The organism is Bacillus sp. FSL K6-6038 (assembly GCF_038050455.1).
Classification (GTDB): domain Bacteria; phylum Bacillota; class Bacilli; order Bacillales; family Bacillaceae_G; genus Bacillus_A; species Bacillus_A pseudomycoides.
In genome coordinates, this window is record NZ_JBBOUH010000001.1 from 3,518,916 (window position 1) to 3,749,601 (window position 230,686).

Annotated in this window: 217 protein-coding genes, 15 pseudogenes and 1 riboswitch (2 of these 233 only partly in view); of the genes and pseudogenes, 36 read left to right on the top strand and 196 right to left on the bottom strand. The window is 35.3% G+C overall.

All coding sequences use genetic code 11. The features are described from left to right. The 3 genes in view from NSQ40_RS18500 to NSQ40_RS18510 are tightly spaced (at most 55 nt apart) and all read left to right on the top strand, a layout consistent with a single transcriptional unit that may run on beyond the window. On the top strand, positions 1–143 hold the 3' end of the coding sequence (locus NSQ40_RS18500; protein ID WP_018782224.1) for an HsmA family protein. 232 nt of this gene lie to the left of the window's left edge; 143 of the gene's 375 nt are visible here — the last part of the coding sequence; the start codon falls outside the window, past its left edge; it ends in the stop codon at positions 141–143. Positions 144–198: 55 nt separating this feature from the next. Next, positions 199–597, top strand: a complete 399-nt coding sequence (locus NSQ40_RS18505) for a DUF2871 domain-containing protein (RefSeq protein ID WP_033796343.1) — start codon at positions 199–201, stop codon at positions 595–597. A 13-nt stretch (positions 598–610) separates the two neighbouring features. Then, positions 611–1,093 carry a CcdC family protein gene (locus NSQ40_RS18510; protein WP_003199351.1) on the top strand — a complete coding sequence of 161 codons (483 nt, stop codon included), beginning with the start codon at positions 611–613 and terminating at the stop codon, positions 1,091–1,093. A 194-nt stretch (positions 1,094–1,287) separates the two neighbouring features. Here NSQ40_RS18510 and NSQ40_RS18515 read toward each other — a convergent pair. The 12 genes and pseudogenes from NSQ40_RS18515 to NSQ40_RS18570 all read right to left on the bottom strand — a co-directional run bounded on the left by NSQ40_RS18515 (position 1,288) and on the right by NSQ40_RS18570 (position 12,102). Further along, positions 1,288–1,914, bottom strand: a pseudogene (locus NSQ40_RS18515) (FMN-dependent NADH-azoreductase). A gap of 67 nt (positions 1,915–1,981) precedes the next feature. After that, a complete protein-coding gene (locus tag NSQ40_RS18520; RefSeq protein ID WP_003199348.1) occupies positions 1,982–2,566 on the bottom strand; it encodes a DUF3238 domain-containing protein in 585 nt (194 codons plus the stop codon). A gap of 154 nt (positions 2,567–2,720) precedes the next feature. Further along, positions 2,721–2,918, bottom strand: a pseudogene (locus tag NSQ40_RS18525) (DUF3238 domain-containing protein); the annotation flags it as partial. Between the two features lie 605 nt (positions 2,919–3,523). Continuing rightward, a complete protein-coding gene (locus NSQ40_RS18530) occupies positions 3,524–4,348 on the bottom strand; it encodes a VanW family protein (protein ID WP_033796342.1) in 825 nt (274 codons plus the stop codon). Between the two features lie 281 nt (positions 4,349–4,629). Then, positions 4,630–5,049, bottom strand: coding sequence for a VOC family protein (locus tag NSQ40_RS18535; RefSeq protein WP_033796341.1), 420 nt, complete (start codon positions 5,047–5,049; stop codon positions 4,630–4,632). Positions 5,050–5,245: 196 nt separating this feature from the next. After that, on the bottom strand, positions 5,246–6,532 hold the full coding sequence (locus NSQ40_RS18540) for an MFS transporter (RefSeq protein ID WP_097787332.1): 1,287 nt from the start codon (positions 6,530–6,532) through the stop codon (positions 5,246–5,248). Positions 6,533–6,544: 12 nt separating this feature from the next. Then, positions 6,545–7,153, bottom strand: coding sequence for a TetR/AcrR family transcriptional regulator (locus NSQ40_RS18545; protein WP_003199336.1), 609 nt, complete (start codon positions 7,151–7,153; stop codon positions 6,545–6,547). Positions 7,154–7,488: 335 nt separating this feature from the next. Further along, on the bottom strand, positions 7,489–8,235 hold the full coding sequence (locus NSQ40_RS18550) for an ABC transporter permease (RefSeq protein WP_003199334.1): 747 nt from the start codon (positions 8,233–8,235) through the stop codon (positions 7,489–7,491). Positions 8,236–8,247: 12 nt separating this feature from the next. Then, positions 8,248–8,988 carry an ABC transporter permease gene (locus tag NSQ40_RS18555; protein ID WP_341286139.1) on the bottom strand — a complete coding sequence of 247 codons (741 nt, stop codon included), beginning with the start codon at positions 8,986–8,988 and terminating at the stop codon, positions 8,248–8,250. Then, entirely contained in the window at positions 8,988–9,902 is a 915-nt protein-coding gene (locus tag NSQ40_RS18560) for an ABC transporter ATP-binding protein (RefSeq protein ID WP_003199331.1), read from the bottom strand. Before NSQ40_RS18560 ends, NSQ40_RS18555 begins: the two co-directional genes overlap by 1 nt. An 86-nt stretch (positions 9,903–9,988) precedes the next feature. Beyond that, positions 9,989–11,383, bottom strand: coding sequence for a sensor histidine kinase (locus tag NSQ40_RS18565; RefSeq protein ID WP_097787333.1), 1,395 nt, complete (start codon positions 11,381–11,383; stop codon positions 9,989–9,991). Further along, complete coding sequence (locus tag NSQ40_RS18570; protein WP_258248253.1) at positions 11,380–12,102, bottom strand: response regulator transcription factor; 723 nt, start codon at positions 12,100–12,102, stop codon at positions 11,380–11,382. The genes NSQ40_RS18565 and NSQ40_RS18570 overlap by 4 nt, the downstream gene beginning before the upstream one ends. Positions 12,103–12,381: 279 nt before the next feature. Between NSQ40_RS18570 and NSQ40_RS18575 the strand changes: the two genes are divergently transcribed. After that, on the top strand, positions 12,382–12,558 hold the full coding sequence (locus NSQ40_RS18575) for a hypothetical protein (protein WP_258248252.1): 177 nt from the start codon (positions 12,382–12,384) through the stop codon (positions 12,556–12,558). Here the strand turns inward: NSQ40_RS18575 and NSQ40_RS18580 are convergent. Both NSQ40_RS18580 and NSQ40_RS18585 read right to left on the bottom strand, forming a co-directional pair. Then, a pseudogene (locus tag NSQ40_RS18580) lies at positions 12,498–12,782 on the bottom strand (DDE-type integrase/transposase/recombinase); the annotation flags it as partial. The gene NSQ40_RS18575 and the pseudogene NSQ40_RS18580 overlap by 61 nt on opposite strands. A 53-nt stretch (positions 12,783–12,835) precedes the next feature. Beyond that, positions 12,836–13,030: a hypothetical protein gene (locus NSQ40_RS18585; protein ID WP_003199325.1), complete on the bottom strand. Its 195-nt coding sequence runs from the start codon at positions 13,028–13,030 to the stop codon at positions 12,836–12,838. A gap of 682 nt (positions 13,031–13,712) precedes the next feature. Between NSQ40_RS18585 and NSQ40_RS18590 the strand changes: the two genes are divergently transcribed. The 6 genes from NSQ40_RS18590 (at position 13,713) to NSQ40_RS18615 (ending at position 21,250) form a co-directional block, all read left to right on the top strand. Then, positions 13,713–14,273, top strand: a complete 561-nt coding sequence (locus NSQ40_RS18590; RefSeq protein ID WP_341286140.1) for a GNAT family N-acetyltransferase — start codon at positions 13,713–13,715, stop codon at positions 14,271–14,273. Between the two features lie 455 nt (positions 14,274–14,728). Then, positions 14,729–15,322 (top strand): ArsR/SmtB family transcription factor, encoded by a 594-nt coding sequence (locus NSQ40_RS18595; RefSeq protein WP_002203041.1) that lies wholly within the window; start codon positions 14,729–14,731, stop codon positions 15,320–15,322. Between the two features lie 27 nt (positions 15,323–15,349). After that, on the top strand, positions 15,350–16,600 hold the full coding sequence (locus NSQ40_RS18600; protein ID WP_258248250.1) for an MFS transporter: 1,251 nt from the start codon (positions 15,350–15,352) through the stop codon (positions 16,598–16,600). Positions 16,601–16,876: 276 nt separating this feature from the next. After that, positions 16,877–18,307, top strand: a complete 1,431-nt coding sequence (locus NSQ40_RS18605; RefSeq protein ID WP_258248249.1) for an IS4 family transposase — start codon at positions 16,877–16,879, stop codon at positions 18,305–18,307. A 344-nt stretch (positions 18,308–18,651) separates the two neighbouring features. Then, entirely contained in the window at positions 18,652–19,566 is a 915-nt protein-coding gene (locus NSQ40_RS18610; RefSeq protein WP_003209902.1) for an alpha/beta hydrolase, read from the top strand. A gap of 253 nt (positions 19,567–19,819) precedes the next feature. Continuing rightward, the gene (locus NSQ40_RS18615; protein WP_258248248.1) at positions 19,820–21,250 is read left to right on the top strand and encodes an IS4 family transposase; all 1,431 of its coding nucleotides are present in this window, start codon (positions 19,820–19,822) and stop codon (positions 21,248–21,250) included. Between the two features lie 274 nt (positions 21,251–21,524). Here NSQ40_RS18615 and NSQ40_RS18620 read toward each other — a convergent pair whose 3' ends face one another. Further along, positions 21,525–22,763, bottom strand: a complete 1,239-nt coding sequence (locus NSQ40_RS18620; protein ID WP_239500226.1) for a helix-turn-helix domain-containing protein — start codon at positions 22,761–22,763, stop codon at positions 21,525–21,527. A gap of 151 nt (positions 22,764–22,914) precedes the next feature. Here NSQ40_RS18620 and NSQ40_RS18625 point away from each other — a divergent pair, with 151 nt between their 5' ends. Then, positions 22,915–23,685 (top strand): alpha/beta fold hydrolase, encoded by a 771-nt coding sequence (locus NSQ40_RS18625; protein WP_033796653.1) that lies wholly within the window; start codon positions 22,915–22,917, stop codon positions 23,683–23,685. A gap of 600 nt (positions 23,686–24,285) precedes the next feature. On the opposite strand, the gene NSQ40_RS18630 is transcribed toward NSQ40_RS18625, so the two are convergent. The 3 genes from NSQ40_RS18630 to NSQ40_RS18640 form a co-directional block, all read right to left on the bottom strand. Further along, positions 24,286–25,203, bottom strand: coding sequence for a carbohydrate binding domain-containing protein (locus NSQ40_RS18630; RefSeq protein ID WP_033796654.1), 918 nt, complete (start codon positions 25,201–25,203; stop codon positions 24,286–24,288). Between the two features lie 752 nt (positions 25,204–25,955). After that, positions 25,956–27,170, bottom strand: a complete 1,215-nt coding sequence (locus NSQ40_RS18635; RefSeq protein ID WP_033798195.1) for a macrolide family glycosyltransferase — start codon at positions 27,168–27,170, stop codon at positions 25,956–25,958. Positions 27,171–27,250: 80 nt separating this feature from the next. After that, a complete protein-coding gene (locus NSQ40_RS18640; protein ID WP_033796656.1) occupies positions 27,251–28,447 on the bottom strand; it encodes a macrolide family glycosyltransferase in 1,197 nt (398 codons plus the stop codon). A gap of 1,448 nt (positions 28,448–29,895) precedes the next feature. Between NSQ40_RS18640 and NSQ40_RS18645 the strand changes: the two genes are divergently transcribed. The 3 genes and pseudogenes from NSQ40_RS18645 to NSQ40_RS18655 form a co-directional block, all read left to right on the top strand. Further along, positions 29,896–31,548 (top strand): pyridoxal phosphate-dependent decarboxylase family protein, encoded by a 1,653-nt coding sequence (locus NSQ40_RS18645; RefSeq protein ID WP_098159365.1) that lies wholly within the window; start codon positions 29,896–29,898, stop codon positions 31,546–31,548. 123 nt (positions 31,549–31,671) lie between these two features. Beyond that, positions 31,672–32,316: a hypothetical protein gene (locus tag NSQ40_RS18650; protein WP_003204295.1), complete on the top strand. Its 645-nt coding sequence runs from the start codon at positions 31,672–31,674 to the stop codon at positions 32,314–32,316. 233 nt (positions 32,317–32,549) lie between these two features. Continuing rightward, a pseudogene (locus NSQ40_RS18655) lies at positions 32,550–32,741 on the top strand (IS6 family transposase); the annotation flags it as partial. A 58-nt stretch (positions 32,742–32,799) separates the two neighbouring features. Here NSQ40_RS18655 and NSQ40_RS18660 read toward each other — a convergent pair. After that, a pseudogene (locus tag NSQ40_RS18660) lies at positions 32,800–33,417 on the bottom strand (IS6 family transposase). Between the two features lie 166 nt (positions 33,418–33,583). On the opposite strand from NSQ40_RS18660, the gene NSQ40_RS18665 reads away from it, so the two are divergent. Next, positions 33,584–34,642 carry an endonuclease/exonuclease/phosphatase family protein gene (locus tag NSQ40_RS18665; protein WP_080547318.1) on the top strand — a complete coding sequence of 353 codons (1,059 nt, stop codon included), beginning with the start codon at positions 33,584–33,586 and terminating at the stop codon, positions 34,640–34,642. Positions 34,643–35,167: 525 nt separating this feature from the next. On the opposite strand, the pseudogene NSQ40_RS18670 reads toward NSQ40_RS18665, so the two are convergent. Beyond that, positions 35,168–35,621 (bottom strand): annotated as a pseudogene (locus tag NSQ40_RS18670) (IS6 family transposase); the annotation flags it as partial. Positions 35,622–35,797: 176 nt separating this feature from the next. Between NSQ40_RS18670 and NSQ40_RS18675 the strand changes: the two are divergent. Further along, positions 35,798–37,750 carry a bifunctional metallophosphatase/5'-nucleotidase gene (locus tag NSQ40_RS18675; protein ID WP_003210542.1) on the top strand — a complete coding sequence of 651 codons (1,953 nt, stop codon included), beginning with the start codon at positions 35,798–35,800 and terminating at the stop codon, positions 37,748–37,750. A 258-nt stretch (positions 37,751–38,008) separates the two neighbouring features. Here NSQ40_RS18675 and NSQ40_RS18680 read toward each other — a convergent pair. The 3 genes and pseudogenes from NSQ40_RS18680 to NSQ40_RS18690 all read right to left on the bottom strand — a co-directional run. After that, positions 38,009–38,170 (bottom strand): annotated as a pseudogene (locus NSQ40_RS18680) (IS6 family transposase); the annotation flags it as partial. A gap of 30 nt (positions 38,171–38,200) precedes the next feature. After that, positions 38,201–38,581 (bottom strand): BA_1872 family lipoprotein, encoded by a 381-nt coding sequence (locus NSQ40_RS18685; protein ID WP_033796864.1) that lies wholly within the window; start codon positions 38,579–38,581, stop codon positions 38,201–38,203. Positions 38,582–38,746: 165 nt separating this feature from the next. Next, positions 38,747–38,986 (bottom strand): hypothetical protein, encoded by a 240-nt coding sequence (locus NSQ40_RS18690; RefSeq protein ID WP_241776707.1) that lies wholly within the window; start codon positions 38,984–38,986, stop codon positions 38,747–38,749. Between the two features lie 1,181 nt (positions 38,987–40,167). Here NSQ40_RS18690 and NSQ40_RS18695 point away from each other — a divergent pair. Together NSQ40_RS18695 and NSQ40_RS18700 are read left to right on the top strand one after the other, a co-directional pair. Then, positions 40,168–40,260: pseudogene (locus tag NSQ40_RS18695) on the top strand (IS6 family transposase); the annotation flags it as partial. Between the two features lie 179 nt (positions 40,261–40,439). Next, positions 40,440–40,600, top strand: a pseudogene (locus NSQ40_RS18700) (IS6 family transposase); the annotation flags it as partial. A gap of 160 nt (positions 40,601–40,760) precedes the next feature. Here NSQ40_RS18700 and folE read toward each other — a convergent pair. The 21 genes and pseudogenes from folE to NSQ40_RS18805 form a co-directional block, all read right to left on the bottom strand. Continuing rightward, a complete protein-coding gene (gene folE / locus NSQ40_RS18705; protein WP_003203751.1) occupies positions 40,761–41,348 on the bottom strand; it encodes a GTP cyclohydrolase I FolE in 588 nt (195 codons plus the stop codon). 43 nt (positions 41,349–41,391) lie between these two features. Further along, positions 41,392–42,108 (bottom strand): 7-carboxy-7-deazaguanine synthase QueE, encoded by a 717-nt coding sequence (gene queE / locus NSQ40_RS18710; RefSeq protein WP_033796907.1) that lies wholly within the window; start codon positions 42,106–42,108, stop codon positions 41,392–41,394. Next, the gene (gene queD, locus NSQ40_RS18715) at positions 42,101–42,592 is read right to left on the bottom strand and encodes a 6-carboxytetrahydropterin synthase QueD (protein WP_000426941.1); all 492 of its coding nucleotides are present in this window, start codon (positions 42,590–42,592) and stop codon (positions 42,101–42,103) included. The genes queE and queD overlap by 8 nt, the downstream gene beginning before the upstream one ends. Next, positions 42,592–43,257 (bottom strand): 7-cyano-7-deazaguanine synthase QueC, encoded by a 666-nt coding sequence (gene queC / locus NSQ40_RS18720; protein ID WP_003203747.1) that lies wholly within the window; start codon positions 43,255–43,257, stop codon positions 42,592–42,594. The genes queD and queC overlap by 1 nt, the downstream gene beginning before the upstream one ends. Positions 43,258–43,269: 12 nt before the next feature. Next, complete coding sequence (locus NSQ40_RS18725; RefSeq protein ID WP_003203745.1) at positions 43,270–44,058, bottom strand: ABC transporter permease; 789 nt, start codon at positions 44,056–44,058, stop codon at positions 43,270–43,272. 2 nt (positions 44,059–44,060) lie between these two features. Further along, a complete protein-coding gene (locus NSQ40_RS18730; protein ID WP_033796906.1) occupies positions 44,061–44,852 on the bottom strand; it encodes an ABC transporter permease in 792 nt (263 codons plus the stop codon). After that, complete coding sequence (locus NSQ40_RS18735; RefSeq protein WP_003203740.1) at positions 44,849–45,847, bottom strand: ABC transporter ATP-binding protein; 999 nt, start codon at positions 45,845–45,847, stop codon at positions 44,849–44,851. Before NSQ40_RS18735 ends, NSQ40_RS18730 begins: the two co-directional genes overlap by 4 nt. A 17-nt stretch (positions 45,848–45,864) precedes the next feature. Then, positions 45,865–46,530 carry a PIG-L deacetylase family protein gene (locus tag NSQ40_RS18740; RefSeq protein ID WP_003203739.1) on the bottom strand — a complete coding sequence of 222 codons (666 nt, stop codon included), beginning with the start codon at positions 46,528–46,530 and terminating at the stop codon, positions 45,865–45,867. Positions 46,531–46,687: 157 nt separating this feature from the next. Then, positions 46,688–47,461: a class I SAM-dependent methyltransferase gene (locus NSQ40_RS18745; protein ID WP_003203737.1), complete on the bottom strand. Its 774-nt coding sequence runs from the start codon at positions 47,459–47,461 to the stop codon at positions 46,688–46,690. 11 nt (positions 47,462–47,472) lie between these two features. Beyond that, entirely contained in the window at positions 47,473–48,252 is a 780-nt protein-coding gene (locus NSQ40_RS18750; protein ID WP_033796905.1) for a glycosyltransferase family 2 protein, read from the bottom strand. Continuing rightward, positions 48,218–48,976, bottom strand: coding sequence for a DUF5591 domain-containing protein (locus tag NSQ40_RS18755; protein WP_033796904.1), 759 nt, complete (start codon positions 48,974–48,976; stop codon positions 48,218–48,220). Before NSQ40_RS18755 ends, NSQ40_RS18750 begins: the two co-directional genes overlap by 35 nt. Before the next feature lie 13 nt (positions 48,977–48,989). Continuing rightward, positions 48,990–50,657: a carbamoyltransferase family protein gene (locus NSQ40_RS18760; RefSeq protein WP_003203730.1), complete on the bottom strand. Its 1,668-nt coding sequence runs from the start codon at positions 50,655–50,657 to the stop codon at positions 48,990–48,992. Positions 50,658–50,677: 20 nt separating this feature from the next. Then, positions 50,678–51,712 (bottom strand): bis-aminopropyl spermidine synthase family protein, encoded by a 1,035-nt coding sequence (locus NSQ40_RS18765; protein ID WP_003203729.1) that lies wholly within the window; start codon positions 51,710–51,712, stop codon positions 50,678–50,680. Between the two features lie 613 nt (positions 51,713–52,325). Next, positions 52,326–53,033 carry an IS6 family transposase gene (locus NSQ40_RS18770; protein ID WP_191664200.1) on the bottom strand — a complete coding sequence of 236 codons (708 nt, stop codon included), beginning with the start codon at positions 53,031–53,033 and terminating at the stop codon, positions 52,326–52,328. 592 nt (positions 53,034–53,625) lie between these two features. After that, a pseudogene (locus NSQ40_RS18775) lies at positions 53,626–55,866 on the bottom strand (N-acetylmuramoyl-L-alanine amidase family protein). An 852-nt stretch (positions 55,867–56,718) separates the two neighbouring features. Further along, positions 56,719–57,252 (bottom strand): annotated as a pseudogene (locus tag NSQ40_RS18780) (sensor histidine kinase); the annotation flags it as partial. A gap of 496 nt (positions 57,253–57,748) precedes the next feature. After that, complete coding sequence (locus tag NSQ40_RS18785) at positions 57,749–59,029, bottom strand: L-cysteine desulfidase family protein (RefSeq protein WP_033797115.1); 1,281 nt, start codon at positions 59,027–59,029, stop codon at positions 57,749–57,751. Between the two features lie 61 nt (positions 59,030–59,090). Beyond that, positions 59,091–59,771, bottom strand: a complete 681-nt coding sequence (locus tag NSQ40_RS18790; protein ID WP_003202684.1) for a helix-turn-helix transcriptional regulator — start codon at positions 59,769–59,771, stop codon at positions 59,091–59,093. Between the two features lie 464 nt (positions 59,772–60,235). Next, a complete protein-coding gene (locus NSQ40_RS18795; protein WP_098101411.1) occupies positions 60,236–61,228 on the bottom strand; it encodes a glucan-binding protein in 993 nt (330 codons plus the stop codon). Between the two features lie 313 nt (positions 61,229–61,541). Continuing rightward, entirely contained in the window at positions 61,542–62,144 is a 603-nt protein-coding gene (locus NSQ40_RS18800; protein ID WP_003203117.1) for a DUF2812 domain-containing protein, read from the bottom strand. A 4-nt stretch (positions 62,145–62,148) separates the two neighbouring features. Next, entirely contained in the window at positions 62,149–62,451 is a 303-nt protein-coding gene (locus tag NSQ40_RS18805) for a PadR family transcriptional regulator (protein ID WP_018782267.1), read from the bottom strand. A 295-nt stretch (positions 62,452–62,746) separates the two neighbouring features. Between NSQ40_RS18805 and NSQ40_RS18810 the strand changes: the two genes are divergently transcribed. Next, complete coding sequence (locus NSQ40_RS18810; protein ID WP_003210015.1) at positions 62,747–63,166, top strand: GNAT family N-acetyltransferase; 420 nt, start codon at positions 62,747–62,749, stop codon at positions 63,164–63,166. 447 nt (positions 63,167–63,613) lie between these two features. After that, entirely contained in the window at positions 63,614–64,543 is a 930-nt protein-coding gene (locus NSQ40_RS18820; protein ID WP_003210013.1) for a GNAT family N-acetyltransferase, read from the top strand. A 162-nt stretch (positions 64,544–64,705) separates the two neighbouring features. On the opposite strand, the gene NSQ40_RS18825 is transcribed toward NSQ40_RS18820, so the two are convergent. The 4 genes and pseudogenes from NSQ40_RS18825 to NSQ40_RS18840 form a co-directional block, all read right to left on the bottom strand. Further along, complete coding sequence (locus tag NSQ40_RS18825; protein ID WP_080548478.1) at positions 64,706–64,909, bottom strand: IS3 family transposase; 204 nt, start codon at positions 64,907–64,909, stop codon at positions 64,706–64,708. After that, positions 64,875–65,393: a GNAT family N-acetyltransferase gene (locus tag NSQ40_RS18830; protein WP_371388596.1), complete on the bottom strand. Its 519-nt coding sequence runs from the start codon at positions 65,391–65,393 to the stop codon at positions 64,875–64,877. The genes NSQ40_RS18825 and NSQ40_RS18830 overlap by 35 nt, the downstream gene beginning before the upstream one ends. A 1,207-nt stretch (positions 65,394–66,600) precedes the next feature. Continuing rightward, positions 66,601–67,326 (bottom strand): metallophosphoesterase family protein, encoded by a 726-nt coding sequence (locus NSQ40_RS18835; RefSeq protein ID WP_033796694.1) that lies wholly within the window; start codon positions 67,324–67,326, stop codon positions 66,601–66,603. A gap of 265 nt (positions 67,327–67,591) precedes the next feature. Further along, positions 67,592–67,957, bottom strand: a pseudogene (locus NSQ40_RS18840) (erythromycin esterase family protein); the annotation flags it as partial. A gap of 391 nt (positions 67,958–68,348) precedes the next feature. Between NSQ40_RS18840 and NSQ40_RS18845 the strand changes: the two are divergent. From NSQ40_RS18845 to NSQ40_RS18855, 3 genes are all read left to right on the top strand, one after another. Further along, positions 68,349–68,897, top strand: a complete 549-nt coding sequence (locus NSQ40_RS18845) for a DUF4352 domain-containing protein (protein WP_003209650.1) — start codon at positions 68,349–68,351, stop codon at positions 68,895–68,897. Between the two features lie 284 nt (positions 68,898–69,181). Further along, positions 69,182–69,283: a YjcZ family sporulation protein gene (locus tag NSQ40_RS18850; protein ID WP_018764670.1), complete on the top strand. Its 102-nt coding sequence runs from the start codon at positions 69,182–69,184 to the stop codon at positions 69,281–69,283. A gap of 47 nt (positions 69,284–69,330) precedes the next feature. Next, the gene (locus NSQ40_RS18855; RefSeq protein ID WP_003203102.1) at positions 69,331–69,483 is read left to right on the top strand and encodes a hypothetical protein; all 153 of its coding nucleotides are present in this window, start codon (positions 69,331–69,333) and stop codon (positions 69,481–69,483) included. 106 nt (positions 69,484–69,589) lie between these two features. On the opposite strand, the gene pdxR is transcribed toward NSQ40_RS18855, so the two are convergent. Next, positions 69,590–70,981 (bottom strand): MocR-like pyridoxine biosynthesis transcription factor PdxR, encoded by a 1,392-nt coding sequence (pdxR, locus tag NSQ40_RS18860; protein WP_033797119.1) that lies wholly within the window; start codon positions 70,979–70,981, stop codon positions 69,590–69,592. 110 nt (positions 70,982–71,091) lie between these two features. On the opposite strand from pdxR, the gene NSQ40_RS18865 reads away from it, so the two are divergent. Next, a complete protein-coding gene (locus NSQ40_RS18865) occupies positions 71,092–71,997 on the top strand; it encodes a DMT family transporter (protein ID WP_003203099.1) in 906 nt (301 codons plus the stop codon). A gap of 208 nt (positions 71,998–72,205) precedes the next feature. Further along, positions 72,206–72,763: pseudogene (locus tag NSQ40_RS18870) on the top strand (transposase); the annotation flags it as partial. 174 nt (positions 72,764–72,937) lie between these two features. Here NSQ40_RS18870 and NSQ40_RS18875 read toward each other — a convergent pair. Then, positions 72,938–73,567 carry a hypothetical protein gene (locus NSQ40_RS18875; protein ID WP_003203095.1) on the bottom strand — a complete coding sequence of 210 codons (630 nt, stop codon included), beginning with the start codon at positions 73,565–73,567 and terminating at the stop codon, positions 72,938–72,940. A gap of 256 nt (positions 73,568–73,823) precedes the next feature. After that, a protein-coding gene (locus tag NSQ40_RS18880; RefSeq protein ID WP_224796043.1) for an IS6 family transposase occupies positions 73,824–74,485 on the bottom strand; the annotation gives its coding sequence in 2 pieces (ribosomal slippage) (positions 73,824–74,170 and positions 74,170–74,485; 663 coding nt in all). Positions 74,486–74,784: 299 nt separating this feature from the next. Between NSQ40_RS18880 and NSQ40_RS18885 the strand changes: the two genes are divergently transcribed. After that, complete coding sequence (locus tag NSQ40_RS18885) at positions 74,785–74,976, top strand: aspartyl-phosphate phosphatase Spo0E family protein (protein WP_239500230.1); 192 nt, start codon at positions 74,785–74,787, stop codon at positions 74,974–74,976. A 261-nt stretch (positions 74,977–75,237) separates the two neighbouring features. On the opposite strand, the gene NSQ40_RS18890 is transcribed toward NSQ40_RS18885, so the two are convergent. The 36 genes and pseudogenes from NSQ40_RS18890 to spoVFB form a co-directional block, all read right to left on the bottom strand. Beyond that, on the bottom strand, positions 75,238–75,489 hold the full coding sequence (locus tag NSQ40_RS18890; RefSeq protein ID WP_003203088.1) for a SunI/YnzG family protein: 252 nt from the start codon (positions 75,487–75,489) through the stop codon (positions 75,238–75,240). Positions 75,490–75,880: 391 nt separating this feature from the next. Next, positions 75,881–76,117: a DUF5105 domain-containing protein gene (locus NSQ40_RS18895; RefSeq protein ID WP_018764675.1), complete on the bottom strand. Its 237-nt coding sequence runs from the start codon at positions 76,115–76,117 to the stop codon at positions 75,881–75,883. 600 nt (positions 76,118–76,717) lie between these two features. Beyond that, positions 76,718–79,333: a phosphoenolpyruvate synthase gene (ppsA, locus tag NSQ40_RS18900; RefSeq protein WP_258248246.1), complete on the bottom strand. Its 2,616-nt coding sequence runs from the start codon at positions 79,331–79,333 to the stop codon at positions 76,718–76,720. A gap of 784 nt (positions 79,334–80,117) precedes the next feature. Next, complete coding sequence (gene mutL / locus NSQ40_RS18905) at positions 80,118–82,049, bottom strand: DNA mismatch repair endonuclease MutL (protein ID WP_003199434.1); 1,932 nt, start codon at positions 82,047–82,049, stop codon at positions 80,118–80,120. Between the two features lie 8 nt (positions 82,050–82,057). Then, positions 82,058–84,730: a DNA mismatch repair protein MutS gene (mutS, locus tag NSQ40_RS18910; RefSeq protein WP_033796697.1), complete on the bottom strand. Its 2,673-nt coding sequence runs from the start codon at positions 84,728–84,730 to the stop codon at positions 82,058–82,060. Between the two features lie 178 nt (positions 84,731–84,908). Continuing rightward, on the bottom strand, positions 84,909–85,451 hold the full coding sequence (cotE, locus tag NSQ40_RS18915; RefSeq protein ID WP_003199431.1) for an outer spore coat protein CotE: 543 nt from the start codon (positions 85,449–85,451) through the stop codon (positions 84,909–84,911). A 130-nt stretch (positions 85,452–85,581) separates the two neighbouring features. Beyond that, positions 85,582–86,013 (bottom strand): RicAFT regulatory complex protein RicA family protein, encoded by a 432-nt coding sequence (locus tag NSQ40_RS18920; RefSeq protein ID WP_003199429.1) that lies wholly within the window; start codon positions 86,011–86,013, stop codon positions 85,582–85,584. Between the two features lie 3 nt (positions 86,014–86,016). Continuing rightward, positions 86,017–87,546: a tRNA (N6-isopentenyl adenosine(37)-C2)-methylthiotransferase MiaB gene (miaB, locus tag NSQ40_RS18925; RefSeq protein WP_003199427.1), complete on the bottom strand. Its 1,530-nt coding sequence runs from the start codon at positions 87,544–87,546 to the stop codon at positions 86,017–86,019. Positions 87,547–87,995: 449 nt separating this feature from the next. Next, complete coding sequence (locus NSQ40_RS18930) at positions 87,996–88,862, bottom strand: 2-oxoacid:ferredoxin oxidoreductase subunit beta (RefSeq protein ID WP_018764680.1); 867 nt, start codon at positions 88,860–88,862, stop codon at positions 87,996–87,998. Further along, positions 88,849–90,606: a 2-oxoacid:acceptor oxidoreductase subunit alpha gene (locus tag NSQ40_RS18935; protein ID WP_003199424.1), complete on the bottom strand. Its 1,758-nt coding sequence runs from the start codon at positions 90,604–90,606 to the stop codon at positions 88,849–88,851. Before NSQ40_RS18935 ends, NSQ40_RS18930 begins: the two co-directional genes overlap by 14 nt. A 258-nt stretch (positions 90,607–90,864) precedes the next feature. Next, positions 90,865–91,827: a dipeptidase gene (locus NSQ40_RS18940; RefSeq protein WP_003199421.1), complete on the bottom strand. Its 963-nt coding sequence runs from the start codon at positions 91,825–91,827 to the stop codon at positions 90,865–90,867. 23 nt (positions 91,828–91,850) lie between these two features. Continuing rightward, on the bottom strand, positions 91,851–92,111 hold the full coding sequence (gene spoVS, locus NSQ40_RS18945) for a stage V sporulation protein SpoVS (protein ID WP_000404341.1): 261 nt from the start codon (positions 92,109–92,111) through the stop codon (positions 91,851–91,853). 149 nt (positions 92,112–92,260) lie between these two features. After that, the gene (locus tag NSQ40_RS18950; protein ID WP_003199419.1) at positions 92,261–93,055 is read right to left on the bottom strand and encodes a TIGR00282 family metallophosphoesterase; all 795 of its coding nucleotides are present in this window, start codon (positions 93,053–93,055) and stop codon (positions 92,261–92,263) included. A 182-nt stretch (positions 93,056–93,237) separates the two neighbouring features. Then, positions 93,238–94,806, bottom strand: a complete 1,569-nt coding sequence (gene rny / locus NSQ40_RS18955; protein ID WP_016115916.1) for a ribonuclease Y — start codon at positions 94,804–94,806, stop codon at positions 93,238–93,240. Between the two features lie 431 nt (positions 94,807–95,237). Further along, positions 95,238–96,263 carry a recombinase RecA gene (recA, locus tag NSQ40_RS18960; RefSeq protein WP_003199415.1) on the bottom strand — a complete coding sequence of 342 codons (1,026 nt, stop codon included), beginning with the start codon at positions 96,261–96,263 and terminating at the stop codon, positions 95,238–95,240. Between the two features lie 142 nt (positions 96,264–96,405). Further along, positions 96,406–97,644, bottom strand: coding sequence for a competence/damage-inducible protein A (locus NSQ40_RS18965; RefSeq protein WP_003199413.1), 1,239 nt, complete (start codon positions 97,642–97,644; stop codon positions 96,406–96,408). Positions 97,645–97,664: 20 nt separating this feature from the next. After that, a complete protein-coding gene (pgsA, locus tag NSQ40_RS18970) occupies positions 97,665–98,243 on the bottom strand; it encodes a CDP-diacylglycerol--glycerol-3-phosphate 3-phosphatidyltransferase (protein ID WP_018764686.1) in 579 nt (192 codons plus the stop codon). A 64-nt stretch (positions 98,244–98,307) separates the two neighbouring features. Continuing rightward, positions 98,308–99,234, bottom strand: coding sequence for a helix-turn-helix domain-containing protein (locus tag NSQ40_RS18975; protein WP_003199408.1), 927 nt, complete (start codon positions 99,232–99,234; stop codon positions 98,308–98,310). Positions 99,235–99,246: 12 nt separating this feature from the next. Beyond that, a complete protein-coding gene (locus tag NSQ40_RS18980; RefSeq protein WP_016115921.1) occupies positions 99,247–100,032 on the bottom strand; it encodes a DUF3388 domain-containing protein in 786 nt (261 codons plus the stop codon). 136 nt (positions 100,033–100,168) lie between these two features. Then, positions 100,169–100,417, bottom strand: a complete 249-nt coding sequence (locus tag NSQ40_RS18985; protein WP_003199403.1) for a DUF3243 domain-containing protein — start codon at positions 100,415–100,417, stop codon at positions 100,169–100,171. A gap of 79 nt (positions 100,418–100,496) precedes the next feature. After that, entirely contained in the window at positions 100,497–101,210 is a 714-nt protein-coding gene (ymfI, locus tag NSQ40_RS18990; protein ID WP_003209668.1) for an elongation factor P 5-aminopentanone reductase, read from the bottom strand. A 184-nt stretch (positions 101,211–101,394) separates the two neighbouring features. Continuing rightward, on the bottom strand, positions 101,395–102,681 hold the full coding sequence (gene yfmH, locus NSQ40_RS18995) for an EF-P 5-aminopentanol modification-associated protein YfmH (protein ID WP_003209671.1): 1,287 nt from the start codon (positions 102,679–102,681) through the stop codon (positions 101,395–101,397). After that, the gene (yfmF, locus tag NSQ40_RS19000) at positions 102,682–103,956 is read right to left on the bottom strand and encodes an EF-P 5-aminopentanol modification-associated protein YfmF (RefSeq protein WP_003199395.1); all 1,275 of its coding nucleotides are present in this window, start codon (positions 103,954–103,956) and stop codon (positions 102,682–102,684) included. 202 nt (positions 103,957–104,158) lie between these two features. Next, complete coding sequence (locus NSQ40_RS19005) at positions 104,159–105,118, bottom strand: ABC transporter permease (protein ID WP_003199393.1); 960 nt, start codon at positions 105,116–105,118, stop codon at positions 104,159–104,161. Further along, positions 105,119–106,177: an ABC transporter permease gene (locus NSQ40_RS19010; protein ID WP_018764690.1), complete on the bottom strand. Its 1,059-nt coding sequence runs from the start codon at positions 106,175–106,177 to the stop codon at positions 105,119–105,121. It abuts the gene before it with no gap. After that, positions 106,170–107,702 (bottom strand): ABC transporter ATP-binding protein, encoded by a 1,533-nt coding sequence (locus tag NSQ40_RS19015; RefSeq protein ID WP_003199388.1) that lies wholly within the window; start codon positions 107,700–107,702, stop codon positions 106,170–106,172. The genes NSQ40_RS19010 and NSQ40_RS19015 overlap by 8 nt, the downstream gene beginning before the upstream one ends. A gap of 105 nt (positions 107,703–107,807) precedes the next feature. Next, positions 107,808–108,884 (bottom strand): BMP family lipoprotein, encoded by a 1,077-nt coding sequence (locus NSQ40_RS19020; protein ID WP_003199386.1) that lies wholly within the window; start codon positions 108,882–108,884, stop codon positions 107,808–107,810. Positions 108,885–108,972: 88 nt separating this feature from the next. Further along, positions 108,973–109,698, bottom strand: a complete 726-nt coding sequence (locus NSQ40_RS19025) for a GntR family transcriptional regulator (RefSeq protein WP_000114183.1) — start codon at positions 109,696–109,698, stop codon at positions 108,973–108,975. A 232-nt stretch (positions 109,699–109,930) separates the two neighbouring features. After that, positions 109,931–110,032: riboswitch (purine riboswitch) on the bottom strand. 204 nt (positions 110,033–110,236) lie between these two features. Continuing rightward, positions 110,237–112,636: a DNA translocase FtsK gene (locus NSQ40_RS19030; protein ID WP_033798472.1), complete on the bottom strand. Its 2,400-nt coding sequence runs from the start codon at positions 112,634–112,636 to the stop codon at positions 110,237–110,239. Positions 112,637–112,849: 213 nt separating this feature from the next. After that, positions 112,850–113,053, bottom strand: a complete 204-nt coding sequence (locus tag NSQ40_RS19035; RefSeq protein WP_033796883.1) for a YlzJ-like family protein — start codon at positions 113,051–113,053, stop codon at positions 112,850–112,852. Continuing rightward, positions 113,050–113,799 carry a ClpP family protease gene (locus NSQ40_RS19040; protein ID WP_003203721.1) on the bottom strand — a complete coding sequence of 250 codons (750 nt, stop codon included), beginning with the start codon at positions 113,797–113,799 and terminating at the stop codon, positions 113,050–113,052. Before NSQ40_RS19040 ends, NSQ40_RS19035 begins: the two co-directional genes overlap by 4 nt. A 102-nt stretch (positions 113,800–113,901) precedes the next feature. Continuing rightward, positions 113,902–115,572, bottom strand: coding sequence for a ribonuclease J (locus NSQ40_RS19045; RefSeq protein ID WP_003203719.1), 1,671 nt, complete (start codon positions 115,570–115,572; stop codon positions 113,902–113,904). Positions 115,573–116,015: 443 nt separating this feature from the next. Next, complete coding sequence (gene dapA, locus NSQ40_RS19050) at positions 116,016–116,894, bottom strand: 4-hydroxy-tetrahydrodipicolinate synthase (RefSeq protein ID WP_003203717.1); 879 nt, start codon at positions 116,892–116,894, stop codon at positions 116,016–116,018. Positions 116,895–116,905: 11 nt separating this feature from the next. Beyond that, positions 116,906–118,138, bottom strand: coding sequence for an aspartate kinase (gene dapG / locus NSQ40_RS19055; protein WP_018782290.1), 1,233 nt, complete (start codon positions 118,136–118,138; stop codon positions 116,906–116,908). Between the two features lie 23 nt (positions 118,139–118,161). Next, the gene (gene asd, locus NSQ40_RS19060; protein WP_003203711.1) at positions 118,162–119,208 is read right to left on the bottom strand and encodes an aspartate-semialdehyde dehydrogenase; all 1,047 of its coding nucleotides are present in this window, start codon (positions 119,206–119,208) and stop codon (positions 118,162–118,164) included. Positions 119,209–119,357: 149 nt separating this feature from the next. After that, positions 119,358–119,546: pseudogene (gene spoVFB, locus NSQ40_RS19065) on the bottom strand (dipicolinate synthase subunit B); the annotation flags it as partial. Positions 119,547–119,784: 238 nt separating this feature from the next. On the opposite strand from spoVFB, the gene NSQ40_RS19070 reads away from it, so the two are divergent. Together NSQ40_RS19070 and NSQ40_RS19075 are read left to right on the top strand one after the other, a co-directional pair. Next, positions 119,785–120,069, top strand: a complete 285-nt coding sequence (locus NSQ40_RS19070; protein ID WP_098114674.1) for a hypothetical protein — start codon at positions 119,785–119,787, stop codon at positions 120,067–120,069. A gap of 42 nt (positions 120,070–120,111) precedes the next feature. Further along, positions 120,112–120,393: a hypothetical protein gene (locus tag NSQ40_RS19075; protein WP_257131943.1), complete on the top strand. Its 282-nt coding sequence runs from the start codon at positions 120,112–120,114 to the stop codon at positions 120,391–120,393. Between the two features lie 223 nt (positions 120,394–120,616). On the opposite strand, the gene NSQ40_RS19080 is transcribed toward NSQ40_RS19075, so the two are convergent. The 24 genes from NSQ40_RS19080 to NSQ40_RS19195 all read right to left on the bottom strand — a co-directional run bounded on the left by NSQ40_RS19080 (position 120,617) and on the right by NSQ40_RS19195 (position 141,911). Then, positions 120,617–121,654 carry a GH25 family lysozyme gene (locus NSQ40_RS19080; protein ID WP_098114678.1) on the bottom strand — a complete coding sequence of 346 codons (1,038 nt, stop codon included), beginning with the start codon at positions 121,652–121,654 and terminating at the stop codon, positions 120,617–120,619. Then, on the bottom strand, positions 121,654–121,860 hold the full coding sequence (locus tag NSQ40_RS19085; RefSeq protein WP_097847864.1) for a hypothetical protein: 207 nt from the start codon (positions 121,858–121,860) through the stop codon (positions 121,654–121,656). The genes NSQ40_RS19080 and NSQ40_RS19085 overlap by 1 nt, the downstream gene beginning before the upstream one ends. A gap of 9 nt (positions 121,861–121,869) precedes the next feature. Continuing rightward, a complete protein-coding gene (locus NSQ40_RS19090) occupies positions 121,870–122,121 on the bottom strand; it encodes a hemolysin XhlA family protein (protein ID WP_098114680.1) in 252 nt (83 codons plus the stop codon). 18 nt (positions 122,122–122,139) lie between these two features. After that, positions 122,140–122,646: a hypothetical protein gene (locus tag NSQ40_RS19095; RefSeq protein ID WP_098158921.1), complete on the bottom strand. Its 507-nt coding sequence runs from the start codon at positions 122,644–122,646 to the stop codon at positions 122,140–122,142. Positions 122,647–122,799: 153 nt separating this feature from the next. After that, positions 122,800–123,024, bottom strand: a complete 225-nt coding sequence (locus NSQ40_RS19100; protein ID WP_141521854.1) for a hemolysin XhlA family protein — start codon at positions 123,022–123,024, stop codon at positions 122,800–122,802. A gap of 145 nt (positions 123,025–123,169) precedes the next feature. Continuing rightward, positions 123,170–124,567 carry a BppU family phage baseplate upper protein gene (locus tag NSQ40_RS19105; RefSeq protein ID WP_098114337.1) on the bottom strand — a complete coding sequence of 466 codons (1,398 nt, stop codon included), beginning with the start codon at positions 124,565–124,567 and terminating at the stop codon, positions 123,170–123,172. Next, complete coding sequence (locus NSQ40_RS19110; RefSeq protein ID WP_098114338.1) at positions 124,564–127,014, bottom strand: phage tail spike protein; 2,451 nt, start codon at positions 127,012–127,014, stop codon at positions 124,564–124,566. The genes NSQ40_RS19105 and NSQ40_RS19110 overlap by 4 nt, the downstream gene beginning before the upstream one ends. Further along, positions 127,011–127,688: a phage tail domain-containing protein gene (locus NSQ40_RS19115; protein ID WP_098114339.1), complete on the bottom strand. Its 678-nt coding sequence runs from the start codon at positions 127,686–127,688 to the stop codon at positions 127,011–127,013. Before NSQ40_RS19115 ends, NSQ40_RS19110 begins: the two co-directional genes overlap by 4 nt. A 1-nt stretch (position 127,689) precedes the next feature. Beyond that, entirely contained in the window at positions 127,690–131,205 is a 3,516-nt protein-coding gene (locus NSQ40_RS19120) for a phage tail tape measure protein (protein WP_258248242.1), read from the bottom strand. 182 nt (positions 131,206–131,387) lie between these two features. Beyond that, on the bottom strand, positions 131,388–131,849 hold the full coding sequence (locus tag NSQ40_RS19125) for a hypothetical protein (protein WP_003199608.1): 462 nt from the start codon (positions 131,847–131,849) through the stop codon (positions 131,388–131,390). Between the two features lie 18 nt (positions 131,850–131,867). Next, positions 131,868–132,464: a phage tail protein gene (locus NSQ40_RS19130; RefSeq protein WP_098114341.1), complete on the bottom strand. Its 597-nt coding sequence runs from the start codon at positions 132,462–132,464 to the stop codon at positions 131,868–131,870. A gap of 1 nt (position 132,465) precedes the next feature. Continuing rightward, on the bottom strand, positions 132,466–132,891 hold the full coding sequence (locus tag NSQ40_RS19135) for a hypothetical protein (RefSeq protein ID WP_097786551.1): 426 nt from the start codon (positions 132,889–132,891) through the stop codon (positions 132,466–132,468). Next, a complete protein-coding gene (locus NSQ40_RS19140) occupies positions 132,881–133,267 on the bottom strand; it encodes a hypothetical protein (RefSeq protein ID WP_098114342.1) in 387 nt (128 codons plus the stop codon). Before NSQ40_RS19140 ends, NSQ40_RS19135 begins: the two co-directional genes overlap by 11 nt. Then, positions 133,221–133,601, bottom strand: coding sequence for a head-tail adaptor protein (locus NSQ40_RS19145; RefSeq protein WP_098114343.1), 381 nt, complete (start codon positions 133,599–133,601; stop codon positions 133,221–133,223). Before NSQ40_RS19145 ends, NSQ40_RS19140 begins: the two co-directional genes overlap by 47 nt. Then, the gene (locus NSQ40_RS19150) at positions 133,588–133,890 is read right to left on the bottom strand and encodes a head-tail connector protein (protein ID WP_026008416.1); all 303 of its coding nucleotides are present in this window, start codon (positions 133,888–133,890) and stop codon (positions 133,588–133,590) included. Before NSQ40_RS19150 ends, NSQ40_RS19145 begins: the two co-directional genes overlap by 14 nt. Before the next feature lie 161 nt (positions 133,891–134,051). Continuing rightward, positions 134,052–135,194: a phage major capsid protein gene (locus tag NSQ40_RS19155; RefSeq protein WP_098114344.1), complete on the bottom strand. Its 1,143-nt coding sequence runs from the start codon at positions 135,192–135,194 to the stop codon at positions 134,052–134,054. Positions 135,195–135,231: 37 nt separating this feature from the next. Then, positions 135,232–135,978 (bottom strand): head maturation protease, ClpP-related, encoded by a 747-nt coding sequence (locus NSQ40_RS19160; RefSeq protein WP_341286141.1) that lies wholly within the window; start codon positions 135,976–135,978, stop codon positions 135,232–135,234. After that, the gene (locus tag NSQ40_RS19165) at positions 135,938–137,137 is read right to left on the bottom strand and encodes a phage portal protein (protein WP_098114346.1); all 1,200 of its coding nucleotides are present in this window, start codon (positions 137,135–137,137) and stop codon (positions 135,938–135,940) included. The genes NSQ40_RS19160 and NSQ40_RS19165 overlap by 41 nt, the downstream gene beginning before the upstream one ends. Positions 137,138–137,153: 16 nt before the next feature. After that, positions 137,154–138,806 (bottom strand): terminase TerL endonuclease subunit, encoded by a 1,653-nt coding sequence (locus tag NSQ40_RS19170; RefSeq protein ID WP_098114347.1) that lies wholly within the window; start codon positions 138,804–138,806, stop codon positions 137,154–137,156. Beyond that, positions 138,790–139,311 (bottom strand): P27 family phage terminase small subunit, encoded by a 522-nt coding sequence (locus tag NSQ40_RS19175; protein WP_097794284.1) that lies wholly within the window; start codon positions 139,309–139,311, stop codon positions 138,790–138,792. Before NSQ40_RS19175 ends, NSQ40_RS19170 begins: the two co-directional genes overlap by 17 nt. Before the next feature lie 187 nt (positions 139,312–139,498). Beyond that, positions 139,499–139,813, bottom strand: coding sequence for a hypothetical protein (locus tag NSQ40_RS19180; RefSeq protein ID WP_097794285.1), 315 nt, complete (start codon positions 139,811–139,813; stop codon positions 139,499–139,501). Positions 139,814–139,815: 2 nt separating this feature from the next. Continuing rightward, complete coding sequence (locus NSQ40_RS19185) at positions 139,816–140,085, bottom strand: HNH endonuclease (RefSeq protein WP_180229605.1); 270 nt, start codon at positions 140,083–140,085, stop codon at positions 139,816–139,818. A gap of 480 nt (positions 140,086–140,565) precedes the next feature. After that, a complete protein-coding gene (locus tag NSQ40_RS19190; RefSeq protein ID WP_231398641.1) occupies positions 140,566–140,754 on the bottom strand; it encodes a hypothetical protein in 189 nt (62 codons plus the stop codon). A gap of 641 nt (positions 140,755–141,395) precedes the next feature. Beyond that, entirely contained in the window at positions 141,396–141,911 is a 516-nt protein-coding gene (locus NSQ40_RS19195; RefSeq protein ID WP_003199577.1) for a DUF3231 family protein, read from the bottom strand. Positions 141,912–142,256: 345 nt separating this feature from the next. On the opposite strand from NSQ40_RS19195, the gene NSQ40_RS19200 reads away from it, so the two are divergent. Next, a complete protein-coding gene (locus NSQ40_RS19200) occupies positions 142,257–142,610 on the top strand; it encodes a WGxxGxxG family protein (protein WP_098114349.1) in 354 nt (117 codons plus the stop codon). Between the two features lie 371 nt (positions 142,611–142,981). Here NSQ40_RS19200 and NSQ40_RS19205 read toward each other — a convergent pair whose 3' ends face one another. From NSQ40_RS19205 to NSQ40_RS19215, 3 genes are all read right to left on the bottom strand, one after another. Then, positions 142,982–143,524 (bottom strand): site-specific integrase, encoded by a 543-nt coding sequence (locus NSQ40_RS19205; protein ID WP_098114350.1) that lies wholly within the window; start codon positions 143,522–143,524, stop codon positions 142,982–142,984. Further along, positions 143,521–143,991: an ArpU family phage packaging/lysis transcriptional regulator gene (locus NSQ40_RS19210; protein WP_098114351.1), complete on the bottom strand. Its 471-nt coding sequence runs from the start codon at positions 143,989–143,991 to the stop codon at positions 143,521–143,523. Before NSQ40_RS19210 ends, NSQ40_RS19205 begins: the two co-directional genes overlap by 4 nt. Positions 143,992–144,129: 138 nt before the next feature. Beyond that, positions 144,130–145,176 (bottom strand): hypothetical protein, encoded by a 1,047-nt coding sequence (locus NSQ40_RS19215; protein ID WP_098114352.1) that lies wholly within the window; start codon positions 145,174–145,176, stop codon positions 144,130–144,132. A gap of 320 nt (positions 145,177–145,496) precedes the next feature. Between NSQ40_RS19215 and NSQ40_RS19220 the strand changes: the two genes are divergently transcribed. Continuing rightward, positions 145,497–146,681, top strand: coding sequence for a protein kinase domain-containing protein (locus NSQ40_RS19220; RefSeq protein ID WP_098114353.1), 1,185 nt, complete (start codon positions 145,497–145,499; stop codon positions 146,679–146,681). Between the two features lie 768 nt (positions 146,682–147,449). Here the strand turns inward: NSQ40_RS19220 and NSQ40_RS19225 are convergent. The 13 genes from NSQ40_RS19225 to NSQ40_RS19285 form a co-directional block, all read right to left on the bottom strand. Continuing rightward, entirely contained in the window at positions 147,450–147,635 is a 186-nt protein-coding gene (locus NSQ40_RS19225) for a hypothetical protein (RefSeq protein WP_341286142.1), read from the bottom strand. A gap of 68 nt (positions 147,636–147,703) precedes the next feature. Next, complete coding sequence (locus tag NSQ40_RS19230; protein WP_098114354.1) at positions 147,704–147,895, bottom strand: DUF3954 domain-containing protein; 192 nt, start codon at positions 147,893–147,895, stop codon at positions 147,704–147,706. Between the two features lie 74 nt (positions 147,896–147,969). Continuing rightward, positions 147,970–148,332, bottom strand: a complete 363-nt coding sequence (locus NSQ40_RS19235) for a cell division protein SepF (RefSeq protein ID WP_098114355.1) — start codon at positions 148,330–148,332, stop codon at positions 147,970–147,972. Beyond that, positions 148,307–148,594 (bottom strand): hypothetical protein, encoded by a 288-nt coding sequence (locus NSQ40_RS19240; RefSeq protein WP_098114356.1) that lies wholly within the window; start codon positions 148,592–148,594, stop codon positions 148,307–148,309. Before NSQ40_RS19240 ends, NSQ40_RS19235 begins: the two co-directional genes overlap by 26 nt. Then, positions 148,569–148,757 carry a hypothetical protein gene (locus NSQ40_RS19245; protein ID WP_098114357.1) on the bottom strand — a complete coding sequence of 63 codons (189 nt, stop codon included), beginning with the start codon at positions 148,755–148,757 and terminating at the stop codon, positions 148,569–148,571. The genes NSQ40_RS19240 and NSQ40_RS19245 overlap by 26 nt, the downstream gene beginning before the upstream one ends. Then, on the bottom strand, positions 148,757–150,082 hold the full coding sequence (gene dnaB / locus NSQ40_RS19250) for a replicative DNA helicase (RefSeq protein ID WP_098114358.1): 1,326 nt from the start codon (positions 150,080–150,082) through the stop codon (positions 148,757–148,759). Before dnaB ends, NSQ40_RS19245 begins: the two co-directional genes overlap by 1 nt. Continuing rightward, positions 150,079–151,023 (bottom strand): DnaD domain-containing protein, encoded by a 945-nt coding sequence (locus tag NSQ40_RS19255; protein ID WP_098158923.1) that lies wholly within the window; start codon positions 151,021–151,023, stop codon positions 150,079–150,081. The genes dnaB and NSQ40_RS19255 overlap by 4 nt, the downstream gene beginning before the upstream one ends. A gap of 1 nt (position 151,024) precedes the next feature. Next, positions 151,025–151,201 carry a hypothetical protein gene (locus NSQ40_RS19260; protein WP_170957065.1) on the bottom strand — a complete coding sequence of 59 codons (177 nt, stop codon included), beginning with the start codon at positions 151,199–151,201 and terminating at the stop codon, positions 151,025–151,027. A 102-nt stretch (positions 151,202–151,303) separates the two neighbouring features. Next, entirely contained in the window at positions 151,304–151,588 is a 285-nt protein-coding gene (locus NSQ40_RS19265; protein WP_098114360.1) for a hypothetical protein, read from the bottom strand. Between the two features lie 181 nt (positions 151,589–151,769). Continuing rightward, positions 151,770–151,991 carry a hypothetical protein gene (locus tag NSQ40_RS19270; protein ID WP_018780945.1) on the bottom strand — a complete coding sequence of 74 codons (222 nt, stop codon included), beginning with the start codon at positions 151,989–151,991 and terminating at the stop codon, positions 151,770–151,772. Between the two features lie 14 nt (positions 151,992–152,005). Further along, positions 152,006–152,593: a helix-turn-helix domain-containing protein gene (locus tag NSQ40_RS19275; RefSeq protein WP_098114361.1), complete on the bottom strand. Its 588-nt coding sequence runs from the start codon at positions 152,591–152,593 to the stop codon at positions 152,006–152,008. A gap of 91 nt (positions 152,594–152,684) precedes the next feature. Further along, a complete protein-coding gene (locus NSQ40_RS19280; RefSeq protein WP_098114362.1) occupies positions 152,685–152,933 on the bottom strand; it encodes a hypothetical protein in 249 nt (82 codons plus the stop codon). 34 nt (positions 152,934–152,967) lie between these two features. Continuing rightward, positions 152,968–153,159: a helix-turn-helix transcriptional regulator gene (locus NSQ40_RS19285; RefSeq protein WP_098114363.1), complete on the bottom strand. Its 192-nt coding sequence runs from the start codon at positions 153,157–153,159 to the stop codon at positions 152,968–152,970. Positions 153,160–153,330: 171 nt separating this feature from the next. Between NSQ40_RS19285 and NSQ40_RS19290 the strand changes: the two genes are divergently transcribed. Both NSQ40_RS19290 and NSQ40_RS19295 read left to right on the top strand, forming a co-directional pair. Then, positions 153,331–153,768, top strand: a complete 438-nt coding sequence (locus tag NSQ40_RS19290; RefSeq protein ID WP_098114364.1) for a helix-turn-helix domain-containing protein — start codon at positions 153,331–153,333, stop codon at positions 153,766–153,768. 15 nt (positions 153,769–153,783) lie between these two features. After that, on the top strand, positions 153,784–154,212 hold the full coding sequence (locus NSQ40_RS19295) for an ImmA/IrrE family metallo-endopeptidase (protein WP_098114365.1): 429 nt from the start codon (positions 153,784–153,786) through the stop codon (positions 154,210–154,212). Between the two features lie 7 nt (positions 154,213–154,219). Here the strand turns inward: NSQ40_RS19295 and NSQ40_RS19300 are convergent, their stop codons facing one another. Continuing rightward, on the bottom strand, positions 154,220–154,411 hold the full coding sequence (locus NSQ40_RS19300; RefSeq protein ID WP_240522728.1) for a hypothetical protein: 192 nt from the start codon (positions 154,409–154,411) through the stop codon (positions 154,220–154,222). 4 nt (positions 154,412–154,415) lie between these two features. On the opposite strand from NSQ40_RS19300, the gene NSQ40_RS19305 reads away from it, so the two are divergent. The 3 genes from NSQ40_RS19305 (at position 154,416) to NSQ40_RS19315 (ending at position 157,727) form a co-directional block, all read left to right on the top strand. Then, positions 154,416–155,183 carry a hypothetical protein gene (locus NSQ40_RS19305; RefSeq protein ID WP_240522729.1) on the top strand — a complete coding sequence of 256 codons (768 nt, stop codon included), beginning with the start codon at positions 154,416–154,418 and terminating at the stop codon, positions 155,181–155,183. Between the two features lie 63 nt (positions 155,184–155,246). Next, positions 155,247–156,071: a hypothetical protein gene (locus NSQ40_RS19310; RefSeq protein ID WP_218937245.1), complete on the top strand. Its 825-nt coding sequence runs from the start codon at positions 155,247–155,249 to the stop codon at positions 156,069–156,071. Between the two features lie 108 nt (positions 156,072–156,179). After that, positions 156,180–157,727 carry a recombinase family protein gene (locus NSQ40_RS19315; RefSeq protein ID WP_098114368.1) on the top strand — a complete coding sequence of 516 codons (1,548 nt, stop codon included), beginning with the start codon at positions 156,180–156,182 and terminating at the stop codon, positions 157,725–157,727. A gap of 32 nt (positions 157,728–157,759) precedes the next feature. Here the strand turns inward: NSQ40_RS19315 and dpaB are convergent. From dpaB to NSQ40_RS19595, 56 genes and pseudogenes are all read right to left on the bottom strand, one after another. Beyond that, a pseudogene (gene dpaB / locus NSQ40_RS19320) lies at positions 157,760–158,185 on the bottom strand (dipicolinate synthase subunit B); the annotation flags it as partial. Beyond that, positions 158,182–159,084 (bottom strand): dipicolinic acid synthetase subunit A, encoded by a 903-nt coding sequence (gene dpaA / locus NSQ40_RS19325; protein ID WP_018764697.1) that lies wholly within the window; start codon positions 159,082–159,084, stop codon positions 158,182–158,184. The pseudogene dpaB and the gene dpaA, both read right to left, overlap by 4 nt. A gap of 410 nt (positions 159,085–159,494) precedes the next feature. Continuing rightward, entirely contained in the window at positions 159,495–159,746 is a 252-nt protein-coding gene (locus NSQ40_RS19330) for a YlmC/YmxH family sporulation protein (RefSeq protein ID WP_029426914.1), read from the bottom strand. Positions 159,747–159,943: 197 nt separating this feature from the next. Then, on the bottom strand, positions 159,944–161,182 hold the full coding sequence (locus NSQ40_RS19335) for a M16 family metallopeptidase (RefSeq protein ID WP_018764699.1): 1,239 nt from the start codon (positions 161,180–161,182) through the stop codon (positions 159,944–159,946). Between the two features lie 86 nt (positions 161,183–161,268). Next, a complete protein-coding gene (locus NSQ40_RS19340; RefSeq protein ID WP_033798464.1) occupies positions 161,269–162,168 on the bottom strand; it encodes a polysaccharide deacetylase family protein in 900 nt (299 codons plus the stop codon). Positions 162,169–162,330: 162 nt separating this feature from the next. Further along, positions 162,331–164,484, bottom strand: coding sequence for a polyribonucleotide nucleotidyltransferase (gene pnp / locus NSQ40_RS19345; protein WP_003199530.1), 2,154 nt, complete (start codon positions 164,482–164,484; stop codon positions 162,331–162,333). Positions 164,485–164,644: 160 nt separating this feature from the next. Further along, the gene (gene rpsO, locus NSQ40_RS19350) at positions 164,645–164,914 is read right to left on the bottom strand and encodes a 30S ribosomal protein S15 (RefSeq protein WP_001229392.1); all 270 of its coding nucleotides are present in this window, start codon (positions 164,912–164,914) and stop codon (positions 164,645–164,647) included. 100 nt (positions 164,915–165,014) lie between these two features. Then, complete coding sequence (gene ribF, locus NSQ40_RS19355; RefSeq protein ID WP_033798463.1) at positions 165,015–165,986, bottom strand: bifunctional riboflavin kinase/FAD synthetase; 972 nt, start codon at positions 165,984–165,986, stop codon at positions 165,015–165,017. A gap of 43 nt (positions 165,987–166,029) precedes the next feature. After that, a complete protein-coding gene (gene truB, locus NSQ40_RS19360) occupies positions 166,030–166,953 on the bottom strand; it encodes a tRNA pseudouridine(55) synthase TruB (RefSeq protein ID WP_097786570.1) in 924 nt (307 codons plus the stop codon). 217 nt (positions 166,954–167,170) lie between these two features. Next, on the bottom strand, positions 167,171–167,527 hold the full coding sequence (rbfA, locus tag NSQ40_RS19365; RefSeq protein ID WP_018764703.1) for a 30S ribosome-binding factor RbfA: 357 nt from the start codon (positions 167,525–167,527) through the stop codon (positions 167,171–167,173). Between the two features lie 15 nt (positions 167,528–167,542). Then, positions 167,543–167,824 carry a DUF503 domain-containing protein gene (locus tag NSQ40_RS19370; protein ID WP_018764704.1) on the bottom strand — a complete coding sequence of 94 codons (282 nt, stop codon included), beginning with the start codon at positions 167,822–167,824 and terminating at the stop codon, positions 167,543–167,545. Beyond that, a complete protein-coding gene (infB, locus tag NSQ40_RS19375) occupies positions 167,821–169,887 on the bottom strand; it encodes a translation initiation factor IF-2 (RefSeq protein WP_003199518.1) in 2,067 nt (688 codons plus the stop codon). The genes NSQ40_RS19370 and infB overlap by 4 nt, the downstream gene beginning before the upstream one ends. A gap of 4 nt (positions 169,888–169,891) precedes the next feature. Next, positions 169,892–170,203, bottom strand: a complete 312-nt coding sequence (locus NSQ40_RS19380; protein WP_003199515.1) for a YlxQ family RNA-binding protein — start codon at positions 170,201–170,203, stop codon at positions 169,892–169,894. After that, positions 170,204–170,476, bottom strand: a complete 273-nt coding sequence (gene rnpM / locus NSQ40_RS19385) for an RNase P modulator RnpM (RefSeq protein ID WP_033796365.1) — start codon at positions 170,474–170,476, stop codon at positions 170,204–170,206. 11 nt (positions 170,477–170,487) lie between these two features. After that, a complete protein-coding gene (gene nusA, locus NSQ40_RS19390) occupies positions 170,488–171,588 on the bottom strand; it encodes a transcription termination factor NusA (RefSeq protein ID WP_003199512.1) in 1,101 nt (366 codons plus the stop codon). 17 nt (positions 171,589–171,605) lie between these two features. Then, a complete protein-coding gene (gene rimP / locus NSQ40_RS19395; RefSeq protein WP_018764706.1) occupies positions 171,606–172,076 on the bottom strand; it encodes a ribosome maturation factor RimP in 471 nt (156 codons plus the stop codon). A gap of 334 nt (positions 172,077–172,410) precedes the next feature. Further along, a complete protein-coding gene (locus NSQ40_RS19400) occupies positions 172,411–176,712 on the bottom strand; it encodes a PolC-type DNA polymerase III (protein ID WP_098158926.1) in 4,302 nt (1,433 codons plus the stop codon). Between the two features lie 125 nt (positions 176,713–176,837). Further along, complete coding sequence (locus NSQ40_RS19405; RefSeq protein ID WP_003199505.1) at positions 176,838–178,538, bottom strand: proline--tRNA ligase; 1,701 nt, start codon at positions 178,536–178,538, stop codon at positions 176,838–176,840. A 152-nt stretch (positions 178,539–178,690) separates the two neighbouring features. Continuing rightward, positions 178,691–179,947, bottom strand: a complete 1,257-nt coding sequence (rseP, locus tag NSQ40_RS19410) for an RIP metalloprotease RseP (RefSeq protein WP_033796366.1) — start codon at positions 179,945–179,947, stop codon at positions 178,691–178,693. 17 nt (positions 179,948–179,964) lie between these two features. Beyond that, complete coding sequence (dxr, locus tag NSQ40_RS19415; protein WP_003199500.1) at positions 179,965–181,107, bottom strand: 1-deoxy-D-xylulose-5-phosphate reductoisomerase; 1,143 nt, start codon at positions 181,105–181,107, stop codon at positions 179,965–179,967. A 20-nt stretch (positions 181,108–181,127) separates the two neighbouring features. Continuing rightward, on the bottom strand, positions 181,128–181,919 hold the full coding sequence (locus tag NSQ40_RS19420; RefSeq protein WP_018764710.1) for a phosphatidate cytidylyltransferase: 792 nt from the start codon (positions 181,917–181,919) through the stop codon (positions 181,128–181,130). Positions 181,920–181,936: 17 nt separating this feature from the next. Beyond that, positions 181,937–182,713 (bottom strand): isoprenyl transferase, encoded by a 777-nt coding sequence (uppS, locus tag NSQ40_RS19425; protein WP_006095735.1) that lies wholly within the window; start codon positions 182,711–182,713, stop codon positions 181,937–181,939. Between the two features lie 85 nt (positions 182,714–182,798). After that, on the bottom strand, positions 182,799–183,356 hold the full coding sequence (gene frr / locus NSQ40_RS19430; protein WP_003199493.1) for a ribosome recycling factor: 558 nt from the start codon (positions 183,354–183,356) through the stop codon (positions 182,799–182,801). Positions 183,357–183,358: 2 nt separating this feature from the next. After that, positions 183,359–184,081, bottom strand: a complete 723-nt coding sequence (gene pyrH, locus NSQ40_RS19435) for a UMP kinase (protein WP_003199491.1) — start codon at positions 184,079–184,081, stop codon at positions 183,359–183,361. 66 nt (positions 184,082–184,147) lie between these two features. Beyond that, positions 184,148–185,035: a translation elongation factor Ts gene (gene tsf, locus NSQ40_RS19440; protein WP_033796367.1), complete on the bottom strand. Its 888-nt coding sequence runs from the start codon at positions 185,033–185,035 to the stop codon at positions 184,148–184,150. Positions 185,036–185,137: 102 nt separating this feature from the next. Beyond that, positions 185,138–185,839 (bottom strand): 30S ribosomal protein S2, encoded by a 702-nt coding sequence (rpsB, locus tag NSQ40_RS19445; protein WP_018764712.1) that lies wholly within the window; start codon positions 185,837–185,839, stop codon positions 185,138–185,140. 361 nt (positions 185,840–186,200) lie between these two features. Next, the gene (gene codY / locus NSQ40_RS19450) at positions 186,201–186,980 is read right to left on the bottom strand and encodes a GTP-sensing pleiotropic transcriptional regulator CodY (RefSeq protein ID WP_000421292.1); all 780 of its coding nucleotides are present in this window, start codon (positions 186,978–186,980) and stop codon (positions 186,201–186,203) included. A gap of 77 nt (positions 186,981–187,057) precedes the next feature. Continuing rightward, positions 187,058–188,449 carry an ATP-dependent protease ATPase subunit HslU gene (gene hslU, locus NSQ40_RS19455; RefSeq protein WP_003199484.1) on the bottom strand — a complete coding sequence of 464 codons (1,392 nt, stop codon included), beginning with the start codon at positions 188,447–188,449 and terminating at the stop codon, positions 187,058–187,060. Positions 188,450–188,471: 22 nt separating this feature from the next. After that, positions 188,472–189,014, bottom strand: coding sequence for an ATP-dependent protease proteolytic subunit HslV (hslV, locus tag NSQ40_RS19460; protein WP_003199482.1), 543 nt, complete (start codon positions 189,012–189,014; stop codon positions 188,472–188,474). 42 nt (positions 189,015–189,056) lie between these two features. Next, positions 189,057–189,956, bottom strand: coding sequence for a tyrosine recombinase XerC (xerC, locus tag NSQ40_RS19465; protein WP_033796368.1), 900 nt, complete (start codon positions 189,954–189,956; stop codon positions 189,057–189,059). Between the two features lie 65 nt (positions 189,957–190,021). Continuing rightward, positions 190,022–191,326: an FADH(2)-oxidizing methylenetetrahydrofolate--tRNA-(uracil(54)-C(5))-methyltransferase TrmFO gene (gene trmFO, locus NSQ40_RS19470; RefSeq protein WP_098100893.1), complete on the bottom strand. Its 1,305-nt coding sequence runs from the start codon at positions 191,324–191,326 to the stop codon at positions 190,022–190,024. Positions 191,327–191,377: 51 nt separating this feature from the next. Beyond that, positions 191,378–193,456, bottom strand: a complete 2,079-nt coding sequence (topA, locus tag NSQ40_RS19475) for a type I DNA topoisomerase (protein WP_016115962.1) — start codon at positions 193,454–193,456, stop codon at positions 191,378–191,380. 144 nt (positions 193,457–193,600) lie between these two features. Next, positions 193,601–194,470, bottom strand: a complete 870-nt coding sequence (gene dprA / locus NSQ40_RS19480; protein ID WP_018780928.1) for a DNA-processing protein DprA — start codon at positions 194,468–194,470, stop codon at positions 193,601–193,603. An 89-nt stretch (positions 194,471–194,559) separates the two neighbouring features. Further along, positions 194,560–195,462: a succinate--CoA ligase subunit alpha gene (sucD, locus tag NSQ40_RS19485; RefSeq protein WP_003199472.1), complete on the bottom strand. Its 903-nt coding sequence runs from the start codon at positions 195,460–195,462 to the stop codon at positions 194,560–194,562. Between the two features lie 19 nt (positions 195,463–195,481). Further along, positions 195,482–196,642 carry an ADP-forming succinate--CoA ligase subunit beta gene (gene sucC / locus NSQ40_RS19490; protein WP_003199470.1) on the bottom strand — a complete coding sequence of 387 codons (1,161 nt, stop codon included), beginning with the start codon at positions 196,640–196,642 and terminating at the stop codon, positions 195,482–195,484. 193 nt (positions 196,643–196,835) lie between these two features. Next, complete coding sequence (locus tag NSQ40_RS19495; RefSeq protein ID WP_003199469.1) at positions 196,836–197,609, bottom strand: ribonuclease HII; 774 nt, start codon at positions 197,607–197,609, stop codon at positions 196,836–196,838. Positions 197,610–197,665: 56 nt separating this feature from the next. After that, on the bottom strand, positions 197,666–198,538 hold the full coding sequence (gene ylqF / locus NSQ40_RS19500; protein ID WP_003199468.1) for a ribosome biogenesis GTPase YlqF: 873 nt from the start codon (positions 198,536–198,538) through the stop codon (positions 197,666–197,668). A 21-nt stretch (positions 198,539–198,559) separates the two neighbouring features. Further along, positions 198,560–199,111, bottom strand: a complete 552-nt coding sequence (lepB, locus tag NSQ40_RS19505; RefSeq protein ID WP_016115968.1) for a signal peptidase I — start codon at positions 199,109–199,111, stop codon at positions 198,560–198,562. A 101-nt stretch (positions 199,112–199,212) separates the two neighbouring features. Next, positions 199,213–199,557: a 50S ribosomal protein L19 gene (gene rplS / locus NSQ40_RS19510; protein ID WP_001186516.1), complete on the bottom strand. Its 345-nt coding sequence runs from the start codon at positions 199,555–199,557 to the stop codon at positions 199,213–199,215. A 146-nt stretch (positions 199,558–199,703) separates the two neighbouring features. Beyond that, a complete protein-coding gene (gene trmD, locus NSQ40_RS19515) occupies positions 199,704–200,438 on the bottom strand; it encodes a tRNA (guanosine(37)-N1)-methyltransferase TrmD (protein ID WP_003199465.1) in 735 nt (244 codons plus the stop codon). Continuing rightward, on the bottom strand, positions 200,438–200,953 hold the full coding sequence (gene rimM / locus NSQ40_RS19520) for a ribosome maturation factor RimM (protein ID WP_003199463.1): 516 nt from the start codon (positions 200,951–200,953) through the stop codon (positions 200,438–200,440). Before rimM ends, trmD begins: the two co-directional genes overlap by 1 nt. Positions 200,954–201,072: 119 nt before the next feature. Continuing rightward, positions 201,073–201,300 carry a KH domain-containing protein gene (locus NSQ40_RS19525; protein ID WP_018764718.1) on the bottom strand — a complete coding sequence of 76 codons (228 nt, stop codon included), beginning with the start codon at positions 201,298–201,300 and terminating at the stop codon, positions 201,073–201,075. Positions 201,301–201,314: 14 nt separating this feature from the next. Beyond that, positions 201,315–201,587 (bottom strand): 30S ribosomal protein S16, encoded by a 273-nt coding sequence (rpsP, locus tag NSQ40_RS19530; RefSeq protein WP_000268750.1) that lies wholly within the window; start codon positions 201,585–201,587, stop codon positions 201,315–201,317. A 101-nt stretch (positions 201,588–201,688) separates the two neighbouring features. Continuing rightward, the gene (gene ffh, locus NSQ40_RS19535) at positions 201,689–203,038 is read right to left on the bottom strand and encodes a signal recognition particle protein (protein WP_003199457.1); all 1,350 of its coding nucleotides are present in this window, start codon (positions 203,036–203,038) and stop codon (positions 201,689–201,691) included. A 12-nt stretch (positions 203,039–203,050) separates the two neighbouring features. Continuing rightward, the gene (locus tag NSQ40_RS19540) at positions 203,051–203,383 is read right to left on the bottom strand and encodes a putative DNA-binding protein (RefSeq protein ID WP_000891062.1); all 333 of its coding nucleotides are present in this window, start codon (positions 203,381–203,383) and stop codon (positions 203,051–203,053) included. A gap of 280 nt (positions 203,384–203,663) precedes the next feature. Continuing rightward, positions 203,664–204,653, bottom strand: a complete 990-nt coding sequence (ftsY, locus tag NSQ40_RS19545; RefSeq protein WP_033796370.1) for a signal recognition particle-docking protein FtsY — start codon at positions 204,651–204,653, stop codon at positions 203,664–203,666. Between the two features lie 14 nt (positions 204,654–204,667). Next, positions 204,668–208,237, bottom strand: coding sequence for a chromosome segregation protein SMC (gene smc / locus NSQ40_RS19550; protein WP_341286143.1), 3,570 nt, complete (start codon positions 208,235–208,237; stop codon positions 204,668–204,670). Between the two features lie 148 nt (positions 208,238–208,385). Next, a complete protein-coding gene (rncS, locus tag NSQ40_RS19555; protein WP_003199450.1) occupies positions 208,386–209,123 on the bottom strand; it encodes a ribonuclease III in 738 nt (245 codons plus the stop codon). 59 nt (positions 209,124–209,182) lie between these two features. Then, the gene (gene acpP, locus NSQ40_RS19560) at positions 209,183–209,416 is read right to left on the bottom strand and encodes an acyl carrier protein (RefSeq protein WP_000786062.1); all 234 of its coding nucleotides are present in this window, start codon (positions 209,414–209,416) and stop codon (positions 209,183–209,185) included. Positions 209,417–209,487: 71 nt separating this feature from the next. Continuing rightward, positions 209,488–210,228 carry a 3-oxoacyl-[acyl-carrier-protein] reductase gene (fabG, locus tag NSQ40_RS19565; protein WP_016115974.1) on the bottom strand — a complete coding sequence of 247 codons (741 nt, stop codon included), beginning with the start codon at positions 210,226–210,228 and terminating at the stop codon, positions 209,488–209,490. Then, positions 210,222–211,172: an ACP S-malonyltransferase gene (fabD, locus tag NSQ40_RS19570; RefSeq protein WP_003208176.1), complete on the bottom strand. Its 951-nt coding sequence runs from the start codon at positions 211,170–211,172 to the stop codon at positions 210,222–210,224. Before fabD ends, fabG begins: the two co-directional genes overlap by 7 nt. A 14-nt stretch (positions 211,173–211,186) precedes the next feature. Then, the gene (gene plsX / locus NSQ40_RS19575; RefSeq protein WP_018780923.1) at positions 211,187–212,179 is read right to left on the bottom strand and encodes a phosphate acyltransferase PlsX; all 993 of its coding nucleotides are present in this window, start codon (positions 212,177–212,179) and stop codon (positions 211,187–211,189) included. After that, the gene (fapR, locus tag NSQ40_RS19580; RefSeq protein WP_003199443.1) at positions 212,176–212,769 is read right to left on the bottom strand and encodes a transcription factor FapR; all 594 of its coding nucleotides are present in this window, start codon (positions 212,767–212,769) and stop codon (positions 212,176–212,178) included. Before fapR ends, plsX begins: the two co-directional genes overlap by 4 nt. Before the next feature lie 90 nt (positions 212,770–212,859). Next, on the bottom strand, positions 212,860–214,908 hold the full coding sequence (gene recG, locus NSQ40_RS19585; RefSeq protein ID WP_003208181.1) for an ATP-dependent DNA helicase RecG: 2,049 nt from the start codon (positions 214,906–214,908) through the stop codon (positions 212,860–212,862). Between the two features lie 430 nt (positions 214,909–215,338). After that, entirely contained in the window at positions 215,339–217,015 is a 1,677-nt protein-coding gene (locus NSQ40_RS19590) for a DAK2 domain-containing protein (protein WP_003208184.1), read from the bottom strand. A gap of 22 nt (positions 217,016–217,037) precedes the next feature. Further along, the gene (locus NSQ40_RS19595) at positions 217,038–217,400 is read right to left on the bottom strand and encodes an Asp23/Gls24 family envelope stress response protein (protein ID WP_000021111.1); all 363 of its coding nucleotides are present in this window, start codon (positions 217,398–217,400) and stop codon (positions 217,038–217,040) included. 378 nt (positions 217,401–217,778) lie between these two features. On the opposite strand from NSQ40_RS19595, the gene rpmB reads away from it, so the two are divergent. Beyond that, the gene (gene rpmB, locus NSQ40_RS19600) at positions 217,779–217,967 is read left to right on the top strand and encodes a 50S ribosomal protein L28 (RefSeq protein WP_000124776.1); all 189 of its coding nucleotides are present in this window, start codon (positions 217,779–217,781) and stop codon (positions 217,965–217,967) included. 71 nt (positions 217,968–218,038) lie between these two features. Here rpmB and spoVM read toward each other — a convergent pair whose 3' ends face one another. From spoVM to coaBC, 12 genes are all read right to left on the bottom strand, one after another. Then, positions 218,039–218,119 carry a stage V sporulation protein SpoVM gene (spoVM, locus tag NSQ40_RS19605; RefSeq protein WP_001213600.1) on the bottom strand — a complete coding sequence of 27 codons (81 nt, stop codon included), beginning with the start codon at positions 218,117–218,119 and terminating at the stop codon, positions 218,039–218,041. A gap of 66 nt (positions 218,120–218,185) precedes the next feature. After that, complete coding sequence (locus NSQ40_RS19610) at positions 218,186–218,827, bottom strand: thiamine diphosphokinase (RefSeq protein WP_033798454.1); 642 nt, start codon at positions 218,825–218,827, stop codon at positions 218,186–218,188. Positions 218,828–218,932: 105 nt separating this feature from the next. Continuing rightward, positions 218,933–219,577, bottom strand: a complete 645-nt coding sequence (rpe, locus tag NSQ40_RS19615; RefSeq protein WP_003199671.1) for a ribulose-phosphate 3-epimerase — start codon at positions 219,575–219,577, stop codon at positions 218,933–218,935. A 2-nt stretch (positions 219,578–219,579) separates the two neighbouring features. Continuing rightward, the gene (gene rsgA / locus NSQ40_RS19620) at positions 219,580–220,461 is read right to left on the bottom strand and encodes a ribosome small subunit-dependent GTPase A (RefSeq protein WP_003199670.1); all 882 of its coding nucleotides are present in this window, start codon (positions 220,459–220,461) and stop codon (positions 219,580–219,582) included. 284 nt (positions 220,462–220,745) lie between these two features. Next, on the bottom strand, positions 220,746–222,716 hold the full coding sequence (gene pknB, locus NSQ40_RS19625; RefSeq protein ID WP_098100891.1) for a Stk1 family PASTA domain-containing Ser/Thr kinase: 1,971 nt from the start codon (positions 222,714–222,716) through the stop codon (positions 220,746–220,748). An 8-nt stretch (positions 222,717–222,724) separates the two neighbouring features. After that, positions 222,725–223,477, bottom strand: a complete 753-nt coding sequence (locus tag NSQ40_RS19630; protein WP_003199663.1) for a Stp1/IreP family PP2C-type Ser/Thr phosphatase — start codon at positions 223,475–223,477, stop codon at positions 222,725–222,727. 4 nt (positions 223,478–223,481) lie between these two features. Then, positions 223,482–224,570, bottom strand: a complete 1,089-nt coding sequence (gene rlmN, locus NSQ40_RS19635; RefSeq protein ID WP_003199662.1) for a 23S rRNA (adenine(2503)-C(2))-methyltransferase RlmN — start codon at positions 224,568–224,570, stop codon at positions 223,482–223,484. A 4-nt stretch (positions 224,571–224,574) separates the two neighbouring features. Beyond that, a complete protein-coding gene (gene rsmB, locus NSQ40_RS19640; RefSeq protein WP_041488517.1) occupies positions 224,575–225,909 on the bottom strand; it encodes a 16S rRNA (cytosine(967)-C(5))-methyltransferase RsmB in 1,335 nt (444 codons plus the stop codon). Beyond that, the gene (gene fmt, locus NSQ40_RS19645; RefSeq protein WP_003199658.1) at positions 225,906–226,850 is read right to left on the bottom strand and encodes a methionyl-tRNA formyltransferase; all 945 of its coding nucleotides are present in this window, start codon (positions 226,848–226,850) and stop codon (positions 225,906–225,908) included. Before fmt ends, rsmB begins: the two co-directional genes overlap by 4 nt. A 16-nt stretch (positions 226,851–226,866) precedes the next feature. Then, positions 226,867–227,343 (bottom strand): peptide deformylase, encoded by a 477-nt coding sequence (gene def, locus NSQ40_RS19650; RefSeq protein WP_003199655.1) that lies wholly within the window; start codon positions 227,341–227,343, stop codon positions 226,867–226,869. An 11-nt stretch (positions 227,344–227,354) separates the two neighbouring features. After that, on the bottom strand, positions 227,355–229,760 hold the full coding sequence (gene priA / locus NSQ40_RS19655) for a primosomal protein N' (RefSeq protein ID WP_098100890.1): 2,406 nt from the start codon (positions 229,758–229,760) through the stop codon (positions 227,355–227,357). Continuing rightward, positions 229,757–230,686: the 3' portion of a bifunctional phosphopantothenoylcysteine decarboxylase/phosphopantothenate--cysteine ligase CoaBC gene (coaBC, locus tag NSQ40_RS19660; RefSeq protein ID WP_003199652.1), read on the bottom strand. 276 nt of this gene lie beyond the right edge of the window; only the last 930 of its 1,206 coding nucleotides appear in the window; its start codon lies beyond the right edge, outside the window — the gene reads right to left on this strand; its stop codon occupies positions 229,757–229,759. Before coaBC ends, priA begins: the two co-directional genes overlap by 4 nt.

The window sequence follows — 230,686 nt, forward strand, 5'->3', positions numbered from 1 at the left end:
ATGCTGTTTGGGCAACAATTGTGTTAATAAAAAAAGATACAAAAATGATGACAACATTCCACACACTAAGCGTTATCGTATGGTTCATTTGGCTAATTCCATATATTTCTGGACTTATATACGGAATGACAAATAGCTTTTAAATAAAGTTTCATTACCAAAAATCAACATTGCTAAAACTACCTTAGGAGGTATATGATGAAAAAGTTATATAATGCAGCATTCACTTATTTAATTATCGGTTTATTATCAGGTATATTCGCGAGAGAATATGCAAAAGTGCAAGGAATTCAAGGTACTACTCTACTGAACCTGTTGCACACACATGTGTTAGTTCTTGGATTTTTATTCTTCTTAATTGCCTTAGCCCTATCAAAATCATTTGCATTCCATGAAGCAAAAAGTTTTAACATGTGGTTCATCGTCTATAATATAGGATTGGTTTTAACAGTTGCTTCAATGGCGGCCCGTGGACTTCTTCAAATAAATGGAACCGATTTTAATGGATTAAGTCATATGGCAGGAATGTCTCATTCTATCATCGGTGTCGGTCTTGTTTGGTTTATGATTCTATTAAAAAAATCATACAAAGGATAAAAGGAGGTAAAACATGAACTTAGCTGTTCTATCAAGTATTATTGCTCTTTGTATGGCTGTTGGAATGATGTTTCTTCGCTTAAAATCAGCAAAAAAACCTATAACACTTAAAAAAATTATACTCCCGCCAATTTTTATGAGTACGGGAGCATCCATGTACTTCTTACCAGAATTTCGATTAACAACAACAGAAATTCTAGAAGCAGTTATCGTTGGTTTATTTTTCTCTATTTTTCTTATTAAAACGTCAAAATTTGAAATACGTGGAAAAGACATCTATTTAATACCTTCTAAAGCATTTATATTTATTTTAGTCGGTTTACTTGTTGTCCGTATTGCTTTCAAATCATATTTAAGTCAATCAATTGATTTAGGACAATTAAGCGGCATGTTCTTCTTACTCGCTTTTGCGATGATCGTCTCTTGGAGAATTGGGATGTACCGTTCGTTTATGAAATTGCAGCGGGAAATGCAGTTTGTAGGCAAAAGTCTTTAATCGAAAAAGCACATTTCTAATGTTGGATGCTGTTTCTGAGCTCTTACAAAATGATTCATTATAGCTTCTTGTTCAATTTTTTAGTTTTGTATGGATAAAATGTAAAAAAGTAGCGAGATAAGCGACTAAAAAAGCAGTACCACCGCTATAAAAATGTTGGTACTGCTATAATAGAGTGACAAATGTTATATTAATTAGAACGTACTTGCTACTTTAACAGCCTTTTCAAGCCCTGCAGCAATAATTTCTTCTGCTTTATCAGGGAACTAATTGTGACCTTCAATCACTACTTTCTCCATATCTTTTACACCAAAGAAGCTCATCATACTTGCTACATATTTAACAGCCATTTCCATTTGGGCTTTTGGTCCTTCAGAATATACACCACCACTTGCGTTTAACAATGCAATTTTCTTATTTCCAATAAGACCTACTGGACCTTCTGGCGTATATTTAAATGTTTTGCCCGCACGATTTAAGTAATCAATATATGTGTGTAGTATAGCTGGGATTGTCAAATTCCATAACGGGAAACCAAATACAACTTTATCAGCTGCAAGGAATTGCTCTAAATATTTATCAGCAACAGCTACAACCTTTGCTTCTTCTGTTGTTAAATCAAGTCCTCTACTAGCCTTAAATGTACCATTAATCATATCTACTCCTACATATGGCAATTCTTCCTTGTATAAATCAAGCTCTACTACTGTATCATTTGGATGTGATTCTTTGTAGCTCGCTAAAAAAGCCTCGTATAATTTTACACTAACTGATTGGTTTGCCGGGCGATTGTTTGCTTTTACAAATAAAACTGTTGTCATTCTCTGTTTCTCCTGTTACTTACTCTTACGTTGTTATATATTCACTAAAAACCGCGTTATATTGCCTTTACAATATCTTTTTAAAACTATACTCCATTTCTCCACCTAGCGCTTCAGCTGTATCACCAGTTTCTCTGAAATCATGTGTATGAATTTCTTCAAACGGCTCAAAATTTACTTGTTTATAAAATTCATAACAAGGGAATCCATCATGTGCACCTTCAATATGGACAGTGCCATCTTTTTTGACCTGTACGGTTAATAGGTAGTCAACGGGAGGTGCATATACATTTAATGGATTGCTAGCACTCGCACTCATTTGAAATTTGACGTCATCAGAATTCCATACAATATCAATGCACAAAATATTTTCTGTACTAGCTTTTCCTGTTCTTTTATTAACGGAACCATCTGAAGTTGTAACCCTTTCTGTGGTTATACCTGTATTTCCATATGTGAAAATTTCTTTTTTGTAAAAATCTACAACTACTTCTTGTTCAATTCTGGAACGCATAGCGTTTACAGCATAAGGTGTAAATTCACGTGAGTCACCTTCAAATTGGATCACATTGCCCGTTTGAATGTCCTTCTTAGGTTCAGTCCAAGACATTGGAATAAATACGCTTGCTCTAATTTTAACGATACTAGTCATGAGACACACCTCTGTAATTCTAATTTTTTTTGGGTAATACAGAAAAACCTTGAGCAAAACAAATCACAATTTCTTTCGCATATTCAATTGTTTTTTCTTTAATATTTTCTGCTTTTGATTTAAATAGTGACATTCTTCTGATTCATATTTATATCTAGATTATTATTTTAAAACTGTATTCCATTTCTCCAGCTAGTGCTGCTGGAGTGTCACCAGTTTTTCTGAAATCATGTGTATATATTAACTCAACTGGACCAAAATCTGTTTGCTTATAAAATTCATAGCAAGGGAACCCATCATGGGAACCTTCAATATGCGCAACACCACTTTTATTAACACGTATTGTTAATATTACATAGTATTTCAAAATGGACTCTTTTTATCTATCGTGGAATACGGGTTAACACGATATTTTTAATCAAACTTTATTTTAAATCCACAAATATAATAATGCTTCTCAATTATTCTTAAGGTTAAACTTTTCCTAATAGTAGAATTAACAAACTTATAAAAAAAGCAATTCGTGTTGCTTTGAAATAAAATTTGTTCAAAAACATCTTACAAAACTGTCACCTTTATGTAAGGTTATTAGATAGTTTAACTATTATTTCAATGTAATAATAAAAGTATAAGAAATGCATACATAAAAAAATATATTATACAGAGGTAACCATACGATGATTTTAAAACTAGCGTTTATACTTTTTGGAGTAATCTTAGTATTATGGGGTATATATAGTACGAAAAAATATGAATCATTTTTAGACAAACTCACTGGAATAGGACAGTTTTTAGGCGGAATTACATGCATAATTGCTGGGATTTTATCCTTTATAATGAAATAATTTATACATAAAAGGAGACCGAACTAGAAAACAATCTAGTTGAATCTTCTTTTTATTTTAAAATTATCTACACAGTTTTTTCAAATATCTTTAGATAAGTGAAAATCCTTGTCTATAAAGAAACCACAATTTTCTCATCTTCTACTTCATATTTTACTAAGCAATCATTTTCCATGACTAGTTCTTTGTCAACTAAGTTACCTGTGACACGATCAACTATTTTTTTATAAACTTTATTTTGTCTGTATACTTGGCCATCTACTTTTTTTGCAAAACGATGATCTTCTTCAATGATAGAATACTTATATGGAGGATACTGGGATGCCCTAATTTCTCCATAGATGTATTCTTCGTCAAGATGTAGATTGACTTGATAGGAAATATTTGAATTGTTTCTCAATTTGAGATCAATAATACCATTCATCAAAGTGGCGCCTGTTCCAAATGGAATCACACGTCCATAGTCAGGGAATGGATCGAAACTATGACGATATCTTTCCACTGTTTCCAACTCTGAATGAAGAAACATCCAGTAAAGAAGATTCCCTAACTGACAGAGACCACCGCCTATTCCCTTTATCGCTTCGCCATTCATTAGAATAATTCCTTCTTTATATCCAGCCTTTTCACTGGAATTACCAACAAGATGCCAAAATGAAAATGTTTCTCCCGGTTTAATTACAACCTGGTTTATTTTGCAGATGGCTAGCTTTAAATTGGTGATTTTGTTATACTGCAGCTGTATATCCGTATCACCTAACTTTCTAATAAGCAAAGATTTATGTTTATAAATCCTGTAAGGTAATGGATTTTGCTCAAATGTTTTTGAAAACTTATGACCTTCAAGACGGTCTCTTATTTTTTTAAACATCCTACGTTGTCTGATTCTAATAGGAATTAAAAGAGGAAACCTTTGTGTTAATAATTTTCTTGCCATTGAGAGTTGAGCTCCTTTATATATTATTCATCTATATATTGTATTCAAATTTACACCTTATTCATCATCACTAAGCAAATTGATATGTATTTCTTACTGTATTACCTTATAGTACATATAAAGGTTCTGGTGCAAAGATAAACTAAAAGAGAATATAGCGCATATATTTCTAGCGAGATCGTATTTTATGCTATAAGTCCACACACTTGGTGGATGAACTCTTTTTGATTTTGGACAGACTGATTCTGTAAATCTACTGTTTATTGAATAATTAAAATCTCTTATTGCGATATTAGGTATTTTTCTCTGAAGATGGAACTTAATTCACTCCAAACATCAAATTTATTACCATCTAAATCATAAAAAACAAAATTCTTTCCAGTGTGTCCTCTGTTTTCAATCTCTCCAACTTTTATTTCTTTTTTAATAAAATCACTATGGATTGATTCAAGTGCATTTAAACCATTAACTTCAAATGTTAAAGAGAAGCGCTCTTCACCGCAAAAACCGTGAAAATTTAAGCTTTGATTTTCTTGGGATTTAACCAGGAAAAAACTTTGGTTTGCAAAGTTAAGAATAGCCTTGTCTTCGTCTTTATAGCTTAACTCTGCACCTAGTTTGTTTACATACCATTTTGAAGAAAGTTCTACATTGGTAACAGTAATATAAATAGTTCCAACCCTCAATAATTTATCTTTCATTCTATTTTCTCCTTTCAGTAACTTAAATAACATTAATAAATATGTTCTCTTTTTATGTACCTATTGCCTTTGTAAATTCCATAATTTTCTTTATGATGTTTCGTTAGTTCAACAAACATGCTCCATTAAATGCTCCGATTGCGGAAGATTGTTTTCCAGTTAGTTTCTTTTCATGCATTAGTGGGAAAACAACCCTTTAATAAGAAACAGGTACTTTTCTTTCATTTTTTTCACTAACTTTAGAGTCTAGCGTTTTTGTTATTATGTAGTACAAAAATGTACCAGTTAATCCTAGAATAAGAAGCAATCCCCCCATATATATGGGACGAATCCACTCTCCAACGATGATCAACAACGAAGATACAATCATTGCTCCGTAGAAAGTCAAGCCATTAAAAGCCATATAGGTGCTACGAGCGTTAGGTGGTGCAAGTTCCCCTATCATCGCCTGTTTAATAGGAACATACATCAGTTCACCAATTGTTCCAATAAACATGGCAATAAAAAGAAACAACACGCTATTTGTAAAGGCAAAAATACTAAAGCATATAGAAAAGATCATCATTCCTGTAACTAGAGTCCAGCGATCACTCCACTTTTTAAATAAGAATAATACAACACTTGATAGGAGAACTACAAGAATTGTATTCTCCGTTCGGAGAAAACCCAGCATCTTTGTGCCATCAAGCATGAAATCTATTCCAAACAATGAAGCTGAATGATGGGGTATATCTTTTTCAAGACGAATCCCAATATAGTTTGTTAAAGACTGTTCCAAGGAAAAGATCAAGATCGCTCCGAAAATATAAAACATAAACAGCTTATCTTTTAAAACGTTTGAATAGGTTTGAAACATCTCTATTGATGAAAATTTTTTCTTATAATTAGAAGACGTAGATGAAGGTTCCGGTGTATAGGTTTCTGTGATGAAGAATATAGTTATGAATACAGATAACAAAGAGATGAGTGAAATCCCAATAAATAACTCAAACAAGTGGTTTTTAAAAAGAAATGCTCCAATGATTCCTCCAATAGCAGTTGATAAATTCCCCAGCCAGTAGCTAATTGTAAATACGAGCTTTCTCGATTCGGAATTAGTAACATCAATGATCATAGCTTGTGCTGCTGGCTGAAACATTCCTCCACAAAACATATTGATAATAAAGAATGCTACGGAAATATAAGGAAGGTTAAACCAAGGGGAATTACAAAGTGCTATAAACAGATACGAAAGCAATATACCAAGTTCAGAATAAATCATTATTTTTCTCCGACCTATTTTGTCTGAAACATGCCCCCCGATAAAACCTCCAATGACCCCACTAATCACAATTATTATAAGAATAATACCTGTTTCAGTAGCTCCAATTTTCTGAGCAAAATATATTGCCAGAAAAGGTATAACAGCCATGGAAATAAGGCTGCCTAGAAATTGCATAGCCAGGCGAAGTTTGATGTTGGGATGTATATCTCTCAATTTCATATAAATCACTCCTTATTTATTAGAGATAGGTCCAAATAATCTCAGGGCTTGTATCGTTATATCCTTCCACATCAAGTTTGTATATTCATCAATAAACGTTAAACGCATTCCGTTTAAGATGGATAAGTACGACTCGGCAACTAATGAAGGTGATTCTTCATAAAAGTAACCCAGCCTTTGCCCTGCTTCAATAACCGGATGAATACAGTCTATAAATACATTTACAAAATCGTTTAGTTCTTTAAAAAGCTTTGGAAATCGATCAGGTCTCGCAAGAACCTGCTGAATTAGACGTAGGTATTCACTTTTCATTGAAAAGAGTTGTACATGGCAATCTATCATTTCCTTCACAACTTCAAGAGGCTCACCTTTAAAGTGTTCTTCTATCTCAATAAAATATGGTTTGATTTCCTCCAATGGCTCCAAAATCGCTGATTCATAAAGTGCTTCTTTTGAATCAAAATACGTAAATACAGTACCAAAGCTAACTCCTGCTTCTTTTGCTATTTCGGCAACTTTTGTCTCTGCAAAACCATTCTCACTATATAATTTAATTGCGGCGTTTAGGATAGTAGATCTTTTTCTTTTCTTTTTTTCATCATTAGTAAGTCTAGGTTCCATTTAGATGCTCCTTTCATAATAAATGATTGATTAATCAATCGAATTTTATTGTAATTTGTTTCCATTGTCAATATGATGAAGGAATTTATTTTCATATTTTTACATTTAGTTATATTCGAACTTCGCAAACGAATAAATTTAGCTCAAAAGTCGTTATTCTATTAAATGGCCCTTTAACAGAACAACTCTATGTCACTCAATAATTCCTTAATCCACCTTTTATTCAGATGTTCTTTTTCTTTTAGTCATAAAAACACCCCTTTAGATAAAAATATCCAAAAGGGTAAAGCTTCGCATCTTTTTTATAAACATCGCGACTTTATTTCAAATCAACATCATATAATATCTTTCATTGTAAATCTTTGAACTCCTACAAAAGTAAATATAATAACAAATAAGCAACTTAACACATAAAAGCTACTAAATTGAAAGAAAGTCTGCAAGCCTTCTAGATGAATAGGGTCCATTGCTAATCCTGGTTGCGAAAATGGCCATATATACCCGATATTTAAGTAATGAAATATCATTCCTATACATGTAAAACCAAAACTCATTCCAACTGGAACAGCAAAACTTTTTATAGAAGATGAGAGAAATAATTGTACTGCAGCAATTGAAAATGTACCAATCCATCCATTGAATGACCAATTTAATAATGAAATCCAAGGAATAGGACTTGTAATACCTAGTAGCTTACCAATTACAATATAAGCAATTAAAAAAAATACTTGTGTCAATAAAGTTAACATAAAGATTACTAATAACTTTGCCATGTACACATATCGAAATGGAATTGGTAAAGAGATGATTTTTTTCCAATTTCCCTCGCTATGTTCAAAGCGGCATACAAATGCACAATAAATACTTACTACGACAGGAAATAAAAATAATCCATAAATTAATCCAACTTGTGTCCAAGCTTTCTCCCACTCATTTGTTGAGACTTTCATTAAGACATCATAGTTTACTTGAAAATTTATGAGTCCAAGCGCAATACAAATAAGCGGAATGAATGTCATTACAATCCATATTTTTGAACGTTTTAATTTTAATAATTCGCATCGAAATGAGCTTAATAACATATCTTCATCCTCCTAATGAATATCTTTGTGCGCAAAATGAACAGTGCTAAGAACGATAAATAATAAACTAACTCCTAAACTTAACAAAAGATTCATCATGACTCCTTCATTTGGGAAATACACTATTTTCCCATTGGAAAAAGCCCAAGAAATTGGATTTGTCAGAGATGAATATGTCCAAATTATCCATGTTTTCCAAGGAAACATCTGCCCGCAATACCCAAGAAATGAGCCGATTACACCTGCCGTTAAAGAAAATACTTGATTTTTCACTACCAAAGATATCCAGAGTTGCAAAATAACCATAGGAATACATCCTATAATGGTAAAACAACCATATTTCAGTAATAATATCACCGGAATTCCACCATCAAAATTAAAGATTTTTCCCATTAATATAATTACAGAAATAGAAATTACACCTGCGTATACAAGAAAAAAGAGGCTAAAGATAATTTTGGTTATATATACTAGCTTCCTAGATGTGGGAATTGCACACAATGGCTTCCAGGTGTTCCCCTTATTTTCAAAATCAATTATTCGAGATGTAATTGTCGCAATCATTATAGGTAAAAATAATGCATTTATCATACTTACTCTTGAAAGAAGCGACTCCCAATTTAGAAATTCCTTTTTGTCTTGTGACACAATAGCAAATAACCAAAGTAATGCTAAAGACTGTATCAAAAATACTACTAAAAATAATTTCTTTCTTTTTAATTTCAATAATTCACTTCTTAAGGCAGCAATCATTATAAAACACCACCTTTTTCTGTTAGGCTTAGAAATATTTCTTCCAACGTATGCTTCTCTTCTTCAATTCGATACACTGATAAATTCTGCTGTACTAATAAATGATTTATGTGAGAAATAAGATGATCTTCCTGTTGATGCGTAACTAGACAATTACCTTCAATTCTAAGATGAATTTGATGCTGTTCTAAAATTTGATGAGCCTTTACTACATCATTTACGCGTATTTTCATTGATGCCTGACTTTTTTTGCGTAACACTTCAATTTTATCTTGAAAAATAAGCTGTCCACTATTAATAATGCCCACTTGCGTTGCAATTTGATCCATCTCATTTAACAAATGACTAGAAATAACAACTGTCATATCATATTGCTTTGGCAGTTGTTTGATGAGTTCACGAATTTCTTGAATCCCGGCAGGGTCTAATCCGTTTGTGGGTTCATCTAAAATTAACAATTTTGGATTTCCAAGTAGCGCCATTGCTATGCCAAGGCGTTGCTTCATTCCAAGTGAGTATTGTTTAACTAGTTTATCTTTTTGTTTCTCTAATCGAACGATACGCAATACCTCATCAATATTCTTTTTTGGTACTTGTAACATTTGCCGAATTACTTCTAGGTTTTCATGACCTGTTAAATGTCCATAATAAGATGGCGATTCAACAAGAGAGCCAACCTCTCTTAAAATATCTATTCGATTTGTTTTTAAATCTCGATTGAATACTTTAATATTACCTGTAGTCGGTTTTATTAATCCCAGTAGCATTCTAATTGTCGTTGTTTTCCCAGCCCCATTTGGGCCTAGAAATCCATAAATTTCACCTTTACCGACTTTCATTTGTAATTGACTCACACTATTTACAGCTCCATATGCCTTTGTCAAATCTTCTGTCTCAACGATATATATTCCCATTATTGGCACCTCTTTTTCTTGATTAAGCTATCATTTATTATGAAAGTTCTTGCTTAATCTTGAATTGAGCTGACCTTAAGTTTAGCTTAATTTTCTAACGGAAGCTGAAATGTAATTTTTGTACCGTTTCCTTTGCTGCTTTCAACTACAATTTCTCCACCGTGAGCTACGATGATTTCTTTTACAATCGCCATTCCTAAACCTGAACCACTTTTTGGATCTGTATTTGTACCACGGAAATATCGATCAAAAATGTGTGGTAAATCATTTTTATGTATTCCGTCACCATTGTCTTCAATCGTAAATACGGTATATCTAGATGTTTGTTTTATGCGAACTTGTATTAATGTTTCAACATCAGTATGAATGAGCGCATTATTCAATAAATTTACTATCACACGTTGAATTAATCCCTGATCTGCTTTTATAATTAGTTCCTTCTTAAGACATTCAAACTCAATTAATCGATTCTCATAATGAGGCATATTCATAAATTCAATAATCGTTTCTCGGGTGAGATTCACAATATCTACTGTATTTTTATGGATAGGTAACAACGCATTCTTCAATTGATATGTAAGTTTTAAATCATTAATCAATTTTTCAATATAAATTGATTTATTTTGAATGACTTCTGCATATTGGTACATTTCTTGCATATTGATTTTATACTCGCGATTCCCTATAATTTCACTATAACCTTTAATAGAAGAAAGTGGTGTCTTTAAATCATGAGAGATGTTTATAATCCATTCTGCTCGCATCGTATCTAGCCTTTTTCTTTGGAGATTAATATCCTTTAGTTGATGCGATAACTGATTCAAAGTTATATATACCTCTGCATATATTCCTTTTTCTTCCGGTACTTGTTCATATTGTCCTTGTTTTAAATTATTAATATGTTCAATTATCGTGACAACAGGTTTTGACATATACCTTGCCACAATGTAAGCAAATAATAAAATACAAACTACTGTTACTCCTATTAACATTAAAATCCCATATGGATAGAAGCTAGATAAATTATTGAAGTTCAAATAGACAAACTTTCGCAATGCTTGGTTTGATGGAAAAGCGACAATATAACTTTCTACTTGTGTACTTTTATCTAACTTACCCACAAACGTTGTATCCCCCCCAATATCGTACTTATAGCGTAAAATCAAATCACTAGGGGTATAATGAGTTGGTGTATTTTTAGGCTTATACATTTGAAATACTTCATCACTATTACGATTTAATACTTGTAACCATGCTCCATGTTCTTGCAAAAAATTTTTTCCTTTATTTGTTATAGAAATACTTCCATTTTCTACTGTGATTTCTTTTTGAAAAGCTAATACTGAGCCCTCTGGATCGTCCATTCCCTCACGGTTATAAGTAAATACTAAATAACTAAAAGCAAAAAATTGAACGATTAGGATAAACATAATTAATCCTATTAATGAGGTAATATATAGTCTCGTGACCTTCCACTTCATCTTGCATCACCTTTTGTATTAAGTTTATATCCGAGTCCCCTTACTGTTACAAGGTAATGAGGGTTGGAAGGATTATCCTCTATTTTTTCTCTTAAATGTCTCATATGTACCATCATAATATTGTCATTACCCAGATATGTTTCTCCCCAGACAGCTTCATATAAGCGGGCCTTACTAAAAATTTGATTTGGGTTTTTTATTAAAAATAGTAATATATTAAATTCTTTTGCTGTTAAAGATAGTAATGTATCACCCTTTAACACTGTTCCTTGTGCCTCATCTATCCTAATGTCTCCAAACTGATACATAATCCGAGCCTTTTCTTGATATTGATTGCGTCGAAAAAATGCTTTCATCTTATATGCTACTTCTTTCGGACTAAAAGGCTTTGTAATGTAATCATCGCCACCTATACTTAATCCAAGTATTTTATCTAAATCTTCATTTTTCGCCGATAAGAAAAATATTGGAACGAATGTAAACTGTCGAATTTGCTGACAAACACTATATCCATCTAAATCTGGAAGCATAATATCTAATATGATAAGATCTGGCTGTACTCGCTTACACATGCGTATTCCTTCTTCTCCTGTTGTATAAGTATAAATATGTTGAAACCCCTCTTTCTTTAAAACTGTTTCTAACAAATTTAAAATCTCTTTTTCATCATCTACTATAAGGATTTTTTTTGTATAAACATCTGGAATATTATGTATCATCTATTGCACCTCAATATCTTTCTATATAGTTTAAAATTAAATAGTGAACAGTATTACCTTAATTATTAATGTATCATTTCCATTCTACAGTAAAATAGTAATTTAAAAGTTTTCTTACTGATTTTAGAGGAAGATTATCATTTTTTCGATATGATTGCTTTTATTTTTTAATTTTATTATGAAAATTTTAAGTTAAACACGGGTCACCTAATACAACACAATTTATAAGAAGTGATCATTTGTTTATGCAACATAATTTACATGAGAGGAGGCAAATACATGGATGTGGCAAAACAGTTTTCTTCCTGTCTAAAACAGGAGAAAAAAAGTGAGCACACGGTTGTGTTGCAAAGTTACCCAAAACATAGAGAATCTAGAGTTGCATCGTTAAATGGTTATGCAACCATTAATAATTCCTGTAATTCGTTATACACCGAAAAGGCGGAGCCTATTTGAAGACTTCGCCTTTGTTTGTATAGGGCATGAATGGTTTCAATTCCTTTTATTGTAAGAGAAGCATGCCGGAGAGTTTGAAATCCCGATCACCTAGCAAAACGACGTTTCACATGTCGGTGGTCTTGTTCTATACGATTATTCATATGTTTAACGGTACAATGAACGGTGCTTTTGTAAAATCCTTTCTCCTTTAACTTTTCAAATGCATAAAGTAACGCTGGCGCAATAAATTTTGACTATATATTTAGTCAAAATTTATTGCGCCCATTCTAAATACCTATTTATCTCTTTGTTTCCAAACACCGTTTCTTTTATAATATACATGATTCTCATTCATAAAATTAGCGGTATTACTAGGAATGGCAAACTTCTTATTTGTGCTTTTTCTCTTTTTCCTTTTCTTTTTTCTTTTCTCTTCTTTAATAGTTTGTAAATCTGCTTTCCACTGTTTTAAAAGTTTTTTTCCCTCCATAGCTTCACAAATTACCCCTTCAAAAAACCAATTATTAACTTTATTACTGATAAATTCTTTATTTTCATTGGAATTCCTTTTTATTTATTCATTTATTTATTTATATTAATTTAGTTTTTTAAGTTGAAGAGAAAATCGTTAAATAATTCCTCTTTTATAAAATATTAGAGGTAACATGTTGGAAGCCCTAAAGGATTCTTTCTATAAAAAATATATGAATTTTATGATTTATAATTACTAAATTTTTCTTATTTAGGCACGATATAATTAGAAAGTGAATAAATAAATTTAAGGTGTAGTTGCTATGAAACAATTAGCAAAGTATCTTTATTGGATCTAAAATAAAAATTTCACAGCAATTACCTGGAATTTAATTGTAATTCGATATTTTCAGGGGTTTGAAAGTAAACTAATATTGAAAAGTTTACTTTCGTTTTTAGGAACAATTATTTTTTTAGCTACCCCTTTAATGTTTACTTCTTTCATTAGCCTCGATGAAATGATTAAAAATTCTTATAATTCTATATATACTTTTATTATCTTGAGAAAAGGGAGATAAGCCTATGTTAACGAGCATTGCAGTAGATGTTTTAAAAAAACTAAAGAAACAAAAAAACGTCGCAAGGGTACAGTAAAATAACCCTTACTGCATACCCCTGCGTATTAATTGGGGGATATTAATTTGATTAAGCAATATAGTAAAAGATTTTTAACAGGTAATAAAGTCACTCTACGAAAAATAACAAAAGAGGATTACGGAAACTACTATAACATTGAAGATGTAATGGAGAGCCGGTTATTAATGAATGATGGAATACCATTTCCTCCTACTGAGAGTGACCATGAAAAATTTCTTAATGAAATAAGTTCTGATAAAGAAGATTACATGTTTGGTATTGAACTTAAAGATGAAAAAATCTTTATTGGGACAATAGCTGTTTACTTAGTGAACTGGAAAAATGGTACTTGTCACGTTGGCGTTTCAATAGGTCCTGAATATCAAGGGAAAGGTTATGGAACTGATTCAATGCAAATACTGGTTGACTTTATTTTCAATTATATGAATGTAAATAAAGTCAAGCTCCAAGTGTTTAGTTACAACAAAAGAGCTATCGCTTCTTATGAAAAATGCGGATTTTCCGTAGAAGAGAATTTAAAAGAAGAATTATTTAGGTTCGGTAGTTACCATGACATTCATATTATGGGGTTACTTAGAAAAGATTTGGAAAACGAGAAAGCTTAAATGATACTTCAAAAGGCAGACCAGTAAAATGGTCTGCCTTTTATATGTTTTATCGAACGAACGCTTCAATAAAACAAGATAAGGAGCTCCTAATTATCTTCTTCGATACGATAGAATAGCTTGTTCCACGACTTGTGCTTTTAGGAATCAAGCTCGATTGTACCTTAGCGTACGAAATTCGCGTTTTGTTGGTGCTACCCCATGGCTATCAAGCTAAGAAAATACAACTCCCCCAGAACGAGATTTTGTCCTAATTTGTAATAAAAGAGCTCATTTTTTCGTTTTGGGGTGGATTTGTTTTCTTAAGTTGATGGATGTGTGTGGTAGGCCCCCTACATGGAATCCTACTGTCTTTGTTTTAATTCAGAAATTTCTAAATTAACTTTCTTTTTATTTAAAATTGTAATACAATTGAGTTAAATAAATTTAACTGGTTAAAAAAAGGATGATGCATAATGAAACAAAAAGCCATTTCCATTATCGAAACATATGAACAATTAAAAGTAATAAGCGATCCATTACGTACAAAAATGCTTATATACTTAGTCGAAAAGCCATATACAGGTCATCAACTTGCTCAGCTTTTAAATCTTTCTCGCGCAAAAATACTCTATCACCTCCGCGAACTAGAAAAACACAACATCATTCAATTAGTAAAAAAAGAAGAACAGGGAGGGAATATTTTAAAGTACTATCAGGCTGTTTCGCGTGGCTTTATTCCTGCAAATCACTTACTTCACTACATTGAATCGCAACAGGCAACAAGACAATCCTATTTAGAAGTATTACATCGTGCACAAACAAGAGTATTAACTGCTCCAGATACCTCATTCGATTTAACATCTTCCCATGTTGAAGATTGGCCAAGTATCTCGATGCAAACAGAATTCTCATTAACAGAAGAACAATTTATAAAGTTTTTAAATCAGTATAGAAACCTTGTTAAAGAAACTTTAGCAGCTTCCACAGAAACTGATACTAATAAAAACTTTTATGTTACAATCACAGGTTTTGAAATTGATCAACTGCTCTTTAACGAAGATTTATAATTCATTATTTGTGGGGAGGAATATTCTTTGAGTGAGCCGTTTATATCACAACAAGTTCAACCTAAGTATACAAGCATGTCATTATTTAAAAATCGTGCATTCTTATTTCTTTGGTTATCTAGTACCTCTTCTTTTCTTGCTCTTTCAACCTACCTATTTGCAGAGCAATGGTATGTTATTCGATCTTTAGGTCAGGAATCAGCACTTGGGATTGTCATGATGGTAACTCTAATCCCGCGAGTCCTCCTAATGACTGTTGGAGGTGTATGGGCAGATCGCTTTAAACGTTCAAAAATTATGTTGGTTTCTAGCTTCACGCGTTTTTTACTGGTTTTTGTAATGATTACTTTATTACATTTACATCTATTAAATTTATGGTCGTTACTGTTTTTTGCACTACTATTTGGAATTCTGGATGCTTTCTTTTCACCAGCGAATCAGTCTCTTCTTCCTCTTCTAGTCCCAAAAGAGATGTTAACTCGATCTAATTCCTTTATTCAAACTTCCAATCAAGTTGCAATGTTTGCCGGACCAATGATAGGCGGCTGGATTATTACAGTTAGTTCTTTCTCGGTTTTATTTCTCTTCGTTGCTTGCTTTTTATTAATTACATCCGCTTTCACTTTATGTATTAAAGAAAAAAATTCTTCACCGTCATCTAAGCAAGCATCTACCAGACAAGAGCTATTAGAAGGTTTTCAATATGTATGGAACATGCCTTTTTTAAAATCTATACTTTTTATTTTAATGACAATAAACGTCCTCTTCTTTGGCCCTTTACTTATGGGAATTCCATTATTAGCGAGCGAGGTATTACATGGAAAGGCAGTTGAGGTAAGTTTTTTACAAAGCTCTTATCAAGGAGGAATGCTAGGAGGCGCTTTATTGATTGGGCTTTTAAATATTAGGAAAAATAGAGGTCTTTCTATTCTAATACTTATTTCTTTTCTTGGTATTTTTCTTTCTCTCCTTGGTCAAATGTATGTTTTATGGCAAGGAATCCTTTTACTTGTGATGATGGGTTTCATGTCTTCTATGATTAATGTACCACTGTTGTCTATTATTCAAGAAAACAGTGAAACAGATAAGCTAGGGAGAGTTATGAGTTTCGTAAATGCCTCTTCGAACGGTTTAGTTCCGCTATCTTATGCTTTTGTATCTATATACTTAACATTTGGCACTTCTATATCTAACATTCTACTATGTTGTGGCCTACTCATAACTATCTTATCCATTCTTTTTATAACAAAATATAAAATTGTACGTGATACAAATTAACTAAACAGTGCAGTATTTCTAGAAATTAAATGTTGGTTCAGGTTAAGCAGGTGGAGCGATGCTATTTATAAATGTACTAAAAATTTTTTCCGTATTGGGTGTACAGAGGTATCTTATTTTTATTGGAAATAAGTATATTATTCGGTATTAGCATATTGATTTTTAATACAATACATTAAAACTAAAAAATTCATTGTTCCCCAAAACAAAATACCCCATAAAATGAAAAAATACGCTATTCTTTCTGTAGAATCATAGGAAAGGATGGCGTTTTGTATGTCTATTTCTGTATCTGATGAATTACAACTATTTGGTCAAGAACTTCAAAGCTTTTTATCCCCACATATCTTAAGAGATCTTGCTAGAGATGTTGGTTTTGTACAACGAACTAGTAAGTACCAAGCAAAAGATTTAGTCGCTTTATGTGTATGGATGAGCCAAAATGTTGCTACGACTTCTTTAACTCAGTTATCTAGCTGTTTAGAAGCATCAACAGAAGTGCTCATCAGTCCTGAGGGACTGAATCAACGATTTAATAAATCAGCCGTCCAATTTTTACAACACATATTAGCTGAACTACTAAACCAAAAATTGACCTCATCTATGCCGATTTCTTCTCCATATACTTCTGTTTTCAAGCGTATTCGTATTTTAGATTCAACTGCATTTCAACTTCCAGATCCTTTTTCATTCGTTTATCCAGGTGCAGGAGGATGCAGCCATACAGCGGGAGTAAAGATTCAGCTTGAGTATGATTTATTAAGTGGACAGTTCCTTCATATTCATACAGGTCCAGGTAAACAACATGATCGAACCTACGGTTCCTTGTGTGTCCCAACTGCAACAGCGAATGATTTATGTATCCGAGATTTAGGTTATTTTCATTTGAAAGATCTTCAACATATACAAGAGAAAAAGGCTTATTATATTTCACGTATCAAATCGAATACACGTATTTATCAAAAAAATCCTAACCCTGATTATTTTCAAGATGGCAGAATCAAGAAAGGTACAGAGTATATCCAGATAGATATGGAGGTTTTAATGAACTCTCTTCAACCAGGACAAACATGTGAAATATCCAACGCTTATGTAGGAATGACTGATAAAGTCCCAACTCGTGTGATTGTTCATCGACTAACAAAAGAACAGCAACAAAAACGATTACAAGATCAAACTGTAAAAGAAAAAAAGAAAGGAATGAAGTATTCCGCTCGTAGTAAACGACTTAGCGGTATCAATGTATATATGACAAATACTCCTACAGATATTGTCCCAATGGGACAAGTGCATGATTGGTATTCTTTACGTTGGCAAATCGAGATTTTATTTAAAACATGGAAATCATTCTTTCATATTCATCATTGTAAAAAGATAAAACGAGAACGATTGGAATGCCATTTGTATGGGCAATTGATTGCCATTCTGCTCTGTTCTTCTACCATGTTTCAAATGCGGCAATTACTTCTTATGAAAAAGAAACGAGAACTGAGTGAATATAAGGCCATATATATGATTAAAGATTACTTTCTTCTTCTTTTCCAAGCTATACAGAAAGACACCCAAGAGCTATCAAAGATTCTAATTCGCCTGTTCAACCTCCTACAGCAAAACGGGAGAAAATCTCATCGATATGAGAAGAAAACAGTCTTTGATATATTAGGTGTCGTTTACAATTGTACCATGTCTGATAATCAAGCGGCTTAATTTAAAAAAATGAAACCCGTTAGGGTTTATTTCGTATGCAAATCTTTAAATTTACTACACGTAGCCTTTAGAAAAAAGAAGCAACCTCTACTATGATTGACGTTTTATGAGCTTAGCTTGATAGCGATGTGGTGCTACCCCATGCCCATCAACTTAAGAAGATGAATAACCCCAAAAACGAAAAAATGCACTATCATAGACAACTGTAGCAAGATAGATTTTTCACTTTTTAAATAATGAGTTTACTTAAATCTCCATATACAAAAAAACAGAACTATTTGCTAGACATCCTTTAAATTCTCAAGAATAATGAAGATGTACCTAACAAGTAGGAGGCATCATATATGATACATTTAAACGATTTGGAGCCTGGCATCCGGAATTTGGTTGCCCAATTTATCGAAGCTGGGCGACCTTCGGCAAGACAGCAGAGCTTTCAGGAACGTCGACAAGGATATTTGAATACAATTGATCTTGCCGGAGAAGCCGTGCCCGTATGGAATATTATTGATCGAACAATTGATGGTTTACCACTTCGCATATACAAACCGTCGGATCAAACCAATCTTCCTATTTTGATTTATTATCACGGTGGTTGCTTTGTCAGTGGTGACCTCGAAACTCATGATCGTCAACTGCGTATGTTAGCCAATTTGAGTAACTCCCTCGTTATTGCCGTCGGTTATCGATTGGCACCGGAACACGTTTATCCAGCTGCACATGACGATGCAATTAAAGCTACATATATCGTCCGTCAGTATGCTTCGCATTGGGGTGGAAACCTAAACAACATTACACTCGCAGGTGACAGTGCCGGTGGACATCTTGCCCTAGTTACTTGCCTTCGTCTTAAGGCTCAAGGACAACGGTTACCCCAGCGACAAATTCTTATTTATCCGATGCTGGACGCGAACGGTTTAAGCAATAGTTATAAAGAATTTGGAGACGATTATGTGATTACTCGAGATATGTTGCTTAGTGGTTTTGAAGCTTACTTATCTAATCTACCTTTCAATCATCCGGAAGCCAGCCCATTATATAGGGATGATCTTACTGGTCTTCCAGAAACCCACATTTTAACAGCAGAATTTGACCCTCTCGTCGATGAAGGTCAAATGTTGTATCACCGTTTGCTAGAAGCAGGCGTGAAAGTACAATGCCGTCGGTATCTCGGAGTAAACCATGGATTCTTTCAATTGGCTGGTATCAGTCCAACTGGTATGAAAGCGATCGAGGATGTTGCATCTATTGTGAGATAGGTGCTATGTATTAAATTAAGAAATAAAATAAGTCCTTAAAACAAAAAATACGCTATTCTTTTTGTACAAATATGCAGAAAGGATAACATTTTCTGGTATTTGAAGGTATTAAAACATCTTAAGTTAAGGCATGTATGGTGGCCCTATATGGGGTACCGCCACATCGCTATTAAGCTAATAAAATAAAATTCCCCCTAAAATGAAAAAATAAGCTATTCTTTCTGTAGAACCATAGGAAAGGATGGCGTTTTTTATGTCTATTTCTGTATCCAATGAATTACAGCTATTCGCTCAAGAGATTCAAAGATTTTTATCCCCAAATATCTTACGAGATCTTGCTAAAGATGTTGGTTTTGTGCAACGAACCAGTAAGTACCAAGCAAAAGATTTAGTCGCTTTATGTGTATGGATGAGCCAAAATGTCGCCACAACTTCTTTAACTCAGTTATCTAGCTGTTTAGAAGCGTCAACAGAAGTGCTCATCAGTCCTGAGGGACTGAATCAACGATTTAATAAAGCAGCCGTCCAATTTTTACAACACATATTAGCTGAACTATTAAACCGAAAATTGGCTTCATCTATACCGATTTCCTCTACATATACTTCTGTTTTCAAGCGTATTCGTATTTTAGATTCAACTGCATTTCAACTTCCAGATTCCTTTTCATCTGTTTATCCAGGTGCAGGGGGATATAGTCATACAGCGGGATTAAAGATTCAGCTTGAGTATGATTTATTAAGTGGACAATTCCTTCATATTCATACAGGTCCAGGTAAACAACATGATCGAACCTACGGTTCCTTGTGCGTTCCAACTGTAACAGCGAATGATTTATGTATCCGAGATTTAGGTTATTTTCATTTGAAAGATCTTCAACATATACAAGATAAAAAGGCTTACTATATTTCCCGTATCAAATCGAATACACGTATTTACCAAAAAAATCCTACTCCGGATTATTTTCAAGATGGCAGAATCAAGAAAAGTACTGAGTATATTCAGATAGATATGGAGGTTTTAATGAATTCTCTTCACCCAGGACAAACATGTGAAATATCCAACGCTTATGTAGGAATGAAGGATAAAATACAAACTCGTGTGATTTTTCATCGTCTAACAAAAGAACAACAACAAAAACGATTACAAGATCAAGCTGTAAGAGAAAAAAAGAAAGGAATGAAGTATTCTTCTCGTAGCAAACGACTCAGTGGTATCAATGTATACATGACAAACACTCCTATAGATATTGTCTCGATGGAACAAGTGCATGACTGGTATTCTTTGCGTTGGCAAATCGAAATTTTATTTAAAACGTGGAAGTCATTCTTTCAAATTCATCATTGTAAAAAGATAAAACCAGAACGATTGGAGTGCCATTTATATGGTCAATTAATTGCTATTCTACTTTGTTCTTCCATCATGTTTCAAATGCGTCAATTACTCCTCATGAAGAAAAAACAGGAGCTTAGTGAATATAAAGCAATATATATAATTAAAGACTATTTTCTCCTTTTGTTTCAAACTATCCAAAAAGACACCCAAGAGCTATCAAAGGTGCTACTTCGCCTGTTCAACCTCCTACAGCAAAACGGGCGAAAATCTCATAGGTATAAAAAGAAAACAGTCTTTGATATATTAGGTGTCGTTTACAATTGTACCATGTCAGACAAGCAAGCGGCTTAATTCAAAAAAAATGAAACCCGTTAGGGTTTATTTCGTATGCAAATCTTTGAATTTCCTACACCTACTCTTTAGAAAAAATAACAACATCTACTATAATTGACGCTATATGATCTTAGCTTGATAGCGATGTGGTGCTACCCCATATCCATCAACTTAAGAATTTTATTATGCCCCAAAACAAAATAATGTACATTTTCATCTGGATATTTCAATTTTCTCGTTTTGGGGTATTTGCTTTTCTTAAATTGACATTCTCTTCTTTATTCCCTATAAGCTATTCATTTTTTCTATCGAAAATACTATTATAGGTTTTATTCACTAACTCTAAGGTGTTTCTTATAAAACCTTGATAAGGCGTTTCGGGTAGCGAATCTATTTTACTAGCTGCTCTCTGCGCATAGTTAAGTGCTTCCTCTATTCTTCCTAGATGTAAAAGACAATGTGCTCTATATGCATCTGCAGTGTAGAGAATACATAATTCAAGTGGGTAAATAGTCGTATTTGGCATCTTAAATTGTTCAAATGCTTCAAGGGCTTCTTTTACATGTCCTTTTCCTAATAATACTTTACCTTTTTCAAGATAATAATAGTCACTTCCGAGATTCCCCTTTACTAGGGTAGCAAACCTATCTAAGTAATATAGGGCCTGTTCATAATCCTCTGATGTTTGATTATGATAATGTGCTTGAAGCAACAGTGTAAAAGCTAAAGATTCATCATTTTCACTAAAAACAGCAAACTGTTCTGACTTCTTGATAAAATAAGCATAATCATTTTCATTGTTATGAAGAAGAGCTTGAAACGCTGCAATTCGGAAAATATTATCCATCTTATAAAATACCCTTTTTCTCTTAGATAGTTCAATTAGCTGATTAAGCTTACTCTTTCCTGATTTATAGTCACCTATCCCGAAGAGTAAGACCATTTCAACGTAATTCGCTTCTATTTCAACGACCATATCAATCACTGTTGCTTTTTCATGATACTCTTTTCTTACATTTCGTAACATTATCAGAGCATCATGGTAATCCTCCTCTTTTGCACGGTATTCTACCATATGTACTTTAGCAGCCACGCAGTGGCTATAAAGGGATAACCGCTCATAGATTGCTACTGCTCGTTCTATCAACATTTCCCCACGTTTTTGCTCGGATTTCATAACTGTTCTTCCGGAAATTTCCAATATCCTAGCAGATTCAAATGAAATGGGAAACTGTTGGTCCAACATGTCGTGTGTCAAATTTATTATCTGTTCATCATTATTTTTTTCAAATGCTTCCTCTACTTTATTAAATAAGTGCTTTAGCTCATCGGATGTAGGGCTCCCTAACAAATATTGAGGATCGCAGCCCAACTGGTGCGCGATAAATTTCAAACTATCCATCGAAGGGTTCGAATGCCCATTTTCAATCATGCTTAACATCCCTTTTGACATTTTATTACCAGATAACTCTACAAGTGTCATACCTTTTTCTACTCTTAATTTATTTATTCGTTTTCCTAACTCATTCATTTTCAACATCCTTTGTAATTCAGTCTACTAGTTCAATTATATTAAACTTTAGATTGAAAAGAAAATCAGTACATGTTACGATAAGTTCAATTAAATTGAACTTGTTTAATTGGAATTTTCAATGGATAAAAAGAAAAAGGGAGAATTGGATATGAGTGAATTTATTGCGAATGAAACAGGACAAAAATTAGATATAGGTGGTATTGAATTATACTATGAATTGTTAGGGGGAAATAATGAAGGTCCCACTCTAGTTTTTGATGCTGGATATGGAGCCACTTTAGAAAGCTGGAATCCTATTAAAGATGACATTTCAAAGTTCTCAAAAATGTTTATTTATGATAGAGCTGGTATTGGCAAAAGTGAAATGAATGAAAGACCTCGCCATAGTCAGCAAAGTGTCGAAAATCTACGTATATTACTTAATAAAGCAGGTATAAACCCTCCATATGTATTAGTCGGACACTCATTTGGAGGGTTAAATACAAGATTATTTGCAAGCACATATCCAGAGGAAGTAGTAGGAGTCGTTCTCTTAGACTCAACTCACGAGGATCAAAACAGAATATTGCCCTCTTTATTTACAAAAGAAGTTCAGGCGGCTTATTATAATCAATTTACTTTGGAAGGTTCTCTTAATGAAGTGGAAGAAAGCTTAGAACAAATTCGTACTTCTAAATCACTTGGAAACATTCCACTCATTGTTGTAACAGGGGGGCTGCAGCCTTTTCATACAGTGGAGTCTATGGCTACTTGGATGAAATTCCAGGGAGAGCTTGCTAACTTGTCGACTAATAAAAAACATATTGTTGTTGAAGATGCTGGACATGCAATACATATTGATCAACCTCAAGTTGTTGTCGATGTAATAAGGGATATATTAGATATGGTAAAGAATAATAATAAACACTCTACTCTGTAATAATTTGTTATAACTTAAAATTCATGTTGGTGAATCATTATTACGTGCATTAATAATTTAGTAGGTATCCTCTTATATTGGTGTGTCACTTGTACACTAACGACACATTTAATATAAGAAACGGTACTATTTTTCTAAATAGCAATTGGCTATCGTAGAAAAATAGTTTTTTCATCCCAAAGGAGATTCTAGGATATGTTTTTCCCATTTTATTGGTGGTACCCTATCGCCATCACGCTAAGGTGGATTCATATCCATACTATAAAAAATGTTATTCTTTTTGTAAAAATATAGAGAAAGGATGGCGTTTTTTTGATTATATAGATACAAATTTATCTTAGCTTGATAGCGATGTATGGTGACCCCTAGATGACTAATTTTTATATAATAAAAATAAAAATTGTACAAATGTTAATTCTTACAGTAATGAAGAAAGTTTCTGGAATCTAAATTTATGTGTTACTATCTAACTGCCGGCGTTCACCATCCTATGAATCCAGTAATTGCACTAAAAAAAGTACTCCTAGATTTATCTAGGAGTACTTTTTTATGAAACATTCTTCTTTTTTAAATCAACAGTTGTATTTTAAAGCATCAATATTACTTCTCTACTAATACAATATCGTCAAGATAAGCATCACAGCTTCCGCCGGAAGGAATATAAATGTAGACTTTTCCTGAAGCCTCTGTATCTCCAGTAGTAAATTCAACAGATTTTTGTTCATATTGTGAAGAAGTAAACTCCAATGTTTTTTCACCTACCCCATTAATTCCTGCCCCTACAATAACCTTTCGTCCCGAGGATACTATTTTTCCATTTGCTGATAATGTATATGTAGTATTAGGTTTAAAGGTTGCATATCCTTCAAATCCACCATTTGATCCCGTTAAATGAATTCCTTTAGAATTATTTATTCCTACATGTTCTTCGATACTGGAATTTACATAGCCCCATAGTTTAAGAGGATCTAAATTGGTATTTCGATCAAAATCAACATTTAAAATATAAGATTTTCCCTTTAATTTCACATTATCAAACTTAGCTCTACCATTTCCTGTGGAAGCAAATTTCACTGTAAAGTTTGATACATCCTCACCAGTTTCAAACTTAAATTCATGATGGGCTGGCTTAAAACCTGTATACTGTTTTTTTATTAATGGAACTATTTTTTGAGTTGAATCCAGATTACCTACTGTTACTTCTGCTGGAGATCCTATAATCCCTGCTACATCAAATGTTAATGTATATTCTGTGTTCGGCTTTACAGCAACAAGCTGTAAAGCCGTGTCCTCATGTATTAATTGCAAATAATGATTACCCGTTTCAGAAGTACCAATGTTCTCATTAGAAGAATTAGGGTTAGATAAAGCCCAATTATTTAGCCCATCTTCAAAGTTTCCATTTGTAATTTGTTCAGATATAAATAAACTATCCGCTGATACAGTACCTGAAAAACCTATACTAGCACTTAATACGATTGCTGTAGAATATACTCCCAAACCAAACTTTTTTACCATCTTCTCCATCCCCTTTAGGTACGTTTAAATTGTACTTGTTCATATTTCTATACATTGTTAGATAAACCTACCAAAAAATTCAAATAAACGTTTTATAAATATTTAAGTGAAAATTCCATCTATATCTTTAAAAAAACATCCGTAAATATGTCTGTGATATACGGATATCTATAAAATCTAAAAACGGTATTTTCAGACATATTTTTTATAGTTTTATAACCGTCTGTAAAAGTATACCTTTACGAACATATAAAAAGAAAAATCCAAAATGGACTCTTCTTTTGTAAATTTAAATGGGGAAGATTTAGATATGTCAGAGCATTCCTCAAATCGTTCTGTAAGTAAATTCCAGAGTGGCACCTCATTCCCTGAATCGTTTCCGTACCCCTAATTCATCTGATACAGAAATTGACATACAAAAACGCCATCCTTTCCTATGATTCTACAGAAAGAATAGCGTATTTTTTCATTTTAGGGGAATTTTGTTTTGTTAGCTGGATAGCGATGTGGCAAACTTCTCTGATAGACTGATAGGCATGATGTGCTACCTCACATCCATCACCTTAAGTATTTAGAATATATTCAAAGTTAAAAGCACGTTACTATCTTCTTATGTTAATGAGTAAGAGTGACGTGCTTTTTATGGACTTGCATCAAAAACACGAATTATCTTTATTCACCGAAGAGTTATATCGATATATGTCTTTCGCAACTCTTATTAATGAGTATAGCTCAAAGTACTTATCGTCAATTCATTTATCAAGGGAACTAGACAAAAATTCTCTTTTAAACTGAAATATTGCATCAACTGCTTTCTTACATCCACCTGCTTCACGTAAACTCTGACCAATTATTTTGCTTCCTTCCCTATAAGTTTTGTTATTAAGTACATTCCTTACCGTTTCTTTCAATAAATCAGATGTAATTTTTGTATAATCCAAAGTCAAACCAGCATTTAAATCCTCGACTCTTTTTGCTACAAAAGGTTGATCATTTGTAATTGGTAAAACAACAAGAGGCGTGTCATAATATAATCCTTCGCTTACACTATTCATACCACCATGTGTAATAAAGACATCTGTATATTTTAAAACCTCTAACTGTGGAACATAAGGACGAATAATGAAATGGGGTGGCATATTAAGAAAACGTCGCATCTCTATTTCCTTACCTACAGAAATTACAACTATTCCATTAAATTCTTTAAATGCATGCAAACATTTCTCATAAAATTCCGGCTGTTTATTTAACTCTGTTCCCATCGAAATGTAAATAACCTCTTTTCCGTCTAACCTATAAAGAGGAAATTCTACTATTTCCTGCCGTGAAGTGATAGAGGGTCCTATAAACTTAAAGGTATGATTAAAACAATGAGCATGAGGTTGAAAATATTTAGAAGTAAAAACTAATGTCATGTCACTTTCATAATGAAAAAGTTGCTCTAATGAATCAACATTCACCCCATAACGATCACTAATTCTATTTACAATCATTTGACATTCCTCAACCAATGGTGAAGTAGGATTAGATTCGATGTTTCCCAGTGGAATTTCCTCCAACATTTCTTTATTCATAGCAAATGTTGTACAGGATGCAATTGTAGGTATAGGTAACATTTCAGCAAGAATTCTGCCTAAAAGAAAATGCTGATCATAGATCATATAATCATACTTTTCACGAGTAATTTCTTCTAAAAGAAAAGGGATGGCATTCTCTGTTACCCTTAAAAATCTATACATCATTTGTAAAGGGTGAAACATATCCTTCATTCTATTTTTTAAATTAATTTCTTTTAAGTAATCTCCATAGTTTCGAAATTCAACATCTATATTCTTTAATTTATGGCGATATTCTTCCTCGCAATAATAAATAACTTCTTCTCCCCTATTCACTAATTCATTAACAAGACCAATTGTAGGATTGATATGACCTTCTGCAGGAAAATTTATAACCAACGCTTTTGACATAAAAAATCTCTCCATTTCTATATATTTTTATTAGAGTAGATTTCTAGTTGTCATTTTAAGTTTCTTGTTACATTATTTGTCTACACACGACAATTGGAAGTGAACTTTACAATTTCCTCAACTGCCTGTTTATAGCCACCAGATTCACGTAAAGACTCTCCAATCTTACGACTATTTTCTTTAAATTCCTTATCATTCATTACCTTTTCTACTGCTTCACGCAGCATTTCAGGAGTTAATGTTCTGCGATCAAGCTGAACTCCGGCTCCCACCTCAGTGACTCGTTTCGCGACTAATGGCTGATCCCCTGTAACTGGAATCACAACTAACGGGACACCATAATATAACGCTTCGCTAGAACTGTTCATACCACCATGTGTAACAAATACATCTGTATGCTGTAATACTTCTAATTGAGGTACATAATTAAACACTTTAAAATTCTCTGGAATATTTTCAAATTGGTCTATATTTATCCTTTTCCCGACCACTAACACGACCATTGCATTCATATTTCTAAATGCTTCAAAACAGTTCTCATATAAATCCGGTTGCTCATTAAAGACTGTTCCCATGGAAACAAAAATAACTTTCTTTTTTAAAATGTCAACTGGAAAGCTTCCTGCCTCTTTACGTACTGCAATTGATGGCCCAACGAATTTAAAAGAATCATTAAATACTTGAGAAAACGGTTGATATTCCTTAGATGTATATACTATCGTAATATCTCCAGGGTGATTCATAATATCATACAAGTTATTACACTTTATCCCATACTTCTCTTCCCATCGTTCCATTCCTAATAAACATGATTGATATAATGGAGAATTTTCATCTACTTTTCTCGATTCAGATTCTTCATTAAAAGTGATGTAATTATTAAAAGCAAATGTTGTACAAGAAGAAATTTTAGGTAACTGTAAAACAGTTGCTATAATGCGACCTACTGCGAAATGATTATCATATATAATATAATCATATTGTTCTTCCTTTATTTCCTCTAGAATCTGGTTTACAATACGATCTGTAGCTGCAATCATATTGGACAACATTTCGACAGGACTATTGCCTTCATTAATTCGATTCATAATATTGATTTGTGGGAGAAAATTTTCATATGCTCGAAATTCCACACCGGTTGCTTCAATTTTATTTCTATAGTCCGCTATACAATACGAAACAACTTTTTCTCCTCTGTGTACTAATTCACTTACAACTGCTAATGTCGGGTTGATATGCCCCTCTCCAGGAAAATTTATTACAAGTACATTCGCCATAATACTCGCTCCTTTCAAACTCATTAACAAAGTTAAATTAATATTTGATTGACCTTTTAATTTAGACTCTATTATAAACAAATATTTTTTAATATTTCATATGATTAGCTCATTTCATTATTGAGAAATATATTCCTGAGCACTTTGACATGCCTGTTTAACAATAAAAATACTTTTCGATAAACAAATCCCATTTTCTATTTATTCATATTCTCCGGTTAGTAAATAACTGCCTTTGCAAAAACTAGATATTCTTCCTAAATCTCTTAAAAAACATTATTTTAATGATTCTTACAAAAAAAGAATAACACTCTTATTTTCTTTTGTTCTTTTAAGGTTGTTGCAACACCCATAAATATTAAAGCAACTATAAAGTCGAAGAAATGTACTGGTAAAGGTGTTTTTTCTTTATGAAAGATTCCCGCACAAAGTATAGGTACCAAGAACGTATCCTTTAGTTAGATGACCACTTTCAACATAGCAAAATTATATTTCCTATAGCCATAGTGATAAATATCTATACTGAACATTAACAAAACTCCGTATGAATATTCTTAATTTACAATCTATTTTTAAAATATTAACCTATAAGTGCAGTAACAATTTGTCAAAATCAAGTCCCCAAACGAGATTTTGAAACAGTCATCTCAATACGCGAGAACAAAACAAAAGAACACTCATGTTGAGTGTTCTTTTGTTTTGTAATAATTAATATAAATATAACGAAATATTAATTAGATAGAGGCCCAAATATACACGTATATTTAATTTGGTTCTGGTGCAAAGATAAAATAAAAGATAATATAGTTCATATATTTCTAGCGGAATTCTGTTTTATGCTGTAAGCCCAAACAATCGATGGATGAATTCTTTCTGGTTTTGGACACACTTTCCATGGGGAAAAGTCTGTCCAAAACCAGATACAACTGATTAATATTCTCTTTGGCCTTACCGCATAGGCAGTCATTCCGTTAGGAATGACTCATTCTTTTTACTCTTCATTATCTTTTTGCACCAGAACCATTATTAATAGTTTCATAAAACTGGCCCACAATATTCCCCATCTCTTTATGTCTTCGGAAACTTTGCAACAGAACCTTAAACTACATTATAAGGCGTTTTTCATTATATTCAAATATCTATTACATTATTTGAATATCTGCTAGGGCACAATTTAAATTTAATAAAGTTTGTAATACTGAAGAATAAATAATTAATTCAGAAAAATTTTTAGCAACTTCATTATATCGCAATTACTTTTTAAAATTAATCAAAAATTTTTTCCTTTACTTTAAATTCCAGAATTCATATAATTTTCTATGGAATTACATTTTTTTCTAAACAGCTCCTGATTCATACACATTCTAAAGGATAAACACAAATCATTTCACTCGTATATTTAACTAGGTAAAATAAAAATCCATATTTTCACAAGGAGAAGTGACCACATGCAAGATATTTTGAATCTATTTCCGAGCGCTGATGGAAATGAAAAAAAACAAAAGCTTTTTTTAGAATCTATGCAGAAAATAGTTGAAAATCTTAGCCGATTAAAAAATGAAGACCGAGCATCTTTAGGTAACTGTGAGGAAAAATCAGACAGATATTACAATAACTTAATTCACCAAAGTCATATACCACTGGCTGGAATTGCTATGTCTGAGGTTATGGAAGAACTAAACCAATTTATGAATGGTCATCCTTATCCCAATAAATACTATTTGTCTAACGCTGTACCACTACCAAGTATTCCATCACTATTAGGTACAATAACCATGGCGCTTTTAAATGGTAATGGCGTTTGGGATGTATATGGCCCTGGGGCAGCTGAAGCAGAAGTAAAAGTTGTATCCATGCTTTCAAAACTGATCGGTTATAATCCGCATAATAGCGGTGGTTATACAACATGGGGTGGACAAGGATGTGTATTTTCAAGCTTACGTTTAGCGATTGCTAAACAATTCCCATTAGCAAAGGAACACGGTGTTCCACAAAATGTATATTGCTTTGCTTCTGAAAATGCACACTATAGTTTATTAAAGTCAGCTGAAGCAACTGGCATTGGGACAAATCACCTAATTAAAGTGAAAACTGACCCTTATACAAATTCTATGGATATAGAAGATTTAGAGGATAAAATGATAAATGTTATTGAAAACGGAGGTATCCCCCTTTATATTCTAGCTACTATGGGGTCAACAGATACATTTACAATTGATGATATAGAAAAAATTAAAGATAGTGCTGAATCAATACAGAAAAAATATAAATTAAAACCTATTTATATTCATGCAGATTCTGCAATGGGCGGATTCTATGGTTTCTTTAATAATTATAACTTTGAAGAAAATCCACTCTCATTTGAACCTAATGTGAAAGATGCCTTACAACTCGTTCAAGGGAAAATGCAATATATGTCTCTTGCAGATAGTGTATGTTTTGATTTTCATAAATTAGGACAAACACCTTATACTTCAAGTATTTTAATCGTGAAAAATCATACTGACTTACAACTTATGGACATCGAACAAAATGACACACCTTATCTTGGTAATAGATCATATGGCAGTTATCATACAGGCTATACCTTAGAATGTTCACGAGCTGGTAGTTCTATTCCGATGTATATAAATTTATTAGCCTTTGGAATTGAAGGATATCAAAAATTATTAGCAAATTATGTTCGTGTAAATCTATTATTTAGGGAGAAATTGCGCAAGGCTCTTCCTCAAGTAGCAATAACAAATGATTTTACTTATGGACCAATTACAACATTTCGTTTCTATATGAATGGAGATGGCCAGGTAAATTGGGAAAAGGAGCGTACAGGTCTCGCAACACAAGAAGAGATTGAGGATACAAATCGGTTAAATATAGAACTATTTAATTACCTAGGAAAAAATCGTGATCAAATATTCTTTGGCGATACAACTCGTTCTTGTGTAGTAGATGTAATAAACAGTTGTGATAGAAAACCAATTTCTACATTAAAATTCTTTTCTATCTCGCCATATACAAATGTTGAATGTTTAGATGAGATTGTAGCATTTCTTCATAAACATGTATCGATTGCTACTAAACAGATTTATTCATATGTTTAATAACCTTATTTGTTAGCGCTTTAATATTTAAACTTAACTACATTAAATAAAATTTTCAATCCCTTTTAATCAATATCTAATTTCAATTTACCACTATCTATATTAAGAAATGAGGAAAAATATATGAATATAGAGCTACTAGATACACACCACGTGAAAGATGCAGCACATTTAATTGCACATTCTTTTGTGAATAACGAACCTCTTGTAAGCAGTTTACAAATTCCTTTTGCTCCTTTTCACAAAATGTGCGAGGAAATGGTAAAACAAGCTGTATCTCAATCTATGTCATTTGTAGCAATAGAAAACTTTCAAATTGTTGGTGTTCTTTTAACAAGAAAAGTAACCCAACCATTAATAGATAAAGATAAAGCGAGTGAACTGTGTCCACAAATGGATCCCATTTTTCTACTCTTAGATACTTTAGAAACGGAATCAATTGAGTTTTCAAATTTAGATAAAGAAAGATTAGTCTATCTAGATATGGGCGCTTGTCATCCAGATTGGATGGGCAGTGGGGTAGTCACTACTCTTATTTCACATGCTATTCAAGAAATAAGTACAAGAGATTTTGATTTTATTGCTGCTTGTACAAATAAAATTTCTCAAAAAATCCTTAAAAAATTGTATAAGACTTTTGAGATTAATGAAATAGTGTATAATAAATTTCCTTATAAGGAATCATTGCCTTTTGCTAACACAACAACTTCCTTAACAGCTCAATTATTATATATACCTCAATCTCAATTTGTCATTAAAGCTATATAATTTTTAGAACTACTATAAATTCGAAAAAAATTATCCTATATGTGCATGAATCCTAAATTATTACTTTTCAAATAGTATACCCATACTTTTATAGCAGCTAAAAAAGGCTCCGAATTGAGGAGTCTTTTTCTTTATAATTGGTCAATATCTTAACTTTTTCGGATTCTGGTGCAAAAAATCTCTTAAACTTGGACATACTGATATTACTACTCTAGAAAAGGTGCGTGACCAGTATGGAAAAGGAAAATTTGTTCAAATGGAAGCATTATCAGCCTGAACTCATCTTATTAACAGTAAGGTGGTATCTACGGTACAATTTGAGCTTTCGAAACCTAGTGGAAATGATGGAAGAAAGAGGTTTATCCATTACTCACACAACGATTATGCGCTGGGTTCATCAATATGGATCTCAATTAGAAGAGAAAGGGTTCTGTTGCAAAGTTTCCGAAGACACAAAGAGATGGGGAATATTGTGGGCCAGTTTTATGAAACTATTAATAATTCATGTAATGCGTTATACGTCGAAAAAACGAAGTTTGGTTGAAGACTTTGAAATCCTAAAGAACGGGAGAATCGACGTTTCACATGTCCGTGATCTTGCTCAATGATATTATTGAGATACTTGATTGTACGATGAAAGGTATTTTTGTAAAGACCTATCTCCTTTAATTTTTTGAATGCGAAAGCTAAAGAAGGGGCCTTATCTGTCGTCAGAACAGTTGGTTCTCCAAAAGTTCGAACAAGTCTTTTCATAAAAGCATATGCTGCTTGTGTGTCCCGTTTTTGACGAAGTTGAATAACAAGTGTTTGTCCCTTTTTATCAATTGCTCGATATAAATAACACCATTTCCCTTTCACCTTGACATAGGTTTCATCCAAACGCCAAGATAACAATATGTTTTTGTTTTTCTTCTTCCAAATGTGATAGATAAGCTTTCCATATTCATGAACTCAGCGCATGATAGTTGTTGGATGAATAGAAATACCACGTTCTTTGAGAATTTCAGACACATCGCGATAACTTAAAGAAAAACGACAATAGTAGCCAACAGCTATTAAAATAAGATCCTTCTTGAACTGGTTCCCTTTAAAATATCCCATCTGTGATTCTCCTCGTTTTCTTTTTCGAAAGTGTAGCTTAGTTTAGAAAACTTTGCTACAGAACCACTTTTATTGTATATTTTAGAGTTACTTTATGTTTACGTCTAGAACATGTTAAAATAACCACGTATGCAAACTATATAAAGAGAATAAGGGAGTCATGAGCTTGAAGAAGGTATTGAAAGGTTTATTATGGGGTACAGGCTCAATATTTGGTGCTTTCGCGGCGTTTATTACGTATGTGGTAATTACGGATGTGAAGCATAAGGATGTTGAGAAGTTGAAGGTGGAAAATAATAACGAGCGCATTCTTAAGGTTGGGGAAGAGTTTAAGGCGACAACGTTTAATATTGGCTACGGCGGTTTAGATAAGGATCAAGATTTCTTCTTAGACGGAGGGACGGGTTCGCGCTCTAGTAGTAAAGAGCAAACAGAAAAGAATATCAGCAATATGCTGTCTTTCTTACAAAAGGAAGATTCTGATTTTATTTTAGTGCAAGAGATGGATGAGAAGTCACTTCGTTCATTTGATGTGAATCAGTATAAGGCGTTTCAAGATGGACTGAAAGATCATGCGTCTACGTTTGGTTATAACTTTAATGCGCAGTGGGTGCCGGTGCCAATTAAGAAGCCGCACGGATATACGAACAGTGGACTTGGTTCGTTCTCAAAATATAAAGTAGAAGAAGTGACGAGATATCAGCTTCCTGGAAGAGAAATGTGGCTTCGTCAATTATTCGAATTAGATCGAGCGATTGTTGAGCATAAGGTTCCAGTTGATAACGGGAAATATTTGCGAATGGTGAACGTTCATTTATCTGCATATGATAAGGGCGGAAACATTCGAAAGCAACAAGTTGAGTTTTTGAAAGAGTATATGAATAGGCATTATAAAAATGGCGATTATCTCGTGCTTGGCGGAGACTGGAATCAGCTATTATCTGATGTGCAGTTAAAAGATCCGAAGTTTAAAGAAGAATGGCCAGAGTGGTTAGTACAGCTGCCAGAAGATTTCACTGATGGTGGATTCCAGTGGGCTGTTGATGATACTGTTTGGACAGTTCGTGATAATGTAAAGAGCTATGTCGAAGATGAGAACTTTGTTACGATTATCGATGGATTTTTAGTGTCTCCAAATGTGGAGATTGTGAGCGTACAAGGGCATGATTTGAAGTTTGAAAACAGTGATCATAACCCGGTTAACGCAGTGTTGAAGTTAAAATAGTAGGGGAAGACAACGGAATGGTTCAAGAGAGAATGTGTGCAAGAAGAGTGTAACCATATGTTGTCTGAAGTCTTATCCAATGTAAATAATCTCGGCTCTTTCATTCATTCCATTAATGGATGAATGAAAGAAATTGCAACGCATCAGTTTTCTCTTTCCTGACTTTTATAAAACTCATCAATTACTTATTTGTAGATGGATATACTTCGAATTAATGTTCTGAATATTCAGCTCAAAAAATATCAATTTACTTTATCTAACAATTATGTAAAACTATAACCAAGCTGAATTCTTCTTTAAAACTTTCCCCTAATAAAGATTTAAAGACAATTCTGTTTTTATTCGAACTTAAGAAAGAAGCCAATTCCTATACAAATTGGCTTCTTTCTTATGAATTCACGCTACAACGTGAATTCATACTCTTTTTCATCTATAATCTTACCACATCATCAACATTTTTACGATGTCTTTTCCGAAAATTCAGACAAAATAGTTCATTTTGATGAAAGGTATTTTTGTAAAAGTCTATCCTCTGTAATTTTTTAAATGCGTAAATTAAAGAAGGAGCCTTATCTGTAGTCAGAACCGTTGGTTCTCCATAAGTTCGAACCAGTCTTTTCATAAAAGCATATGCCGCTTGTGTCTCTCTCTTTTTACGCAGTTGAATATCAAGCGTTTGCCCCTCTTTGTCAATGGCACGATATAAATAACACCATTGTCCTTTTACTTTAATATAGGTTTCATCGACTCTCCATGAGTCATTTATTGATTTAAGGTGATATCGTACTTTCTCTTCTAATTGAGGCCCATATTGATGAACCCAGCGCATAATCGTTGTGTGAGTAATGGATAAACCTCTTTCCTCCATCATTTCCACCAGGTTACGAAAGCTCAAATTGTACCGTAGATACCACCTTACTGTTAATAAGATGAGTTCAGGCTGATAATGCTTCCATTTGAACAAATTTTCCTTTTCCATACTGATCACACACCTTTTCTAGAATAGTAATATCAGTATATCCAAGTTTAAAAGATTTTTTTGCACCAGAACCTCCAAAATTATCTTTTGTAGTTGAAGTTTTCCAAATAATAAGTTACATTTTTAAAGTTCAAGCAACTTTATGACAATACAAAAAGGGGAGAAATATTGTTATTATGCCAAAAATGAAATGGAAGAACTATGTATGTTATTTTGTTATTCTTATACTTCTTGGAACAGCAGTAACAGTCAAACCAGCTATCTCTAAAGCTGAGGAATCTGATGTTAATATTACATTATTGGGTACTGCAGATATTCATGGTAGATTTATGCCTTGGGATTATGCGCTTGATGGTGCAAATATGAGTGGAAGTTTAACGCAGCTTTATACGGTTATAAAGAAGGTACGTCAAGAAAATCCAAATACCATATTATTAGATGCCGGGGATACAATTCAAGGAAACTCAGTAGAATTATTCAATGATAAGCCACAATCTCCAATGATGGTAGCGATGAACGCAATGGGATATGATGCTTGGGCATTTGGAAATCATGAATTCAACTTTGGATTAGATACATTGAAAAAAGTTAGTGAGCAATATAAGGGAAAGACGTTAGCAGGAAATATTTATAAGGAGAATGGAGAGCGTTTTCTTCCTGCATATACGATTGTTGAAAAAGGTGGAATTAAAGTTGGGATTATTGGCATGAATACACCAATGATTAGTGATTTTGAAAAAGGGACAGATCATTTGGCTGGTTTAGTAGTGAAAAATCCAGTAGAAGAGACAAAAAAGGTAATTAAAGAATTAGAAGGTAAAGTAGATGTAATGGTAGGGGTTATGCATATGGGACTAGAAAATGAGAATGGAATCCCTGGTACTGGGGTTCAAGATATTGCGAATGCTTGTCCGGAAATAAGCGCTATTTTTGCAGCTCATATGCATAAACTTGTTAAAAAAGAAGTTGTAAATGGTGTTATTATTACAGAACCAGATAAATATGGAACGCATATCTCACGTATTGACCTTACTTTTACAAAGCAAGATGGGAAGCTGGTTTTAAAAGATAAAACAGCTACCGCTTTACCTGTAAAAAATGCTGATGGAACAACGGTATTATCTGATCCTACACTTGAAGCAACACTAACACCTTTTCACGAGTATGCGAGAGGAGATGCAAATGTTGTAGTCGCTCAATTAAAGGGTAGAAATCTTGTTCCTGAAAATGAAATAAAGGGTATTCCAAGTGTGCAAATTCAAGAGACACCTTTATCAGATTTTTTTCATGAAGTCATGCTCTATTACAGCAAAGCAGATGTAGTAGCCCATCAAATTGATAACGATTATGCCCGTTTGGATGTAGGTCCTATTAAGAAGAAAGATATTGCGTATAATTACCAATATGCTTTGGGAGAAATTACAGTATATAAGATAACTGGGAAAGATTTAAAAGACTACATGGAATGGGCGGCAGGGTATTTTAACTCATCTCGTGCCGGAGATGTAACAGTTAGCTTTGATAAAATCCGCCGTGCGTCTAAATACAGTACGAACGATTTCTTTGGAGGCGTAAAATACGAAATTGACTTAACAAAACCATATGGAAGTAGAATTACAAATTTACGATCTATTCGTACAAATAAACCAATCAAAATGAGCGATGTTATGACGCTGGGAATGAATGCATATAGAATGGAGGCTCTTCAGGCAAAAGGGGGAGCTTTAGAGGGACGTAAGTTTGAACAAATTTGGTCATCTAAACAAGAGAATGCATTCGGAGAAACAGGTGGAACCATTCGTAACCTTGCTATTACATATTTAAAAGAGGTAAAGAATGGTGTATACACGCCAAAAGTTATGCATAATTGGAAAATTACCGGTGTAGATACACATTCTTCAGAGCATAAGGCTGTAGTGGATCTTGTAAATAAAGGAATTTTAGAAATTCCAAAAACAGAAGATGGAAAATATACAAATATAGCATCTATAAATACTAAAGATTCAATTACAAAAGAAGAGATTGTAGCACTCTCTCAAAAAGCTAATATGAATCCGAATCAGTTTAATCATGTAAAAACAAAAGGTGAATTTTACAAAAAACTTAATAGGATTATTAAAAAAATATAAGGAAAATCTGGTTCTGGTGCAAAAAAATCTCTTAAACTTGGATATACTTGTAGCTTTAAAATAAAGTTTGATTAAATTATTACTAATAACCTTGATATAAAGACAAGTCTAAAGAGCATGTTTTGAAAAAAGATTGATCAAAACATGCTCTTATTTAATGTAATCGATTCATTTCTTTATAAAAAGGTTTGATAATTTTATTGGGTCTGTTGCAAAGTTTTTTTACACATAGAGACATGGGAAGATTGTGGTCAAATTTTATGAAACCGATAATAAATTCTGTAATTCGTTATACGTCGAAAAGACGGAGTCTGATTGAAGACTTCGTCTTTGTTTGTATATGGCATGAAGCGTTTCTATCCCTTTTATCGTACGTGAGGCATGACGAAGACTTTGAAATCCTAAGGAACGAGCGAAACGGCAAGCGGGTACACTCCGCTTGCCGTTTTTTCATAGCTTCGTATGTATTTGAATTCCTTTCGCTTTCTCTTCTTCACCCTTCACGCGTACAATTAAATCATATGATCCGGATTTTGGCGCTTCAAAAGAAAGCAAACCTTCTTTTTGAGAAGTGACTTCTTCTTCATAAATGACCTTATCGTCTTTTGTGACTTGCAATAAAATCGTACCTTCTTCAACGGCTGCCTCATAAGGAATTTCCACATTTCCTTTTTCAGCTTTAATCGTTTGCACATCGTGATACCCTTGCAGGGAGCCAATTTTTAAAGTCGTTTCGCCATTTTTTTGAACCTTTGTGACTTTTGTTACTGTATTGCATGCGCTTAACAATACAACAAGAGTGAGAATGAGAAATGAACGTAGCAATTTCATAGAGATTCCCCTTTCTTTTTTATCATGATAAAATTTTACCATTGCGGTAACTATTTTATCATTTTTTGATAAGCCAACATACTCATCAAAATTAAAAATTGTTATTTACTGATAATCTGTATGACATCCGCATCCTGTCAGCCTAATAAACTCCCGTAAATTTACTTAATCTACATTTCTTTTTGTAAATTTTAATACAGATTCTCTTGAACGTTCGATTTCATTTTTATTTTCATTATAGAACTTTGACACAAACCTTAATATCATCATTTGTTTTTGAAATGACTGATACATTTTTTCAATAATCCGTAATGCTATCGCAATTGCCATAACCGCATTCTTTTTCTGATAATAATACCAATCATTAGCTAACATCATTTGAGCCTTTATCGCCTTATCGCTCATTACTTCACTCTTTAAATACTTCCGCTCAATAATTTCCCTTTGCTCAATATGGGGTACCACCCCACATCCATCAACTTAAGAAAACAAATCCACCCCAAAACGAAAAAAGTGAACTTAATTGTCATGAATAAATGTGGCGTGAAAAATGTTGTTATGGGTGTATTTCGAAATCTTAGAGAGAATAAAAAAAGATATTGTCATATTCTTAAATCTGTAATATAATGAATTTATATAATTCTTAATATTCAGAAATTTAAAGAGGAGGAATTATTATGGCAATCGCAATTGCAGTTTTATCATTTTTAGGTGGAGTAATTCCGTTAGTAACAACTCTATTAAAAGCATTCATGTAATCTTTACTTCTTTACAATGAATTATTATCTTACAAATGATCTGTTTATCAAAGCTAAATTGATGCACAGATCACTTGTGTGAGTCTAAATAGTAAAAAGGCTTATTTTCCTCACAAGGACTAAGTCTTTTTTATGCTTTCTTGTGAAAAATATACAAATTTACTTCTTCTCAAAATACACAGCCAGAATCACAGCACTCTCAATATGTTCATGAATTATATGTAATGATAACATGAGTTTCATTTTATTATAGTTAATTAATCCTAAATATAAATATAGGTCATTAAGTAAGAATGCCCCATTCTTCTCTATTTACCTATATCTATATCTATATTTTTACTAATTTATTATGATATCGACATTGATTTAAAGTGTTTTACACGAAATAAACAAGTGGGATTTTTTGTTTGATACAAGAGTAATAAATGATTTTGTTTTCATAATTAACAAAATTTTTAAATATTAATATTTGTTATATAATAAACCTATCAAGAAACATCCCTATGTTTTTCTAATATGCCTGTTAAGATAGTTTGTGTTACCCTTTTTGTCACCTTACCTTAAAAAGAACTTGTAGTGATTCCTACAAGTTCTTTTTGTTTTTTAACTTATAAAACCTACAATAGATCTTTAAAAAACTAAAAATCTTATTTGAAGTCAAAGTTTATATAAACTTAGTTTGATGAGCATAGGAAGGCACTCTAAAATAAACATTTTTTGTAATTTCAATCATTTTGGGTTCTGGTGCGAAAACTTCAAGATAATTGCAAGTAATCTCTAAATCTTGGACATACTGATACTATTACTCTAAAAAGGTGCGTGATCAGTATGGAAAAGCGAAATTTATTCAAGTGGAAGCATTATCATCATATTATTATTTTGCAAACAGTAAGATGGTACCTACGGGGCAACTTGTTTTACTGGACAAGTCAGTGAAGTTCATCCATCAACTATTTGGAATTGCTGCTTAAGACTAGATTCCACTAGGAAACTTTTCGCCTCTTTATATCTTTCCTAAGTATTTGCACCAGAACCCCCAGAATCGTTTCCGTACCCCATATATACATAATTACTTTTCGATCTACAGCAAGAACCCTATGATTAAACCTATGTTAGGATTTAAATCTTTTTACACAGCTAAATCCACGATTTCTGGTATTGAAGCGATACATATGATAAAAAACAGAAACTTATTTTACGGGACCAGTCTGTTCAAAATCAGAATATCTTTATCAATCAATTATTTGGATTAGCTGGATAAAGGATGATTCCGTTAGGAATTTACCCTCCCTTTCATTTTCCGTTATATATTTGCACCAAAACCCTTTGATATCATATTCCTCTTTAATTAGATAAGAAAGAATAACGTCTTTTTTCATTTCAAGGAAATTTCTTTTTGTTAGCGTAATAACGATGTAATTCTATCCCTCTATCAAGTTTAAAGCTTCACTTCGAAGTGCACTATTATCTTTAAATATTCCTTTATATGAGGAAGTTATAGTCATTGAACCAGGTTTTTTCACACCTCTCATTGTCATACACATATGCTCAGCTTCAATTACAACAATTACTCCTTTTGGCTCTAAAGTTTCAAAAATTACATTTGCTAATTCATTGGTTATTCTTTCCTGCAACTGTGGTCTTTTACATATGGTTTCTAAAGCTCTAGCTAATTTGCTTAACCCAGTTACTTTTCCATTATTGGGAATATAACCTATGTGGGCCCTTCCAAAAAAAGGTACCAAATGATGTTCACACATAGAATAGAACGGAATATCTTTAACTAATACCAATTCTTCATGATTTTCATTAAATATTTTTAACAAATGTTCAGAAGGGTTTTGACCTAAGCCTTGAAAAACTTCCTTATACATTTTTGCTACTCGCTTTGGGGTTTCCAAAATACCTTCCCTATTAATATCTTCTCCAATTGCTTCAAGAATCATTTTTACTGCTACTTCAATTTTGTCAGTATCTATTTCTACACTTTGGATTGTTTTTAAGCTCATATATTATTTCCACCTTATTAATTTATTCATAAAATGCTCTTATTTATACGCCTCGTTTATTTCCCCATACTAAAGCATGAAGTTGAGGTAATACTTTCGCATCATTCATTTCTTTACACTGTACAGCTTTTTCAATCAACCGTTCATATTTCTGTAATAAGTTTTTAATAAGCGCCGCATCATCCACCGTTTTCGTATCATCGTTCCCAACTTGTAAGAAAAATGGTACTTGCGGATATCGCTTGTGCACCTTTACTGCATATTCAAAATCATAATCTTCAAATACGACTACTTTTAAACTAAAATCTTTTCTTACTAATTTATGAATAATAGAATCTAGCATCGTAAAATCTGTTTTCATCTTCGAACTTGGTGGTTTAGGCGAAATTGTCACTTCATCAATTTGAAGTAACCATTCTTGCCACTTACTCCCTTGCGTCTCAATCGCTGTACGAATTCCATTCTCTTTTAATACAGTAAGAAGAAACTGAATATTTTTCAGCAAAACGGGATTCCCACCTGAAATTGTAACGTGAGAAAAATTTTCTCCACCAATTTCAACAAGTTCATTCCAAATTTCTTCTGGCGCCATTTGTCTAATTTGTTCTTTTGTTGAGCCATCCCATGTAAAGGCTGAATCGCACCAAGAACAGCTATAGTCACAACCTGCTGTGCGAATGAACATCGTTTTTTGCCCGATAACCATTCCTTCTCCTTGAATGGTTGGACCAAATATCTCCAAAACAGGAATCTTACTCATCGAGTATCCACTCCCGTCTTACTTCTGCATAACTCGTTGGTGTTTCAAAGAGACGTACGAATTCGACACGAGCTCCTTTATATTCTTCTGCTCGATTCCCTTTTGTTAATGCTTCCGCCATCTTTTCATAAATCCAGACGACCATATTTTCCGCAGTCGTATTCATCACTGGTAATGTTTCATTTAAATAGCGATGATCCAAATAAATCTCTATTTCATTTTTCCAAATTTCTTTTATATCTCCAAAGTCAATTGCAAGTCCAATGTCATTTACATATCCACTAATACCAAATACAACTTTGTATGTATGACCATGTAAATTTTTACATTTCCCTTCATAACAGTGCAAATGGTGTGCTGCATCAAATGTAAATTCCTTACTGACCATTACTCTTTTATTATGGTATTTTAATTGCTCACGCTGAATATCCTTGTCCATTTTTTGCAAATTTTCTACAATGCGAAATCCGAAAAAGTTTTCCATTATTCATTCCCTCCTTCGCGTTCTTGTAGATACGTATCTAAACCTGCTTTACGAAGTTGGCACGCTGGACATTCACCGCAACCATTACCAATGATTCCGTTATAACATGTTAAAGTTTTTTCTCTAACAAACTCGAATGCTCCAAGTTCATCTGCTATTTTCCATGTCTCTGCTTTATCAATCCACATAAGTGGTGTATGAATGACAAACGGATAATCCATTGATAAATTTAATGTAACGTTTAACGATTTCACAAACACATCACGGCAATCTGGATAACCACTAAAATCAGTTTCACATACACCTGTTACGATATGGTGTGCTCCAACTTGTTTTGCTAATACAGCAGCAAATGATAAGAATAGTAAATTTCGCCCATCTACAAATGTCGATGGTAATTCACCTTCTTCGTGTGTAATCTCCATATCTGTTCTTGTTAACGCATTTGGAGCTAGCTGATTTAGTAGGCTCATATCTAGCACTGTATGTTTAATGCCAAGCTCGTTCGCAATTTCCGCTGCACAATCAATTTCTAACTTATGACGTTGATTGTAGTTAAACGTTACAGCTTCCACCTCCGCAAACTGTTGCATTGCCCAAAATAAACATGTTGTGCTATCTTGCCCACCACTAAAAACAACTATTGCTTTATCATTAGAGTACATTTTATTCTCCCCTTAACTACTTGCACTGTTATAATATCTTAAGGCAAACTTCCAAAAATAAATTGAAATAATAAAAAATCCAATAGAATAACCCATTAACACGAATACATCGTTTAGTTCTAATCGACCAATTAAAGCATAAGTTGGAATATTACTAACAATAACAATAGGAAAAACAAATAAAAAAACAAATCGACTTATTCCTTTATATAAGGAAGATGGGTATCTAAGTAATGTCATAGTACCAAGAAATAACTCATGCATACCTTCAACTTTGGTTAACCATATAGATAAAGTCATTAAAATATACCACAGAGAATACGAGAGTAAAATCCCTAAAAGCAATAGACCCAAGAAAGAAAATCCATTTACAATACTAACACTCTCTCCCTTTTGTAATAATGCATAACTAATTAACAGTACGGCTGGTAAACAGTTCCCTAAATTCCCTAAATCAAGCTTTCTTAATGAAACTAGAAACTGACTATTAATAGGTTTAAACAATATATGATCTAAACTTCCTTGGTTAACTAAACCCGGTATATACGGTAGATTATTAATAAAAAGAGTAAACATCAAAGATTTTATCAACTCACTAGTTCCAATTAGCAAATAAATATCATTTGTATTCCAACCATTAATATTACCAAAACTATCAAATATACTATTAAAAAATATTAATGTAACAATGAACCAAACAACGCTATCTAATATATTTAAAAAAAAGTTAACTCTATACATCATAATATTACTTAAATTAATTTTAAGAATTGCTTTTAACATTTTTAAATATCTAATCATATTTATGCACCAACAGATTCATATTTATTTAACCCCTTCTTCCAAAGTACTCTAATAAGGCCATAGAAAACTAAAGACCATACCACTTGTAAAATTAATCCATTTACAATTTCAGTGCCACTTAAATTTCCTAAATATACATTTACCGGAAAGTGAATCAAGTATGAAAAAGGTAAAAACTGAGTTATTGTATTTAACGGAGCTGGTAAAAATTCAAGCGGAATAAGCGATCCAGATAATAATTCTAATACTATATCTACAGTAAAGAAAAAGGATGATATCTCTACAAAGTAAAATGAGAAGAGTGATATCAAATAATAAATCATATAATATAGTATTAATGCTCCTACTATTGAAAGAATGAACAGGAAAGTATATTTTAAAGTAGGCAAAAGGAAATAATCCCTGTTCAGGAATATTATCGGTATTATCGGTATCACTGACATCAATACCTGAATAATTTTGTTACCTAAATTATGACTAAACCAATATCCAAAATATGAAAATGGTTTTGTAAGATATTTTGACAATTCACCGGATTGTATTTCCTCATTTATCGACCAGTGCATTTCAGGAATTAGTAAAAGTTCAATTAACTTAGCAATTATTACATAAGTAATCATCATTTCAAGAGTATAGCCTTGAATATTGTTTTGTGTTTCAAAGAGAGAATGCCACAATAGTATTAAAGCCACAAGCGGTATTAAACCAAAAATCATATATAATACAACATTCATGCGATACTGAAAAACCGCTTGAAATGAAAGCATCATTGGTTTTAAATACTTCTTCATACTGTTATTTTCACTCCAGTCGATTCCATTGAATAAATATCTTCAATGAGGTCTTGTGATGACATTTCAGTCAAATTGTAGTCAATAACATTGAATTCTTTTAATATGCTAGATATGGTCTCGTTTACTAACTTATCTTGAACTTTTATTGTTACACTAAATTTATCCGACTCTTTAACTTCTCCATATTTCTTAAGATCTTGAGAATTTATTTCATTCTCAAAGCTAAGAGATATATATTTATAACTCTTAATTTCTTCTTTTATTTTGTTGAAATTGTTATTAAAAACAACTTCTCCATTCTTCAATATTATCAATTCTTCACATAACTCATATATATCTGGGAAATAGTGGCTAGTTATTACAACGGTTGTATTTCTTTCTTTGCAATAATTCTTGAGAAAATTTCTAATATTCTTTTGAGCAAGAAAATCCAATCCAATAGTCGGTTCATCTAAAAATAATATCTTAGGTGAGTGTAAGATTGAAGCAATTAACTCACATTTCATTCTCTCTCCTAACGATAGATTCCTTACTGGCGATTTAAGAATTTCTGATACCCCAAGATTTTCAGCTAATTCATCTACATTCTTTCTAAACTCTGTATCAGACAGTTCATATATTTCTTTATGTAATAAAAATGTTTCGTAAGGGGAAAGATCCCACCATAACTGATTTTTTTGGCCTAAAACAACGCCAATTGACTTTAAAAAATCTTTCTTCTTATTATGGGGGTTAAATCCATTTACCAAAATTCTCCCGGAAGTTGGTTTAATTAACCCAACCATTGCTTTCATTAAGGTAGACTTACCAGCACCATTCGCGCCAATAAGCCCTATTATTTTACCTTCTTTTATTTTGAATGACACATCACTTAAAGCAGTAACCTTGACCTTTTCTCTTTTAAATAAACTCTTGAAAGAGTTTATTAATCCTTCTTCAATTTTTACTCTTTCAAAAGTTTTTGATACATTTTCAATTTCAATGATATCCATCTTCTCTCTCCTTCTTACTACTTACTTACCACTCTAAAAACTTCTGCAAATTGCACTCCTGCCTGCATACCTCTATAAGAATTTAACCCCAAAACTCCATCAACCAAATTTAATGTTTTAAGTTGTGATTCGTATTTTTTAATTGATGCTTTTTTCAGTTCAATAAACCTGGTAATATCTTTTACAACCTGATAGTTTTTCATGGGAGTCCATACTTCATACTGTAAACACATCCTTATATAAGGAGCACAATCCTCTTTTAAGAACCCTGATTGACACAGGAATATTGCTTCTGATACAACTTCATTTACTATTCGATGATCCCTATCACTTTCCATATCATGGGGGAAATAAATAAAATTAGGCTTATATAGAGAGATTTCGTGAATAATTTCTTCCACAAAATCTAAAGAATACACAAGTGATCTGTCTGGTTTCTTTAAAAATTTAACATTTTCTTTTTCTATCCCTAATGTATTACAAGCTTTTATACACTCGTTTTCTCTATTTGAAACAATTTCATTTAAATCCCCTACACCTCCAGATAAATCTCCTTTTGTAATTATTATTACTTTTATATGTTCACCCTTACTAATAGCTTGAGCAATTGTTCCACCACAGCCAATGACTTCATCGTCATGGTGTGGCGCTATAACTAAATGTTTTTTTACTATATCCTTCATTCAGCATCACCTTTATTGAACAGGTAAATCATTTACCTATTAGTTTAATTAAAAATTATTTACTCTGGAGTCCCTATACTAACTGGATACATTTTATTTCCACTAGAAAAATATACTTTTTTAAGAGCGTCTATTCGCACTGTATATCATTAAAATTCTACCCTTGCTTCCTACATTCATACACCATAAATTCACTATTCCTCCCAAAAGGATTTTTATTGTAATCACCATAAAATTTTTTTATATTGAATCCTTCTATTTCTAAGAGATACTGCATTTCGGATGGTAAAGTATATTTTGCAAGAAATTTAAATTCTTTTTTACTTAAGAAATTATCTGCTATGTCATAAACCTCAAAATAACAAGTGGTTTCAATTATTTGCTTATAATGATCTGCTTTTACGACATCCCATGATTTAACTTTATAATTTTTAAAATTCTCCCCTTTAATAGGACTATTTCCTCCATCACTCACTCTCTTAGAATAAGGAAGAATAGTTGGAGGTGTAATAATATCGAAAACAAAAATCCCGCCTTCTTTTAATAGTAATTTAATATTTCTAAGAGCTAATTTTTGTTGTGACGATGTAAGTAAATATTCAAATACACCACCAGACATAAATATAAAATCAAATTTTCTTTCAGACTTAAAATCTGTAGCAGAAGAAACCTTAAATTCTATTTTATCCTTAATATTTGGCATCTCATCTAACTTCTTACTAGCTTTTTCAATCATTCCTGCTGATATATCAACACTAGTTACATTAGCGCCTTTTTCAGCAAGAATAAAAGATAATCTACCAGTACCGCACCCCAAATCTAAAACTTCATCATTTGGTTTTACCAAACCACTGTAAAAATCAAAAATACCATCAGGTTCTGGGATGATAATGTCGTATAATTCAGAAATTTCATCGTATTGTTGCTGCATTGTTTTCCTCCTTAATGTATTTCTTTTTCATATCCCCTATAAAAGGCAATCTGCCAAAATATGAGATAGAAAGCAGTTAAATAACCGTATTTTTTTTTGATATACTTATATGAGTTAATAATCGATCTTAATTTATTTTTAGGTTCATAATAACCATTTTTTTGTTGTAAAACCCCACGTGCATGACCTATCCCGTAATTAAATGAACTTTTCAAATCTTGCTTAATGCTTAACTCTGGATGAATAATTCTTGCATTATCATCATATAAAATCTTAAGACTTGCAGATTTAACTCTAATATCAAAATCATAATCCTCTGTCCAAGATAAATTCTCATCAAAATAATATCCATTTACCTTCGCTAAGATTCCTTTATTAAATGCCAATGGAGGTGAATATGCATTTTTTTTGCAAGTATGTATATGTCTTGCACGTGCAATGATTTTTCCAATTTTGCTGTTAAATGAAAACATCACTCTTCCTTTAGCTAAAGATCCTGCATCTAATAATTTATATAACTTATTGATGGTACCTGGCATAAAAACACAATCTGAATCCATAATTAACACATTATCTTTACTAGAAATTTCAATTCCATAATTATATGCTTTTGCTAAATTAGGTGTAGGTAATTCGCCAATTACTGCATCGCTAGAATAGGCGATTTTTTTTACTTCTTCTGTTGCACCATTTAAGACAACGACAACCTCTACATTTTCATCAATACTCTTTAAACACTTTTCTAATCTGATATCGTTATAAGCTGGTATTACAATTGATAGATTCAACATATCTACTCACCTTATTTAAGCAATTATCCATACTACTCAGAACTTCATCTAAACAATAAAATTCCCCTGAATCCTTTAACTCGACTAATTTATCTTTATTATTTCTATATGTTTCTATATCTGGGGTTAAAAGAAAAGTAATTCCTAATTCCTTACAAATATCTTTAATTGCAGGAGCCATTGAATATTTTTTTACCGGTACACCATATTGTACTACTACATCGTATGAATTTGATTCTAGGTATCTCCTAATTCTTTGTATCAATACATCCCTATATTCTTTCATCAATTCTTCGTAAATTACTGGATCCTCAATATCTTCCATCCAATCGTATGCACAAAAAGTAGGGTTCATTTGGTATTCATATGGTATAACTCCCGCATTTGATAGAATAATTGGATGAACCATAGGGTATTTATTTGTAACTTGTCTAATTTTTTTACCAATATATGAAAAGTCATATGGTTTAGCCCAAGTACAAACTTGTAAAAAAGCAATTCTTTTCCCCAGAGGCTTTTCGTAATAATCCCCACAAAAATATTCCTGCCATGTATTGAACTCTTCCTGCTGAATATACTTTGAGCAAGCTCCTCGTTTAAAAATTGTTTCCTCTTTTATTAAATCTAATAGTATATATTCTGGGTAGTTAGGATAACTTTTTTTATTAAGTAACAAATCCTCTATCATTCCATCTTTTAGATTAGAATAATTTCTATTTCTCAAAATCTCTCCTCCTTTATTTAATAATCAAAAATGAACCTAATATAAGGGCATCCACCTCTGATCCATAAAATGACCTAATAGCATCACTTGGGTTACAAATAATTGGTTCTTTTCCTACATTAAACGATGTATTCATAACTGCAGGAATTCCTGTTTTCTGGTAAAAGTTGCGGATTGTTTCATAATAATCAGAATTCATATCCCTCGTAACTACTTGAGCCCTTGTTGATCCATCAACATGAACAATTGCTGGAACTAAATGATGTACCTCTTTTTTAACAGTAGAATTTAACAGCATATAAGGGTTATTTATTTTTTCTTCTAATACTACAGAAGCGTTTTCATCTATGATGCTAGGAGCCAATGGTCTCCATTGCTCTCTTTTCTTAATAGTATTTACTTTATTTAACATATCCCTCCTCTGAGGGCTAGCTATTATGCTTCTATTTCCTAAAGCTCTAGGGCCGAATTCCATCTTTCCAGAAAATCTTCCTATTACCTTATTTTGAATTAATAACTCGGAGCATTTATCATATTTGTTAGAGCCTAATTCTATATATGATAGATTATATTTTTTTAATATATTTAAGATACTAGAATCAGGAAATTCCGGACCAGAATATACATGATCTTCAGTGAACTTAGGCGTTATACCATTTTCGGCAAGAAACCATGAAGCTGCTCCAATACTTACCCCACTATCTGAAGCACCTGGTTGAATGTACAAACTATCCACTTCTGGTAAATCAGCTATCATTCTATTCGCTATACAATTTAATGCTACTCCTCCCGAAAGACACAAATTATCTATTCCAGTTAGATTAATAGCTTTTTTTACAAGCTTAACAATTGCTCTTTCCAAGGCTGCCTGACCTGAGGCTGCAATATTTTTATATTCCATTACCGATGAATTCATTAATAGTATTGAATCTATTGGATTATATTCATACTTAATATAATTAGGAGCAATCTTTGTTATACTATTAATAACTTTTATCCAATCTTTTAATACCGAAAAATATTTACCATTCATACTAACTATATTTTTATTTGGTTTCAAAGGGTTTTCCAGTATATCAGGAAATTCAAATATTTCTTCCCCATATGAAGATAGGCCCATTAACTTCCCTTCATTATGCCTCCCTAAACCTGAAAATACAGTTAATGCTTCATAAAAAATACCTAAAGAATGTTCCAGCGGGTATTTTTCTAGTACTTCTATTTTATTACCTTTTCCTTTTGCTATCGTTATTGACTCTTCTTCTCCACTCCCATCAATAACTATTAGGGTAGCTTCATTGAATCCCGAACTAAAAAACGCACCAGAAGCATGTGCCAAATGATGAGAACACATATGAATTTGGGGATCTTTATCTCTCTTAAAAATTCCCTTCGGAAAAACCTTTTCAAGACAATCTTCTTTGTTAAGCTTCTTTGAATACTTCTCAAAATATAATTGCTCTACATCCCAACCCATAACAATATGATCTACTTCATTTGGAGTAATTTCAGCTTCCTTTAAACAATAAGCTATTGAATTATATGGAATTTTATCTAATGCCTTTTTTTGACGAATAAATCTTTCTTCTTCAGCTGCAGCTATTAATTTACCATTATAAAATAAACACGCACTTGCATCATGAATATCAAAGTCCCACCCATTGACTCCTAAAACATACATTATTTTACCTCGCAGTTATTTTATATTTTTCTTCTAATCTCATAATATTCTTGCGGAAAAAGGGTTGGTTTATCTATTAATCGTACAAAAACTAACATGTCTGTTTGAATATACAAATTATGATATGTACCTTTAGAAAAACCAATGCTATCTAAGTCCCTTTTTATTAATTCTTCATCAATGTAAGGCTCTTCAGCCACTTTATAAGAACTTAAATCGTGAATAATTTCTTTTAAATAAAAACCTAAAGATGTCAAGAAATTCTGCAAATAAACCACCCTATTACCTAATCTTTTAACACTTATATTTAAAAAAATTAAATCACCCTTTTGACCTTTTAATAATTCATTAGCTCTATTTAACCACAAATCTAACCCTCTACCATCATCTATAGGGTCACAATGTATTGCATCATACTTATTCCTTAAATCTTCCATAACTTCATTTCTAACATCAAAATTATAAAACCCAATATCATTGTTTGTATGTTTCAAATATTCAATCATTTCTTCGTCAATATCTCCTACATCTATTTCTCTGTTTTTATATTGTTTAAGGGCTAAACTTGTATAATCATCATCTCCACAAAAAAAGATATTTTTATTAGACGATAACTCTTGATTTATTATTTCAGCTCTCCTCAACGAACTATCCCAAGTAGCTTTAAATTGAGCATATTTTTTTTTGTTTATTTTATTCTCATATCCTGTATTACGAAGAGGGGTTGGTTCATATAAAATACTACTTGTTAACTCTTGTGAAAACCTTATTTTATTTTCTATAATTTCAACTAAATTTCTTTCTTTTAATACTTTTAATAATCTTAAAGCCAGACTTAAAGTCCCAGTTATTTTGACTAGATCATCTAAAGTATCTACAGTATTAATGGACTTCCAAATTATAAATTCGAATTGTTTTTCACTAATTTCATACCATTTTTTCCAAAAATTCAAAAGTACCCCTCTGTTTTTTAATTTTGGTACTTTATCTAACTCTTCTTCATAGTCTAATTCAATAAATCTTTCATATAATAAAATAATCTTATTTTCTTTCATTCTGTATACCCTACCTTAAAAAAAGTTACATATACAGTTAAACTGCATATGTAACCTCCTTATTTTAAAACTTAACCTAATGTCTTGCCTGCACGAATTAGTAAATCCTCTTCATCTAATTCAAGATCTTCAAGCTCTAACATTTCTTCATGAATATATTCCTTTTCCATTTCACATTCCCCCCTTATATAGATAATTGTGTAATTCAAATATTTGCAACAGAGCTGCACCACCAATACTATCATAAAAATAGAATTTTCTGATTAATAAAAAATTTATATTTGTGGATAAAATTTATTCAGAAAATTAAGTAAAATTTTTCCTGATAAAACAATACCAGGAATAATTATGGGTATTTTTATTATTATAATTTATATATTAAGATTTTTAAAAAAACCTAGTATAGAGCCCTTTTTTAGAAATTTTTGTCGATTTTTTTATTTATAAATTTTTCAAAAAAATATTTATTTTTGGGATTATTGGGGGATTTTGTGCTAACAAATACCAGTGAATTATCATAAAAATAGAATGAAATGGAGGCGTTATTATGGGTTCTGGTGCAAATATATGAAGAAGAACGCGGATAATAGTAGATTCCTAGTGAAATCGTATTTTATGCTATAAGTCCAAACACTTGGTGGATGAACTCTTTTTGATTTTGGATAGACTGATTCCGTAAATCAATCTGTCCCTTTTTTATCATATGCATGACTTCAACACCACTCAATATAGAAGTTGCAGTTTTAAATGACTTAAACCCCAACATAGAGCGCACACGTTTCTTAATAAAACGGGGATCTTGTTCCACTATATTATTGAGATACCTAACTTGCCTTATCTTTATGCCTTCGGGCATATGTTTCTCTTCTTTCAACGCTTGAATCGCTACAGGATAGGCAGGGTTTTTATCTACTGTTATCACACGAGGTTTAGAAATGTACGAAAAAGCCAAGGCTTTCTTGAAAAAGCGCTTGGCTGCTTGTTTATCTCTTGATTTACTTAGATAAAAATCAATGGTATTCCCTTCTGAATCAACGGCACGATATAAATATATCCATTGCCCTTTCACTTTAATATAAGTTTCATCGACTCTCCATGAATCATATGTTGTTTTAAGATGATGTCGTACTTTCTCTTCTAATTGAGGTCTATATTGATGAACCCATCGCATAATCGGTGTGTGAGCTATGGATAAGCCTCGTTCCTCCATCATTTCCACTAGGTTACGGAAGCTCAAATTGTACCGTAGGTACCACCTTACTGTTAATAAGATTAGTTCCGGCTGATAATGCTTCCATTTGAACAAATTTTCCTTTTCCATATCGATCACACACCTTTTTCTAGAGTAATACTATCAGTATGTCCAAGTTTAGGAGATTACTTGCAAGAGTTTTTGCACCAGAACCAGAAAAAATGAATAATAAAGTTGTTTAATTCGAGAGCTAAATCTTTAATGATGGCCCCCATCATTTCAATAATGCATATTTAAAAATATCGACATTTTCGCCTTGTTCATCTAGAACTGTTTCAATGCGCTCCCAACCTCTTTTTTCATAGTAAGCTGAAGCATTTTCTGTCTTTAAAAATTATTTAATTATAAAGTTTAAAATCCCTATAATTATACATGCAATTCCGGCTAAAAATTGTCCTATTCCAGTGATTTTGTCTAAAAATGTTTCATATTTTTTAGTACTATATATACCCCATAATACTAAGAGTACTCCAAAAAGTATAAATGATAGTTTTAAAATCATCTTATAATTACCTCTGCCTATTATATTTTTCTATGTATGTATTTCTTATACCTTTATTATTACATTGAAATAATAGTTGTACTATCTAATAACCTTACATAAAGATGACAGTTTTGTAAGATTTCTTTCATAAGTAAAAAAATAAACTTTTTGGTATTATTAACGTCTGTGTCCCTTGTCATCAAACGTCCATGTTTTACCATCCATTTGAACAGTGGTATTTTGGTGAATTGATCCATCCTCTTTAGCATAATACCTAAAATATCCATATTGACCATGATGCGTTTCATAATCACCATTGAACCATCCTATCTTGGCTGCTCCAGAATCATCGAAGCGATACCATTTACCATCTATTTCTTGCCACCCTGTCTGCTTTACGCCTTTATCATCATAATGGTATATCTTACCATTCGCTTTCTCAAACCCTGTCATCATAGCTTGTCCGTCATTATTAAAATAATATCTTTTTCCTTCAATGGTTTCATGACCATCTAAAGTATAGTGTATGCCATCTTTAAAGCGGTATTTTTTTCCGTCAATTTCCTTCCAACCAGAATAGGAATCCCCTTCTTCTAAGCTGTAATATACGATTGCAGCCTGCTTCTCTGTATCAAATCCAGGTAAAAAGATTTTAGATACTCCTGTTTTTCTAATAGAGCCGTCTCTCTCAAATACTAGTCGTTTCCCGTCAAGATTAACACGAGTAATAGTATCTAGTGCTTTCCCATTCAAATCAGAAGCCTTCTCAAGTACACCTTTGTCAGAAAAATGAAGAATAACATTTTGATCTTCTAGGCGTATTTCATTTGTATTTGCCAGGTAATTTTGGAAATAATAAATTTTACCTTCGATTTCTCGTAGACCTTCTTTAATGAACGCTCCAGAAGCATCAGAATAGCTTTGATCTCTCCACGCTGATCGTTGCAAGACACCTTTATTATCAAAGTGGTATTGCTTCCCATCAATCTCATGATTGCCATTAGAGCCACTTGTCGATAATACTTGTCTAGTATCTGGATGAAAATAATATGTTTTACCATCGATTTCTTTCCAACCTTTTAAGAAGACACCATCAGAACCTGCATAATAATAATCTGCACCCTGGTCTATCCAAGTGTTCTTTAGCACATTTCCAGAGGAGTCTTTTGCAGCCGTTGGGAAATTTTCTCCATCCTTATATTCGAATTCTATCCCTTCATATTTCTGCTTCTCATTTCCTTTACCTGGATACCATTCTCTTAACCAGTTGTGAACTTCATTGTTAGTTTTTGCAGTAAAAGAAAGGTCATCATTACCACTATCTGGACTATGGAATAATTGTGAGCTAAGGCCAGCAATTAAAGGTACACCATTCTTGTTTACCAAATGGAACTGAACTTTATTGTCATGAGATTTATTGTCAATCATGACCAGTTCAAGCACTTCATCATCACCAATCACATCTGAATATTGAAGCGCATTTTCTTCTTTTCCCGAAAGATATTTCGAGCTTTTTTAACGATTACTTTATTTGTCCCCTTTTTATAAGGAATAATTTGATAAGGGTTACCATCATTTAGTATGCTATATACCGATGTAATAGGTGTCTCTAGGATTTGAGCGGTATCTGCTAAAATATTACTTGATCGTTTATTAAAATCTGCAAGAGCTTCAGGATTATTCGTAACATAATTAGAAAGAGTTTCTCTATTTGTTGGTTTTGAAGTCAATGTTGCTAACTTTTTTTGTTCTTCTGTTAAATAAGAAAAGCGGTCCACTCCTAACCCTTTAAAACCGTCAAGAGAATTTGCTCCAAATTTTTTCTTGTAAAATTCATTAACAAGAATGCTGTTTTGACCAGATGTTTTTTCTACATATAAGGTAATTTCTTGATTAAGCGCAACGCCAGTTCTACCTTCATCCAATTGTGCTTGTGTAATATAAAGAAGATTGTATTCTGCAGCAGATTTTGCATACGGCTCTAGATCTACGATTGTACCTGCTTCTGTAATCTGAAGTTGCTGCCCCGAACTTAAGTTGTGAATCCCACTTTTCCCATTCGGATAGAGAACTTTAATCGATTTAGTAAAATTCCCATCATCTTTCGTATGATGCACAGAAATATTAAATTCCCCCGATTTAAAGTTAGGAGCTCTGTAAGATACATTCTCTGCATATGGACCCGCGTAATTAGTTAGGTCAGCACCCCCCCACCTCTTCGCCAACTGCTTCATAAATATCTTTCGCTGCTCCTAATGAAGTAATAGTCACGTCCAGCACTTTAGCTATAAACCCTGCACTTATTTTTGCGCTTGCCTGGTTCTCTGCAACAGGAGCTACAGAAAAAAGAATACCTAATGCCGCTGTGGCAGGAATCACCTTTTTTCCAAATCCACTTATTTTAAATGTTTTTTTCATTTTTGTTTTCCTTCCTTAGTAAGATTTAGATTTCTTAAACACAATACTGTAAAATAATAAGCACCGAGAAATTATCATAACTTCTTTTTGTCTTTTCATTCATCACGTTGTTCTTCACTCTTTGTTTATACCTTTTATTACCGACTTATCTAAAATAGGTGCCGGGAAATTCATTTTATTTTAAATATCTTTCATCTCCCTTTCATAAAGGTTACAAAAGTCTTTCAACGGTTGTGTTACATTACGTAAACTGTAATAAATAGAAATATTAAACATTAATAAGTGGGAGAAAATATAATAAATTAGAAGTATTTATGGAGAAGAACAACATAAATACCCCGCTTTTTTTAAGAGGATCAGGACATCTGAGCGCGTTTGAGAGCTTTTTCTGCCACATGCGAGGGTTAAAACAAAGAAAGAACTTGAGTTCAAGTCATCTCTTCTTCTGCATATCAAAAACTTATATGTAAAAAAATGAAAATGGATTTATATAGGTAAGAGGTAACAAAATAACATAACAATATAATAATATACAAAACAAAAATTTTATTCATTACACTAAAAATGACATAGAATATGAATTCCATGTCATTTTTCAAAGTGATTTTGAAAATAAGGGGGAAAGGGGTTGCTCAAACTTATTTTTCTAGCACATCTGAGCAAATTAATTTTAAATCATATGTTTTAATTGCACTTGTTGAGGTAAATGAAACTATAAAACATAAGATTATACTGTACATTGCTTATACTTTTTACTTCTGAGTTAAAATAAAATCAACTTTGCTTTATTCATCTTATTATATATCCCTTTCAATTTGCTTTCATAAATGTTACAAAAGTCTTGCAATCATCTTATTTCTTTGCTGATGTAACGGGAAGAGTAAACCAAAATTCACTCCCCTGTTTAGCGTCTGAACGATCTCGTACACCAATTTCGCCTTTGTGCATTTCAATTAATGATTGTGCAATGGCTAATCCAAGTCCAGATCCCCCAGATTGTGAGCTTCTTGATGAATCTGTTCTAAAAAAGCGTTCAAATATGCGCAGTTGATCACTATAAGCAATGCCTTCTCCTTCATCACGTACAATGAATTGAACGTGATGCTTCTGCTTATTTCCCTCTACAATTAACTCAATCGTTCCAGCCATTGGAGAATATCGAATTGCATTATGTAACAAATTACTGATAACCCGTGCTATCTTACAAGACATAATCCAGAGCTTAGGCAATGTATCAGAAACTTGTAATTGCAAATGGATCTGTTTTTCTTCTAATAAAATAGACTGTGAATCTAGTACTTCTAATAGAATACGATCCATATGTGTGAAACTTGGATAAAAATCTTCTTGTCCCAGTTCTAACTTAGAAAGATCAATACGTGTATTCGATTTGATACGTGAGATATAATAGGGGTCATCATATCACTATCAACTTAAGAGATTTTAATAACTATAAGTACAAAAAACGGTATCCTGTCTAATAATCTAGCTTGCTTAGAAAGAATAACGTTTTTACTTTTTAGGATCGTGAATATTCTTAAGTTGATGGGCATGGTATTGTGACCCCTAAAGAGGAATCCTGTTTGCTCAAACTTTATGTCAAAGCTACATTTAGATAAACATAAAACCGTAGAAATGATTAATTTCTACGGTTTTTATTGCATTAATTTAAAATTCTTTCGTAGTGGCCCCCTCATACCTCAAATCGTTTCCGTACCCCTTTCGCTTTCGCAGATGCGCTCATACCAGCTGCTACTCCACCGATGGATTGGTCGGATAATACAATTTCAAATGAAATATTTGCTGTATGATTATGGTTTATTCAGTAGGATGTACATGGACTCTACTGATTATTAATAACATCCACAGTGATACATCACTACTATTTTCTTTTATTAATCATCATCTCTAGCATGATCTTATCCATATTCGATGAACCTTCATTTCCTAATCGGCAAAAGTTCTCAATTGTTTTATCAACATCTGCTTCGATAAATCCATCTGTAGCAGAGATACACATTCCTTGTGAGGCTAACAGTGCAGATTGTACAGCTGCACTTGAACAAGTTGCTACCTTCATCGCACATCCTGCTTTTGCTCCGTCACAAATCATCCCTGTCACATTTCCAAGTGTATTTTGGATTGCATACTTTATCTTTTCAATATCTCCACCTAATAAATACGTAATAGCAGCCGATGCACTTGCACCAGCAACTGTTACACCACAAAGTGCAGACAAACGTCCAAACTGATTTTTAATGTAAATCGCTAATAAATGACTTAACGTAACAGCACGAATTAGCTCTTCTTCCGAAGCATTTAATTTCTCACCTGCGGCTACTACAGGCATCGTTACGGCAATCCCTTGATTACCACTTCCTGAGTTAGCCATTACTGGCATTGTCGAACCGGCCATGCGTGCATCTGAACCAGCAGCTGCTAATGCCATCGCATGAGTTGTTAAATCATCTGATAAAATTCCTTTCAATACATTTGCCTTTAATGTTTTTCCAACTTGTAAGCCATATTCATTCAACAAACCATCTAATGCCACATTACGATTCAGTTCAATACTCTTTTTTACAAGTACCAATTCCTTTACATCTACAGTCGTAACAAATTCATATATTTCTGGAATCGTTAGTTCATCACGTTCTTCTTCAGAAGTGGCAAAGTGTGTATTTCCACATCCATTCTTATAAACAAGCTCCCCATTCGCTTCTACTAATGCGATAAATGTGTGATTATCCTGAATAATAGCCCTTGCATATCCCTCGTCTGTCGTGAACTTCACTTCAATGTATAGCTTTTTAGACGTATCTGCTAATTCTACAGACACTTTCCCCGCTTCTACTAAAGAGATTGCTTGTTCTTCATCTTCTTCTGAGATTCCGGCTAACACTTCTAAATCTTTTTTGCTATCTCCTGCTAACACCCCTAAAGCAGCAACAAAGTCAATTCCAGTAGCCTTCATTCCTGGTATACCAACCGCCATTGCATTTTTAATGACATTTGTACTTGCAAGTACTTCAATTGACTGTATGTCGCCCTTCATATAATCTCTTGCAGTAGCTGCGGCTAACGCAATCGACACTGGCTCTGTACACCCTAAAGCAACGACTAATTCTTTCTCTAACACACGTAATATACTATTCTTGTTCACAAATTGCCCCCTATCTTTCAACCACCCATCATGTGAAATGATGAATAAGTTTTCGCAAAAATTAATTGTTTTCATCTTTAATCTTCTGTAAATAACGGTATATAGTTGGCTCAGATGTTTTTAACATTTTCGCCACCTCACATACTCCACCTTTTAATAGAAATGTTCCTTGGTCATGTAAATCACGTACAACATTCATCTTTTCTTTCGCTGACAGCCTCTCCGGAGGCACGTCAAATGTTTCCATCGTTTGAATAATAATTGTAGATAGAGCATCTTCCACTTTTCCATGCAATTGCTCAAATGCAAGTGTCTCTTCTTCCGCTTGTTTAGCTTCAAGATTAACCATCTCATCAGAAAATGATAAAAACTGATCCATCATCTCTTTTACCTTTGCATAATGTGCCACATCAGCATTTACACATAGAATCCCCACTAACTCTTTCTTATCATTCTTAATGAAAAAGCTAGAGGAGCGAAAGAACTTTCCATCCTTATTTACTGCTTTGTAATTAGCGATAAAATCACGCGTTAAATATGTTTTTTCTTGAAGTACCTTTAACACTAAGTTTGTAGGTGCGTCCCCGATCTTACGACCAGTTATATGCCCGTTCTCAATAGCAATGACAGAGCTTTCCGGCCTTGATAAATCGTGCAATACGACTTCACAATTTCTTCCCATTACCTTCGATAGAAATGTAACGAACGGATAGTATTGCTGTAATGATGTTTCGTTCTTCATCCTTCATTACTCCTATACTTCCTGTATTAAATTGTAATAATAAACTATCATTATAATTTATTATTGCAATTTAATAGTATCACAATATGTAAGCGCTCACAAAAAAAAAAAAAACGAACCCTTTTAATATTTTTTTCTATCCCTAGATATTCGCATTGCAAGCAAGCCTTTAAGGGGTACTGAAACGATTCAAGGAATGAGGGGCATTCTGGAAAATAAATATAAAACAAAGGGGCTAATTTTAAAATTCAACGTTTATATCCAAATTTTATTTATAAAGGAGTCTCGCCACATCCATCAACTTAAGAAGATTTACTACCCATTATTGTTAAAAACATTATTCCTTCTAGATTAATAAGAAGGGATAACACCCAAAAAGACACCCTCTCAGGTGTCTTTTCTCATTATAGAAATATCTTAAAATAGATATCTGGTGTCATATATTCAATTTAAAAGGCCTTTTGTTATATCATAACGCCATTATCGGCAAATTGATACCATTTTCCATTGATATTCTTCCATCCAGTAGCCATATATCCGGAGTTATCAAAGTAATACCAGTTACCTTCAATTTTTCTCCAATCCGTAGCCATAGAACCATCTTCTATGAAATAACGCCATACTGCATCAGCATCGGATTTACCAAAACTTATCCATCCTGTAGACATAACCCCTTCATAACCAAAGTAATATGTCTTTTCATTAATAGTTTTTAGCTTTAAAGACATACGTCCATCTTCATCTAAGTAATACCATTTCCCTTTATCTTGTATCCAGCCAGTTTTCATCGTGCCATCTTCATTTAGATAGTACCAATTATCTTCATCTTGTACCCAGCCTGTTTGCATCTTTCCAGCAACAAAGTAATACCAGCTTCCGTTATAGCTTAACCAGCCATTATAGCTAATACCCTCGTTATTAAAGTAGTACCACTCATTCTTAATTAAATTCCACCCAGTTGCCATGGATCCATCTTCAAAATAATAGCTAGCAGTGCGGTATTCTCCTATCCAACCTGTTTGCATTCTCCCATTACTATATCCACTTAAAAAATATGTCTTACCATTATATTTAAGATGACCTGTGTGTAGATTTCCGCCTTGGAGAACGTAATACCAACCTCCTTCATATTGAACCCATCCTTCATTAGTATGCAGTGCACCGTCTGCTCCTAATAAGTAAAATCTATTATTTCCATCTTCAATAGGACCCGTTTGCATTTTTCCGCTTGCATCAAAATAATACCATTTCCCTCCATCTTGTAGCCAACCTATTTTCTTCATACCTTTTTGATCATAGAAATACCATGTATCTCCCTCTTTTACCCAACCACTTTTTTGCATTGTCTGTTCTGCCTTTGCAGTGGTCTGTTTCACATTATCTTGTTTTTCAGCATGTGATACCGCAGGAACTACAAGCATTGCAGACATTAAAACTGGTAAAATAGCTTTCTTCATTTTCCATATCCCCCAAATAATGAATAATTTTAGTCTTTATTTCCATAAACAGAATTATATTATGATGTTTAAATATAATCAATATTTTTTGTAACAAAAATGAAATATTTTTTATCTAATAGAAATAAAATATATTAGATATTAATTTTATTCATTTTTTTGTTACATTGTTTTTAAACTTATTCTAAATGTACAGATGAAAAAGCATCACTAAAAGTGGACAATACACTTTTGGTGATGCCTGGGTTAAAAAACATTTCAGAAACCGGATATTGCATAAACGCTTCCTTATGTAACATTCATATGTTTCAACTTAAGTTAATTCTTTCTTTTTCTTATTATATTGTGAATAGGAATACAAGAAGAAAAGGAATGCAATGATAAAAATCCAAGGTGATAAAAAGCGAAGCATAGCAAATGGAGTTTCAAATAAAAAAGTACTCCAAAACGCTGTCCCTTCCTTTTCCCATAATCCCTCTGTTAAATAGCTCACTTTAGGATTGAATAAACGAATAAATGACGGACCGTTAAATAACACAATTGTGTACATAAAAGACATCATCGCACACGTAAACGAATAGTTCGATAATCGCTTGTAAAAAGCGACTCGAGACGTTTGATCAGAGAACATTTCATCACGCCCATCCTCTTCCTTTTGCCAATAGTGCATGCTACCGAAGCGACTACCATAAACATGCTCCCAGCCAAAGTCTTCATGTATTGCAACGTATTCATCGTATTTTTCCTTGCTCATATAATCTTGATAGTCAAGGCGCATTACTTTTTTGATATTTGTTTTTTTAAATGTATATACCCCAAACGGATTGACACTGGTACATGTATAGCCTTGAGCAAGCATATCGTTTAACCAAAATTGTTCGTTTAAAACATTTGTAAATAACTTAAATTTCTTCATCGAACTACCTCATTTCATAGAGTGATAATACATGTTGCAACCTTCTTTTTTCGATTCCTAAAATTTCTTCTCCAGTATGTGTAATCTGGTATATTTTACGTCTTCCTGTTTCACCTGTTACCGGTTCGATCCAACCTTGTTTACTCAAATTTTCGATTGCACCATAAAGAGTGCCAGCTGCTAAAATTACATTCCCTTGACTCATTCGTTCTATTTTTTGCATAATTGCATAGCCATGTAACGGCTCTCGTAACGCTAATAAGATATAATGCATCGTTTCGGATAACGGCAGTAATCTATGCTTCATTCATTCACCTCCTAGTATTAAGTCCAACTATACAGTTTAACTTAATAATCATTATATACAGTTCAACTATACATTTCAACTGAATAGTTGAACTACACAAAAAACATACACTGATTTTACTAAGTGTATGTTATAACTAGAATTCTTAATTACAGAATGGGGTAGCGTCAGGTTTATGCGGATTTACAACGTTAAGCGGAAAACCTAACGGGGCAGGTTAAGTTAGTAAGAGGATTAGATAAAACTGTGTCGAATATACTTTATTTGGTGAAATTGAAGTCTTGGAGGATACATTTTGAAGAAATATGAGATTAAAAATAACATTCCAACATTGGAAGAATACAAATATTTGTGTGACTCTGTGGGATGGACTAATTATATGAATTTTGAAGTGGTGGAAACATCACTTCAAAATTCTATTCACTGCATCACAGTCAATGATAATGATCAAATTGTGGGTATGGGGAGAATTGTTGGCGATGGGGCTATCTATTTCTATATTCAAGATATAGTGGTTCATCCAGACTATCAAAAGAATGGTATTGGAAAGGAAATAATGAATATTTTGGTTGAATACTTAAATCGGAATGCCCCAGATAAAGCGTTTATTGGTTTGTTTGCATCACAAGGTAAAAAATCATTCTATGAAAAATATGATTTTAAAGATTACTCACCCAACATGACGGGGATGTTTACTGTAATTTCAAAAAAATAGACATAATAAATTTAAAATTTTAGAAGAAGACATTAATCAACATAAAAGCCATTATTCTTCTAGTAGGGGTCACTATATCATTTCGGGAAAATTGTACGTTAATTAGAGTATTATAAAGAGAGGATTGTTCGTTCAATATAGAGACGAATATCCTCTCTTTTTATAGATGTTAGAAATATAAACAGTAGCTTACATATTTAGTCTAGTTCGTTTATTATGTAGCTACAACGCCGTCTCAAGAAGTTGGAAGGTGGGAACAAGCAATTACGTAAGCAATTAAAGGCTGCTTACGCAGATATTTATAAGCATATATAACTCACTCTTAGGGGCTAGTTTAGTATAGCTTCTTAAACTATTGAAGTAGCCCAGTTGAAAAATTAAACCAGTTCAGATATGGTAATATAAGGGTTAAAGGTACCCAACGCTAAGTTTAAAGGGGACGTCTAAATGTCAACGATAAGGATCGAGAAAGCATCTATTACGGATGCTGAAAAGTTAACAGAAATTAAGAAAAGAACTTTTGATGAAGAAGCAAAAAAATGGCTTCCAAATCAAGAGAATATAACTGACTATAATATTCAGCCACCAGGGTACTCTTCAATTGAAATGACTAAGTATATGATTAAGGAGTTAAATTACTTCAAGGTTATATACAACAAAACAATTGTGGGTGGAATTATTGTCACGATTTCCGGTAAATCTTTCGGAAGAATAGACCGTATTTTTGTAGACCCTGACTCTCAAGGTAAAGGCATAGGCTCAAAGGTCATAGATTTGATAGAAAAAGAGTTTCCGAATGTGCGGGCCTGGGATCTTGAAACATCTAGTAGACAGCTAAACAATCACTACTTTTATGAAAAAATGGGATATCAAGCAACCTTTAAAACCGAAGATGAATATTGTTATATAAAGAGAATAGAAACCCCATTAGGGATAGAAAAATCAGTTGAAAATGAGGACATTTCAGGTACTCAATATGAAAACTGTAATATGGCTAAAACGGAGTGTTATCAAGTAACTTTAGAGGGTAGTTCTTTTAGCAATAGTAACTTGATGAGCAGCCACATTAATAATTGTAATCTTAGTCATTCAAAGTTCCACAATATAAATTTTAGAAATACATTGTTTGCCGATCTAAATTTTTCTAATAGTGAAATGGCTTTGGTGACTTTAGATGGGGTTCGTTTCGTTGATACAAGTCTTGGAGATGAAGGTAATCCAATCACATTTGAAAGGTGTGACCTTAAAGGTAGTAAAATAAATAATAGTAACCTTAGGAACGTGGAAATACAGCAGAGTGATATAACGGGTATGAAAATAAATAACATTCCTGTGGAAGACCTTCTCGAACTATACTATCATGTGAATAAAAAGTAAACAATCAGTGATTCCCTTCAAAATTGGCTCTTTTAAATAATGGATTCATTTTTGAATGATGACCTCTAAATCAAAGGAGCTTACATATTAGATATGTCTAATATGTAAGCTCCTTTATTTTTCAAGGGTTCTCAGAATTTAGGTTGGTATGTCAACACGAAACTAGACAATTTTTTTAAGGTGTTCCTGCCTGTACTGAACAGGGCTCAAATAGCCTAGTGTGCCCTGGATTCTAACATTGTTAAACCAGTTTACGTAGTCGTTCAATTCTAAAATCAATTCTTCTAAACTTGCGAAATGACGATCGCGAACGAACTCTGTTTTAAGAAGATTAATTGTTATTTTTATAGTAGAAGATGGTAGCAGCTAATTCACCATTCTCAGATTTCGCATAGTTAGGAATCCGCCCAGCTTGAATATAACCTAATGAAGTATATAGTTTATTGGAAGGGTCTCCTTCTCTTGTATCAAGAACTAATAATGACCTATCCTTCTGTTTTGCTATTTCTTCAACCCTTTGCATAAGTAAACGACCAATACCATTACGTCGATAATTGGGGTGTGTCATTAATTTTGCGATTTCAGCTCTATGGCTTCCATTCTGCTTCGTCGATAATTGCAACTGTACACTTCCAACAATTTGATTGTTTGATTTAACAACAAATAAAATCACTTCGGGGCTAAGAATGGTTTCCCAGTACTTCTCTGCATCTACTTTTCCCATTGGTGGTAAAAATCCAATCGAAGCCCCATCTTCTACGACCTTTATTAAAAGTTCTGAAAGCTCATTAAGATGTTCTTCAATTAAAAATAATTGTTCAATTTTTACATCAATATCCAAGACAATCATCTCCATTTTAAATTAGCAGCTTAATAAAAATTAGGTGTATCTGTGTTGCCTATCTAATTTCATAAAATAACCATTCGGATATTTCTCCTCCCTATAACCAATTTTCAATATTTTTTTTATTCATACGAATAGGTAAGAGTTTGAAGTTATCGCTCCCTTTCCCCCTCGTTAGCACCGTACGTGCAACTTTCATCGCATACGGCGCCCCAACTAATCCAAATTTATTTGCTCATTGACACTTCTGATACTGTGTATCTTCAGATCCTCAATTCTTCCGTATTAATAAGTCGGTGCCTTTCATAAAAGGTGAACCTCTATTAGTCTCACAAAAACCTTATTAATCGATAAAGATTTGCCTTGCATGAACAAATAATCCTTCATTAGTCTAGTGGCTATCCCTCCATGTGGATTGGACATTTCATCGATACTGTGCCACCACTTTTACTGATATAAAGAGAAGTTATACATTCGCTAATCTCACAAATGCTTTCCAACTCAACGCTTCAAAGGGAGTAAGCCCTCCACGTTATCAGCTTACAACGTTGAATTATATCTATTATAGAACAAACGTAGGTGCTTCCTGTGAGCCTGTTAATCTTCATACGCCTGTAATGTATCATGGATTTTCATATTAGCTAGTTTTACTCATCCACTACTAACTTCACACAAGGTGAGATACACATTTCTATGTATTGCAGGTCTAGACCCGTACATTCGAAAGTTCGTCAGCAACCCCATTTCTTATTGTAAGGTGCATTGCATTCTCACTATATTTGTTCAACTCAAGCATCATAATTTACACCGCCCCTCGGGTAAGGTTTTCGTCAGCCGATACTGTTACGGTAAATTCTCACGCCTATTTGCCGAGCTTATAACACGAAACTTCTTACTCAATGTCGTGCTATTCGACGCAGAGAGAGCCTTTCAAGGCGTTACCCTATCATTCGACTCTTCGATATAATCCTTCCGTTTCATCAAGATGAAACGGTCTAGCCTTTACCAGAGTAATGTGACCATTCTCCATTTAAGCTAGAAACATTTCGCACAACTATCCTGCACCTTTAGTGAAATAACAGAGTGTAGTTAATTTTGGTACATCTTTTTTATAAACGGTTTAACTTTCTTTAAAATGGCATGACTTTTTTATAAACAGTACAACTTTGTTTTAAGTCGACATGTCACATCTTCTGCTAAAGTTCTCTTATTTTTAAATTCTTCCTGTTTTCACTGCTCTAGCCCAATCTAAGCGACCGTTTATTTCACTTTTGTTAATTGCTCCATCTTGATTATAAGGAATATGTAATTGCTCTATCATCCAATCATTTTCTTGTTTTGTAACAATTGTATAATTAGCAAATGGTGAACCTGATTCCATTTTATGATAGATTGGTAATTCATCTTCATAGGCGGGTAGCCCAACACTTCCTGGATTAATAATTATTTTATCATTTGGAAGATAAATGACTCTTGGTATATGTGTATGTGCACAAAAAATAAGCCTTTGTGGAATACCACTTACTAATTTCATAATATCTTCTGTCTTTTTAAGTACTGATCCGCTAGAGTTCATTTCCTCTAACAAATATATTTCATCACTTGTCGGTGTTCCATGACAAAAATAGAAATCATCGGTTTGTAAGAAATTAGGCAAATTAGAAATCCACGTTTTATGCTCATCCTCTAATAAATTCTGTACATATTGAACTGTTAAATTAGACGTATTAGGCTCTAATAAAATTCGATCGCAATTCCCTTTAATACTTTGAATATTTTGGTTCATTAAAAGATCATAGGTTTCCAGTGGAAATAAAGGACCATATAAGCTATCCCCCAAATTATAAATAGATTGAATCCCTCGGTTATTAATATCTGTTAGTACAGCTTGTAAGGCATCTTTATTTCCATGAATATCAGCCATTATTGCAATTTCCATACCAATCACCCCTTCAGAATTTATAGTTTCACTTTTATTTCATCATAAATATGAAAAGAATTCTGTCCTTACCTTATATAGAATGAATATTCATACTATTATTGTACATTAATTGAAAAAAGCCGACACTAAATATTTTTAGGATCGGCTCTTGCTATTAAACATCTTTATTTGTTTTTAAATGACTTTATTATTTTTTAAGCAACTTTATTGTCACTTATACTACCATCGATACCATACCTAGTTGAGCCACATTATTACAGATTTATTGATTTAGTTGAGATGGACTCACTTTTTGAACTTGAACAAGTATGTCAAACGATTTACCCAATGATATATCAACAGTTTTTGGTATGTCAGGGCCTTCGGTAGTTATTCCAGAAAAAATTGGATGTTGTTCGTTTAACCATATTTTTGTCACTCCGTTTGCCTTACGTAAATCAATAAAAAATTGTTCGTTTTTGACTTGTCCCAAGGTGTAGTTATAACTGTTTGGATCATCTGATTTTAATGTTCCATATGGGCCGAATTCATGGTTACTATTATAAACATTATATCGCCCTTCATAAACAGATGTTCCAATAGATACATACCGTTTTCCATAATGTTCTGCTAAATGTTTCCCAGCTAAAAGTAGTGGGATATTCCGTTGAATAGACATAGACTTTTTACAGTTCACAAAAATTTTGATAATCCTTTCATCTGTAATAACAGGTTGTTTTTTATGTAGAGAAATAAACGCCTATTCATAATGATGGTAGTAAAGCCCAGAATGATAACGCCGGTTAACACTATGTTATTATCGTGTAGATCTGCTCTATCTATTTTCATGTTAGAACCCTACAGAAAAACAATTAGTCAACTCAAGAACCAAAGAAAGACATCCTAGGGTGTTTTTTCTTTGGTTCTTTATAATCAATATAGATAAATATAGTAAAATATAATATAAAAGATGTAACGTTTAATAAATATAAAGAAGTTATGGCACTCGCAAAAATGCTTTTACTTTGGAGGAAAAAACTATGAACAGAAAGTTATTAATATCATTATCATGCAGCACATTATTGTTTGGATTATCAGCTTGTAGTTCACATGATAAAACTAACAGTGATACTAAAACCCAACAAGAAGATACTAAAGAAATAAAGAAGGATGAACCTAGAAAAAAGGAGCCTCAAAAAGAACTTTCCAACAAAGGAGAGTCTGCTAATGTATATATAATGGTAAGCTACGCCGAGTCACTAGATGTTATAGGTAATGAAGATGTAAAAGCACAGGGCATATTTAAAGCTTTAGAAGTCTACGTTATGAATCGTCAAGAGGAACCTATTACACTAAATAGCAAAAACTTTAAATTAATTGATGATCTAGGAAGAGAATATTACAGTTCTACTGAAGCTCAATTAGCACTTAAAGCTGTGAATAATGCTACATTTAAATTTGATACTCTTAATCCAGATTCAAGTTCGTTAGGAAAAATTGTATTCGATGTACCGAAATATGCTAAAGGATTAGTTTTACAATTTAATGGTGATATGTTGGATAAAGAGATTGATTTAAAAGTTGAATAGTCAAAAGAACTCGAAAAAGTGTTTTTTGAATGAAATACTGATTTAAATCATATTTCTCAAAAGTAAATGTAGATAAATATGGTAAAATGGTAATTGGATGGGAGTCCAATACATATTATTAAAATTAAAGTGGTTCAAGTCGGAGAAAGGCACCTTATGGTGTCTTTTCTTTATTTCTTAAAGGACCTGCTCATTCATCATTATAAAACATAAAGTAATGTAAACCCGTTAAAACACAAGAATGACCCAATGTTCTCCCCTCTTATCTAAAAGGAGGAACTGTTATGGGCTTTGGAGGTAGTTGCAGTAGTTTTGGTGGTGGATTCGCCTTAGTCGTTGTGCTCTTTATATTATTAATCATAGTTGGAGCTAGCTGCTTTTGCTGATTTACTTACTAGTAAAGAAAAGGCACTCATTGGAGTGTCTTTTCTTTATGAAAAAATCCCCACACAATGCGCAGGGGAAAGAGCAAACTGTTCAGTTGGATGAACATCTTCATCATAATGGCGTACCGCCCCATGCCCATCAACTTAAGAAAACAAATCCACCCCAAAACGAAAAAATGAGCTTTTTTATTACGAATTAGCACAAAATCTCGTTCTGGGGGTAGTTGTATTTTCTTAGCTTGATAGCGATGTGGTGCTACCGCTAATAGGAAAAACGAAAAAACTTTTTTAGGGAAAAAATCAAGATTACAACCAAATTTTTGCTAGTTGAGATACTCCTTTTATTATCTTTTCTTCACATAAATTACCCAATCCAAGTTGAATATGTGGATATCGTGGTATACATTTCGAGAAATATTTCGAGCAAGGATAAACTGCAATTCCGTATTCATATGCCCTTTCAATTAGCATTTTTTCACTCATTTTTGTTTTAACTTCAATAATAACGAAAATTCCGGAGCTACCACCTTTTATTTCAACATAATTCTTAAAGTGTTTTAGTAATTCCCTATTCAATAGATTCATTTTACGTTTATACAAAGCTTTCATCTTCCTTAAGTGTGAGTACCAATATCCTTCATCCATAAAGGTCGCCAGTGTTCGCTGATGAATAGATGAGGATGTTTGCTCAAGTAAAGGGAGTATCTTTTTATATTCACTTACTAGCCTCCTAGGTAAAACCATATAACTGACACGGATAGAAGGTAGCAGTGCTTTTGAAAAAGTTCCTAAATAAACCACCCTATCATTAGAATCTAAACTTTGAAGAGACGGTACAGGTTGATGGATGTATCGAAATTCACTATCGTAATCATCCTCAATAATATATCCTTCCACCCTTTTTGCCCATTGAATTAACTTTAATCTTTCATTGACGGGGATAGTCACTCCATATGGAAAGTGGTGAGTAGGAGTGACATATAAAAGTCTAGAAGGCGACTTTAAAAGGCGATCGACTTGGATGCCTTGTTCTTTTACCGGAATCGGATCAATGATAAATGACTGAAGAGCAAATAGTTCCCTTGCCACATCATAGCCAGGGTCTTCTACTGCCAGATAATGATAGTCTTGCTTTAGCAACAGCGACAAAAGTAATAACAAGTGTTGTGTGCTACTGCCAATAATAATCTGTTCAGCAGAAGTATTAACCCCTCTTGATTGAAACAAGTAATCTGCTAGTACCTTTCTTAATTTAATATCGCCTTGTTTTTCTCCGTATGAAAACATGCTAGAGTCTTTAACGATTTTGTTTGTAAGCATTCTCCATTTTTTCAAAGGGAAGTTCTCTTGATCCACTGTCCCAATCTTAAAGTCAATAGTTTTCATGTCAGTTTGATTTTTTTCATGATGCTGTTCTCTAATGGGTTCATAATTAAGCGTCTCATCCGATATAGTGGCCTCTACAAAAAATCCCTTTTTGTTCTCACTTCGAATATATCCTTCCGATTGCAATTGTTCATAGGCTACCTGAGTTGTGTTTCTGCTGACCTCTAATTGGAGAGCAAGTTGTCTAATCGATGGCAACTTTGTATTCCTTTCTAATTTACCAGATAAAATCTGGGTACGTATGTATTGATAAACTTGTTGGTACATAGGAGTGTTACTTTTTCGATTGATATTAAATATTAGTTCATTCATCATTGAAATACCTCATCTGTCATTTGTGTTTATTGTAAACTGTACCTTTTAGAAATGACAGTATAAATGAATAATGAATTTAGAAAAAATTTTGATCTGGGAGATAACTTATGACAATATTTATGTACATATTTTGTTTGATTGTATGGGGACTCAACTTTATTGCAGTAAAAATTCAAGGAACTCCTGTCAGCTTGGAATTATCCTTAACTTATCGTTTAGTTATGACAGCCTTTTTATTTTTGATTCTTGTTTGGTTCCTTCGACCAAGAGGGAGGCCAACAAGAAAAGATATCCCATTTGTAATAGTTTTTGGTGTATGTAACTTTGCATTAAGCTACTTATGCCTTTATTACGCCACAATTTTGAGTTCTGCAGCAATCGTAACATTGATTTTTTCATTAAAGGTGATTTTGACCCCGATTACTCTCCGGATTTTTTTAAAAGAAAAGTTACATTCACGCGTTTTGTTTGGGGGGATTTTGGGTGTATTAGGCGTATGTATTCTCATCTATCCGAATTTGAACAACTTTCAAGGGTCCAATGACATAAAAGGAATTATGGTTGCGATCTTAGGTACGCTTCTTACAGCAGTAGGTGATGCCAGCTCGGCACGAAATGCAAGTCACAAGGTGAATCCTATCTATGCAAATGCCATTGGATTTACAGTGGGCAGTATATTGATGGGAGTAATTGTATTATTTCAAGGACAAGAATTTATATTTCCAACATCGTTTTCATACTTATCTGTGTTGCTATATTTAACCCTGGTTGCTTCATTTGTAGCATGGTTATTCTATTTGAAGCTTGTAGAAAAAATTGGAGGAGCTCAAAGTGGCTATATGGTTGCACTTTTCCCGGTAATTGGAGGAATAGCTTCCGTTTTAATCGGCGAGTCAGATCCATCATTGTATTTGTTTGCTGGTTGCTTTTCTAGCTGTATTGGTGCTGCCATCGCATTAGGGTTTGGAACTCGGAAGCAAAATGCGAAATCACCTCTAAAAAGAGCTAATTAAGAAGGAATAAGTCTTGTGAACTTGAAAATAGAGCTCATTTATTTGGTTCTCAGGTTGTTGACCAAGAATGCATGAACACTTAAACAAATGGAATATAGACTATAGGGGTCACCATACATTACTATCAACCTAAGAGGAATTTGTATCCATAATTCATAGAAAGCGTTATTCTTTTTGTAGAAATATACAGAAAGGATGGCGTTTTTGTATGAATCTATCGATTCAAGATGAGTTTTATTTGTTCGCTAAAGAATTACAGCGATATCTATCTCCACATATTCTTCAACAACTTGCACAAGAGACAGGTTTTGTAAAACGAAAGAGTAAGTATGGCGCACGAGATTTGGCTCCTATTTATCCTAGTTCAGGAGGATGTGCACAAACAGCCGGTATTAAAATTCAGCTAGAGTATGATTTACATAGTGGAAAATTCCTCAATTTTCAAATGGAGCCAGGTGAAAATAATGATAAAACCTTTGGTACAGATTGTTTAGATACTTTATGCCCAGGAGATTTATGCATCCGGGATTTAGGTTGTTTTCACTTGAAAGATCTTCAACATATACAAGATAAAAAGGCTTATTATATCTCAGGTATCAAATCGAATACACGTATTTATCAAAAAAATCCTAACCCTGATTATTTTCAAGATGGCAGAATCAAGAAAGGTACAGAGTATATCCAGATAGATATGGAGGTTTTAATGAACTCTCTTCAACCAGGACAAACATGTGAAATATCCAATGCTTTTGTAGGAATGGTTGACTTACGCTGTTTCCATTCTTGATATACGGATATAAATCTATTATCAATCTCAATTTTCTTTCGACCAAATTTAATACCCTTAAAAAATCACTATTCTCCCATTTCTTCTAAACCGATGAGAGGGTAGTGATTTTGAAACTTCTTCACCTGTTCAATTGAAATTTCCCGTTATTTATTATGGATTCATCGTGATTTCAATTGCTGAAGCCCTATCATTCCAATCCGCAGCCATATTAGCAGTTTTACCATACCACTCATAATGTCTAAACATGACTCCTTGACCATATCCCTGAGATGAAGTATGCTCCCACAGCGTCGTTGAGTAGCTTGCAGAAGGTGACGCCGTACTTAAGGAGGAAATTCTGTCATTCCAGCCAGAAGATAAGTTTGTAAACCCACTGCTCCAATAAATATACTGTCCACCTTTATTTATATGCTCATAGAAATCCGTACTTTCAGGACCACTACCTAGAGGCTTTATTACATTTTTAAGTTGAGGCTGTATTACATTCTTAAATCTTTGCTTATCTTTTTTAATGAAAGCCTCCAAGGTTTCTCTGCTCGTAAAACCATACGCTAACCAATCTCCCTTGTTATTCTGTTTAGGCAAAACCATGGTTATTTTTATGTCTTCGTTAGATTTGTTATTCACTTTGGCCAGGGAATCCACACTCTGTTCATCTACAGTTAAATACTCGAACGATTTAATCGTGTAATCTTCTTCTGCACTTGCTGATACCGTTCCCAATCCTCCAGTTAATGCAAAACCAGCTGCTAATGCTCCTACTACTAACTTCTTGAACATACAACCATCCCCTTTTTGCTTAGATTTTTGGTACAACTAAAATATATGTTATTTTTAGAATAATATAAATGTTTAGAACTTTAGAAATAAAAAACGGAATATTCACTGTTTTTTATTTTAATTTTTAGAAAAGAATACATTATTGGGGTTTTATGGCATGCCCATTAAGTTAAAAGGTTCTGTTGCAAAGTTACCCAAAACATAGAGAATCTAGGATTGCATCGTTAAATGGTTATGCAACCATTAATAATTCCTGTCATTCATTATACGTTGAAAAACCGAAGTCTGAGCCAAGACTTCGGTTTCTTTTATATAGAGCATGAATGGTTTCGATTCCTTTTATCGTACGTGAAGCATGCCGAAGGTTTTGAAATCCTGCGGATTTGGCAAAACGCCTCTTGACATGCCTATGATCCTGTTCGACGAGATTGTTCAAATGTTTGATTGTACAATGAGTTGTATTTGAATAAAAACCTTGTTTTCTTAATTTCTTAAATGCGCAAAGTAATGCCGGCGCTTTGTCTGTTGTTAGAGCCGTTGGTTCGCCAAATGTTTTCACTAATCTTTTCATAAAGGTATAAGCAGCCCGATAATCCCGTTTTTACGAAGTTGAATATCCAATGTATGCCCGTCTTTATCTATTGCACGATATAAATAACACCATTTTCCTTTGACTTTTATATAGGTTTCATCTAGCTTCCAAGATAATTGGACGTTTTTATTTTTCTTCTTCCAAATTTGATAGATAAGGTTTCCATATTCATGAACCCAGCGCATGATAGTTGTTGGGTGAACTGAGATTCCACGTTCTTTTAAAATTTCAGAGACATCACGATAACTTAAAGAAAAACGACAGTAGTACAGGGCGGCTACCAAAATAATATCTTTCTTGAACTGTTTTCCTTTAAAATATCGCATTTATGTTTCTCCTTACTCTTTTTTTCTAGAGTGTGGTCTCATTTAGAAAACTTTGCAACAGAACCCTTGGTAGCCATTTGGTGAAACTTTTTTACAAATAATTCAACTATGTTTCAAACCAACAATATTTTCTCTTTTTACAAATTATAGTTAAAAAGTTAGGCTTCAAACTCTTTCCTTTAAAAGTTCATAAAAATGTTTTAATATGTTTAATTATGCTATTTCCTTATTCAAGAAATTAGTCTATAATTTTCTAAGGAATATTATGGGGATAGAGGAGTTTATGCAAGAATATGGAGATGAGAAAGTTACATTATTTAATTGAAAAAAGAAAAGAAGAATTAATTGAGCTTGTTAAACACTATGGTTTTTGTCATCCTAGGGTGCTAAAATTTAGCCAAGATCTAGATAAATTAATTATTCATATGATGAAGCAAAGTGAAATACGTGACATTATTACAAAAGCAAACAGTAATACATGTAAAAAATAAAAATTCTATAATTTTACCTCTTATATTTATACATCAATCTATACAGAACTTTTTTCATGAAATATTTATAAAATAAATATATTTCTAGATCCTTTTAACTGGTTCGGTTGAGGTGTAGGTACAAGCATTAAATAAGAACTGCATTCGTTAAAAATTAACAACGAAAATTAACATAACTAATAGCAAAAAAAGAAGCGGAAACCGCTCTTTTTTGTTCATTCTCTAAGCGTTAGCATAACAGGTGAGTAGTTCACGAGATGCTCACAATCTAATTTTATTTAAAAATGAAATCTTATTAAGTGTAAATAATGCATAATCTAAAGTTGTAGTTCTAATTAATATACAATCTGATTCACCACTTTGTGTTCCTATCTTTACTAACTTTTTCTTTTCAGGAACATAGTCATTATCTTCAATAATCTCAACAATGTCCTCTAACAGAATATTAATTTCTGCAGTTTGCCATTCAATTGTTAATTGTTCATGTGTCTTTGTTACCTTAATATCTTGCATATAACTCTATTACCTACCTATTAAATTTAAATTTCATTATAAATGAATGTAACGAAATTATATCAAAAAGTTATAAAAACAGCTACAATTTTTTATTCTTAAACAAAGCACCAAGATTCCTATTTGTTAATTAAAAAACCAGGGATTATTACCCCTGGTGTCTCAAAAAAATGTTTTAGACCATAGAAAAAAGGGTTCTGTTGCAAAGTTTTCGAAACTCAAGTACACTTTGGACACAACCACCATACCTTTTTAGTGTAGCTTTGAAATAAACTTTGGTCAAAAACAACTCGAAAACCTTCATTTTACAATACAGAAAATTCAAAAATCACCTGAGTAAACCTGTATATCGAATTAATAGTATCTTTTTTATAAAGAGTTTAATAATATATTATGGTTTCCATAAAATCCTTGGAAGATCCTTTATACCCTCTCCATCTATATATACAACATTCGTTTCAAATTTCACTTTTTGCCGTATTGCTTCTTTAAAATTTTTAAAATAGTTATCTACTGATTCTTCTGTAATACTAGATACGCCTTCATAATTATATAGGACAGCTTTTCTAACCTTTTCCGCCATCGCTTCATTAAATTGTTTTCCATCTTCACCTGTTAATTTACTCATTTTGTCTATATCTTTATCATAGAAGCCCACCTATTGTAAGTGATACTATCAAACTCATACCTACTAAATTTTTGGAATATAACATATTCTACTTCAACTCTTTTCTGTATAAATTATGAATTACAGTAATATGACACCATTATATCTCGGTGTTCTATAGCATATTTTATTTATATACAATTATTAAAATGTAAAAACCACAAAAACATCAAACCCTATTTTATTTCAAGGTGCGCCGTTATCTATAGCACTGGAATAAAGTTTAATTAAAATGACCCTACTAAATTCCTATGCAATACACAAAAAGAAACCATTTTGAAAGATCTTTTATCAAGACCTAAAATAAAAAAAGATAGATAAATTAAAGGACATTACATATTTTATATGACTAATATGTAATGTCCTTTCTTATTCAACAATAGCGCTCTTTAACAGAAGACTCGATTTCAAGATAATCTTAACAGACATTAATATCGATCTTCAGTTACTGCCCCCTTATATGTCCTAGTGACAGGGTTCTTACCATAGACCGCAAAGCACCATGATGTCAATGATTCTCCTAATTCGAATGCTCTTCTTTTATGATTTAAATGTAATGAATTATAGTATTTCTATATAACCTTCTGTTCCATTTACTCGAATACGTTGCCCATCTTTTATCAGCTTGGTGGCATTTTCAACACCGACAACGGCAGGTAAGCCATATTCACGTGCGATGACTGCTCCATGGGTCATCAGTCCGCCAACTTCAGTGACAAGTCCTTTTATGGATACAAACAATGGTGTCCAGCCAGGGTCAGTAAAGGAGGTGACTAATATATCTCCATCTTCTAAATCAGCATCTTCCATGTTTAAAATGACACGCGCTCGTCCCTCTATAACTCCGGAAGAAACAGACAGACCTAAAATCGCTTCGGCTGGGAGATTTTCTCGTTTGTACTCACCCGCAATAATTTCACCATCAGACGTGATAACACGTGGGGGAGTTAATTTTTTATATAATTTGTACTCGTCTTTTCGTTTGCTGATGATCTGGTAATCCAGTTTGTTTGTACGTACGACTTCGTGAAGTTCTTCAAAAGTGAGATAGTATATATCTTCTTTTTCGTGAATAACGCTGGCTTGCACGAGTTGTTCGGCTTCTTTCAGTAAAGCCTGCTTATAAATGAAGTAGCGATTAATCATGCCGTATTTTGGATATTCACGATAACCGATGAAATTCCGGATCAGGCTGATCATTCGTTTTGTCTCTTTGGCTTTTCGTTTACCATCCGGTAATTGCTTCAATCGATCTAATAACTCTTGTTCTTTTTTCAAAGCTTCCTGTCGCCCTTGCTCAAATTTCCGATTGCCAGAATTAGGATCAAATTCTTTGATGTTATTGAGAATCATGTGGACAAGTGTAGTTGGTTTTTCACTCCAACGAGTTTTAGTAATATCGATTTCTCCAGCACATCGCATTCCGTATTTGTTGAGATAAGCATAGATAGCGTCTTGGATTTCCTGTCCACCATCAAACTTAACCAGTTCATCCAAAAAGTTATCATCTTTTACATGTTGTAAATAATTGATTACTTCCGGATAAGGACGAATCACATCTGCAACATCCAATAGCGCCAGACCCATTTCTGAAGTAATATTGTTTGGTGCAGATAGAGAAAGCGTGTCTGCTACGTTTTTTTCACCTAACCACTTGTTCATTTTCTCATTGATCCATGATGAAGCATCCATAGCAGCCATAATTACACCCAAACTTTGTGGGTCAAATAAAATCGTCTTTAATTTCTGGATATCTTCTAGAATACAATCAAATAAATCTGATCCTGATTTCGTTTGGATGTCTTGTTTTAACTCTTCTATCGATGTTTGACTACTCTGAATCAAATCAGAAACGATTGTCGGATCGTTTTCGATTTGTGCTTGAAAACCCGAAGACGATATACCTTTATTGCTTTTACTAGAACTCGGTACTTTTTTACCATCTGGTGACGATTTTATAAAATCTTCTCGCTCTATTATAGTCATGAGTGCGTCTTTTATAAGCGGATCGGATTGCCCCAAGGTATCTATTATCGTTTTTCTACTGACAGGCGAAGCCAGATTATGCGTGATATCAACAAATAACCTTCCACCAGCTTTAAACCTGGGTCCAAAAGATGTTAACTGGAATAAAGACATTCCCAATGGTTTCAAGGGATCGGTCATCATTTGTTGGTGACCGACAGATACATAAACGTGATTTTCCTGATCATCTGCTTCAGGGACAGGGTATAAAATAGTGATGGGACGACTTTGCACGATATAAAATGTCTCGTCAGCCAGACACCATTCGATATCTTGTGGGCAACCAAAATAAGCTTCAATCTCTCTGCCTATGCGTGCGAGCTGTAAAATTTGTTGTTCAGTAAGTGTTTGCGTCTTTTGCCGATCAGGATCGATCTGCTGTGTCTCTGTTCCGCCTTCTTTTAGTCCATAGATGGCCAATTTTTTGGTTGCTATCATCTTATCGACGATTTTATCTTCTTGCACCTTATAGCAATCCGCAGATACCAAGCCGGAGACAAGAGCCTCTCCTAGTCCAAAGCTAGCATCGATCGATAGTAGCTTTCGATTGGAAGTAATCGGATCAGCAGTAAATAAAATTCCTGAAGCCTGTGGGAAAATCATCCGTTGAATGATAACGGATAGGTAAACCTGGCTGTGATCAAATCCGTTTTGGATTCGGTAAATTACTGCGCGATCAGTAAATAGGGAAGCCCAACATTTACTGATGTGTCGCAATATTGCATCTTTTCCGATGATATTTAAATAGGTGTCCTGTTGACCAGCAAAGGAGGCAAATGGAAGATCCTCGGCTGTAGCACTTGAACGAACAGCATATGCATGCTCGAAGCCAAAAGTTAAGAGACATCGATCGATATCTTCTTCGATCCCCTTCTCGATCTCGATCCCCTCAATCAGCTCACGAATCTTCCTGCTAATTTCACTAATTCTTTCTCGTTCGTCCACTTTTTGAACTGCTAGTTGATCCAGTAATTGATGAAGCTCCTCATTTTTCCCAACGACTCTTTTATATGCCTCAGTGGTAACACAAAATCCCTCTGGTACAAGTATTCCTTCAATCCTCGAACATTCGCCCAAATTCATCCCTTTGCCACCGACCACCATTTGTCTCGTTTTATCGATCTCACGAAACTCTAGTACATATGGTTTCATTTCTTTCCCTCCCATTTATCGCTCAATACCAAGACGAATCATATGACAAAAATTGTTCATCTGATCAACCAATTACGCTGTCCACTCGTTCTTGCTCCTCGCGAAGTTCCATGTTCATATCAAACACTCCTTTAAAAAAATAAAAATAGGGGTTGACTGAAAAGGATTTTATGATGTATAATTAAAATAGGGATAATTTACACAAAAATCCATTACTGGTGTATCTATATAAATTTACCACAGTTTCTCATTTTTATCAATGTATTTACACGACCATAATTGTTGCAAATTCAAAGGAAGAAAAAACCCCATTTTACAAGACAAATGACTTACAAAAAATGATATCCAAATATCCAATCATTTAGTGTAGCGTCAGGAAAATACGGATTTACAACGTTAAGAAATTCCAATATTAAAAATCCCTATTTCTTAGTATTAATATTAAGAAATTGGGCTTTTTTCGTTACCCCATTAAAGCGCCCTATAATTGAATAAAAACCTAATTGATTTTTATGTCCCAAGGAGAAGAAGAAGTACACTGCCTGCCCAAAGAAAATATGCAAGTTGAGTTAATATATACATGGATAATTAACAAAAAGCATGACATAAAATTGTCATGCTTTTTTGCCTATTAAAAAATTCTTTTCGTACATTATTATTTTTTCAGTATATTAACGTAAAAACTCATTAATTCAGTGGTATTTTTCATTCTTTATACTAACTTTAAACAGTACAAACAATTTTCATTACCCATTAGCGGACTTTTTTTCCTTTGGACACTCTCCTACATCACCCGCTTAAACATCTTCTCCAGTTCATACGTCGAATGATGCACAAGTATAGGTCTACCATGCGGACATGTGTAAGGATTTGTTGTTGTACGCAGTTCTTCTAGCAAAGCAAATATTTGATCGTTCGTTAAATATTGATTTGCTTTGATCGATGCTTTACAGCTCATCATAATGGCTGCTTCTTCACGCAGTTTTTTTATATCGACTTTTTTTAGTTTGACAACTTGCTGCATCATTTCATCGATGATTTCTATTTCCTGTCCTTTTGGGAACCACGTTGGATGCGAACGAACGATAAAGGATTGATGACCAAATTGTTCTAAGAATAATCCTACCTTTTTCACTTCCTCTAATTGCTCTTCGACACGTAAGAATTCAGTGAGAGATAAATCAATACGATATGGTACGAGCAATTCTTGTACTTCTCTCGTTACTTGTCCTACTTTATCACGGAAATATTCATAATTGATTCGCTCTTGCGCTGCATGCTGGTCAATCATATATAAACCTTTATCATTTTGGGCGAAAATATAGGTTCCATGCATTTGCCCGATTGGATAAAGCGGTGGTAAGTCGTTTCCATTCATTTCGATTTCTTGGATTTCTGCTACTTCTTCTAATTCAAAATCTTCCTCGCTGTTATCCCATTCATTCCCGTCTTGGACAGATTTTCCAATCATTGATTTAGAAAGTTGCCAACTATTTTCTTCTTTTACTAAAGATTCTGGTGGCTGCCATTCCTGCTTCGGTGGTTGCCAAAGTAAATTTTTGTTTTGTGGTTTGGCTTGGATTTCTTCTTGTTTCTCATCCATTCCAGTCGGTAAGACGATGTTTGGCAGTGGTACTTCTTTCGGTTTTGTATGTTCAAAATGAAATTGCTCTTGTACACTTTCATCTTTTTCTTTTTTCTTTGATGTAACACCAGCATCTGGAATGAGCTGTATTTTTTTAAACGCGTCCTGCAATGTTTTTTCAATCAATTGCAGTAATTCCTGCTCTTTACTAAAACGCACTTCTAATTTCGCTGGATGAACGTTCACGTCAACTAACATTGGATCCATCTCGATTGATAAAAAACCGATTGGATAACGTCCCACTGGAAGTAATGTGTGATACCCTTGCTGAATTGCTTTCATTAAGACATAGTTTCGAACGTAACGGCCATTTACAATCGTAGATATGTAATTACGAGATGCTCTCGTTACTTCAGGTAACGTTACATATCCACGAATGGTAAAGTCCAATGATTCCGCTTCAATCGGAATGAGTTTTTTCGCAACTTGAATGCTGTAAATTGCAGCAAGTACTTGCCTCACATCACCATTCCCTGAAGTGTGTAGCAGTTTTTTCTCATTATGAAACAATTTCAAAGATACTTCTGGATGGGACATAGCAATGCGATATACAATGTCTGTAATATTCCCAAGCTCTGTATGAATTGTTTTCATATATTTAAGGCGTGCTGGCGTGTTAAAAAACAGATTTTGAACCGTAATATCTGTCCCTTTACGGCTCGCTGTTTTTTCCTGCATTATAATATCTCCGCCCTTAATAATAAGATGTGTACCTGGTGCATCTCCTGTACTTGTGACTAACTCTAATTCACTAACAGATGCGATACTTGGCAATGCCTCACCACGGAAACCGAGCGTGCGGATGCGAAATAAATCATTTTCATCTTTAATTTTACTTGTTGCATGTCGCTCAAAAGCAACAATACAATCTTCTTCAGCAATGCCATCTCCATTATCAATGATGCGAATTTTTGATAATCCAGCTTCTTCTAAGTGGATTTCAATAGATGTACTATTCGCATCGATGGAATTTTCGACAAGTTCTTTTACAACTGAAGCAGGTCGTTCGACTACTTCCCCTGCGGCAATTAAGTTAGAGAGTTGATCATCGAGTTTGCGAATTTTCCCCATCTACTTACTCATCCTTTCTTTAACTTTTTCTGCAAACGATACAGTTCATTTAAGGCTTCTAGAGGAGTCATATCAAGTAAATCGATTTTTTTAATTTGTGTTAATACAGCTGTTTCTTTTTGATCAAACATAGGCTTGTCTTCTTTTTTCACAGGCTGTTCTGTAGTAAAGAAAGATAGCTGTGATTCTGCAGGTTCTTCTTTCTCTTCTAGCTGCGGTTCTGATTTTTCTTTTACAACGACTGGTTCTTGGACAATTTCTTCTTGTACTTTCACTTCCACTCGTTTTGGAATGATGATTTCCTCTTGCCCTTCTAGCTGCGCTAACACTTCTTTCGCACGAGCAATTAAGCTATCTGGCAGTTCAGCAAGCTGGGCAACGTGAATACCATAACTTTTATCTGCTGCACCATCTTGAATCTTATGCAAGAAAACAACTTTTCCGTTTTCTTCAATAGCTGAAACGTGTACATTTTTCAGTCGCTCTAAGCTTTCTTCTAATACAGTTAGTTCGTGATAATGTGTTGAGAATAATGTTTTCGCTCCAATTTGATCATGAATATGTTCTATGATTGCTTGTGCGAGTGCCATACCGTCATACGTAGATGTACCGCGTCCAATTTCATCAAATAGAATTAGACTTCTTTCCGATGCATTCGCAATTGCATTTTTCGCTTCTAACATTTCGACCATAAATGTACTTTGACCTGAAATTAAATCATCTGCTGCACCTATTCTCGTAAAAATTTGGTCAAATACAGGTAACACCGCTTCTGTTGCTGGTACAAAACAACCGATTTGCGACATAACAGTAATAAGTGCTAATTGACGCATATACGTACTCTTACCAGACATATTTGGACCCGTAATTAAAAAGACATCCATATTTTCAGGCATCATGCAGTCATTTGGAACATACAATTTGCCGTTCAATACTTTTTCTACAACAGGATGGCGACCATCTTTTATAAAGATTTCACGTTTATCTGTTAAAACTGGTTTTACAAATTGCTCTTCTTCACTTACCGTTGCAAAGCTTTGCAGTACATCTAGTTCACTAATAACTTTCGCTAGATGCTGTAATTTAGGAATAAACACCTTTACTTCTTCACGAAGTACAGTGAATAAATCATATTCTAGCTGTACAATTTTTTCTTCTGCCTCTAAAATCAATGTTTCTTTTTCTTTTAATTCATCTGTGACGAAACGTTCTGCGTTTGCAAGTGTCTGCTTACGCTCATAGCGCCCCTCTGGGAGAGCAGAAAGATTTGCCTTTGTCACTTCAATATAATAGCCAAAAATACGGTTGTAACCAATCTTTAATGATTTAATACCTGTAATATCACGCTCACGTTTTTCAAGCTCTGCAATCCACGTTTTTCCGTTCTTACTAACATAGCGATATTGATCTAATTTGTCATTATAGCCATCTTTTATAATATCCCCATCTTTTATAGAAAGCGGTGGGTTTTCTTGAATACTTCTTCCTAGTAACTCTGTTAAACTTTCACATGGATCAGCGCCTTGAATTAACCTTGCTGCATAAGAATTGTCTAATAAACTAATGGCCTCTAAAATAGCTGGCACTTGCAGAAGTGAACGTCTTAATTGCAGTAAATCACGCGCATTTACGTTACCATATGCGACTTTTCCTGCTAAACGCTCTAAATCATACACTTCTTTTAATTTTTCTTTTAAATCTTCACGTAAAAAATAGTCATTCACAAACGTTTCAACCATTTCTAAACGTTCTTCAATGTTGTCTTTTTGTATAAGTGGACGTTCCATCCACTGTTTTAACATACGGCCACCCATAGCTGTTTTTGTTTTATCTAATAGCCATAATAAAGATCCTGTTTTCTCTTTTGTTCGAAGTGTTTCTGTTAACTCTAAATTACGCTTTGAATGTACATCAATTTTCATAAATTGATTTGTATAATAAATATCTACCGGCTGCAAGTGATCCAATGAACGTTTTTGCGTTCTTAATACATAATTCAATAAGCGTCCCACTGCTGTAACTAATTTCGTTTGCGTCACACTTTTAACAAGGTGTTCCAACCCTTCAGGAATCTTCGTTGCATCTTCATATGAAATTGTCATTTTCAATGTTTCTGTTAGCTTGTTTAGCTCATCTTTTGAAAATGTAGAATCTACAACAATTTCTTTTGAACCTGTTGCATACACCTCTAATAAAACATCTTCTACCGTACCCGTTAATAGTGTCACTGTATTTTGTCCTGTTGTTAAATCATTACAAGCCAGTGCATAAGAACCATCTTCAAATTGAGTTAACGCCGCTAAGAAGTTGTTTTCTTTCTCATCAATTGTGCGCCCTTCCATCATCGTTCCTGGCGTAATCAATTGAACAACTTCACGTCTTACAACACCTTTTGCTGTTTTTGGATCTTCTACTTGTTCACAAACCGCAACCTTATATCCTTTTTCAACAAGCTGTTCAATATAGTTTTTTGCTGCATGATATGGGACACCACACATCGGTATACGATCACTACTCCCACCATCTCGGCTTGTCAATGTAATTTCAAGCTCATGTGCTGCCTTTATAGCATCCTCAAAGAACATTTCATAAAAATCTCCTAAACGGAAAAATAAAAAGGCATCTTGATAATCTGCCTTGACCTTTAAATATTGTTGTATCATCGGGGTGTACTGTGCCATTTGTTTCCTCCATACTTCATAAAAATGTGCTATATTTATATGCCGCACTTCACGGACAATTTCCTCTCCACTTATAGGAGTCTCTCTTCATTATAGCACATTTTCAATACAAAATAGTTCCATCCAGTATGACTAATACTATGTAAAAAGCTAGGAAGAAATTCTCCCTAGCTTTCTATTATTCTTCTTCTGCATCTACAATAAAGTTTGGATCTAACTCTTCAAATTCATCATCATCTACTTCAAAGCTATCCTCATCCTCTGGACATCCATCTGGATTTACATTTACACAAATTTTTGTTTCACCGACAACTTCTGTTACAAATTCACGCTCTACCGTTACAACAATTTTGTTATCATTTGGTGAAACAATTGCTTCTAAACAATTTGGATGTTGAATAACGCGGGCAATAATTTCTAAATCTTCACCTGAAAAATTTTTGTCACGATATCCAATATTGATTTCATCCGTGTAACTAACACGTTCTGTTACAACTTCTGTTTTTGTGTTTTCATCAAATGAGTACCACGTATTCACATCGTAGTATCCTTCAATTTCTACAGCCTTCCCATTCTTTCTTGCTTCATATGTGTGATTAATTACCCAACATCCGAGAATACTTGTCGGCTCATGATTTGATTCACATGTATGCGTTGACTTTGTATACTTACGTCCTTTGCCCACTACTGCCTTTGTAATAATCTCTCTAAATTCGGACATTCGGAACCCTCCTCAATCAATATTCACTTAATCATATGCGTGACAATAGCGGAATGTGTCATTCTTTTTTTGACAAAAGACTATAGAGCAAAATAAAAACAAAAAAAGAGATGTCCATAAGACATCTCCCTTAACAATCACAATTCCCTTTTTTACTCTCTACTTCAGCACCCGTTTCACCTTTTAACACATTGCCACCAGTTGAAATTAAAATTTCATCCGTTACGTTATTAGAAATGGTACTTGCTACAAGCTGCAGTAAATCATTTACATATGTTTGTGAAGATTTAAATTCCTGTACAACCGGAATGCTATCAAGTTTATCTTGCAGAGCATCTATTTCCGCTTCTATTTTTTTCAATGCTTCCCATTTTCCATAATGCTGTAAGTTTACGGCTTGTTTTTGCAGCGCTTTAATTTCATCAATTGCACGTTTTACATTTTCATTTTTATGAATTTGCGCTTCCGCACGTTTAAAGAAATCCACTTCTTCTGTTTCAGAAATCATTTCCGCTAATTTTTTCGCTTGCTCAACAATTTCATCTTTTGTATAAACTTTCATCTATTATTTCACCTCGAGTGGCTCCTCAACCAATTCCCCGTTTAGAGACCAAGTTTTTGCTTCCGTTACTTTTACTTTTACAAGCTGACCGATTGCATATTTTGGAGCTACGAAGTTTACAAGTTTATTGGTACGCGTATAGCCTGCAAGCACGTCGGGATTATTCTTACTTTCTCCATCAACTAGTACTTCAACGATTTGGCCTTTATATCGTTTATTCTTTTCCATAGAATATTCATTAACCAATGCATTTAAACGTTGTAAACGCTCTTTTTTCACTTCCATCGGTACATTATCCTTCATTTTTGCAGCAGGTGTACCTTCACGTGGAGAATAAATAAATGTAAATGCACTATCAAACCCTACTTCGCGATATAACGACATCGTTTCTTCAAACTGCTCGTCTGTTTCATTTGGGAAACCAACGATAATATCAGTTGTTAATACTGCATTCGGAATCGCTTCTTTAATTTTACGTACAAGTTCTAAATAGTGTTCCCGTGAATATTTACGTGCCATAATTTTCAACATATCTGTACTTCCAGATTGCACCGGTAAGTGGATATGTTCAACTAAATTACCGCCTTTTCCAAGTACTTCAATTAAGTGATCATCGAAATCACGTGGGTGACTTGTCGTAAAGCGAACACGTGCTATATCAATCTTACGAAGTTCATCCATTAAATCGCCAAGACCATATTCTAAATCTTCAAAGTCTTTACCGTATGCGTTTACGTTCTGACCAAGCAACGTAATTTCTTTATATCCATTTGCCGCTAAATGACGAATTTCATTAATAATATCTTCTGGGCGGCGACTACGTTCTTTACCACGTGTATATGGTACTATGCAATATGTACAGAATTTGTCGCATCCATACATAATATTTACCCATGCTTTAATATCACCACGACGTACTTTCGGAAGGTTTTCAATTACATCCCCTTCTTTAGACCATACTTCAACAACTGTCGCTTTTGAGAACATCGCATCTTTTAAAATGTACGGCAAACGATGAATATTATGTGTACCAAATACCATATCTACATGCTGGTTTTTTTGCATAATTTTATTTACAACAGATTCTTCTTGAGACATACAACCACACACACCAATTAAAAGATCTGGGTTTCTTTGTTTTAATGGTTTTAAATGACCAAGTTCACCAAATACTTTATTCTCAGCGTTTTCACGAATGGCACAAGTATTTAATAGAATCACATCTGCATCTTCTGTCGAAAATGTTGGTTCATATCCAAGTGTTGTAAAAATACCAGCCATTACTTCTGTATCATGTTCATTCATTTGACATCCATAAGTACGGATATAAAACTTTCTTCCGGCACCAAAGTTACGAAACTCTTCTGGCAAACCAAAATCACGTTCAATTTTAACTTCTTCTTTTCCGCGTTTTTTCGCATCTTTTAAAGAAGGCGGCTGATATACACTTTCAAAGTATTTACTGTAATCTTTTTCTCCTTTTTTCATAGAAGAATTGGCTTGTTGACTTGCTAATCGTTGTTGCTCGTTCATGGGTAATCTCCTTTCAACCTTAACTATACACACTCTGTAGTCCATTCTAATGACAATCAGACCCATCTTAAAGATTAGGATAGTTTGAGAGATAACTTGCCCCTTTGAAACTCGAGTAATCGATCTAACCATCCGTAAGAATGGAGTCTTCCCGACACCAATAGACATTCCCTTTTTTGTTGTTTTAACCTTGTCCTTTTAAATAACATGTTATTTTATTCCTATACACACTATCATAGTATAAAGTGTTTAGCTAAATTTAACAACAAAGAGACAGTATCATACCCACGTACTACAGCGCACAAACCAATTTTTTCTGGCAAGACGATACACTATCATTTTATCATTCTGAATTTTCCGAGTAAACAAAATGTATTAAAAAGTTAACTCATTTTGTTTACTCACCATGTAAATAAAAAAGCTGCCATTAAGCAGCTTTTTTATTATGATTACATAAATTCAGCAACGAGTTCATCAAACATTTTTTGATCCATTTGTAAATCAGCTTGCACTAAAGGTTTTTCGCTATATCCCTTTACAAGTTCTTGGTAAGAAGGCTGCTCTGTATTTTGATAAATTAAGCCTGTTACTAAACCTTTGTTTTCCATTAATGTTTGCATAGCAATCATACGATTAGATGGATCGTATCCTTCGACTGTGCTTAATTTTGTTAAATTCTCTTTAAACCAGTCATACGTATTTACTTTATTATAAGTTACACATGGGCTAAATACATTAATTAAAGAAAATCCTTTATGCTGAATTCCAGCTTCGATAAGCTGCGTTAATTCTTTTAAGTCACTAGAGAAGCTTTGTGCAACAAATGTTGCACCCGCTGTTAATGCCATTTCCATTACAGATAATGCTGGTTCAATTGAACCTTGCGGTGTACTTTTCGTTTTAAATCCCGCTTCGCTACGTGGTGAAGTTTGACCTTTTGTTAAACCGTAAATTTGGTTATCCATAACGATGTACGTAATGTCAATGTTACGACGAATCGAATGAATTGTATGTCCCATACCGATTGCAAAGCCATCTCCGTCACCACCAGATGCGATAACTGTTAAATCACGGTTTGCCATTTTCACACCTTGTGCAATTGGAAGTGCACGCCCATGAATACTATGAACACCATACGAATTAATATAACCTGAAATACGACCTGAACAGCCAATTCCAGAAATAACAGCTAATTCATCTGGGTTTAAACCAACGTTAGCTGCTGCACGTTGAATTGCAGCTTGCACCGAGAAGTCTCCGCAACCTGGACACCAGTTTGGTTTTACACTGTTCCGAAAGTCCTTAAATGTTGCCATTTAATACAACCCCTTTTTTGCATTCGTTGTAAATTTCTTTTGGTAGGAATGGATTCCCGTCATATTTTAACAGACTAGAAATTTTCTCACCAATGCCAAGATTCATTTTCATAATGTTAGCAAGCTGACCAGTTGCATTGTTTTCTACTACAACAACGCGTTTTGCATCCTTTACAAGTGGAAGAATTTCATCAGTTGGGAACGGATGAATTAAACGAACATGAGCATGATTTACTTTTAATCCTTCTTGCTCTAAACGCTCCATTGCTTCTTCAATTGCACCACGAGTAGAGTTAAAGCCAACTAACAATACATCAGCTTCATCATACTTAGCATTTTTGTAAACAGGGGTATTAAACTTTAAATTCTCCATTTTACGGAAACGTTTGTCCATTTGTGCTTTACGATTCAGTGCTGATTCAGATGGTTTACCAGTTTCATCATGTTCTACACCTGTCACATGGTGAACACCATTTTTCATACCAGGTAAAACACGTGGTGAAACACCATCTTCTGTCACTTCATAACGTTTAAAGTAAGCTTTATTTTCACGATCTGGTAACTCTGCCTGTAAATCAAGCTTACCGCGGCGAATTTCTACTCTGTCTAACTTCAATGGTTCTACTGTTTGCTTTCCTAAAGAAAGCTGTAAATCTGTTAAGAAAATAACAGGAACTTGATATTCTTCCGCTAGGTTAAATGCTTCTACGATATCATAGAACGCTTCTTCAACAGTACTTGGCGCCATTACGATTTTTGGAATTTCACCGTGTGTCCCGTAAATCATCGCCATTAAATCAGATTGCTCTTGCTTTGTTGGTAAACCAGTACTTGGACCACCACGCTGTGTATCAACGATTACAAGTGGTGTTTCTGTAATACCAGCTAAACCAATTGATTCCATCATTAAAGATAAACCAGGTCCTGCTGATGCTGTTAGGGTACGTACACCCGCATAGTTCGCACCAATTGCCATTGTACAAGCAGCAATCTCATCCTCTGTTTGGATGACTGTTCCGCCTACTTTTGGCAATTTTTTAATTAAGTATTCCATAATTTCAGAGGCAGGTGTAATTGGATATGCTGACATAAAGCGCGCTCCACCAGCTACTGCGCCAAATGCAATTGCATCGTTACCGATCATAAACATACGTTTTTGACCATCAGCTTTTTCAAGCTGCATCATATTCACTTTCTCACCAAGTAATTCTTTCATATATTGAGAGCCGCGTTTGATTGCTTCCATATTCTTTTTAACGACTTGCTCTCCCTTGCGACCGAAAATTTCTTCAACAACTTCTAAATATACAGTTTCATCTAACCCTAATACTGCACTAGATGCCCCAACGGCAACCATGTTTTTCATTAATGATGTCCCTAATTCAGAGGCAATATCTGTAAACGGTATTGCATATAGATTTACATCTGAACTTTCTGGTATAGTTGGATTAAATTTTGCATCTGCAACAACAATTCCACCTGGTCGTAGTTCGTGGAAGTTAAAATCAATTGTTTCTTGATCAAAAGCAATTAAAATATCTAAATCATCTGATATTGCGCGTACTTCAGTTGTACTTACGCGAATTTTATTATTTGTATGACCACCCTTAATTCGTGATGAAAAGTGGCGGTAACCGTATAGGTAATACCCTAAGCGGTTTAATGCAATACAGAAGATTTCTCCTGTACTTTCAATTCCTTCACCTTGTTGTCCTCCAACTTTCCATGAAAGTTGACTAATCATCTCCTACACCCCTTTTGGCTGCATTCATTGTAGTGTATTTTTTTACAGTAATAGTGTAGCACTTTTTATGCAAAGAAACTACAATGGACACAAATTATACCTCTTCAGACTTCCCTGAATGTTTTGCATAATCTTAATTCGTCTACAATTCTAGCCTTACAATGAAAAAAATGCAATAATTTGGCCTGAATTTCATTAGAATTTTTTAATTTTTCTAACTTTTTATTTTCAAATAAAAAAACAATAAAAAATAAGAAACTAGAAAGAAATATGATTAATGAAATTATCATATAAAAAGCTTTGAACATTTGTTTCACTGTATCGCTTACTCAGTTCATTGATTACATATTCATAACGCCGATACGCTTCCACACCGACAACCATTTCTGTGATACCATCAAAATCCGAACCAAATCCTATATTGCGCTCTCCTCCGAGCGAACAAATGCGCTCCACATGCCGTAATATGTCATCCATATAAGCAGGCCTATGGTTGGTTAAAAACTCTGGAACGAACGTTACACCAATTACACCATCTTTTTGAATAAGTGCTTGTACTTGTTCATCTTTCAGATTACGCGGGTGCTGACAAAGCCCATAACAATTTGAATGTGATGCAATTGGATATTGAGCAATTTCCATCACATCCCAAAAACCTTTTTCATTTAAGTGAGACACATCTGTCCATAAACGAAACGAATTCAGCTCTTCTACAACCTTCTTACCAAACGCAGTAAGTCCCGCTCCTCTTGTTTCCAGTGCTCCATCAGCTAATAAATTCGCATGATTCCACGTGAGTCCCATAGATCGGACTCCTAAACGATAGAGCGTGCGCAATTTCATCATTTCTTTTCCAATTGCTTCGCCGCCTTCTAATGTTAAAATCGCGCCAATTTCATTTGATTCTAACTGCGTTATATCTTTTTTTGTCTGAATCAATTTCATGTTTGGTAACGATAAAATCTGCTTATAAAATATATCTATCATAGCTAACGTAGCTTCAAAACGTTGTTCATATGGTACGATTTCAGGTACATATATCGCAAAGCATTGTACGCTTCCTTTTCTTTGCTCCAATTGTTCAAATGTAATATGTAAAGACGGATCATTTTGAAAATTCTTCTTTCCTTTTGCACTCCATAGTTGCCATAGTACATCACAGTGCGCATCAAACACTTTCACTTTCATTTCCCCTTCCCCATAAAAACAACCTGTTTGCATAAAAGCAAACAGGTTGTTCAAACTTAACGAGGTTCTACAATTAATTTTATTGCTGTACGTTCTTCACCATCAATCATAATGTCTGTAAAAGCTGGGATACAAATCAAATCCAAACCACTAGGCGCTACAAACCCTCTTGCAATTGCTACTGCCTTCACAGCTTGATTTAATGCACCTGCGCCAATAGCTTGGATTTCTGCTGTTCCGCGTTCGCGAATAACCCCAGCAAGTGCACCGGCTACAGAGTTAGGGACCGAAGTTGCTTTAACTTTTAATATTTCCATTCCTCGTTTCCTCCTCGTTTCTTTAAAAAGTATTAGCGATTGATTTCACTTTAACTTATATTCACGAGGGGAGACATGTATTCCTGCTAAATTTCTGTAATTTTTCTAAAAAATTAAAATATAATGTTTTTTCTAACTTTTAAATGATCTTATTCGAAAAATGGCTGATCATCATTGATTAAAATACGTTCAATTTTTTTCGCTTTTCCTGTATTTGGATCCACATCAATTAATACTGCACTTAGTTGCGTTCTTCCATTTGTTACTTCAAAACGTACAGGTAAATTCGTTAAAAATTTCTTCAGTACAGCTTCACGATCCATACCTAAAATCCCATCATACGGACCAGTCATTCCAACATCTGTAATATAAGCTGTTCCGCTTGGCAAAATACGATTATCTGCTGTTGGAACATGCGTATGTGTCCCTACGACTGCCGTAGCACGTCCATCTACGTACCAACCAAGCGCCTGTTTTTCACTTGTTGTCTCAGCATGAAAATCAATAAAGATAATATTTGTACGTTTTTTCGCAATGTTAATTAATTCATCTACTTTTCGGAACGGGCAATCAATTGGCGGAAGGAACGTACGTCCTTGTAAATTAATTACCGCTACTTCGGTACCGTTACAATTTACAAAAATAAGTCCTTTTCCCGGTGTTCCCTCTGGGAAATTGGCTGGTCTTGCAAGATATTTTGCATCATCAATAAACTCAAACACTTCACGGTTATCCCAAGCATGATTCCCAAGCGTAACTGCTTGTGCACCACACTCTAAAAAGTTTCGGTAAATTTTCTCTGTAATACCACGGCCACCTGCAGCATTTTCTCCATTAATAATTGTTACAGTAGGCGTATATTTTTTCTTTAACGCCGGTACGTATTGTTGAATCATACCTCTTCCAGGGGATCCTACTACATCTCCAACAAATAAAATTCTCATATGTCTTACCCTTTCTATGTACTACTTATTTTATTACTCACTAATAAGAAAAACAAACTGCTCATTAAAACTCTTCTTCCATTCTAGCCAACTAGAATGGAAATCGAATAAAGTGATTTGCAAACGATTTATTTTATATTGCCCAATCCCAACACAAAAAAATAAAGTGGTGTTTCACCACTTTATTTTGCGTATTCCACTGCACGTGTTTCACGAATAACTGTTACTTTAATATGTCCTGGATAATCCAGTTCATTTTCAATACGTTTTCGAATATCGCGTGCTAAACGATGGGCTTCTAAATCATCGATTGTATCCGGTTTTACCAAGATGCGAACTTCACGTCCTGCTTGAATTGCAAAAGATTTTTCTACTCCTTCATAGGATTCTGAAATCTCTTCTAACTTTTCAAGACGACGAATATAGTTTTCAAGCGTTTCACTACGAGCTCCTGGTCTTGCAGCTGATAACGCATCCGCTGCTGCAACTAAAACTGCAATGATGGAAGTTGGTTCTGTATCACCATGGTGAGATGCGATACTATTAATAACAACCGGATGCTCTTTATATTTCGTTGCGAGTTCAACACCAATTTCAACGTGACTACCTTCTACTTCATGGTCAATTGCTTTTCCGATATCATGCAATAGACCTGCACGTCTTGCTAGTTTTTCATCCTCGCCAAGCTCCGCTGCCATAAGTCCTGTTAAGTACGCTACTTCCATAGAGTGTTTCAACACATTTTGTCCATAACTTGTACGGTATTTCAAACGACCTAAGATTTTAATTAAATCTGGATGTAATCCGTGGACACCTACTTCAAATGTTGTTTGTTCCCCAACTTCGCGAATATACTCATCCACTTCACGTCTCGATTTTTCGACCATTTCCTCAATACGTGCTGGGTGAATACGTCCATCCTGTACGAGCTTATCAAGAGCGATACGAGCTGTTTCACGACGAATTGGATCGAACCCTGATAGGATTACCGCTTCTGGCGTATCATCAATAATAAGGTCAATACCTGTTAACGTTTCTAACGTACGAATATTACGACCTTCACGCCCGATAATACGTCCCTTCATTTCGTCATTTGGAAGATTTACAACCGAAACGGTTGTTTCAGCAACATGATCAGCTGCACATCTTTGCATTGCAAGAGATAAAATCTCTTTTGCTTTCTTATCCGCCTCTTCTTTCGCACGAACTTCACTTTCTTTTACCATAACGGCAATTTCATGAGAAATTTCACTTTCCACTTTCCCTAAAATGATTGCTTTCGCTTGTTCGCGTGTCAGATTGGAAATGCGCTCTAATTCCGTTTGTTGCTTTTGAACTAACTCTCCCACTTTGCTTTCCAACTCTTCAATCTGTTGTTGTCTCGCTACAAGAGATTCCTCTTTCTTTTCTAACATCTGCTCACGTTTATCGAGCGTCTCGTCTTTACGATCAAGGTTCTCTTCTTTTTGCATTAAACGATTTTCTTGTTTTTGTAATTCGCTTCTACGATCACGAATTTCTAATTCAGCTTCTGTACGAAGTGTATGAATTTCATCCTTTGCTTCTAAAAGCGCTTCCTTCTTAAGTGCCTCTGCTTCACGATTTGCATCTTCTAAAATGCGTCTCGCTTCGTTTGCTGCACCATTAATCTTCGCTTCTGCAATAGACTTTCGAACAAAAAAGCCAACAACTGCACCGACTGTTGCAAGCAAAATGGAGATGAGTATCCAAATTAATGTACTACTACTCATGATTTCACCTCCCCTTGCCATGAATGAAAAAAGACTGTCGGCATGTACATTAATTTGCAACGTACAGCAAAGACCGTCGCCCCGCTTTTTAAGGGACTTTCTTCATTTCACAATTAAAATGTCATATTATTATTTCGAAAAGGTATAGAACCTACTCCGAATGTTACTTCTCTTCTAGAGAAGAGTGTATCGTATATAAGAAAAAATATACATTCTCATTGTATCTATCGCAATTTTCATTGTCAAGCGTTGTCTACTTTTACTTTCTTTACCTTTGTCATATAAATCTCCTTTTAACGAAAAAAGTTTATATTCACCAAAGATGACACCCCTTACCTAATCAGTTTTAACAAGGGAGAACGCCTGAATGAAAGGCCTTGCTACATATTATTGTGAAATAAAAAATAAAAGACACGAAATCGTGTCTTTTGTTAATCTAGAATAGCACCTTCTTCTAAGTTTCCAGCATCTTCACCAATACCATGATGTTCACGAATAAAGAATGCAATTTCATCTCTTAATTCTGGATTTTCTTTTAAGAATTGTTTTGCATTTTCGCGCCCTTGTCCTAAACGTTCTTCATTATAAGAATACCAAGCACCACTTTTTTGAACGATATCAAGTTCAGAAGCCATATCTAAAATTTCGCCTTCTCTTGAAATCCCTTCTCCGTACATAATATCAACTTCAGCAACACGGAAAGGAGGTGCTACTTTATTTTTCACTACTTTTATTTTTGTTTTGTTACCAACAATATCATTACCTTGCTTTAATTGCTCAGCGCGACGCACTTCAAGACGAACTGTTGAATAGAATTTCAACGCACGACCACCTGGAGTTGTTTCTGGGTTCCCGAACATAACCCCAACTTTTTCACGAATTTGGTTAATAAAGATTGCAATTGTTTTTGATTTGTTAATCGCACCGGAAAGCTTACGAAGTGCTTGTGACATTAGACGTGCTTGTAAACCGACGTGAGAGTCACCCATTTCTCCTTCGATTTCCGCTTTTGGTACAAGAGCCGCTACAGAGTCAATTACGATAATATCAATTGCACCGCTTCGTACTAAAGCTTCTGCAATTTCTAGACCTTGTTCTCCTGTATCAGGCTGTGATAATAGTAACTCATCAATATTAACACCCAATTTTTGTGCATATACAGGATCCATCGCATGTTCTGCATCAATAAATGCTGCTTGTCCACCTTGACGTTGCACTTCTGCAATCGCATGTAAGGAAACCGTTGTTTTACCTGAGCTTTCAGGTCCATAGATTTCGATAACACGTCCGCGCGGGTAACCACCAACACCTAAAGCTACATCAAGTGCTAATGAACCACTTGGAATTGTAGAAATTCTACGTTCTGCCTGTTCTCCTAATTTCATAATGGAGCCTTTACCAAATTGCTTCTCTATTTGTTTTAACGCCATATCTAATGCCGCTTGACGATCACTCATTCAAAATTCCTCCTTAACTGAATTGCTAATCTTATTATACCTATTTTCATATCAATTTGCCAACAAAAATCGAACGTTTATTCGTTTTTTTGTTTTCCATGGAAAAAGTTTCATTTTTCATCACAAAAAAACTAGAAGAAACTCACATCTCTTCTAGTTTTTTGTATAAATGATAAAATCCATATTTCACAGAGCGTTCCCGAATTTGCTGACGACTTCCACTTAATTTAAGAGGAAAAACAAACGTTGGTTCATTCTTTATCGCTAAACCTACAAAAACAGTACCAGGCTCATTATTTTCCGAAGCACCCGGTCCTGCCACTCCAGTAAAGCTAATCCCAATATCTGCCTTCAATAGTGTCTTTACATTTTCAGCAAGATAACGAGCACATTGTTCGCTAACAGCACCGACTGTTTGTAAGGTTTCTTCAGGCACTTGTAAAACATGTTGTTTCACATCGTTATGATAGCAAATCACGCCGCCTTTAAAAACAGAAGATACGCCGGCATTTTCTGTTACTTGATTTCCAAACAGACCGCCTGTTAAACTTTCTGCACACGCTAAAGTTAAAGCTTTTTTCTTCAATAAATCAATCGCTTTATTATGAAGAAAATCTTGATTATATCCGTAGAAAAACTCCCCTACTCGTTCTAAAATCAAATCTTCTATATGTTGAATTAACACTTCCGCATGCTTTACATCATGGTGTTTAGCAGTCAAACGAAGCGTTACTTCTCCATCTGAAGCTAGCGGAGCAATTGTTGGATTCGTTTGACCATCAATTAAGTCTTGAACTTTCACTTCCAGTTGGGATTCTCCAATGCCGAAAAAACGAAGAACACGGGAATATATATGCTCTTCAGTTGTAAGGTTACGTAAAAACGGCTCTACGTAGCTTGTATACATCGGTTTCATTTCTTTTGGCGGGCCCGGTAATAAAATATAAACCTTCTGGTTCTTAGCTAGCCCCATACCCGGTGCCATACCATGATCATTTGCAAATACAGTCGATCCCTTCAAAACAAGTGCTTGTTTCTTATTATTTTCTGTGAATTCGCGTCCTGTACGTTTAAAATACTCGCCAATTGACGTTAAAGCCTCTTCATCATAAACAAGTTCTTCTTGTAAGGTTGAAGCAATGGTTTCTTTCGTTAAATCATCTTTTGTCGGTCCTAATCCACCAGTAAAAATAAGTATATCTGCACGCTTCTCAGCAATTTGAACTGCTTCTTGTAAACGATGATTATTATCACCTACAACCGTATGATAATACACATTAATTCCGATGGAAGCTAACTTTTCAGATAAAAACTTCGCATTTGTATTTGTAATTTGCCCGAGTAACAATTCTGTTCCAACCGCAATAATTTCGGCATTCATTCCGATTCCCCCATAAGCTGTTATTTTGAATTTACAAAAGCAGCTCTATTTTTCCAGAAATAGTCCCAGCCAGAAATAACCGTAAAGATAAGTGCAATCCATATGAAAATATCCGCAACCGGAATATGGATTAAATTTAACGGTACATCATGTAATAAATATGCTGAAATCGCGATAATTTGTGTCCATGTTTTAATTTTCCCTAACATATTCGCCGCAACAACCTCACCAGTTCCAGCCAATATAAGACGTAATCCTGTTACAGCAAACTCACGGCTAATGATTACAATAACGATCCAAGATGGAACATATTGCATTTCTACTAATGTAATAAGCGCTGCTGAAACAAGTAACTTATCAGCTAATGGATCAAGAAACTTACCTAGATTCGTCACGAGATTATACTTTCTTGCATAATGTCCATCAATCCAATCTGTAGCTGAAGCAACAATGAAAACTATCGCTCCTACTAAATGTTGAATTGGTAAATCTACATTTCCAACTGTATATGTTCCCCAGTTAAAAGGAGCTAACATAATTACTAAAAAAATTGGAATTAAGCAGATTCGAGATATTGTAATTTTATTTGGTAAATTCACAGCTATTCCTCCATCATGTCAAAAACATTTGTTCATTGGAAAAAAGTCATCGAAGCGATGACTGTTATTGTGCAGGTTGTCCTACCCCTAGATTTTTAATCACTAATCTTTGGTGATATTCCTTTTCTGGATCTAGTGGGAAAGCAACAACTTGGCCATTCAGTTTAATTTCAACATTCGGTGCACTTCCAATGTTGAGAAGTACTTCTTTTGCTGTTGTTAAATCATGTTTTTCTGTTTGACCTTCTTGAAGTGTACCATTAAAAACGACATTTCCACCTTCATTTTTAATGTCTACATAACTTGCACCCTTCGCTGTAATTTCTAACTCCAGTGCTTTATTATTATGAATTTCCAAAGTAGATACCTTACCACTTGTTCCAACAAGCTTCACTTCTTCTTGTCCAGCAGGTGGCTGTTGTGCTGGTGGTTCTTCTTTCTTTGGCTCTTCTTTTTTAGGTTCTTCTTTTTTAGGTTCTTCTGCTTTTACTTCTTCTTTCTTTTCATCAAGCGGAGAATTTTTCGCCTTCTGTACTTCTATTTGTTCACTTTTCGTTTGTTTTACTTGTCCTTCATCTTTTCCAATTAACCATTGGAAAACAAACCACACAGCTACCCCTACTGCAATTACCAATAATGCAATCAATATTTTAGACATATGATCTGCTATTGGAAGCGATGCTGCTTTTTGCATGGTTTCTTGTGTTTTTTGACCTTTTGATATTTGCGGTACATCATGAGATTCAGATTGTGGTACTACGCTTTGATACTCTACAATCAACTCTTCTCCGTTCAGACCAACCGCGTCCGCATATTGTTTAATAAATGCACGTGCATAAAATGCACCAGGCAATATACTATAATCGCCCTCTTCAATTGTTACTAAATACCGTTTTTGAATTTTTGTTACCTCATGTAGCTGATCAATAGATAAGCCTTTCGCTTCTCTTGCTTCCTTCAGCTTTTGTCCTAATTCCGTCACTACTAACACCTCAATATTTCTTTAAAAGTCAAACATAGAGAAATTATTTTGCGCTCCTTGCTCAATTTCATCTACTAAATTATATTGAATTTCTTCATCATAATCGTTACGCAATTCAATAATATAATCAAAATCATCAAGTGTATATTCTGATTGACTCACAAATACATCTGGATGTTCGACAACTTTAGTTGCGGGTAATCTCATAATTTCACGAACGAGTTGCCAATGCCTTTCATTCGCACGCTTTGTTGAAACAATGCCATCTAATATAAAAATATTATCGTCACTATACTCATCTTCAATCAGTTGACTGCGTACAGTTTGTTTAATAAGAGTAGACGAAACAAATAGCCAACGCTTATTTGCACAAACACTTGCAGCAACGATAGATTCCGTTTTTCCAACGCGAGGCATTCCTCTTATTCCGATGAGTTTATGCCCTTCTTTTTTCATTAGTTCCGCCATAAAATCAACGAGTAAACCCAATTCATCACGAACAAAACGAAATGTTTTCTTATCATCTGCGTCTCGCTGTATGTACCTACCGTGCCTAACTGCCAACCTATCTCTGAGCTTTGGCGGACGATATTTCGTTACCGTTATATTATCCATCGTATTCAAAATTGATTCAAGTCTAGAGATTTGCTCTTGGCTATCACACATAAGCAACAACCCACGCCGAGCGTTGTCTACACCATTAATTGTGACAATATTAATACCAAGCATACCGATTAACGAAGAAACGTCACCAAGCAAGCCAGGTCGGTTTTTATGTATTTCATATTCAAAATACCATTCAATCATCAAATGTCACTCCCCCTGCTTACTTTACACCTACGTACTATATTATATGATTTTACGTTAATAGGGAAGATAAATGTATAATGAATCACGGTATTTTCAATACCTAAAAAAAAGAGAGGATTTTCCCCTCTCTTTTTTACTTATGTTGTACAAACTTTACCATTAAGTTAGCAATCATGTGTTGTTCTTGTTCATCAGCCACTTTCCAAAGCTCAGCTAATAATTTTTCTTGATCATTTCGCGCCTCTACTTCATTTGCCAAATAATCACCTACACGGAATGCCATATCTGAAACTGCACCACCATCAAGCCCTTTTCCTTGTGCCTGTTCTAAACGTTCTCCTAAAAAGCTTTTCCACTGGTCAAAATTCTCTAATACTGACATGTTTAAGCACCTCACTATTAAGTAATAGAATCATACTTAATTTGTACAATTTCTCACTTTTTATGTACATATTTTTATTTTAACAATGCCAGCCACCGTTTACTCCAATAATTTGCCCTGTTATATAGGAAGCCCCTGGTGATACAAGGAAAGAAACAGTTTTGGCGACTTCCTCTGGAAATCCAATCCTTCCAGCTGGAATCTCTTCTGCGATCTCTTTCTTGTCCTCTTCTGAAAACACACTTAACATTTCCGTCTCTATGGCCCCTGGTGCCACTGCATTTACACGTATACCACTTAGCGCAATCTCTTTTGCGAGCGCCTTTACATAAGAGTTTTGTGCACCTTTTACCATAGAATACAGCACCTCACAAGACGCTCCTACTTGTCCCCATATAGATGAAATAACAACGATATTTCCACTTCGCAGGCGGATCATCGATGGAAGCGCAAGTGAAAGAAGGTTATAAACACTCTTCACCTGCAATTCCACCATCTCATTCAATTGCTCATTTGTCACATCTGTCGCCAAACCAAATATACTTTTTCCAGCTGCATACACAATAACATCAATCGGATAATGAATTTGCGCCCAGAGCTTTTGCACGCCATCTACCACTGCTAAATTCGCTTGAACTGGAATAATTGCACCAAGTTGCTGTTCTAATTTTTTTATTTTCTCTTCACTTTTGTTGTAATGGACATACACCGTATAACCATCTTCAACTAATTGTTTCGAAATTGCAGAGCCAATTCCTCCGCTTCCTCCAGTCACTAATGCAAACTTTGTCATATGTATCCTCTCTTATCTTTCCTCTACAGAGAAACTCTTTCAAAACACTAATCTTATCATGTATTCACAAACAAATAATACCCCCACCTTACAATTCAGCAATAGCCAAAAGGTTAGGTGGGGGATAAACTGTCCGTAAAGTTCTAAATCGTAAGGCTTAAGCCCCACTTATTCATGTTTCATTTTATTTCTTCGGCAAGACTTGGCAAATACTCATTCTTTCTTCAGATAAAAATACTTTGGCTGCTTCTTGTAAATCTTGAACAGTTAATCCCTCTAAAACGGACAGAGCATCAAACAAACTAGATTCATTAAATGCATACCTTGTGAATTGATTTGCAATATATTCAGGTGAGTTAAGCGATCGTAAAAAGCCGCCAATTTTCTTTTTCTTTACACGCTCTAACGCATTCTCATCTAATTCATTATAATTAGTCTGTAGTAAAACACCTTTTAAACGTTCAGCTAGCTCATCAGGTTGCTTCGTATCACCACCAACCATCGCAAAACCAAAGTTACCTTCTTCTGTATAATCATAAGAGAATGAGTCATCAATAAGTCCTTCATTATATAAAGACTCATAATGAACTGATCCTTTCCCAAATAAATAATCTAAAAGTAATGTAAGCGCGATCTCTTGTTTTAAAAGCTCTTGCCCTTTTTCTTTAAGCCCAGTCGCCTTTATGCCTATTAAACATTTCGGTGTTTGAACAGGCATAGAAATAATTTTTTTCTTTTCATTTACTGATTCTGGTTCATCTTCAAACGAACGTACGATTTCTGGTTGATTTTTATAATCTTTTTTCGCCTGATTTTCACGTACTAAGTTCATTGTTTTTTCTGGGTCAATTGCTCCTACAACAAATAACAACATATTGCTAGGATGATAAAATGTCTCGTAGCACTCATACAATAAGTCTTTTGTAATTTTACTAATGGACTCAATTGTTCCTGCAATATCAATTTTAATTGGGTGTTTGACAAATAAACTATCGATTAAGCCAAAATACAAACGCCAATCCGGGTTATCTTGATACATTTGAATCTCTTGACCAATAATTCCCTTTTCCTTTTCAACTGTTTTTTCAGAGAAATAAGGTTCCTGAACAAAATTTAATAATGTATTTAAATTTTGTTCTACATTTGATGTACATGAAAACAAGTACGCTGTTCTCGTAAATGATGTAAACGCATTCGCAGAAGCACCTTGTTTACTAAATAACTGAAACGCATCATGATCTTCTTTTTCAAACAATTTGTGCTCAAGAAAATGAGCAATCCCATCTGGCACTCGAACCATTTCTTCTTTTCCAAGTGGAACAAACGTGTTATCAATGGAACCATATTTTGTTGTAAACGTCGCAAAAGTTTTATTAAATCCTTGCTTCGGCAATATATATACATCTAACCCATTTGGAAGCTTTTCATAATAAAGTGTTTCTTTTAATTGTTCATAAGAAATTTTCTCCATCTATTCTCCCTCCGTTCCGTGTAAAAAGTAAATCGTATCTAGCTCAATATTATTGGCAACCTTTACAATTTTCTCTTTTGTAACACGTTCAATTCCAGTTAACCATTCCTCTACTGGACGGGTACGTTCTGCAATGACGCCATGATAAAGCATTTCTACGAAACCACGCGGTGTATCAATTGCCTCTAAAATTTGGTTTTGAATTACACTCTTTGTTTGATGAATTTCTTCTTCAGAAAAGTCACCGTTTTGCATTGCTTTCATTTGCTCTTTAATAATCTCGACTGCTTTTTCATAATTTTTCGCTTCAATTCCCGACATAACAAAGAGAAGACCTTTATGACTTTCAAAACGCGACGCTGCATAATAGGCTAAACTGTTTTTTTCACGTACATTCACAAATAATTTCGAATGTGAGAATCCACCAAATAACCCGTTAAACAGCTGTAGCGCAAAATAATCCTCATCACGGTACGTAATATATGTGCGATATCCGATATTTAATTTACTTTGCTTTAATTCTTGTTTTTCAACAATTTCTTGTTCTTCATTATTTCGCTTATGAAGAATGACATTTTTGTCTTTTGCTGTACGAGGCGCGATTGAAAAGTATTTACCTACTAAGTCAACCGCATCTTCATCTATGTCACCAATGATATATAGATCCATTTCATCTTCCGCTAACACCTTTTGATAATAGCGGTATAAAGTTTCATTTGTAATGGAGGCAACGCGCTCTTTTTGACCATTTGCACTTAAACGATATGGTTCTACTTTACACATTTCTTCTATTAATCGTTCATTCGCATAGCGCATTTTATCATCATATGTAGCTTCAATTCGTTGCACGAGCGCTCTTTTTTCACTTTCTACAATTGATGATAAAAAACCGCTCCCTTCAGTTGCTGGGTGTAATACAATATCAGACAGCATAGACAGTGCTTTTTCAAACAACGGCGGTGCATCTTGTAAATATGTTTCGTTGGCAATATCCACATAAATAGAGATGATATGATCTTCCCCTTTTTTACTTACATCTACCGCCAGAGAAGAACCGTACAACTCCTCTAAATATTGGCGAAGACGAATTACAGATGGCAGTTTTTCTGTTGCACTTTGCAATACATATGGTAATAAAGCACGCTCTGTCACCGTTTCTTCATTTAAAGGTGCTTTAAGGCGAAATACAAATGTATTTGTTTTATATTTATCTGTCGGAATCATATGTACACGTAAACCACCTAGTTCATGCATTTGCTGTTCCATCAGTTTCATTTTATAGCCCTCCTTTACGTATGTAGGAATATTCCTCTTCAATATACAGTTTTTAGAAACGAAAAATCAACTTTTCTCCCTTACATACTTTTCCCTCAAACAGTTTACTAATTAAAAAGAGAAAGTAATTTTCTGTATTAAACATATTCTATGTAAAAAAGCCCGCACTAATGTGCGAGCTTTTTCCATACTTGTAAAACGCTTATCTTTTTCCTTTTTCATACGGTGTTCCAAGTGCCTTTGGAGCTTCTGAACGTCCTACAAAACCAACAAGCGCTAAAATTGTGAACACATATGGTAATATCGCTAAGAAAACACTCGGAATTTCTTTTAATACAGGGATTGTACCACCAGTTACCCCTAGTGATTGTGCAAATCCAAAGAATAAAGCAGCTCCTAGTGCACCAATTGGGTTCCATTTCCCAAAGATCATAGCAGCTAACGCTAAGAAACCTTGTCCCGTAATCGTTGCACCTGAGAAGTTGTTTGAGATTGACAGTGCAAAGGTTGCACCGCCTACTCCAGCAAACATCCCTGAAATACAAACAGCAATATAACGCATTTTATATACATTAATCCCCATTGTATCCGCAGCCATCGGATGTTCACCAACCGCACGAAGACGAAGACCAAACGGTGTTTTATAAATAATATACCAAACAACAAATGCTAAAATAATGGCAATATACGATGTTAATGGTACATTTGAGAAAAATATTTTTCCAATAACCGGAATATCCGACAGTCCTGGAACATCAATTTTCTCAATACGGTAGTGAATAAAATCAGTTTGTCCTTTACCAAAGATTTTCTTAATCGCAAAAACAGTTAAACCAAGAGATAAAAAGTTAATTGCTACTCCACTAACAACTTGATCCGCACGGAATGTAATCGATGCAACTGCATGAAGAAGTGCAAATAATCCGCTACCAATTGCTGCAAATATAAGTGCAATCCAAGGAGTCATAGCCCCCCAAGTATCCCCCATTAATAGCGTGGTAACAACACCAACAAATGCACCAAATAACATTAATCCTTCCAATGCGATATTTACAACACCAGAACGCTCACTAAATACGCCACCTAACGCTGTAAAGATTAGAGGTGCTGCCGTGTATAACGTACCCGTCACAAGAATGGCTAAAACATCTAGAAAGCTCATTTATTTCCCCTCCTTGCTTATGCGCGTAAGTGTCCAGCGTAAAATATAACTACAAGCAACAAAGAAAATAATACATGCAATAATTACATTAATTAACTCAGATGGTACATCTGCTTCAAAGTTCATTTGCGGCGCTGCACTTTTTAAACCTCCAAATAATAACGCAGCAAGTATAATACCAAATGGATTATTCCCTCCAAGAAGCGCTACCGCAATCCCGTCAAATCCAATTCCGGTAAATGTAGCCATCGCTGTCATACTTTGGAATGTTCCAAGCCCTTCCATCGCGCCACCAATACCAGCAAATGCACCCGCAATTGTCATAGATAACACAACATTACGAGACACTTTCATACCAGCATATTGAGACGCTTGTTGGTTAAACCCAACTGATTTCAATTCATAACCTAAAGTTGTTCTATCTAATAAGAACCACATAAGAATCGTAACAAGAATTGCGACAACAATTCCCCAGTGAAGACGAGAGCCATCTGTTAAAGAAGCTAACCAATCTGAAGCTAATGACGCACTCGGCTGAATATCATATGTTTTGTCATTGCCTTCATGTAAAAAGCGTTTAATGATGTCATATGTAACATATAATGCAATGTAGTTCATCATAATCGTTACAATAACTTCATTAACCTTAAATTTCCCTTTCAAATATCCCGGAATAAATCCCCATAGTCCACCAACTATAGCTGCCACTAAAATAGACAATGGAATATGAAGAAAGGCAGGTAATGATACTGCATAACCAAACCAAACAGCAGCAAGCCAACCAACTAACAATTGGCCTTCTACCCCGATATTAAATAAACCTGTACGAAACGCAAAAGCTACCGATAACCCCGCAAGAATAAGCGGAATCATTGTACGAAGCGTCTCTCCAATTGCACTGGGACTTCCGAACATACCAGTCCAAAGTGCACTATATCCAACAATTGGATCATACCCACTAACTAACATAACAATGGCACCAACAAGCAACCCAAATATAACGGATAATACAGGAACTAAAATATTAATCGTTCGCTCCGTTAAAAACTTTTTAGCCATTTGTACTCACCTTCGCTTCCCCTGTTCCACCAGCCATTAAAAGACCTAATTGTTTTTCATTTGTTTCTTTTGCATTAACAATCGCGACAATTTTCCCTTCATAAATAACAGCAACGCGGTCACTCACATTTAAAATTTCATCGAGTTCTAAAGAAAGAAGAAGCACCGCTTTTCCTTTATCTCTCTGTTCAATTAATTTCTTATGAATAAATTCAATCGCACCTACATCTAAACCACGTGTCGGCTGCGCTGCGATTAATAAATCTGGATCACGATCTACTTCACGTGCAATAATTGCCTTTTGCTGGTTCCCGCCAGATAATGCACGAGCTACTGTTTGCTCGCTAGGTGTACGTACATCAAACTGCTCAATCAGCTCTTTTGCCTTTTTCGTTATTTTACTAAAATTTAAAATTCCTTTATTTGAAAATGGATTCTTATAATATGTTTGTAAAACAATATTATCTCTAACGGAAAAATCAAGAACGAGTCCATGTTTATGACGGTCTTCTGGAATATGACCGACTCCTTCTTCCGTAATTCGTCTAACAGGCCAGTTTGTGATTTCTTTTCCATTAATTGCAATAGAACCTGACTCAACTTTTCGTAAACCAGTAATTGCCTCTATTAATTCACTTTGTCCATTCCCATCAATCCCTGCAATACCGACGATTTCTCCTGCACGAACAGTTAAGTCAAGGCCTTTTACAGCAGGCAATTGGCGCACATCATGAACAACAAGATTTGCAATAGAAAGTACATCTTCCTTAGGTCTGGCATCTATTTTTTCTGTTTTAAAATTCACTTGACGTCCGACCATTAGTTCTGCAAGTTTATGTTCATCTGTATTTGCAACGTCAACCGTTCCGATTCCTTTTCCTTTACGAATAATCGTACAACGATCACAAACTTCCATAATTTCTTTTAACTTATGTGTAATAAGAATGATAGATTTCCCTTCTCGCACAAGCTTTTTCATAATTTGAATAAGCTCATGAATTTCTTGAGGAGTTAATACTGCCGTCGGTTCATCAAATATTAAAATCTCTGCTCCGCGATACAGCGTTTTTAAAATTTCAACACGTTGCTGCATACCAACTGAAATATCTTCAATTTTCGCATACGGATCTACAGCTAAACCATATTGTTCTGATAATTGTTGAATCTCTTTTGCAGCTTCATCAATAGCAATTTTCCCTTTTCTCTTCGGTTCATTTCCAAGAATAATATTCTCTGTAACTGTAAAATTATGAACAAGCATAAAATGTTGATGAACCATACCAATCCCGAAGTCATTTGCAATATTAGGGTTTGTAATCTTTACAGGATTCCCTTTAATTTTAATTTCTCCTTGTTCTGGCTGATATAATCCAAAAAGAACGTTCATTAACGTTGACTTCCCTGCACCATTTTCTCCGAGTAAAGCATGTATTTCTCCCTGTTTTACTTGCAGCGTAATATTATCGTTCGCTACAATGCCTGGGAATACTTTTGTAATATTATTCATCTCAATTACGTATTCCATTTTGTTCCTCCTTTTAGCAGGGAACAGTCCCCAATTACACTCTATTAAAAGTAATTTTATATATACAAAGGTTAGTTCTAAGAACTAACCTTTGCTATTTCTCTATTATTTCTTAAGAGCAGCTTCGTATTCTTTGTACTCTTTATCAGTAGCAGGTACTTTAATTTCACCAGCAGTAATTTTCTTTTCAAACTCTTCTACTTTTGGTAAAATTTCTGGATTTACTTTTTTCACATTATCAGTTGTTTTCGCAATGCCAACACCTTCATCTTTCAAACCAAACGCTTCTACTTTTCCGCCTTTTAACTTACCATCTTTTGCTTCTTGTGCTACTTTTTCAACCGCAACATCAACGCGTTTTACCATAGAAGTTAGCGTTACGTTTTCAGGCATACCTTCTTGATTTTGGTCACGGTCAACACCGATTACCCAAACATTTTCACCTTTCTTCTTACGGTTTTTCGCTTCAGTAAACACGCCGTTACCAGTACCACCAGCAGCATGATAAATTACGTCTACTCCTTGTCCGTACATTGCTGATGCAAGTGCAGCACCTTTTTCAGGTTTATCAAATGCTTCTGCATATTCAGATACAATCTCAATATTTGGGTTAACAGCTTTAGCACCAGCTTTAAATCCATTCTCAAACTTACTAATTAAATCACTCTTCATTCCACCAACAAACCCAACTTTATTTGTTTTTGTTGACATCGCTGCTACTGCACCTACAAGGAATGATCCTTCATGATCCTTAAATGTAATACTTGTTACGTTCGGTTGTTTTACTACAGTATCTACAATCGCAAACTGTTGCTTTGGATTTTCTTTCGCAACTTCTTCAATTGCTTTTTCTAATTTATAACCAATACCAAAAGATAAATCATATTTATCTTTTGCAAATTTCTTTAAGTTCGGAATATAATCTGCTTCTTTTTCAGACTGAAGGTAACGATAGTTCGTCTTCTCTTTTAGCCCATTATCTTTACCGAATTTTTGTAAACCTTCCCAAGAAGATTGGTTAAATGATTTATCATCAACGCCCCCAACGTCTGTAACCATACCTACTTTAATGCTCTTTCCATCTTTTTTATCTCCACTTGCTTTATCCGAGTTACCACATGCACCTAACACTGTACTCGCCGCTAACGTTAATGATAATAAAAGACCTGTTTTTTTCTTCATACTAGAAACCCCTCCTAAATGATATATGTATCTATTAATATGCTAGTGTCCCCTTCTTCTTGCTGTCACCTCCCTAAAAAGGAACGAATTACATACGTTTTCGTAATACGTGGAAGCTAAATTTATCTGCTCTAAAATAATTAATAGAATATAAGATCGGCTCATCATTTTGATCATAGTGCATTTGCTTTAGAATCAGCAGCGCTGTTTCTGGTTCGCATTGTAAAATTGGTGATATTTTCGGATGATAACCAATTGGTTCAATATGAGCAACCGCGTATGTAATGCGTTTATGCGTGTTATTATGAATAACAGTAAGTAGCGATTCCTCATTATAATCAGACAAATCTGGTAATACTTCTTTTGCCAACTTGTCAATGCAATAGACAACAGGTTCCCCATCTGCTGTACGAACACGCTCAATCATCACAGCCTCAAAGCCTTCATCACTATTAAACTTTTCTTTTTCCTCTTCTGTTAGACTCGTAGTAGATGATGATAAAAAGATTGTTCCCGGTGTTTTCCCCACACTAGAAATCATATCTGTAATACTAGAAAGTTGTTCAATTCCAGAAGAAAACAGCGGTTTTGCATTCACAAAAGTACCAACGCCATGTCTGCGAATAACAACATTTTCCTCTTCTAAAATACGCAATGCTTCCCGTAAAGTCGCTCTACTTACGCCAAGTTCTTTTGCTAAATCAAACTCTGAAGGCAATTTTTGTTTTTCTTTATATGCCCCGCTTTTGATTTTCTCTTTAATATGATCGATCACCCGTAAATATAAGTGTCGACTATCGGATTTAACTGACATAAGACTCCCCCGCATTCCAATTATTCGACCTCTGATGTAAGACTTCTGTTCTCGATTTTCAACCAATACATGACATACCTTACATAACGATACGATAAAATAAAATTTGTCGAATAAATGTTAATAATTTTTCAAAATGAAATTTTCTATCTTTATTTCATAAAAAAAACTTTGCACCCCAACATTCCTCATATAGAGAAAAAGTTAGATACAAAGATCCCTTACATCCTTTGTTACACACTTTTCCCCTCATAGTCTAGCAATTCATGGTTGCCAGGTAGAAACTTATGGACCTTATCTCCAAGATTATATGAGGCAGTGATTCTTTTCGAAGTAATCGTACCACCTGCTCCCATATGTGTCAACACAATTCAACATTTTTTTGCAAGTAATATCGAACATTTTTCAAAAATAACATTGAAAGCATTCGTATTCTAAAGAACTATCATAAATGAAAGCCCTTTCTTACGTGATAGTTCTAGTATATAACAAAAACTCCATATAAAAAAGTCCAATTGTAAACAATTGGACTTTTTTATTAAGAACTTTTTTCTTGTATATCTTTAATCAAAACTTCTCTCGGCTTACTACCTTCATAAGGTCCAACTACACCATTCATCTCCATCGCATCAATTAAACGCGCCGCACGTGTATATCCCACTCGGAATCTACGTTGTAACATAGAAACAGAAGCCGTTTGCATTTCTACAACAAGCTGAACCGCTTCATCATATAATTCATCTTCTACTTCTTGTCTTGTTTCTGGTACATCCTGTGGAATCATGTCCTCTTGATATTGCGCTTTTTGTTGTCCAACAACATATTCCACAACTCTTTCCACTTCATCATCTGATAAAAATGCACCTTGTACACGAACTGGTTTCGATGCTCCAATTGGTATGAACAGCATATCCCCTCGTCCTAATAATTTTTCAGCGCCTCCGCCATCAAGAATCGTTCGAGAGTCAGTTTGTGAAGACACAGCAAACGCAATACGTGATGGAATATTTGCTTTGATAACACCTGTAATAACATCAACAGATGGGCGCTGCGTCGCGATAATTAAATGAATACCAGCAGCACGTGCCATCTGTGCTAGGCGCATAATTGCATCTTCTACATCTGAAGAAGCAACCATCATTAAATCGGCCAACTCGTCCACGATAACAACAATGTATGGAAGCTCAGGCTGTTTTGCTTCTGATTGTTCATTATGATGTCTAATGTATTCATTATATCCTTCAATGTTACGCGTTCCGCTATGAGCAAATAATTCATAGCGACGCTCCATCTCACTCACAACTTTTTTCAAAGCTTGTGATGCTTTTTTCGGATCCGTTACAACAGGTGTTAATAAGTGCGGAACACCATTATATACGTTCAACTCTACCATTTTCGGATCAATCATCATTAATTTGACTTCATGTGGTTTGGCACGCATTAAAATACTAACAATAATACCATTAATACATACACTCTTTCCACTACCAGTCGCTCCAGCTACTAATAGATGGGGCATCTTATTTAAACGTGCTAATACTGCTTCACCAGTAATATCACGCCCAAGACCAATTAATAACTTTTCTTCCGGATGATTATTCGCTTTCGAATCAAGTACTTCTCTAAGCGTTACCATAGAAACCTCTGAATTTGGAACTTCAATCCCTACCGCGGATTTCCCAGGAATAGGGGCCTCAATACGAATATCTTTCGCAGCTAACGCGAGTGCTAAATCATCACTCAAACTAACAATTTTACTTACCTTTACTCCCATATCAGGATACACTTCATATTTCGTAACTGCAGGTCCTTTATGCACTTTCGTTACTTTTGCCTTTACACCAAAACTTTGAAAAGTACGTTCCAACTTACGAGCATTTTCATAAATTTTCTCATTTTCATTTGTAACCTGTTTATTTTTTGGGAACTTCAATATATCGATAGAAGGAAGCTTGTAATCTTTGTTTTCCACATTTGAAAATTGCATTGGAGGAGCTTTTGTTTCTCCTTCCAGAGATTCAACAATTTTTTCTCCTCGTTTCTTTTGTGTTCGTTCTTTTGATGCAGATGGAATCTCTTCCTCTGCCATAGAAGGCGGCGCAATCAACTCATTTGCAATCTCATCTTCACTTTCCTTATCTTTTTCTTCACTAACTGGATAGTTCTCTGTAAAATTCGAAATAATTGGCGGTCCAATTTCTATCTCTTCTAACGGCTCAGTAATTTCTTCTTCGCTATCAAAACGTTCACTACGCGTACGCCTTGTCGTTTTTTTCTTTTCTGTTTGTTCAGCAGTACGTTTCGATCTCCAATCCTTGTAATCCCCTTGCATCCCCTGAAATTGACTTCTGAGTATTCGTCCAACCGGGGCTAACACTTCCCCAATGTGTTTGTTTGTAATGCAAAGTATACCAAGAATAACAAGAATGATACCTATAATGTAGGCTCCTACTTCATCAAACAAAAAGTAGCATGTAGCAAACATAAGGGCACCAACCATCCCCCCGCCTAAGTGAACGGACTCTACTACACCTTTCTTCATCTCATAAAAAAATAAATCTTTTGTACTGACAATCACAGATGTATTTTCTACGGTTCCTTCTTTTGAAAGCAAATTAAATAATGTAATATGACTAAACATTACTATTGCTAATACAATTAAATAGACACCGATTAACCGTTTATTTAAAAGGTTTGGCCATGCGCGCTTTATAACAAATGCAATCGATAATGCAATCACACCAAGCACACCCATTATGTACCATTCACCAAAGAAAAAGCGAAAGAAGAAAACAAACGATTTCCCTACAATACCTAGCTGTAAAATTGTAATGATTGAAAGTGCAAAAAGAGTCAATCCGACGATTTCGTAATACAAAGTTGGCTTTATCGTACGTCTTGCTTTTGATTTCGTCCCTCTTTGCTTTTGTTTTGCCATTTCTTCACCCCAAGTCCAAAAATTAAGTACGACTTTCATTCATTGAAAGTATTCTCTACATGTTGTTCGTCACATCTTCTAGATCTGTTCATTTGACATTTTACACTTCTTGTAAAATGTCAAATAAACAGAAGAAAGCAGCCTAATCATGGCTGCTCAACCGTCTTGTTTTTTATATTATACCATAGCTTCTACACAAAATCCTGCTTTTTGCTAAAAGGTTATTTTCTGGCCTGGTTCATACTGTAAGTAGTGGGATGGATTTGTACTTAGCACACGAACAACGGAATAATATTGACTACCCTCTTCAAATACAATCATCTCTACTCCATTTACATTCACTATTTTTTGTTGTTCATACTGTGAATAATCAGCCTGATAAACAAGTTGCTCTGGCATAATTGTATACAAAATCATTGCAGCAACTTCCCGTCTTGATTTCCATCTGTTCGCATGTCTATTAATTCATTCAACTTTCGAATCGCATCCCCGATACCACCGACATCATCTATAAGGCCATACTTTACTGCATCTATTCCAATTACATTTGTTCCAATATCTCGTGTTAAATTTCCCTTCGCAAACATAAGCTCTTTAAAACGATCTTCCGTCACTTTTGAGTGTTTTGTTACAAATCGAATTACACGTTCTTGCATTTTATCCAAATACTCAAATGTTTGCGGCACACCAATAACAAGACCCGTCAGACGAACTGGATGAATCGTCATCGTTGCAGTTTCAGCAATAAACGAATAATCTGTTGACACTGCAATTGGCACACCTATCGAGTGCCCTCCACCTAAAACCAAAGATACAGTTGGCTTCGATAATGAAGCTACCATTTCAGAGATTGCCAACCCAGCTTCAACATCACCACCAACAGTATTTAGCAATAAAAGTAACCCTTCAATTTTTGGATTTTGCTCAATTGCCACAATTTGTGGAATTACATGTTCATATTTCGTCGTTTTATTTTGCGGTGGAAGCTGTACATGTCCTTCTACTTGTCCAACAATCGTTAAGCAGTGAATACGTGATTCATTCATTTGCGGAACATTCGTTTGACCAAGTTGTTGGATTTTTTCTATTACTGACGCCTCTTTTGAATCCTCTTTCGGTTCTGCTTCTTTTTCCTCATTTGTTAAACCATCACGTTCTGTCATGTCGCATCCCCTTTCACTCTTATACAACTATTATTTCTTAAGTTGTAAATTTCATGCGATAGGGATAAAAAAGAAAAAACCACCGATAAAGGTGGTTTTTTCTTATACTTCCATGATAATTGGTAAAATCATCGGTTTTCTCTTCGTTTCCTCATACAGAAACTGTCCTAATAATTCACGAATATTTTGTTTTAGCATGGACCATTCAATAGAATACTCTTTAATGGACTGTTCAACAATTGTACGTACAATATCTGTAGACCTTTCGATTAACGCTTCAGATTCACGAACATACACAAAACCACGCGAAATAATTTCTGGTCCAGAGATGATCTTTTTCTCATCTTTTCCAAGCGTTACAACAACGACTAAAATTCCGTCTTGTGATAACATCTTACGATCACGCAAGACAATATTTCCGACATCACCTACACCTAATCCATCAATAAGAACATTACCCGCTTGTACCTTACCAGCTTGCTTTGCCTCTTCGCCCTCAAAAGCAATTACATCGCCCTTTTCTACAATAAAAATGTTTTCTTTCAAGACACCAACATCTTCCGCCAAATACGCATGTGCTTTTTGCATACGAAATTCGCCGTGTACGGGTATAAAATATTTCGGTTTCATTAAATTCAGCATCAATTTCAATTCTTCTTGACTACCATGACCCGAAACATGAACTTTTCTTTCTCCATAATAAACAACTTCTGCACCAGCCCTAAATAATAAATCAATAATTTTAGATACTGATATTTCATTTCCCGGAATTGGAGAAGCTGCAATGATAACTGTGTCTCCTTTACGGATTGAAATTTGTTTATGAGCTTGCTTTGCCATTCTTGAAAGAGCTGCCATCGGTTCCCCTTGACTACCAGTTGTTAAAATCGCTACCTTCTTCTCCGGGAAATTATCTACCTCTTGCAATGAAATAACCATACCATCTGGAACGTCTAAATATCCAAGACGCCTTGCAATATCTACCACTTTTACCATACTACGACCTACAACGGCCACTTTACGGCCTGTTTCAGCAGCTGCATCAAATACTTGTTGAATACGATGTACATTAGATGCGAAAGAAGCAACGATGATACGTCCTTCTGCATTATAAAATACTTTTGAAATTTCTATACCAACTTCTTTTTCAGACCCCGTGTAACCAGGACGTTCAGCATTTGTACTATCTGATAACAGACAAAGAACGCCTTCATTTCCAATTTGCGCCATCTTTCCAAGATCTGCCCCACTGTTACCAATTGGTGTTTGGTCAAATTTAAAATCTCCTGTATATACAATGGATCCTTGTGATGTATGGAAGCACACACCAACAGAATCTGGGATACTGTGTGTTGTTCCAAAGAATGAAACCGTTGTCGTATTAAATTCTACAGCCGAATTCGAATCAATTGTTTTTAAGTCTACACGGCCTAGCATTCCTGCTTCACCGAGTTTTTCTTGTATAAGACCTACCGTTAACTTTGTTGCATACACCGGGATGGAAAGTTTGCGCAGCACATAAACAATTCCACCAATATGATCTTCATGACCATGTGTAATAAATAAACCTTTTACTCGCTCTTGATTTTCTACTAAATATGTAATGTCAGGGATAACAATATCAATTCCAAACATTTCGTCTCCCGGGAACATCAATCCTGCATCCACAATAAAAATTTCGGAATCAATTTCCACACAATACATATTTTTCCCGATTTCACCTACTCCACCAAGAGCAAATACCTTTACAGAATCAATCTCTTTTCTCTTCATGTTGTTGCCTGGTTTAAAAATCTTACAAACACTGATTTCACTAAAATCGTAGAGACACCAGGGAAGCTCTACAACCACCATATATTCACCGTCCAAGACGAATGTCCTTACCGTTATGCGATATCATGTTCTTGTTCGTTTTTTAAACCAGGTTTCACCTCTCTTTCATTATATAAATCAAATATCTTATGCGATATGATATAAAAATTCCGTTAAACCATAATTTTTTCCAATTTTGCTAAGCATACCCGTACTAAGCTACTTAGCCATATTATAACTGATACCAGAAATAGAACACAAGTTAATTTGCGAGAAAGAGAAGAGAAGCATAGAAATTTTATATAAATTGAACTACCCCCACCTTCACTTCGTTTAGAGGGGGGGTCTTCTCGGTTAAAATGATAAATAAAAAATGGCCTAGTTTTTACTAAGCCATTTTTTATTTAGCGAGGAATCGATTGGATTACTTCTTGTAATGTTAATCGTTCTTCTTCTGTTAATGGAAGAAGTGGAAGACGTACAGATCCTACGTCTAATCCAACCATTTGTAATGCTGTTTTGACTGGAGTTGGGCTCGGCGCCATAAATAATGCATTTGTCACTTTGACAAGTAACTGATGCAATTTCTGTGCTTTTTTGAAATCTCCTGCTTGGAATGCCGCAATCATTTCTTGCATTTCATTTCCAATCACATGAGATGCAACAGAAATAATACCTTTAGCTCCAACTGCCATAGCTGGTAACGTTAAACCATCATCACCGCTGTATACAGCAAAGTCGTCCGCTGTTTTTTCAATAATTTCTGTCATTGTTAATACATCGCCGCCAGCATCTTTAATTGCAACAATGTTTTGTATTTCTGATAAACGAACAACTGTATCAACGGAGATTTGTACAATAGATCGTCCTGGAACATTATATAGCATAACCGGAAGTTCTGTACTTTCAGCAATTGTTTTAAAATGCTGATACATGCCTTCTTGACTCGGTTTATTATAATACGGCGCCACTAACATAATTGCATCGACACCAACTTCTGTAGCTTTCTTCGTTAATTCGATAGAAGCATGTGTATTATTACTACCTGTTCCAGCGATTACGGGCACCCTTTTATCGACAACAGATACAACATGGCGATATAACGCTACTTTTTCTTCTGATGACAATGTAGGAGACTCTCCGGTTGTTCCTCCTACCACGATTGCTGTTGTACCGTTATCAATTAAATAATTTACCAATTTAGTTGTCTTTGCAAAATCGACGTTTCCATTTTTATCAAACGGTGTTACCATCGCTGTCGCAATTGTCCCAAAATCTATCATGGTCTCACTCCTTATTGTTCCAGTTGCTTTTCTTTTGAAAGCTCAAACGCACTATGCAATGCATTCACAGCTTCCACTAAATCTACTTCTTTTACAAGCACCCAAATGGTCGTATGACTATCTGCCGATTGTAAAATTTGAACACCTTTTTCTGCCAATGCTGTGACAATTTTCGCAGTAACCCCTGGAATACCTGCCATTCCAGCTCCTACAATAGATACTTTTGCACAGTGCTCCGTCACGATCGGATCATATCCAAGCTTATGAAGAACTTCAACAGCACGACTTGATACATTATCATTTACTGTGTAAGCCACACCTGTAGGCGAAATGTTAATTAAGTCTACACTAATTCCTTCATTTGCCATCTCTTTAAAAACATGCTTTTGTAAATCATACGATCCGTCTTTTGCAAGCACTTTAATTTGCGTCACGTTTGATACGTGAGCGATACCTGTAACAGGTCGTTCTTCTACATCACGGCCTTTTGTAGCACCATCATATGCAGCAATAAGTGTCCCTTCACTATCAGAGTACGTGGAGCGCACACGAAGTGGTACTTTTGCATGCATTGCAATTTCAACGGCGCGCGGATGAACAACTTTTGCACCTTGATAAGCCATGTTGCAAATTTCATTATATGTTACGTTTTGAAGATGACGCGCATCCTTTACAATCCTTGGATCAGCAGTCATCACACCTTCTACATCAGTAAAAATATCGATATATTCAGCTTGAAGCGCAACACCTAGTGCTGAAGCTGAAGTATCACTACCTCCGCGTCCAAGTGTTGTCGTATCGCCTTCTTTAGTTCGCCCTTGGAATCCAGTAACAACAACAGCATCTACGTTTTGTAACTCTCCATGTATACGATCACAATTCATTTCAATAATCTTTGCATTCGTAAAATCATCATTTGTTACAAAACCAGCTTGTGCACCATTTAGTGCTGCTGCTTTCACACCATTTTCATTTAGCATATTTGAAAAGACGATTGCCGAGATTAATTCTCCGCATGATAATAATAAATCTTGCTCACGTTTTGAAATGCTAGATTCCTGTTGATTTACAAGACTTAATAATGTATCCGTTGCATATGGTTCACCTTTACGTCCCATAGCTGATACAACCGTAACTACTTTATAACCAGCATCTAATGCTTTTTTAATATGGTGAAGTGCATGCTTACGTCCGTTTTCATCACGTACCGATGTACCACCAAATTTTTGAACAATAATTTTCATTTTTTGCACCTTCTCTTAGCCGTTTACACTAATTGTAATTTTACTAATCGTTCTGCAATTTGAACAGAGTTCCATGCAGCACCTTTTAATAAGTTATCAGATACGACCCAAAGATGGAATCCTTTTTCATTATTTAAATCTTTACGAATACGCCCAACAAATACTTCATTTTTCCCTACCGCAGTAGATGGCATTGGATATAATTGTTCTGCTGGATCATCTTGCAGTACAATTCCTTCCGCATCCGCAAGCAAGTTTTTCAGTTCTTCTACAGTTACGCCTTCTTTTTCCACTTCAATGTAAACGGACTCAGAATGACCTGATACAACTGGCAAACGTACACATGTCGCTGCTACTTCTAACTCGGGCATATGCATAATTTTTTTCGTTTCATTAATCATTTTCATTTCTTCAAATGTAAATCCATTATCTTGAAACTTATCAATTTGTGGAATGGCATTAAAAGCAATTTGGAAATGTTTTTTGTCACCTGATACAGGTAAAACATTTGCTTTTACTTCTTCTCCATTTAAGATTGCTTGTGATTGTTCATGAAGCTCTTCAATTGCAGCAGCACCTGCACCTGACACCGCTTGATATGTGGAAACGATTACTCGTTTTAAACCAAACTGCTGACGAATTGGTTCAAGAGCAACTACCATTTGAATTGTAGAACAGTTTGGATTTGCAATGATACCACTATGTTCTTTTAAGTCATTTTCATTCACTTCAGGTACAACAAGTGGTACATTTTCTGTCATACGGAATGCACTTGTATTATCAACAACAATTGCACCACGTTTTGCTGCTTCTGGTGCTAGTTGTTTCGATACAGATCCACCTGCACTAAAGAGTGCAATATCGACTCCTTCAAAGCTTTCAGGAGTTGCTTCTTGTACTGTGAATTCTTCTCCTTTAAATACAAGCTTCTTGCCTGCAGAACGTTTAGATGAAAGTAACGTTAACTTCCCAATTGGAAATTCTCGTTTCTCTAAAGTATTTAACATTTGTTCACCAACTGCGCCGGTTGCTCCAACTACAGCGACATGAAAAGATTTTTCCTTTTCCATCACTATGCCCCTTTCTAGATACCAATCCTTCTATACTTAGAATTAGAAGGAGTATAGAGTACTCCTTCTAATCTTAATAACATTAATTTTATCATATTCTGCGATAAGAATGATGGTTTCGTAAAAAATTGTCTGTTTTTTTTCGTTTTTTAATTCATATATCTGAATTTTTCTACAACAACTGGCTGTAATTGCTTCCCTTCTATTGCTTCTATAATTGTATCTTCAAGAAGTTCCATACGAGCTACCATTGAATTTGGTTTTTTTTCTGGTGCATCTTGCCCAAATGGCACAAAATAAATATGTTTTGTCGCCATTAAACGCATAAGGTTTACACCAACATGATGACAACAAGAGAATATGTATTTTAAAATTTCTTCTATTATACATATTATAAATTGTACTACGATGAGTATTCTAGGCAAAGTTAGTTTGTATTGTCTATTTTTATAATGACTATATATCCAGTGACATATCAGCGATAATTTATATCTATTTCATATAAATGTTAGCAAGTTCGTTTGCAAACTTGTTAGCACTTTTTTATATTTCTTCTATATTAAAGAACATGTTTTTATGAAGGAACATATTCTTAGTCGAGGAATAGATAGATTTGACCCTGATTATGAAATCGCAAGAGCTTGGCAGCGTTTAGAAAAAGGTATTCATCATGAAAATGATATAAAATTACTTAAACATGAATACTTTGAATCTCGATTTGAAGGAATTTTTAAAACTGATTATGTAACAGCACATCGTAAGACAGTTGATTCAGGACGCCCGTGGGATTCACCTGAAGTCGAACCAATGATACCTTTTGATGAGCATTTAAAAATTCCGCTTGATAAAGTTTTTGATTAAGGAGTGTTGAGAAAAATGGGGAGATATCCACTAATAGCAATAATGAAAGAGAATGAGGATAAAGAAAATGTAATTTACAGTTTCGGTCCAGATACGGAATCTTGTATGTTAAATCCAGAGCTTTATAGTAGATGGAATTTTAAAGTTGTAAAGAATGCAACTAGCCGTAATGAAGCATTTATTTTACTAGATGATATGCCTGAGAAACACATTTCCTTATTATATAAATGCATTCACAAAATATATGTTCACGTAGAAGAAAATGGTGGTATAGAAAATATGAATAACATTGATTTTCCGGAATATTTTGAGTTTATCGTGTAATATTTATCATCATTAAACATTTGACATAATAATTCTAAGAAACCGACTCTTTAGTAGGAATCGGTTTCTTTTTCATGCTGTTGCTAGGTTAATAAACGTTTACATAGGATTCATTTACAGTAACATCGTATGTTTTACCTTTGCTGTTGTACACTTTTCATTGTGAAGAAACGTTAGTTACTTGGTAAATGAAAAGCCTACTCATAAGAGCCGGCTTTTAAAATTATCTAATATCAAAATGTTCTTCTTTCACAAACGTTTGTTGTCCAAGATCAATCCATCCATTTTCACGAGAATAAATTTCATACGAAGTTGTTCCATCCACTTGACCTTTGAAACTTCCATCTGGAGCGCCTGGTGCTGAATAGGTATTAATTCCATATCCAGGTGGATACTTAGAATAAGCTCTAAACCATTGCACATCAAAATGCTCTTGCTTTGCCCAACGACTAGGACCAAAACAAAGCATGTTTTCATTTCCACCATACCAAACACCTTCAAGGATTACGTGTGGTGTTTGGTCACTAAAGCGTTCCTCAGTAAAGTTACCATCTGGTGCATCATAAAGATTGATACCATATCCAACAGAATATTTAGAAACAGCAATTCCGATTCCTACATTTTTGCTTGGAGCAATTGTGTTTACATCATCACCAATATACCAATCTAATGTTTTATCCCCTAGTAATAAATTAATATCCACTCGACCAATACCCTTAATATATCCATTATCGGTGTATTGCCAAATGTCACATGAATAAGAAGGTTTTTCATGTGGTTGACCATCATTTGTTCCGTAACGTGGTAACCAAATAAAATCCGCTTTTACATTTTGTAAGTTATATTGATTATACATATGATGCGATACATATAAACCGACTTTCCAACCTGCAGCCTTACAAGTATCAATAAATGCTTGTGATGCTTTTGCTAAGTCTCCCAAATTCCCCTTACTTTCCATAGATGCTACAGTATCATCTTCCACATCTAAAACAAGAAACTTAGCATTCTTATTAACTCGATTCAAGAAGTCTTTTGCTTCCACAATTGCATCATTCACACTAACATAGCAGCCATACGCATATGCTGCATGTGGAGTACCTCTAGCTTCTAATTTTTTTACGTGTTGATTATATAATTCATCTACTTTATTTGAGCCATATTGCACACGGCAAATTGCTAATCCCAACTGTGGCGCTGCTACATCCCAATTAATTTTATCGTTAAATTTTGAAATATCTACAATGTATTTTTCTATCATTATTCAACATCTCCTTGTTCATTTTCTTCATGATCTGACCAAATTCCCAATGCAATACCAACGGATAATAGATAAGGCGCTAATTCATCTAAAAAACTCTTTGCTTCTGGTACCCCAAACTTTGTAAATAAAAATCCAAGCAATGAAAAAACCGCAACCCATGTTTTCCAGTTGCGGAATCGTTTCTTGATATTTTGTTTGCTCATTATTTCCCCCTACTTCCCTGCAAATTTAAAAAGCAATGTAATGGCACCAGCAATAAGTGAGCCAATTACTGTTGTTCCTATCCAAAAAACTAATCTATCTAAACGATCTACACGCAAGTGAGCACTTTTTGCTGATTGCTGCGCTTCTATTGCAAGTTCCCTCACGTTGCCAAGACCATCAATTTTTGTTTCTACTCTTGTTAATCCAATAATTACTTTAGTGAAATCATCATGATTTTCTTGTTCCGGCAATTTTCTCATCCCCTTTACTGCTTACCATCACTTAATTGGATATGATAGCGAAAATGATACATAGCGAGTTTGCGATTCTGGAAGATAAGTAGAAACTCTTCCGTCTGCATGAACAATCACATCGGCTGCAACTGGACGATTTGGATCGTTATCTAAATACGCTATAGCAGAAAAATAAGAATCTTGGCGTGGTGCAATATCTGGTGTTATTCTTGTGAATACTTGTTGGTTTTTAACCAATCTAATCGCACCTGTCATGTGAACCCAGTTTCCATGTCTACGTAGCATTGGAGGTGTATCAGTGTCAGCTACTGCATTTGTAATAATAAGCTCTTCCCAAGGTACATCGTCCTCATAAAAAAGCCCTTCACCATCCATCCAAATGCTACTTTCATAATTGCCTTTATTTAAGAAGATAGCACCTGCTTCCTTATCCTCACTAAAGAATCCTGGAATTAAACCGAAACGTCTTCGGACCTCTTTAATTACCTCTTCAACTACTGCTTGATTTACCTCATTAGAATTATTAGTCATTATTAAACATCTCCATCGAATTTTTTTGTTTGATTTTTTGATTCTCTTTAATCGACTCTTATTTATCTTTTTCTACATTGTTCTCACACCCTTTCGAGCAAAATAAAAAGAGAGACGATTGTCCCCCTTTATAACCACATTTAAACATATACTTTAAATACCACCTTTTATTATCAATCCTAAAACTGCCATAACTATTGCACTAATAACAATTCGTAAAATCCATGTTGTATTCATGCTAATTTTTTCTAACTGCTTATTAATTGTAAAAATGTCTTTTTCGTTAATAGTTGTACGAGTTTCTAAATTGCGAATATCTCTCATGATTTCTTTTTGTTCCGTTTTTAGGCTGTCAATTTTTTTATATACGTCTTCCATACGCTCACACCCTTCGTCCACCTTAATAAATCAATCTTTATATATTATGAGACAACCCTATTCACTGTGAATGTAATTCAGATGTTTGCGTATCAAAGCCGTATTTTATCCAAAATAAAAAAGCCTACTTCTGTACGCTTACTTATTAAACCGCATTATTTTCATCTAAACCTTTTGATAACTGGGTAACAGTAGTTCTTGCTTCCCAAACATAAATCTGATCTTTGTCTTTATTGTTATAAACAACTTTGAATTTTTGCCCTGCTGTAAAGTACCACTGAAAACTACCTATCATCCTAACCCATTTACCTACATAGCCCGCAATTTCACCTGCAATTTCATGTTCTTCAATTGTTTTTCCACTTGCATCTAATATGTGGATTTCTAGAATATGTTCAGCATCCGCTGTTTGGGCTAATGCAGACAGGTAAGCATGTACATCATAGATACCACTTTCTTTAATGTGAAATAGACCACCAGAACGGTCTACACTTCTATTAAAACCCCAACGAGGAAGATCATTAAACTCTACAATCCACTTTCCGCTATTGTAGCGTTTTTCTTTATGAAACCAAACAGCCACATTAGAAGGAGCTTGAAGTTTATTGTGGATTAAGAGATCAGCTTCAACTTTAACTTTTTTATATTTCGAGTCTTTACTAATAACTAAAGCATCCGTTTCTTCTTCTAAAATTGATTTACCATTCAAAAGCAATCTCTTCTCGTCAAACGCCCATAATGAGAACAATTTTTTCACATCTTCAAACGATGGATGTTCAACCCAACCTAACCAGCCTTTTGCATCATCAATATAATTAGTCCAGAGTTTATTTTGGTAATCTTTCGCAAAAATAAATCCATAGGTAGGGGAATTTATAAATGAGAAACCACGCCAAGATTTAGCATTAGGTGTATTCCCTTGCGCGCTGCCATGGCAATAAATTGTGTTTATCCCTAGTCCTCTAGATACAATTTCATCGAGTATATTTTTTGTAGCATCACTGACCGAGATTAACGCACCGCCTACATCTGTTGTGATTTTGGGTACTTGAACATTATTTGCATTAATTAATTTTGTTAACTCTACGATTTGTTTATTTGTATCATCAATTTCTTTTCTATATCCTGCTACTTGTTCCAAGGCTTTTTCAAAATCAGAAATGTAACTTTCCATTTTAATATTTCCTTCTTTGACATCTCTTCTTAAAACAATTCGGATATCGGGTGTACTTGTACGCTCTGAATTACCTTTTTCTATAACAAAGTAAGCCATCCACTCATTAGGAGTTGAAACCGCCTTAGCAGGTAATATATATTCGATGATTCCACTACTTACATCAATAATTTTGGCATCATCCCGAATAAACTGCCCTTTATTATTTGTTGCTTCATACTTTGCTACATATCCAGTTAAATCAACTACCCTACCATTATCTTTTAGATATACAGTTAGTCTTAAACCATTTTTATCATTTTGGCGTAAACGAATTGTTTTCGTAAATACTGGATCAGATAAATCAATTGTAATTACCTCATTTCTCATCTCGTTACGCTCCTTTCTATTGCGCTTCTTTTAAGACGTTTGGGCGGTCTTCTCGTACGTTTCGGTCTTCCTCTATACTTTATATTTCCTTTAGGTTGCGTTAGCTCTAATTCTTTGATTCTAGCATCTGTTTTTGTTGCATATTCTTGGAATCCTTTTGCTAGTTGTGAAAGCATACCGTATAAACCTACACCTGTTTCTTCCTCTTCATTCGGAATAACTAAACCATAATGTGCTGGAATCGCATCAGTAGTAATTGGTGGTTCTCCTTCTTTTCGATTCATACGCATATCATAAAGTTTTGCCATGTCTGTTTTAAGGTTGTATTGTTTAATATCCCAATTCATTACCTTGTCTAATGCACTAAATTGTATATCTCGAATATTAGTCTTGTATTTTTTCTTTGATGATACTTTAAAATCAGCAGCTAAAATCCCACCATAAAATGAACCAGTGCCAGACATAACTTGAAGGTATCCATTTGCAGAATTAGAATTTCGTAACAAAGAATACTGAAGCACTAAGTCTGTATCCCCACCAGAAGAAGTTTTTACCGAAAAGATTCTTTTTCCATTTTGATGAAAAGAAAAGGCTTTTCCTGATGTAAAATACATATTCTCTTCAGTCGCTTCAAGCATGAGATTCTTTTTACCTTTCACTCCGAAATCTGTTGCAGCAGTTAAATTCATGTATGAGTATAATGAATCTATATTCAAAGAATCTTCCGCTTTTATAAGCATCTTTCCGTTTTGGTCAAAGAAAATACTTGCCGGAAAGTACAAATCTGTTTTACTTCCACTTTGATATCCCCTTGTGATACCAATGCCGCCAGCTTTGGGATATGAGTCAGATTGTTGATATACTGCTACTGCCCCTTGTGAAGCGGTTATATCATCGTTTCCCCCTAAAAAGATAGTGGGCTGCATTTCTTTTCTTGAGTTTATATAATATCCTAAAAACATACGGGTAATGTCTGACTCAAACAAACGTATAAATTGTTTTGATATACTTACGTAGTTTTTTGTATCAGACGTTCTTAAAGTAGCACCGTTTATTTCTCCACCTTTAATTAAATTACCATTCATTGTTCCAGCAGTAATAAAGTCAGCTACAATACGTCCATCCATAGTTATAGCAGTTCCGTACGGTCCATTAATCCCTGTGGAAGAATATCCAAAACCATTAAGGTTCCATTGCCAAACTCTTAAAGCAGTCATTTCATCTTTTGTATCCATAATCAAAATTCTGTCTGGATAAATTCGAACATGCCCACCAAAACCACTATTAATAAGATTGGTTGCGTGTTCTTTTGCTGCATCTAAAATATCATATGGCATGTTTTCTAAGTTATTTTGCATCTGATCCAGCTTATTTGCCATGCTTGTAAAAGATTCTTTGAAATTACCAATCGTTAAGTCTATATATTCTTTTTTAATTGGATCATATTTATAAGCAATTACTTTTGCTTGAATATGAAGGTTGTCTTCTTCGTGATTAACAGTAACAATATCCCCCATATAAACACGCTGTAAAATGGCAAAATTCTTATATTCTTCAGTTCGTGATAACTCTTGAAATTCTACCTTATACGTTGCTTTTGGTTGATCTACTTTTTGAACTTCATACATTTCTTTTGCAGCTTTACGCAATAATTTATACGCTTCTTCCAACGGGACTGCATCTTCATCTTTTGCATGATCTCCAATTTTAGCTTTTATGTCTTTAAATTCCACCACTCTAATTTTAGGATGAGGATATTTATTAATAAGGGGACTATCAACATATTTTTCTGGTAAAAGTAGATTATCAAACCCTTGCGGCATGATTCGAGTAACTGGGCTTTTCCAATCAACATTTCCTTCATAGCCTAATAAATCTTTTTTGTGTTGAATGACAACTCCTCTATCCATACCACGATTTTTTAACATTTTCACATCAAAATTATCTCGTTTTAATTCGCCACCCCAACGATTGATAAAAGAGTTATCTTGACTATTATCTAAAACCGCTTCTACTGGATTTTTCCTTACAATACGTGTGCTTGCAATAGTTGGGATATCAGAATAAAAGGTAAACAGATGCTTATATTGACACCCTGCTGATAAACGATTCATTGCTCCATTTCCATTTGTTGTTTGAATAAATATATCTTCAATTAAATTTTCAGTTAGATCATAGAAAATGTGATAGCATTGTACAGTTAATTCCCCCATACTTGGTTTAGGAGTCACAACACGAAATAACTGATCTCCATCTGGGGTTGGTGCTTTAATAATGCTCATTCCATCAATTTTTGTTCCATAAGGAGCAAACAATGGATAACTAAATTTAAATATAAATAAACCGTTGAGTTCTTCCTCAACAGTTGCATCATAAATATTGTTGTCTAAAACCCCTATTCCATTATGTGTAAAATCTGTTTCATTTGCTTCATATAGTGTAATCATATGTATCGCCACCGTGGTTCAATTAAAATTTTAATTACATTTCCAGACCATGCAATTGTATTTTCTCCAACTTGGAAAATAGGGAAACTCCCTACTGTTTTTATTGGCTTTGTTCCCTCATAAGCAATGAGAAGCTCAGAATCAACTATAACAGAATTGGTTACTCCCTTTATTTGAAAGGAAACATCATTTATCATGATTCGCACATCACCATTCCCGAAAATCTCGAATTTAGGAGCAGATTCATATGTTCCAATATTCATAAACGTTTCTGATTTCGTTATTACAAATGGAACGGATTCAACATATTCAAAAGGATCAAGTGTAAATTCCACTTCAAACTCTCCAAATTCTTCAATTTCATTTGCAATGTCACCAATTTCTACATGTTTGATTTTTCGATATACCTCATCATCTGTAAAATAGAGGGTTTTTCCATTCATAAGCCAAACTTTTATGTCACGTACTAAAGGTTTTATATTTTCTTCTTCTAGCAAATTAAATTTAATTTTATAAGGGACATCCTCAAATGCCCCTTTTTTTGTGAGTGATCCGTGTCTTCCCGGTACTTCTATGTGCTCTACTTTTTGTTTTGCTGTAGGAATTGATGGACGATCTACCATACATAAACCGTAGTCACTCGCTAATTCTTTATTGATACCAATGTCTAGCAAATCAATTCCTCCCTATGCCAATATTTAAGTTACGTCCTTTTTGCGCAAACCAATCATCCGCTTTTTCAAACATACGATCAATGTCACGTTCATTTCGAACAGTATTATAAAAATTAACTTCAATTGGTTGTTGATTACTGCCTTCCCCTGTTGCTGTTCCTGCCATATTAGGAAGACCATTTAAAAGTGCATCTCCTAATGCATTAGGTACGTCAAATGCAACAATTTGTGCCAATTGTGCAGCTGCATTTTGTATCGTTTCTGCGACATTTTTTGTAAGTAAATTCAATTGTCCACCAATACCAGCTGCTTTTTCTGAAGAACTTAAAGGTGTAACCGATACTTTATTTCCTTTTTTACTGAATAATTCGGGCCCAGCTTCACCAGCAATGAATTGTCCATCTCCAAGAACATGACCACCTTTTGCAAGCATTGGTACATGTGGAATAGTTGGTGCATCTACACCGGGAATTTTATTTAATAGGTTGGCAGGTGTATTAAATCCATCAATGAATTTATTAATCATACTAATAATGCCATTAATGACTGTTCTGATACCGCTTTTGATACCATCCCAAACACCTAATACAGCAGATTTCATTCCATTAAAAGCACCCTCTACCGCACTGGTAACCCAACGGACAGGTGTCATAATTGCTTCTTTTAATCCATTCCAAACACCAGAAGCTGTTGATTTAATACCTTCCCATATACTTGAAAGAGTAGATTTTATGCCGTTCCAAATACTGCTACTTGTACTACTAATTGCATTCCAAACAGTAGATATTGCTGATTTAATGTTATTAAAAATTGGAGTTACCACAGAAACAATAGAATTCCAAATGCTTGATAAAACATTTTTTATTGTGTTCCATATCGTGCTTGTAGTAGAACTAATTGTATTCCATACAGAAACAATAAAATCTTTAATACGATTAAAAATAGGCGTGACAAAAGATACTAGTCCATTCCAACAAGTAGATAAGAAGTTTTTAATCGCTTCCCAAACCGCACTTGTAGTAGAACTAATTGAATTCCATACACCTGTAATAAAAGTTTTAATCCTTTCAAATATTGGCGTAGCAAAGTAAGAAATAGCAGTCCAAATCGCTTGTAAATATTGACTAATAAAATTCCATATGGTTTGAATTACAGTAGAAATACCATTCCAAATCAATGAAAAGAAATCTGCAATCCCTTGTAAGACAGGTGTTAAAAAGGCTACAATTCCATTCCAAATTTCCATAAAGAAAGTTGAAATAGCAGTCCAAGTTGTTGTAAAAAATGTAGCAATCCCCTGTAAAACTGTAGTAATAAACAGTACAATACCATTCCAAATCATTGTGAAGAATTCTGAAATAGCAGTCCAAACTGTTGTTGTAGTTGTACTAATCATATTCCAAGTATTAGTTAATATTAGAAGTAAACCATCCCAAATACCTACTAAAAACTCCTTAATAGCATTCCAAGTATTTATAGTCCATTCTTTAATAGAATCCCAATTTTGAACGATTGCAACAACTAATCCCACAACAGCCGCTATAATGATTGGGATGATTGCGATCCAGCCAAGCATTGCCCCTGCTGTAATTCCAAATGCACCAGCTAATGCACCAGCGAGTGGTGCAAGTGAGGATAGAATGATTAGCAAGGGACCAATGGCGGCAACAATTCCACCAACTATTATGATGATCTTTTGAGCAGTTGGAGATAAATTATTAAATCCATCTGATACGGTTTTTACTGCACTTGAAATAGAAGGCATGATATCTTTTGCTAAAGATAATAAAACTTTTCCTAAAGGTTCAAGAGCAGCTGCTAATTCTCGCAACATACTTTTAAATTGTTGCCCAAACGCTTCCTCTTGGAGTTTTTTCATGTTATCCATAGCGCCTTTGGTTTTACCTAATCCACCATTTAATTCATTTAGACCTAAAACTGCATCAGCGCCCATATCTTCGAATTTTGTACCCATAAGAGCAACGCCAATTTGATTCGCTTTTACTTTGTCATCCATGTTTTTTAAATCACCAGTAACAGCTTTAAACACGTCGGCTGCGGTTGCTTTTCCTGCGTTAAAGCTTGCCCAAACATCTTGTGTTTCCTGGGATAACTCACCAAATCCTTCAGCGACGCCCTTAGAACCATCTTGCACACGAATTCCAAATTCTTTTATAAGATCATTAATATAATCAAGATTGTAAGAACCATCACGAGTACCATTTGCTAGAATATTAAACATCTCATCAGCCGTAAAACCTGCTTGTTTAAATAACGGTGCATATTCTGAAAGGTTATCAAACAATTCATCTGAATAGTTCAGTCCTTCTTGAGCACCTGCAGCAAGTAAATCAAATGTTTCTTCTGTAGATAATCCGAATTGACTCATTAATTGACCTGCACCACGAGTTGCTTCATTCAGATCAACATCATATGTTTGAGCAAGTGTTAATACATTTTCAGTTGCACCTTGTAATTCTTCATTTGGAACATCACGCATATTTTGAAATACTTTTATTAATGCTGTATCGACTTCTGCCATATTTTCACCAAATCCATTTTTCCAAGTACTTTCTGCTATCTTTTCAAGATTTTGAGCACCTTCGGATGTTAAACCTAAACTTGCTTGGATTTTTCTTTGTGAAGCATCCATGTCAGAAGCTACTTTCATTGCTCCTGCACCCAAACCTAAAATAGCTGGTGTTGCAGTTGTAGACATAGTTTCCCCAGCACTTCGCATTTTTTCACCAGCAGCATTAATTTTCTCTGATGCTTGGCTTGCAGTGTTTGCTTGTTCAGATAGTGCTGTATTTGTTTGTTGAACTTCATTTTGCAATTGTTGTTCTGCGGCTCTTAATTGTAATAATTTTGTTTCAAGCTTATTTACTTCAGCAGAATTTTCACCATACTGTGATTTAGCAGCTTCTAGTTTCTGTACACAATTTTGTGTTTGTTGAGCAGCATTTTGCTGTGCTTGTTCCAAGTAATGAATCTTTGCCGTTAATTTTTCAGATTCAGTTGCATTATTACCAAGTGCTGCACGTTGCAAATCATATTCAGCACGTAATTTTGCTGATTTATTTGCAAGACTAGTTTCTTCTGCACTTAATTTATTTAATTCTTGTGCAGCAACACTATTTTGTTGTCCTAATCTTTGAAGTGCTGATTCAGTTTCTTTAACTTGATTTGAAAACTTTTGTTCAGCTATTTGAGCATTCGCTAATTGACGTGCAAGTTTTTCAACTTCTACAGAGTTTTCACCATATATAGCTTTTGCTTTACTTAATTGATGTTCAGTTGCTGCAACCTTTTGTGCTGCCAATTGTTGTTGCTGCTGTAGGTATCCTAACTTTGCAGTTAGTTTTTCTGTTTCTGTACTGCTTAATTTAAGTTGTTCTTGTTGCAAGGTGAATTCTTGACGTAACTCTGTACTTTCATTCTTCATTTCACCCATTGCTTTATTAAATTCTTGATTGAAAACTTTAAATGTTATTTTTGATTCTGGACCATTTGCCATATTTTCACCTGCCTTTCTTTAACGTGGATTGGCTTTCCAACCATCAAAAGCAAGTTTTCCTTTGGCTATTCGCTCCACCGATGCAACAGGAAAGTGCCAAAATGCATCTGGATCAATCCCATAAATTAAAACGTAGAGAACATATTTGTCCTCTACGCATTCAATATTTATTTTCGGTGGGCTTATTTCTTTTTTCCGTTTCTGGTGCTATTGGCTAATCCTTTTGCAAATCCGTTTTGTTGTCCTGTTGTTACACCAGAAATTAATTGTGCATATAATTTTACTGTTGCATCAAAGGAATAATGAAATCGCTCTAAAAATGCATCAAAATCATAAGGGAAATTTTTATTTGCACCTAAGCACCCTAAATAAATGATCTTTTGTAATTCAACTTCGTCAATTCCTTGTAAAGCAGTACTATCTATACTATCAAGTTGATTTGGATCAACGTTCACTAAACCTTTTAATTTAAATAACCCCTGCAAAAGGGATTCTTCTAGTAATCCTAAATCTTTCCCCTTCTTCACTGCATAATTTGTAATGTAACAAGGGACAGTTTGTTGATTTTTAGTTATTCTTTGGAATTGTCCGTTGTCTAACTGTACAGTTTCTACTTCTTGTAATTTTACAATTTCTACTTTCACCAATTTGTTGTCCCCCTATTACTGTTGTGGTGTTTGAGTTGTTGCTTTTACAAGTTCTGGTGTGAATTTTGTATGCCATTGATCTTTTACCGTTTGGTCTTCTAGTTCATCCACTAATGCTTCATAATAGAATTCATTATTACTATCTTTCATTACAGTAAACTCAAGTTCTGTTTCCGCAACTTCATCTGCACCATTTTCCACTTTAAATTTGAATCCTGTTGAAGAAGCACAATTAGAAAAGGCAACAAGTTTTTGTAAATCCTCAAACTCATCAACTACATCTGCAGTTAGGACAAATGGTTTCCCTTTAGATTTAGCACCATATGACCATACACCTGGTTTTAATCCATCTGTTTTTATTCCGAAAATCTTTCTAAGAACTGCTACACTTAAATGCCCCGAAAGAGTCATAATCATTTTGGATGGTCTAGAAATCTTTTTAACTTCTAACCCCTCACACTTTTTAACAATTTCAAGCATTTCCGTTTCACCTTCGATGGTCCCAACACAACCAAACTTTGTTCCTACTTGTTGTTCTCCACCTTCAATAAATTGAATCCCTACATTGGTAAATGTCATTGGATCAAATTCTTCAATAATTGTTTTTGCCATATTATGAACCTCCTAATGTTTGTTGAATAACTTTATCTAACTCTGTATTTAAACGTTCCGATATTTTTGGTGTAGCTGTTTGTAATCCTCGCTCCAATATTTTTTGCGGAGTGTTTTTTGCTGATCTACCAATACCTAAATCGGGATATTTTAAATAATTAAACCTTGGTGTTGGACGAATCGTAAAACCAAGGTTCATTTTGCTATTTGTTAATGCTTTTTCATTTCTTGCATGTCGCTTATTTCTAACTCTCCCTTTCCATGTAGAGATAGGGATTTGAGGTTGAATAGATTCTACTGCTAAATTTACACCGTCATTATGTAACACTTTATTTAGTGCTTGTTCTGACTTGTTCGGAATCTGTTTAAGTTTGTTTTCTAATTTCTCAATATCTCCAAACTCTAAACTCCATGAACTAGCAGCCATATTTGACAATCCTTGTTACATAAATCTCAATTTCATCAATATATTCATCCAATTCCCCTTTTTGAATGGATGTTTTATTAGAATGCTGAAATGAATTTCCTGCAGCTTCAAGTGCAGCAACAATATCTAGCATTCTTTCGTCTAGATCATCACGATTTTCAGAATAATAACGAATTAAAACATTTTGTTTTAATGTGAACTTGCTATCTGTTTTTTCAAAACCGCCTGTTTCAAAGATGAAATAATGATAGTCTTTTTCTTCATCTTCACTCACTTGATCTTGATAAACTCCTATCTCAAACTGTTCTTTCAACTTTGAGATTAGCAAACTATTCATTTTTTGCAGTCGTTTCTTCGATTGTTCGTTGCTCATCATATCCACCTACTTCCTGCAAATAAAAATATAAATATCTCTTGTCTGAATCGACTTTGATTACATCGTATTGCAAAGCATCTATAACTGCTTTTAACTGGTTTTTATTAACGGAACGAAAAGAAGGTGGAAACAGCGTTTTGACTTTCTTATCTAGCTTTGCATTTAATAGTCCACAAGATTGATAATCACTATCCCGTGCAGATAATTCCCTAAAAGCAAGTTTACCTTCTTCAGAAAAAATCCCCTTAATCCGTTTTCCATTTTCACTACGTTTTGTTTCTGTCCGTCCGTATTTTAGAAAACCATCATTAAATGTTTCGTTATATGGCTTCATCTTTTGCCCTCTCTTTTAAGGCGGCATCTATAATTAACCGTTGTAATTCCCCTCGAAAATTCTTTTCAAAATCTTCTAGAGCATTGTTGTATTCATATCTGCAACGCTCAATCAATAATTGCTTTACTTGATTTTCTTCATCAAATGAAAAAGACGTACCACAAAGATTTTGTAAATACGCCTTTCCACGTTCAATTGTTTTATTTATTTGTTCATCTTCATCATTCCAAGTGATACGCAAACGGCTTTTTACATCTTCAAGTAATGTTTCATCTAATGTTTTCCCCATTTTAATCACCATTTGTAACTGATTCCTCTATAATTTTACGAATATCCTCTTTTAAGGTTGCAGAAGAAATATCTATATTATGTTGATTTGCGTAAGCAATTAATTCTGGTTTTAACATGCTACTAAAATCAATTCCCTCCACTCTTAATGTGGAGGATTTATTAGGGTGTAGGTGTTTGACTACCACCAGCTTTTAAGCTGCTAATATCAAATACTAAGAACGATTCATTATCTTTTGGACGACCATTTGCATATTGCTTAGATAAATAAACTGTTTCATCTTCTAAGAATTTATATTCTGTTGATACTTCAATTTTTTGAGTCGAACCAACACCCATAAAGTAATCACTTGCAATCCCTGCAACCATCTTTCCTTTTGGAACAGCTAAAGACTGAATAACTGTAGCTGGAATTGGAAGCACACCAGATACATATGCACCATTTTGTGTTAAGAATGTAGTTGCTGGGAAGATTTTTTCCCAATAATCAAGAGGATTCACAACCATAAGTGCATTATTTACGGCACGTCGTCCACCTTTTGTTAGTGGTGCCATAACTTCTTTTCCTAATGATTCTGGTGATAAACTAGTAAGCACAATTGCTTTTTTATCACTATAAACTCCTGCTGTTACCGCTGCATTAAGATCTTTCATCATCCCAATTGGTTGGTCTTTCCCTGTTCCATTTACAATTGCTTCTTCTAACGCAATTGCCATTGATTCCGTTAAAATTTCACGAACATAACGATCTAACCAAACTGGGCCCAAATCTAACATTGCGTTACAAACTGGAACATATGCACTTAATTTATATAAGTTTGTTGGGATAGCTTCAAAACCATCATCTAATAATTCTTTAATTTCTTCACAAAGTTTTCCCCACCAAGCAGATTGTACATTTCCTTTTTTCACAATCCATTCTGTTACACCAGTCGTATTTACAAATTCAATATAGTTTAACAATGCGTGATTCGTACGTAAATACTCAAATACACGTTCAAAAACTGTTGCAGGTACTAACTTTTCAACTCCTGCAAAACCTTTATTTGCGATTACTTCGTTATAATAGGATTGCTCATCTTTTGTTAAAACTTGTAGTCCACGGCTTGCCATCACTTGTTGATCTGTTAAATCTTCATTAACTGCTCTACGTGCTTCATTGATAATATTTTCTTGGATAGAATTTGCAAACTCTACCATAGCTGCAGCTGCAGCTTCTTCATTTCCACTATTCATTGCATTTAATAATTTTTCTTTCATTTCGTTTTGTTTCTGTGCTTCACGATCTAAATTTTTAATTGCCATTTTTCATTTCCTCCTATTTTATGCAAAATAAAAAACACTACCTTTTGGAAGTGTTCAATGCCGTTAGTAATGTAAATAAAGCATTTTTAGTATTGTTCGTATTTTCTTGGTTTTCTTCTTTTATACTAGCTGATACTGATGATATATATTTGTTTAATATTTTTTCTTTTGTTGTTTCATCATCTTCATCTTCTTCATTATCTTCTTCTGGTATTTCAATCTCATCTACAATTTCATCACAGAAGCCAAATGTTTTACATTCTTCAGCAGTCAACCAAGTTTCTTCTGCTAACAATTCCTCTAATTCGTTTCTTTCTCCTACAAATCGTGAAGTATAGCTTTCTGTTACTGCAGTATCAATTTTATCAAGGCGATCAGCTACTTTTCGTAAATCTTCAGCATTACCAGCTGCATATGTCCACGCTCTATGAATCATCATCATTGTATTCTTCGGCATAATAATTTTATCGGCTGCCATTGCAATAACAGATGCTCCACTTGCTGCCAAACCATCAATGTGAATAACGATTTGGGCAGAATGATTTTTTAATAAATTAGAGATAGCAATTGATTCAAATACATCTCCACCACCACTATTGACGTGAACGTTAATTGTTTTGGCTGTAATATTCTTTAACTGTTCTCGCACTTTACTACTTGAGATACCGTCATACCAAGAATACGCTGAAATAGTTCCATACATATATAAGTCTGCTTCTTCAGTATTAGCGCTATTAAGTACCTCAAATCGATTTTTGATTTTCAGAATTTCCGTTACTGTCATTCTCATCACCTCCCCCTAATGCTGCTGCATTTTCAACTGATTCATAGTTTTTCGTAACATACCGCTTATTTGCCCATTCCTCATTAATTGGTTCACGTCCTAACATCCGTAAAATATCATTAATTGAATTTGCACCAATTCTAAAGAACACATCACAAGCACTTGCTAGCTGTGTAATATCTACATATTTAATACGGCTTGTATCTATCTTTAAATATGTTCGTTCTAAGTACTCTTCCTTCTTATAAAACTTACGATTAATTTCATCTGCAATAAATTCTACAAGCGGATTAATACAGAACATAAGGAAATTATCTGTTTGCTTGGAGACATCGACAACATCACCTTTTAACATTCCTTTTGGTACATGAAAAGCCATTGAAACAAAATCAATAATGTCATCAACAAGTGCTTTAATATCTCGACTATCTAATTTATTTCCTTTGGAAGTGTTACTAAAATCCTCTAATGTATATCCATCTTGTAACTGGAACACAGCACCTGCATTATCTGCTTCAAAAAACGCTTTAAACTGTTCATTGAACATAGCATCCATTTGTTGTTGCATTTCTGGTGTTTGCGCTCTTAAAAATTCACCTTTCACCACAACACGCATTGCATTAGAACGCTTATAAATACTTGTAGCAGAAGTAATTAATTTTCCCCAGCTGCTATATAAACCATCAATTACATTCATGATATTTTCATCATTTAATTGAAAATAAAAAACCTCACTCTCTTTAAATACCTTTTCGGTAAAAGTGAAGTTTTTAACAGTAACGCCTTTATATATATTTTCTTTTAATGCAAATTCTTCTTTGCTAAAACTATCTGCAATATATAGTTGATCGTTATGCATAATTACTAAACACTCATTATCATAAATTAAATGTGAGACTAAACTATGCATAAATTGTGAAGCATTTTGGTTTTGGTTGGGCTGCACATTAAATAAATAGTGATTTCCCTTTCGAACTTCTTTTCCTTTTTCAAATGTTTGAAATTCACAACGAACAAGCGTATTCGCAATTAAATCTACACAAGTATTAACAGCCAGTTTTTTAAAGAAGTAATCAATGGAAACTTCATAAAAACAGCTTTTTAAATCTGCCCTGCTCCTTTTTCCAAACCAACCACCAATCCAATCAATTAACCCCATTCCCTCACCTGCCTTTCTAGTAAGTTCTTACCTTAAATGCACCAACAGAAAGTGGTTTTACTTCTGTTAATTCACTATCTTGTGTTAAAGCATGAGTAAAAGCAAAGAAACCATCTGTTTTCCGTTTCTCTTTATCAATCTTGCAATACTCTTTGTTACCATTCCCTTTTTCATCTACATAAACATTCCCTACATACCAACGCATTAATGGATCATCACTAAATATAATTAATTGTTTAATAAACATTTCATCAATTAAAGGTGCTAATTTTGCATGTGTAATTGGTCCTCTTCTTACAACTTCTAAGGGAACCCCTGTTTCCTTGAATTTTTCCTCTAATATAGAAGCACGGAAACTATCACAAGCGACTTTCTTGATATTAAATATCTTAGCTTGTTCTAAATACCAATTTACAACACGATCTGCATCAATGGATTTATCATAAACAATCGTACATAATCCTTTTTCTTTTGCGATTTCAATAATATCGGGGTTGATATCCTGTAATTTTAAAGCCATATGATGAATGAACGTGTGCTGCTTCCAATACCTTTTCCCATCATGTTTAAATAGCAAACCTACAGAACAAAAATCTCGTACATCTGCAAAATCAATACCGCCTACTGCATCAATACCTTTTAGATTCTCTGGAAAAGGTTGATCCGTTGCTAATCTATCCTCATAGGTTGCAACTTCTTTTCTAGAATCCTCTACTGGTGAATTCATTCGTTTTGTCATAAATTCGATACGTAATGAACTATTTTTCTGCATATCGTAGTATTCTTGACGCATCTTTTGTTGCAAAGACGTATTGTATCGGTATGATGGATTTGCTTTTTCCCACATTTCTTCATTATCTACTTCTGTTGGATCATCTAGCTTGCAAATGAACGGAAATAAAGTGGAATCTGGCAACTCTTTATTTAATACCGCTCTGGCTTCTTCTTTTAAATCATCAAGAACGCCACCACGAACATAACCATCTGTAGAGATATAGAAAATACGTGGATCTTTCTTTTTACCAAGACCCGAAGTAAATACCTTTATATTCTTGTAATTGTCATATTCATGTATCTCATCGAAAATAACAATACCAGAACGCTTACCATCTTTTGTTCTAGCATTTGATGTATTGTAGTTCATTTTTGATTTTGTACGCTTATGTTGAATCAATGTTTGAGATTTATAAAAATTCTTCTTCATTTTTTTCTTATGTTTTGGATCATCTAAAACATTGTAAACATCTTCGAATGAGGTTTTTGCTTGATCTTCTGATGTTGCAACAATATCAATATCGTAGTTTGGTATTCCATGGTGTGATGTCAGCATAAAAAAACTATCATAACCCATCCAACCATTCTTACCAGCACCACGCCCTAATAAATTAAAAAAGCGATCAAACATCAATCGACCATCATCATAACGAACGCCAAATATAAATGCATTGCAAAACTTCTGCCAAGGGAATAATTGAAAAGGAAAATAAGGTGCTGGAACACTCACTGATTTTTCAATTGCTTCTGCATCTATTACAACGTTTGGTTGATCTAATTTCCATCGTAGAAATTCCATAAGCTGTTTTTGTTCTTTACAAGCTTGAATTTCTCCATTTTCAACCATTCTCATGTAATCATCAATGTAGGGGTGATAATTATACGTCTTCGTCATCATCATCATCCTTATCTACTTCTGTTGCTTTCAATCCTAGTTCTGCTAAAAGTTTAAGCATTTGAGCATTCGTTTTATTTAGTTCACTAATACTTTCATTTTTCTTTTTGCCCCTTTGCTTTCCATTCGACCAATCAACAACAACACCCCTTTCTTCTATATCAAGAATGAGATTGTTTTTAATGTCCCAAAGTGCCATATAGTCAGATACTAAATCAGTATAATGTGCGCCAAATGTTCCGTTTTCTTCTAATTGGTTCATTAAATCCTGTTTGATAGTCTCTTTTAGCTTGTTTATTTTCGGCTTTGGTTTTGTGTGCACCCTTGTTTTTTTAGGTGCAACCTTTTGAACTTTGTGTGCACCCTCTCTTTGCCACCCATATCTCTTTTTCCATGACTTTACGGTATTAATAGAAACAGCATATTTTTCTGCAATGTCCTTATACTTCATACCGCTTAAATAGTCACTGTGAGCGGCTTCTTGAGGTGTCGCATTATTATCCATCCATATTCACCACCTCTTTCCATACATCGAATTTGAGGCGGTTTTAAACGAATTTAAAAAGGATGCACCCTGTATTTTGTGTGCACCCCTCCCCCTCACGTGAGAAAATCAAAAAATATTTTTTTCGACGTCCCCTCCCCGTTGAATGGTTCCCCAGAAAAAAGCTAAAATTTTTGACCGGGGGGTTTTAGGAAACTAATTCAAAGTATGTTTCGATAAAATCTAAAATAAAAAAGACTTCTTCACTAGAAATCTTTAGAATATCTATAGTAAATTTTAATTTCTCTTCATCTTGCAATCTTTCTCTTACATCAATAAGTTTAAGTCGTTTGCACTTCCTTGAATTAACACAGTCTCTTATCTGACAGTATCGCCAGTAAGAATACTTTCTAAACTGATTCAACATGTCACGTTCATATGAAGTTCGTTCTTCCTTATCAGTATCAGCATATTGAATCATTAAGTTAGTATCGAATGTCCAACTACCATCCACAATAATCATAGCTACCACCGTTCCTCATTCAAGAACTTAGGTTTCTTCTTCTCAATCTTATCTAACCGATCATGTACTTCATTATGACATCGAATGCATAAACATTGTAAGTTATCCAAGTCTAATGCTAAATGTGGATGCGTCTTTACTTCTTTAAGATGATGTACATTCTCAGCAGGTTTGTATTTACCTTTTGACTTACACATCTGACATTCATAGTTATCTCGCTTTAAAGCTTTAAGCCTTAGCTCTCTCCACTCTTTAGACTTATAGAACTTCATAAGTTTTCCTTCTCTTATGAGTTTAATATAGTCAATCATTAGCACACCGTCCTTGCTCGTACACAGATAGGCTTACGATTCATAACCTGTGATCTTATTACTTTATGTTTAACGTATCCATATACTGGACGTTCCAACTTATACTCCATATACTTTGCTGAAAGTTCTTTAATTTGTTCCCAGTAGCTAGAAAACAACTGAGAGATTACTTTATATAATTCATACATTAACTTGTTAAAGGCTTCTCTAAGTGATTCAATATTAATGTTCATTCCTTCACCCCTTAACCTTCTTTATCCTCACCAATGCGATAACCAAAATATACTACTAATAAAGTAACAAGTGTACCTATGAAGTATCCCATAAGACCTCCTAACCAAAACACCCCATCACTTCCTCACAATAAAATAAGACGCTAAACCGATAACGGCAGCGCCTAGGATAATTGATATTGGTTTAATTATTATGCTTAATGTTCTTTCATTCTTGAAGGCATGCTAACTTTTCTAAAAGATCATAATAACTACCATAAGAATCTATAACTCCTTTACATGGTCCCACTGTCAAGGCGCCTTTAGGGTCTTGCTCTTTCCACTTCCTGCTAGCTTCTTCCATAATATATCCAAGTTGATGTGTATTGTTAGCAATAAATCGTTGTATTTCGTCCATCATTTATCTTCCTTTCTGTTAAAACTATCCGCTTTATATAATAAAAAGAGCACCCGTTTCCGCGAGCGCTCCTTTTAAGGGATTACGAGAATCCCATTAACGAAAGTCAAGGCTACTAAAGTTAATGAGGTACAAGTAGTATATGCTTGTCTCATTCAAATGTTCACTAGTTTAATGTGTAATTTCTATATAACAAAGAAAAAAGCACCCGAATGGATGCTATATCACTACTTATTAATTTGTAATTTTAATACGGTAAATGAAGTTTTATTCTTTTCTCAAGAAGCCAATGTTGTTTGCACAACTGCATCTACACAGTATCAAGTTCCTGAGAGAAGAGCAAAAAGCCCTCCTATATTAACGATATCATTCAATCAGTACCATTAAAGCTGGTTACGGATTTTAAATTATGCCGTCAATATGAAGCCGTTTAGAATTTTATAAAAGAATCCTTGTGAGCAATGTTTTCCGCCATTACTCACAATACAAATATAACACGGTAATTCCAAAACAACCGGCACATTTACTGCCAAAAAGCGGTCACGACTCTGCCACTTATTTTAATTTGTCAATAATCCTTATTTCCCTAGACAAGCTCATTGCAACAGCCATAAAGAATAAATTGAATTTTCATTTAGGTATTATGCTTGATCTGATTGTAGAACATGTAATGGAGGCGGAATAATCCAACCTTTTTTCTTATTCAGACGAAGCAATATAGCTCCAGCTTGTGCTTTTTTCATATGAAATTGACCAAACATCATTCCTACATCTTCTCGAAGTGATTGTCCCATAGCTTGGCTACATGCTACCAAACCTGCTGCAAGACCTGCAGAAACCGTTGCCGCAATTTCTGCGTCATTTATACGAGCACCAGGTGGAATAGTTTCAATAGATGCAACTGGTCTTTCTGGAGGTGCTGGCGGTAATGCAACACCATTTAATTTTAATAAATTTTTTAATTCTTCAACTTCTGATTGGATATCATTCTCTACAAGGTTTTCTAAAAATTTCTTTAAGTCCTCATCTCCTGTATGGTTAATGAGAACTTGATAGCCAGCAATTGCACCTTGTGCTGCTGCAAGATAACTCCAAATCCCGAAGACTTCTCCGTAGTGCATTGGTTCATTTTGTGGATTTCCACTTAAAACACCCATAAAAATACTCCTCCTTAAAGAAATTAAACTCTTAACAAAAATGCTTACTATAGAAAAAATTTTCCCAACCATGTTCCGGGTTAAAGAAAATAAGTTCTTATAACTCATAAGGCACACCTTACCCATATATAGTAATTACACCTTATAGAATGTACTGCTACAAAAAATTTATTCATATAAATAACACATATATTTCAATTAACATAATCCATTATTATCAGTACTTTTAATAATAGAAATTAAAGATATTTATCATAATTTTAACTCAAATGGATTTATATATTCTTAAACGAATATTGTCTAAAGGAACTGGAGACATTACTAAATATGAAAGGAGGGAAAACCATGAAGAAAAAACTGTCATCTATTTTAGGTGCCCTATTACTAACTATTATGGTTTTTGGTACAAGCATCCATGCTGAATACGATGGATATAATACGGATAGAGTTAACAACAATAATAATATTACAACTCGAGTTAATGACAATAACATGAATAGAGTTAATTATGATACTAGAACTCGAGTTAATGACAATAACATGAATAGAGTTAATTATGATACTAGAACTCGAAATGTGAATACAACAAATGATTTGAATACTAATCGTAAAAATAATAATTGGGCATGGCTTGGTTTATTAGGACTATTAGGTTTATTCGGTCTTAGAAAAAAAGAAAAAGAACCAGAAAGACGTTAATGTAGAATAGAACATTACATTTAACTTTAAAAGATACTTATTTATTAAAAACATGCAAAATAAATAAAAAATCGCCTTTAATAAGGCGATTTTTTATTTTTTCAAAGTCAATAATAATTACTTGAAAACGGATACCATTAATTAGAAACAATGAATTTCTTAGCTTGATGGTAATGGAGCGGTACGTTCATTTGACGAACTACGCTTCTTTTTTATGCCGTTACTTCACTTACCCATATCTTATATTTTGTGTAACTGCCCCTTACGCCACATCCCTTGGTACTTATGGCTTTATGAAACTTCCCCTTTCGAATTACACAACACATAAAAAATGAGTAATTATAAAAATCAAAAAAATAAAAAAGATGTTGCTATATTTTAAATCGTGTCATAGCTTTATCCATTGCATCCTGATTTACGCCAATATATCTTAATGTAACTTTCTCTGATGAATGATTGAATATCTCCATAAGTAAAGCGATATTCTTTGTTTGCATGTACATATGGTACCCGAATGTTTTACGTAATGTATGAGTGCCTATTTCCTTCAATCCAAACTCTTCTGCTGTGCTTCTGAGTATCTTATAAGCCATGCTGCGCCCAATTGGTCTATTAGTACCTTCACGACTCTTAATTAAGTACTCACTGTCATCTCTTTCTTCAATATACCAACGTAACTCTCTTTTTAAAGCTAGAGTTAATTGAATACGTTTCTGTTTGCCTGTCTTTTTTTCTCTCATTGAAATATGGCTACCTTTCAAATCACATATCTTCAATTTTAGAATGTCACTAATACGTAATCCTGTGTTAATTCCCATTACAAACAAAATATAATTCCGTTCATTGTTTTCCCTCAAATATTCTTTAATCTGCTGTATTTGCTCTGGATCACGAATTGGCTGAACAAAATTCATAGATTATCCCCCTCATTCTGATTTTCCATCTCGTATACTTCTAACCTAAGTGCGAAAGCTAGTTTGTAAAAAGCATTAGATTTATTTCTTCTATATGTACGTTCACTCATACCAATATCGTTATAAACCATGTAATCAAAAACATCTTCATCTTCCAAATAACGTTTTACAATAATATCTCTTTGATGCTTACTAAAGCGACTTAACGCCTTATCAATTTGAAATGATAAACGCTGTAATTTCATTTCTCTTTCATTCATTGCAACATTTGCTAGGGCAACATCTTCAGCTGGTTTTCCTACTATATTTGTTGGACCATGATATCTCACTTCACAAGATGCTGTTACCTTCATCTCATTTCTAATCATCCCGAATTGTCTATAAATACGTACATTTTCAAGAATCTTTTCTAAACGAACCTGCGTTGCTTTACGATCAATTTTAGGTAAGAAAGTTAATTGCGTCATATATAAAAAACACCCCTTATCTATTTGTTAATAAAAACAAAAAAAGCGGACACCAAACTATAGAGCAATACAACTCGCTCTTTATAGTCTGATATCCGCTGGTTCTTCCAGTAGGACTATATTTACTTTATAAAATATTTATTCAATATCTGGTTTTCCACTTTTAACATTCAACACTGTTCTAGAAATCAAAAAATTATGTTTTGTTTTAATATGATCTCTATCAAAACTTATTTGTATATCAGGATTATCAAAATCTTTAATATCAATTGGATTTTTAGCATATGGGTTTAAGTATAAACTTGTCCCATCCAATAAGGATTCACGATATTTAGTATGCGGTTCAATATTCATTGCCCCCTTAGTATCATAATCATTATACCTGTATGTTTGAAACGCAATATCTTTACCTTTATTTATTGATAAGGCACGGGCTTTACCTACTGTAGCTATAGGATTAAATAATATACCACTAATATAACTATACTTATCGTCATTAAATATCCCTACTGGGATTTTCACTTTTTTAGTTGGATCTGTATTCTTTTTTATAATATGATTTGAATACTCAAAATATGGCCGATCATTTCTATATTCAGCTTTAATCAAACCATATAGAACTCTTTCAATAGCTGCTGTACCTTGTAGATAGAAAAATGGTTGTTCAAAACTTCCTACTGCTAAAATAAATGTTTTTCCTTGCACATGTTCCATACTCGAATAACTATCTTCATATTTTTCACATTTGGATTTAATACTATTTGCTATTCTTTCTGTTGCCAGATGTACAATCTCGCTGTGTATTTTATTATAATCATCACCAGATTTATATAAACGATTCAATTCTTCAATTCTTTCATATTCAGGTGTACCATTTTCAGGAGTGTTTGTCGCAACCGCTTCAACTAATAAATTCGTTTTTGTTCTTCTAGACTTTAAATAAAAATCTGGTGCATAATGGGAATAATCAATTTTAAAGCCTAAGTTTTTAAAACACGCATGTAAATACAATTCCCAAAATGAAGAATTAAAAGTTGTTTGAAACTCTTTTACAAATTTGTTATCACGATCCTCAAAACCAATAACCCAATTATTTAAAACCGCTCTTAACTCTGCATCTCCTTGTAAATATTTAAAGTTCGAATGTAATCTCTTCTCTTTAACTTCTACACTAAATAAATCCATATATACTTCTCCTTTTTATTAGACTAAAATATTAACCTAACACAAGCTTAATGATACCATAATTTAGGAGGTCTTTTTTATCAGTTCACCATTTTTGTAATAAAGGATTGTTTTGTTGTATTTCTTAAAGAATTAATTCCATCTCGTCCCTTCAATTTCAAATGGTTTTGAGCAAATCTTAGCTACTTCTCTATATACGGATTAACTTCTCCCCCTGGCTCATCAACATCTTCTTCAAATTCTTAAATTATTATAACTAAATATAACCTTTTTCTGATAAAATTATATCTAATAAAAATATCATTAAAGGGGTTAGTAAAATGGTTTTAGTCGAAGAAAAAGTATTCCCATATTTAAAATACAAAATAGACGAATATACTGAAAGGTTTGGCGATCAAAATATTAACAGGTTCATAGATTTCTATGACCAATTCCCTGATACTCTACAACGTTTTTTTTCCTTATTCCACTTTGAACTTAATAGTTTACTAAAATACATGAATAGTCGACTGAATAACGGTCATTACACTGCAGACGAAAGTCGTGACCTTATATATTTGATTGAAGAGTATCGAACTGTGCAGTCCACCTTAAAAAATTCACCTTATAGCTTTGATATAGATTCTTATTACAAAGATGTTTTAGCAAAATGTGATGATTTTTTACAGAGTAGCGGTGGAAGTCCTATCCCCCATGACTTCAAAAAAATAAAACTTATTGAGATAAATCCTATATTTAGTTTGCAATCAGCTGTTTCAATAACAAGGTCAACAAGCAAGATTTTATATCCTATGAAAGCGATTGGTCAAGGTTCCTATGCGACTGTCCATAAATATAAAGATGAGTATTACAACCGCATTTTTGCTGTAAAAAAAGCTAATAATAATCTATCTCCTAAGGAATATGAACGATTCCGAATTGAATTTGAAGAAATGAAAAAACTTAAATCTCCGTATATCCTCGAGGTATACACATTTGATGAAGAAAACCATCAATACATAATGGAGTACGCAAACGATTCACTAGACTCCTATATTTCAAAGAACAATAATACTCTAAGCAAATCAAAGCGCCTTAGTCTTATTAAACAAATTTTTGAAGCCTTTATTTATATTAATAATAAAAATATTTTACATAGAGATATTTCTCCAAATAACATTTTAATTAAGCAGTATGATGAATTAGATATAATTAAAGTTTCTGATTTCGGCTTAGTAAAACGCCAAGACAGCCAGCTTACCAGCAAAAATACAGAATTAAAAGGTTCATTTAATGATCCAAAGTTAGAACTACAAGGTTTCGCTAACTATGAAATCAGGCATGAAACATACGCACTAACAAGATTAATTTACTTCATTGTAACAGGCAGGAGAAAACTTAAATCCTTTCCAAGTGCTGAATTCGAAGCGTTTGTTAACAAAGGAATAGCTGACAATATTAACGAACGGTACAAGAATACCAAGGAACTTCGTGATGCATTTAATAAAATAAGACAAACTTTATAAGTATATTTTTCCTTTATTTCACTCCCTTTCTCACTAAAAACCGCATTACAACACCTATAATATGGTAACAAAACACTTGATTAGCGTATTTCGTGACTAATTCTAGGAATTCCATCTGGAAGAGTTGTCCCAGTCACGTATCAAATTGCGTAGCTGGGCTTGCTTCTCTTACCTGGTGCACTACTCATAAGCTTGTTTCTGAACCTTTCTTCAAAATACCTATTTTGTTTAAATTCACCTTAATTCCCATTAAAGTTTCTTAACATTCGAATTAATAGCTATACAATATAATTAACCATTAATTAGGAGTGTTAAAAATGATAGAAACCATGATAATTTGCCTATATATTATTTTTGGTATAGGCGCAATATTGGGCTTAATAAAAGAATTTCGAAAACCTAAGAAAAAATATTCTATGATTTTATTTGAATTTTTAATTCTAATAGCCGTTACAATCACTTTATATCGAATATTAATCTAAACTACATAATGCGTATGATTTGAAGTCTGTGGCAGTTAGGATTCCCTAGCTGCCTTTGCTCTCAAATAACGCTTTTGTTAAAGCTTAATTGGTTCTTTCAATTTAATTGGAGCTGTATGATAAATAACTTCCTCACATTCGCCTAAAGTGTTCATAACAGTATTTCTTACGTACTTGATTTCCGAACCGCAATTTATGCAATCTGTAGTACCTTCATCTTCTCTAAGTTCGTGCCCATCATAATCGACATCTCCACAAAACGGACATTCCAAACCATCATCGTTTCTCACATCAATTTCTGGATCACTATAAAATTAATCTCTTCAACTGCAAGAATTCCTTCTTTAGGAGAACCAGCACATGTTCTGTACGTCTTTCCATCAATAATCAAGTTGAATTTCGTTGATTCAATTTCTTTTATTAACTTGCACTTACTAGCATCCTCCATAAATGGCTTAGAATCATATTCCACGATCTTTTTGTACATTTTCTATTCCCTTTTTTTAATAAAATTCAAATTGATGGTATTGTGACTATGTTTTAGATTAACTGCGTTTTCCGTTCTTCCATACGCGCTACTTTACCAGCTTTATATACAAATGATTGTTCACCATGACCAGTTGACGGTGGTTCAATCGAATGAATCTGTCCATCTTTCACGACGTAAATCATATTTTCTACTAAAGAAATTTCAGCCTTCATTTCTGTAACGTTTTCTTTAATAATCGCCACCGAAACCACTCCCAAATGTGTTATAATTACTTTGTCGAAGTAAGTCGGGAGTAGTCTCGGCTTTTTTTATTTGTCTACAAATATTGCACAACGTTTTCTGGAACAAATGCTTGTTCAAGAGATAAATGAAGCCGTATTGGAATCGGCTCTTTTTCATCTCGTGCCCGTTTACACATTTCTTCAGCTTCTTCATATTCAAATTGTTTATCCTCCACTCGTTTGTAACGCCAAATCCCAATTGAATAATCTTCAAATAACTCGTAGCGTTCATCAGGTGCTGGTGATGGTTTTAATTCATCAATTGCTTTGGCTTGTCGTGGTATTTGCACAACTACATCAGCAAAACATACTTTTGAATTCAAACGGTGGATTGTTGCTTTCTTAGAATCAAATGAAACAACAGGCTCCACATCAAAAATTGTTAATTGCTTCGGCATGTTCTTCACTCTTTTCTTTTCGCATCATTACTACATAGCAAGTATCAGCATCCGTTTGTTTAAAGCTATAATTAGCTGTGCTAATCTTTCCATTCGTTCGCTTATGAATGAATTCTCTCTGTCGCTGCACTAACGATCTAATCGGATGAACACATGAATATCCTCGTTTTTCTAAATCCTGTACGGCATGTAGGATATCTTTAAATTTTTTACGTTTGAGATGAATCGTATCTCCATTACGCCAATTTCTTGTTAGAATCATTTTTTGTTCCCTCCAGCACTTGCAAGCTTGCTGCTAAAATCCCTTCAAGCTGCGTTAACGTTAATTGGTCTAATGTTTGTCCGTTTATTTCAGATAATCCTAAACCTAGTAATTTACGAATAATCAACAATTTTCTTCTTTCAACTTCCTGTCGTAATAACATCATCTAGCCTCCTGCTGCTCATTAAATTTACGTTCTAAATTAACAAACTTACTAAACTCTTTAATGAACGCCAGCTCTACTGTACCCACAGGACCATTTCTTTGCTTTGCTAGAATGATTTCAATCACATTCTTATTCGCTGTCTCAGCATCGTAATAATCTTCACGATATAAGAACGCAATTAAGTCCGCATCTTGCTCAATTTGTCCATTTTCACGTAAATCCGATAACATCGGTCGTTTATCTTGCCGACTCTCAACAGCACGACTCAACTGTGATAAAGCAATTACACATACATTCAATTCTCTAGCCATCAGTTTTAATTTCCGACTAATCTCACCAATCTCTTGCATGCGATTCCCTCGATGCTTCGGATCACCAACAATAAGCTGTAAATAATCAATCGCTATTAATACTTTTTTATCTGGATATTTACGTTTCAACTTCCTAGTCTTTGCGTAAATTTCTTGCATCGTCACATTTGCTTTATCGTATATTTCTAGTGGTAAATTATTTATCAATCCCATTGCCTGGCTAATCTTTTCCCAATCTTTAAGGTTGCATAACTTTTTAGGATTCTTTAATTTCGTAGCATCTACATTTCCAGTACTTGAAATCATTCGCTTAATCAATTGCTCTCGTCCCATCTCCAATGAAAAAATCCCTGTTGCTGTATCTGAGCTTGCTGCATGATAAGCGATGTTTAATACAAACGCTGTTTTCCCCATTGAAGGACGAGCTCCCACAATGATTAGATCACCTGCTTGTAAACCAGCTGTCATCCGATTCAAATCGTTGTATCCAGTGTTGATACCAGTTAAATCCCCAACATCAATTTGCATTTTTTTATATAGATCTACTAGTGTTTCTCTTAGGTTAAAATCCTCTGAATAACCTGTTTCCTCAATCGTACTTAATTCATCGATTGTATTACTAATTGCACTAATATCTTTGTCTTTCTGAAGGCGATTATATAGATTACCAGCAACCTCTTGAGCATGTCGCATCTTCCACACTTCTATCACTAAGCTCTCGTGATAAGAGAAATTTTTTGTTGTAGAAATGACCTCAGTTAAATTAACAAAAAATGCAATACCACCAATTTGATTCATGAAGCTTTCTTCAAATTTTGCAATTAACGACACTAAATCGATAGGACTTTCAGCATCCTCTAGTTCTCTCATCGCTTTAAAAATGACTTGGTGAGTTGTAAGAGAGAATTGATTTGGTTTTAACTGACAGTCTTTAATCAAATCTCCTTCGATGATGATGCTACCTAAAACACTTTGTTCAGCGTCTACATTACGAATGACTTCGTTACTCATTGCATCATCCATCCATTCTGTTGGTTAAGTGCTGCAAGTTCCTCGTCTGTAGGAATGTTTTGTTTCCATGATTCCTGCTGCTGTAACACTTGCTTAGTAGATTCAGACATAGCTACCGATTGATATACAGGTTGTTGCTTTGCTTGTGCTGATCGTTTATCACGAAATGCTTTATCAGCTACTTCAACATCGGCTACTGTTTTCAAGCCTTTAAGATGCCAATCTCGTAAAATCGTATTTACGTAAGACATGTTTCTAGTATTTTTATCTAAAGCGATCTCCATTGCCTTAACAACTAACTCTGCATTTAAGTCATCTACCCATGCGTTAATGCCTTCTGCGATAAAAGGTGTAATGAATCCGAAGTTTTGTTCGTAAAAAGAAATTGGATTAATTTCAACAACTTCATTCGCGCATTCTTGTTGTTGTTCTTCTTTTTCTTCTTCTTGTTGTTCTTCTTCTTGTTGTTCTTCTTCTTTTTCCCCCCTTATCGTGGACGTATCGTGGCACGTATCGTTAACAGCAAGAAATTCTTCAAAAATAGCACGGATTTTATCATTTTTAACTTTTGGAGCGACTAAACTAACAAGACTTATATCAGCTACCCCATCCAATTCTTTGCGAACACAATCCTCAATTGGTTTCCCCCCTCTATTAAGGTTGTATTTCCCCCAGTTGATAATCGCAAGTTCGCGTGTTTCTGGATTATACTTAACTAATTTATGATGGTTTTCAAAACGATCTAAGAGTGAATTAACACTTTCCATGGAGTAACCTAAATCAAAAGCCATTTGCTTTTTGGTGATTTGGTACACACCAATTTGAGTAGTACATGGGTTTGTAAGAAGATACAGATTAAATAATTTATCTTCCGGAGTCATCTCCTCAATAACTTTTGCATCCTGCCAAAATGAAACTTGTACTGGTCTAAAAACTGCCATGTTATTCATCCTCCCGTTTACATATCGCAAACCCGTCCTCTATACGTAATAAGCGATAATTTTTATACTCTTTTTTTAGATATTGCTGTACTAAATAAGCAAGGTGCTGTTCTGGCGTTACCTGTTGGACAATCTTGGGATTTAACAACACTCTATGTAATGTTTTGTCTAAAAGCATGCAATACACTCCATTGTTATAACGTTTATGATTTGGTATAATTAACTTACCTAAAATTTACCAACCACTATTTATCTATCACTCGGCAAAGTGATAGATTTTTTATTTCCTACGACTTACCAGTGAAGCGTTAACACTTTTAGAACGAGGTCCTTTAATAATCACACAATAACTTTTAGATACTTCATGTTCCTCCTTTTCTTCACGAAGCATCCTAAACTCTTTTACACATCGATTAAGCTCTTCTTCCCAATAATTCGCTTCCTCATGAGATTTAGCATTGAACATGTTGTAAATGCATGTATTCATGCAATCATGAAGTTCATTTGCAAACGAAAATTCTCCTAGAAGAACAAGATCATGAAGACAATTGTATTCAGTTGTCATGGTTTTCACCTCTTTTCTATGTAAATGGATGCTATACGCATCGTTACAACCAGAAAGGGATATCTTTAAAGGGGGTTGGGTAACAATCCTTTCTGGTCATAACGACAAGCACAGTGGCTTGTCCAAATAATAAATAAAATGGTATAATTACTTTGTAGAATTTATTGCGAGCTACTGTTGTCTAGGCGGTAGCTTTTTCTTTTGCCCATTTATGTTTTAAAGTAAATGATGCCTCAATAATTTTGATTCGAATTCCCACTAACTTTTTCTCTTGTTGTAATTCTCCTGACTTTTTATCATCACCAAATGTTTTAGCTATTTTTATTTCACCAGTTAACTTTGCATCATAACGAATTAGTTCCTTATATTCTCTTAAGCTTGGATTCTTGTAATCTACTGTCATTTACATTTCCTCCTTTACAAAACTTTTGTTAAGGTCATTAAGCTATCCACCGATTGAATAATAACGTTTTCTGACATAGCCTTTTGCAACCAGCTTTTTTGTATTTGTTCCATAATGCCAAAGTGTACTTGTTCAAGAGCTTGTACTACACATTGAGTAGCTTGGATTGTATCGAAGATTTCTTTTGCATGAACTGCGTATTCATGTTTCTTCTTTTCATCCAACTTCCATGAACGTGTTGTAATTTGTAAATTCATGATTTCCTTCGCTGCCGCAACCCCCTCTTCGGCTTGCTTGATGTAATTCATAAGTTGTAAATTTACATCGCTCGTTAAACGAGGATCTGTTGGTGGTAATCCTACACCGTAAATATGTTTAATTGCCTGTTTATTTAATGGTGCTCCTGTTGCATCACACCAATCCATTGCTAATTCAAAAGGCACTTTAGAAAAACCAGATTCAATATTTTTTAAACGTTCGTAAGTAATGCCGAGATACTCTGCTAGACCTTTTTTTGTTCGATAATGTGCATTTCCACAACGTTCTCTCGCATTACGTAATAATGTTCCTACTGACGAATTGCAATATATACTTGTTCCCATATTTGTTCGCCTCCGTATTAAGTTGTGAAAGGATTACAATAAAATTTATAGAATACATAACTTGTCTATTATTCATGTAAAAAGAGAGGAACTATTCCTCAATGTTTTCTTTCACTTGCATTTCTTTGATGATGGCCCAACCAGCCTTGTAATATGCTTGAAGGATTTTATCAATATCCTTTTGCGATTTTGGTTCAGGAGCCACAACATGGACTTTCGTTTTTCCAAATTCATAATTCGCTGCATATTCTTCTTGTTGGCTCATGGTGTCACCTCTTGAAGTGCTTTTTATATGTGTATGCCGCCGATTTACTGGTACTGCCATTTGACCCATTGACATTTTCCCACCTCTTCAGAAACATTTCGTTTCCTTTTTAATTAAAAAAAAGATCATCTATTGTGGTTTTATAAAAATCAGCTATTTTCTTAGCTAATTCTAATGAAGGTGTCCTATCACCTCGTTCAATTGCTCCTAACATTTGAGGAGTAATTTCCAACTTCTTTGCGATATCTATTCTCGATTGACCATTTCTAAAATCAATCATTTTATTTCTCGCTTTGTCCACCGGTTCACCCCCTGGAAACATTTTGTTTCTTTATACCCCCAATATATAGAAACAAAATGTTTCTGTCAATGTTTATTAGAAACTTTTCGTTTCCTTTATGGATTTAGAAACTAAACGTTTCTATAATTAAGAAAAAAAGCTCCTATTCTTATTTAGAAAGAAGGAAAAAATATGCTTGGAAAAAAGATTTCAGAACTTAGGAAACAACAAAAACTAAGTCAATATGAACTTGCTGAAAGATTGGGCTTTTCAAGAGGAAAATTAGCTAATTATGAGCAAGGTCAGCGTGAACCGGATTATGATACTTTAAAAAAAATTGCTGATTTCTTTGAAGTATCAACCGATTATTTATTAGGTAGAACTGAAAAGAAAGAATTATTCTCTAATCTAATCCCTAATTTATCAGAAAAAGAAAAGCATGATATCGCTAAGGACTTAGAAAAAACATTGGAACAACTAGAAAACAGTGATGAAGCGTTAATGTTTGACGGAGAGCCAATAGACGAGCATACAAAAGAAATGATTCGTATCTCTCTTGAAAACTCAATGCGAATGGCAAAGCAACTGGCAAAGCAAAAATTCACTCCAAACAAATACAAAAAGGATTGAATGAGGCTAATTTAAATGGACATCAAAGAATACGTACTAAACATCGCGAAAAAATACGGAACAGCCAATCCATTTGAAATTGCCAGGCAAAAAAATATTTATGTGTTGTACGAGGATTTAGGGAATACCCTCGGTTTTTACAACACTTATAAACGCTTCAAATTCATTCATATTAATAATCAAATTGAGGAAACAACTCAACGATTTGTTTGTGCTCATGAATTAGGACATGCATTACTTCACCCTAAAGCAAATACTCCTTTCTTGCGCAACCAAACTTTCTTTTCCGTGGATCGCTTAGAAATTGAGGCAAATACATTTGCTGTGGAATTATTACTTACTGATGAAATAGTTTCTGAATATAAAAATACCAATCTATCTATTCAAGAGGTTGCGGAAATTCACGGGATTCCAAGAGGATTCGCTCGCTTAAAAACGTATTAATATAAATTTATAGGTTAGGAGTTACATAGATGAAAATCTTTTTCTCATTTTTATTCGTAATAGCGATTATTGCTACATTCGTTTTATTAATCACATCATTAGTATTTCGTTTTAAAAAGAAAACGAATACTTCGAAATATTTTAAGTTTACTGGTATAGCCTTTGCTTTATCTATCATTTCGCTAATTGTAGTTAACATGAATATGACACCACAAGAAAAACAAGAGATTCTTGCTAAACAGCAAGCTGAAGAAAAGCAAAAAGCTGAAGAGCAGCAAAAAACTAAAGAGTTAAAAGAAGCTGAGAAAAAACAAAAAGCCGAAGAGAAACAAAAAGCTAAAGAACAAAAAGAAGCTGAAGAAAAGCTTGAAACCGAAGAGAAACAAAAAGCTAAAGAACAAAAGGAAACTGAAGAAAAGCTTAAAACCGAAGAGAAACAAAAAGCTAAAGAACAAAAGGAAACTGAAGAAAAGCTTAAAGCCGAAGAGAAACAAAAAGCTAAAGAACAAAAGGAAACTGAAGAAAAGCAAAAAGAGTTTGTATCCTATGCCCAAAACATCAGAGGCGGAGATTTTATTAAGGATATGAAACTTAATAATAAAGAAGCTGAGATTACATTCCATGATTCATTTGCATCTTATAAATCAGCAAAACCAGATAGCAACGTTACTGAAGAACTATATAAACAATATTTTTCAACAGGGGATGCTATTGAAAAAATGTTTGTAAGTGAACCTACGAGATTGCTAAGACAATTTCCGGATTTAAATGTTGTAAAAATGACTCTTCCATTTGAAGGAAAAACATACAGCATCAACTTGGATAGAAAATCATTAAATTCACACTTAGGCTTTAAAATCGAAGATTTAAAAGTTGAAGACAAGTCTTGGGTCAAAAAGTTTAACGATCCATACGTATATGATAAGACAAAACGTAAGGCATTCTTTACGAAATTTGTTGTTGTTCAATAATTCTTTATAAAAATAATTAATATCATAAAACTATTATGAAAGCAGGGATAACAGTTGCTCGTTTTGATTGATAGTTTTTTAAAATCTCCACCAGGATTTGTTGCGCTTGTCAGTGGTTTAGTTACCCTAATTTATTTTATAGCTACTCGTTTAATTCAAGTATTAGCTACAGATGAAATAAATAAACTTTTTTCAAGTAAGGTTCAACAAGTAAATTTAAAAATATGGCATTTCCTTACAGCTGCAATATATTCTACTATCTTGTTCGCTGGAAGTGGATTAGCATTTAATTATTCATTTAATAAAGTTGATCTTGCCACGTCAGGAATTTTTCAAAAGTTCATAGTCTGGTCAATTATACTTTTTCTTATTTCACTTTTAATTGTAGTTTTAAGTCCATCGATTGCGAAGAAGTTTAAAAAATTTACTCGTGTGATTGTATTGTTAATTATGTTCAACATGATATTAGGATTAATAGTTTATTGCTTTGTATTTAATCAAATCACATATATCGGGATTAATCTAAATAATCTTTCTATAGTAGTACTCTTACCTTTAATACTTGTTTCCTTGTATTCTTTTATTTTTTCAAAAATTAATGCTCAAAAGTCACCAATCAAATATCTTATAAAGCTCGTTAGTGAAGACAAAATAAAAATTGAAAAGTTAATCCACGGGCATATGATTGATGAAAAGAGAACTGTTTGTTTCCCTAAAGCTTCTACAGACAAAGATATATTCTATTTATGCGACTTTTCTGCTAAGATTTATCTAAAATATGAAAAAGAAAAAGAAAATGAAAATGAACATGAACATGAGGATAATAAATTTGCAACCTCAGCAACTAATAAAGTGATAAATCGAAAAATTCATAAAAAAAGAACATAAAAAAACTTATTAAGCTCCTTCCTGGAGCTTTTCTTTTATTATTAATTAGCTTTATTTCTTCTATTTATCTACTTCCCGTATAATAACTAATAATAAGGAGGTCTAACTATGAAAACCGCAATCTACCTAAGAAAATCCCGTGCTGATCTCGAAGCCGAAGCACGTGGTGAAGGCGAAACTTTAGCAAAGCACCGCTCTACCCTGCTGAAAATAGCGAAGGAAATGAACTTAAATGTTTTAGCTGTCCGTGAGGAAATCGTTTCTGGTGAGAGCTTAGTGAAACGTCCAGAAATGTTAGCACTACTTGAAGAAATTGAAGATAACAAATATGATGTCGTTCTTTGTATGGATATGGACCGCTTAGGACGTGGTGGGATGAAAGAGCAAGGAATCATTTTAGAGACGTTTAAACGCTCGAATACGAAGATTATGACACCTAGGAAGACTTATGATCTTAATGATGAATGGGACGAAGAATACAGCGAATTTGAAGCGTTTATGGCGCGTAAAGAATTAAAGATTATTACACGCCGTATGCAACGCGGCCGTATTGCAAGCGTAGAGGCTGGTAATTACCTCGGCACACATGCACCATTCGGATATGATATCCATCGTTTAAATAAGCGCGAGCGTACGTTAACAATTAATTCAGAAGAAGCTTCTGTTGTAAGAATGATATTTGATTGGTATGCAAATGAGGATATGGGGGCTAACGCAATTAGGAGTAAGTTAAACGATCTTGGCTACAAAAGTAAGTTAGGAAACGAATGGAACCCTTATAGCATCTTGGATATATTAAAAAACAATGTATACATCGGAAAGGTAACTTGGCAAAAGCGAAAAGAAGTAAAACGTCCTGATGCTGTGAAACGTAGTTGTGCAAGACAAGATAAGTCAGATTGGATTATTGCTGATGGCAAACATGAGTCAATCATACCTGAAAGCTTGTTTGAGCAAGTGCAAGAAAAATTAAACTCAAGGTATCACATTCCTTACAATACGAACGGAATAAAGAATCCTTTGGCTGGTATTATTAAATGCGCTAAATGTGGTTACAGTATGGTCCAACGTTATCCCAAGAACCGAAAAGAAACTATGGATTGTAAACACCGAGGCTGTGAAAATAAATCAAGCTATACTGAATTAATCGAGAAGCGTTTACTCGAGGCTTTAAAAGAATGGTATATCAATTATAAAGCTGATTTTGAAAAACATAAGCAAGATGACAAATTAAAAGAAACACAAGTTATTCAAATGAATGAAGCTGCATTACGCAAGCTTGAAAAAGAATTAGTGGATGTCCAAAAACAAAAAAATAATTTACATGATTTATTAGAACGTGGCGTTTACACAGTCGATATGTTTTTAGAACGCTCGAATGTAGTTTCTAATCGCATTACTGAAATTACTTCCACTATGGAAAATTTAAAGAAAGAAATTAAAACAGAAATTAGGAAGGAAAAAGTGAAGAAAGATACAATTCCTCAAGTAGAGCATGTTCTTGATCTGTACTTTAAAACAGATGATCCCAAAAAGAAAAACAGCCTCCTAAAGTCAGTTTTAGAAAAGGCTGTTTATAAGAAAGAAAAGTGGCAAAGGCTCGATGATTTTGAACTTGTGCTTTACCCTAAGCTCCCTCAAGATGGCGACATATAAGCGTTTATGCCTCGTCGTCACCTTGTTGGTGTAATTAGGTTTACACCATTAAGGCCAAGAGCATCATTTGTTGAAACAGCTAACACAACTGGTTTTCCATTCCGAAGCGTCGCCTTTGCTGCCATTAATACAGGAGAATCTGTCATTGCATTGGCAAATTTACTCATTGAATTCCCTGTTAATGGAGCAATCACCATGCAGTCTAATGGAATTTTAGGACCGAGTGGTTCTGCGCCTACAATAGAATTAATAACCTTATTTCCTGTTATCTCTTCAATCCTTTCAATCCACTCTGCTCCTTCACCAAATCTAGTATTTGTTGTTTGTACAGTATATGAAACAACCGGCAGCACTTCTGCTCCTTCTACAATTAGTTTCTCTACATGCGGCATAACTTCCGCATACGTACAATGTGATCCTGTAAATCCAAACCCAATTCGTTTTCCTTTTAAACTCATTTTCCATTCTCCTCCTTTGCCATCATATCTGCCGTTAATAACTGAGAAAGAACATTCGCTAAAATTTGCCCTGCTGTTTTTGGTGCAACAATTCCTGGAAGACCGGGTGCTAACAAGGCTTTAATCCCTCGTTTCTCTGCATAACGAAAATCCGTACCACCAGGCTTAGAAGCCAAGTCAATAATCAACGTATGAGCTGGCATCCTAGAAATAGCCCTTGCCGTTACAACGAGGTGCGGAATCGTATTAATGACAATATCAACATCACTTACTTCTTTCTCAATATCCTGCATATAAAAAGGAGAAAACATCATTTCCGAAATACGAGCGATATGTTCTGAACGTCGTGCTCCTACTTTGACATGAGCTCCTAATGATTGAAAAGCTCTCGCTACACTCATTCCAGTTCTACCAAATCCTAAAACCATTACATTCGAACCGTGAATTGTATAATCTGTATGTTGAATAACCATCATTAATGTTCCTTCTACCGTTGGAATAGAATTATAGATCGCCACATCATCACGATCGAATAGTTTCACAAGTTTTCGATTTGTTGTAGATGTAATACTTTCTAAATACGGTGTACCAATTCCTGAATATATAGTAAAGTTTGCTGGTGTTTTTTCAATCTGTTCTTTCGTAAGCGCAACTTTTTCATTTGAAAAAATAGTATCTACTTCTCCTTTTGCATTTGTTCCTGCTACCGGCAAAATAATTGCATCTAAAGAAGTGAAATCTAGATCTTGCATACTCTCTTTTGCTGCCCCTGTAAAACCATGATCCAATTGATCAAATCCTACTAATGAAAGTTTTGCATCAAGTTCAACCAACTTACGAATCACTTCTAGCTGCCTTGCATCTCCTCCTATGACAGCAATGTGCATCTCAGTCAACATTCCCTACTTCACCTTCTTTTTCTTTCATTTATAAGAAAAGTGCCTACTTTTTCTTTTTCCTCCACATAATATGTACCGTACGAGTTAGAGGTGATTGAAAAGCAAAAAGCATTCAATATTTCTAAATATGTGAAATTCTATAAGATAAAACTTCCATTAGAGTTACACTCTTCCTCATTACTTAACTACTACTCCCTCACTCCATTTTCATTTGAACGTGCTACACCTGTTCCAATAAAGCGAAACTTTAATCAACGACATCCCCCACCGATTATTAGGCTTCATAACTTGGACCTTTACCGACAGTTTATCTTCCAACCTATCTTCTTTCTTTTACTGAATCTTGAGGTAGGAGTATTACTTGCCTATGAATAGTGGAATAAAAAAAAGACAACCAAAATGGTTATCTTTTACTGTGAGCTTGGGCGGCTTGCAAGGTCAAAAATAATCATATCATGACCGACCTTTTTAATACGGTTCCATTCTACACGAACTTCTTGCTGCTCCCTTTTAAACCCTCCCCATTTTCCTACCGGTATAATGAGAGCTTGAATTTTCCCATCCTTCTCGTTTATTTCTAAATCAGCATGACCTAAAACTCCCATTTTTTCCGCACGCTCCAAGTCCACAATCTCTTTTCCACTTAATTCACTTAAACGCATATGATTCTCCCCTTTACGAACATCTTCCATACAACATCCTCAAATCCTATCCTATAATAAGTACGTATTCTACACGTCTCTAAAAAATACCAAGAAAATGAACTCCTCTTCCTAACATTCAAAATCTGTTATACTTATAAAAAGCTTAGTACATAAAAATAACCGTATCTCCTCGTACGAGATACGGTTATTTCGTCTTATTTCATTCCTTTTGGAAGCTCTCCATTCGGACTAATTAGCGCTGCGGAAAATTCATTTGTAAATATACTGCGAATCAATTGATCCACATCTGTTTTGGTAACCTTATTCACACTCTCAATAATTTCATCAAGCGAACGATGTTTTCTAAGGAGCAATTCATTTTTTCCATTGCGACTCATACGGCTATTCGTACTTTCTAAACTTAACATCAGATTTCCTTTAAGCTGCTCTTTACTATTAACAAGTTCTTTCTCTGTAATACCTGTATTTTTCAATGTCTCTAACGTTTCTTGCATTGTATCATATAAAGTATCTAATTGTTGGCTTCCTGTACCACCGTAAAGTGTTAACATTCCTGTATCCTCATATGAAGAATGGTAAGAGAACACTGAATATGCTAATCCTCGTTGCTCACGTACTTCTTGGAATAAGCGGCTACTCATACTGCCACCTAATACATTATTTAATACAATTAAGTTATAAATATCTTCATGTCCCATTTGTAATCCTTGGAATCCTAAACATAAATGAGCTTGCTCTGTTTCCTTTTTACGGGCCACTTTATTAAAATGAAAAATCGGACTATGTACTTGTTCACGATTTGTTGTTCCCTCGTAGTTGCCAAAATATTGTTCCACTGTTTGAACAAATGTTTCATCAATATTTCCAGCAATCGAAACTACAACATTTTCAGGTGTATAATGATCTTTTATATATTGACGTAATGTATCCCCTGTAAATGTTTCAAGCGTTTCTTCTGTACCTAAAATTGGGTATCCAAGCGGATGCGTTTCATATGTCGCTTTCGTTAACATGTCATGCACAATATCATCTGGCGTATCCTCATACATTTTAATTTCTTCAAATACAACGTTCTTCTCTTTTTTCAATTCTTCTTCATCAAATGTGGAATTGAAGAACATGTCAGCTAACACATCTAGTGCATATTTTGCATGCTCATCAAGTACCTTTGCATAATAGCACGTGTATTCTTTTGAAGTAAATGCATTCACTTGACCACCAATGCTATCAAATGACTCTGCAATTTCTCTCGCACTACGCGTCTCTGTCCCCTTAAAAAACATGTGCTCTAAAAAGTGCGAAACTCCATTGTTTTTTTCATTTTCATTTCTTGAACCTGCATGAATCCATATACCAATTGCAACAGAACGAACAGTTGGTATATTCTCCATAACGATTCTTACACCATTTTTACAAGTATATTTTTTAATCAAAAACTTTCCTCCTAATGCCAGTTTCTCTAAATAATTGCTATTATTTAATGATAACAAGTTTGAACATGAATGTCATGTAAATGTATTTAATCAATGCGTTTTTCATCTAATAATTCTGTAATATCCCCTACTTTATACCCTTGTTTTTTTAACTGTGAAATCATCGTATCTAACGCCTCAGCTGTTGGAGATGTCGGATGCATTAATACAATTGCACCTGGGTGTACTTTCCGCATCACACGCTGAAGAAGCACTTCAGGCTCTGGACGTTTCCAATCAATTGTATCAACTGTCCACATAATAGTCCCCATCTTCAATCCGCCCGCCACTTCTACAACTTCATCGCGGAAACTTCCACTTGGTGGTGCAAACCATCGTACTTTTTGACTTGTAGCTGCCTCAATAATTTGATTCGTTTTTTGTAATTGTTCTTGTATTTGATTTCTAGACAGCGTTTTCATATCCGGATGCGTATATGAATGATTTCCTACTTCTTGCTTTGCATCTACAATCATTTTTGCAAATCTTAAATTTTCTTTTACCCAGCGTCCTTCCAAAAAGAACGTTGCCTTTACATCATGCTTTTTCAATGTTTCTAATATACGCGGAAGATACTCATTTCCCCAGGCCACATTTATCGTTAATCCTACCATTTTTTTATGTGGATGCCCACGATAAATGGGAGAATACGATAAATCTTCTAAATGCGTGCTTGGTGAAACTTCCCGATATACAAGTTGCTTCTCATCAAACCTCCCTATTTTCTTCATGTTATTATATGACGCTTCAATATCAACCTCTTTACCATTATACCCTGGCGTCGCTTTCCAAATCTTATCAATTATCGCATTTTGCGGTGCAATTGAATATTGCTTCGCTTGTTTCTGAATTTCTTCATAAAGATCATCATTTGCTAGCGCTGAATATGAGCATAAACCCATACAAAGAAAGAATATAGATATGAATACAAATATACGAGTTCTCATATAAACCCTCCCATTAACTATACACATAAGAAAAATCCATTTTCTTCTTATCCTTGTTAATTTGAGCGTTATTATGAAAACTATACCTTTTCACTAATAAAAATCTATGCATCGAATGTATTTTTATTTAACAAAAAAAGCCAGGAACCCTGGCTTTTTTACTTACTTCTGTTCTTGTATATTTTCTTGTTTTGAAGCTTCTTCTTTTGCCGCTTCTTTTTCTTGCTCTTCTTTTAGCAATACTTTTCTAGACAAGTTTACACGGCCTTGTTTGTCAATCTCGATAACTTTTACTGAAATCTCGTCACCGATTTTCACAACGTCTTCTACTTTACCTACACGTTCAAGTGCAAGCTCAGAAATATGAACAAGTCCATCTTTACCACTAAATAATCCAACGAAAGCACCGAATTTTTCAACGCGTTTTACTTTTCCTAAGTAAATTTCGCCTACTTGTACTTCACGAACAATATCTTCGATGATTTTTTTCGCCTTTTCATTCATCTCTTGATCAATAGAAGAAATAAAGACTGTACCATCTTGCTCAATATCAATTTTCACGCCAGTTTCTTCAATAATTTTGTTAATTTGCTTACCGCTCGGTCCAATAACATCACGGATTTTGTCCGGATTAATTGTCATTGTAATAATTTTCGGAGCATACGCAGATAACTCTTTACGAGGCTCGGCAATAGCAGATAGCATATGATCTAGAATGTGCATGCGGCCAACTTTCGCTTGTTGTAATGCTTCCTCTAAAATTTCACGAGATAAACCAGCAATTTTAATATCCATTTGTAGCGCTGTTACACCTTGAGCTGTACCTGCTACTTTAAAGTCCATATCACCTAAGTGATCTTCCATACCTTGGATATCAGTTAAAATTGTGTAGTGCTCACCAGACTTCACAAGTCCCATTGCAATACCAGCAACTGGTGCTTTAAGTGGAACACCTGCATCCATCATAGCTAACGTACTTCCACAAATACTTGCCTGTGAAGTAGAACCATTTGATTCTAATACTTCTGATACAAGACGAACTGTATACGGGAAGTCTTGCTCAGATGGAATAACTGGTTCAAGCGCACGTTCACCTAATGCACCATGACCGATTTCACGACGACCAGGTCCACGCATTGGTCTTGTTTCTCCAACACTAAAGGATGGGAAGTTATAGTGATGCATAAAACGTTTTGATTCCTCTACACCAAGACCGTCTAAAATTTGCACATCGCCTAATGCACCTAACGTACAAATACTAAGCGCTTGTGTTTGTCCACGTGTAAATAAACCAGAACCGTGCGTACGAGATAAAATACCTACCTCTGATGCTAAAGGACGGATTTCATCACCTTTACGTCCATCCGGGCGGATTTTTTCAACTGTAATAAGACGACGTACTTCTTCTTTTACAATTTTATATAAAATCTCATTTACTTGTCCTAATGTTTCTCCATCAGCTTCATTTGCTTCATAGTGCTCAATCACACGCTTTTTCACTTCGTTAATTGCATCTTCACGTGCATGTTTTTCATGTACTTGAATCGCAGCATGCATATCTTTCTCTGCCATTTCGCGTACATCTTGATTGATTGTAGCATCTACTTCATATAATTTCACTTCTGTTTTTTCTTTACCAACTGCTTGTACAATCTCTTCTTGGAAAGCAACTAAACGTTTAATCTCATCATGACCGAACATAATCGCTTCTAACATTATTTCTTCAGGTACTTGATCAGCCCCTGCTTCTACCATGTTAATTGCATCTTTTGTCCCAGCTACAACAAGGTGAATATCACTTTTTTCTTGTTGTTCTACCGTTGGGTTAATAATGAATTCGCCGTCGATGCGACCAACTGTTGCACCAGCGATTGGTCCTTCAAATGGAACATCTGAAATCGATAACGCTAATGAAGAACCAAGCATAGCTGCCATCTCAGAAGAACAATCTTGGTCAACACTCATAACGATGCTGACAACTTGCACTTCATTACGGAAGCCATCTGCGAAAAGTGGACGAATTGGTCGGTCAATTAAGCGACTTGCTAAAATTGCTTTTTCACTTGGACGACCTTCACGTTTAATAAAACCGCCTGGGATTTTTCCGACTGCATATAAACGTTCTTCATAGTTTACTGTAAGTGGGAAGAAATCTACATTTTTTGGCTCTTTTGATGCAGTTGCTGTAGATAGAACCGCTGTGTCGCCATATCTTACTAATACTGCCCCGTTTGCTTGTTTTGCAAGCTGGCCTGTTTCAATTGTTAGCTGACGACCAGCTAAATCTATCGAGAAGACTTGCTTTTCTTGACTCATTTAAGTACCCCTCTCAATTTAAAATATTCAATTCTTCTATGTAAATGGATAATATATCACAATATTCTTCCTCTAGTATTACCGAAATTTAAGTAAGCTATTAAGAGTAAAAGATATATTTTTACCTAACAAAAAAGCGGGAATATTCCCGCTTCTTTGACTATCGACGTAAGCCAAGCTTTGTGATTAATTCACGGTAACGTGTGATATCGCTATTACGAAGGTAAGTAAGTAAGTTACGACGTTTACCAACCATCTTTAATAGACCACGACGTGAATGATGATCTTTCTTGTGAGTACGTAAGTGCTCGTTTAGAGTGTTAATTTGCTCCGTTAGGACAGCAATTTGAACCTCTGGAGAACCTGTATCAGTCTCATGAGTTCTAAATTGTGCAATGATTTCATTTTTACGCTCTTGTGTTAAAGCCATCCTATTTCACCTCCTAATAATTAAACCCCCAATTACCTAGCAAGCGTCGGTGAGTCGCAATGCCAAGCAATGGTTGTCATAAAGTACATAACATAGAATACTACTTTTCATTGGAAAAAGCAAGTATATTCTTTGTTGTGCTAAAATATTCTTGTGCTGTTTTTTTATCTTTGGCAATTTGAGCAACTAACTTATCGATGCCATTAAACTTTTTCTCTTCTCGAATACGCATGTGCCATTCAACAGTAACAACCTGATCATATATATCCTCATTAAAATGGAATAGATGTACTTCAATAGACAGATTACGCTCATCATCTTTAAAAGTTGGTTTATAACCGATATTACATACACCATCATGCCACTCACCATGAACTTTTAATCTTACTGCATACACACCAACAGGCGGCAGAAGATACTCCTCACTTAAAGCTACATTAGCTGTTGGAAAACCAATTTGACGTCCACGTTTATCTCCGTGAACAACCATTCCTTCTACTGTATAAGCTCTACCTAAAATAGATGGGATTTGTTCCATTTCTCCATTTCGAATCAATTTTCGTAATGCTGTGGAACTTACTTTTTCTTCTTGAAATTCAACTTTTTCAATCACGGTCTGTGTAAACTCCCCTCTTGCATGAAATGGTAAAGTCTCCATCGTCCCTTTTCCTAAACGTCCATATGAATAATCAAATCCTGCTACTACATGCTTTACATTTAGCCCAATAATATATTCATCTACAAACTGTTGTGGTAACAATCCAGCAAATGATTCATCGAATTTCACCACATATAACATATCAATCCCTAGGCTTGCAATTACTTTTTCTTTAATACGTAGCGGTGTAATATACTCCACATGCGCTTCCTTTTTCCCTAAGACAACAGATGGATGTGGATGAAACGTTATGACAGCACTTTTACATCCTCTTTCATCCGCTATTTTTTTTGCTGTGCGAATCACACGTTGATGCCCTAAATGAATGCCATCAAAAAATCCTAATGCCATTACAGTAGGTGGTAATTCTATTTTATTTTGTTCATGTGGATGAGTTAAATGAATGAGTTTCACGCTTGAATTCACCTTTTTCTGTAATAATCCTTCCAATAATTCATTATAGCTTTAGTTCCTGATTATTCACAAGTACTTTCATTGGCTTTAACATGCCAGGGTGTTTTGGATGATGTTCGTAAATTGCTAAGCAACGTTCATTTTTATCAAATACTGTAATAAACGGCGCTGTCACTTGCAGTTCATTCTTTAAAAACATACCATTTTTTATTTTTTCCGCTTGTTTTTCATCTACAACCATTTTTGGAAATTTACTTAACGCTTCATCGATTGAGATAAAAATAGACTCTACTGTTCCATTTTGCATGTTTTCTTCAATTTCTTCAAATGATATGCAATCTTCTAACAAAAATTCTCCTGAAGCTGTTCTCACAAGATGTGACATATGTGCTGGGAATCCTAACTTTTCTCCAATCATAACCGCTAATGTTCTCACATACGTTCCTTTGCTACATGTAACGCGGAAGCTAAATGAAATATTCTTCCCTTCAAATACCTCACGATCATCAAGTAACACAAATTCATGAATTGTTATTACACGAACTGGACGTTCAACTTCTTGCCCCGCTCTTGCGTATTCGTATAGTTTCTTTCCGTTTACTTTTACAGCTGAATACATAGGAGGTACTTGCTCAATTGTACCCGTTAGTTCCGCTAATACAGTTTCCACTTCCGCACGTGTAATTACACGATTTACATCCTGTTTTTCCACTACTTCACCAGAAGCATCTTCAGTCGTTGTCGAAAATCCTAGTGTAACTTCACCTTCATATGTTTTTGTTTCACTTGTTAAAAATTGCGCAATCTTTGTAGCGCGCCCTACACAAATTGGTAATACTCCTGTTACATCTGGGTCTAATGTCCCTGTATGGCCAATTCGCTTTTCACGCAATATCTTTCTTAACTTAAATACACAATCGTGTGATGTCATTCCTTTTGGTTTATGTAATAATAATACACCTTCCATATGTTCACCTCATCGTTATACTTTTGTAGATGATGTTCAAAAAATCCGGTAAAGGTAGCTATCCCATTTCTTCGCCTGCGTCGCCAGTCCGGTACTGATGTAGGCCCCAGCTTCTGTTCCTCAAAATGGTGGACTCTCTTTATCCTCCTTTTTGAACATGCACTTGTATGCAAAACTTACTTTCCATTGAAAAAATGGATAGACAAATGTCTATCCATTATTCTTCACGTTTACCGTCTTTATTAATTTCATGTAAAAGCGTATCAATTCTATGTCCATAAGCGATAGACTCATCAAATTCAAAGGTAATTTCAGGTGTTTTACGAAGACGAATACGCTGCCCAATTTCAGCACGAATAAATCCTTTTGCCTTCGCTAAGCCTTTTAATGTATTTTCTTTCTGTTGTTCGTCTCCTAAAACAGAAATATATACTTTGGCAATCTGTAAATCCCCACTTACTTGCACATCTGTTACCGTCACAAAACCAATACGTGGATCTTTAATTTTGCGACTGATAATTTCGCCTAGTTCTTTTTTCATTTGCTCGCCCACGCGATTTGCACGTAGCTTCATAACTAATCACCTCATTCAATACCATTCCAATTGTGTTATCGTACGTTCAATCTCAGGAAACGAGTCAACATACGCAAGTACACGATTCATTTCTTTTTCGCAGACAACACGATTTGAGGATACGGAAACGATTGCAATTTCTGTACGTTGCCATACATCCTGGTGTCCAACTTCTGAAACAGATACATTGTACCTTTGTTTCACACGAGTTAAAATACGCTGTAAAATTGCTCGTTTCTCTTTTAAAGAATGCACATCATAAATCATACACTCAAATGAGAGTGAAGCGATAATCATCGCTTCACTTCTTCCATAATGTACGCCTCAATGATGTCCCCTTCTTTAAGATCATTATATCTTTCAATTGTGATACCACACTCATAGTTTTGTGCAACTTCTTTTACGTCATCTTTGAAACGTTTTAACGTATCAAGCTGTCCTTCGAAAATAACTACGCCATCACGAATGATACGTACGCCGCTATCACGTGTGATTTTACCATCAGTTACATAACAGCCTGCAATTGTTCCAACTTTAGTAACTTTGAATGTTTGACGAACTTCTGCTTGACCAATTACTTTTTCTTCGAATTCAGGATCCAGCATACCTTGCATTGCTGCTTCAATTTCTTCGATTACTTTGTAAATAATGCGGTGTAAGCGAATATCAACATTTTCTAATTCAGCTGTACGTTTCGCGTTTACATCAGGACGTACGTTAAATCCAATCACGATTGCATTTGATGCAGAAGCTAAAATAATATCAGATTCTGTAATTGCACCTACGCCTGTGTGAATGATTTTTATTTTTACGCCTTCAACATCAATTTTGCGAAGTGATGCTGCCATTGCTTCTACAGAACCTTGTACGTCCGCTTTCACAATTAAGTTAATTTCTTTCATTTCGCCTTCTTGAATTTGTTGGAATAAATCTTCAAGGCTTAATTTAGATTTTTCACCACGTTGTGCAAGCAATGCTTGTTGTGCACGTGATTCACCGATTTGGCGTGCTTTCTTCTCATCAGCAAATGCCATAAAGCGATCGCCTGCTTGTGGTACTTCATTTAGACCTGTAATTTCAACAGGAGTAGACGGACCAGCAACTTTTACACGACGACCAATATCATTTACCATCGCACGAACACGGCCGAATGATGTACCAACAACAATTGGATCTCCTACTCGAAGTGTACCGTTTTGCACAAGTAATGTTGCGATTGTTCCTTTACCTTTATCAAGCTGTGCTTCGATTACAGTACCAGCTGCATAGCGATTTGGATTTGCCTTATATTCTTCTACTTCACTTACAAGAAGAATCATTTCTAACAGGTTGTCAATTCCTTCGCCTTGAATTGCAGAAATTGGTACGAAAATTGTATCTCCGCCCCAAGCTTCTGGAACTAATTCGTACTCTGTTAACTCTTGCATTACGCGGTCTGGATTTGCTGATGGTTTATCCATCTTATTCACAGCAACGATAATTGGTACTCCAGCTGCTTTCGCATGGTTAATTGCTTCAACTGTTTGTGGCATAACACCGTCATCAGCTGCAACAACAAGAATTGTAATATCTGTTACTTGTGCACCACGTGCGCGCATTGTTGTAAACGCTGCGTGACCTGGTGTATCTAAGAACGTAATTTTTTTGTCATTTACTTCAACTTGGTATGCACCAATATGCTGTGTAATTCCACCAGCTTCGCCAGCAGTTACTTTTGAATTACGAATAGAATCAAGCAGTGTTGTTTTACCATGGTCAACGTGTCCCATAATTGTAACAACCGCAGGACGTTCTTTTAAGTTTTCTTCATCGTCTTGCTCGTCCATGAAAGTTTCAAATTCTGTTTCGCTAACAATCACTTCTTCTTCTACTTCAATACCGTAATCACTAGCAATTAGCTCAATTGTATCTTTATCTAAATCTTGGTTAATTGTCGCCATAATACCTAGCATAAAGAGCTTTTTAATAAGTTCAGATGGCTCTTTTCCTAGTTTTTTTGCAAGTTCACTTACTGTAAGAGAACCGGTGAAAGTAACTTTATCCGGTGTCTCTACTGTTTGTGTTGGTTGTCTTCCAGCAAAGTTTTCTTGACGTTTGTCTTCATTTCCTTTGCCTTTCTTCTTCTTCTTATTGCTGTTCTTTTTGCTGCGAACAACTTTTTCTTCTACTTCAAACTCATCTGCAACAGAAGGTTTTTCTGCTCCAGTATTATATTGATTATCTAAATTATTTACTACTTCATCGTCTAACATTGTCATATGATTGGAGACCTCAATATTCATTTCTTTTAGTTTTGTAATAATATCTTTACTTGAGACATTGTGTTTCTTCGCATATTCATACACTCGAATTTTACTCATACCTTCACCCCCGGTAAGTTGTATCGAGCATGCTACGCAGCTTTTTCGCAAAGCCCTCATCTAACACGGCTACAACGACTCGCTCATCTCTCCCAATCGCATGCCCTAATTGTTGTCGATTTTCGACTTTTTTCATTGGTACGTTGTAGTACGTTGTTTTATCAGTAATACGTTTTGTTGTGTTCGCTGACGCATCTTCAGAAAGCAATACAAGCTTTGCTTTGCCACTTCGTACCTCTTTTAAAACGAGTTCTTCACCCGAAATTATTTTTCGAGCACGGTTTGCTAGTCCTAAAAACGATTTCCAATCGGACACTTATTTCGACTCCTTCTCAACAAGCTCAAGGAGCTCTTCATAAAGAGAACTGTCGATTTTCGCTTTTAGATGATGTTCCAAAATGTTTTTTTTCTGCGCTTGGATAATGCATTCCTTGTCTTTTGACAAATATGCACCACGTCCTGATTTCTTTCCAGTTAAATCAATAGACACTTCGCCCTCTTTGGAACGAACAATGCGAACGAGCTCGCGTTTTGATTTCATTTCTTGCGTTGCAATACATTTTCGTAACGGAACTTTTCGATTGCTCATACTCATCACCTCTATTCGATTTCATCTTCAACTGAATCGAATGCGATCATGTTGTCTTCTTCTGTTACAATGCCAAGTTGCTTCGCATCAGACTCGCTCTTAATATCAATTTTCCAGCCTGTTAATTTTGCTGCAAGACGTGCGTTTTGTCCACGTTTACCAATTGCTAATGAAAGCTGATGGTCTGGAACAACAACAGTTGTTGCTTTTTCCTCTTCATTCACAAGTACTTTTACAACTTGTGATGGGCTTAAAGCATTTGCTACATATTCAATTGGATCATTCGACCAGCGAACAATATCAATCTTTTCACCTTTTAGTTCATCTACGATGCGTTGTACACGTTGACCTTTTGGACCTACGCAAGAACCTACTGGATCAACATCGATATTCTCTGCATATACAGAAATTTTAGAGCGGTCGCCTGCTTCACGTGCTACCGAACGAATTTCTACAGTTCCATCGTAAATTTCCGGCACTTCAATTTCAAATAAACGTTTTAAAAGACCTGGATGTGTACGTGATACATAAATTTGTGGTCCTTTTGTCGTTTTTTCTACTTTTGTGATGAACACGCGAATGCGATCATGTGGTTTATATTGTTCGTTAGGCATTTGCTCACTTACTGGTAGTAGTGCTTCTACTTTTCCTAAGCTTACATAAATAAAACGAGCATCTTGACGTTGTACAATACCAACCATGATGTCTTCTTCACGATCACTAAATTCTGAATAAATAACACCGCGTTCCGCTTCACGCACACGTTGTGTTACAACTTGTTTTGCAGTTTGTGCTGCAATACGACCAAAATCTTTTGGCGTTACTTCAATTTCTAATACATCGCCATCTTGATAGTTCGGATTGATTTGTCTTGCTTCTTCTACAGAAATTTCAAGACGTGGGTCAAACACATTATCAACAACGTCTTTACGTGCTAAAACTTGAATTGTTCCCACTTCTGGGTTAAAGCTAACACGAACGTTTTGTGCTTGGTTAAAATTGCGTTTATAAGCAGAGATTAAAGCTGCTTCAATCGCATCAATAATAATATCTTTGCTAATACCTTTTTCTGATTCTAATACGAGCAAAGCATCTAACAACTCAGTGCTCATGAAGATCCCCCTTCTTACTAAAACGTAACAGCAAGTCGCGCATTCGCAACTTTGTCCATTGGAATTTGAATTTCTTTTTTACGTGTTTTAATTGTTAATAGTAGTGTAATTGTTGTACCATCGTAGGATAGTAGCTTTCCTTCAAACATCTTTTCACCATCGATCGGCTCATATGTTTTAATTGCCACTTGCTTTCCTACCGCTTGCTGGAAGTCTTTTTCTTTCTTTAATGGGCGTTCCGCTCCAGGAGATGATACATCCAAAAAGTAAAGATGAGGAATTGGATCCTCTTTATCTAAAGCTTCGCTTAAACGTTCACTTACCGCTCCGCATTCTTCAATGTCTACTCCTGTCTCTGAATCGATGGATACGCGTAGGAACCAGTCTTTTCCTTCTTTCACATATTCTACATCTACAAGTTCAAGATTTAACTCTTCAACAATCGGCTGCGCAAGTGCTTCAACAACTTCTGTGACTTTCTTATCCATAAACAGCCTCCTTTCTGCCGCCATGTACCATTTGAAAGAAAAAATCCGCCCTATTTAAAACGGTCTATCTTATTCTTTCTTGTTAGCTAACAAAAGCCCCTGCCATTAAGCAGGGAATATCTGTCTTAGTATTACCAAATTTAAGAAGTAAAACTTGTAACAAAATATGTATATACGACAGAAATGTCTCACCTACATCCATAGATAAAACATAGATAGTAACACGAAAGAGTGGGTTTCCCCACTCTTCTTTTCGCAAAATATACATGACATGGTTATCTCGGTTAATAGTATACCATAGCAAATAACGATTTGCAAAGATTTTTCCTGCCTGTTAGAACAGTGATAATTGGTTTTTATCCGGTAGATCTCCTAAACAACCTTGGCTATCTAAATACTCAATGATTGTTCTAGAAAGCTTACTACGTTGTTGCAAATCTTCTTTTGATAAAAACTCACCATTTCCACGTGCTTCCACAATACTTAAGGCCGCATTTGTACCAAGACCAGGTATCGCATTAAATGGAGGAATTAACGTATCTCCATCAATAATAAAGTCAGTTGCATGTGAACGATATAAATCAACCTTTTGGAATGAATAACCACGTTCACACATTTCAAGTGTCATTTCTAACACTGTTAGTAAACTTTTCTCTTTCGGCGCTGCATCCAATCCTTTTTGCGCAATTTCATCAATTCTTGCACGGATTGATGCCGAGCCTTTGACCATCGCATCTACATCAAAATCATCTGCACGTACTGTAAAATATGCTGCGTAGAACAAGAGTGCAAAGTGTACTTTGAAGTAAGCGATACGTACAGCCATAAGTACATAAGCAGCCGCATGGGCCTTAGGAAACATGTACTTAATCTTTTTACAAGAATCAATATACCAACTAGGTACATTGTTATTACGCATTTCCTCTTCCCACTCTTCTGGTACACCTTTACCTTTACGCACCGATTCCATGATTTTAAATGCTAAGGATGGATCTAATCCTTGATAAATCAGATAGACCATAATATCATCACGACAACCGATAACTTCACTCAGTGTACATGTACCGTTATAAATGAGTTCGTTAGCATTACCAAGCCATACGTCTGTACCATGGGATAGTCCAGAAATTTGGACAAGTTCTGAGAATGTTGTTGGCTTTGTTTCCTCTAACATCTGCCTTACGAATTTTGTACCAAACTCCGGTATACCTAGTGTACCGGTTTTACAATTAATTTGTTCTTCTGTTACACCTAAAGATTCTGGCCCAGAGAAAATCTTCATTACTTCTGGATCATCTGTTGGTATTGTTTTTGGATCCACGCCGCTTAAATCTTGCAGCATACGAATAACGGTCGGATCATCGTGTCCCAGAATATCCAGTTTTAATAAATTATCATGAATAGAATGGAAGTCAAAGTGTGTTGTTCTCCATTCTGCCCCTACTGAATCGGCTGGGAATTGAATTGGTGAAAAATCAAAAATATCCATGTAATCGGGCACAACAATAATTCCGCCTGGATGCTGCCCTGTTGTGCGTTTTACACCAGTACAACCAGCAACAAGACGATCAATTTCTGCATTTCGAATGGTTAAGTTATGATCAGATGCATACCCTTTTACATAACCATAAGCTGTTTTCTCCGCAACTGTACCGATTGTTCCAGCACGGTATACATAGTCCTCACCGAACAGTACTTTCGTATAGTTATGGGCACGTGGTTGGTACTCTCCGGAGAAGTTCAAGTCAATATCGGGAACCTTATCCCCTTTAAAACCAAGGAATGTTTCGAACGGAATATCATGTCCATCTTTTACATACGGGATATTACATGTTGGACACTCTTTATCAGGTAAGTCAAAACCAGAGCCTACAGAACCATCATTAAAGAACTCTGATTGCTTACAATTCGGACATACATAGTGTGGCGGCAATGGATTTACTTCGGTAATTTCCATCATCGTCGCAACGAATGATGACCCTACCGATCCACGTGAACCTACAAGGTAGCCGTCAACCAGCGATTTTTTCACAAGCTTATGTGAAATTAAATAAATAACGGCAAATCCATGCCCAATAATACTTTTTAATTCTTTTTCCAAACGTGCTTCTACGATTTCTGGCAATTCTTCACCGTAGATGCTGCGTGCCATTTTATAACTCATGTCACGCGTTTCATCATCAGCACCTTCAATTTTCGGTGTATATAGGTCATCTTTTACTGGATGAACATCACCAATTAACGATGCGACCTTTTGTGTATTCGTCACAACAATTTCTTTTGCTTTCTCTTCTCCTAAGAATGAGAAGCAATCTAACATTTCATTTGTTGTACGGAAATATACAGGCGGTAATGAATGACGATTTAATGGATTTGCCCCGCCCTGCGAACTTACTAAGATTTTGCGATACATTGCATCTTCTGGATCTAGATAATGCACATTCCCTGTAGCAACAACAGGTTTATCTAACGTTTCACCTAGTTTTACTAAGTTAGAAATAATTGTTTTTAACTGTCCTTCATCTCGAACGAGTTCACGTTCTACTAAATGACGCAACACTTCCGGAGGCATAACCTCAATGTAATCATAGAACTGTGCAATCTCTTCTACCTCTTCAGGAGCCTTTTGCATCATCGCTTCAAATACTTCACCCTTATCACAAGCAGTACCAACTAATATACCTTCGCGATATTTTTTTAATAAAGAACGTGGTACCCGTGGTACGCGGTAAAAGTAATTCAAATGAGAATATGAAACAAGCTTATATAAATTTTTTAAACCAACATCTGATGTTGCAAGTAGTGTCATATGACTTGGACGTCCACGTTTATACGCATCCCCTTGCCCCATGCTGTCATTTAATTGATCGTGATATTCAAAACCTTTTTCAATGACATCTTTTAACATTTTCACAAGTAAATAACCTGTTGCCTCTGTATCATAAATTGCACGGTGATGTTGCGTTAATTCAATATCAAGCTTTTTACACATCGTATTTAAACGATGATTCTTCATCTCTGGGAATAAAAATCTAGCTAACTCCAATGTATCAATAACTGGATTTTCCGGCTTGTCTAAGCCACATTTCTTAAACCCAACATTTAAGAATCCCATATCAAAACTTGCGTTATGGGCAACAAGTGTATGGTCACCCATCCATGATTCGAACTTTTTAAATACTTCTCCTACTTCTGGTGCATCCGTCAACATATCATCTGTGATACCTGTTAATTCAATAATTGTTGCTGATAATGGTTGATGCGGATTTGCAAAAGATTCAAAGCGATCGATAATTTCGCCGCCTTTCACTTTTACAGCGGCTAATTCAATAACCGTATCATATACAGCTGATAGCCCTGTCGTTTCAACGTCGAAAACAACGTATGTTTCATCTGCAAGTAGTCGATGAGTCTCATTATAAGCAATAGGAACACCGTCATTTACTAAATTGGCTTCTACACCATAAATGACTTTTACACCGGCTTTTTTACCCGCGGAATACGCTTCTGGGAAAGACTGTGCAACAGCATGGTCTGTAACAGCGATAGCCTCATGTCCCCATTTTCCAGCTTGAGCAACAAGCTTAGATACCGATGTAACAGCATCCATTTGACTCATTGGGGTATGCAAATGAAGCTCTACCCGTTTTTCTCCTTCAGGTGCTTTATCTTTACGAGAAGGCCCTGTTATTTCGTTAATATCGTTCGCAATCATTACTAAGTCACGAACAAACGTATCGTTTTGGACCGAACCTCGCGCTTTTACCCACATTCCTTTTTTTAAGGATTGCAGCATCGGAATATCTTCTTTATCACGTGAGAACATTTTAATCATAATAGAATCCGTATAATCCGTTATTTTTAACGTTAATAACGTACGTCCACTACGCAGCTCTTTTGTTTCCACATTGAAGACATAACCTTGAACAGTTTTTCTTCTTTCTTCATCTTGAATTTCTCGTAGCGGTGTAATCTCTTCATCAGGCTTAATAAGGTAACCGAGTACAATCGGCCCTTCATGTACAACATCACTTTCTTCAGCTTGCTTCTTGGCCATTTCTTCCATAGCTTGTATAACACGCTGACGATCTTCTTGCTGTGTTTGTTCACGAAATTTTTGAACTTCCTCTTCGTTTTGCTTTATATTTGTTTCAAGCTGAAAACGTGGAAATCCGAAAACTTCATATTGATCCCCTACCGACTTCGCAAGATTTTTCTTTAGCGCAGTAGATTCTAACTCATTATTCACATCAAGTAACAACTTCACTCCGTTTACATGCGGAAGTTGCTTTTTTAAATACGCAAACATAGGTGAAAAAGTAATTCGATCTGTACAAAGTGGCCAATATGCTTTGACCTCTTCTTCTGTAAATTGTTTATTCTCTGTTTCTAGTGCAAATGACGTTTTTGCAATATGTGAAAATGACTGCTTGAGCTGTGTTTCTAACAGTTCATATAATTCTGTTGGCAAAATACGTGGCACTTGTAAATCAAAATGCCAACTCTTATTTGCTTTATCAACAACTAGCCTTTGAATACCGCCACCTTGTAAATATTGATTGATAAGGTCTTTAGGCATTTGCAGCTGTTGGAGCAAAATTTGAAATCGCTCTTGTTGTTCGTTTGTTAATGACATAAGCAACCTCCTTCCATCTGCTATTATAAATTGAAACGTTCCGCAAAGAAAGATTTCTTCCTTTTAACTGATTATTTTTTATTTTACATAGAAATAGAAGGTACCTCACCTGGAGGTACCTCTTCTTATTTCAAAATATTAGCAATGTATGCATGAAGTTCTTCTACCTTTACTTCTGCAGATTCATTTGTAGCACGCACTTTTACTTCAACAATGCCTTCATCAGCTTTTTTACCAACTGTTACTCGAACTGGAAGACCAAATAAGTCTGCATCAGCAAATTTAACACCTGCACGCTCTGCACGATCATCTAACAATACTTCATAACCTTGTTCTTGTAATGAATTGTAGATCGTTTCACCTACTTCACGCTGTGCATCAGACTTCATGTTTACTGGAATTACATGTACATGGAATGGTGCAACAGCTTTTGGCCAAACCAAACCATTTTCATCGTTAAATTGCTCAGCGACTGCCGCAACTGTGCGAGATACCCCGATACCATAGCATCCCATGATAAGTGGCTTCGTTTTTCCATTCTCATCTAAGAACGTTGCATTCATTGCTTCGCTATAACGTGTACCTAATTTAAACACATGTCCAACTTCGATACCACGAGCAAAACGGATTGTCCCATTTCCATCTGGAGATTGATCTCCTTCTTGAATGAAACGTAAATCTGTATATTGACTCACTTTGAAATCACGCTCTGGATTTACATTTATATAATGGAATCCTTCTTCGTTTGCACCACAGCAACCATTTACAATTGCTGCTACAGCATGGTCAGCAATGACTTCAATGTCTCCTGTTACAGCAATTGGTCCTAAAGAACCAACTTCGCAATTTAACAGTTCTCTTACCTCTTCATGTGAAGCAAGTTCAACAACTGAAGCACCATAGACATTCTTCACTTTTACATCATTTACTTCATGATCCCCGCGAACAAGTACAACAACAAACTTTTCATCGACTTTAAAGACCATAGATTTGATGCAATTTGACGCTTCCATATTTAAGAATGCAGAAACCTCTTCAATTGCTTTTTGATCTGGCGTTGCTACTTTTTCAAGTGCTTTTTCTGCTTCATCGCTTTTTGCATAGGAAGCAACAACAGGTGCCATTTCAATATTTGCTGCATAATCAGATGTATCAGAATACGCAATTGTATCTTCTCCTACATCAGATAATGCCATAAATTCATGTGTATCTTTACCACCCATTGCTCCAGAATCAGCAATAACCGCACGGAAATTCAATCCACAGCGAGCGAAGATATTAGAATATGCTTGGTATAGGCCACTATAAACTTCATCCAAACTTTCTTGTGTCGCATGGAAAGAATAAGCATCTTTCATTAAAAATTCTCTTCCGCGTAATAAACCAAAACGGGGTCTTTGCTCGTCACGGAATTTTGTTTGGATTTGATATAATGTTAACGGTAGCTTTTTATAAGATTTAATTTCATCACGTACAAGGTCTGTAATAACTTCTTCATGCGTTGCTCCTAGTGCAAACTCACGATCATTACGATCTTTCATACGCATTAACTCAGAACCGTAAGAATACCAACGACCTGATTCTTGCCACAATTCAGCTGCTTGTAATGCTGGCATTAATAATTCTACAGCTCCTGCTCGTTCCATCTCTTCTCGAACAATACGTTCCACTTTATGCAATACTTTTAGCCCCAGTGGTAAAAAGCTGTAAATACCAGAAGCATTTTGACGCATGAATCCTGCACGAAGTAGCAATTGATGACTTTTAATCTCAGCATCGGCTGGTACTTCACGTAATGTAGGACTAAATACCATACTTTGTTTCATCTATTCGCACCTCTTTAATTTACTCTAATACGCAGTAAAACCCCCCACCTCAAATTAGGTGAGGGATTACGACTCTAAGAGTTTTATTCATTTCATTCACTATTCACAAAAAACATCGTGAATTTTATACTTACTACAAGTTTCACTTTATTTTACAAGAAAAATCTCCGAATGTCATTCCACGTTACAACTAACATAAGTAACATCAATAACGCAAAGCCAATAAAATGAACCATTCCTTCTTTTTGGCGATCAATTGGTTTCCCACGCAAAGCTTCAATTAAGAAGAAGAACAAGCGTCCTCCATCAAGAGCAGGAACCGGTAATAGGTTGAATAGACCAAGGTTTATGCTTAAAACAGCCGCCAAACTAAGAACACGAATAAAGCCATAATCTACTACTTGGTCTGTTAAATTATAAATTCCTACGGGACCTGATAAATCATTAATAGAAAACTGACCCGTCACTAGTTTTACAAGGGAATCAAAAATTAATTTTGTCCATGTATACGTCTGCTCAAAACCTGATTTAATAGAACCAAGAATAGATTTCTCTACAGGAGAGTATACACCAATTCTACCAACCTCTTCTTTCCCCTCTTTATCAGCTGATGGCGTTACTTTTACATTCAATTGTTCGCTGTCACGTTTTACATGAAGCGTAATTTCTTTATTTGGGTGTTCACGTACAATCGTGACAACATCTTTCCATGTATTCGTGTCTTTCCCATCGATTGCTTGAATCGTATCATCTTGTTTCAATCCTGCTTGTTCTGCAACACTATCCTTCATTACTTTCCCAACCATTGGCTTATCAACAGGAATACCTTGTACCAATCCAATGATAACAAAAATAACAAATGCAAGAATGAAGTTCATAGCAGGACCTGCAAAGATTGTTAATGCTCGTTGTCCTAGCGTTTTAGAACCAAATTGTCTGTTAAACGGGGCGATTTGTATTTCTTCTCCTGCTGAAACAATACGAGCTTTTTCACTCACACGGAATGTTTGCAATTCCTCCTCGTATTCTTCGTAACCAGCAATTGTGAGATTGTGTTCCAAATCAGCTTGCTCTACTTCAATCACGCGAACATTCGGATACTTTTCGCGCCCGTCTAAAACTAATTTCATAACTTCTTCGTTTTCATTTAACACGAGTCCAACTTTTTTTCCTGGTTTTAATTCAACCGTTTCTGCATCCTCACCAGCCATTCTAACATAGCCTCCAAGAGGTAGCAGCCGAACTGTATAAACTGTTTCATTCTTTTCAAATGAAAATATTTTTGGTCCAAAACCAATTGCAAACTCGCGACATAAAATACCCGCTCTTTTTGCGAAATATAGATGCCCTAGCTCATGGAAAAATACGAGTGCACCGAAAATTAATATAAAGGCAATCGCTGTATTCAATTCCATAACCACCTTTGCTAAATTTGTTCCATCACAAACCGTCTTGTGGCCGCATCAATTTCCTGAATTTCTTCTAAGCTCGGACGTGCAATGACATTGTGATGGTGCATTGCTTTTTCAATGAGGTCTTCTACTGTTAAGAAACCAATTTTCTTTTGTAGAAAGGCTGCTACAGCTACTTCATTTGCTGCATTCATAACAGCTGGCATGCTCCCGCCCATCTTTCCAGCTTCATATGCAAAACGTAGGCAACGGAAACGATCTTGATTCATTTGTTCAAAATGCAGTGTTCCAATTTCCCATAAATTTAACTGTTTTGTATCTGAGAGAGGTAATCGATCTGGATATGTAAGTGCATATTGAATTGGTACACGCATATCTGGTGAGCCGAGCTGTGCCATTACACTACGATCTTCAAATTCAACCATAGAATGAATAATGCTTTCTTTATGTAAAACAACATCAATTTGCTCATAAGGTATGCCGAAAAGCCAATGCGCTTCAATTACTTCCAGCCCCTTATTCATCATTGTAGCAGAATCAATTGTAATTTTCGAACCCATTGACCAGTTTGGATGACGAAGCGCATCTTCCACAGTCACATGATGTAATTCATCTCTCGTTTTATCGCGGAAACTCCCACCTGAAGCAGTGATAATTAAGCGAGAAATTCGCTTTTCATTTTCTCCATTCAAACATTGAAAAATAGCCGAATGCTCACTATCTACTGGAAGTAACGGCACATTATGTTTGCGTGCAGCTTCCATTACAATATGTCCCGCAGTTACTAATGTTTCTTTGTTTGCAATTCCAATTGTTTTTTTCGCCTCAATTGCACGGAGTGTTGGTAACAACCCTACACTACCTACAACAGCATTTATTACAACTTCTGCACTTGGGTGAAGAGCTACCTCTAATAGTCCTTCGTCACCATATACTACTTTTGTATTTCCAGAAACTGATTGTAACCTTACAACATCTTCCTCTCTTTGTACAGAAACAAGCTGAGGAGAAAATTCTTGAATAACTTTTACTGCGTAGTCAATATTTTTCCCTACAGAAAAAGCAACGAGACGGAATTGGTCTGGGTGCGAGCGTACTACATCTAAAGTTTGCGTCCCTATTGATCCGCTTGCCCCTAATAAACTAATGTTTTTCATGACTCCAACCCCTCGTTTTATTATGAAATGAAATGTAAGAAGTGTAAAATCGGTAATACGAACAACCAACTATCTGTTCGATCTAAGATTCCACCATGTCCAGGTAAAATTGTACCTGAATCTTTCACACCGTAATGGCGTTTAAAAGCAGATTGTACTAAATCACCAAGTTGTCCAAAAATGGAGATTGCAATTGTAACAATTATTAACATCCCAACGTTCCCTTGAACTTGGAAAAACATATTGTATACAAAAGCAACGACAATCCCACAAACAATACCGCCTAGTGAACCTTCTATCGTTTTATTCGGACTAATTTCTGGCCACAATTTTCTTTTTCCGATTGCTTTCCCTATGAAATATGCACCTGAATCAGTTGCCCAAATGACAAATAACGCATAAAATACAAAATGGATTCCCGCTATTCTCGTTTCATTTAAATATAAGAATCCCATTGCAACATACGTTGTTGCCATAAGTAAAAAAGAAGCATTGTCAAAAGTAAATGTATTCTTTGAAAGGACTGTATATGATAAAAGTAATAAAACAATCACAAATGTGATTTCTAGTTTATCTAATCCAATCCAATTGAACACTCCTGATGCATTACTTGGAACTAAAATACTCCACAATAATAATGCGGCTAAAACTGTTGGCACCGAAATAAGTGTAAGCTTGTTCATACGAATTAATTCATATAATCCTATAGAAGCAAGTGCATACACTAAAACTGTAAAAGGCACGCCACCGTAAATTACGATGGGAATGAACAGCGCGGCAGCAATCACTCCAGTAATAATTCTCTGTTTCACTACCAAACCCTCTCTTTCTACACGCCTCCGAATCTGCGCCCTCTATGTTGAAAGTCTGTAATCGCATTTAGCAAATGTTCCTCGGTAAAATCTGGCCAATACACATCTGTAAACCAAAGCTCCGAATACGCAATTTGCCATAGCATGAAATTACTAATACGTAGCTCCCCACTTGTACGAATAAGCAAGTCTGGGTCAGGTAAAGAGCTTGTCATTAAGTATGAAGAAAGCATTTCTTCATTTACATCTTCTGAACGAACTTTCCCTTCTTCGCTATCTTTCATCATATGTTGCACAGCAGAAACGATTTCATCGCGACTTCCATAGTTTAACGCAAAATTGAGAATTAATCCCGTGTTCTCTTTTGTATCTTCCATGGCTTTTTCCATCGCTCTGCGCGTATGCGTAGGAAGACGATCTTTTTGTCCAATTACTCGAACTTGTACATTTTCTTCAATTAATTCTGGTAAAAATGCACCTAAAAATTCTTCTGGAAGCTTCATTAAATAATCGACTTCCTTTTTCGGTCTTTTCCAATTCTCAGTAGAAAAAGCATAAAGAGTCAGCACTTTCACATCAAGTTTACTAGCAAATTTCGTAATTTTTTTTACTACTTGCATTCCTTCATGATGTCCGGCAATGCGGGGCATTGCTCTTCTCTTTGCCCATCTTCCATTACCATCCATAATGATCGCAATGTGCTCTGGGATATGTCCCTTTTTCACTTTTTCAATGAGATGATCAAACGATGTGACCTTTTTACCTTTAAAAAAAGGAAACTTTTTAAACATCATTCATACCCTCCAACAAGCAGACGTATGCCTAAAAGTGTAAAAAGACCCCCTTAAGAAGAGGGTCATATTTGCGAAGGTATCGCTATTACACTTCCATGATTTCTTTTTCTTTGTTTTTTGCGATTTCGTCAACTTTTGCAATATATTTATCTGTTTCTTTTTGGATATCTTCTGTATATCCTCTTAAGTCGTCTTCTGTAATATCTCCAGCTTTTTCAAGCTTTTTAAGATCATCATTAGCATCACGACGTACGTTACGAACTGCTACTTTTGCTTCTTCAGCATATTTCTTAACAGTTTTTACTAGGTCTCTACGACGTTCTTCTGTTAATGCAGGGAATGCAATACGAATTACTGATCCGTCGTTAGAAGGATTTAGACCTAAATCAGCTTTTAAAATTGCTTTTTCAATATCACCAATAGAAGTTTTATCATACGGCTGAATAACAAGCAAACGTGCTTCAGGAACTGTAATGTTCGCTAATTGCACAACAGGTGTTGGTGCACCATAATAATCAACTTGTACTTTATCTAATGCAGACGCGCTTGCACGACCAGCACGAACTGAAGCTAATTCGCGAGAATAAGCAGCAACTGCTTTTTCCATTTTTTCATTTGCAGCTTTTAATACTTGTTGTCCCATTTTTATTTCCCCCTTACAATTGTTCCAATATTTTCGCCTAAAACGGCACGCTTAATATTACCTTTTTCCATAACCGAGAATACAATTAATGGAATATCATTATCCATACATAAAGAAGAAGCAGTAGAATCCATTACACCTAAACCTTCTTTTAATACATCTAAGTAAGTAAGTGTTTCATATTTTGTAGCTGTTGGGTCAATAGATGGATCTGCATTATATACGCCATCTACATTGTTTTTCGCCATTAAAATAACATCAGCTTCGATTTCTGCTGCACGTAATGCAGCAGTTGTATCTGTAGAGAAGTACGGGTTACCTGTACCCGCTGCAAAGATAACAACACGCTTCTTCTCTAAGTGACGAACTGCTTTGCGGCGAATGTAAGGTTCTGCCACTTGACGCATTTCAATAGAAGTTTGAACGCGTGTTTGAATTCCAATGTTCTCCAAGCTATCTTGAAGAGCTAATGAGTTCATAACTGTCGCTAACATGCCCATGTAGTCCGCTCCTGCACGGTCCATGCCCATTTCACTTCCAATTTTCCCACGCCAAATGTTACCGCCGCCAACAACAACAGCAACCTCTACATCAAGTTCTGCAATTTCTTTCACTTGTTCTGCAACTGACTTAATAACAGCTGGGTTAATTCCAAATCCTTGTTCACCAGCTAAAGCTTCTCCGCTTAGTTTTAAAACGACACGATCATATTTCGGTTTACTCATAATGAACCTCCAATTGCTTACATCTTTATTTTAAAAAAGGGAACACAATGTGTTCCCTAATCTGTATTAGTTGTTACCTTTTACTTGGTTCATTACTTCTTCAGCAAAGTTGTCTTCGCGTTTTTCGATACCTTCACCAACAGCGTAGCGAACGAATCCTTTTAATGTTCCGCCTTTAGACTCAACGAACTGACGAACTTTCATATCAGGGTTTTTAACGAATGCTTGGTCAAGTAAGCAAATCTCTTCAAAGAATTTACCTAGACGGCCTTCAACCATCTTAGCAACGATTTTTTCAGGCTTGCCTTCGTTTAAAGCTTGTTGTGTTAATACTTGACGCTCGTGCTCAACTTCTTCAGCTGTTACAGCATCGCGGTCGATGTATTTAGGGTTAACTGCTGCAATGTGCATTGCTACATCTTTAGCAGCCGCTTCATCTGTAGAACCTTCAAGAACTGTTAATACACCAATGCGTCCACCCATGTGTAGGTAAGCACCGAATGCATCTGCATCAGTTTTTGATACGATTTCGAAACGACGAAGTGTAAGTTTTTCACCAATTTTAGCGATTGCTTCGTTGATGTACTCTTCTACTGTTTTGCCGTTTGCAATTGTTTGAGCCATAGCTTCTTCAATGTTAGCAGGTTTGTTAGCTAATAAATGAGCAGCTAATTCTTTAATTAATGTTTGGAAACCTTCGTTTTTCGCAACGAAATCAGTTTCAGAGTTTACTTCTAAGATTAAACCTTCGTTACCGTTTGTTTCGATGAAAGTTAAACCTTCAGCAGCGATGCGGTCTGCTTTTTTAGCAGCTTTCGCAATACCTTTTTCACGTAAGAAGTCAATTGCTTTCTCCATGTCGCCGTTAGTTTCTGTTAAAGCTTTTTTGCAGTCCATCATACCCGCGCCAGTTTTTTCACGAAGTTCTTTTACCATTTGTGCAGTGATTGCCATATTTTTCATCCTCCTAAAATATGTATTTATACCTTTTGAAAAGGTGTTTATACCTTAAAAAAGGTGATAAAAGGCCGAACCCCTTATCACCTTTCAAATTTGTTACGCAGTAACAGTTTCTTCACCTTGTTTTGCTTCAAGGATCGCGTCTGCCATTTTAGATGTAAGAAGTTTTACAGCACGAATTGCATCATCGTTTGCTGGAATTACGTGATCGATTTCGTCTGGATCACAGTTTGTATCAACGATACCGATGATTGGAATGTGTAATTTGCGTGCTTCAGCAACTGCGATACGCTCTTTACGAGGGTCTACTACGAATAATGCACTTGGAAGACCTTTCATATCTTTAATACCGCCTAAGAATTTTTCAAGACGCTCTAACTCTTTTTTAAGTTGAACAACTTCTTTCTTAGGAAGTACATCGAATGTACCATCTTCTTGCATTCTTTCGATGTCTTTAAGACGCTTGATACGCTTTTGGATTGTTTGGAAGTTTGTTAACGTTCCACCTAACCAACGTTGGTTAACGAAGTACATACCTGCACGAGTTGCTTCTTCTTTAATAGCTTCTTGTGCTTGTTTTTTTGTACCTACGAATAAAATGTCGCCACCTTCAGCAGCGATGTTACGCATTACGTTGAAAGCTTCTTCAACTTTTTTCACAGTTTTTTGTAAGTCGATGATGTAGATACCGTTACGCTCTGTGAAAATGTAACGTTTCATTTTTGGGTTCCAACGACGAGTTTGATGTCCGAAATGAACACCAGCTTCAAGCAATTGCTTCATAGAAATTACTGACATAATTTAGTTCCTCCTAAATGGTTTTTGATATCCTCCGTTTACTTCATCTTTAAGCGAAACTACAAGCGTAGCACCAACACTTAAATCGGTAAACGTGTGTACTTTGTACTGACACCACTGCTTACTATATCATAATGAAATATTACAATCAAGTCGAAAATGCGAACAATGTAAAACTTTCTTTTTAATTATGATTTTACTCATCTATTTCTCAATTCTAACTTCAGTATTACCACTCTTCCTTTACTTTAAGCAGCCGTACCTAATAAAGCAAAACTACGGCTTTTTCCCCATCAGAACGCAATGAATCTTTTAGAAAATAAAAAAGCTCTCCTCACATGAGGAGAGCTTCCCTTAACAATTAGTTTGTTTTTAATTTAGCAAGTTCATGTAAAAACTTGTCGTTTAATACTTTAATGTATGTTCCTTTCATACCTAAAGAACGAGATTCAATAACGCCTGCACTTTCTAATTTACGAAGTGCGTTTACGATTACAGAACGAGTAATTCCTACACGATCAGCAATTTTACTTGCAACAAGTAAACCTTCTGTTCCATTTAATTCTTCGAAGATGTGCTCAATTGCTTCTAACTCACTGTATGATAACGAGCTAATTGCCATTTGAACGACCGCTTTACTACGCGCTTCTTCTTCGATTTCTTCCGCTTTTTCGCGTAAGATTTCCATACCTACTACAGTTGAGCTGTATTCAGCAAGAATTAAATCATCATCTAAAAATTCTTGACCAAGACGCGCTAACACTAGTGTACCTAGACGCTCACCGCCACCAACGATCGGTACAATTGTAGTTAAACCTTGACCGAATAATTCTTTGTTTTCTACAGGGAATGCTGTAAATTGACTGTTTACATCTAAGTTTGAAGATGTTTCTGTAACGTTGAATAGGCTTTGTGTATACTCTTCTGGGAATTGACGCTCTGCAAGCATTTGTTTCATGCGCTCATTCTCGATTTGTTGGTGAATTGCATATCCTAATAATTTACCGCGACGACTTACAACGAATACGTTTGCTTCAATTACTTCACACATTGTATCTGACATTTCTCTAAAGTTTACAGGCTTTCCTGCTGCGCTCTGTAATAACGCATTTAATTTTCTCGTTTTTGCTAATAATTCCATTTCAAAAGTTCCTCCTACATGTTACTTACATATTTTTTCATCACTTGGAAACTAGGGCGAGTCACCTGATGACACTATTACAAAATAAACTGGCTCACATCTTTATTTTTAGCAATCGTTGCTAATTTTTCCTCTACATATTGAGGTGTTATCGTTATTTTCTCTAACGTAATCTCAGATGCTTCAAACGATAAATCTTCAAGAAGTTTCTCCATAATGGTATGAAGTCTTCTCGCTCCAATATTATCCGTATCTTGATTAACTTGATAAGCAATCTCAGCAATCTTACGAATAGCTTCGTCAGAAAATTCAATTTCTATACCCTCGGTTGCTAATAATGCTATATATTGCTTCACTAAAGCATTATCAGGTTCTACAAGAATTTTAACAAAATCATCTACCGATAATTTTGTTAATTCCACTCGAATCGGGAATCTTCCTTGCAGTTCTGGAATTAAATCAGACGGTTTGGACATATGGAAGGCACCAGCCGCAATAAATAAAATATAATCTGTTTTCACCGATCCATATTTCGTTGCAACGTTCGATCCTTCTACAATTGGCAAAATGTCACGCTGTACACCTTCACGCGATACATCCACGCTATTCGACTGCTTACCAGCAATTTTGTCAATTTCATCAATAAAAATAATCCCGAGCTGTTCAGCACGATAAACAGCCTCTTGTGTAACTTCATCCATATCAATTAAGCGCTGTGCTTCCTCATTTGTCAAGACTTTTCTTGCTTCTTTTACAGAAAGTTTACGTTTTTTCGTTTTTTTCGGCATAAAACTTCCTAATGCATCTTGGAAATTCATCCCCATTTGCTCCATACCAGTACCTTGCAACATATCAAACATAGAAGACTGTTGTTCCGTCACTTCAATCGATACAATTTCATCTTCAAGTAAACCTGCAGCAAGTTTCTTTTCAACTTCTCTGCGCTTCTTTTCAATTTCTGTGTCATCTTGTGTTTCAGATGTCTGATTCGCATTTTGATTTCCACCAAATAACATCTCTAACGGATTTTTGAATCCGGATTGTTTTTGCGGACTTGGCACCAAAATTTCAACAAGCCGTTGATTTGCTTGCTCCTCAGCCTTATCTTTAACCTTGACGACCATTTCTTCTTTTACGATGCGAACTGAAGTTTCTACAAGGTCACGCACCATAGATTCTACATCTCGACCGACATATCCAACTTCTGTGAATTTCGTCGCTTCAACCTTAATAAAAGGTGCTCCAACGAGCTTCGCCATTCGTCGTGCTACCTCTGTCTTTCCGACCCCTGTCGGTCCAATCATTAAAATGTTCTTCGGAGCAATTTCATCGCGTAAATCTTCCGCTAATTTACTACGACGATATCGATTTCTAAGCGCTACTGCAACCGCTTTTTTCGCATCTTTTTGACCAATAATATATTGATCCAATTTTTCTACAATTTGACGCGGAGTAAAATGTAAATGCATATAAAATGCCTCCCTTACGATTCTACAATTCTTCCACAATAATGTTGTGATTTGTATACACACAAATGTCACCAGCAATTTCTAAACTTGCTTTCGCAATTGCTTTTGCTGTTAAATGTTCACTCGCATGTTGCTTTAAAGCGCGGCCAGCTGCAAGCGCATAATGTCCACCTGAACCGATTGCTAAAATGCCATCATCCGGTTCAATTACTTCTCCTGTTCCTGAAACAAGAAGTAACGTTGTTTGATCCATAACGATTAACATCGCTTCCAATTGACGCAGCATTTTATCACCACGCCATTGTTTCGCCATTTCAACTGCAGCACGTTGTAAATTTCCATTATACTCTTCTAATTTCCCCTCAAACATTTCAAAAAGAGTAAACGCATCCGCAACGGAACCTGCAAATCCAGCTAACACCTTCCCTTGAAATAGCTTTCGAACTTTTCGTGCTGTGTGCTTCATCACAACAGCATTGCCAAATGTCACTTGTCCGTCGCCGGCCATAGCACACTCTCCATTATGGTGAATGGCAAATATCGTTGTAGCGTGGAAATTTCCCATAGAAAAAACTCCTTTATATGTTTTTATAGCTTTAAAAGCAATTTATGCCCGCGGGTGATGCTTCATGTAAACAGAACGCAATCTTTCTTTTGAAACATGCGTATAAATTTGTGTCGTTGATAGATTTTCATGACCCAATAACTCCTGCACAGTTCGTAAATCTGCACCTTCATCTAACATATGTGTAGCAAATGTATGCCTTAACATATGCGGACTTATTCGCATTGTAAGAGAAGCTTTCTTAATGAGCTCATTTAAAATATAACGAACACCGCGATCCGTTAACGGCTTACCCTTTGCATTTAAAAACACCATTTGAGAATGTTCCTCTGTTTTTTTAGCTAACTGTTTTCTACCGTTTTCTATATAAGTAATTAAAGCATCTTGGGCATAACTTCCAAACGGAACGTACCTTTGTTTTTTGCCTTTTCCCGTCACTAGAATTGTCCCTACCGAGAAATCAATATCAGTAAGTTGTAAACTTACACATTCACTCACACGGATTCCCGTTGCATACATAAGCTCTAATAAAGCTTGATCCCTTTGACCAAGTGGTGTTTTTACATCAGAAACTTCAAACAATTTCTCCAATTCTTCAACATACAAAAACTTTGGGATTGACAGGTCTTTTTTGGGGAGTGACGCAAGTGCAAACGGATTATCTTCTCGATATCCTTCACGCATCAGAAAACGATATAAACTTCGTAAGCTCGATACTTTTCTTGCGACAGATTTACGGGCTAGCTTTTCATCGTGTAATGTCGTTAAGTACAAACGAACATCTACGTATGTAACGTCTAAAAAAGAGGATATGCCTTCTCGCTCCATAAATTGCACAAAATGTTCTAAATCATTTTGATAACTTGCAATTGTATATTTTGAATAATTTCTTTCAATTTGTAAATATCCAACGAATAATTGTAACAATTTCTTCACATTCACATAACTCACCTCAATAAAGGCTACTAAATCGTATCACAACTCAGTAGCCTTTGCAAGAAATTTAACTAAATATTTACAAAATTTTGAATCGTCTCTAAAGCGCGTGTTGCGTATGCTTCATTTCGCTCTTGTTTCTTTTTAATTTTCTTTTCTAATGGCGCAAATAAACCAAAGTTTGCGTTCATCGGTTGGAAGTTTTTCGCATTAGTTGCAGTAATATAATTCGCCATACTGCCCATTGCTGTTACAGGAGGTAATACAACAGGCTCTTCTCCCTTTACAAGACGAGCTGCATTAATACCTGCTAACAGCCCTGAAGCAGCCGATTCTACATATCCTTCTACACCTGTCATTTGTCCAGCAAAGAATAAATCAGCACGATGTTTATATTGGTATGTTGGACGAAGTAATCTTGGTGAATTAATAAACGTATTACGATGCATTACACCATAGCGTACAATTTCTGCATTTTCAAGTCCAGGAATCAATTGTAATACTTCTTTTTGAGGTCCCCACTTTAAATGTGTTTGGAACCCAACAATATTGTATAACGTTCCTGCTGCATCATCTTGACGTAATTGAACAACAGCATATGGCGTTTTACCTGTTTTCGGATCTTCCAGCCCCACTGGTTTCATCGGTCCAAATAACAATGTCTGTCTACCACGGCTTGCCATTACTTCTACAGGCATACAACCTTCAAAGAATACTTCTTTCTCAAATTCTTTTAATGGCACTGTCTCTGCAGCAATTAAAGCATCATAAAAACGATCGAACTCTTCTTCTGTCATTGGGCAGTTTAAATAAGCCGCTTCTCCCTTATCGTAACGAGATTTTAAATATACTTTGTTCATATCAATGCTTTCTTTTTCCACAATTGGTGCAGCTGCATCATAGAAATAAAAATAATCTTCACCCGTTAACTCTTTTAACTGTGCAGAAAGTTCTGGAGATGTGAGTGGACCTGTCGCGATAACAGTTGGTCCTTCTGGAATTTCTGTCATTTCTTCGTTCATCACAGTTACGTTTGGATGATTTTTCACATACTCCGTTACTTTTGCTGCAAATTCATGCCGATCAACCGCTAATGCTCCTCCTGCTGGCACAGAACACTCATCTGCCGCACGGATAATAACAGAGTCCATTTTGCGCATTTCTTCTTTAATGACTCCAACAGCATTTGTTAATGTATTTGCACGAAGTGAGTTACTGCATACTAACTCAGCAAATTTATCTGTGTGATGAGCCGGCGTTTGTCTTACTGGTCTCATTTCATATAATTTTACTTGAACACCACGTTTTGCAATTTGATAAGCTGCTTCACTTCCTGCAAGACCTGCGCCAATGACGTTTACTACTTGTGTTGTCATGTATTTATCACCTTTCCTTTTCTATCCCGAAAAAAATGTGAGCAGTTACGCTCACATTTGTTGTTCTTCTTCATAATCACAAGAAATACATTGTACTTGAACGCCTTTTTTCAACTTCTTCTCTACGAGCATACCTTCACATTTCGGGCATTTCCGGCCAATCGGTTTATCCCAAGATACAAAGTCACATTCTGGATATGTGCCACATCCATAGAAAAGACGTTTCTTTTTATTACTTCGGCGTTCAATAATTTGTCCTTTATCACATTTTGGACAAGTTACACCGATTTCTTTCACAATCGGTTTTGTATTGCGACAATCAGGGAAATTAGAACAAGCCATAAACTTCCCGTATTTGCCCATTTTAAAGACCATTGGGTGACCGCATAATTCACAATCTTCCCCAGCAGGTTCATCTTTAATTTCGACTTCACGCATCTCCTTTTCCGCTTTTTCTAAGCGGGGTTCAAAGCCTACGTAGAAATCATCAACAATTTTCACCCAATTTGCTTTCCCCTCTTCTACTTCATCAAGGTTTTGCTCCATATTGGCCGTAAATTCAATGTTAATAATTTCTGGGAAAAACTCTAAAATAAGTTCAATTACAATTTCTCCAAGTTCAGTCGGAACAAAGCGTTTATTGTCTAATGCAACATATCCTCGCTTCTGAATCGTTTCAAGTGTTGGTACGTAAGTAGACGGTCTCCCGATTCCAAGCTCTTCAAGCATCCTAACTAAACGGGCCTCTGTATAACGTGGTGGCGGCTGCGTAAAGTGCTGCTTTGGATCCATATCTTTTGAAAATACAGTTTCTCCTATTTCTAAAGGAGGCAACATTTTATCTTTTTCTTCCGCACCATCATCTTTCGATTCTACGTAAACTTTCATAAACCCTGAAAATTTCACTACTGAGCCACTTGCACGGAATTGAACGTTATTATTAATGAGTCTAGCTGTAACAGTATCCATTACAGCAGATGCCATTTGACTTGCAACAAATCGCTCCCAAATCAATTTGTACAAACGATGTTGATCACGACTTAAGAAACTTTTTAGTTCCTCTGGCTTTCTCATTACCGAAGTTGGACGAATTGCTTCATGCGCATCTTGTGCATTCGCTTTTTTCGTTTCCTTCTTCTTCTCTGTCCCTATGTATTCTGAACCAAACGCCTCAGTAATATAAGAGCGAGCTTCCTCTTGAGCAGTTTCCGATATACGCGTTGAGTCTGTTCTCATATACGTAATAAGACCTACGGTTCCCTGTTTACCAATATCTATCCCTTCGTATAGCTGCTGCGCAAGCATCATTGTCTTCTTTGCTCGCATATTTAACTTACGTGCAGCTTCTTGTTGTAAAGAAGACGTTGTAAATGGTAATGCAGGATTACGTTTCCGCTCTTTTTTCGTTACATTTTCAACTGAAAACGCATTGTCTTTCATTGTTTCAATTATGTCTTTTACTTGCGCTTCATTTGTTAATTGAACCTTTTCTCCATTCACACCATAAAAAGATGCTTCAAATGTGTCTTTTCCTTTGACAAATTCTGTTTTAATTGTCCAGAACTCTTCCGGAATAAAACTTTGAATTTCTTTTTCACGATCAATAATTAAGCGAACCGCTACAGATTGTACACGTCCTGCACTTAATCCCTTTTTGACTTTCTTCCATAATAAAGGACTAATATTATAACCAACAAGGCGATCAAGTATCCGTCTTGCTTGCTGTGCATCTACTAAATCCATATTAATTGCACGAGGATGCTTAAATGACTCTTTAATCGCATCTTTTGTAATTTCATTAAATACAACCCGGCAATCTGATTCAACATCCACATTTAGCGTATTCGCTAAATGCCAAGCGATCGCTTCTCCTTCGCGGTCTGGATCGGCCGCGAGATAGACTTTTTTTGCTTTTTTTGCTGCTGATTTTAAATCTTTTAAAACAGGACCTTTACCACGGATGGTAATATACTTCGGGGTGAAATTATTTTTTACTTCTATCCCCATTTGACTTTTAGGCAAATCGCGAACATGTCCCATAGACGCGACGACTTTGTATTTTTTCCCTAAATATTTCTCAATGGTTTTCGCCTTAGAAGGCGACTCCACGATTACGAGGTAATCTGACATGCTAGTGCCTCCTTAAGAGGTGGATTCAAGTCTTCATTAATCTTATTGATTTCTCTTGTTTTTGTCAATCAAGAATGAGTATAACATACAGTGCCACTCTACCATTTGTCAATAATTGTTTAATAAAAACATAAAAATATACGGTTAATTTAAAAATTCCTCGAGAATATCCTCTGCTTTTTGAACAAGTTTCGCCCCTTGCTTTATAAGTTGATTTGTTCCTGCTGCACTTTCTGTAAAAATAGGACCTGGAAGAGCAAATACCTCCCTATTTTGTTCTAAAGCGAGATCTGCAGTAATAAGCGAGCCACTTTTCGATTTCGCTTCCACTACTAGAACCCCTTTACAAAGACCACTGATAATTCGATTTCGCTTTGGAAAATACCATTTTCTAGGCGCGTAATGTGGCGGATATTCTGTTAATAACAGTACAGTATTCTTCCATATTTTATAAAAGTAGCAATTCTCTTTTGGATACATATACTGTAATCCATGCCCTAAGACAGCAATAGTAGGGCTATGTTGTTGCACTGCGATTTGGTGAGCAATGGTATCAATTCCATTTGCAAAACCACTTACAATTAGCCATTCTTTGTCTATTAGCGGTTGTAAAATAGATTGTATGCTTTCTTTCCCGTATAAAGAAGGTTTTCTTGTTCCAACTACTGCAAATTTATTTATTTCTCCTAATAATTCTCTCTTTCCCTTTCCATATAAAATGAAAGGCGGATCTGATATTTCACGTAATAATTCTGGATAATCATCATCCCATATTGTGACATAAAAAATATGCTTTTCTTCTAAATGATGTATACATTGTGCCGGGGTAGATGTTTGTAAGAAGCTAACTAATTCAGCAGATTTTTTCGGAGTCAGCCCAGCATACTTTTCAAATTCCACTGAACTAAATTTATACAGTTTCTTTATCTCTGGATCTATATGCAATAAGCGAGTTAACGCTTTCCAATGATCCGCTAACACATAATGAAGATGGAGCAATCGTTCCCTTTTCATGATCATTCTCCTTACCCATAATTTTTATTATGTAAACAGGGAAAAGTGTAAAAAGACACCCTCTAGCACGAAGGTGTCTTTCAAAAAGATTAATAGTTTTTACAAGTTTCAAATAATCCTTTTTCTTTTAAAACAGCGATTAAAGTTTCGCCCATAACAGCTGGTGTTTCAGCAACTTTAATACCACAAGCTTCCATTGTTTTGATTTTTTCAGCAGCTGTACCTTTACCGCCAGAAATAATCGCACCAGCATGGCCCATACGTTTTCCTGCAGGCGCTGTTTGACCACCGATAAATCCAACAACAGGTTTTGTCATATTTGCTTTTACCCACTCAGCAGCTTCTTCTTCTGCTGTTCCACCGATTTCACCAATCATAATAACAGCATGTGTTTCTTCGTCTTCATTAAACGCTTTTAACGCATCAATAAAGTCTGTACCATTGACAGGATCGCCACCGATACCTACAGCAGTAGATTGACCAATGCCTTCTTGTGTTAATTGATGTACAGCTTCGTATGTTAATGTACCAGATCGAGATACAATACCTACATGACCTTTTTTATGAATATATCCTGGCATAATACCAATCTTACATTCATCTGGTGTAATAACACCTGGGCAGTTTGGTCCAAGTAAACGCGTCTGTTTACCTGCCATATACTTCTTAACTTTAACCATATCTAATACAGGGATTCCTTCTGTAATACATACTACTAAGTCAATCTCTGCATCAACCGCTTCCATAATCGCATCAGCCGCAAAAGCGGGTGGAACGTACACAACTGAAGCATTTGCGCCCGTTGCTTTTACAGCATCTTCTACCGTATCAAAGACAGGTACACCTTCAATTTCAGTGCCACCTTTACCAGGTGTTACACCACCGACAATTTTCGTACCATATTCAATCATTTGTTTTGTATGGAATAAACCTTGTGAACCAGTAATACCTTGTACAATAACTTTTGTATCTTTATTAACTAATACGCTCATTTTTCTCCCCCGCTTTCTATTAGCCCACTAGTGAAACAATTTTTTGTGCACCGTCTGCCATAGATTCTGCTGCAACAATATTTAAACCAGATTCATTTAAAATTTTCTTACCTAGCTCAACATTTGTACCTTCAAGACGAACAACAAGTGGTAATTCAAGGCCTACTTGTTTTGTCGCTTCAATAACACCTTCTGCAATAACATCACATTTCATAATGCCACCAAAAATGTTAACGAAAATACCTTTTACATTTTTGTCAGAAAGAATAATTTTGAAAGCTTCTGTAACTTTTTCAGCTGTAGCACCGCCACCAACATCTAAAAAGTTAGCTGGATCGCCATGGTAATGTTTAATGATATCCATTGTTGCCATTGCTAATCCTGCACCATTTACCATACAACCAATATTTCCATCTAAAGGAATATAGTTTAAGTCGTATTTAGAAGCTTCAATTTCTTTCGGATCTTCTTCTTCAAGATCACGAAGTTCTAGAATGTCTTTATGACGATATAATGCATTAGAATCAAAGTTTAATTTTGCATCTAATGCCATAACTTTTCCATCACCTGTTGTAACAAGTGGGTTGATTTCTGCAATAGAGCAATCTTTTTCGATATAAGCACGATATAAGCCCATCATAAACTTCACAGCTTGTCCTACAAGCTCTTTTGGAATATTGATGTTAAATGCAATGCGGCGTGCTTGGAAACCTTGCAGACCTACTGCTGGATCAATATATTCTTTAAAGATTTTTTCTGGTGTTTTTTCTGCTACTTCTTCAATTTCTGTTCCGCCTTCTTCAGACGCCATTAAAACAACTTGAGAAGTCGCACGGTCTAAAACTAAGCCAACATAATATTCTTTTTTAATATCGCAACCTTCTTCGATAAGTAAGCGTTTTACTTCCTTACCTTCAGGACCTGTTTGATGCGTAACAAGCGTAGTACCTAAAATACTTTCCGCATATGTACGTACTTCATCTAAGTTTTTCGCAACTTTTACTCCGCCAGCTTTGCCGCGTCCACCAGCGTGAATTTGTGCTTTCACTACACATACATCTGTTCCTAATTCTTTCGCTGCTTCTACAGCTTCTTCTACTGTAAATGCAACCTTCCCGTTCGGAACGCTAACCCCATAGCTTCTAAGGACTGCTTTACCTTGGTACTCATGGATATTCATGGTCCCATCCTCCCCTGTTTTCCTGTTTTACTCAAAAAGTTTTTTAATGTTTAAAAAACACTACATTGCCATTGTATAAAATGATTGGCACGCTGTCTACAATAAAGTGTCAGAAAACTGAAATCGCTTTATTCTTTTTTGAAAATAGTAATGTTTATATACCAAAATAAAAAAATAAGCTGTGAGTCACAGCTTATTTTTGAATCATATCCTTAATCGGCGCAAATGTTTTTCTATGCTCTTCTAATACTCCGTACATTTCAATCGCTTGTAAATGTTGTTTCGTTCCATAGCCCATATGTTGCTCAAATCCATATGCTGGATATTCTTTCCCAAGTTCTTTCATCATGCGATCTCTCGTTACTTTCGCAATAATAGACGCAGCTGAAATAGAAATACTTTTTGCATCACCTTTAATAATAGATGTTTGCGGAATTGGTGTAGGAAGCTTCATTGCATCAATTAATAAATGCTCTGGTGTACATGCTAAATTCGCAATTGCATCTAACATTGCTCGTTTCGTCGCTTGATAAATATTTATTTCATCAATAACTTGCGGAGATACAATTCCAACCCCAATCGCGATTGCCTGTTCTTTAATTTCATCATAAAAACGCTCACGTTTCGCTTCACTTAGTTTTTTAGAGTCATTTAACCCTGGGATATAGAAATCTTCCGGAAGGACAACAGCAGCCGTAACAACGGGCCCAGCTAGCGGCCCCCTTCCCACTTCATCGATACCAGCAATATATGTGAGCCCTTTTTCACGTAATGCTTTTTCATATTTTGACATCTCTAAAAACTTTTCTTTTTCCTTTTGCGCTAACTCTTTTTGTTTATACCATTTTAAAATGAGCTTTTGAACGCCTTTCCGCTCATCCTTCAATAACACTTGAAATCTTTCATCTTCTTCATTCTTAATTTCTTGCAATACACATTCTGCCTCTTGAATTGTGATTTTTTGCATCAATGTACACTCCCTTTTAAAAATAACCAAAAAGAAAAGACGCACAAACGCACGTCTTATACTTCTTCTACTTCCTCTGCAAATTCTTCCGGTGTTTCAAATGTCATTTTTCCAAGTTTACCACCGCGAAGCTCGCGAAGAATAAGCTCAGATGTTTTATCATAATCAATCATTCCGCCGCCCATTAAGCAACCTCTATTTCTTCCAATCACATCAAAGAATTCTACAATGTCTTCTGGAATTTCACTTATTTTATAACGTTCTTGTATACGTTCTGGATAATGCTTTTCCATAAAACGAAGTGCATATACTGCTACATCTTGTAAATTTAAAATAGAATCTTTAATTGCACCCGTTGTCGCAAGGCGAAGTCCAACTAATTCATCTTCAAATTTAGGCCATAAAATACCTGGTGTATCCAGTAGTTCCATTTCCTTACCAACCTTAATCCATTGTTGGGCTGTTGTAACACCTGGACGATCACCTGTTTTTGCAATATTTTTCTTTGCTAATTTATTAATCAATGTAGATTTACCGACATTGGGAATACCTACAATTAAAGCGCGAATTGCTCTTGGACGAATGCCTTTTGCAACCATTTTGTCAAATTTTTCTTTTACAAGCACTTTACATGCAGCTGCAATTTCTTTCATACCTTGTCCAGCCTGCGCATTAATTGAAATTGCTTTATGCCCTTTTTCCTCAAAATAGGCGATCCATTGCTTAGTTAAGCGATCATCTGCCATATCCGCTTTATTTAAAACAACAAGCCTCGGCTTATGTGTAATAATTTCATCAATCATCGGGTTTCGAGAAGATAAAGGTAATCGAGCATCTACAAGTTCGATTACAACATCAATTAACTTTAATTTCTCTGTTACTTGGCGCCTAGCTTTTGCCATATGCCCTGGGAACCATTGAATTACCATGTTGCCACCTTCTTTTTTCGTTTATTTCACAATACGTGCGTCTTTTAATGGCCAATATAACATATTCGCTTCTCCAATTACTTGGTCCATCGAAATCGTTCCAATAGTACGACTATCTTTACTAAAACGACGATTGTCACCTAGTACAAATAATTGACCTTTTGGAACTGTTTTCTTACCTGTAATTTCTTCAAGCTTGAAATCATATGTAAGTGGTCCATCAGCAAGTTGTTTTTTCTGCTTGTCTAAATACGGTTCCTCATAAGGTTTTCCGTTAATATAGAGTTTATCATTTCGATACTCAATTTCATCGCCTGGCAAGCCGATAACACGTTTAATATAATCTTTTTCTTCTGTTGCTTGGAATACGATTATGTCAAAACGTTTCGGTTCACCAATGTGATAGCCGATCTTATTGACAATCATTCGATCACGATCATGTAGCGTCGGTGACATTGATACACCATCCACAAGGATTGGAGCAAAGAAAAATTGTCTAATAACACCCGCTAACACAATAGCAATCAAAATTGCTTTTATCCATTCCCAAAGTGAACTCTTCTCTTTTTTCATGTATTTCCCCTCCACGGTTATGTAAGCTGTTCGTATTATATCAAAATTTCATATAGATTGGAAAAAGGGAGCTTGTGCATTTACAAGCTCCCATACATGTCTTATCGAATTTCTTTGATACGCGCTTTTTTACCGCGAAGGTTACGTAAGTAGTATAACTTAGCACGACGTACTTTACCACGGCGAAGTACTTCGATTTTCGCGATTCTTGGCGTGTGAACTGGGAATGTACGCTCAACACCTACACCGTAAGAAATCTTACGCACTGTGAATGTTTCACTGATTCCGCCACCACGACGTTTAATTACAACACCTTCAAAAAGCTGAATTCTCTCACGAGTACCCTCAACTACTTTTACGTGTACACGTAAAGTGTCACCAGGACGGAATGAAGGTAGGTCAGTTTTTAATTGGCCTTTTGTAATTTCTGCGATTAATTGTTGCATATTCAATTCTCTCCTTTAAACGGATGCTCTTATAAAGTCTTAATAAATTACAGCGGAACATCGTTAATACGGCTACTGATTTCAGTAACACAAATGTTATAATATCATATTGCTAGGCCTGTTGCAATAGAAAATATATGAAGTTCTTATTGCTCTTTTTTAATTTGTTCAAGCCATTTTTCTTCTTGCTTTGATAATTGACGTTCTTCAAGTAAATCCGGTCGACGTGTATACGTACGGCGCAGGGATTCTTTATGACGCCATTCATCAATATTTTTATGATTCCCTGACGTAAGTACATCCGGTACCTTCATGCCACGGAAATCAGCTGGACGTGTATAGTGCGGATGCTCTAACAAACCAGTACTAAAAGAATCTTCCACCTGAGAAGCGTAATTTCCAAGTACTCCTGGCAAAAGACGTACAACACTATCGGTAACAACCATAGAGGCTAATTCTCCGCCCGTTAATACGTAATCACCAATAGAAATCTCATCTGTTACAAGATGTTCACGAATTCGTTCATCATATCCTTCATAATGACCACATACAAAAATAACATGCTCTTCTCCAGCAAGCTCTTCTGCCTTTTTCTGCGTGAAACGCTCTCCTTGTGGACACATTAAGACAACCCTTGGTTTACGGTCAGTTTCCTTCGTTAACTCTTCCACCGCATCAAAGATAGGCTGTGGGGTTAATACCATCCCCGCGCCCCCACCGTACGGATAATCATCTACACTGTTATGCTTACTTGTTGTATAATCACGAAAATTTACAACCCTAAGCTCCACTGCCTCTTTTTCTTGCGCTTTTTTTAAAATCGAAGATCCAAAAACACCGGTGAACATCTCTGGAAATAATGTTAAAATATCGATTTTCATTATAGCAATCCTTCCATTACATGAATGGTTACTAATTTATTTTCAATGTTAACTTGAAGTACAATATCATCAATGTAAGGGATTAAAAGATCTTGACCTTTCGGGCGTTTGATCACCCAAACATCATTCGCACCAGGAGATAGAATCTCTTTTATCGTACCTAAATCCTCTCCCTCTTCTGTTACAACTTTACAGCCAATAATTTCATGGTAATAGTACTCACCTTCAGCAAGTTCACCTAACTGCTCTTCTGGTACTTTGATTGAAGAACCTTTTAGCTTCTCTACTTCATCTACATTGTTATACCCTTCAAATGTCAATAAATCAAATGTTTTGTGTTGGCGATGAGAAGCGACCTTTACCGAAAGTGGTTCCGTCCCTTTATCATGCCATATGTATAATGTATTCCCTACTTTATATCGTTCTTCAGGAAAATCGGTACGAGAAATAACTCGAATTTCCCCTCTAACACCATGAGTATTTACAATTTTACCTACGTTAAACCATTTTGTCATAAACAGCATGTCACCCCTGTTTTCTATATAAGTTAAGCATTTCCATTCCATATATGGAACATGCAATTTCTTTAAAAATGTTAAAAAAGGGAGAGGAAAAATCCTCGCCCTTTTAACGTTTATTGAATTTCCAGTGTGACTTTCTCATCATTGTGATGTCCCACTGAATACAAGAGCATCCGAATTGCTTTCGCAACTCGCCCCTGCTTTCCAATGACTTTTCCAACATCCTCAGGATGCACAGTCAATCGATACTTTATCTCTCCGTTGCAAAGTTCCTGTGAAACTTTTACATCTTCAGGATGATCTACAAGAGGTTTGACAATTGTTTCGATCAACTTTTCCATTGTCATTGCCTCAATTACTTACCTTGTTTAGATAAGTGGAATTTCTCCATGATACCTTGGTTAGAGAAAAGATTGCGAACTGTATCAGATGGTTTCGCACCATTTCCTAACCATTTTAATGCTGCTTCTTCGTTGATTTTCACTTCAGCTGGTTGAGCAACCGGATTGTAAGTACCGATTTCCTCAATGAAACGTCCGTCACGAGGAGAACGAGAATCTGCAACAACTACACGATAGAAAGGAGTTTTTTTAGCTCCCATACGTTTTAAACGAATTTTAACTGCCATTTATAAAGCACCTCCGAATTTATTTCACACAGATAATTATATTAGCAAAAAGACTATTGCTTTGTAAAGTATTTTTTCTTAACAGAGCCATCTTTTTTTCCTTACATAAATGGAAACTTCAATCCACCTAGTCCTTTTTTCTTACCTTTTTGCATGCCTGTCATCGTCTTCATCATTTTTTTCATATCTTCAAACTGCTTCAGTAGACGATTAATTTCTTGTACTGTTGTACCACTACCTTTGGCAATGCGTTTTTTACGACTAGCATTGATAATTTCCGGATGTTCTCGCTCTACTTTTGTCATAGAACGAATAATTGCCTCAATATGCCCAATTTGTTTTTCATCAACTTGTGCATTTTTCAGCCCTTTAATTTTATTTGCACCAGGAAGCATTCCTAGCAATTCATCAAGTGGTCCAAGTTGACGCACTTGTCCAAGTTGCTCTAGGAAATCGTCTAGTGTAAACGAAAGCGTACGCATTTTTTGCTCAAGTTCTTTTGCTTTTTCCTCATCAACTGTAGCTTGCGCTTTTTCAATTAATGTTAAAACGTCACCCATCCCTAAAATACGGGATGCCATGCGTTCTGGATGGAACGCTTCAATCGCATCTAGCTTTTCACCCATACCAGCAAATTTAATTGGTGTGTTTGTTACTGCTTTAATAGATAGTGCCGCACCACCGCGCGTATCACCGTCTAATTTCGTTAAAACAACACCTGTTAAACCTAACTGTTCATGGAAACTTTGTGCAACATTTACCGCATCTTGTCCTGTCATCGCATCGACAACAAGGAAGATTTCATCCGGTTTCGCAACTTCTTTCACTTTCGCTAATTCATCCATTAGTTCTTCATCAATATGCAGGCGACCCGCTGTATCGATTAAAACATAATCATGATGATCTTCTTTTGCTTTCGCAATCGCTTGTTTCGCAATTTCAACAGGACTTACTTGATCCCCTAATGAGAAAACAGGCATGTCCAATTGCTTCCCTAATGTTTCAAGCTGTTTAATCGCTGCAGGACGGTAAATATCGGCTGCAACAAGCATCGGTTTACGATTATGCTTTTTACGAAGCAAATTCGCAAGTTTACCTGTTGTCGTTGTTTTACCTGCACCTTGCAGACCAACCATCATAATAACAGTTGGCGGCTTATTAGCGACAGCAATTTTACTTTGCTCTCCGCCCATAAGTTCTGTAAGTTCTTCCTGTACAACTTTAATTACTTGTTGGCCAGGTGTCAAACTCTTCATTACATCTTGTCCGACAGCACGCTCAGACACACGCTTTACAAAATCTTTTACTACTTTAAAGTTAACATCCGCTTCTAAAAGAGCAAGACGAACTTCTCTCATCATTTCTTTTACATCGGCTTCAGAAACTTTTCCTTTGCCGCGGATTTTTTGCATCGTCTGTTGAAGTCGGTCGGCTAATCCTTCAAATGCCATATTGCCGCCCTCCTAATCTAATTTTTCGATAGCTTCAACAACTTGTTTCATTTCTTCATTCACATGCTCTTCTTCGCTGATTAGCTGTTTTAGCTTTGCAACAAGTCGCTGTCGCTCTTGAAACTTTTGAAGTAATACTAATTTCTCTTCATATTCTTCAAGCATCGCTTCAGTCCGTTTAATGTTATCATACACGGCTTGGCGACTTACATCAAATTCTTCCGCAATTTCACCAAGAGATAAATCATCTAAATAATAAAGCGACATATAACTTCTTTGTTTTTGCGTTAACAACGATTGATAAAAATCAAATAAATAATTCATTCTCGTTGTTTTTTCGAGCATGTTGGATCATCCTTTGTTAAGTGATTTCCCTTTACATGAATTAGTTTACATCGAGTATAAAAGAGTGTCAAGTTTTTTTCTTAACATGATATATTTTTTATAAATAAAGAAGCGGAAAAACCGCTTCTTTCACTTCCCCCGCTATTTGCGGGCAGTAAGACCTCCACCTTAAGATTCAAAAAGAAGCGAAGAAGATAGGTGGAGAATAACCACCCATAATTACCCGATTGGTAAGGGCTAACCATCCATGGAAAACGCCTCCACGGATGGAAGTTTCACTTTATACTTCTTCTTTTTCTACTAAGTTTGCAAATAAACCATACACATATTGTTCTGGATCAAATTGCTGTAAGTCGTCCATTTGTTCTCCAAGTCCAACAAATTTCACTGGTACGTCCATCTCATTACGAATCGCTAATACGATACCACCTTTAGCAGTCCCGTCTAATTTCGTTAGAACAATACCTGTAACATTCGTTGCTTCGCGGAATGTTTTCGCTTGACTTAAACCATTTTGACCTGTCGTTGCATCAATAACAAGCAATACTTCATGAGGAGCACCTGGAACTTCGCGTTCAATGACACGTTTCACCTTTTCTAACTCCTTCATTAAATTCACTTTATTTTGCAAGCGACCTGCTGTATCACATAGCAAGATATCTACTTTACGCGCTTTTGCAGCTTGAACAGCATCATACATAACCGCTGCCGGGTCAGAACCAGATCCTTGTTTAATAACTTCCACACCAACTCGGTCGCCCCATACTTCTAGCTGTTCGATTGCTCCTGCACGGAACGTATCCCCTGCTGCTAATAAGACAGACTTACCTTCGGATTTAAACTTATGAGCCATTTTACCAATTGTTGTCGTTTTCCCAACACCATTAACACCAACAAATAAAATAACCGTTAATTGATCTTGTTGTATGTTAAGTTCATTACTGAAGTCTTCTTCACCTTTGTAAATCCCTACTAGTTTTTCCGAAATAACAGCTTGCACTTCTCTCGGATCTTGAATATTGCGGCGTTGTACTTCTTCCTTCAACTGATCGATAAGTTCCATTACTGTTGCAACACCAACATCTGCACTAATTAAAATTTCCTCTAATTCCTCAAAGAAATCCTCATCGACTTTACGATAGCGATACACTAAATCATTTACTTTATCCGCAAATGAATTTCTCGTTTTTTCTAACCCTTGCTTAAACTTCTCTGTTACAGTATCTGTTTGTTTCGAAATCTTTTCTTTTAATTTTTTAAAGAAGCTCATTCTTCTCATCCTTCCTATTTGCTTGCAACAAGCTCTTCTCCGTCATCTAAACGAACGGAAACAAGCTTAGAAACACCTGATTCTTGCATTGTTACCCCGTACAGTACATCTGATTCTTCCATCGTACCTTTTCGATGTGTAATAACAATAAACTGCGTTTCATCACTAAACTTTTTCAAATACTGCGCAAAACGAGCTACATTCGCTTCATCAAGCGCCGCTTCAACCTCATCTAGTACACAGAACGGAACAGGTCTTACTTTTAAAATACCAAATAGCAGTGCAATTGCAGTTAAAGCACGCTCCCCACCTGAAAGTAAACCTAAATTTTGCAGTTTCTTACCCGGTGGCTGCGCAACAATATCAATGCCTGTATTTAATAAATCTTGCGGATTTGTCATCACTAAGTCTGCTCTTCCTCCGCCAAATAGTTCACAAAAGACAGTCTGGAATTCTGTACGAATTGCCTGGAATGTAGTAGAGAAGCGTTTTTTCATCTCTTCATCCATTTCCATAATAACTTGGTGCAATGTCGCTTTCGCTTCTTCTAAGTCATCTCGCTGCTCTAACAAGAACGTATGTCGTTCTGCTACGCGTTCATACTCTTCAATTGCCCCTAAGTTTACTGTTCCGAGCTCCTCGATTGATAGTTTGATTAATTTCACCTTTTTACGCGCATCTTCTGCAGGCATTATCATTGTATACTTCAGTTTTGCTGCTTCAAATGAAATCGTATACGTTTCGCGTAAATGTTGCAATCTATTTTCTAATTCAACATCAAGGCGATTGATTTTCACTTCTTGATCTTTTAAAACCTCGAGAACATATTTATGGCGCCCTTTCGTATCTTTCACTTCATGCTCTATATGTTCTACCCGTTCTTGAAGGCTCAGGCGTTGCTCACGACGGGAACTAATTAATTCCGATGTTTGATTTCGATCATGTGCTTTCTTTTCAATCATATTCGTAATTTGCTCTTCACCGCTTGAATTCGATGTCATTTCTTGCTTTAAGAATGCTAAATCTTCTTTTGTTTTTACAAGCGTTCGCTGCGTTTCCTCTTGTTCTTTCGTCAAACGATCTACTTTCTCTTTTTGATTAGACAAACGTTGCTGCTTTTCTGCTGCTTGTACTTTCAGCTCCGTCATCTCCGCCTGAACTTTTTCTTTCGAAGAATGCTGGTCACTTTTTTGCTTCGTTAAAGTAACAATTTTTTCATCAAGCTCTGTGATATCTTTTTGAAGCTCTACTAAAATTCTATCCAGCTCTTGTTTTCGCCCTTGCATTTTCACTTGATCTTGTAAAAATCCTTCTATTTCCAAATCATAAATAGATAAGCGATCATTAATACGATGCTCTTCTAGCTCAAGCTGATTAATTTCTTCTTTTAATTTTTGTTCGTCTACACGCTCTTGTTCTGCATCGTGACGTAATTCTTTTATCTTAACTTCTTTTTCTTGAATTTCTTGTTTTAACGCTTTAACAAAGTTTTCTAACTTAGAAGTTTTTTCTTCCATTTCAGTAAGCTTCTTGCTCCACTCTTCTAATTCACGTTGTCGCCCTAGTAGAGAAGATTTCGCTTGTTTTACAGCCCCACCAGTCATAGAACCGCCAGGATTTACAACATCTCCTTCAATCGTTACAATACGGTAGCGATATTGTAATTGCTTCGCTAACTCATTCGCACCTCTTAACTCTTTTGCAACGACGACAGTTCCTAATAAATTTGAAACTATATTTTCATATTTATTATTGTAATGTACGAGTTCTGCTGCCACACCTATAAACGCTGGATGTTGCTTTATCATACGTAGCTGTTCAAATGATAACGATCTTCCCTTAATAACTGCCTGTGGTAAAAACGTCGCACGTCCATGGCGATTTTGTTTCAAAAAGGCAATTGCCTCGCGAGCATGCTCTTCTGTTTGTACAACAACGTGTTGCATTGCTGCACCAAGTGCAATCTCCATAGCAACTTCATATGCCTTCGGTACAGTAAGTAGTTCAGCGACCGCACCTTCAATGCCATGTAGTTTACTTTCACGGGCCTTTAATACTTCACGTACACCTTGATAAAACCCAGAATAGTCTTCTTGCATCTCTTCCAGCATTTCTTTTCGAGAGCGAGCTTGTTGAACAAATTGATATGCTTGATACAATTTTGTTTCATTTTCACTATATTGTGCCTTGCATTTTCCAAGCGCCGCTTCTGTTTTTTGTATATTGGTAATAACGCTTGTCACTTTCTCTTTTACTTCTTCATAACTCTCTACAAATTTTTCCTTTTTAGCTGTAATTTGCATACGCATTTGTACATACTTTTCATTTTCTTCATCAAGGCGTTGATTTTTAGAATTTTGTTGTTTGAATTGTTCCTCAAGCATAGATAATTCATTACGATTACTTGCTTGTTGATTTAAAAGTTCAATATAATCTCCTTTTAAATGCTCAATTTGCTCTTCTAGGTTTTCTGCATATGTAGAAAGAAGTTTCTCATTTTCGTGTAGCTTTTGTTCTAATGCTTTTACCTGATTTGCAAATTTCATTAGTTCTTCTGTACTGGTTTCAATTTCCACATCATAAATCTTGGCTTTTTCTGTTAACTCAATAATTAACTGTTCAAGCTGTGTGCAGTGCGTTGTTGCATTTTGCTTTCGTTCCTTTAGCAATTCACGCTGCCCTTCTAATTTTTCTAACTCTTTACTAGAAAGAAGGAGAACTTCTTGCAAGGAATCTACAGATTCATCAATCGCTTGCAATTGTCCGCGTAATTCTTCGAGCTCTGCTTCATTTTTTTGTAAATGCGTTGACATTTTTACTTCTTCATCTTTATTGTGTCCAAACTGCTTTCTAAGCGCTTCCCATTTTTCATGTAATTCTTCAATTTCATATACAATGAGAGCTGCTTCTACTTTTTCTAGTTCTTCTTTTTTCTCAAGATAGTCTTTCGCAATAGAAGCTTGTCTTTCAAGCGGCTCTACTTGAGTGCTTAATTCGTGAATAATATCTTGCACACGATTTAAGTTTTCTTGTGTTTCTGCTAATTTTCCTTCAGCTTTCTTTTTGCGAAGCTTATATTTTAATACGCCTGCTGCTTCTTCAAATACACCACGACGCTCTTCAGATTTACTGCTTAAAATTTCTTCTACTTTTCCTTGGCTAATGATTGAGAAAGCTTCTCGTCCCATACCAGAATCCATAAATAAATCAACAATATCTTTTAATCGACAAGATTGTTTGTTAATAAAAAAGTCACTATCTCCAGAGCGAGAAACGCGGCGCGTAACACTCACTTCATTATACTCAATAGGTAAACGCTGATCTTCATTATTTAAGGTTAATGTTACCTCTGCAACATTAACTGCTCTTCGCGTATCACTTCCCGCAAAAATAATATCCTCCATTTTTGCACCGCGTAATGATTTTGCAGATTGTTCACCAAGTACCCAGCGAATCGCGTCAGTAATATTACTCTTTCCGCTTCCATTAGGACCAACTACAGAGGTTACACCTGGAACAAAATCAACAGATACACGCTCCGCAAAGGATTTAAATCCTACTATTTCTAATCTCTTTAAAAACACGAAAGGCCTTCCCCCTATTCTCCGTTTTTATAGTCTCTGCCTATAAAAACAAACTACTGTACGGATTCATATTTATCTTTTCATATCCAAATAAAAATAAAGTTTCATTCTATGCATAAGGAATCCCCCTCATGTAAAGGGGGATTCCTTATGATTGTTCTTTTAACTTTTTCAACGCCTCTGAAGCAGCTTGTTGCTCTGCTTCTTTTTTCGACTTACCGCTACCAAGACCTAGAGCCACGCCATTTAATGTAACACGTGACACAAACTCTCGATTGTGAGCAGGTCCTTTTTCTTGCAAAATTTGATACTCAATATTACCGCTACCATCACGCTGAATTAATTCTTGTAGTTGACTCTTATAATCCATCACATGAGAAAAAGCACCTTCATTAATTTTTGGATATACAATTTCTTTTAAGAATTCCCAAACTGTCTCCAACCCTTGATCAAGATAAAGGGCACCAATAAACGCTTCAAAGACATCCGCTAATAAAGCTGGTCGTTCACGTCCACCTGTCATTTCTTCACCTTTTCCTAGTAAAACAAGGTTACCAAATGACAATTCATTCGCAAAGCGGACAAGAGATGGTTCACATACAACAGCTGCACGCAACTTTGTTAGCTCTCCTTCGCTCATTGTCGGATATTTTTGAAACAAATACTGTGATACAGTTAATTCTAATACAGCGTCTCCAAGAAATTCTAGACGTTCATTGTCTTCATGTGGCTTTTTTCGATGCTCATTCACATACGATGAATGCGTAAATGCTTGAATTAATAATTTTTCGTCTGTAAACGTAATACCTATTTTTTGTTGAAACATTTTAAAAGCTTCACGATATTTTGTTTCATATTTTTTTTCTCTATATTTTCGGTACGGCATAGGTCCCTCCAGATATAAGCCGAGAAAGCCCCGCTATAAAACGGGACTTCACTCAAACATTATAGATGACTCTCTATGTAAGTCACAGCATCGCCAACAGTAGCAATTTTTTCTGCATCTTCATCAGAAATTTCCATTTCAAACTCATCTTCCAATTGCATTACAAGTTCAACTACATCTAGGGAGTCTGCACCTAAATCTTCTTTAAAGCTTGCAGCTGGTACTACTTCTGTTTCTTCTACTCCTAAACGATCCACGATAATTTTCGTTACACGCTCTAAAACATCTGCCATAATTCATTCACCTCCCCTCAAATATTATATTAAATATTTCACAAAAAAACTAGGTGAAATCGTTTCTTTTATTACATTACCATACCACCATCAACATGTAATGTTTGTCCTGTAATATATTTGCTGTGATCAGCAGCAAAAAATGTTACAGCATTCGCAATATCTTGCGCTTCTCCAAACTTAGCAGCAGGAATTAATTTTAACATTTCCTCTTTTACGTTTTCGCCTAATACATCTGTCATATCAGTAGCAATAAACCCTGGAGCAATTGCATTTACTGTTATATTTCGGCTAGCCAATTCTTTTGCGGAAGTCTTTGTCAATCCAATTACCCCAGCTTTTGCTGCAACGTAATTTGCTTGACCGGGATTCCCTGTAACACCGACAACAGAAGCAATATTAATAATACGACCATGACGCTGACGCATCATGTAACGAGATACTGCTTTCGTACATAAGAATACACCTTTTAAGTTTGTATCAATAACTGTATCCCATTCTTCTTCTTTCATACGCATTAATAAATTATCTCTTGTTACCCCTGCATTATTCACAAGAATATCAACTCGTCCAAATGTATCCACAGTGTGTTTTACCAGGTTTGTAACTTCTTCAACATTAGCAACGTCTGCTCTCACTGCGATTGCTTCTGAACCAAGTTTTTTTATTTCATCAACTACTTCATTTGCTTTTTGCTCATTACCAGCATAGTTAACTACAACTGTTGCCCCTTGCTTCGCTAAATCAATTGCAATTGCGCGGCCAATTCCACGTGATGCACCTGTTACTAATGCAACTTTCCCTTTTAACATCCGCTTTCTCCTCTCAAACTTGAAATGGTATCTTTCAATGTCTCTTCATCATATATCGCATATACCTTTGCAGATGGAGCAATTGATTTCATAAGACCAGCAAGAACTTTCCCGGGACCAATTTCAATAAATGTATCTACACCTTGTTCTACCATCTGTTCAATAGATGGGTACCATAAAACAGGTGAATAGAGCTGTTCAATTAGCTTTTCTTGAATATCTTCACTGCGATTAACGCAATTAGCCGTAACGTTTGCAACAACTGGAATGTTTGCATCTTGAATTGTAATTTCATTTAAAACATTTTGAAACTTCTCAGCTGCTGGTTTCATTAATGAAGAATGGAACGGACCGCTCACACGAAGCGGAATTGCTCGTTTCGCACCATTTTCTTTCACTTTTTGAGAAGCGAGTTCTACTCCTCGTTTCGTTCCAGAGATAACGATTTGCTTCGTACTATTCATATTAGCAATTTGCACAGCATGACCTTCACTCGTTACTTCTTCTGTAACTTGTTTCAGAACATCTGGATCTGCCCCTAAAATAGCGGCCATTGCACCTTCTCCGCTTGGCACAGCTTCTTCCATATATTCACCACGTTTTCTCACAGCGTAAACAGCATCTTCAAATGTTAATGCTCCCGCTGCAACAAGCGCGCTATACTCACCTAAGCTATGGCCAGCAACATAATCAGGCGTAATATCATATTGTTTCAAAGCTGTTAAGATTGCAATACTTGTCGTTAATAGTGCTGGTTGCGCATTTGTCGTTAATGTTAGCTTCTCCTGAGGTCCTTCAAAAATTAATGATGAAAGAGACTCCTGTAAAACTTCATCCGCTTTTTGAAATATTTTTGCAACCTCTTTATTATTCCCTGCTAATTGCTGTCCCATTCCAACCGCCTGTGAACCTTGGCCCGGAAAAAGAAATGCTAGTTTTCCCATTTCAAACCCTCCTCTTATTGAAGCGGCTCTTTCTCCATTACACTTGAAATTGTAGGAATGACTTCTTTCGCTACCATTTCTCTCGTTTGACGAATCGCACTAAAAATCGATTGATCATTAGAAGATCCGTGAGCCTTAATGACAGGAGCTTTTAATCCAAACAATGCTGCTCCGCCATACTCCGAATAATCCATTTTATCTTTTAATATCATCAGCTTCGGTTTTAATACTGCCGCTGCTAATTTACTTGTGAACGAACTCATTAATTGTTCTTTTAACATAGAAAATAATGCTAGTGCAGTTCCTTCTAATGATTTTAATGCTACGTTTCCAGTAAAACCATCGCATACAACTACATCTGCCACACCTTGTAATAGGTCTCTTGACTCAACGTTTCCAACAAAATTAATTGGCGCATCTTTTAGCATAGCGAATACTTGTTTTGAAAGTTCGTTTCCTTTGCCATCTTCTGTCCCGACATTCAAAAGACCAACACGCGGATTGTTAATTCCTCTTACTTTCTCAGCGTAAATAGAACCCATTACCGCATATTGATATAAATGAATTGGCTTCGCGTCAACATTTGCTCCAACGTCTAACATAACAAAACCTTTCCCATCAATTGTTGGCATTGTAGGAGATAACGCTGGACGTTCAATCCCTTCCATACGTCCTACCACAAACAATCCAGCTGCCATTAAAGCCCCTGTGTTACCTGCTGATATACAAGCATTGGCTACACCTTCTTTTACTTGCTGCGCTGCAAGTACCATTGAAGCTTGCTTTTTCCGACGAACAGCTCTTACTGGTTCATCTGTCCCTTCAATCTTTTCATCTGTATGAAGTACAGTAATACGCTCTTCGCTTGTTAAATACTGACGAATCTCCTCTTCTTTTCCTACCAAAGTAATATGTAAATCTGAATATTCCTTAATAGCTTTCATTGCTCCTAATACAGCTGCTTTTGGAGCGTGATCGCCACCCATTGCATCTATTGCGATTTTCATAAATTGTTACCTTCCTCACTATAATTACTAGATCGATACATTTCAAAAGTGCCTGTAAAAACAAGTTCTTCGCCAACAAAGCTATGCACTTTGACAACCGTCCGTCCTTTATCATTCTCCACATCTTCAACGCGGGCTTTTGCAACAACACGTTCTCCTAATTTTACAGGACGAATATATCGAATCGTAGACTTTGCAGTTAAAGCTAATTCTTCATCAATAACTGCAACAGCTAGTGAGTTCGCTTGAGCAAACAAATGGTGCCCACGCGCAATTTGATTTCTTTTAAATACATGCTCCATCTTCACTTCAAAAATAGAAATTGCATGTCTATCTAATTCTATATCAATAATTTCTCCAACTACCTCTTCTAACGGTAAAGATTTCACATCTTCTTCATGCTGTTTCGTTGCCACATGTTTAATTCGCTCTCTTAACTCAGGAATCGATAATTCCATTCGATCAAGGCGAACAGTTTGTATACTTACTTGAAACTGCTCTGCTAACTCTTCATCCGTTATGAAAGGATTCGTTTCTATTGTTTGTTGTAATAATACTTGTCTTTCTTTCTTACTTTTTCTTTTTTTCATACCGCACCATCCGTTTTTATGACTAGGTACTAACAGTAGTATATAATCATTAAAAGTAGAATGCAACAAAAAAATTTGCACATTCCATTTTTAATCGAGCTTTTCTCCTTGAAACACACCTGCTCCTTCAAGATATACGCGTAATGCAGCATACTGCTCGTTGTGCCAAAACGCTTCAGAATCAACCAGCACGGCCGCATCTTGTCTCGCCGTTTCCAACGCTCGATAATCATGTACCATATCAGCTACCTTAAACTCTGGTAGACCACTTTGTTTACTTCCAAAGAAATCTCCAGGACCACGTAACTCTAAATCTTTTTCCGACAATACAAATCCATCATTTGTTTCTGTCATAATGCGCATGCGTTCTTTCCCAGTTTCCGATTTCGGATCTGCGATTAACAAACAATACGACTGCTCACTCCCACGGCCAACACGACCTCGAAGCTGATGCAATTGCGATAAACCAAAGCGCTCCGCATCATAAATTACCATAACCGTTGCATTTGGCACGTTGACACCAACCTCAACTACAGTTGTTGAAACAAGAATTTGCACTTTATTTTCACTAAATTTCTCCATTACATCTTCTTTTTCTTGAGAAGATAAACGTCCGTGCATTAATCCAACCTGAAACTTTCCTTGATAGTGATGCATCAGCATACTATGCAAATCAATTGCATTTTGCACATCAAGCTTCTCAGATTCTTCAATAAGCGGACAAATTACATAAGCTTGTCTCCCCTTATTCACTTCCTTTTCCACGAAACCAAGGACACGTTCTAACATATCATGTTTTGCCCAATACGTTTCAATCACTTTACGCCCAGCAGGCATTTCATCAATAATAGAAACATCCATCTCTCCAAAAGCAGTAATCGCCAATGTACGAGGAATCGGTGTTGCTGTCATAAACAACACATCTGGACTTTCACCTTTCTCTCGTAAAACGCGGCGCTGCGCTACACCAAAACGGTGTTGTTCGTCAGTAATAACAAGTCCAAGTCTATGGAAAATGACCTCATCCTGAATTAAAGCATGTGTCCCAACAAGAATATCTATTTCTCCTTGTTCAAGTTTCGCTAAAACTTCACGACGACGTGCCCCCTTAACTGAACTCGTTAACAATTCCACATTCATATTAAAATGCGAGAACGTCTCTGCTAGCGATTGATAATGTTGCTCAGCTAAAATTTCTGTAGGGACCATTAACGCACCTTGATAATGTGCAAGTTTCGCTGCATAAAGAGCAATTGCAGCTACGACTGTTTTTCCTGATCCAACATCCCCTTGTAATAACCGATTCATCCGGTACGGAGACTGCATATCTTTTATAATCTCAGAAACAACGCGACGCTGTGCGCCAGTAAGTGGGAACGGAAGTGCATCAGTGAACTCTTCTAATTCTTTCATTGAAATATCTTTTTTCGTCCCCTTCGAACTCTCTCTTTCCATTTTACGCAACGCTTGCATTTTGAGCTGGAATAAGAAAAATTCTTCATATACAAATCGACGACGTGCTTGTTTTAAATCTTCTTGACCAACTGGAAAATGGAGCGCTCGAAGCGCTTCATAACGCGGTAATAATTTATAACGCCCTAACAAACCATCTGGCAACATTTCTTCTATAGAGGAACCATACTCTTTTAAAGCTTGTGCAATAAAACGTCGCATTTGTTTTACTGTTAATTTTCCTTTTACTGAATACACAGGTTCCACTTCTTGCTGACGTACGACTGGACCAAAGTGAAGCTCGGATATAGAAATCGTTTGACGATGCTGATCCCATTTGCCAGTAATCGTCACCGTTTCATCAAGCTTTAATTTTTGCTTATAATACGGTCTATTAAAACATACAGCCGTAATTAAATAACGGCCAACAAGTACGCGAACAGTAAGACGCGATTTCTTTTTCCCGTAATATTGTAATAAAGGAGCACTATGCACCTTTCCTTCCACTGTTACACGCTCTTCATGTTTCACTTCTGCCAAATCTTTCATCGCGTAGTCTTCATAACGGTACGGAAAATGCTCTAATAGATGGGAAACTGTATGAATCCCCATCTCATGTAATAATTCAGATGTCTCTTCCCCGATTCCTTTTACATCCGTAACAGGAACTTGCACAACTTCACTCAAGATTTTCACGCTCCGTCACATCATTTTCTTATTTTTACTCGCGTATATACTTCATGCATATATGGATATACAATTCCATATAACTTATACATTTACTATCCTAACTTGTAATCGTTCTCTTCTGCCTTTTCTATTCTACCATAGGCATTCTCAAGGAAACTACCCTTATACATTATCAGCCATATATAATGACCCTTTCCTTTCATTAACCTAAATACCTACTTGATTAAACTTTGCGAAATCTTTTATCAAATTATGTATATTCCAAAGAAAGATATGCGATAAAAAAGAGCCTTACTATAGCAGCAAGGCTCTTTTTTATCGTCATTATGCTAGCCTTTTGAAAAAGAACCACTGACGATAGATTATCGCTAGTTCTTGCTCATTAGCAAGTAAAACCATTCATCTCTATGCAAAAAAGAAATTCCCTTTATTCTACAGAGAATATGAAAGAATATACAGGTTGATTTCCTTGGTGAACTTCTACCTCTACATCTTCAAACTTCTCTTCTACAAATGCAACTAACTCTGCAACTTCTTCATCTGTTGCATCTTCACCTTGCAAGATCGTTACAATCTCAGAATCTTCATCAATCATACTTTCTAGCAATTGCTTCGCTGCATCTACTTTTTTAGCATTTGTAGATACAATTTTCCCATCTGCAATACACATGAAATCATTTTTTTGAATCGCTACACCGTCAATTTCCGTATCACGAACTGCATACGTAATTTGACCTGTTTTCACATGTGCTAGTGCTTCTTGCATGTTCTCTTCGTTTTCTTCTAACGTTCCAACTGGATTAAATGCTAACATTGCAGCCATTCCTTGAGGAACAGTTTTTGAACGAACAACAATCACTTCTTGATCAACAACAGATGCCGCTTGCTCTGCTGCCATCACAATATTCCCGTTATTCGGTAATATAATGATTTTTTCAGCATTCGCTTCTTCGATTGCCTTTACGATATCCTCTGTACTTGGGTTCATCGTTTGACCACCTTCGATAACTTGTGTTGCCCCAATGCTCTCGAATAGGTTTTTAATACCTGATCCCATTGCTACAGTTACAATACCGTATGGTTGCTTTTCTTTTACTGGAATTACTTTTTCCGGCATCGGTGTTGGCTCATCTAATAAAGCAGTATGCTGTTCGCGCATATTTTCTACTTTAATTTTAATCAAACTACCATAACGTTGACCGTAGTTCATCGCATCACCAGGATGTTCTGCATGAATATGAACTTTTACAACTTCATCATCCGAGACAACAAGCAATGAATCTCCATATACACTAATATCTTCACGGAATTTCTGCTCAGAGAAATTATGTTCTTTCATTTTTTCAGACTCTAATTTCACCATAAATTCCGTACAATATCCGTATTTAATATCTTCTGTACTCAATTGGCTTTGTACACTACGGTGATGCTCCGCACGCACCATTTCATTCATAGATGGTTGTGCTGGTACATCAGAAGAAATTGTTTCCCCTTTTAAATCAGCTAAAAAGCCTTCGTATACAACAACAAGACCTTTACCACCGCTATCTACAACGCCAACTTGTTTTAATACAGGTAATAAATCTGGCGTACGATTTAACGATGCATTTGCTTCTTTGACAACGTCTTCCATAAACAAAACAAAGTCGCGCTGTTTTTTCGCAACTGTGACTGCATATTTCCCCGTTTCTCTTGCAACTGTTAAAATCGTTCCTTCAATCGGCTTCATAACCGCTTTATACGCCGTTTCTACACCAGCTTCTAAGGCTGCCGCAAAATCAACTGTTGTTAATTCTTCTTTTTGTTCAATGGATTTAGAGAAACCACGGAACAACTGAGATAAAATAACACCTGAGTTACCACGAGCTCCCATTAATAATCCTTTTGCTAAACTTACGCCGACTTTACCAGCATGCTGCGAAGGGTTTGCTTTCACTTCACGCGCGCCTGAAGTCATTGATAAATTCATATTTGTACCGGTATCGCCATCTGGAACTGGAAAAACGTTTAATGCATCAACAAGCTGAACATTGTTTGTTAAGTTATTCGCTCCTTGAATAATCATTTGTGATAAACGTTTCCCATCAATTTTTTGAATTGACACAGATTTTCCTCCTTAATGCACATTACAAGTTTATTACTTTAACTCCTTGTACGTAGATGTTTACAGAATCTACTGCTAGTCCTACCGTTTGGTCTAATGTATATTTCACTTTCGTTTGGACGTTGTGTGCTACCTCTGAAATTTTTGTACCATAGCTCACAATAATATACATATCAATATGTACTTCATCTTCGTCTTTACGAACAATAACGCCTCTAGTGAAGTTTTCTTTTCGTAAAATTTCTGTTAATCCATCTTTTAATTGATTTTTTGAAGCCATACCAACGATACCGTAGCAATCTACCGCGGCACCTCCAGCAATCGTTGCAATTACATCTGTACTAATATCAATTTGACCGTACTTCGTTTTAATTTCAATTGACATCTCTTTTCCCCCTTCATAAATGGTGAAAGTGAGCTAGACTACTTTAATTACTATCATATAATCTTTTTAAAGAAAATTCCATCGTTCTTTCTTTTCGCTCTCATATTTTATACTTATTATTACACTTTTCTACGACGAGCAAAATAGTCCATTGTTATTATACAACATGTACCACTATAATATGTCAAGTGATTTTTCTTGATTTCTACTTTTCTTTACTGAAATTTAGTGTCAAGTAATTTTTCTTGATTTCTTTTTTATACACTGTTGCATTCTCTTTTTAGTTGTGTTAAATTATAGTAGTGTTTTTAGCATCGCATAAAAGACTAACATTGAAAAAATTACGTATGGTAAGGTAGTTAAGGGAGGGAAATATAGATGGCTCGTGTTTGTGCTATTACTGGAAGAAAAGCTCGTTCTGGTAACTCTCGTTCTCACGCAATGAACGCTACAAAACGTAAATGGGGCGCTAACCTTCAAAAAGTTCGCGTACGCATCGACGGTAAAGTTCAACGTGTTTACGTTTCTGCTAGAGCATTAAAATCTGGCAAAATCGAACGTGTTTAATAATAAAAAAAAGAGCCAATAGGCTCTTTTTTTATTATCCTCATGAAAAAAGCACCATTAATGGTGCTTTTTTAGTCCTTTTTAAAGGTATTTAACACCGCGCGAACAATTCCACCAAGAAATTTAGGTAACTTAATTGTATAAAATCTCATGGTTTCCCTCCTAATCCCCATTACTCCACTTGTTTACTATATGATGCAAGTAGCAAAAGTGTTTCTTCAATCAGTGCTTCTTATCACCATTAATATGCCAGAAGCAAATGAAAAAGTACCTTTTTCCGCAATGAGTTCATTACTAATACAAAGCGTCGATCCCCATTCTATCGTTTTATCAGTAAGAGGATATTTAAAGCAACGAAGTGTAATACCTTTTACAATTTCCGTAACAGGCACAAAGGATACGTATGGAAATTGTTCATTTTCTTCAATTATATATGTGCCTACTTTTTTTACAGAGATTTCATTTTTATTGTCAACGATATACATTTCAGTATGTGCTTCCAGCCCTTTTAAAAGCATTTGTATGTTCGCTAACCCATGATCAAGCCTTCCGCCTGTAGCACCAAAAATGCGAATCAAATCCGGCTTTTGCTCCAGTGCCCAATGAATTGCAATTTCTAAATCCGTTTGATCTTTTTCACGCGGAACAATATGTAACTCATCTGTCTGTTTTTGCATCCACGCTAATTCTTCATCTGTAACTGAGTCATAATCACCAAATGCAACAGTAGGTATGATTCCTCTTTGCAACAAACGATATACACCACGATCAACCGCAGCCCATACTACTTCCTCATTTTCATACCGAGAGAAATCAGCACAGTACTCCGCCGGTCCTCCAGCTAAAATATGAATAATCATCTTTTCTTTCCCTTCTATAGAAAAAAGCAATCTGCCAGTCGGTAGATTGCTTTTTTCACATTAGCCCGTTCTAACAGGTCTTAAAAGTTTTCTTATCTATATTCCTTATCCACGAATTACTCGAATTGCTTCACCGCGGTCTTTTTGATTGTACACTGCTGATCCTGCTACAAGAACATTTGCTCCAGCTTCTACACAAAGTCTCGCAGTCTCAGCATTCACACCACCATCAACTTCGATTTCTACTTGTAAATTACGCTCTTTGACCATTTCTGCAACTTGTTTAATTTTCGGTAATACAGAGTGAATAAACTTCTGTCCACCAAATCCTGGATTTACTGTCATAAGTAATACCATATCAATATCTCCCAATACGTGTTCAATCATTGAAACTGGTGTATGTGGGTTTAATACAACTCCAGCTTTGATACCATGTGATTTAATTAATTGAATCGTACGATGTAAATGCGGGCACACCTCTACATGAACAGTAATAATATCCGCTCCAGCTTTTGCAAAAGTAGGGATATAGTTATCCGGGTTTTCAATCATTAAGTGTACATCTAATGGTAAAGATGTAATTGGACGAATCGCTTCTACAATTAATGGACCAATTGTAATGTTCGGAACAAAATGCCCATCCATTACGTCAACATGGATATAATCCGCTCCGCCCTTTTCTACATCTTTAATTTCTTCCCCTAGTTTGGAAAAATCTGCTGATAAAATCGATGGTGCAATTTTAATCATAATTAATACCTCGGCTTTCTCTCTCTAATTTCTTCTACAAATTGTTTGTAATGTTCATAACGATATTGTGTAATTTTCCCTTCTTCAACGGCAGCTTTTACTGCACATTTCGGTTCTGAAAGGTGTGTACACCCTCTAAATTTACAGTATTGACTCTCTTCTTTCAACTCTGGAAAACAATACGTAAGATCTTCTACTTCGATATCAATAAAATCAAGAGAGCTAAAACCCGGTGTATCTGCAACCAGACCGCTTCCTACTGCAATTAATTCTACATGCCTTGTCGTATGCTTTCCTCGCCCTAAATGCGATGAAATATCATCTGTTTTTAGGGCTAAATCTGGGCGTAATACATTTAACATGGAAGATTTCCCTACACCAGATTGCCCCGCAACAACTGAGACACAACCTTCTAAGAATGGTTTTAAAATATCAATACTTTCCGATGTATTTATAGAAGTAAATAACACATCATATCCCATTTCACGATAATCATTTGCATAAGATTCAACAGTTTCTCGCATTTTTTCATCTACTAAATCCATTTTACTGATACAAATAATTGGTTTAATGTTATGATATTCAATTAATACTAAAAATCGATCTAATAACCCTGGGTTAAAATCTGGTTCAACTGCTGAGAAAACAAGGATTGCTTGATCAACATTGGCAATTGGCGGCCTAACAAGTTCATTTTTCCGCTCAAAAATCTCTAAAACATAGCCTTCATTCGGATTCTCCGCTTGAAAAACTACTTGATCTCCTACAAGTGGTGTAATTTTATTTTTTCTGAATACACCACGACCACGGCATTGTGTAATGCCACCTTCATGCTGTACATAATAAAAACCACTTAAAGCTTTTACAATTTTTCCTTCTGCCATATAATTCTCCTTTATTCTATATAAAGTGAAATTGTTATCAGCCTCTCCATACAGTTATCCCTTCCTTAAAATATTGAGACGGGGTACTGCCAGCGAATACTAGGATAAAACTGACTATTTATCAGTTCAGATTCTCCTTTATTTCCACTTCACTTTTATGGCTGTCCTTCTATTTCAAAACGTAATTTCTTACCCTTCTACGTTAACAGCATAACAGGCAAGAGCAACAAATTCCACTCTCCATACAAAGAAGGTGGAATCCACCAAATGGAGACACACCTTTACTAGGCTGGATATGGCACTTCTTTATCAATAATTTTCGTCCCATCTCGAACAATTTTGTAATGGCCTTTTGTTCCTTCTTGAATCACAAATTCCAAAGAAATAGTAGCAGCTTCTGTTATTGTTCGCGTTTCAATCGGCTTATCCATTTTCTGCTGCATATCTTCTTTATAAATTTCAATTGTTTGTGGCTTTTTCTCACCTGTTGCAGGAGGCTCATACGGAATCGAAATGTTATCAACCTTTACTGTTTTCGTTACTTTAGGCTTCGGACCATCAGAGACAGTAATCGTTACTTTATCCCCTTCTTTTAACGGCGTTCCTGGTTTTGGTGATTGTGAAATTACTTGTCCCTTATCAACAGTATCCGAATATTCTCTTTTTATATCTGGGACTAGTTTCTTTTCATTTAAATAGCTATTCACACTATTTTCCGTCCATCCAGAAAAATCAACAGGTCGAATTTGGTAAGGACCTTTACTCACCCAAACTTTCACATCTTGCTCCGCTTCCACAACCATTTGGTCTGCTGCTGGACTTTGTTCTACGATTTCACCTTTTGGTTTTTCGCTTTCAATATCGTATCGAACAACAATTTTATACTTCCCTTCCAATTCGTCCTTCAAACTATCAAAATCTTTTCCGATTAAATTACTCATCTTATCCTTCTTTTTTCCACCAGATTGATAGATAGTAATTTTCGACCTTTCTTTTACAACCCTTCCTGCTGCCGGACTTGTTTTAATTACTTTCCCAGCTTCAACATCATCTGTATAAACAATGTTCGGTTCAGCAACTTCAAATCCTTTCTCAACAAGAGTGTTAACAGCAGTCTCATACTTCATACCAGACACATCAGGAGTTTTTACGTCTTTAGGAATAAAGAATCCTGGAATCACAGTCAGCGCTAACGTTGTGCCGATTGCTAAAAGTAAAAATGTTGTAAGTAACACTTTCAGCCATTTGTTACTTCGCTTTTTTTTCTCGTTCGGTTTCACTTCTTCATCTTTTATCTGTTCATCCGCTTTACTTCCATTCAATACAATTGTTTCATCGCTTACATTTCCAAATAATTGTTCTTGTTGAATAATTGGAATTGCCTTCGTCGCTTCCATATCTTCAGGTATATAAAATGGTTGTTCGTTAATACGTTCTGGATATAGCGCCGTTTCAATATCTCTCTTCATCGCATTAGCAGACTGATAGCGATGAAATGGATCTTTTGCAGTTGCTTTTAAAATAATATTTTCTACACTTTGCGGAATATCTGGATTCCAGCGTTTTGGAGATGGTGTTTCATTCTGTAAATGTTTTAAAGCAATCGCAACTGCAGACTCTCCTGAGAAAGGTTGTCGCCCTGTTAGTAATTCAAACATAACAATACCAAGCGAATAAATATCCGATTGTTTATTCGCTATCCCTCCGCGTGCTTGCTCTGGTGACAAGTAATGGACCGAACCAAGCACTGAGTTCGTATGCGTTATCGCCGTTGCACTTGTAGCAGTCGCAATCCCAAAGTCTGTCACCTTCACGACCCCATCATTCCGAATTAAGATGTTATGTGGCTTTATATCTCTATGGACAATTTCAAAATGATGCGCATGTGCCATTGCAGATGTTAACTGCTCCATAATATCAAGAGCTTCTCCTATCGGTAACATTCCACGCTGCGTTATGTATTGCTTTAATGTTTGTCCAGGTACATATTCCATAACAAGATAATAAATTCCATCTTCTTCCCCAACATCATACATATTCACAATATTTGGATGCGACAACGTTGTAACAGATTGCGCTTCTCGATGGAAACGTTTAATAAACTCATCATTATTTGCATAATCGAGTCTTAATATTTTTACCGCTACATCTCGGCCTAGTATATCATCATGAGCCAAATATACATTGGCCATCCCTCCGCCACCGATCATTTTCAGTAGCTTATAACGGTCGTTTAGGCGTTTTCCAATCAGCACGTTGTAATTCACCTACTTTCGTTTGCCGAATCCGCATAATCAACAATGACAAGGGTAATATTATCTTCTCCCCCACGATCATTCGCAAGTTGAACAAGATGTTCTCCCTTTGTCTCGAGTTGTTCGTTTAATTGCAAAATCTTTCGCATATCATCCATAGCAACTTTATTTGATAATCCGTCAGAGCAAAGAAGCAGTTGATCATTTTCTTCTAACACTAATGTTTTAACATCTAATCCAACTTTTTCTTCTGTTCCAAGCGCTCGTAAAAGCAAATTCTTTTTTGGATGATACTCTGCATCCTCTTTTGAAATCTCACCATATCTGACAAGTTCATTTACAAGTGAATGGTCTTCAGTTATAAGTGAAATCTCATCATCTGATAACATGTAACATCGACTATCTCCTATGTGTCCAATTGTTACAAATCCCGCTGTACAAATCGCAACAATAACAGTAGTTCCCATACCACTACACTCTGTATGTTTCTTCGAGTATTCGTATACCCTCTCGTTAATCATCTCAACGTTTGTATGTAGCCATTCTTCGGCCTTTTTTGGTGTATCCATATTATACGTTTGTTTCCAATAATCATGGAATAGTTGAATGGCCATCGAGCTAGCAACATCGCCTGCTCGATGACCTCCCATTCCATCAGCTACAACAGCTAAAATATCTCCATCTAAATTATGAAAAACTCCTGCACTATCTTCATTATGTTGACGAACTTTCCCTTTATCCGATAGAAACACGGCTTTCATCTTGTCACCTCGTCTCTTCTTTGCGCTCCTTTGCACGCAACTGACCGCAGGCAGCATCAATATCATGACCTTGTTCACGGCGAATCGTTACATTCACTCCACGGTCTTTCAACGTTTTTTCAAATAAGAAAATTTGTTCACGTGGTGTTCTTACGTAATCGCGTTCTGGTACATAGTTTACCGGAATTAAGTTCACATGACATTTTACACCTTTTAAAAGTTGAGCCAATTCTTCGGCATGCTCAACTTGGTCGTTTTCTCCTCCAAATAAGCCATATTCAAACGTAATGCGACGCCCGGTTCTATTTACATAGTATTTAATAGCTTCCATTAAGTCAGGCAGCTTATAAGCACGGTTAATCGGCATTAATTTTGAGCGTAATTCTGTATTTGGAGCGTGCAATGAAATCGCAAAGTTAATTTGCATATCCTCTTCAGCAAACTTATAAATTTTCGGAATGATTCCACTTGTTGAAACCGTCATATGACGTGCACCAATATGAATTCCTTTTTCATGGTTAATAATGCGTAAAAACGACATTAAGTTATCGTAGTTATCAAACGGCTCTCCAATTCCCATTACAACAAGAGAACTCACGCGCTCATCTGTCTCATCAAGCGCACGTTGAACCTCTACTACTTGCGCTACGATTTCTCCAGCCTCTAGGTTTCGCTTTAAACCACCTAGTGTTGATGCACAGAATGTACAACCAATTCGGCAACCTACCTGTGTTGTTACACAAATGGAATTTCCATATTCATGTCGCATTAATACTGTTTCGATAGAATACCCATCATATAATTGGAATAAAAACTTAATTGTCCCATCAGAAGATGTTTGCTTTACTAATGTATTTAAAGTAGTAATATCAAAGGAATTCGACAATTTATCACGCAATCCTTTTGAAAGATTTGTCATATCCTCATAATTTTTTACACGCTTTTTATATAGCCAATCAAAAATTTGACCTGCACGGAATTTCGGTTCACCTTGTTCCTTTAACCAATTTTGCATTTCATGAAGTTGTAAAGAGTAAATAGATGTTTTTTTTGTTTCTAAATCTTTCTTTTGTTTTTTTACAGTCGTTTCCATGATGCTACACCTTCTTTCTTAAACAAGCAATATAAAAGCCATCTGTTGCAAAATAATGCGGTAAAATTTGTACTTGCCCTTCATTTATATAAGGACGTAATTTTTCTGGCATGCGCTCTTTCATAGTAGTATCCCATTCAAATTCAGGATGCTCTTGTAAAAATTGCTCTATCACTTGTTCATTTTCTATTTTTTCAATTGTGCACGTACTATAAACAAGGCGACCACCTGCTTTTAACAGTGGAGCTACCTTTTCTAGTATCGATAGCTGAATTGTCGACAGTCTTTCACTATCTCCTTTTTCTTTACCTAATTTAATATCAGGCTTACGTCTGATAACACCAAATCCAGAACATGGTGCGTCTACTAATATTTTGTCAAAGCTTTCGTTCGCAAAATGTTCTTGAACTTTTCTGGCATCTAGCGCCTTTGTTTCAATGTTCTCTAATTCTAGACGCTTCGCCTGTTGCTGAATTAGACGAACTTTATGCGGATGTAAATCCAGCGACGTTACCTGACCAGTCCCCTTTAAACGCTCTGCAATGTGTGTTGTTTTCCCACCAGGCGCCGCGCAGCTATCAAGAACCATATCTCCTTCTTCGGGTTTCAAAGCACGCGCAACAAGCATAGAGCTTTCATCTTGAATAGAAAGGAAACCGTTTTTAAACGCTTCTGTATGCGCTACGTTTCCTTTTTCAATTTGGATAGCATCTTCTGATAAATCACCACGATTTGCTTGTACACCCTCACGTTCTAGCAAAGCAATCGCTTCTTCTACCGTTATTTTATCAACATTCACACGTGCTGTCGGTACCGGCGGAACCATATTTACTTCGCACATTTTTTGCGCTGTTTCTAAATCGTATGCTGATACCCACTCTTGTACAAGCCACTCTGGATGACTCGTTGCAACAGAAACTCGCTCTACAGGATTTTGTATCTCCTCTAAAGATGGAACACCTTCACGTTGAATCGAACGGAGTACCCCGTTTACCATCCCTGCAATTCCTTTATGACCACGACGTTTTGCAATCTCAACAGCCTCATGAATCGCCGCTCTTTCTGGGACGCGATCTAAATATAGCATTTGATATAAAGATAAGCGAAGTAATATTTTTACCCACGCTTCAACTTTTTTTCTTAAAAATGGTTGTAAATAATAGTCAAGTGTATCACGACGTTGAATCGTTCCATAGACAATCTCAGTTAACAAACCAATATCTTTTCTATCAATCGCACTTTTTTCAATCAAATTATTTAAAAGTAAGTTGCTATAAGCGCCACTTTTCTCTACTTGAATTAGACCATCAAGAGCTAACTCACGAACATTTTGTCTCATGCGTCTTCTCCTAACTTCGTACCAATTTCAGGTTTTGTTCCACGTAAAAATTGTGAACAACTCATGCGCTTTTTACCAGATGGTTGTAACTCAGTAATTTTAACACCTGTTTCATTTCCTGTTGCCACAACGAAACCATCTTCTTCAATTGCTACAATAGAACCAGCTTCAGCCTGTACTGTTACAGGAACTTTTTCGCCCCACCATACTTTTACAACTTGCCCTGCTAAAGTTGTATAAGCAACTGGCCACGGATTTAAACCACGAATGTGATTGTAAACCTCTTCTCCTGTTTTCATCCAATCAATCTTTTCTTGCTCACGTTTAATATTGTAAGCGAATGTTACTTCATCCTCATTTTGTTTAATCGGTTCTAATTTTCCTTGTATTAAAAGCGGAACTGTTTTTGATAATAAGTGCGCTCCAGCCTCACTTAATTTATCAAATAATGAACCAGTTGTTTCACGTTCTTCGATTTCCACTTCTACTTGCGTTAAAATATCACCAGCATCTAATTTTTCCACCATATACATAATTGTGATACCTGTTTTTTCTTTTCCCTGCATGATGGAGTAATGAATTGGTGCACCGCCGCGAAGTTCTGGAAGTAATGAAGCATGAACATTAATACATCCATACTTTGGTGCTTCTAAAATTTCGTTTGGTACAATTTGTCCGAACGCAGCTGTCACAATTAAATCCGGCTCTAATGCCAATACTTTTTCATATTCGTCTTTTTCACGAATTTTTAACGGCTGTAACACCGGAATACCATGTTTTTCCGCTTCCACCTTAACAGGTGTTGGTGTCATAACCTTTTTTCTTCCCACTGGACGATCCGGCTGCGTTACAACACCAATTACATCATATCCATCTTCAATAAGACGACGAAGCACCGGTACAGAAAAGTCCGGTGTTCCCATAAATACTACTTTTATCATTCAAAAACCGCTCCTTTTACATCTCTTCTAATTCATTTTCCTCATAATATCTCGTCACTTTTGATGTAAATAACACACCATGTAAATGGTCGATTTCATGTTGAATTGCGCGTGCTAAAAAATCATCTGCCTCTAATAAAAAGATTTTACCACGACGATTTTGTGCACGTACTTTAATATACTCTGCACGCTCCACTTCACCATAAAGTCCCGGAAAGCTTAAGCAGCCTTCGGGACCTACTTGTTCACCACGTTTTTCTAAAATAACTGGATTAATCAGTTCGATTTTTCCCGTATCATCACCAATATCAACAACTGCCACTTGCAAACTTACGCCGACTTGTGGTGCTGCTAAACCAACACCATCTGCAACTAACATTGTTTCATGCATATCTTTTAACAAATTCACTAACTTTTTATCAAAGTTCATTACCCGTTCACATGGGGTTTCTAACACTTCATCTGGATGCTTTACAATTTCTAAAACTGCCATATTTTCCTCCGCTACATTAACATTGTTGGATTAAAGTCGATTGAGATCTGCAAATCTTTTTGCATTTCTGCTTGATAATGTTCATTTACCATTTTGAGCACGTACTTTAAGTTTGGTTCCCGCTTGTATTTTATCATGCATTGGTATCGATATCTATCTTTTATCCTTGGAATTGCTGAAGCAACCGGTCCTAGCACCATTGTTTGCCGCGAGCAATGCGTTCGTAAATAACCGACAATTTTTTCCGTTACTTGCACTGCTTTTAATAACTCTGGATGCGAAACGGTTACAAGTGCGACATAGTAGTATGGCGGGTATTGCCTTGTTTTTCTCATTTGCATTTCTTGTTCAAAAAATACATCGTACTGCTGATTCTTTGCTAGTTCTACGCTATAGTGTTCTGGCGTATACGTTTGAATTACTACTTCTCCTGGTAATTCATGTCGACCTGCACGTCCACTCACCTGTGTCAATAACTGATACGTCTTCTCGCTTGCTCGAAAATCTGGTAAATGTAGCATCGTATCAGCTGTTAAGACACCAACAAGTGTAACCTTTGGAAAATCAAGCCCTTTAGCGATCATCTGTGTTCCAAGTAAGATATCAGCTTTCTCTTCACCGAAGGCTTTTAATAACTTTTCGTGCATTCCTTTGCGACTCGTTGTATCAACATCCATACGGATAACCCGCGCCTCTGGAAATAACTTTGTAATTTCTTCTTCTACCTTTTGTGTTCCTGTCCCAAAGAAACGAATATACGAACTATTACAAGCAGGACAAGCAGTTGGCATACTTTCCTCATAACTGCAATAGTGACATTTTAAACGATGATTCATTTTATGATAGGTGAGTGATATATCACAGTGTGGACATTGCACGACATAACCACAATCACGACACATGACAAACGTTGAATGGCCTCTTCGATTTAAAAAAAGAACCATTTGTTCTTTCTTTTCTAACCGATCCGCTATTTTCTCATGAAGTAATTTTGAAAACATAGAACGATTTCCATCACGCAGTTCCTCACGCATATCAACAATTTCTACTGTCGGCAACGCTTGTTCATTCATACGCTTTTGCATGGTTAGTAGCTCATAAACACCTTTTTTCGCTCTAGCAAATGATTCTAGAGTCGGCGTTGCACTGCCGAGCACGATTGGACAATTATGATATTGCCCTCGCCAAATCGCAACATCCCTGGCATGATATTTCGGATTATCTTCTTGTTTATAACTTGACTCATGTTCTTCATCAATAATAATAATTCCTAAGTTTTCAAATGGAGCAAAAATAGCGGAGCGTGCTCCAACAACAACTTTTACTTCTTTTCGTAAAATTTTCCGCCATTCATCATATTTTTCCCCAACAGAAAGCGCACTATGAAGAACCGCAACTTGCGAACCAAAACGTCCTTTAAATCGATCTACCATTTGCGGTGTTAACGCAATTTCTGGAACAAGTACAATCGCCTCTTTTCCCTTTTTCAACACCGCAGCAATGGATTGCAAATACACTTCTGTTTTACCGCTTCCTGTAACACCATATAGTAAAAATGGATTATATGTTTCATTTGTAATGGATGACAAGATGGGCGTAATCACTTGATTTTGTTCATCTGTGAGCGGAAATGGCTTTGTCTGTTCAAAAGCATCATCGTCATATGGGTTACGATATACTTCAATGTACTGTTCTAAAAGCAACCCTTTTTTCACAAGCGACTTTACCGGTGCATCTGTTATTTGTAGTTCTTCTGTTAATGTTTTTAATGGCACACTGTGATAATTTTCTACAAAGTAATACAGTACATCTTGTTGCTTTTTACTTTTCAGCTCAAAGGCAGCTGCCTCTAATTGTTCCTGTGGCAATTCTGGCTGAATCACCCTTTGTTTCTTCTTTTGCACCTTATCTTTTACTTTATAGATGACTTCAATAGTGCCGTTTGTTATCTCTTTTTGAACCATGCGATACATATGTGAGTGCGTAGCAATTTCTTCCCAATCTATCGCTTCTTTCCCTTGAAACAAATCACGAATTTCCGGCGCCACTGCAGCTGTTTTATGGAGCTGTAGCCGTTTTTTATAAGTCGCTTTTATCGCAGCTGGAAGCATAACTTGAAAAGCTGAAATCATATAACATAATGTTTCATCCGTCAGCCAAAAACCAAGTTGTAATAATTCTTCATTTAAAACTGGCGTAACATCTAGTATTTCATGCAATGCTTTTAACTTTTTACTTTCCACATCGACTGAATCTTTTATTTCAATAATAAAGCCTTGTAATTTCCGTGGACCAAACGGAACGACTACACGCATACCTGTTTGTACAATATCTTCCCATTTCTTAGGGATAACATAATCAAACGGGCGATCTGTTTGACGTGCCGGTACATCAACGATTACACTTGCAAATTTCATACACGATCCTCTTCTAACATCGCTTTAATTTGCATTAAAATTTCACGTGCAACTTCTTTCTTTGTTAAAAGAGGTAATCGAATAACTTCTCCATCTTTTCTATACATTGTTACAATATTCGTATCCGTACCGAATCCTGCACCTTGTGCTTTCACATCATTTGCAACAATCATATTTGCATTTTTTTCACGCAATTTTTTCGTTGCATATTCTTCTATATTTGTCGTTTCAGCAGCAAAACCGATTAGGAGTTGATGCTCTTTTTTCTCACCGAGTGTTTTCAAAATATCGATTGTTCTTTCTAACTCAATGACTGCATCGCCACTTTTCTTTTTCATCTTCTGATTATGCACAATTTTCGGGCGATAGTCTGCTACTGCAGCTGTTTTAATAACAACATCCATAGATCCATAATGTTGCATTACAGCTTCTAACATATCTTGTGCAGATTCTACTTGCACAGTTGTTACATTTACAGGTGGTGCTATTGCAGTTGGACCTGAAACAAGTATTACATCCGCTCCTAAGTTAGCAGCAACTTCCGCTAGCGCATACCCCATTTTCCCTGAAGAAAAGTTCGTCATAAAACGTACTGGATCAATTTTTTCACGAGTTGGGCCAGCAGTTACTAAAATTTTCTTTCCCTTTAATGGTTTATGTTCTGAAAACGCTTCTTGTAATCGAGCGATAATTGTTTCTGGTTCTTCTAATCGACCTTTCGCAACATATCCACATGCTAAAAAGCCTTCTCCAGGCTCAATAAATGTATATCCCAACGCTTTTAACGTCATCATATTCTTTTGGACAATTTTATTTTCATACATATGCACATTCATAGCAGGTGCAATCCAGACTGGCGCTATAGTAGCTAACAATGTTGTTGTGATCATATCATCAGCAATACCATTTGCTAATTTTCCGATACA

What these genes read in the sequence shown, in the direction of transcription:
- NSQ40_RS18505 (WP_033796343.1), top strand. Translation starts at nt 199, where the DNA reads ATGAAAAAGTTATATAATGCAGCATTCACTTATTTAATTATCGGTTTA.
- NSQ40_RS18510 (WP_003199351.1), top strand. Translation starts at nt 611, where the DNA reads ATGAACTTAGCTGTTCTATCAAGTATTATTGCTCTTTGTATGGCTGTT.
- NSQ40_RS18520 (WP_003199348.1), bottom strand. Translation starts at nt 2,566, where the DNA reads ATGACTAGTATCGTTAAAATTAGAGCAAGCGTATTTATTCCAATGTCT.
- NSQ40_RS18530 (WP_033796342.1), bottom strand. Translation starts at nt 4,348, where the DNA reads ATGGCAAGAAAATTATTAACACAAAGGTTTCCTCTTTTAATTCCTATT.
- NSQ40_RS18535 (WP_033796341.1), bottom strand. Translation starts at nt 5,049, where the DNA reads ATGAAAGATAAATTATTGAGGGTTGGAACTATTTATATTACTGTTACC.
- NSQ40_RS18540 (WP_097787332.1), bottom strand. Translation starts at nt 6,532, where the DNA reads ATGAAATTGAGAGATATACATCCCAACATCAAACTTCGCCTGGCTATG.
- NSQ40_RS18545 (WP_003199336.1), bottom strand. Translation starts at nt 7,153, where the DNA reads ATGGAACCTAGACTTACTAATGATGAAAAAAAGAAAAGAAAAAGATCT.
- NSQ40_RS18550 (WP_003199334.1), bottom strand. Translation starts at nt 8,235, where the DNA reads ATGTTATTAAGCTCATTTCGATGCGAATTATTAAAATTAAAACGTTCA.
- NSQ40_RS18555 (WP_341286139.1), bottom strand. Translation starts at nt 8,988, where the DNA reads ATGATTGCTGCCTTAAGAAGTGAATTATTGAAATTAAAAAGAAAGAAA.
- NSQ40_RS18560 (WP_003199331.1), bottom strand. Translation starts at nt 9,902, where the DNA reads ATGGGAATATATATCGTTGAGACAGAAGATTTGACAAAGGCATATGGA.
- NSQ40_RS18565 (WP_097787333.1), bottom strand. Translation starts at nt 11,383, where the DNA reads ATGAAGTGGAAGGTCACGAGACTATATATTACCTCATTAATAGGATTA.
- NSQ40_RS18570 (WP_258248253.1), bottom strand. Translation starts at nt 12,102, where the DNA reads ATGATACATAATATTCCAGATGTTTATACAAAAAAAATCCTTATAGTA.
- NSQ40_RS18575 (WP_258248252.1), top strand. Translation starts at nt 12,382, where the DNA reads ATGGATGTGGCAAAACAGTTTTCTTCCTGTCTAAAACAGGAGAAAAAA.
- NSQ40_RS18585 (WP_003199325.1), bottom strand. Translation starts at nt 13,030, where the DNA reads ATGGAGGGAAAAAAACTTTTAAAACAGTGGAAAGCAGATTTACAAACT.
- NSQ40_RS18595 (WP_002203041.1), top strand. Translation starts at nt 14,729, where the DNA reads ATGAAACAAAAAGCCATTTCCATTATCGAAACATATGAACAATTAAAA.
- NSQ40_RS18605 (WP_258248249.1), top strand. Translation starts at nt 16,877, where the DNA reads ATGTCTATTTCTGTATCTGATGAATTACAACTATTTGGTCAAGAACTT.
- NSQ40_RS18610 (WP_003209902.1), top strand. Translation starts at nt 18,652, where the DNA reads ATGATACATTTAAACGATTTGGAGCCTGGCATCCGGAATTTGGTTGCC.
- NSQ40_RS18615 (WP_258248248.1), top strand. Translation starts at nt 19,820, where the DNA reads ATGTCTATTTCTGTATCCAATGAATTACAGCTATTCGCTCAAGAGATT.
- NSQ40_RS18620 (WP_239500226.1), bottom strand. Translation starts at nt 22,763, where the DNA reads ATGAATGAGTTAGGAAAACGAATAAATAAATTAAGAGTAGAAAAAGGT.
- NSQ40_RS18625 (WP_033796653.1), top strand. Translation starts at nt 22,915, where the DNA reads ATGAGTGAATTTATTGCGAATGAAACAGGACAAAAATTAGATATAGGT.
- NSQ40_RS18630 (WP_033796654.1), bottom strand. Translation starts at nt 25,203, where the DNA reads ATGGTAAAAAAGTTTGGTTTGGGAGTATATTCTACAGCAATCGTATTA.
- NSQ40_RS18635 (WP_033798195.1), bottom strand. Translation starts at nt 27,170, where the DNA reads ATGTCAAAAGCGTTGGTTATAAATTTTCCTGCAGAAGGTCATATCAAT.
- NSQ40_RS18640 (WP_033796656.1), bottom strand. Translation starts at nt 28,447, where the DNA reads ATGGCGAATGTACTTGTAATAAATTTTCCTGGAGAGGGGCATATCAAC.
- NSQ40_RS18645 (WP_098159365.1), top strand. Translation starts at nt 29,896, where the DNA reads ATGCAAGATATTTTGAATCTATTTCCGAGCGCTGATGGAAATGAAAAA.
- NSQ40_RS18650 (WP_003204295.1), top strand. Translation starts at nt 31,672, where the DNA reads ATGAATATAGAGCTACTAGATACACACCACGTGAAAGATGCAGCACAT.
- NSQ40_RS18675 (WP_003210542.1), top strand. Translation starts at nt 35,798, where the DNA reads ATGCCAAAAATGAAATGGAAGAACTATGTATGTTATTTTGTTATTCTT.
- NSQ40_RS18685 (WP_033796864.1), bottom strand. Translation starts at nt 38,581, where the DNA reads ATGAAATTGCTACGTTCATTTCTCATTCTCACTCTTGTTGTATTGTTA.
- NSQ40_RS18690 (WP_241776707.1), bottom strand. Translation starts at nt 38,986, where the DNA reads ATGAGCGATAAGGCGATAAAGGCTCAAATGATGTTAGCTAATGATTGG.
- folE (WP_003203751.1), bottom strand. Translation starts at nt 41,348, where the DNA reads ATGAGCTTAAAAACAATCCAAAGTGTAGAAATAGATACTGACAAAATT.
- queE (WP_033796907.1), bottom strand. Translation starts at nt 42,108, where the DNA reads ATGAGTAAGATTCCTGTTTTGGAGATATTTGGTCCAACCATTCAAGGA.
- queD (WP_000426941.1), bottom strand. Translation starts at nt 42,592, where the DNA reads ATGGAAAACTTTTTCGGATTTCGCATTGTAGAAAATTTGCAAAAAATG.
- queC (WP_003203747.1), bottom strand. Translation starts at nt 43,257, where the DNA reads ATGTACTCTAATGATAAAGCAATAGTTGTTTTTAGTGGTGGGCAAGAT.
- NSQ40_RS18725 (WP_003203745.1), bottom strand. Translation starts at nt 44,058, where the DNA reads ATGATTAGATATTTAAAAATGTTAAAAGCAATTCTTAAAATTAATTTA.
- NSQ40_RS18730 (WP_033796906.1), bottom strand. Translation starts at nt 44,852, where the DNA reads ATGAAGAAGTATTTAAAACCAATGATGCTTTCATTTCAAGCGGTTTTT.
- NSQ40_RS18735 (WP_003203740.1), bottom strand. Translation starts at nt 45,847, where the DNA reads ATGGATATCATTGAAATTGAAAATGTATCAAAAACTTTTGAAAGAGTA.
- NSQ40_RS18740 (WP_003203739.1), bottom strand. Translation starts at nt 46,530, where the DNA reads ATGAAGGATATAGTAAAAAAACATTTAGTTATAGCGCCACACCATGAC.
- NSQ40_RS18745 (WP_003203737.1), bottom strand. Translation starts at nt 47,461, where the DNA reads ATGCAGCAACAATACGATGAAATTTCTGAATTATACGACATTATCATC.
- NSQ40_RS18750 (WP_033796905.1), bottom strand. Translation starts at nt 48,252, where the DNA reads ATGTTGAATCTATCAATTGTAATACCAGCTTATAACGATATCAGATTA.
- NSQ40_RS18760 (WP_003203730.1), bottom strand. Translation starts at nt 50,657, where the DNA reads ATGTATGTTTTAGGAGTCAATGGGTGGGACTTTGATATTCATGATGCA.
- NSQ40_RS18765 (WP_003203729.1), bottom strand. Translation starts at nt 51,712, where the DNA reads ATGAAAGAAAATAAGATTATTTTATTATATGAAAGATTTATTGAATTA.
- NSQ40_RS18770 (WP_191664200.1), bottom strand. Translation starts at nt 53,033, where the DNA reads ATGGAAAAGGAAAATTTGTTCAAATGGAAGCATTATCAGCCGGAACTA.
- NSQ40_RS18790 (WP_003202684.1), bottom strand. Translation starts at nt 59,771, where the DNA reads ATGAAGAACGAAACATCATTACAGCAATACTATCCGTTCGTTACATTT.
- NSQ40_RS18795 (WP_098101411.1), bottom strand. Translation starts at nt 61,228, where the DNA reads ATGAAGAAAGCTATTTTACCAGTTTTAATGTCTGCAATGCTTGTAGTT.
- NSQ40_RS18800 (WP_003203117.1), bottom strand. Translation starts at nt 62,144, where the DNA reads ATGAAGAAATTTAAGTTATTTACAAATGTTTTAAACGAACAATTTTGG.
- NSQ40_RS18805 (WP_018782267.1), bottom strand. Translation starts at nt 62,451, where the DNA reads ATGAAGCATAGATTACTGCCGTTATCCGAAACGATGCATTATATCTTA.
- NSQ40_RS18820 (WP_003210013.1), top strand. Translation starts at nt 63,614, where the DNA reads ATGTCAACGATAAGGATCGAGAAAGCATCTATTACGGATGCTGAAAAG.
- NSQ40_RS18830 (WP_371388596.1), bottom strand. Translation starts at nt 65,393, where the DNA reads ATGATTGTCTTGGATATTGATGTAAAAATTGAACAATTATTTTTAATT.
- NSQ40_RS18835 (WP_033796694.1), bottom strand. Translation starts at nt 67,326, where the DNA reads ATGGAAATTGCAATAATGGCTGATATTCATGGAAATAAAGATGCCTTA.
- NSQ40_RS18845 (WP_003209650.1), top strand. Translation starts at nt 68,349, where the DNA reads ATGAACAGAAAGTTATTAATATCATTATCATGCAGCACATTATTGTTT.
- NSQ40_RS18850 (WP_018764670.1), top strand. Translation starts at nt 69,182, where the DNA reads ATGGGCTTTGGAGGTAGTTGCAGTAGTTTTGGTGGTGGATTCGCCTTA.
- NSQ40_RS18855 (WP_003203102.1), top strand. Translation starts at nt 69,331, where the DNA reads ATGAAAAAATCCCCACACAATGCGCAGGGGAAAGAGCAAACTGTTCAG.
- pdxR (WP_033797119.1), bottom strand. Translation starts at nt 70,981, where the DNA reads ATGAATGAACTAATATTTAATATCAATCGAAAAAGTAACACTCCTATG.
- NSQ40_RS18865 (WP_003203099.1), top strand. Translation starts at nt 71,092, where the DNA reads ATGACAATATTTATGTACATATTTTGTTTGATTGTATGGGGACTCAAC.
- NSQ40_RS18875 (WP_003203095.1), bottom strand. Translation starts at nt 73,567, where the DNA reads ATGTTCAAGAAGTTAGTAGTAGGAGCATTAGCAGCTGGTTTTGCATTA.
- NSQ40_RS18885 (WP_239500230.1), top strand. Translation starts at nt 74,785, where the DNA reads ATGAGAAAGTTACATTATTTAATTGAAAAAAGAAAAGAAGAATTAATT.
- NSQ40_RS18890 (WP_003203088.1), bottom strand. Translation starts at nt 75,489, where the DNA reads ATGCAAGATATTAAGGTAACAAAGACACATGAACAATTAACAATTGAA.
- NSQ40_RS18895 (WP_018764675.1), bottom strand. Translation starts at nt 76,117, where the DNA reads ATGAGTAAATTAACAGGTGAAGATGGAAAACAATTTAATGAAGCGATG.
- ppsA (WP_258248246.1), bottom strand. Translation starts at nt 79,333, where the DNA reads ATGAAACCATATGTACTAGAGTTTCGTGAGATCGATAAAACGAGACAA.
- mutL (WP_003199434.1), bottom strand. Translation starts at nt 82,049, where the DNA reads ATGGGGAAAATTCGCAAACTCGATGATCAACTCTCTAACTTAATTGCC.
- mutS (WP_033796697.1), bottom strand. Translation starts at nt 84,730, where the DNA reads ATGGCACAGTACACCCCGATGATACAACAATATTTAAAGGTCAAGGCA.
- cotE (WP_003199431.1), bottom strand. Translation starts at nt 85,451, where the DNA reads ATGTCCGAATTTAGAGAGATTATTACAAAGGCAGTAGTGGGCAAAGGA.
- NSQ40_RS18920 (WP_003199429.1), bottom strand. Translation starts at nt 86,013, where the DNA reads ATGAAAGTTTATACAAAAGATGAAATTGTTGAGCAAGCGAAAAAATTA.
- miaB (WP_003199427.1), bottom strand. Translation starts at nt 87,546, where the DNA reads ATGAACGAGCAACAACGATTAGCAAGTCAACAAGCCAATTCTTCTATG.
- NSQ40_RS18930 (WP_018764680.1), bottom strand. Translation starts at nt 88,862, where the DNA reads ATGGCAACATTTAAGGACTTTCGGAACAGTGTAAAACCAAACTGGTGT.
- NSQ40_RS18935 (WP_003199424.1), bottom strand. Translation starts at nt 90,606, where the DNA reads ATGATTAGTCAACTTTCATGGAAAGTTGGAGGACAACAAGGTGAAGGA.
- NSQ40_RS18940 (WP_003199421.1), bottom strand. Translation starts at nt 91,827, where the DNA reads ATGCAAACAGGTTGTTTTTATGGGGAAGGGGAAATGAAAGTGAAAGTG.
- spoVS (WP_000404341.1), bottom strand. Translation starts at nt 92,111, where the DNA reads ATGGAAATATTAAAAGTTAAAGCAACTTCGGTCCCTAACTCTGTAGCC.
- NSQ40_RS18950 (WP_003199419.1), bottom strand. Translation starts at nt 93,055, where the DNA reads ATGAGAATTTTATTTGTTGGAGATGTAGTAGGATCCCCTGGAAGAGGT.
- rny (WP_016115916.1), bottom strand. Translation starts at nt 94,806, where the DNA reads ATGAGTAGTAGTACATTAATTTGGATACTCATCTCCATTTTGCTTGCA.
- recA (WP_003199415.1), bottom strand. Translation starts at nt 96,263, where the DNA reads ATGAGTGATCGTCAAGCGGCATTAGATATGGCGTTAAAACAAATAGAG.
- NSQ40_RS18965 (WP_003199413.1), bottom strand. Translation starts at nt 97,644, where the DNA reads ATGAATGCCGAAATTATTGCGGTTGGAACAGAATTGTTACTCGGGCAA.
- NSQ40_RS18980 (WP_016115921.1), bottom strand. Translation starts at nt 100,032, where the DNA reads ATGATTGAATGGTATTTTGAATATGAAATACATAAAAACCGACCTGGC.
- NSQ40_RS18985 (WP_003199403.1), bottom strand. Translation starts at nt 100,417, where the DNA reads ATGTCAGTATTAGAGAATTTTGACCAGTGGAAAAGCTTTTTAGGAGAA.
- ymfI (WP_003209668.1), bottom strand. Translation starts at nt 101,210, where the DNA reads ATGACAAAGTTTGCATTAGTGACTGGAGGAAGCGGAGGAATTGGCTCT.
- yfmH (WP_003209671.1), bottom strand. Translation starts at nt 102,681, where the DNA reads ATGGAGAAAATTTCTTATGAACAATTAAAAGAAACACTTTATTATGAA.
- yfmF (WP_003199395.1), bottom strand. Translation starts at nt 103,956, where the DNA reads ATGAAACTGATGGAACAGCAAATGCATGAACTAGGTGGTTTACGTGTA.
- NSQ40_RS19005 (WP_003199393.1), bottom strand. Translation starts at nt 105,118, where the DNA reads ATGAGCTTTCTAGATGTTTTAGCCATTCTTGTGACGGGTACGTTATAC.
- NSQ40_RS19010 (WP_018764690.1), bottom strand. Translation starts at nt 106,177, where the DNA reads ATGGCTAAAAAGTTTTTAACGGAGCGAACGATTAATATTTTAGTTCCT.
- NSQ40_RS19015 (WP_003199388.1), bottom strand. Translation starts at nt 107,702, where the DNA reads ATGGAATACGTAATTGAGATGAATAATATTACAAAAGTATTCCCAGGC.
- NSQ40_RS19020 (WP_003199386.1), bottom strand. Translation starts at nt 108,884, where the DNA reads ATGAAGAAAAAAACAGGTCTTTTATTATCATTAACGTTAGCGGCGAGT.
- NSQ40_RS19025 (WP_000114183.1), bottom strand. Translation starts at nt 109,698, where the DNA reads ATGTCAGTTAAATCCGATAGTCGACACTTATATTTACGGGTGATCGAT.
- NSQ40_RS19030 (WP_033798472.1), bottom strand. Translation starts at nt 112,636, where the DNA reads ATGGCAAAACAAAAGCAAAGAGGGACGAAATCAAAAGCAAGACGTACG.
- NSQ40_RS19035 (WP_033796883.1), bottom strand. Translation starts at nt 113,053, where the DNA reads ATGATTTTGTATACAATTATGCCAGAGCAACTTGTTTATCAGGCTGAT.
- NSQ40_RS19040 (WP_003203721.1), bottom strand. Translation starts at nt 113,799, where the DNA reads ATGACAGAACGTGATGGTTTAACAAATGAGGAAAAAGAAGCAGAACCG.
- NSQ40_RS19045 (WP_003203719.1), bottom strand. Translation starts at nt 115,572, where the DNA reads ATGAAGAGAAAAGAGATTGATTCTGTAAAGGTATTTGCTCTTGGTGGA.
- dapA (WP_003203717.1), bottom strand. Translation starts at nt 116,894, where the DNA reads ATGATAGATTTTGGGACAATTGCGACAGCGATGGTAACACCGTTTGAT.
- dapG (WP_018782290.1), bottom strand. Translation starts at nt 118,138, where the DNA reads ATGAAAATTATTGTTCAAAAATTTGGTGGTACATCGGTACGTGATGAA.
- asd (WP_003203711.1), bottom strand. Translation starts at nt 119,208, where the DNA reads ATGGAAAAGGAAAAATCTTTTCATGTCGCTGTAGTTGGAGCAACCGGC.
- NSQ40_RS19070 (WP_098114674.1), top strand. Translation starts at nt 119,785, where the DNA reads ATGAAGGAACATATTCTTAGTCGAGGAATAGATAGATTTGACCCTGAT.
- NSQ40_RS19075 (WP_257131943.1), top strand. Translation starts at nt 120,112, where the DNA reads ATGAAAGAGAATGAGGATAAAGAAAATGTAATTTACAGTTTCGGTCCA.
- NSQ40_RS19080 (WP_098114678.1), bottom strand. Translation starts at nt 121,654, where the DNA reads ATGATAGAAAAATACATTGTAGATATTTCAAAATTTAACGATAAAATT.
- NSQ40_RS19085 (WP_097847864.1), bottom strand. Translation starts at nt 121,860, where the DNA reads ATGAGCAAACAAAATATCAAGAAACGATTCCGCAACTGGAAAACATGG.
- NSQ40_RS19090 (WP_098114680.1), bottom strand. Translation starts at nt 122,121, where the DNA reads ATGAGAAAATTGCCGGAACAAGAAAATCATGATGATTTCACTAAAGTA.
- NSQ40_RS19095 (WP_098158921.1), bottom strand. Translation starts at nt 122,646, where the DNA reads ATGACTAATAATTCTAATGAGGTAAATCAAGCAGTAGTTGAAGAGGTA.
- NSQ40_RS19100 (WP_141521854.1), bottom strand. Translation starts at nt 123,024, where the DNA reads ATGGAAGACGTATATAAAAAAATTGACAGCCTAAAAACGGAACAAAAA.
- NSQ40_RS19105 (WP_098114337.1), bottom strand. Translation starts at nt 124,567, where the DNA reads ATGAGAAATGAGGTAATTACAATTGATTTATCTGATCCAGTATTTACG.
- NSQ40_RS19110 (WP_098114338.1), bottom strand. Translation starts at nt 127,014, where the DNA reads ATGATTACACTATATGAAGCAAATGAAACAGATTTTACACATAATGGA.
- NSQ40_RS19120 (WP_258248242.1), bottom strand. Translation starts at nt 131,205, where the DNA reads ATGGCAAATGGTCCAGAATCAAAAATAACATTTAAAGTTTTCAATCAA.
- NSQ40_RS19130 (WP_098114341.1), bottom strand. Translation starts at nt 132,464, where the DNA reads ATGGCAAAAACAATTATTGAAGAATTTGATCCAATGACATTTACCAAT.
- NSQ40_RS19135 (WP_097786551.1), bottom strand. Translation starts at nt 132,891, where the DNA reads ATGGCTGCTAGTTCATGGAGTTTAGAGTTTGGAGATATTGAGAAATTA.
- NSQ40_RS19140 (WP_098114342.1), bottom strand. Translation starts at nt 133,267, where the DNA reads ATGATGAGCAACGAACAATCGAAGAAACGACTGCAAAAAATGAATAGT.
- NSQ40_RS19145 (WP_098114343.1), bottom strand. Translation starts at nt 133,601, where the DNA reads ATGAAGCCATATAACGAAACATTTAATGATGGTTTTCTAAAATACGGA.
- NSQ40_RS19150 (WP_026008416.1), bottom strand. Translation starts at nt 133,890, where the DNA reads ATGGGGAAAACATTAGATGAAACATTACTTGAAGATGTAAAAAGCCGT.
- NSQ40_RS19155 (WP_098114344.1), bottom strand. Translation starts at nt 135,194, where the DNA reads ATGGCAATTAAAAATTTAGATCGTGAAGCACAGAAACAAAACGAAATG.
- NSQ40_RS19160 (WP_341286141.1), bottom strand. Translation starts at nt 135,978, where the DNA reads ATGACAGTAACGGAAATTCTGAAAATCAAAAATCGATTTGAGGTACTT.
- NSQ40_RS19165 (WP_098114346.1), bottom strand. Translation starts at nt 137,137, where the DNA reads ATGGGGTTAATTGATTGGATTGGTGGTTGGTTTGGAAAAAGGAGCAGG.
- NSQ40_RS19170 (WP_098114347.1), bottom strand. Translation starts at nt 138,806, where the DNA reads ATGACGAAGACGTATAATTATCACCCCTACATTGATGATTACATGAGA.
- NSQ40_RS19175 (WP_097794284.1), bottom strand. Translation starts at nt 139,311, where the DNA reads ATGGATAATAATGCGACACCTCAAGAAGCCGCTCACAGTGACTATTTA.
- NSQ40_RS19180 (WP_097794285.1), bottom strand. Translation starts at nt 139,813, where the DNA reads ATGATTATTGTGGATGGTAGTTGGACATTCGATACTAACTTAATGATT.
- NSQ40_RS19185 (WP_180229605.1), bottom strand. Translation starts at nt 140,085, where the DNA reads ATGAAGTTCTATAAGTCTAAAGAGTGGAGAGAGCTAAGGCTTAAAGCT.
- NSQ40_RS19190 (WP_231398641.1), bottom strand. Translation starts at nt 140,754, where the DNA reads ATGGACGAAATACAACGATTTATTGCTAACAATACACATCAACTTGGA.
- NSQ40_RS19195 (WP_003199577.1), bottom strand. Translation starts at nt 141,911, where the DNA reads ATGGGTGTTTTAAGTGGAAATCCACAAAATGAACCAATGCACTACGGA.
- NSQ40_RS19200 (WP_098114349.1), top strand. Translation starts at nt 142,257, where the DNA reads ATGAAGAAAAAACTGTCATCTATTTTAGGTGCCCTATTACTAACTATT.
- NSQ40_RS19205 (WP_098114350.1), bottom strand. Translation starts at nt 143,524, where the DNA reads ATGAATTTTGTTCAGCCAATTCGTGATCCAGAGCAAATACAGCAGATT.
- NSQ40_RS19210 (WP_098114351.1), bottom strand. Translation starts at nt 143,991, where the DNA reads ATGACGCAATTAACTTTCTTACCTAAAATTGATCGTAAAGCAACGCAG.
- NSQ40_RS19215 (WP_098114352.1), bottom strand. Translation starts at nt 145,176, where the DNA reads ATGGATTTATTTAGTGTAGAAGTTAAAGAGAAGAGATTACATTCGAAC.
- NSQ40_RS19220 (WP_098114353.1), top strand. Translation starts at nt 145,497, where the DNA reads ATGGTTTTAGTCGAAGAAAAAGTATTCCCATATTTAAAATACAAAATA.
- NSQ40_RS19235 (WP_098114355.1), bottom strand. Translation starts at nt 148,332, where the DNA reads ATGCCGAAGCAATTAACAATTTTTGATGTGGAGCCTGTTGTTTCATTT.
- NSQ40_RS19240 (WP_098114356.1), bottom strand. Translation starts at nt 148,594, where the DNA reads ATGATTCTAACAAGAAATTGGCGTAATGGAGATACGATTCATCTCAAA.
- NSQ40_RS19245 (WP_098114357.1), bottom strand. Translation starts at nt 148,757, where the DNA reads ATGTTATTACGACAGGAAGTTGAAAGAAGAAAATTGTTGATTATTCGT.
- dnaB (WP_098114358.1), bottom strand. Translation starts at nt 150,082, where the DNA reads ATGAGTAACGAAGTCATTCGTAATGTAGACGCTGAACAAAGTGTTTTA.
- NSQ40_RS19255 (WP_098158923.1), bottom strand. Translation starts at nt 151,023, where the DNA reads ATGGCAGTTTTTAGACCAGTACAAGTTTCATTTTGGCAGGATGCAAAA.
- NSQ40_RS19260 (WP_170957065.1), bottom strand. Translation starts at nt 151,201, where the DNA reads ATGCTTTTAGACAAAACATTACATAGAGTGTTGTTAAATCCCAAGATT.
- NSQ40_RS19265 (WP_098114360.1), bottom strand. Translation starts at nt 151,588, where the DNA reads ATGACAACTGAATACAATTGTCTTCATGATCTTGTTCTTCTAGGAGAA.
- NSQ40_RS19270 (WP_018780945.1), bottom strand. Translation starts at nt 151,991, where the DNA reads ATGACAGTAGATTACAAGAATCCAAGCTTAAGAGAATATAAGGAACTA.
- NSQ40_RS19275 (WP_098114361.1), bottom strand. Translation starts at nt 152,593, where the DNA reads ATGGGAACAAGTATATATTGCAATTCGTCAGTAGGAACATTATTACGT.
- NSQ40_RS19280 (WP_098114362.1), bottom strand. Translation starts at nt 152,933, where the DNA reads ATGTCAATGGGTCAAATGGCAGTACCAGTAAATCGGCGGCATACACAT.
- NSQ40_RS19290 (WP_098114364.1), top strand. Translation starts at nt 153,331, where the DNA reads ATGCTTGGAAAAAAGATTTCAGAACTTAGGAAACAACAAAAACTAAGT.
- NSQ40_RS19295 (WP_098114365.1), top strand. Translation starts at nt 153,784, where the DNA reads ATGGACATCAAAGAATACGTACTAAACATCGCGAAAAAATACGGAACA.
- NSQ40_RS19300 (WP_240522728.1), bottom strand. Translation starts at nt 154,411, where the DNA reads ATGTTAACTACAATTAGCGAAATGATAGATAAAGCAAAGGCTATACCA.
- NSQ40_RS19305 (WP_240522729.1), top strand. Translation starts at nt 154,416, where the DNA reads ATGACACCACAAGAAAAACAAGAGATTCTTGCTAAACAGCAAGCTGAA.
- NSQ40_RS19315 (WP_098114368.1), top strand. Translation starts at nt 156,180, where the DNA reads ATGAAAACCGCAATCTACCTAAGAAAATCCCGTGCTGATCTCGAAGCC.
- dpaA (WP_018764697.1), bottom strand. Translation starts at nt 159,084, where the DNA reads ATGTTGACTGAGATGCACATTGCTGTCATAGGAGGAGATGCAAGGCAG.
- NSQ40_RS19330 (WP_029426914.1), bottom strand. Translation starts at nt 159,746, where the DNA reads ATGCGTTTAAGTGAATTAAGTGGAAAAGAGATTGTGGACTTGGAGCGT.
- NSQ40_RS19340 (WP_033798464.1), bottom strand. Translation starts at nt 162,168, where the DNA reads ATGAGAACTCGTATATTTGTATTCATATCTATATTCTTTCTTTGTATG.
- pnp (WP_003199530.1), bottom strand. Translation starts at nt 164,484, where the DNA reads ATGAGTCAAGAAAAGCAAGTCTTCTCGATAGATTTAGCTGGTCGTCAG.
- rpsO (WP_001229392.1), bottom strand. Translation starts at nt 164,914, where the DNA reads ATGGCTTTAACACAAGAGCGTAAAAATGAAATCATTGCACAATTTAGA.
- truB (WP_097786570.1), bottom strand. Translation starts at nt 166,953, where the DNA reads ATGGAAGGTGTATTATTATTACATAAACCAAAAGGAATGACATCACAC.
- rbfA (WP_018764703.1), bottom strand. Translation starts at nt 167,527, where the DNA reads ATGAAGCTACGTGCAAATCGCGTGGGCGAGCAAATGAAAAAAGAACTA.
- NSQ40_RS19370 (WP_018764704.1), bottom strand. Translation starts at nt 167,824, where the DNA reads ATGATTATCGCTTCACTCTCATTTGAGTGTATGATTTATGATGTGCAT.
- infB (WP_003199518.1), bottom strand. Translation starts at nt 169,887, where the DNA reads ATGAGTAAAATTCGAGTGTATGAATATGCGAAGAAACACAATGTCTCA.
- rnpM (WP_033796365.1), bottom strand. Translation starts at nt 170,476, where the DNA reads ATGAGCAATCGAAAAGTTCCGTTACGAAAATGTATTGCAACGCAAGAA.
- nusA (WP_003199512.1), bottom strand. Translation starts at nt 171,588, where the DNA reads ATGAGCACTGAGTTGTTAGATGCTTTGCTCGTATTAGAATCAGAAAAA.
- rimP (WP_018764706.1), bottom strand. Translation starts at nt 172,076, where the DNA reads ATGGATAAGAAAGTCACAGAAGTTGTTGAAGCACTTGCGCAGCCGATT.
- NSQ40_RS19400 (WP_098158926.1), bottom strand. Translation starts at nt 176,712, where the DNA reads ATGTCATTAACAAACGAACAACAAGAGCGATTTCAAATTTTGCTCCAA.
- NSQ40_RS19405 (WP_003199505.1), bottom strand. Translation starts at nt 178,538, where the DNA reads ATGAAACAAAGTATGGTATTTAGTCCTACATTACGTGAAGTACCAGCC.
- dxr (WP_003199500.1), bottom strand. Translation starts at nt 181,107, where the DNA reads ATGAAAAACATTAGTTTATTAGGGGCAAGCGGATCAATAGGGACGCAA.
- uppS (WP_006095735.1), bottom strand. Translation starts at nt 182,713, where the DNA reads ATGATGTTTAAAAAGTTTCCTTTTTTTAAAGGTAAAAAGGTCACATCG.
- frr (WP_003199493.1), bottom strand. Translation starts at nt 183,356, where the DNA reads ATGGGACAACAAGTATTAAAAGCTGCAAATGAAAAAATGGAAAAAGCA.
- pyrH (WP_003199491.1), bottom strand. Translation starts at nt 184,081, where the DNA reads ATGAGTAAACCGAAATATGATCGTGTCGTTTTAAAACTAAGCGGAGAA.
- tsf (WP_033796367.1), bottom strand. Translation starts at nt 185,035, where the DNA reads ATGGCAATCACTGCACAAATGGTAAAAGAACTTCGTGAAAAAACTGGC.
- rpsB (WP_018764712.1), bottom strand. Translation starts at nt 185,839, where the DNA reads ATGTCAGTAATTTCTATGAAGCAATTGCTTGAAGCTGGTGTTCATTTC.
- codY (WP_000421292.1), bottom strand. Translation starts at nt 186,980, where the DNA reads ATGGAATTATTAGCAAAAACGAGAAAATTAAATGCGTTATTACAGAGC.
- hslU (WP_003199484.1), bottom strand. Translation starts at nt 188,449, where the DNA reads ATGCATTTACATTTTACTCCGCGTCAAATTGTAGAAAAATTGGATCAA.
- hslV (WP_003199482.1), bottom strand. Translation starts at nt 189,014, where the DNA reads ATGGGAAATTTCCACGCTACAACGATATTTGCCATTCACCATAATGGA.
- trmFO (WP_098100893.1), bottom strand. Translation starts at nt 191,326, where the DNA reads ATGACAACACAAGTAGTAAACGTCATTGGCGCAGGTCTTGCAGGAAGT.
- topA (WP_016115962.1), bottom strand. Translation starts at nt 193,456, where the DNA reads ATGTCAGATTACCTCGTAATCGTGGAGTCGCCTTCTAAGGCGAAAACC.
- dprA (WP_018780928.1), bottom strand. Translation starts at nt 194,470, where the DNA reads ATGAAAAGGGAACGATTGCTCCATCTTCATTATGTGTTAGCGGATCAT.
- sucD (WP_003199472.1), bottom strand. Translation starts at nt 195,462, where the DNA reads ATGAGCGTATTAGTTAATAAAGATACAAAAGTTATTGTACAAGGTATT.
- sucC (WP_003199470.1), bottom strand. Translation starts at nt 196,642, where the DNA reads ATGAATATCCATGAGTACCAAGGTAAAGCAGTCCTTAGAAGCTATGGG.
- NSQ40_RS19495 (WP_003199469.1), bottom strand. Translation starts at nt 197,609, where the DNA reads ATGCAAAAAATCACAATTCAAGAGGCAGAATGTGTATTGCAAGAAATT.
- ylqF (WP_003199468.1), bottom strand. Translation starts at nt 198,538, where the DNA reads ATGGTAATTCAATGGTTCCCAGGGCATATGGCAAAAGCTAGGCGCCAA.
- lepB (WP_016115968.1), bottom strand. Translation starts at nt 199,111, where the DNA reads ATGAAAAAAGAGAAGAGTTCACTTTGGGAATGGATAAAAGCAATTTTG.
- rplS (WP_001186516.1), bottom strand. Translation starts at nt 199,557, where the DNA reads ATGCAACAATTAATCGCAGAAATTACAAAAGGCCAATTAAAAACTGAC.
- trmD (WP_003199465.1), bottom strand. Translation starts at nt 200,438, where the DNA reads ATGAAAATCGATATTTTAACATTATTTCCAGAGATGTTCACCGGTGTT.
- rimM (WP_003199463.1), bottom strand. Translation starts at nt 200,953, where the DNA reads ATGACAAAATGGTTTAACGTAGGTAAAATTGTAAATACTCATGGTGTT.
- NSQ40_RS19525 (WP_018764718.1), bottom strand. Translation starts at nt 201,300, where the DNA reads ATGGAAAAGTTGATCGAAACAATTGTCAAACCTCTTGTAGATCATCCT.
- rpsP (WP_000268750.1), bottom strand. Translation starts at nt 201,587, where the DNA reads ATGGCAGTTAAAATTCGTTTAAAACGTATGGGAGCTAAAAAAACTCCT.
- ffh (WP_003199457.1), bottom strand. Translation starts at nt 203,038, where the DNA reads ATGGCATTTGAAGGATTAGCCGACCGACTTCAACAGACGATGCAAAAA.
- NSQ40_RS19540 (WP_000891062.1), bottom strand. Translation starts at nt 203,383, where the DNA reads ATGCTCGAAAAAACAACGAGAATGAATTATTTATTTGATTTTTATCAA.
- ftsY (WP_033796370.1), bottom strand. Translation starts at nt 204,653, where the DNA reads ATGAGCTTCTTTAAAAAATTAAAAGAAAAGATTTCGAAACAAACAGAT.
- rncS (WP_003199450.1), bottom strand. Translation starts at nt 209,123, where the DNA reads ATGCCGTACCGAAAATATAGAGAAAAAAAATATGAAACAAAATATCGT.
- acpP (WP_000786062.1), bottom strand. Translation starts at nt 209,416, where the DNA reads ATGGCAGATGTTTTAGAGCGTGTAACGAAAATTATCGTGGATCGTTTA.
- fabG (WP_016115974.1), bottom strand. Translation starts at nt 210,228, where the DNA reads ATGTTAAAAGGGAAAGTTGCATTAGTAACAGGTGCATCACGTGGAATT.
- fabD (WP_003208176.1), bottom strand. Translation starts at nt 211,172, where the DNA reads ATGGGAAAACTAGCATTTCTTTTTCCGGGCCAAGGTTCACAGGCGGTT.
- plsX (WP_018780923.1), bottom strand. Translation starts at nt 212,179, where the DNA reads ATGAAAATCGCAATAGATGCAATGGGTGGCGATCACGCTCCAAAAGCA.
- fapR (WP_003199443.1), bottom strand. Translation starts at nt 212,769, where the DNA reads ATGAAAAAAAGAAAAAGTAAGAAAGAAAGACAAGTATTATTACAACAA.
- NSQ40_RS19595 (WP_000021111.1), bottom strand. Translation starts at nt 217,400, where the DNA reads ATGTCAATTGAAATTAAAACGAAGTACGGTCAAATTGATATTAGTACA.
- rpmB (WP_000124776.1), top strand. Translation starts at nt 217,779, where the DNA reads ATGGCTCGTGTTTGTGCTATTACTGGAAGAAAAGCTCGTTCTGGTAAC.
- spoVM (WP_001213600.1), bottom strand. Translation starts at nt 218,119, where the DNA reads ATGAGATTTTATACAATTAAGTTACCTAAATTTCTTGGTGGAATTGTT.
- NSQ40_RS19610 (WP_033798454.1), bottom strand. Translation starts at nt 218,827, where the DNA reads ATGATTATTCATATTTTAGCTGGAGGACCGGCGGAGTACTGTGCTGAT.
- rpe (WP_003199671.1), bottom strand. Translation starts at nt 219,577, where the DNA reads ATGATTAAAATTGCACCATCGATTTTATCAGCAGATTTTTCCAAACTA.
- rsgA (WP_003199670.1), bottom strand. Translation starts at nt 220,461, where the DNA reads ATGGCAGAAGGAAAAATTGTAAAAGCTTTAAGTGGTTTTTATTATGTA.
- NSQ40_RS19630 (WP_003199663.1), bottom strand. Translation starts at nt 223,477, where the DNA reads ATGAAAGCCGTGTTTCTATCGGATAAAGGGAAAGTTCGTCAACATAAT.
- rlmN (WP_003199662.1), bottom strand. Translation starts at nt 224,570, where the DNA reads ATGGAAACGACTGTAAAAAAACAAAAGAAAGATTTAGAAACAAAAAAA.
- rsmB (WP_041488517.1), bottom strand. Translation starts at nt 225,909, where the DNA reads ATGAGACAAAATGTTCGTGAGTTAGCTCTTGATGGTCTAATTCAAGTA.
- fmt (WP_003199658.1), bottom strand. Translation starts at nt 226,850, where the DNA reads ATGATAAAAGTAGTATTTATGGGAACACCGGACTTTTCTGTACCGGTG.
- def (WP_003199655.1), bottom strand. Translation starts at nt 227,343, where the DNA reads ATGGCAGTTTTAGAAATTGTAAAGCATCCAGATGAAGTGTTAGAAACC.
- priA (WP_098100890.1), bottom strand. Translation starts at nt 229,760, where the DNA reads ATGAAATTTGCAAGTGTAATCGTTGATGTACCGGCACGTCAAACAGAT.